This window comes from Rhodococcus opacus B4, from assembly GCF_000010805.1.
GTDB lineage: Bacteria > Actinomycetota > Actinomycetes > Mycobacteriales > Mycobacteriaceae > Rhodococcus_F > Rhodococcus_F opacus_C.
Genome location: NC_012522.1, coordinates 970189 through 1198793, shown reverse-complemented (window position 1 = coordinate 1198793; position 228605 = coordinate 970189). Strand labels below are relative to the sequence as shown.

Genomic DNA, 228605 nt, shown 5'->3' with positions numbered 1-228605 from the left:
CCCACGTCCTTTCGGACACCAGGACCTAAACCTGACGCGGCTGCCAAATTACGCCACTCGCGCGCGAAGCAACAGACTACGCCATGGGTACGGCACTCGCGTACACGCGTCAATTGGCGCGCTCGTCGCCGTCGCCGCTCTTGCGCCCTGCCCACGTTGCGGTCTGGCTGTGGCAGTTGGGGCACAGGAATCGCACTTCCTGCAAGCGTGAATCGGAGGGGTCACCCCGAATATGGTCCACGTGCAGGATCAGCGGGAGCCCGCACCACTCATCCTGCACGCCACACGTGACACATTTGTACGGCACTCCTGCCTCGATGAGTGCCCGTCGTAGCAGGTGGGCTGCGACGCGCCGGCTGTCCGCCGGGCGACGGATCAGTATCTCCTGCCACGTCATTCGGTTTCGGGCAGGTAACCCCTTCGTGTGCGCCTGGCCGGTGAAGTGCGAGGTGTCGATTCCGAGTGACCTGATCCGACGGCTCAGGTGGGCGTGCGTCCCGCCCGAGGGTTTCAGTCCGAGATAGCGCATGACGCCGGCGTAGCTCGCCGATTCCGCGACCGCCTGTTCGAGTACCTCGCGCGTGTACTTCATCTCGCACCTGCCGTCCGTCGCTGCCGGCGCTGGTGCCGCCAGATGGCGTGGGTGACGGTGGCGGGCGTGGTCTCGAGTCGAGCGGCCGCGGCGGCGACGAGGTCGTCCGCCTGCGTTGCGGAGACAGGTGATTCGAGGTCGAGCGCGTCGTTGATGAAGTCGCGCAACAATTCTCGGGATCCGGCGGTGTGGATACCCAGTTGCATGAGGAGGCACTCCCAGGTGGCGATTCCGAATCCGGGCACCGCGACGACGGCGTTCCGCTGGGACTCGTCGTCGCGGAGATCCGCGGAGGTGGTGCAGCCCAGTTCGGTGAGCGAGCGTGCCGCCGAGGCGACGGCCTCGGCCTTGGTGGTGTAGTTCCCCGGTACCCGCTGCCGGTTGTTCAGGATCACCAGGAGGTCCTCGGGTTCGTCGGCGAGTGCGGTGAGATCGTCGAGAGGTGCGGCGCGGTGATCGCGCCAGCGGGTGATGACCGCGCGGACCCCCGAGGTGGGCGTCCCGTACGTCGCGCGGGCGGAGAAGGCTGCGTCGAGCAGACCGGCTTCGACCTCCTGCGGCCAGCCCTCCGTCCAGTGCGGCCACGACTCTCGCGGCAGTTCGGCGTCGATGTGATCGAGTAGGGCGCGGACGTGGGCTGTGCTCATTTCTTCCCCCCGGAGAATGGCTGTCGGCTGAACTTTGCTCGAACACTAGTGCGATGATCCGACAGGGTTGTTTTCGTCGTGCCCCGGACCCGGTTTCGGGGCCGCATACGTGCATGAACCTGCGACTTCGTCAAGGTGGTAACGAATTGATAACGATTAACGTGAGGCTTTCCTCAGGTTCTTGGACGTCCTTGCACCGCCACGTCCAGCACCGACGTGATCTACCCGTCGGTCACTTCGCCGGAGGTCTGTGAGCGACATCACGCGATATTTCTCCGATGCGTGGCTGTGACACCGCTCCGGGTTTTGAACGTGAGGAAATCCTCATGATTCTGTGTCAACCTTGAGCAGCCCGGAAGAGCTGATCAGAGCCGATACAGCAGGCACACGATGCCGAGGGCAGCAGACAGCAATCCCCACCTCCCCCCAGAGGGGACCAGGAGAGGACATACGCGTGACGATTGACGACACGACACCCGCAGGAAACGGAAGAAACTCGAAGGGTTCGCGGCGCATCGGCGTAGACCGGGACGACACTCGGTCGTCGAGCAAGGGCACCCTCGTGGATCGTCTGCTCGGAGGTGAGCCGTACGCGCTCGCCTTCGGTGGTCAGGGCGCGCCCTGGCTGAGCTCGCTCGAGGAATTGAGCCGCGACAACGGACTCGAGCCGGCACTCACCACCCTCGTCAACGACGCGGCCGACTACCTCGCCCCCGTGGCGCAGGAGCTGCTCGTCGTGCGCCCGGTCGGATTCGACCCCATCGCTTGGATCCTCGAGCAGGAACTCGCCGACGAAGAGGACGACGCCCAGGCGTCCGGACCTTCCGCGGCAGCGCTTACCTCGGCGGCGGTCTCCCTCCCCGGCGTCTTCCTCACCCAGATCGCAGCGCTGCGTGCGCTGGCAGCTCAGGGCCTCGATCCCGCGGTTACGGCTCCCGTGTCGGTGATCGGCCACTCCCAGGGACTCCTCGCCGCGGAGGCCGTCGCCTCCTCCGGCCAGAAGGACGGCGAACTCCTCGCCCTCGCACAGCTCATCGGTGCGGCCGCCGGTCTGGTCGGCCGTCGTCGCGGAGTCATCTCCGCCGCCGACTCCACCCCGATGCTGGCTGTCTCCAACGTCGATCCGGAACGACTCCGTCAGATCGTCGAGGAACTCGCCGAGGGTCTCGAGCCCGAGCGCGCAGCGGTCCTCGGCATCCGCAACGCCCGTCGCCGCGTCGTCCTGTCCGGCCCGCCCGCCCAGCTGGCACGCGTCCAGCAGCGCTGCGAGCAGATCGAGGCCGACGAGGCCCGTGAGCGCGACGCCAAGAAGCGTGGCGGCTCCATCTTCGCGCCCGTCTTCGAGCCCCTCGCGGTCGAGATCGGCTTCCACCACCCCGCACTCGCGGAGACGATCGACATCGTCGGCCAGTGGGCCGTGCGCTGCGGTCTCGACGAGGAGAAGGCCCGCGCCCTCACGAGCGCCTGCCTCGTCGATCCGGTCGACTGGGTCGAGGCCGTCGACGGCACCATCGAAGCCGGTGCCGCATGGATCCTCGACCTCGGACCCGGTGACCTCCTCACCCGCATGACGTCGGCCAGTGTCCGCGGCCAGGGCGTCGGCATCGTCGCCGCCGCGACCCGTGGCGGTCACCGCAACCTGCTCACCCCGGGTGCGACCCCCGAGGTTCCCGCCGCCTGGACCGAATTCCTCCCCAAGCCGGTGTCGCTGCCGGGCGGACGCATCGGCGTCGAGACCGCCTTCACGAAGCTGACCGGTCGTTCGCCGATCCTGCTCGCGGGCATGACCCCGACCACGGTCGACCCGAAGATCGTCGCCGCAGCCGCCAACGCCGGTCACTGGGCCGAGCTCGCCGGCGGTGGCCAGGTCACCGAGCAGATCTTCGCCGACAACGTCGAGAAGCTCACCGGGCTGCTCGAGCCGGGCCGCGCCGTGCAGTTCAACTCGATGTTCCTCGACCCCTACCTGTGGAAGCTCCACGTCGGTGGCAAGCGTCTCGTCCCGAAGGCCCGCGCCGCCGGTGCCCCGTTCGACGGCGTCGTCGTCACCGCAGGCATCCCCGAACTCGAGGACGCCGTCTCGATCATCGACGACCTCGTCGAGGGTGGATTCAGCTACGTCGCGTTCAAGCCGGGCACGGTCGCGCAGATCCGCTCCGTCATCCGCATCGCCAACGAGGTTCCCTCGTTCCCCGTCATCGCCCACATCGAGGGCGGCCGCGCCGGTGGCCACCACTCGTGGGAAGACCTGGACGACCTGCTCCTCGACACCTACGCCGAGCTGCGTACCCGGCCGAACCTGGTCCTGTGCGTCGGTGGCGGCATCGGCACGCCCGAGCAGGCTGCCGACTACCTGACCGGCCGCTGGTCCGTCGCACACGGCTTCCCGGCGATGCCGCTGGACGGCATCCTGGTCGGCACCGCCGCCATGGCCACCCTCGAGGCGACCACGTCTCCCGACGTCAAGCAGCTCCTCGTCGACACTCCCGGTACCCCGGCGTGGGTCGGTGCGGGCACCGCCGAGGGCGGCATGGCCTCCGGCCGTAGCCAGCTCGGCGCCGACATCCACGAGATCGACAACGCCGCGTCCCGCACCGGCCGTCTGCTCGACGAGGTCGCCGGCGACGCCGACGCCGTCGCCGAGCGTCGCGACGAGATCATCGAGGCCCTGAACATCACGGCGAAGCCGTTCTTCGGCGACGTCGCGACGATGACGTACGAGCAGTGGCTGCGCCGCTACCTCGAACTGGCCGTCGGCATCGACGCCGCGAAGGCATTCGACTGCGGCACCGACCTCCAGGACGCCATCACCGAGGCCACCGAGAGCCCGTGGCTCGACATCACCTGGCGTGCGCGCTTCGGTGAGATGCTGCAGCGCACCGAGTCGCGTCTGCACCCGGTCGACCGCGGACCCATCCCCACCCTGTTCGCCGACGAGGCGATTCTCGAGCGTCCCGAGGCGGCAATCTGCGCCCTGCAGGCTCAGTACCCCGATTACGCGACCACCGTTCTGCACCCCGCAGACGTCTCGTTCTTCGTCTCGCTGTGCAAGACCCCCGGCAAGCCGGTCAACTTCGTTCCCGTCGTCGACGGTGACGTCCGCCGCTGGTGGCGTTCCGACTCGCTGTGGCAGGCACACGATCCCCGCTACACCGCGGACCAGGTCTGCGTCATCCCCGGCACCGTCGCCGTCGCCGGCATCACGCGTGCCGACGAGCCCGTCGGTGAGCTGCTGGACCGCTTCGAGAAGGCCACCTACGACGAGCTGGTCACCGCCGGTGCCGCGCCGCAGTCGCTGCTCGCCCGTCGCCACGCGGACATCGCCCGCGGCCTCCTCGACACCGTTCTGTCGGCCCCCGACATCCAGTGGGCGTCGCGCCTGACCCTGAACCCGGTTCGCCGGCTCGGTGACCTCGACAAGTGGTCGGTCGAATCCGACACCCGCGCGGTCCACGAGACCACCGGTGCCGAGCTGTCCGTGATCGAGGACCGTCAGGTGCTCCTCACCGTCCCGCTGGTCGCAGGCAAGTCGGTCGAGATCACCATCACCGTTCCCGCGTCCGTCGTCGACGGTGGCGCCCCCGTGGTCACCGAGGCCGACGCCGAGAAGTCCATGACGGCTCTGCTCGCGGTCGCGGCCGGTCAGGAACTGCCCGCCGTCAAGAACGGTGTCGCACGGCTCAACCTGGCGTGGACGCCCGACCTGGTCGCCGACCACGCCGGTGTCACCGGTTCGGGTCTGCCCACGACGCTGAGCGTGAGCGGCAAGGCTGTCCCGGACGTGGTCGTCGGCGCCTGCTGGCCGGCCGTGTTCGCCGTGCTCGGTGCCGCCAAGACCGAAGACTCGCTCTCCGTCATCGAGGGCATGCTCGACCTGGTCCACCTGGACCACAGTGTCGACTTCGTCGGCGAACTGCCCTCGGAGACAAGCATTCTCGTCGTCAAGGCCGAGGTCGCCTCGGTTCTCGACACCGACCTGGGCCGCGTCGTCGAGGTCAAGGTCGAGGTCGGCGCCATGCTGGGCGAGGGCCTGGACGCGCCTGCCGTCGTCACCCTGTCGGAGCGCTTCGCGATCCGCGGCCGCACCGGCAAGGGCGAACTGTCCGACCCGGCCCGCGCCGGTGGCTCGCTCAGTGACGCGGCCGTCGACACCCCGCGCCGCCGTCGCCGCGACACCACGATCGTGGCTCCCCGCAACATGGGCTCCTTCGCCCAGGTGTCGGGCGACCACAACCCGATCCACACCTCCGACAACGCGGCACTGCTCGCCGGACTCGGCAGCCCGATCGTGCACGGCATGTGGCTCTCCGCCGCCGCCCAGCAGGTCGTCACCGCCGTGGACCCGGCCGAGACCAAGACGCCGCCGCGCCGCCTGACCGCGTGGACCGCGCGCTTCCTCGGCATGGTCCGCCCCGGCGCCGAGATCGACGTCCGCGTCGACCGCATCGCCACGGACCGTGGTGCCGAGATCGTCGAGGTCGGCTGCCGCATCGACGGTGACCTCGTGATGGTCGCCACCGGTCGCACCGCCGCACCGAAGACCGTCTACGCGTTCCCCGGACAGGGCATCCAGCGTCCGGGCATGGGCCTCGACGCCCGCGCCCGCTCCAAGGCCGCCCGCGAGATCTGGGACCGCGCCGACAAGCACACCCGCAAGGCCCTCGGCTTCTCGATCCTCGCCGTGGTCCGCGACAACCCGACGGTCGTCAAGGCCCGGGGCATCGAGCACAAGCACCCGGACGGTGTCCTGCACCTGACGCAGTTCACCCAGGTCGCGATGGCGACTCTCGGTGTGGCGCAGGTCGCCGAGCTCCGTGAGTCCGGTGCGTTCGTCGAGGGTGCCCTGCTCGCAGGTCACTCGGTCGGTGAGTACAACGCTCTCGCCGCCGTCGCCGGTGTGCTGCCTCTCGAAGCGGTTCTCGAGGTGGTCTTCCAGCGTGGCTCCGCGATGCACGCACTCGTTCCCCGCGACGAGGCCGGCCGCTCCGACTACCGGATGGCCGCCATCCGTCCGTCGCAGATCGGCCTGGCCGACGACGACGTCGAGGCGTTCGTCGCCGGTGTCGCCGAGGAGACCGGCGAGTTCATGCAGATCGTGAACCTGAACCTGCGTGGCTCGCAGTACGCCATCGCCGGTACGGTCGCCGGGCTCAACGCGCTGGAGGTCGAAATCGACATCCGCCGTGAGGCTTTCGGTGGCAAGCGCGCGTACATCATGGTTCCGGGCATCGACGTTCCGTTCCACTCGACGGTGCTGCGTGGCGGCGTCGACGACTTCCGCGGACGTCTCGAGGAACTGCTTCCGCAGGACATCGACCCGGCCATCCTGATCGGGCGCTACATCCCGAACCTGGTCCCGAAGCCGTTCTCCCTGGAGAAGGAGTTCGTGCAGGAGATCGCCGACCTGGTGCCGTCGAAGCCCCTCGACAAGGTGCTGAAGGACTTCGACACCTGGGCGAAGAAGCCGGTCCAGCTCACCCGCGTGGTCCTCACCGAGCTCCTGGCCTGGCAGTTCGCCAGCCCGGTGCGCTGGATCGAGACGCAGGACTTGCTGTTCGCCGACGAGTCCGAGGGCGGACTGGGCGTCGAGCGGTTCGTCGAGATCGGTCTGGGCTCCGTTCCGACCGTCGCGAACCTCGCGTCGCAGACCCTCAAGCTGCCGGGCCGCTTCGGCTACCCGGTCGAGGTCCTGAACATCGAGCGTGAAGCCGCGATCGTGTACTCCACCGACGTCGATCCGGCGCCGGTCGAGGACGACGAGCCGGCCGCACCCGCAGCCGAGGCTCCCGCCGCATCGGCCGCACCCGCCGCGGCTCCGGCCCCGGCCGCCGCACCGTCCGGTGGACCGCGTCCCGACGACATCGCGTTCAAGGCAGCCGACGCCACCAAGGTCCTGATCAGCCTGTGGACGAAGCTCCGCCCCGACCAGGTCGGCCCCGTCGACACGATCGAGGCGCTGTGCGACGGCGTGTCCTCGCGGCGTAACCAGCTGCTCGTCGACCTCGGCTCCGAGCTCTCGCTCGGCGCGATCGACGGTGCCGCGGACGCCGACATGGGCTCGCTCGCCGGCACGGTCGACTCCCTGGCCCGCACGTACAAGCCGTTCGGCCCGGTGCTGTCCGACTCGATCAACGATCACCTCCGCAAGGTCTTCGGCCCCTCGGGTCGCCGTCCCGCGGCGATCGCGGACCGTGTGAAGAAGGTCTGGGAACTCGGCGACGGCTGGGCGTACCACGTCACCGCCGAGGTGGCGCTCGGAACCCGCGACGGTTCCAGCATCCGTGGTGGTGACCTCGGTGGTCTGGCCGGCGGCGGTCTCGCCGACGGCGCCGCAGTGGACGCCGTCATCGACAGCGCGGTGGCCGCAGTGGCCTCGCGCCGCGGAATCAGCGTCTCCCTCCCGTCCTCGGGCGGCGGAGCCGGTGGCACCGTCGACGCAGCGGCGCTGGGTGAGTTCACCGAGCACATCACGGGCCGCGACGGCGTGCTGGCCTCGGCCGCCCGCCTCGTGCTCGAGCAGCTCGGCTTCGCCGGTGACACGGCGGCGGCAACGCAGCAGACCGACACCGAACTGGTCGACCTCGTGTCGGCGGAACTCGGTTCCGACTGGCCGCGACTCGTCGCTCCCGCGTTCGACGCCAAGCGTGCGGTGCTCCTCGACGACCGCTGGGCCAGCGCCCGTGAGGACCTGGCTCGTCTGTGGATCGACGCGGCAGGCTCCGAGTCCCTCGAGATCGAAGGCTTCGCCGGTGCAGGCAAGTCCGTCGCGGCGCAGGCCGCGTGGTGGCAGGCCCGCGCAACCGACGAGGGTCGCACGGCTCTGGCCGAGAAGTACGGGCGCATCGCGGAGGCGGCAGTCGCCGTCACCGACGAGACCCCGGAATGGGCAGACCAGGTCGCCGTCGTCACCGGTGCCAGCAAGGGCTCCATCGCGGCCTCGGTCGCAGGCAAGCTCCTCGCCGGCGGCGCGACGGTCTTCGTGACCACCTCGCGTCTCGACGACAAGCGCCTCGGCTTCTACCGCGACCTCTACCGCCGCACTGCCCGTGCCGGTGCCGCCCTGTGGGTGGTCCCCGCGAACATGGCGTCCTACACGGACATCGACTCGCTCATCGAGTGGATCGGTGAAGCCCAGTACGAGACGGCCGGTGGGTCGAAGAAGCTGGTCAAGGAAGCGGTCACCCCGACGCTGCTGTTCCCGTTCGCCGCGCCCCGCGTGGCAGGCGACCTCGCCGACGCCGGCGCCCGCGCCGAAATGGAGATGCGTGTTCTCCTGTGGTCGGTGGAGCGCCTGATCGGCGGACTGTCGAAGATCGGTTACGACCGTGACGTCGACACCCACCTGCACGTCGTGCTGCCCGGTTCCCCGAACCGCGGTCTGTTCGGTGGCGACGGTGCGTACGGCGAGGCCAAGGCCGCGCTGGACGCCGTGGTCGGCCGCTGGAAGGCCGAGCGCAACTGGGCCGAGCGCGTCACCCTGGTGCACGCTCTCATCGGCTGGGTCCGCGGAACCGGCCTGATGGGCGGCAACGACCCGCTGGTCGAGGCTGTCGAAGGCGCCGGAGTCCGTACCTGGTCCACCCAGGAAATGGCCACCGAACTGCTGCAGTGGTGCGAGCCCGAGGCACGTCGCCTCGCCTCCACCGAGCCGCTCGCGGCCGACCTGACCGGTGGGCTCGCCCAGGCGAACCTGGATCTGCCCGCTCTGGCGAAGCAGGCTCAGGACGCTGCGGCTGCCGCTGCCGAGGCCGACGAGATCGCGGACGCGCTCGACACCATCGCGGCCCTGCCGGCCCCGCCGCGGGTCTCCGCGTCGGTGACTCCGGCCTGGTCCGGCGTCACTGCGGCTCCGGAGGACCTCGTCGTCATCGTCGGCGCCGGTGAGCTCGGACCGTTCGGTTCCTCGCGCACCCGCTTCGAGATGGAGGTCGACGAAGAGCTTTCGGCGGCAGGCGTTCTCGAACTCGCCTGGAACACCGGACTCGTCGTATGGGAGACCACACCGTCCGCCGGCTGGTACGACGCCGAGACCGGGGAACTGGTTCCGGAGGCCGAGATCGCGGACCGGTACCACGACCGGGTCGTCGAGAACTGCGGTATCCGCCGCTACGCCGACGACGGTGCCATGATCGACAACACGGCGCCGCTGCTCACGTCGGTCTTCCTCGACAAAGACCTGAGCTTCGTCGTCAGCACCGAGGCGGAGGCGCTGACCTTCGTCGAGTCCGACCCGGAGAACACGGTCGCGACGCCGGTTCCGGACAGCGGTGACTGGCAGGTCACGCGCCGTGCCGGCACCGAGATCCGCGTGCCCCGCAAGATGAAGCTCACGCGCAGCGTGGGTGGTCAGATCCCGACCGGATTCGACGTCACCAAGTGGGGCATCCCCGCGGACATGGCCGACTCCGTCGACCGCGTGGGCCTGTGGAACATCGTCGCGACGGTGGACGCGTTCCTCACCGGTGGGTTCACGCCCAGCGAACTGCTGCGGTGGGTGCACCCCTCGCTGGTCGCCAACACCCAGGGCACCGGCATGGGCGGCATGACCTCCATGAGGTCGCTGTACATCGACACGCTGCTCGGCGAGAACCGGCCGAACGACATCCTGCAGGAAGCCCTGCCGAATGTGATTGCGGCGCACGTGGTCCAGTCCTACGTCGGTGGTTACGGCGCCATGGTCCACCCGGTTGCGGCGTGCGCCACGGCCGCGGTGTCCGTCGAAGAGGGCGTCGACAAGATCAAGCTCGGCAAGGCCCAGCTCGTGGTCGCCGGCGGGTTCGACGACCTCAGCGCGGAGGGCATCATCGGATTCGGTGACATGTCCGCCACGGCCAAGACCGACGACATGCGGGCCAAGGGCATCGACGACCGTCGATTCTCGCGGGCCAACGACCGTCGTCGCGGCGGGTTCGTGGAGTCGCAGGGTGGTGGCACCATCCTGCTGGCCCGCGGTGACCTGGCACTCGAGATGGGCCTGCCCGTCCTCGGTGTGGTCGCCTACGCCGGCTCGTTCGCGGACGGTGTCCACACCTCGATCCCGGCTCCCGGAATCGGTGCGCTCGGCGCGGGTCGTGGGGGAGCGGATTCGCAGCTCGCTCAGTCCCTCGGCAAGCTCGGTGTCAGTGCCGACGACATCTCGGTGATCTCCAAGCACGACACGTCCACCGCGGCCAACGATCCCAACGAGGCCGAGCTGCACGAGCGCCTCGCCGGGGCACTCGGCCGCAGCGAAGGTGCACCGCTGTTCGTGGTCTCGCAGAAGAGCCTCACCGGACACGCCAAGGGTGGTGCCGCAGCATTCCAGCTGATCGGTCTCTGCCAGGTGCTGGACCAGGGCATCGTTCCGCCGAACCGCAGCCTCGACTGCGTCGACGAGAAGATGGCCGAGTTCGAACACCTCGTGTGGGCTCGGGAGGCGCTCCGCTTCGGCGAGCAGTTCCCGCTGAAGGCAGGTCTGCTGACCAGCCTCGGCTTCGGGCACGTGTCGGGCATGGTCGCGGTCGTCCACTCGCAGGCGTTCGTCGAGGCCGTCCCGGCCGAGCGGCGTGAGGCGTACCTCGAGCAGGCACGCAAGCGCACCGTCGAGGGTCAGCGTCGTCTGGCGAAGGCCATGGTCGGCGGCGGCAGCCTGTACGAGCGTCCGGCGGATCGTCGCTTCGGCGGCGACAGCGTCCCGGCCGCCGCGTCCCGCCAGCTGGAGGCGGACGTCCTGCTCACCGAGGCCGCGCGCCTCGGAGCGGACGACGTGTACAGCTCGGGTCTGCCCGGCTGCAAGTAGGAACGACGGATGGGAGTTCTGGGGATCGGCTTCGATCTCGTGACGGTGTCGGAGTTTGCCGAGCAGCTGGACCGGCCAGGGACGGCCATGCTCGACAACTTCACACCGGGCGAGCGTCGGGACGCCGTGACCCGGAGCTCCGATCCGGCTAGACATTTCGCCGCCCGGTGGGCTGCGAAGGAGGCAGTGATCAAAGCCTGGTCCACGTCTCTCTTCGCCAGCCCGCCGGTGCTGCCCGAGATGATCCACCACCTGATCGAGGTGGTGACGGACGCGTGGGGGCGACCGAGTATCCGCTTACGCGGGGACGTCGCCAAGCATCTGACCGATGTGAAGATCCACATCTCGCTCACCCACGACGGAGACATGGCCGGCGCGTTCGCCGTCATCGAATCCGTGTAGGCGCCTCCGGCGCTCGTGCGCCTTTCTGGTAGCCCCGGCAACCGGAAGGGCGCACGAGTGCGTAGCGCCTACGTGGTGCGAGATTCCTTTTCGGCGACCAGCAGGTACGCCACCATCAGCCGTTTCAGTTCGGCGACGGCGTCTGCGTGGCTCTGATTGTCCTGCACCGAGAAGTTGAGCATCGAATACACGACGTGGACGAGCACCTCGGCCATCATCGTGCGCCGCTCCCGCGACGTCTGCGGGGTGAGCGGTGCGAGCATCCGCGAGACCTGCTCCGCGAACGCCTTCTCGTGGATGGCCCCGGTGGCCCGCGTCGAGGGCGTCGACTGCATCGCCAGCCACACCTCGCGCCTCGACGGATCCGACGTCCACAGGCCCGCCATGTGGTCGACGAACGAGTTGAGGAACCGCAGCCAGTCGAGGGACGGGACCTCGCCGTTGAACTGGGCGATCTCGTGCTGCACGCCGACGAGATCCTGGCGGTTGAGCTCGCAGACGATCACGTACTTGTTCGCGAAGAACTGGTAGAGCGTGCCGATCGGGACGTCCGCGCGGGCGGCGACCTCCTCGCAGGTGAACGATTCGAATCCCACGTCCACCAGCAACTCCCGCGATGCCGCGAGCAGTGCGTCGAACTTGCGGCGGCTACGTTCCTGGGTCGGACGTCTGCGCGGCAGGAGTTCCTGCGGGTCCGACTGCAGCTCCAACGCCGGATCCACACGGCGCGGCGCTTGCTTGCTGACTGAAGACTCCACCGCCCCAGGCTATCCGTCTTTCGTCCGGATTCCGAAGATCCCTCCCGGTGACGCGTCAGGTTTCGCGGGCGGCTGACGAGGCGCAGCCGCCCGTCGCGTCGATCAGACGGACAGGTCCCGCCGCAGTTTCGCGACGTGGCCGGTGGCGCGGACGTTGTACTGGGCCACCTCGATCTTGCCGTCCTCGTCGACGAGGAACGTGGAGCGGATGACGCCCTGCACCGTCTTGCCGTACATCTTCTTCTCACCGAACGCGCCCCAGGCCTCGAGCGTGGACTTCTCGGGGTCGGAGAGGAGCGGGAACGTGAGTTCCTCGTTGTCGCGGAACTTGGCCAGCTTCGCCGGCTTGTCGGGGGAGATGCCGATCACGTCCAGGCCCGCTCCGTTGAGGTCGGCGAGATTGTCGCGGAAGTCGCAGGCCTGTTTCGTGCAGCCCGGCGTGCTCGCCGCCGGGTAGAAGTACACGACGACCTTGCGGCCGCGGAAGTCGGCGAGCGACACGTCGTTGCCGTCGGCGTCGGGCAGCGTGAAGGCGGGGGCGGTGTCGCCCGGGGCGAGTCTGCTGTTGTCGGTCACGAGAAGTCAGGCTACCGGGCAGGGGTGACTCCGGGCCGAAGGGCGATCGGGGGAGACGGAGTCGCAGGTCGGAAGTTCTCGTCTACGGTTGACGCAAGTGTGGGAACGTCGCGGTAGCGTCGCTCTCGCTGATCGAACCAGACGAACAAGTTGGAGGACACGTGCCCAGGGACACCGAGAGCATCGAGCGTGAGATCGAGAACGCGCGCAATCAGCTCGCGAGCACTCTCGACGAATTGACGGTCCGCACCAACCCGAAGCGTCTCGTGGAGAACACGAAGCGGACGCTGATCGCGAAGCTGAACGAGCCGGCGGTCAAGTACGGACTGATCGCCGTGGGTGCGGTGACAGGGCTCCTGGTGCTCCGCAAAGCGTTGCGCTGAACGACCCCCCGTGACAGCGGGCCGTCGGAGGTGAAGTTCGCAGTGACTTCACGTTCCGGCGGCCCGTTCGTCATCTGACCGCCCGCACGGTCCGTTGAGATGGTGACAACGAGAAAGGCCCCCATCCTCGTGAGAGGATGGGGGCCTTCGTGCAAGTGCGCCCACAGGGACTCGAACCCCGGACCCAGTGATTAAGAGTCACTTGCTCTACCAACTGAGCTATAGGCGCTCGCTCTTGCGAGACAGAACATTAGCGGGTCGCTTCTCGGGAATGCAAATCGCCTGGTGGCGACTCCCCGTGACGACCCGGTCCGCAGGGTGGTGCGTAACGAGAGCGCCGCTGGTCACGATTGATATTCGAACGTTATTGAGCGGCCCGGCGCTTGGTTGGAACCGGTCTCCGGTGGCTGGCATCATTGGAGACCACACGGTCTCGACGTGCCGATTCGTCTTGCGAAGGCGAGGGACGTGCCGGCTTGAACGTGAATTCGGAGCGAGGACGTGAAGTGGGGTTATCCATGGGTGTGGGGCGTGGCGGGCGCATGCGTGCGCAATCGGTGAGATCCGTCTCGAAGACGGCGACGATTGTGGCGGCATCACTCGTATTCGCATTGTCGATCGCAGGGTGCACCGTCTCCGGTGCCGACAGCGTCACGTCGGAAGGTGAGGCGCCGATCGATTCCAATCCGGTCACCGAACTCATCAAGCCGAAGCTGACGGCGTCGGCAGTCGATGGTGCGGTGGGATTCTCGCCGGGACAACCTGTCACGGTGACGGTGGCCGACGGCACGCTGGCGAAGGTCACCATGCTCAACCCGGAGGGCGAGCCGGTCGACGGTGCCATCGCCCCCGACGGGTTGTCCTGGGTCAACACGGAGCCGCTGGGCTACGACAAGGAGTACCGGCTCGAGGTGAAGGCGAACGGGCTCGGTGGCGGCACCGTCTCGACGTCCGAGTTCACCACCAGCGCGCCCGGAAACGTCACCAAGCCGTACGTGCTGCCGTCGGAGGGCGACGTGGTGGGCATCGGTCAGCCGATCGCCGTCCAGTTCGACGAGAACATCCCCGATCGCAAGGCGGCGGAGTCGGCGATCACGGTGACGACGAATCCGCCCGTCGAGGGCGCGTTCTACTGGGTGAACAACCGTGAGGTGCGGTGGCGTCCGCAGAACTACTGGGCACCCGGCACCGCCGTGGACGTGAAGGTCGCCGTGTACGGCCGGGATCTCGGTGACGGCCTGTTCGGTCAGGAGGACGTCCACACCACGTTCACCATCGGCGACGCCCTCATCGCGACCGCGGACGACAACACCAAGCAGGTGACGTTCGAGCGCAACGGCGAAGTCATCATGACGATGCCCACGTCGATGGGTAAGGACGACACACCCACCGACAACGGCGTCTACATCATCGGCGACCGGTTCGCGAACCTCGTCATGGATTCGTCCACGTACGGCGTGCCCGTCAACTCCCCGCAGGGGTACAAGACTCCCGTCGACTGGGCCACGCGAATGTCGTACAGCGGCATCTTCTTCCACTCGGCGCCGTGGTCGGTGGGGCAGCAGGGCTACTCGAACGCGAGCCACGGCTGCCTGAACCTCAGCCCGTCCAACGCGAAGTGGGTGTACGACAACACGAAGCGCGGCGACATCGTCATCGTGAAGAACACGGTGGGCGGCACCCTGTCGGGCACGGACGGCCTCGGCGACTGGAACATCCCGTGGGATGTCTGGAAGGCGGGCAACGCCAACGCCTGAGCGCAGGCGGAAAGACCAATCGCAAAGAGGAAAGCCCCCGGCCGAGGCCGGGGGCTTTCCGTTTGGGGTGAGTGACGGGACTCGAACCCGCGACAGCCAGGATCACAACCTGGTGCTCTACCAACTGAACTACACTCACCATGCGCTTCAGGCACCGCCCGGGGGCAGTAACTTCGGCGAGGAAGATACTAGCGCGTCCGGTGCCCGAGAAGCCAATCGGTATCTCAGGCGGGCCCGAGTTCCTCGACAACTGCGGCGATGTCGCTGGTAGACGGTCCGGGCTCGGCTACGAACGCCGTCTTCCGGTAGTACTTCAACTCCCGGATCGACTCCTTGATGTCGGCCAGGGCGCGGTGGGCGAGACCCTTTTCGGGCTGACCGAAGTAGATCCGCGGGTACCAGCGCCGGGACAGTTCCTTGATGGAGCTGACGTCGATCATGCGGTAGTGCAGGTAGGTGTCGAGGTCCGGCATGTCGCGGGCGATGAACCCGCGGTCGGTGGCGATCGAATTGCCGGCGAGCGGCGCCGTGCCTGCGACGGGCACGTGCTCGCGGATGTAGGCGAGCACCTGCTGCTCGGCCTCGGCGAGGGTGACCGTGGATTTCCGGACCTCGTCGGTCAGCCCCGAGTTCTCATGCATCTTGGTCACCACGTCGGGCATCGCCGCGAGTGCGTCGTCGTCGGCGTGGATGACGATGTCGACACCCTCACCGAGCACGTTCAACTCGCTGTCCGTGACCAGAGCCGCGATCTCGATCAGCTTGTCGGTGCCGAGGCGGAGCCCGGTCATTTCACAGTCGATCCACACAAGTTTGTCCTGCACCAGGAACACAGTAGTCACGTGTGTGACGGGATAAGGTCTGCGGTGGACACTTTCCCCCGATGTGTGTGATCCGAGGAGGGCTTGGATGACCCGGCAATCGCAGGACGGCGACGCGACCTCGACCCCGGCGGAGAGAGCGGCGGCAGCGAGGGCAGCGGCCGCCGAGGCGGCCAGGGTGGCGGCGGAGGCAGCGGCAGCGGCGGAGGCAGCCGAGCAGGAGGCCCGGGACGCGGAGGCTGCAGAGAACCGCGCTCCGGTCGGCGCCGCCGCGGACATCGCGGCCGGGTACTCCTCGGAGGGCGCGGCGCTGGAACTGGGAACCGTGGTTCTGGGCGGCGCCGTGGATCCTGCGGCCCGCGTGCGCATCCCTCTCGCGACGATCAACCGGCACGGCCTCGTCGCCGGCGCCACGGGGACGGGAAAGACGAAGACACTGCAGGGTATTGCCGAGCAGCTGTCGGCCGCAGGGGTTCCCGTGGTCATGGCCGACGTGAAGGGCGACCTGTCGGGCCTGTCACAGCCGGGCGAGGCCACGGGCAAGGTCACGGACCGGGCAGCCGAGACGGGCGACGACCGGTGGCGGCCTGCGGGATCACCCGTCGAATTCCTTTCGCTGGGAACGGAAGGCCTGGGCATTCCCGTCCGCGCGACCATCACGGCGTTCGGGCCGATCCTGCTCGCCAAGGTGCTCGGACTCAACGAGACCCAGGAGTCCACGCTGGGGCTGATCTTCCACTGGGCCGACGTCCAGGGGCTCGCGCTGCTCGACCTGAAGGATCTGCGATCGGTCATCGCGCATCTCACCAGCGACGAGGGCAAGGCCGATCTGAAGGGCATCGGCGGCGTGTCCCCGGCCACGGCCGGTGTGATCCTCAGGGCCCTCGTCAATCTCGAAGCCGACGGCGGCGACACGTTCTTCGGGGAACCCGAACTCGAGACCGAGGATCTGCTCCGGGTGATCGACGGCACGGGTGTGATCACCCTGTTCGAGTTGGGCGCCCAGGCCGCGCGCCCGGCACTGTTCTCCACGTTCCTGATGTGGGTGCTGGCAGACCTGTTCCAGACCCTGCCCGAGGAAGGCGATCTCGACAAACCCAAACTCGTCTTCATCTTCGACGAGGCCCACCTGCTCTTCGCGGACGCGTCGAAGGCGTTCCTGCAGCAGGTGGAACAGACCGTGAAGCTCATCCGCTCCAAGGGCGTGGGGGTGTTCTTCTGCACCCAGTTGCCGACGGACGTCCCGAACGCGGTGCTGTCGCAACTCGGCGCGCGGATCCAGCACGCGCTGCGGGCGTTCACGCCCGACGACCAGAAGGCCCTGACCAAAACGGTTCGGACGTACCCGACCACCGACAACTACGACCTCGAGAAGGCGCTCACCTCACTGGGAATCGGCGAGGCGATCGTGACCGTTCTGTCGGAGCGGGGCTCGCCGACGCCGGTGGCGTGGACGAGGATTCGGCCCCCGCGTTCGCTGATGGACACCATCGGCAACGACGCCATCAGGGCCGTGGCCGCGTCGAGCCCGCTGTCGGCGAAGTACCGGCAGACCGTCGACCGGGAATCGGCGTACGAGAAGCTGACCGCCAAGGTCGCCGGTGCGCCGACCGCGGAACCGGGCCTCGACCTGCCACCGCTGCCCGACCTGCCGCCGCCGGCGCCCGCGCAGCCGGAGGGGCCGAACATGGCCGAGCAGATCCTCGGGAACTCCGCCGTGAAGAGTTTCCTCCGGTCGGCGGCGTCGGCGGCAGGCCGCGAGATCACCCGCAGCATATTCGGGACAGGCAGACGTCGCAGGCGGTGACTAACTGCCCAGCTTCTTGTAGAACGTCCCGACGATCGGCGCGACGACCGCGCGTGGACTGTACTGCCCGGCAACGGACATCGCCTTGCTGATGATGCCGGGCACCACACGCATCTTGTTGTCGGCCAGTCCGTCGAGCGACACCTTGGCGGTGTATTCGCTGGAGATCCACAGGAAGTCGGGCACCAGCCTGTCCACGATCGACGCATCCGCCGGATCGGGCTCCTCGGTGCGCACCGGGCCGGGGGCGAGCAGGGTGACGTTCACGCCGGTCCCCTTCAGTTCGCCGCGCAGCGACTCGGAGAACGTGTTGACGAACGCCTTGCTGGCCGCGTAGGTGGCGTTGTGGGGGATGGGCATGTTGCCCGCCGCCGAGCCGACCATGAGGATCGCCCCGGACCCGCGTTCGATCATCCCGGGCAGCACCGCGAGGGTGAGGTCGTGCACGGCAACGGCATTGAGTTCCACCTGCGCGCGCTCGTACGCGGGGTCGAGCCCGGCGACGGGGCCGAACGTGGCGATGCCGGCGTTGTTGCACAGGACGCTGATCTCCCGGCCGGCCAGCTCGGTGACGAGGGCGGCGCGCGCGTCCCGGTCCGACAGATCGCACGCATGCACGTCGACCGCGACACCGTACTGGTCGCGAAGGGTCCCGGCGAGTGACTCCATCACCTCGCCGCGGCGCGCGACGAGGATCAGGGAGTGTCCGCGGGAGGCCAGCTCGGCGGCCAGCGCCTCGCCGATTCCGGACGAGGCGCCGGTCACGACGGCGCGGGCACTGGGGGTGGGGTTCGGCAAGCTCACGGTCAGCAGCGTAGTGCGTCAGATGCGGGCCGCGAGCCGGGTGCCCTGCTCGATGGCGCGCTTGGCGTCGAGTTCGGCGGCGACGTCCGCGCCCCCGATGACGTGGGTGGTGACGCCGGCGACGGTCAGTTCGTCGACGAGATCCCGCACCGATTCCTGGCCCGCGCAGATCACGACGTTGTCGACGGCGAGAGTGCGGGGCTTCTCGCGCTTGGCGCCGAACGTGATGTGCAGGCCGTCGTCGTCGATGCGCTCGTAGTTGACCCCGGACAGCTCTTGGACGCCCTTGCTCTTCAGCGCCGCCCGGTGGACCCAGCCGGTGGTCTTGGCGAGTCCCGCGCCGATCCGGCCGCTCTTGCGTTGCAGCAGGTACACCTCACGCGGCGACGGTTCGGGGATCGGTGTGGTGAGGGCGCCCGCCGCGGCCTCGGGTTCGGTGACACCCCACTCCTGCTTCCATTCCTTCAGGTCGAGAGTCGGGGAGTGCTCGTGGGTGAGGAACTCGCTGACGTCGACGCCGATCCCGCCGGCCCCGATCACCGCGACCGACCGCCCGACGGGCTTGCCGCCGCGGACGACCTCCGGATAGGTGAGCACCTTCGGATGGTCGATCCCCGGAATGGACGGCACGCGCGGCGTCACACCGGTCGCGACGATCACCTCGTCGTACGTGCCGACCAGCTCGGCCGCGGTGACGCGGGTGTCGAGCCGGAGATCGACACCGGCCAACGGCAGCTGGCGGTTGTAATACCGGATGGTCTCCGCGAACTCCTCCTTGCCGGGGATCCTGCGGGCGATGCCGAATTGGCCGCCGATCTCCGAATGCGCCTCGAACAGCGTCACCGAGTGGCCGCGGTGGGCCAGTCCGAGCGCCGCGGACAGTCCCGCGGGGCCCGCCCCGACGACGGCGACCCGCTTTGCGGTCCGGGTGGGCGCGAGCGTCAGTTCCGTCTCCCGGCCCGCCCGCGGATTCAGCAGGCACGACACGTGCTTGCGGACGAAGGCGTGGTCGAGGCAGGCCTGGTTGCACGCGATGCACGTGTTGATCTCGTCGGGAGTGCCTGCCTCCGCCTTCCGCACCCAGTCGGGATCGGCGAGCATCGGGCGCGCCATCGAGATCAGCTGTGCGTCACCGCGGGTCAGGATCTCCTCGGCAACCTCCGGCATGTTGATCCGGTTCGACGCGGCCACGGGGATGGTCACGTGCTTCTCGAGTTTGCCGGTGATGTCGGCGAACGCGGCCCGCGGCACCGACGTCACGATCGTGGGAACACGCGATTCGTGCCAGCCGATGTCGGTGTTGATGATGGTTGCGCCCGCCGCCTCCACTTCCTCCGCCAGCGCGACGATCTCGTCCCAGGTCTGACCGCCCTCGACGAGGTCGGCCATCGACAGGCGGAAGATGATGATGAAATCCGGGCCGACGGCCGCGCGGGTGCGACGGACGATCTCGACTGCCATCCGGCGGCGGTTCCCGGGAGTCCCGCCCCACTCGTCGGTACGTTTGTTGGTGCGCTCGCACAGGAACTGGTTGACGAAGTAGCCCTCACCGCCCATGATCTCGACGCCGTCGTAGTTCGCCTGCTGCGCGAGGCGCGCGCAGCGCACGAAGTTGCGGATCTGCCACCGGACGCCGCGGCCGGTGAGTTTGCGGGGCCGGAACGGGTTGATGGGGGCCTTGATCGACGAGGCGGAGACACTGAACGGCTGGTAGCTGTACCGCCCGGCGTGCAGGATCTGCAGGGCGATCTTGCCGCCCTCGTCGTGCACCGCCTTCGTGATCGCGCGGTGCCTGCGGGCCTCGACGCGGTTGGTGAGCTTCGCGCCGAACGGCAACAGCCAGCCTGTCCGGTTGGGCGCGTAACCGCCGGTGACGATTAGCGCGACCCCTCCGCGGGCGCGCTCGGCGAAATACTCCGCCAGCCGCGGGACGTCCTTGGCGCGGTCCTCGAGTCCGGTGTGGATGGAACCCATGATCACCCGGTTCTTCAGCGTCGTGAAGCCGAGGTCGAGCGGGGCGAGCAGCTGAGGGAACTGTGTCATTGGCGGTCGTGTCCTTACTGTGAGAGCGCGTCGAGTACTTCTTGACACCAGTCGGCGAACCCCTCCTCGACGCGGATTCCGCCGCGCAGGACGAGGTACTGGTGCAGGGCTGCCCCGGAGAGCTGGTCCGGTGCGGGAAAGTCGCGTTTTTCGATCATGCGGTACACCTCGAGCCGGGCGGCGTGGCCGTCGCGGTGGCGGGCGACCTCGGCCGTGAGTGCGGCGACGTCACCGTGCCCCGCGGCCCGGATCTTCACTGCCAGCTCGTTGCGCAGGTGGTTGGGCTCGGTGGGTTCGGCGATCCACCGCGCGAGTTCCGCGCGTCCGGCCGCGCTGACCCGGTACACCTTCTTGTCGGGTCTGCCGTCCTGCGCCACCACCTCGGCGTCGACCCACCCTGCCTCGCCCATGCGTTTGAGGACGCGGTAGATCTGCTGGTGGGTGGCGCTCTGGAAGAAGCCGATGGACTTGTCGAACCGGCGCGCCAATTCGTACCCCGAGCCGGAGTGCTCGGTCAGGGATACGAGGAGCGCATGTTCGAGTGCCACGGACCGAAGTATGTATGCAACGAGGTGAGTATGCAACTGAGTGCACACTAAGTCTCCCCGTCGAACGAGGACGCTCGTCGCGTCAGACCGCACGCATGTGCCGTTCGCTCGCATAGGCTCGCGGGCATGAGCACCGACGTTCGTCCGCCTGCCGGGATCGGCGAGGCCGCGACGCGCAGACAGGTTGTCGCGTGGGGGTTGTGGGACTGGGGTTCGGCCGCCTTCAACGCCGTGATCCTCACGTTCGTCTTCTCCGTGTACCTGACGGACGCCGTGGGGGAGGACCTGCCGGGATCGATCTCCGCGAGCACCTGGCTGGGCTGGTCGCTCGGCATCGCCGGCTTCCTCATCGCCGTGCTCGCCCCCGTCACCGGTCAGCGATTCGACGCCGCAGGACGACGCAAGTGGGCGCTCGGCGTCCTCACCTTCGCGACGGTCGGCTGCATGGCGGCGATGTTCCTCGTCCGCGACTCGTATCAGTACCTGTGGCTCGGGCTGGTGCTACTGGCCGCGGGTTCGGTGATCTTCGAACTGGCCGGCGTCCCGTACAACGCGATGCTCAGGCAGGTGTCGACGCCGGCGAACATCGGGAGGGTGTCCGGGTTCGGCTGGGCGATGGGCTATTTCGGTGGGATCGTGCTGCTGCTGCTGTGTTACTTCGGATTCATCGCCGGCGACGGCGACACGCGGGGATTCCTCGGGCTCACCACCGACGGCGGCCTGAACATCCGGATGGTCGCGCTGCTCGCCGCCGTCTGGTTCGCGGTCTTCGCGATTCCCGTGCTGCTGAAGGTCCCCGAGCTGCCCCGCACGAATGCCGATCCGGGTGCGGCCAAGGCCGGTTTCGTCGAGTCGTACCGGGTGCTGTGGCGGGATCTGCGCGACCTCTGGTCCGCCGACCGGCGCACCGTGTACTTCCTGGTGGCGAGTGCGCTGTTCCGCGACGGGCTGGCCGGTGTCTTCACGTTCGGCGCCGTCCTCGCCGTCAACGTCTACGGCATCAGCGCCGGTGACGTGCTGCTGTTCGGCGTCGCCGCCAACGTCGTCTCCGCGCTCGGCGCGCTCACCGCCGGCCGGTTCGACGACCGGATCGGCCCGAAGACCGTCATCATGACGTCCCTGATCGCGATGATCGTCGTCGGCGTCGTACTGACGGCCGTCTCCGGACCGGCCATGTTCTGGATCTTCGGACTGCTGCTGTGCCTGTTCGTCGGTCCCGCGCAGTCGTCCGCGCGCACATTCCTGGCCCGGATCACCCCGCCCGGCCGGGAGGGCCAGATGTTCGGCCTGTACGCGACCACCGGTCGCGCGGTGTCGTTCCTCTCGCCCACCCTCTTCGGGCTGTTCGCCTGGTGGTTCGCGGCCGATCGGGCGGGGATCCTCGGCCTGGTCATCGTGCTCGCGATCGGGCTCGCCGCGCTGACGGTGGTGAAGGCGCCCGAACGCGACTAACGCTTCGCGCGACGATCGTCGTCGATCCGGAGTTTCTCCGGGAACAGCCGACGCTGGGTCAGCCAGCCCGCCGCCGCCACGACGATCCAGATCACCGAGGCGAAGAACTGCTGGGTGCCCTCGTTCGGATCCTCGAGGAACCGCAGGGGGCTGATGGCCAGACCGAGTCCGGTCAGCACCAAGCTGGCGCCGCCGAGCGCGGTGAGCCACAACAATGCCCGCGCGCGGTACCGGTCGGCGATGAAACCACAGGCGACGGCGAGCGCGACGATCACGATTCCGCTGAGGAGCCAGTTGGCGTCGTCGGGCTGCAGTACACGACTGAACTTCGCTCCGATCACGGCGCCCGCGATGCCTCCGATGAAGAATGCGGCGAATTTGAAGATCAAAGTGGTGGCCACCCACACCACGACCGCGCCGATCGCCGCGACCAGGAACGTCGTCCCGAGCGACAGTGACAGCAGATCTGCGAGGAGCCAGCCGAGGCCGAATCCCGAGGCGAGCACGGCGACGTGGAGTGAACCGACACCGGCGAAGCACAGAACCGCGCCGACCAGCAGGATTGCGATGCCACTCATGGTGCCTCCCAGGGTGCACGAGACGCGTAGTGCCATCACACCAGACTGTCGCCGCACATGGAGGTGAACCGCCGATCAGATCGTTGAACGGGCGCGTTCCAGAATTGCCTTCGTGAGCAGTTCCGGACACTCCTCGGGAACCCAATGCGTAGCACCGTCCAGGACGACGAACTCGTAGGGCGCATCGACGAACTCGCCACACCTCTCCGCCGCGGCACGCCCGATCGCGATGTCGCCGGTGCTCCAGACGTAAGTCGTGGGAACGGTGACGGCGGGTGTCGCCTCGAAGTCACTTGTCATGGCGCGGTACCAGTTCAGCGCGGCGGTCAGCGCGCCCGGTTCACTCAGAAGCCCAACGTGCTCGTCTACGAGTTCGGAACTCACGACGTCCCCGAACACCGCGCGCAGCCGCTGGGCGTCCTCGCGAAGGAGGACGTGCTCGGCCTTGCCCTCCGTCCGCAGGAACTGGATGTAGGACGATCGCTGTTGCTGGTCTTCGTCTTCGCGTAGCGCCCAGCCGAAGGCCGCGGGATGGGGAACCGACACCGTGGTCAGCGACGTGACGCGACCCGGGTGGCGGGCCGCCACGCACCACGCCACGATGGATCCCCAGTCGTGGCCGACGAGGTGCACCGTGTCGATGTCGAGGGCGTCGAGCAGCCCCACGACATCAGCGACGAGGTGGTCGATACGGTAGGAGTCGACTCCGTCGGGTCGTGCACCGGGCGAGTATCCACGCTGGTTCGGCGCGTAGGTCCGGAGGCCCGCGTCGTTCAGGAGGGCCGCGACCGGTGACCACGACGCCGCGCTCTCCGGGTAACCGTGGAGAAGGAGGACGGCGTCGCCGCCGACCGGACCACCGACCGCGACATCGAAGGTGAGCGGACCTACCGGGACGTGGGTGTGCTCGAGGAGGTTCGACATGCCCCCACCGTACGGTGAGAGTGCGACTACTTTCCGGGATTCCACCCGCTCATGCCGAGCATGATCAGGCGTAGTTGCCGTTCGGCGCGCGCGACCACCTCGGCCTCGCTTCGGCTTCCGGGACGATCGGCCTCGAGCAGATCGACGACGACGGCGAACATGGTGGACACGATCAGGTCGGCCGCCATCTCCAGGTCGTCGTGGTCCCAGGACTGCAGACCGTCGATGCGGGACAGATCCACCGTGAGTTCGCTGACGAACAGTGTCATCTCGGTCGCGATCGCACGGCGAATTTCGGGGACGCCGCCGTAGCGTTCGCGGCTGAGGAACCGGAACTGCGCCTCGTGGGTGCGGACCTGTCGCACGAGGATGTCGAGGGATGCGCCGGCGCTTTTGGTGCTCGGCGTGCGCCGGGCGTCGCGGAGCATCTGGCGCAGGATTCGCATGCCCTCCTCGACGAGCACCACACCGAGTTCCTCGATGGACGCGAAGTGGCGGTAGAACGCGGTGGGCACGATTCCTGCGGTGCGGGCGATCTCGCGCAGGCTCACGCCGGCGAAACTGCGGTCCGCCATGAGTTCGAGCGTGCCGTCGAGAAGGGCCTTCCTCGTGCGCTCCTTGCGGGCTGCCCTGCTCTCCGGTTCGGCGCCGGTCGACTGACTCACGGCTGTGAGTGTATTCGTGGCGGTGCCGACACCCGTCATCTCCGGGTGCTCGTACTCGTCGTCCGGCATGCAAATCCGATCCCTGCCTCGAGTGTGCGTGCGGTCACATTCCGATTGACAACTTCCTGTCCCCCTCTGTCACACTATTGTCAGTGTACAACCGTGCACTCAAATGGAGGAGGCCGACGTGTCAGTTGCCCACACCAGTCGTCCGGCGGAGGAACGCAGGTTCTCACTGCTGTCGTTGTTCGAGGCGATGGCCACTCCGCACCAGCTCGACCGCTACCTCGAACTCGTCACTCCCATGGTCACCGTGCGCGACCTGCGCGCCGAAGTGGTCGAGGTCCGGCGGTCCACCGCCGACACCGTCACCCTCACGCTGCGCCCCACCCGGCAGTGGCGCGGATTCCGTGCGGGGCAGTTCGTGCAGGTGGGCGTCGTGATCGATGGGGTTCGGCACACCCGGTGCTACTCACCGGCCAATGCACAGGCGTCCACCGACGGGCTCGTCGAGCTGACGGTCAAGGCGCATCCCGAGGGTCTGGTCTCGCAGTACCTGCACGCGCACGCGAGCCCCGGTCTCGTGCTCGACCTGTCCCAGGCGGCGGGAGAATTCACTCTTCCGTCTCCTCGCCCTCGCCGGCTCCTGCTGGTGAGCGGAGGCAGCGGAATCACCCCGGTTCTGTCGATGCTGCGCACCCTCGTCGACGAGCAGCACTTCGGGAGCATCACTTTTCTGCACTACGCGTACACCGAAAACGACGTCGCATACCTCGACGAGCTGCGTGCGCTCGCGGCCGCGAACGCCAACGTCTCCCTCGTGTTGGCGTACACCGATCAGGAGACCGGCGGCCATCTCCACGGGTTCTTCGGCCAGGAGCACCTCGACGCCGTGGCGCCCTGGTACGCGGACGCCGAAACCTTCCTGTGCGGCCCGCCCGGACTGATGCGTGGCGTCCGCGAGGTGTACCGCGAACTCGGCATCGAGGACCGTCTCCACACCGAGGAATTCGCTCCCGCCGCAGCCCCGGCGGAGGGTGAGGCCGGTGGTGCGGTGTCCTTCACCGCCAGCGGCGTCACCGCGGACAACTCCGGAAAGACGCTGCTCGAACAGGCCGAGGCCGCCGGGCTCCATCCCGAGTACGGCTGCCGGATGGGCATCTGTTTCTCCTGCACCACGGTGAAGAAATCGGGGTGCACCAAGAACGTCCGCACCGGCGACACCGACACCGATCCGGACAAGGCGATCCAGCTGTGCGTCTCGGTTCCGGTGGGCGACGTCGCCCTCGACATCTGACTTTCACTCGACATTCAACGTTTGGAGACCGACATGTTTGGACTCTCGCTCTCGTTCCTCCCGTTCGTCGACGGCTCCGACGGTTCCCGCAACGACGCCCCGGTGGTGCTCAGTCACGACCAGGTCGAAGAGATCGGCCGGGAACTGGACGCCCTCCGCGACCGGACGGTTGCGGACCTCGGCGCCGAGGACCGCGAATACATCTACAAGATCATCAAGGCGCAGAGGGGATTCGAGGTCGCCGGCCGCGGGCTGATGTACCTCGGATTCTTCCCACCGGCCTGGATTGCCGGGGTCGGGGCACTCGGGGTGTCGAAGATTCTCGACAACATGGAGATCGGCCACAACGTCATGCACGGCCAGTACGACTGGATGCGTGAACCGGGCCTGAACTCCCGCGTGTTCGAATGGGACACCGTCTGCCCGGCCGATCAGTGGAAGCATTCCCACAACTACATGCACCACACCTACACCAACATCCTCGGCCGGGACCGGGACATCGGCTACGGCATCCTGCGGATCGACGAGGCGCAGAAGTGGAACCCCTACTACCTGGGGAACCCGGTCTACGCCTTCTTCCTGATGATGCTGTTCGAGTGGGGCGTCATGATGCACGACCTGGAAGCGGAGAACGTGATCCAGGGCAAGCGCAAGTGGCACGACGTCAAGCCGTTGCTGAAGGGCTGGTGGCGCAAGGCCGGTCGGCAGGTGCTCAAGGACTACGTGATCTTCCCCGCGCTCACCGGGCCGCTGTTCGTCCCCACACTGCTCGGCAACGTGACCGCCAACCTGATCCGCAACGTGTGGGCGTACTCCATCATCTTCTGCGGCCATTTCCCCACCGGCGTGCAGAGTTTCACCGAGGACGAGACCGCGGAGGAAACCCGCGGCGAGTGGTACGTCCGGCAGATGCTCGGCAGCGCGAACATCGAGGGGAGCCCGCTGTTCCACATCATGTCCGGCAACCTGTCGCACCAGATCGAGCACCATTTGTTCCCGGACCTGCCCGCTCACCGGTACCCGGAGATGGCGCCCGTCGTGAAGGCGCTGTGCGAGAAGCACGGTCTGCCCTACAACACCGGTGGCTTCTTCAAGCAGATCGGCTCCGTGTGGGCGAAAATCTTCACGTTCGCACTGCCGCCCGGTCTCGTCTCGTCGGACACCCCTCCCGGTGTTATCGTCGAGCGGCAGAAGAGTGCAGCCTGAGAGGCGAAACACATGGTGGGGAAGTTCGAGCGGCGCAAGGACACCGTGCAGGAATTGACGGAGTCGGCGGCCACGCACGTGGGTCAGATCGCGACGATCATCGCGGGCGCCGTCCGGGACGTCACCCGGGAGATCGGCGACTGGGTGTCCGACGGCATCGAGATGCGTGAGGCCTCGAAGAAGGCCCGCGAGGACGAGGCCGAGGACAAGCCGGTCGACTGAGGATCCGAGCGGGGCCGCGACCGTCGACAGTGAGGGTCGTGGCCCCGTCGTTTCGCTAGATGACGCCGAGCGAGATCATGGCGTCGGCGACCTTCACGAATCCGGCGATGTTCGCGCCGTGCACGTAGTCGCCCGGCATGCCGTACTCGGCGGCGGTGGTGACAGTGCGTTCGTGGATGCCGCGCATGATCCCGGCCAACCGCTCGTCGGTGTACGCGAAGCCCCACGAGTCGCGGGATGCGTTCTGCTGCATCTCGAGTGCCGACGTCGCGACCCCGCCCGCATTGGCCGCCTTGCCCGGTGCGAATGCCACGGCGGCATCGCGGAACACCTGGACGCCCTGTGGGGTGGTGGGCATGTTCGCGCCCTCCGCCACCGCCTGCACACCATTCGTGACCAGGGTCTTGGCTGCCGATTCGTCGAGTTCGTTCTGGGTGGCGCAGGGCAGTGCGACGTCGCACGGCACATCCCAGATCGAACCGTTCGGCACGAACCTGGCGTGCGGCACGGTGTCCGCGTACTCGCTGATCCGTCCACGCCGCACCTCCTTGATCTCTTTCAGGAGTTCGAGGTCGATGCCCTTCTCGTCGACGACGTACCCCGCGGAGTCGGAGGCCGCGATCGCGATTCCGCCGAGTTGGTGGACCTTCTCGATCGCGTAGATCGCGACGTTTCCGGAACCGGAGACGACGACGGTCTTGCCGCCCAGTGAGCTGTTCGCGGTCTTCAGCATCTCGGCGACGAAGTAGGCGACGCCGTACCCGGTCGCCTCGCGACGCACCTGCGAGCCGCCCCAGGTGAGTCCCTTGCCGGTGAGGACGCCCGACTCGTACGAGTTGGTGAGCCGCTTGTACTGGCCGAACAGGTAGCCGATCTCGCGGCCGCCGACGCCGATGTCCCCCGCGGGGACGTCGGTGTATTCACCGATGTGGCGATGCAGCTCGGTCATGAACGACTGGCAGAACCGCATGATCTCGGCCTCGGAACGACCCTTGGGATCGAAGTCGGAGCCGCCCTTGCCGCCGCCGATCGGAAGCCCGGTGAGGGCGTTCTTGAAGATCTGCTCGAACCCGAGGAATTTCACGATCCCCAGGTTCACGCTGGGGTGAAACCGCAGGCCACCCTTGTAGGGGCCGAGCACGCTGTTGTACTGCACGCGGAAACCACGGTTGACGTGCACGTTGCCGGAATCGTCGACCCACGGCACCCGGAAGATGATCTGACGTTCGGGCTCGCACAGTCGCTCGATCAGTCCGGAATCGGCGTAGTGGGGACGGCGCTCGAGCACGACCTGGAGCGATTCGAAGACCTCCGCGGCGGCCTGGTGGAACTCGGGTTCTCCGGCGTTCCGCAGGCGGACCTGCTCGTAGATCTCTGCTACCCGGTCGCGCGTTGACACAGACCACCCCTGCCTAACGTGTGAGGACTTCTTTACCTGACGTTTACATCGGAAACTATAGACCGGTGTCGGGACGTCCTGTATCGCGCCGTGCCGGGGAGGTCAGCGTTCCCGTCGAGGGGTGCGGGAATGCATTGCGACGGTGGTGTTCTCGACCGCCTCGCCGCAATGCGCGCAGCGGTGTTCCAGTTCCAGCGAGTGCCCGCAGTCGTGCACGAGCACCGAAGGAGCCTCGTCTACGGCCCATTTGCTGCCCCACTGGAACAGGGAGAGCAACAGCGGCCGCAGGTCCTCGCCCGCGGGGGTGAGGTGGTACTCGAAGCGGGGCGGGTGCTCGGAGTACTGCCTGCGTTCGATGACGCCGACCTCCTCGAGTTTGCGTAGCCGTGCGGTGAGGATGTCGCGGGAGACGCCGATGTAGCCCGCGATCCGGTCGAAGCGGTGCACGCCGTAGGACAGTTCGCGGATCACCAGCATCGACCAGCGGTCGCCGATCAACTCCATGGTGGCGGCGATGGCGCAGGGCCTCGGTGTGAGGGGCATCCGGTCCATGACGAGCTCGGGTGTTGCTGGCTGGGGGTCGCCGTTGGTCATGCCCTCCATCATAGAGGGTTGCGTTTTCCAACTAACAGGGTTTACTGTCGTGAGGGCAGTTAGTTGGAAAATCGGACTTACTCATTCGAAGGGGACACCATGACCACGATTCAGGATCGGACGGTGCTGGTCACCGGGGCCAATCGCGGGCTCGGGCGGGCCTTCGTCGCCGAGGCGCTCAGACGAGGAGCGCGCACGGTCTACGCGTCGGCACGTGACACGTCGGCGATCGACGGGCACCCGCGGGTCGTGCCCATCCAACTGGACGTCACGAACCCCGAATCGGTCTACGCCGCAGCGGAACTCGTCGGGGATCTCGGCGTGCTGATCAACAACGCCGGGATCCTCGTCGGCGAGTCGCCGCTCACCGGCGATCTCGACGGGATGCGCCGTGAGCTCGAAACCAATCTGTACGGTCCGCTCAACGTGACGCGCGCGCTCGCGCCGATCATCGCCGCCAACGGCGGCGGCGCGATCCTCAACGTGCACTCCGTGCTGTCGTGGCTGGCGGTCGGTGGCTCCTACAGCGTCTCGAAAGCCGCCCTGTGGAGTGCCACCAACGCCATGCGCGCCGAACTCGCGGCGCAGAATATTCAGGTGGTCGGGCTGCATCTCGGCTACATGGACACTGACATGACCAGCGGTCTGGACGTGGAGAAGATCTCCGCGGCCGAGGTTGCGCGGTTGGCCTTCGACGGCGTCGAGTCCGGCGCCCACGAGGTGCTCGCCGACGACACCACCCGCACCGTCAAGGCGGCGCTGTCCGGCGACCTCGACGTCCTCTATCCGCCGTCGGCGCAGCGGGGAGCCGCATAGTGAGCGCGTACGGGAACGGAGAAGTGGCGACGGTCGAGGGCGTGCCGGACACCGGTGAGTGGGGCGAGGTGCGGTCGAAGATCGTCGAATGGCACGACCCGGCGGGTCCGGCGCGCAAGGCCCGGGAACTCGACGGCCTCACCTACCTGCGGTCGATTCTCGACGGCAGCGTTCCGGCGCCGCCCATCGCCGGCTTGATGAACTTGCGATTCCTCGAGGCCGAGCCCGGGAGGGTGGTCTTCGCGCTCGATCCCGACGAGTCGCAGTACAACCCGATCGGCGCCATCCACGGCGGCGCCGTGTGCACGCTGCTCGATTCGGTCGCGGGCTGCGCCGTGCACACCACCTTGCCCGCGGGGTGGGGGTACACGTCGGTCGAGATCAAGGTCAACTACATCCGCGGGGCGGCCAAGGACTCCGGGGCGCTCACCGCTACCGGCGTCGTGAAGAAGGCGGGCCGGCGCATCGCCTTCGCGGAAGGGGAGGTCACCGACGCGCAGGGCCGCCTGGTGGCCACCGCCACCAGCACGCTGCTGGTGTTCGAGGTACCCCCGCGGAGCTGACGACCGACGGACGGGAAACCCGCCACTCGCGGAGGAAAGTGGCGGGTCCCGATGCACCGTTGCCCCGTCGGGTTGGGGCGATGCGTGAACAAGACTAATCAGTCGGTTTGCTACGCGCGAGTACGCGACCGCCGGCGCCGGTCGAAGCAGCCCGTGCGCACGCCGAAGTTTGATGTACTGAATTCCGTCCTCATCGTCATTCCCGGAGCGGTCGAGAAAGGCACACCCATGGGCACGATCACTACGCAGGACGGCACGGAGATCTTCTACAAGGACTGGGGAACCGGTCAACCCATGTTGTTCAGCCACGGCTGGCCGCTGTCGGCCGACGACTGGGACACGCAGATGCTGTTCTTCCTCCGGCACGGCTATCGAGTCATCGCCCACGACCGGCGCGGGCACGGGCGCTCCACGCAGACCGGCGACGGCCACGACATGGACCACTACGCCGACGACCTCGCCGAGTTGACCGCACACCTGGACCTCCACGACGCCGTCCACGTCGGCCATTCGACCGGCGGCGGCGAGGTCGCGCACTACCTCGCGCGACACGGCGAGAGCCGGGTGTCGAAAGCCGCACTGATCAGCGCGGTGCCGCCGCTGATGGTGAAGACGGAGGCGAATCCGGGCGGCCTGCCCAAGTCGGTGTTCGACGACCTGCAGGCGCAACTCGCGGCCAACCGTTCCGTCTTCTACCGCGACCTGCCGTCGGGGCCGTTCTACGGATTCAACCGGCCGGGCGTGGAGTCCTCGGAGGCGATCATCGAGAACTGGTGGCGTCAGGGGATGATGGGCGGGGCCAAGGCCCACTACGACGGCATCGTCGCCTTCTCGCAGACCGATTTCACCGAAGACCTGAAGAAGATCACGGTGCCGGTGCTCGTGATGCACAGCGAGGACGACCAGATCGTGCCCTACGCCGACGCCGGACCCCTGTCCGCGAAGCTTCTCGCCAACGGGACGCTGAAGACATATGAGGACTTCCCCCACGGCATGCCCACCACGCACGCGGAGACGATCAACGCCGACTTGCTGGCGTTCCTGAAAGACTGACGCCCGGCCCCCCGAGTCCTGTGTGTCCAGGTGATCGGGGGTTTTCTCCGGCCGGTGCTCCGTCGAATGAGTGCCCCCGGCAGGATTCGAACCTGCGACCAAGAGATTAGAAGGCTCTTGCTCTATCCCCTGAGCTACGGAGGCGCGCAGCAAATATTACCTGCCGCCCCGCGTGCTCCGACCGGGGCTGGGGTGTGTGCGTCACGAGCCCAGGGCTGCGGCGGAGAGCAGCAGTCCCGCCAGAACGAGCTCGACGACGAAGTAGAACCACACGGGGTAGAAGCGCGTCGGCCGGTCGGTGAGGGCCGCCACGATTCGGCCGAACGCCATCCCCAGCAGGGCGACGGCCACCGTCACCGCGGCGACGGACCGGATGCCGGAGGCGTCGAAGGCCGCGAAGAAGAGCAGGCCCGCCACCGCGACACCGAAGCCGCCGTAGACCGCGCGCACCTCGGCCCGGGCCGTCGCCGAATCCGCGGTCAGGCCGAACGGGGCGACCAGGTGGGCGGGCAGGGCGAGCCCGTAGACACCCATGCCCGCGAAGAACAGCGCCACCACGATGATCAGAAACTCCGCCATCTCAGCCTCTCGTCTCCCCGGGACACCACCCTGTCGACGGTAGCCGCAACGACGACCGACCCTCGCGTCTCCGACGGCCTGTCGTAGGTCCTACCCTTGACGTATGGCTACACCCCAGCTCGCGGCGTCCGGCCCGGCGTCGAAACCCCCGAACCGTGCCGATTCGACCGCCCTGTTCATCGTCGGCGGTCTGATCGCCGGCCTGGTCGCGGCAATCGTCGTCGGACTTTCCGCCGCTCAGGCGCTCGTGCTGCTGGGAATCCCGGATCCCGGACCGATCACCACCTACGGACTGCCCGCCATGCGGGCCGTGTCGGAGATCGCTGCCGTCATCACCATCGGATCCCTGCTGCTCGCGGCGTTCTTCGTGCCGCCGCAGAAATCCGGCGTCCTGGACGTGGACGGCTACCGCGCGGTCCGCACCGCGTCGTACGCCGCGATCGTGTGGGCGGCGACCGCCCTCGTCCTCGTCCCGTTGACGCTGTCGGACACGTCCGGGCAGCCCTTCGGCGAGGCGGTCAAGCCGGCCAACATCTTCAATTCGATCGATCAGGTCGAACTCGCGGGCGCCTGGCGCTGGACCGCGATCATCGCCATCGTCCTCGCGATCGCCTCCCGGCTCGTACTGCGCTGGTGGTGGACGCCGATCCTGCTGGTCGTCGGCGTCCTCGGGTTGATGCCGCTCGCGTTGACCGGGCACTCGTCCTCGGGTGGTTCGCACGACATGGCGACGAACAGCCTGATCCTGCACCTCGTGGCGGCCTCACTGTGGGCGGGTGGCCTGTTCGCTCTCCTCGCCCATGCGCGCAGGCGCGGCGCCTACACCGACGTCGCGGCGCGCAGGTTCTCCGCGGTCGCGACCGTCTGTTTCGTCGTCATGGCGGTCAGCGGTGTGGTGAACGCGCTCGTCCGCGTCCAGATCGGTGACCTCGTCGACACCACGTACGGGCGCCTGGTGGTCGCGAAGATCGTGGCCCTCGTCGTGCTCGGTGTGTTCGGCTGGGCGCAGCGTCGACGGGCGTTGCCCGCGCTGCAGAAGGACCCGACGAGCCGCGGCAACCTGATCCGCTTCGCCGGAGCGGAGGTCATGGTCTTCGCCGCGACGATCGGTCTCGCCGTCGGACTCGGTCGCACGCCCCCGCCGCCCCCGACCGCGGCGCCCACCCTCACCGAGGTGGAACTCGGCTACAACCTGGCGGGGCCACCCACATTCACCCGGCTGATGCTGGACTGGCGATTCGATCTCCTCTACGGCACCGCCGCGATCGTGTTGGCAGTCGTGTACGCGCTCGGACTGCGCAAACTGCGGCGGCGCGGCGACAGCTGGCCCGTCGGCCGGACCGTCGCCTGGATGTGCGGATGCGTGGTGCTGCTGATCGCGACGTCGTCGGGTGTGGGCCGGTACTCGCCGGCCGTGTTCAGCGTGCACATGGGCGCGCACATGGCGCTGTCCATGCTGGCGCCGGTGCTCCTGGTGCTCGGTGCCCCGATCACGCTCGCCCTGCGCGCCCTCGATCCGGCGGGCAAGAACGGTGTGCCGGGGCTGCGCGAATGGATCCTGACCGCGCTGCACAGCCCGTTCTCCCGGTTCATCACGCACCCCGTCGTCGCGGCGGTGCTGTTCGTGGGCGGTTTCTACGCCCTGTACCTCGGCGGGATCTTCGAGGCCGCCGTGGACTCGCACTCGGCGCACGTGCTGATGAATCTGCACTTCCTGCTGAGCGGCTACCTCTTCTACTGGGTGGCGATCGGCATCGACCCGTCGCCGCGCAAGCTGCAACCGGTGACGAAGCTCGCGATGGTGTTCGGTTCTCTGCCGTTCCACGCGTTCTTCGGCGTCGCGCTGATGAGCATGGGCGCCGTGATGGGCGAGTGGTACTACCGTTCGCTCGGTCTCGGCTGGAACGCCGACCTGGTGGGTGACCAGCAACTGGGCGGCAGCATCGCGTGGGCCACCGGTGAGATCCCGCTGGTGCTGGTGATGATGGCGCTGCTCATCCAGTGGTCGCGCAGTGACGGCCGCACGGCGCGGCGGGTCGACCGGGCCGCGGACCGGGACGACGACGCGGATCTGGCAGCGCACAACGCGATGTTCGCGGAGTTGGCGCGACGGGACCGCGAAGCGGGGCGCTGACCGCTAGCACGCCGCCCCGACACGTTCGGTGGTCCCGGGGGCTGTTTTCGCGGTTCCATCCACAGCCGGTCCGTTTCTCCACAGATGTCCGGTGCGGGCCGAAAACGGTGCCGCCGGACGGCACGCTGTGAGTGAAGGCACTTGCCGCACTCACAGGGGGTAGACGTCATGTACGAAACGCACGGCACCGTTGTCGGAACGGTCATCACCAGCCCGGTCATCCGGTCGAACGCGGCCGGTGACGAGTTCCTCAGTTTCCGGATGGCGAGCACGGTCCGGCGCCGCGACCACGCGACGGGGGAGTGGCGTGACGGGAGCACGCTCTACCTCACGGTGACCTGCAGGCGGCGGCTGATGGCCGGCGTCGTCGCCTCGATCACGAAGGGCGACCCCGTTCTCGTGACCGGGGACTTGCGCACCACCGAATACACCACCCGAGACGGCATCGCCCGCTCCGACCTGGAGTTGAGCGCCACCGCGATCGGACCGGATCTGGCCCGGTGCACGGTCGTGCTCGAGCGCGCGCCGAGAACGGTCGACGGTGGTGCGGACGACCCGGCGACCGAAGAGGTGGCCACCCGGTCCCTCGTCGCGTAGCGCACCTGCGGGTATCGGCGCCGACCTCGCGTTCCCGGCGCCGGTGCCCGCAGCATCCCGCGGGAAGTCCCCGATCACGTCCCCGACCCTCCGCGATGTGGGTTCGTCGCGCTTCACCATTAGGCTGGCCCCATGGCTGAGTTCATTTACACGATGAAGAAGGTGCGCAAGGCGCACGGTGACAAGGTCATCCTCGATGACGTCACGATGAGCTTCTACCCCGGCGCCAAGATCGGTGTGGTCGGCCCGAACGGCGCGGGTAAGTCCAGCATCCTCAAGATCATGGCGGGGCTGGATCAGCCGGGCAACGGTGAGGCGTTCATCGCACCGGGTGCCACCGTCGGGATCCTCATGCAGGAACCGCACCTGGACGAGACGAAGACCGTTCGCGAGAACGTCGAAGAGGGCATGGGTGAAACCATGGTCCAGCTCAAGCGGTACAACGAGATCGCCGAGCTGATGGCCACCGACTACTCCGACGAACTGATGGAGGAGATGGGCGAGCTCCAGGAGAAGCTCGACCATGCCGACGCGTGGGAGATCGATTCCCAGCTCGAGCAGGCGATGGACGCTCTCCGCTGTCCGCCGCCGGAGGAGATGGTCACGCACCTCTCCGGTGGTGAGAAGCGCCGCGTCGCCCTGTGCAAGCTCCTGCTCAGCAAGCCCGACCTGCTGCTGCTCGACGAGCCGACCAACCACCTCGACGCGGAGAGCGTCCTGTGGCTGGAGCAGCACCTGGCCGCCTACCCGGGTGCGATCCTGGCCGTTACCCACGACCGGTACTTCCTCGACCACGTCGCCCAGTGGATCTGCGAGGTCGACCGCGGTCGCCTGTACCCGTACGAGGGCAACTACTCCACCTACCTGGAGCAGAAGGCCGCCCGGCTCGAGGTCCAGGGCAAGAAGGACCAGAAGCTGCAGAAGCGCCTCAAGGAGGAGCTGGCCTGGGTCCGCTCCGGAGCGAAGGCCCGTCAGGCCAAGAACAAGGCCCGCCTCGACCGCTACGAGGAAATGGCCAACGAGGCCGAGAAGACCCGCAAGCTCGACTTCGACGAGATCCAGATCCCCGCGCCGCCGCGCCTCGGTGACGTCGTGGTGGAGGTGTCGAACCTCGACAAGGGCTTCGACGGCCGGGTCCTGATCAAGGATCTGTCGTTCACCCTGCCGCGTAACGGCATCGTCGGCGTGATCGGCCCCAACGGTGTCGGTAAGACGACGCTGTTCAAGACGATCGTCGGGCTCGAGGAGCCGGACGCGGGTGAGGTGAAGATCGGTCAGACCGTCAAGCTCAGCTACGTCGACCAGAACCGCACCGGCATCGACCCCGACAAGACGGTGTGGGAGGTCGTGTCCGACGGTCTCGATCACATCGTGGTCGGCCAGACGGAGATGCCGTCGCGCGCCTACATCAGCTCGTTCGGGTTCAAGGGCCACGATCAGCAGAAGCCGGCGGGTGTCCTGTCCGGTGGTGAGCGCAACCGCCTGAACCTCGCGATGACGCTCAAGCAGGGCGGAAACCTGATCCTGCTCGACGAACCGACCAACGACCTCGACGTCGAAACCCTCGGTTCGCTGGAGAACGCCCTCGAACAGTTCCCCGGCTGCGCCGTCGTGATCTCCCACGACCGCTGGTTCCTCGACCGCACCTGCACGCACATCCTCGCGTGGGAAGGTGGCTTCGGCGACAACGAGGCGGCCTGGTACTGGTACGAGGGCAACTTCGAGGGCTACGAGGCCAACAAGGTCGAGCGGCTCGGACCGGACGCGGCCCGTCCGCACCGCGTCACGCACCGCAAGCTCACGAGGGACTGACCTGGTGGGGCAGCAGGCTTTCACATACGAGATCCAGGTCCGGTGGGGTGACTCCGACCGCCTGGGTCACGTGAACAACACCCGCTTCATGGAGTACATGCAGGAAGCGCGGATCGCATTCCTGACCACCGAGCTGCGCGCCGCAGGCGCGCAGCCCGGCGCGATGGTGGTCCGCAAGATGGACGTGGAATTCCTGCGTCCCGTCACCGACGCCTCGGGTCCGCTCACGATCGACGTGTCGGTGCTCCACGTCGGCAATTCGTCGTACACGATCAGGCACGTCGTCACGAACCGCGACGGCGTCCACTGCGCGACGGGCGACGCGCTGCTGGTGGCGTTCGACGTGAAGACCGAACGGTCCCGTCCGCTGTCCGAGGCGGAACGCGACGGGCTCGAGAAGTACCTCGCGCCGGTGACCACCGGCTGACGGATCCGGCACGCGGGGTGCCCGAAGTTCACCCTCTGTTCCCATCGCCGCGGGCTAGTCTCGAGAGAGTTGCCCGCGGCGATCGGAACGAAGAGGAAGTGAGCCCCGATGACGGAATCGGCAGCACTGAAAGATGCGGAGTGGGCGCGGAATCTGCCCGAAGGTCTCCGGTCTCAGGTGCCGACTCTCGCAGCCGTGTATTTCCGTCACGTCGATCGCGGTGACAGCGAGAGCGCCGTCAACGGCGCCTCCGACGCCGTGCTCGGCGCGCATCTGACGCTGGCCCTGCATCGTCCCCCGGAGCGCGCGATCACCCGGGTCTACCGGCCGGGCGACGGGCGCGAACTCGGTGCGTCCTTGCAGATCGTCACGGACGACATGCCGCTGCTCGTCGAATCGATCACGGCCCTGCTGAACCGTCTCGGCATCGGGATCAGCGAATTCGTGCACCCGATCGTCTCCGTGCGGCGTGATCCGATCGGCGCACTGCGCGGAATCCACATGGGAGACAAGGCCAAGGATGCCGACGAGGGCGGCTTGTCCGAATCGTGGATCCACGTCCAGCTCGATCCGCGCGCCGACTCCGCGGTTCTCGACACGCTCGAGAAGGAGGTCGGCACCGTCCTTGCCGACGTGCGCCAGGTGGTCCGGGACACCGACATCATGCGCAAGCTCGAGCGGACGCTGGCCGACGAACTGGAGGCGTCCGCAACCTGTCCGGGCGTGTCGAAGAACGACCTGGAGGACTGCGCCGACCTGCTGCGGTGGATGTCGCAGGGCAATTACGCGGCGCTCGGGTACCGGCGTTTCGAACTGGGGGAGCCGGACGAGTCCGGCGCCCGGAGCCTGCAGGTGGTGCCGGGCAGCGGTCTCGGACTGCTGCGCTCCGACACGGTCACCGAGGGCCCGCTGAGCCTGCCGCCGGCCGCCGAGATCCCCGACCGCCCCCTGCTCGTGCTCACGCAGGGTTCGTTCCCGGCGACCGTGCACCGCTCGGTCTACCCGTTCTTCGTCGGCGTGAGCATCCTCGACGCGAACGGCAACATCACTGGTGAGCACCGCTTCCTCGGTGTCTTCACCGTGACGGCCCTGCACGAGAACGTCCTCGACATCCCCGTGATCGCCCGCCGGGTGCGCAAGGTGATCGACCGGGCCGGGTTCCAGTTGAACTCGTATTCGGGGCAGGCGATGCTGGAGGTCATCCAGTCGTTCCCGCGCACCGAACTGTTCTCGAGCGACGCGGACACCCTGTTCGACACGGTGACGGCGGTGCACAGCATCGGGCTCCGGCGCCAGGTGCGCCTGTTCGTGCGCGAGGACTTTCTCGGACGATTCGTCTCCTGCCTGATCTACCTGCCCCGGGATCGGTACACCACCCGGGTCCGGCTCGCCATGCAGGACATTCTGTTGCGGGAATTCGGCGGCGGCACTTTGGAATACACCGCACGGGTCACGGAGTCGGATCTCGCGTTGCTGCACGTGACGATCCGCAAGAGCACCGAACAGATGGGGTCGCGGCTCGACCTGTCCGACGCCGACCGCGAACGCGTCCAGGCGATGCTGGCCGAGGCGAGCCGCAGCTGGGACGACCATCTCGGTGACCTCCTGCCGGTCACCGCCGGTGTGGATCCCATTCTGGCGCAGCGTTATGCGGACGTGCTGCCCGAAGGATACAAGGAGGATTTCGATGCCACCCGCGCGTTGTCGGACCTCGCGAGGCTCGAGGCGCTCGAGCGTGGTTCCATCGACCTGCTGCTGTACCGCGACCGCGGGGCGGAGGTCGGGCACTGGCGGTTCACCCTGTACGTGGGCGGGGACGGCATTTCGCTGAGCCAGGTGCTCCCGGTGTTGCAGAGCCTGGGCGTGGAGGTCCTCGACGAACGGCCCTACCAGATTCCGCGGCCCGACGGGTTGGCCTGCTGGATCTACGATTTCGGGTTGTCGGTGCCCGCGGAGTTGCTCCGCTCCTCGGTGGAGGACGACCTGGATGCCGAACTCGCCGCGGAGGAGGCATCCGCGGCCGAGCCGAAGCTTCAGGAACGGTTCACGGATGCGTTCACCGCGGTCTGGTTCGGGCGCGCGGAGGCCGATCGGTTCAACGAGCTGATTCTGCGGGCGGGGGTGTCGTGGCGGCAGGCCGTGATCCTGCGGGCGTACGCGAAGTACCTGCGCCAGGCCGGTTTTCCCTACAGTCAGTTCCACATCGAGGGGGTCGCGCTGGCCAACCCGCGGTCGGCCTACACGCTCGTCGAGTTGTTCGAGGCGATGTTCGACCCGGAGGCGCCCTCACCCGACCTGGTGGCCGAACTCGACACCCGTCTGCGGGAGTACATCGACTCCGTGGTCAGCCTCGACGCGGATCGCATCCTGCGCGGTCTGTTCGGGCTGATCACGTCGACACTGCGCACCAACTACTTCGTCACCGGCGAGGGCGGGGAGCCGCAGCCCCATCTGTCGATCAAGCTCGATCCGACCTCGATCCAGGAACTGCCGAAGCCCCGGCCGAAGTACGAGATCTTCGTGTACTCGCCGGACGTCGAGGGTGTGCACCTGCGGTTCGGGTCCGTCGCCCGCGGCGGGTTGCGCTGGTCGGACCGGCGCGAGGACTTCCGCACCGAGATCCTGGGGTTGGCGAAGGCCCAGGCCGTGAAGAACGCGGTGATCGTCCCGGTCGGGGCGAAGGGCGGCTTCGTCGTCAAGAATCCGCCGACGCCGTCGGGGGACGCGGCGGCCGACCGCGCCGCCGCTCTCGAGGCGGGCCAGGACTGCTACCGCACGTTCATCTCCGGGCTCCTGGACCTCACTGACAACGTCGATCAGGTGTCGGGGGAGATCGTGCCTCCTGCGCGCGTGGTGCGGCGGGACGGCGACGACCGGTATCTCGTCGTGGCCGCGGACAAGGGCACCGCGAAATTCTCCGACCTCGCCAATTCGGTTGCGGAGCAGTACAACTTCTGGCTCGGCGACGCGTTCGCGTCCGGTGGGTCGGCCGGGTACGACCACAAGGGGATGGGCATCACGGCCCGCGGGGCCTGGGAGAGCGTGAAACGGCATTTCCGGGAGATGGGGGTCGACACCCAGACCGAGGACTTCACCGCGGTCGGTGTCGGCGACATGAGCGGCGACGTGTTCGGGAACGGCATGCTGCTGAGCAGGCACATCCGGCTGGTGGCGGCGTTCGACCACCGGCACGTCTTCCTCGACCCCGATCCCGACGCGGCCACGTCGTTCGAGGAGCGGTCCCGGATGTTCGCGCTGCCCCGGTCGTCGTGGGCCGACTACGACACCGGCATCATCAGCGAGGGCGGCGGGGTGTGGGACCGGACCCGCAAGTCGGTCCCGATCAGTGCCGCCGCGCGTGCCGCACTCGGACTCGACGACACCGTCACCGAACTCTCGCCACCGGAACTGGTCCGGGCGATCCTGTGTGCCCCGGTGGATCTGCTGTGGAACGGCGGCATCGGCACCTACGTCAAGGCGTCCACCGAGACCAACGCGATGGTGGGCGACAAGAGCAACGACTCCGTTCGCGTCGACGGCAACGACGTGCGGGCCAGGGTGGTCGGTGAGGGCGGCAACCTGGGAGTGACGGCGCTCGGCCGCATCGAGTACAGCCAGAACGGCGGCCGGATCAACACCGATGCGATCGACAACTCCGCGGGCGTGGACTGCTCCGATCACGAGGTGAACATCAAGATCCTGCTGGACTCGCTGGTGAGCAGCGGCGGGTTGCCGCAGGAGGACCGCAATCCGCTGCTGGCATCGATGACCGACGAGGTGGCCCACCTCGTTCTCGCGAACAACATCGCCCAGAACAACCTTCTCGGCGTCTCCCGGACCAGCGCGGTCCCGATGCTGAGCGTGCACCGCCGCCAGATCGAGCACCTCGCGTCCCGCCGCGGTCTCGACCGGAAACTCGAGGCCCTGCCCACCGAGGAGGAGATCGCTCGGCGCAGGCAGGCCGGGCAGGGGCTGACGTCGCCGGAACTCGCGACGCTCACCGCGCACGTGAAACTTGCGCTCAAGGACGACCTCCTCGCGACGGACCTGCCCGACAGCGAGACGTTCGCGCCGCGCCTGCCGCGGTACTTCCCGACGGTGCTGCGCAAGCGGTTCCGGACGGCGATCAAGGCGCATCCCCTGCGCAGGCAGATTGTGGCGACGATGCTCGCGAACGAGACCATCGACAACGGCGGAATCACCTTCGCGTACCGATTGGCGGACGAGGCGGGAGCGAGCAGCACCGACGCCATCCGTGCGTATGCGGCGGTCACCGAGATCTTCGCCCTGCCCGACCTGTGGTCGCGGATCCGGTCGGCGAACATCGCCGCGGACATCGAGGACGACCTGATCCTCGAGTCGGGCCGGCTCCTCGACCGGGCGTCGCGCTGGTTGCTGACCAATCGGCCCCAGCCTCTCGCGGTGGGCGCCGAGATCGCCCGCTACTCGGCCGACTTCCGGACCCTCTCGCCGAGGGTGCCGCAGCTGGTGCGGGGGCATCAGCTCACCGACGTGGAGATGCGGGCGCGGCCGCTCGTCGTCCGTGGGGCGCCCGAAGATCTGGCCTTCGAGGTGTTCCGGCTCCTGGACAAGTTCTGCCTGCTCGACATCATCGACATCGCCGACATCGCGGAGCGTGACATCGACGAGGTCGCCGAGCTGTACTACGAACTCGACGCGCACCTCGGCATCGACTGGCTGCTCAGCGCGGTGTCCACTCTCGCGCGCGGCGACCGGTGGCACTCGCTGGCCCGCCTCGCGTTGCGCGACGACCTCTACAGTTCGCTGCGCCAGCTCGCGATGGAAGTGCTCCTCGGCGGCGAACCGCACGAGACGCCGCAGGAGAAGATCGACGACTGGGAGTCGACGAACGCGTCCCGGCTGGCCAGGGCGAGGTCCGCTCTCACCGAGATTTTCGAGTCTGGGACCCTTGACCTCGCGACGCTCTCGGTGGCGGCGCGTCAGGTACGCAGCATGGTGCGCGGTATGGGCACCCGATCGGAGGTATGACGTTGAGCGAGGGCTTTCACGCGGAGGTCGAAGTTCGATGGTCGGACATGGACGTCTTCCAGCACATCAACCACGCTCGGATGGTGACGCTGCTGGAGGAGGCGCGGATTCCCTGGCTGTTCGAGGACGACCGGCCCACGGTCACGTTGCGTGACGGCGCAGTCATCGCCGACCTGCACGTGCGCTACCGCGGGCAGCTTCGGCACAGCGATTCACCGCTGGACGTGCTGATGTGGGTCGAGAAGGTGCGCGCCGTCGATTTCACGATCAACTACGAGGTCCGCCCGAAGGGTGTCGACGTCTCGGTCGCGCCGTCCATCATCGCGTCGACGCAGATCGCGGCGTTCGACATCGACACTCAGCGACTCCGCAGGATCACGGACGTCGAGCGCGGTTACCTGGAGAGCTGGCAGCGTGCATGAGCGCGTCCTGTCGATCCCGGACGCGACGGAACGCGGCGATCTCGCCACCTTCCTCACCCGGGTGGTCCGGTTGGACGAGGCGACGGTGGTCCGTCTCCGCCAACGCGGACCCGGCCGGCTGACGGCCTGGGCGGCAACCGGTTTCGACGCGCTGGCGGTGCGCACGATCGCGGGGACGATCACCCCGGACGACACGTCGGCAGCCGGTGACCAGTTGCTCGCCGCGCTCGAAGCGGCGACCACAGCCGACATCGATCCGGGGTTCTCGATGGATTCGGCGTGGCGGGGCGCCTTGCCTCCCACGGGGGGTTTCGTCCACATCGACGACGTCCCCGCGCGCGTCCTGGTCGACCTCGCACAGCGCGGTGCGGCGCTGGCGCAGGAGCACGGCAGTAGCCACGGCCCGCCCGCGTCGCTGCTCGACCAGGAGGTCCTGCAGGTGGAGGGCGCGGAACAGACGGTCGGCATCCCCATGCGGGTGGTGTTCGCGCTCACCGCGATGGGGTTCGTCCCGCACGCCGGCTCGGATCGGCTGACCGCCGACATCGACCTCGACCGCATCGACGCCTCGGAACTGATCCGGGTGCGGGCCACCGCGTCGTGGCTGCGGGTGGACGCCCGGTTCGGGTCGATCTACCGGCACCGTGGTGGGGGGATTCCGCTGTCGGTGGCGCGGTAGGCCGCACCGCGACCGGGGGAGTCCGGGTCAGATGAGCCACGCAGCCGCGTTCGGCGGAAGCTGCCCCTCGACGAGAGGCGCGCTGCCGAGCAGCACCTCACCGGGCGGCAGCGCGATCGGCGCGTCGGTGGCATTCAGGGCGCAGATCAGACCGCCGCGCCTGCGGAACGCGAAGCACCCCTCGGGACTGCCGTACCAGTCGACTCCGGGACCGGAGAACTCCGGCCGGAACGAGCGCAGTTCGAGAGCCGCCCGGTACAGCGAGAGCGTTGACGTGACGTCCTCGAGTTGCGCCTCGACGGTCAGCGGGGCCCACTCGGCCGGCATCGGCAGCCATGGCTCGCCCGTGCTGAACCCGAACGGCGGTTCGGTGCCCTCCCAGGGAACGGGCACCCGGCATCCGTCGCGGCCGCGTTCGGTGTGATCGGACCGTTCCCACACCGGGTCCTGCAACGCCGAATCGGGCAGGTCGACGTTGGGCAGGCCGAGTTCGGCGCCGTTGTACAGGAACGCCGCACCCGGCAGCGCCAGTTCGACGAGGATCATCGCCCGGGCGCGTGCGGTGCCGATCTCGCCGCCGCCGTACCGGGTGACCTCCCGTTCGACGTCGTGGTTCGACAGGGTCCACGTGGGGGTTCCGCCGACCTGGTCGACGGCGGTGAGGGAGTTCTCGATCGCCTCCCGGACCGTCTCCGCCGAGAACTCGGCCTCCGCCAGCCGGAAGTTGAACCCGAGGTGCAGTTCGTCGGGCCGGATGTACTCGCCGAACCGTTCGTTGTCGCGGACCCAGATCTCCCCGACGGCCACCGTGCCCGGGTACTCGTCGAGGACCTTGCGGATGCCGCGGTGGATGTCGTGGACGGCGGGGTTGTCGAACCGCGGGTCGTCGTCCGAGTTGTGCAGCAGTTCGTTGGCGGACCAGTCGTGATCCGGCAGGCCTTCCGGCTTCGCCATGCCGTGCGCGACGTCGATGCGGAATCCGTCGACGCCCCGGTCGAGCCAGAACCGGAGCGTTTTCGTCAGGTCCTCGACGACCTCCGGGTTGTCCCAGTTCAGGTCGGGTTGCTCCGTCGCGAAGATGTGCAGGTACCACTGGCCGGGTGCGCCGTCGGCCTCGGTGATCCGTGTCCACGCCGGACCGCCGAAGATGCTCGGCCAGTTGTTCGGCGGCTCCGCGCCGTTCTCGCCGCGGCCGTCTCGGAAGATGTACCGGTTCCGTTCCGGACTGCCCGGCGGCGACGCGACGGCCGCACGGAACCATTCGTGCTCGACGCTGGTGTGATTGGGCACCAGGTCCATCGTCACCTTGATCTGGCGGGCGTGCGCCGCCTCGATCAGGTCGTCCATGACCGCGAGGTCGCCGAACAGCGGGTCGATGTCGCGGGGGTCGGACACGTCGTAGCCGTGATCGGCCATCGGGGAACGCATGACCGGGCTCAGCCAGAGGGCGTCGACACCGAGCAGTTCGAGGTAGCCGAGTTTGTCCCGCACTCCGTGGAGATCGCCGACGCCGTCACCGTTCGCGTCGGCGAACGAGCGGGGATAGATCTGGTAGAAGACCGCGTCGGACCACCAGGGTGCCGGCTGCGTGTCGTCGGCGGACGTTTCGGCGGGAGTGCTCACAATCGCCCATCGTGCCAAACGATCGTCCCCGCCACGACTCGACCGGCGTAATCGGCGCGGGGCGGCTTCAGAAGGCGGAGTTCACCATCGACGCCGCCGCCATGTCCATGTACTCCCGGAGAGCCTTGCGATGCGCGTCGTCGAGAGTCCCGGAGTCGATCGACGCGATCGCCGTGTGCATGCACCGCAGCCACGCGTCGCGCTCGATCGGGCCGATCTTGAACGGGTGGTGACGCATCCGCAGTCGCGGGTGGCCGCGCTCGTCCGAATAGGTGTGCGGTCCACCCCAGTACTGCTCGAGGAACATCCGCATCCGGCGCTCGGCCGGACCCAGATCTTCCTCGGGATAGAGGGGCCGCACGATGTCGTCCTTGGCGACTTCCTCGTAGAAGCGCGCGGTGAGCTTGCGGAACGTCTCCGCTCCGCCCACCGCCTCATAGAAGGTCTGCTGCACGTCAGTCATGGCGCCTTCCATTGTGCACGTGCGGGCGGGAACGGTCTTCGTCACCGTCTGTTCACCGAATGTCCTGCATTTTTGTCGGAAATGGGCGTGCGCGAGCAGGCGATTCATGGTGCACTTGGTGGCAATCTCCCGGAGGTCGCATGAAGAATCGACACAGCGCCCGCGCTCACCGACAACTCGTGCCCACTGATGCCCGGAGTGCCGGGGTTTCAGGGGCGTTTGCTTTACAAGTGATCACCGAAGGCTCCGCGCACAGCGCCGAGCCTTCTTTCCCGGGCGAGAATGCGGTTCCGCTCTGGATCAAGCGCCGGGTGCTTCTCCTGAACGTCACCTACGAGCCGCTCACCGCCCTTCCTGCCCGCCGCGCCGTGGTGTTGATGACCTGCGGTAAGGCCGACACCGTCCACGAGGATCCGCACGCCCCGGTCGTCCACTCCGAGCAGTGGTCCGTTCAGGTGCCGTCCGTGATCCGCCTCCGGAACTACGTCCGCGTCCCGTACCGGGCCCGCGTTCCGATGACCCGCGCGGCACTCATGCATCGCGACCGGTTCCGGTGCGCCTACTGCGGGTCCAAGGCCGAGACGGTCGATCACGTGGTTCCCCGCAGTCGTGGCGGCGAGCATTCGTGGGAGAACTGCGTGGCCTGCTGCGCGCCCTGCAACCACCGCAAGGCGGACAAGTTGCTGAGCGAACTCGGCTGGACGCTCCGGGCCTCCCTGGTGCCGCCGTCCGGCCCGCATTGGCGGCTGCTGGCGTCGACGAAGGACCTGCACCCGTCGTGGATGCCCTACCTCGGTGAAGGCGCCGCCTGAGCGGTCCGCGCGGGCGCTCCGCGAACTTCGGCCCTGACGCTTCCCTCCGCACGGTTCTGGGCTACCGTTTGCGTTGTGAGCATTCTCGAGACAGTGCTGATATTCGTAGGAATTCCGGCGTTGATCACCGCCTTCTTCGCGGCGATGTCGTTCGTCGGCAAGAAGACGCCGGGCCCCGTGCCGCCCGCGTTCCACCTCGGCGAGGAATGGACGCATGCGCCGGTGCTGTGGAGCGCCGTCGACGAGGTGACCACGCACGGTCATCACGGCGGACACCACGGCGCGCACGCCGGTTCGGAAGACCTGATTGGAGGCTCGGCAAGTGGCAAGTGGTGACCTGACCCCCGCGACCGTATCCGCGGACAATCTGCCCGTCGGCAGCGTCGTGACCGCCAGCGGTCGCATCTCGGGCGTGCACCGCGTCGGTGAGCCCTTCACCGACGACCTGCCGTTCACGACGGACGAACTCGTCCGCCTCGACGATGCCCTCACCGACGGCACCCGCAAGACGAAGGTGCGTTTCAACGCGTACATCGGCGACCTCGGCGAGAACACCGCGGCAGGCGCCGATGCGCTCTTCCCGACGACTCCGGAGGCGGAACGGTCCGTCCTCATCGCCGTCTCGCCGAACCAGCGGACGGTCGAGATCCGCAGTGGCCGGGCCGTGGCCGACCGGGTCACCGACCGGGTCGCCCAGCTCGGGGCGACGGCGGCGGTGTCGTCGTTCGGCGACGGAGACCTCATCGACGGTCTCGTCAGTGCCATTCGCGTGATGAGCGCGGCGATCGCCTCGCCGTAAACCCGCACAGCGCCCGCGCGGCCCGTCACCGTTCAGTCCTCCTGAACCGTGACGGGCCGTCGGTGTCTCAGCGGGTGTCGACGACGCGGTCGGCGGTGTCGAGGGTCCGCCGCACGGCCTCGATGCCCAGTCGCATCATCTGAGCGGTCCGCTCGGCGAGCGTGCCGGGAAGAACGTCCGCGATCCAGACGAAGACGGTTGCACCGTGACCGTCGTCGCTCACCTGGGCGGACGCATGGTGATGCATGTAGGGGCCGTCGACGATCGACCAGGCCAGCCTCTGTGCGTCCTCGTCGCACGAGACGAGACGCTCCCGGACGACGGATCCGTCGCAGAACGTGACGACCCGATCACCCTGGTCGAGCGCCGTGTCGGTGACGAACCCGGCGGCGAGCCGCGTGTGCAACGCGCCCCAGTCTCGCAGCGCGTCCCACGCGGCAGCCGGTGTGACGTCGATGTGTGTGGACTCGCGAATGTATGCCATGACCCCAGCGTGCCGCGAGGACTCCCACGAAGATTGAAGATTCTTGCAGGCCACTTCACTCTCCGGAAGTGTCGGTCCTCGCGGGTAGCGTCCCCGTCGTGGCGATGAGCGAGGTCGCACTTCTGCCGGGCGCGAGCGTCTGGACGGTGGACTGCTGCGCCAAACACCCGGGTTGGTCGGACGTGGAGGTGCGCGGCGACCACCGGCTCGTGCTCGTCCGCGGCGGCCGTTTCCTGCGCCGGATCGGCAGGTGCGAGTCGACGGTCGACCCGACTGTCGCCTACCTCGGCGTCCCGGGTGAGGCGGAGCAGTTCGCGCACCCCGCCGGGGGAGACCGGTGCACGTCGATAGGCGTCCGGCCCGAGCTGTGGCGGACCCTCGCCGGTGAGCACTGGGTGCTCGCCCGGTCCGACGTGTACGTCGACGCCTCCGTCGACCTTCTGCACCGGCGCCTGCTCCGGGCCGGCCGCACCGGCGACATCCAGTTCGCCCTCGCGGAGGAGGTCGTCCGACTCGTCGCGGTCGCCGCGCTCGCCGCGTCCCGGGAACGGTCGAGTGCGCATCGGCGCGGCGGGCTTCCGGACGCCGCGGTCGCCGCCGCCGCTCGCGCGGCGATCCTCGACGACGAGCCCGGCTCGCACGGACTGCTACCCCTCGCCGACCGGATCGGAGTATCGCCGTTCGCTCTGAGCCGCGCCTGCAGCGCGGTCATGGGGATCTCGCTCACCAGGTACCGCAACCGGGTCCGGGTAGGCCGGGCGCTCGCGCGGATCGAGGCCGGCGACCGGGACCTCGCCTGCCTCGCCGCCGACCTGGGGTTCTCGGATCAGGCCCATCTGACCAGGACGATCCGCGTCCACCTCGGGGAGACACCGACCGCACTGCGCACGCTGCTGTCGGCCTGAGCCGCCCTCGACTTCTGTCGGTGGTCGATGCGAACATATGTTCGTGTCCGATTCGCCGCGCCCGCGTATCTCGAGTGGCGCCGAGGCGACCATCCTGCACGCCGACCTCGACGCGTTCTACGCCTCGGTGGAGCAACGGGACGACCCTGCACTGCGGGGTCGTCCGGTGATCGTCGGCGGTGGGGTCGTGCTGGCCGCGAGCTACGAGGCGAAGGCGTACGGGGTGCGCACGGCCAGTAGCGGCGCCCAGGCGCTGCGCCTGTGTCCGCACGCCGTCGTGGTGCGACCGCGGATGTCGGCGTATGCGGCCGCGAGCAAGGCGGTGTTCGAGGTCTTCGGGCACACGACACCCCTGGTCGAGGGCCTGTCGATCGACGAGGCGTTTCTCGACGTCGCCGGTCTGCGCAAGATCGCGGGCGCACCGGTCGACATCGCTGCCCGCCTCCGCCGCGACGTACGCGAGCAGGTGGGTCTGCCGATCACCGTCGGTGTCGCGCGAACGAAGTTTCTCGCCAAGGTCGCCAGCGCGGTGGGCAAGCCCGACGGACTGCTGCACGTACCGCCGGAGGGGGAGATCGAATTCCTCCACCCGCTGCCGGTCGAACGGCTGTGGGGGGTCGGGGCGGTGACGTCGCGCAAGCTCCGCGACGCCGGAATCGCCACCGTCGGCCAACTCGCCCACCATCCGGAAGAGCTGCTCGTGTCCATCGTCGGACCGGCGGCGGGCCACCACCTCCACGCGCTCGCCTGGGCGCGCGACCCCCGGCCGGTGCAGGTGGGACGCAGGCGGCGGTCCGTCGGCGCCCAGCATGCGCTGGGACGCGGGCCGAAGTCGCGGGAGGACGTGGACGCCGCCCTGGTCGCGTTGGTCGACCGGGTGGCGGGCCGGTTGCGCCGCGGCAAGCGGGTGGGGCGCACGGTGGTGCTGCGGCTGCGGTTCGACGACTTCACCCGGGTCACCCGGTCGCACACCCTGGCGCAGCCGTCGGCGCAGACGCAGACGATCCTCACCACGGCCCGGGGCCTGCTCGGCAACGCGATGCCGATGATCGAGAGCAAGGGCATCACCCTCGTCGGTGTCGCGGTGGCCAACCTCGAGGACGACTGCCCCCAGCAATTGGCGCTGCCGTTCGATCCCTACACGCGCAGCACTCTCGACACCACGCTCGACAGCCTCCGCGACCGTTTCGGCTCCGCGGCGGTCACCCGCGCGGTTCTGCTGGGCCGGGATCCGGGTGTGAGCGTGCCGATCCTGCCGGACTAGGCCGGCAGGATCGGCCACCGATCAGCTCGCGTCGAACTTGCGGGCCGCGAGCGAACGGACGATTCCCGCCCGGCCCTCGACCACCAGGCGGCGCAGCGCCGGCGGATGGTCACCGGCCAGGAAGTCGTCGGCTGCCGCGACGGACTCCTCGCTGATCGACCACGACGGGTACAGGCCCACCACCACGGTCTGGGCGACTTCGCTCGAACGCCGCTCCCACACCGCGGGAATGTCCGCGAAGTAACGGGCGACGTACGGCTCGAGGATGTCGGACTGACCGTGACCGGCGAACGCGCCGATGATCGAGCGGGCGGTGATGTTCGGCACGGAGTCGTCGCCGACCACCCGGTTCCACGCCTGTTCCTTCACCGCGGCCTGCGGGCGGACGGTGGCCGCGGCGGCGGCGTTGCGGGCCCCTGCCGCGGTCGGGTCGCGTTCGGCTTCGGCGTCGATGAACGGCGTCTCGATGCCCTCGGCGTCGATCTCACCGGCCCCGGCGAGGGCGGTGACGAGACGCCAGCGCAGGTCCGTGTCGACGACGAGCCCCGGCAGCCCGACCGTCTCCGGTGCGGCGTCCAGCAGTTCCTGCAGGACCTCGGTGTGCCAGGGCGACAGCTGCGCGCCGGCCAGCGCGTTGACGAACGCCAGCTGATGGTCCGAACCGGCCTCGGCCTCCCGCGCCAGTTCGAGCAGGCGGTTCGCGAAGTCGGGCCAGCCGTGTTCCTTGGACCACCCGGGTTCGGCGTAGCTGTGCAGCGCGGTCTGGGCCTGCATCAGCAGTCGCTGGACCACGCCGACCTCGGTTTCGGCGCCGACGCCGCGCTGCACGAGGGCGACGAAATCGCGCGCCTTGAGTTCGGCCTGACGCGTCATCTCCCACGCCGCCGACCACACCAGGGTGCGGGGGAGTGGCTCCTCGATGTCGCCGATCCGCTCGATGGCGGTGGCCAGCGAGTCGGGGTCGAGCCGCAGCGAGCAGTACGTGAGGTCGTCGTCGTTGACGAGGATCAGCTGACCGCGTTCGACACCGACGAGTTCGGTGACGTCGGTGCGTTCGGTGGCGTCGACGTCGAGTTCCACCCGCTTCGTGCGGACGAGCTTGCCGTTCCGGTCGTCGTACACACCGACCGCGATGCGGTGCACCCGTCGCTCACCGGCGCCCGGTGCGGCGCCGTCCTGCAGCACGGTGAACCGGGTGAACTTGCCGTCCGCGTCGACGTCGAACTCGGGACGCAGGATGTTGAGCCCGGTGGTCTTGAGCCACTGGGTGCCCCAGTCGGACAGGTCGCGGCCCGAGGACTTCTCGAGTGCGCCGAGGAGGTCGTCGAACGTGGCGTTGTCGAAGGCGTGGTCGCGGAAGTAGTCCCGCAGACCGGACAGGAAGGGGTCGAGTCCGACGTACGCGACGAGCTGTTTGAGGACGGACGCGCCCTTCGCGTACGTGATGCCGTCGAAGTTCACCTCGACCGCGGCGAGGTCCGGGATGTCGGCGGCGATGGGGTGGGTGGACGGCAGCTGATCCTGCCGGTACGCCCACGACTTCTCGACGTTCGCGAACGTGGTCCAGGCGTTGGTGTATTCGGTGGCCTCGCTCTGGCAGAGCACGGAGGCGAACGTCGCGAAGGACTCGTTGAGCCACAGGTCGTCCCACCAGCGCATGGTGACGAGGTCGCCGAACCACATGTGCGCCATCTCGTGCAGCACGGTCTCGGCGCGCCGCTCGTACGACGCCCGGGTTACCTTGGACCGGAAGACGTAGTCCTCGAGGAACGTCACGGCGCCCGCGTTCTCCATTGCGCCCGCGTTGAATTCGGGCACGAACAGCTGGTCGTACTTGCCGAATGCGTAGGGGGTGCCGAAGTTGCGGTGGTAGAAGTCGAAGCCCTGCTTGGTCTCCGTGAACAGGCGCTCGGCGTCCATGTGCTGCCCTAGGGAGGCGCGGCAGTAGATCGCGAGCGGAATGTCGCCGTGCTCGTCGGAGTAGTTGTCCGTCCACTCCGCGTACGGACCCGCGATCAGCGCGACGAGGTAGGTGCTCATCTTCGGCGTGGTGCGGAAGATGTGCCTGCCGGGTTCCGCTTTCACCGTCTCGACGGTCGCGGAGTTGGAGATCACCTTCCAATCGGCGGGGGACGTGACGTGCACGTCGAACGTCGCCTTCAGGTCGGGCTGGTCGAAGCAGGCGAACATCCGCTTGGCGTCGGCCGTCTCGAACTGCGAGTACAGGTACACGGCGTCGTCGGTCGGATCCACGAAGCGGTGCAGACCTTCACCGGTGTGCGAGTACGCGCAGTCCGCCTCGACCACCAGCTCGTTGCGTTCCGTGAGACCGGTGAGCGTGATCCCCGTGGACTCGTCGTAATCCGCGACGTCGACGGGGGAGCCGTTCAGTGTGGCGGAATGCACACGCGCAGCGACGATGTCGACGAACGTCGACGCGCCCGGGGTGGCCCCGAACGTGACGGTGGTCCGCGACGAGAACGTCTCGACCCCGGGTTGACCTGCCCCGTCGGTGAGGTCGAGTTCGATCAGGTAGTTGTCGACGGTCAGCAGCCGGGCTCGCTCGGCTGCCTGTTCGCGGGTCAGGTTCGGTGGGGCCACAGAGGTCTCCTCGTGATCGGCGGCGGTGCTCGTACTCGATGCTGCCATCCCATCACGAGTGGGCCGGGGGTGTTAACCGGACAGGTCGGCCAACGGCACCGCGGGGTCGGCCAGCCGGTCGGGATCGACCGCGGCGGACGAGGACACCAGTTGCTTGATCTCGTTGGTGGCGTCCCAGATGTTGACGTTCATGCCGGCGAGGACGTGGTTGTCCGCGTCCAGCCAGAACGCGAGGAACTCGCGTCCGGGGAGGTTGCCGCGCACCACCACCCGCTCGTACCCGTCGGACGGGGCGTACCCCGTGTACTCCATCCCCAGGTCGAACTGGTCGGTGAAGAAGTACGGCAGCCGGGCGTATTCGGCCTTCTGACCGAGCATGGTCGCGGCGGCTACCGCCGGCTGGTTGAGGGCGTTCGCCCAGTGCTCGACCCGGATCCGGGTGCCGAGTTGCGGATGCAGTTGCGCCGCGATGTCGCCGACCGCGACGACGTCGGGGTCGCTGGTCTGCAATCCGGCGTCGACGAGAACGCCGCCGTCGACGTCGAGCCCGGCCCGTTCCGCGATCTCGATGTTGGGGGCGGCGCCCACCGCGACGAGGACCGCGTCGGCGGGCAGGACCGTCCCGTCGCCGAGCCGCACGCCGGTGGCCTTGCCGTCCTCGACGACGATCTGATCGACCGTGGCACCGAGATGGAGCTGAACGCCGTGCTCGCGGTGCAGTTCCGCGAACACCGTGCCCATCTCGGGGCCGAGCGAGCCGAGCAGCGGAAGTTCGGCGGCTTCCACCACCGTCACGTCGGCACCCTTCTCCCGGGCGGACGCTCCCACTTCGAGACCGATCCAGCCTGCGCCGATCACCACGAGCCGCTTACCGTTGCCGACCGCGGCGATCAACCGGTCGGATTCGTCGACGGTGCGGAGGTAGTGGACGCCCTCGGCGTCGGAGCCGGCAATCGGTGGGCGGCGTGACCGCGAGCCCGTGGCCAGCGCGAGCTTGTCGTACCCGAGTGTGGATCCGTCCGGCAGCGTCACCGTGTGGGCGCCGAGGTCGAGGGCGGTGGCGGTGGTGCCGTACCGCAGGTCCACGTGATGGTCGCGGTACCAGTCGCCGTGGTGGACCGTGAAGTCGCCGAGGGCCTTCTTTCCGGCGAAGTGTTCCTTCGAGAGCGGAGGCCGCTCGTAGGGGAGGTGTTCCTCCTCCGACAGGAGGATGATCGATCCGTCGAAATCCTTGTCACGCAATGCTTCTGCCGTTTTCGCTCCGGCGAGGCCGCCGCCGACGACGACGAACGTGCGAGTGGAGGACATGTGAGGATGCTCCCTTCCGGTCGGCCACTTCCGACCCTACTGCCGCCGAAGGGGTCTCCGGGAAGGATTCCCGGCAGGGAGGTGTTGACTGAACCGGATCGTGTACATCACCGAGAAGGAGCAACACGTGAGCGCTGGGACGAACACCGGTACTGCCAAGGACGTCGCCGACTTCTGGTTCGACCCGTTGTGCCCGTGGTGCTGGATCACCTCGCGATGGATTCTCGAGGCCGCCGAGGTGCGGGACCTCGAGGCGAACTTCCACGTGATGAGCCTGGCCGTACTCAACGAGGGCCGGGATCTGCCGGACGAATACCGCGAGCTCATGACCCGGGCGTGGGGACCGGTGCGCGTCCTGATCGCGGCGGCGCAGAAGCACGGCGACGAGATCCTGCTGCCGCTGTACACCGCGATGGGCACACTGATTCACAACGAGGGCAACAAGGACGTCGACGATGTGATCGTCAAGTCGCTCGCCGAGGTCGGTCTGCCTGCCGAACTGGCCGAGGCCGCCGGATCGGACGAGTACGACGCCGCGCTGCGGGAGAGCCACGCCGCGGGCATGGACGCCGTCGGACCGGACGTCGGAACCCCGACCATCCACGTCAACGGTGTCGCCTTCTTCGGCCCCGTGCTGTCGCGGATTCCGCGCGGCGAGGACGCGGGCAAGGTGTGGGACGGCGCGGTCGCGCTCGCCGGCTACCCGCACTTCTTCGAACTCAAGCGCACCCGCACCGAGGACCCCCAGTTCGACTGAGTCCCGTTCCGGTCACCGAGTGACCGGCCCGGCCGGATCGCCCGCGTACTGCAGTTGCAGCGGGTCGCGGTAGATCTGGCCGGGTTTGACGAACAGGTGACCGTGCCGGGTCCGGTTCCGCAGGGCGGCGGCGCGCCAGGTCAGCACCGGATGTCCCGACAGCAGATTGACGAACCACGGGAAGAACCCGCGTTCGGTGGTGGCCCGGTCGGCGAGTTCGTCGAACCCGACGACGCTCACCAGATACTTGCCCGCGCCGAGAACGCCCATCGCGCCGCGGGCGCCCTGCGGCCGCACGCAGTAGCCGTGATTGTCGGCGGTGTATTCCATCGACCGGAACAGGGCGGACCCGACGACGGGAATGTAGTTGGCGGCGAACTGGCCCAGCTGCCGCCAGTACGACGCGTGTCCGGCGGCGATGTGGCCGACCTCGTGGCCGATGATGAAGGCGAGGGCGTCGGGCTCGCGGGCCTCGCCGCCGATCTCGAACAGATCGCTGTACACGACGACGAAGCGGCGGAAGCCGTGCCCGGACGCGAACGCGTTGATCCGGCCGTTCCCGAGGACGACGTACGCGTCGGGCGGCTCGGCCATCCCGAACCGTGCGGCCGCCTCCGCCACCATCCGGTAGCCGTCGGGAAACTGGGTGGGCGTCATCTTGATCCCGTTCACCTGCTGCGAGCCGTAGAGCTGGCCGCGGCCGACGGCGATGAGGATCGGCGCGACCAGCACGATGAGCACCCAGGTGGACACCACTCCGAGGAACAGGGCCGCGATCGCCGCCACGTAGGCGACGACGGTGAAAACGATCGCGGCCACGAGCAGCGGGATCTCCCACGAGTGCCGGGCGGGCCGGTCGTTCGGCATGAGGCCCGGCAACGGGACCGGGGGATTCCATCCCGTCCCGCTGCCCCACTGCTGCTGTGCGGGGGCCTGCCGAGGTCCCGGATACGCCTGTCCCCAGTTCGGTCCGTTGTCGGGATACATGCTGATCACGATAAGCGTCCCGGGGTCCCGACACGATTCGCGAGGACGCCTGACAGAATCACCAGTCATGCGCGTATACCTGGGTGCCGACCATGCCGGATTCGAACGTAAGAACGAGATCATCGAACATCTGAAGGCCGCGGGCCACGAGACCGTCGACTGCGGCGCTCACGTCTACGACGCTCTCGACGACTACCCCGCCTTCTGCATCGAGACGGCCCGTCGCGTCGTCGCCGACGAGGGCAGCCTCGGGATCGTGCTGGGCGGCAGCGGCAACGGCGAGCAGATCGCCGCGAACAAGGTGAAGGGTGCGCGATGCGCCCTGGCGTGGAGCGTCGAGACCGCGCAGCTGGCCCGCCAGCACAACAACGCTCAGCTGATCGGCCTCGGCGGGCGCATGCACTCCCTCGAGGAGTCCCTCGCGATCGTGGACGCGTTCCTCGCCGCCGAGTGGTCGAACGAGGAGCGCCACCAGCGCCGCATCGACATTCTGTCCGAGTTCGAGAAGTCCGGCGTGGCCCCGGCCCTGCCCGAGGCCTGATCGTCCTTGCCCGAAGGTCACACTCTGCACCGGCTGGCCCGGCTACACCAACGCCGGTTCGCCGGTGCGCCGGTGCGGGTGCTGAGCCCGCAGGGCAGATTCGCCGAGGACGCGGCCCTCGTCGACGGCCGCGTCCTCGTCAAGTCCGAGGCCTGGGGTAAACACCTGTGGCATCACTACGAGTCCGGGCTGGTCGTGCACGTCCACCTGGGCCTGTACGGGGCGTTCACCGAGGCCGCCGTTCCCATGGAACCACCGGTCGGGCAGGTCAGGATGCGGATGGTCGGCGCCGAATTCGGCACCGACCTCCGCGGACCGACGGCGTGTGAGGTTCTCCACCCGCCGCAGGTCGCTGCCATCGAGGCGCGACTGGGACCGGACCCGCTGCGGAAGGACGCCGACCCCGACAAGGCGTGGAAACGCATCTCGGCGTCGAAGACCCCGATCGGGGCGCTGCTCATGGATCAGGCCGTGATCGCGGGCGTCGGCAACGTGTACCGGGCGGAGGTCCTGTTCCGGCACGGGATCGACCCGGCCCGGCCCGGCCGCGGATTGTCACGCGACGAGTGGGACGCACTGTGGGCCGACCTCGTCGCGCTGATGAAGGTCGGGGTCCGCCGCGGCAGGATGCACGTCGTCCGCCCCGAGGACGATCACGGCGATCCGGCGTATGCGAAGGACCGTCCCCGGACGTACGTCTACCGTCGGGCGGGCTCACCGTGCCGGATCTGCGGTACTCCGGTGGCCCACGCGGTCATGAAGGGCCGCAACCTCTTCTGGTGCCCGAGTTGCCAGCCCGCCTGACGGCCCGCTAGAAGTCGAAGCCGCCGCCGAAGTCGAAGCCGCCGCCGCCGTCACCGCCGCCGAAGTCGAAGCCGCCACCGTCGCCGCCGGCGTCCCCGCCCATGTCGCTGCCGGCATCCCCGCCGGAGTCGCCGCCGCCGCCGGCATCCGCGCCTGCGTCACCGCCGCCGTCCTGGCCCGCGTCGCCCGCGCCGCTCTCGAACCCCTGTGCGTCGTATGGCACACCGGCCATTCCGGAGAACATCGCCGAGAACAGGAACATCGACCCGAGTCCCCACGCGCCGGCGACGAGGGCAGGCTTCCACCACGGCTCCGAATACCAGCCTGCGGGGACCGGGCGTCCCGCGACGCGACCGCCCGGGTAGTAGTTCGGTGTCTTCGACGACGGGTTGGGGGACGCCGCGACCTGCCGGCCCTCGAACTCGACCTCACGGTCCTCGGTGACCGCGCCCGCGGACTTCTGCCCGTCGATCGACGGGATCTCGGGTCCGGGGTCCATGCCCATGGCCGTCCGGGCGGCGCGGATGTAATAGAGGCCTTCAAGCGCCGTCTGCTTGGCGAGACGCGCCTGGACTGGGGTGGACGCCTGATCGATCTGGGAGCCCGCCGCCGTGTAGCGCTCGGACGCGTCGGCCAGCGCCTGCTGGGAGGCGGTGTCGGACCCGGTGAGGCTGTATACCTGTCCGCCGAGTCGTTCGATGGCCTGGCGAGCGTCCGCCTTGGCGTCCTCGAGCTGGTTCGCGGTCTGCCCGGCGCGGTTGTTGCGGCTCCTCACCACCAGGAAGGCGACCGCCGCCACGATCACGAGAATGAGTAGCAGTTCCACGGTGGGCCTCCGGAGTTCTCGCGGACCGCCGGCTGCGGGGGCTGCAACATCCACGAGTAGGGGACAAATCGGACATCTTCCAGAGTACTGATCGAAATCGGGGTTATGCGCTGGGCGAACGGGCGGGGCCGCCGCCCGATCACCTGTGATGCATGTCATAGCGAATCCGAGGTGCGCGACCGCCCCTGCACAAGAAAAAAGGAGCGGTCCCTGGGGTGGGACCGCTCCTGTGTGGAGGGGATGACGGGAATCGAACCCGCGTAATCAGTTTGGAAGACTGAGGCTCTACCATTGAGCTACATCCCCGTGCATACGACAACCTGGGATCGCCATGCATGTCGTCTGCGATGAGTGACTGTACCCAACCTCGCTTTGGATTTCATAATCGGGGGGCCGTAGGATTCTTCCTCGGGTCCTCGCGAGGTTGGCGAGAGCCGGCTTCGACCGGGGTGTAGCGCAGCTTGGTAGCGCATCCGCTTTGGGAGCGGAGGGTCGCAGGTTCAAATCCTGTCACCCCGACCAGAACCACAGGGCAGGCAACTGCCGCACAGTAAAAGAGCACGACCACACGAAGGAGCCAGTCCGTGAAGAGCACCGTCGAGCAGCTCAGCCCGACGCGAGTCCGTATCAACGTTGAGGTGCCCTTCGAGGAGCTCAAGCCTGATTTCGACAAGGCCTACAAGGCCCTCGCGCAACAGATCCGTCTCCCCGGCTTCCGTCCGGGCAAGGCACCGGCCAAGTTGCTCGAAGCCCGTGTCGGTCGTGGCGCCGTCCTGGAGCAGGTCGTCAACGACGCACTCCCGTCCCGCTACTCCGAGGCCGTCACCAGCGCCTCGGTGAAGGCGATCGGTCAGCCCGAGATCGAGATCACGAAGATCGAGGACGGCGAGCTCCTCGAGTTCACCGCCGAGGTCGACGTCCGTCCCGAGATCACGCTGCCCGACTACAGCGAGCTGAGCGTCACCGTCGATCCGATCGAGATCACCGACGAGGCCGTCGAGGAGCAGCTGCTGTCGCTGCGTCAGCGCTTCGGCACCCTCACCGGTGTCGAGCGTGCGGTCGAGGACGGCGACTTCATCTCCATCGACCTGTCGGCCACCGTCGACGGCGAGGCCGTTCCCGAGGCCACCGCGAGCGGCCTGTCGCACGAGGTCGGTTCGGGTCAGCTCATCGAGGGCCTCGACGAGGCCGTCGTCGGCGTCAAGGCCGGCGAGTCCAAGGAGTTCACCTCGACGCTCGTCGCCGGTGACCACGCGGGCAAGGAAGCTGTCGTCACCGTCACCGTCGGCACCGTCAAGGAGCGCGAGCTGCCCGCCGAGGACGACGAGTTCGCTCAGCTGGCAAGCGAGTTCGACACGCTCGACGAGCTGAAGGCCGACCTGCGTGAGCGCGTCGGACGCGTCCGCAAGGTCGAGCAGGCCGGTCAGATCCGTGACAAAGTCCTCGAGACCCTGCTCGAGACCGTCGAGGTCCCGCTGCCCGAGGCCGTCGTCAAGGCCGAGGTCGACGCTGCGCTGCACGACGCCGTGCACGGTCTCGATCACGACGAGGACGCGCTGAACAAGCTGCTCGAGGAGCAGGGCACGAGCCGCGAAGAGTTCGACAAGGACGCCAAGGACAGCGCCGAGCGCTCGGTGAAGACCCAGCTTCTGCTGGACGCCATCGCGGACGCCTCCGACGTCACCGTCGGCCAGGACGAGCTCACCGAGCGCATCCTGTTCCAGGCGCAGCGTTACGGCATGGCGCCGGAGCAGTTCATCCAGCAGATCCAGCAGGCCGGTCAGCTCGGCGCCGTGTTCGCCGACGTCCGTCGCGGCAAGGCTCTCGCCGGTGTCGTCGAGCAGGCCACCGTCACCGACACCTCGGGTGCCTCGGTCGACACCGCCGAACTGTTCGGCAACGGTGAGGCCGACACCGAAGAGGCCGCGTCCACGGACGAGGTCGCGTCGGATTCCGCCGAGGGCGAAGACCAGAAGTAATGCTGGTCGCGGGGTGTTTCCCTCGCGTTCGGCTGTGAGATGTTTTCCGCTTTGAGCGAAGTAGGGCGGCACCGGGACTCCGGTGCCGCCCTCCTTCGTTAGTGTCTGTGTCAGCAATCAACGATTTACGGAGAAGGCAGGTACCGTGACTTCCAATCACCTGGAGACTTTGCAGAGTCCCGCCATGACTTCAGCCACCGCTGGGTTGAACCTCAGCGACTCGGTGTACGAGCGCCTGCTGCGCGAGCGCATCATCTTCCTCGGTACCCAGGTCGACGACGACATCGCGAACAAGCTGTGCGCCCAGATCCTGCTGCTGTCGGCAGAAGATCCCAGCCGGGACATCTCCCTCTACATCAACTCGCCCGGCGGATCGGTCAGCGCCGGCATGGCGATCTTCGACACGATGCAGTTCGCCGAGTGCGACGTCGCGACGTTCGGAATGGGCCTGGCCGCGTCGATGGGCCAGTTCCTGCTCTCCGCCGGGGCCAAGGGCAAGCGGTACGCCCTCCCGCACGCGCGGATCATGATGCACCAGCCGTCGGCCGGAATCGGTGGTACCGCCAGTGACATCGCGATCATGGCCGAACAGTTCGCGCACACCAAGCGCGAAATGGCCGAGCTGATCGCCGAGCACACCGGTCAGACGGTCGAGCAGATCACGGCCGATTCGGATCGCGACCGCTGGTTCACCGCACAGCAGGCTCTCGAATACGGTTTCGTCGACCACGTCGTCTCCCGCGCGGCGCAGGCGGGCGGGACCGGGCAGTAGCAGCCCGGCTTCCTCACTGACCGCTCCCACACATCCTTTGGAGAACTGATGACCAACCTGTTCGATCCCCGCAGCCTGGGAGGCCAGGCGCCCGCAGGCCCCCAGTCGCGTTACATCCTGCCGTCGTTCATCGAGCACTCGAGCTACGGCGTGAAGGAGTCCAACCCGTACAACAAGCTGTTCGAGGAGCGCATCATCTTCCTCGGCGTGCAGGTGGACGACGCGTCGGCCAACGACGTGATGGCTCAGCTGCTCGTTCTCGAGTCGCTGGACCCCGACCGCGACATCACCATGTACATCAATTCGCCGGGTGGCTCGTTCACCTCGCTGATGGCGATCTACGACACGATGCAGTACGTGCGCGCCGACATCACCACGGTGTGCCTCGGACAGGCGGCCTCCGCCGCCGCGGTGCTGCTGGCCGCGGGTACCCCCGGCAAGCGTCTCGCCCTGCCGAACGCTCGTGTCCTCATCCACCAGCCGGCCACCGGCGGCATCCAGGGTCAGGTCTCCGACCTCGAGATCCAGGCCGCCGAGATCGAGCGGATGCGTCGCCTGATGGAGACCACCCTCGCGAAGCACACCGGCAAGGACGCCGACGTGATCCGCAAGGACACCGATCGCGACAAGATCCTCACGGCCGCCGAGGCCAAGGACTACGGAATCATCGACGACGTGCTCGAGTACCGCAAACTCAGCGCCCAGAAGTGATTTCCTGCCGCCCCGGCTCGGGCGACACGCCGTGACGGCGTGGTTGCCGCGAGCCGGGTGCGGGATCGGCAAGGCTGGCTTTCCCCGAAGATCGGTGCGCGAATCACCGACAACCAGTCGACCTCGCTCGCGATCTGCGGGTACGGTCACATAACGGGCTTTCGTTTTCGGTCGATGCGCGCTCGGCGTGAGATCGGTTTCGATGGTTGCACGTAGACGAAGGAAGTAGGGACCTGACGAGATGGCACGCATCGGTGACGGCGGGGATCTGCTCAAGTGCTCTTTCTGCGGTAAGAGCCAGAAGCAGGTCAAAAAGCTCATTGCTGGGCCTGGGGTGTACATCTGCGACGAGTGCATCGACCTGTGCAACGAGATCATCGAAGAGGAGCTGGCCGAGTCCAGCGAGGTGAAGCTCGACGAGCTGCCGAAGCCGGCCGAGATCCGGGACTTCCTCGAGAACTACGTGATCGGCCAGGACGCCGCCAAGCGGACACTCGCCGTCGCGGTCTACAACCATTACAAGCGTATCCAGGCCGGTGACAAGGGCCGTGACGCGCGTGGTGAGACCGTCGAGCTGGCCAAGTCGAACATTCTCATGCTCGGCCCCACGGGCTGCGGCAAGACCTACCTTGCCCAGACGCTGGCGAAGATGCTCAACGTTCCGTTCGCCATCGCCGATGCGACAGCGCTCACCGAGGCCGGATACGTGGGTGAGGACGTCGAGAACATCCTCCTCAAACTGATCCAGGCCGCGGACTACGACGTCAAGCGCGCCGAGACCGGCATCATCTACATCGACGAGGTCGACAAGATCGCCCGCAAGAGCGAGAACCCGTCGATCACGCGGGACGTGTCCGGTGAGGGTGTGCAGCAGGCTCTGCTGAAGATCCTCGAGGGCACGCAGGCCAGCGTGCCGCCGCAGGGTGGTCGCAAGCATCCGCATCAGGAGTTCATCCAGATCGACACGACGAACGTCCTGTTCATCGTGGCGGGTGCGTTCGCCGGACTCGAGCGGATCGTGTCCGATCGCGTCGGCAAGCGCGGCATCGGTTTCGGGGCCGAGGTGCGGTCGAAGGCGGAGATCGACACGCAGGACCACTTCGCGGAGGTCATGCCGGAAGATCTGATCAAGTTCGGGCTCATCCCCGAGTTCATCGGCCGCCTGCCCGTCGTGGCGTCGGTGACCAACCTCGACAAGGAATCGCTCGTCCAGATCCTGTCGGAGCCGAAGAACGCACTGGTCAAGCAATACAACCGGTTGTTCGACATGGACGGCGTCGAGTTGGAGTTCACCACGGACGCGCTCGAGGCCATCGCCGATCAGGCGATCCTCCGCGGCACCGGTGCTCGTGGTCTGCGCGCGATCATGGAGGAAGTCCTGCTTCCCGTCATGTACGACATCCCGAGCCGGGACGACGTCGAGAAGGTCGTGGTCAGCGCGGAGACCGTCAACGACAACGTGCTCCCGACCATCGTCCCGCGCAAGCCGGAGCGGGGAGAACGCCGGGACAAGTCCGCCTAGGCGGGAGCGCGCTGTATCCTGGGTGCGAACTAACTCACTAGTTCGTACAAATGGAGGTAAAGCGCGCGATGACCGCTCCCGGACCGATCTTTGTTCTCAACGGCCCCAACCTGAACCTGCTGGGGCAACGGCAGCCCGACGTGTACGGGCGGGAGACGCTCGACGACGTCGTGGAGTTGTGCCGCAGTGCCGCTGCGAAAGCGGGACGTGAGATCGTCGCGAAGCAGTCCAACCACGAGGGCGACCTGATCGACTGGGTGCACGAGGCCCGGACCACGGCGTCGGGCGTCGTGATCAACCCCGGTGGTTTCACGCACACGTCGGTGGCGCTGCGCGACGCCCTGGTGACGCTCGAGGTTCCGCTCGTCGAGGTGCACATCAGCAACGTGCACGCCCGCGAGGAATTCCGGCACCACTCCTACGTGTCCGGCGTGGCCACCGGAGTGATCGCCGGACTCGGCATCCTCGGCTATGCACTGGCCGTCGACTTCATCTGCACCAAGGGCTGACGGCGCCATGGAACGACAGGTTCGTACGAGCGTCGCCACGGTGTCCTTGAGTGGATCGCTGGAGGAGAAGGTCACCGCGATCGCGGCAGCCGGGTTCGACGGATTCGAGGTGTTCGAACCCGACTTCGTGAGCTCGCCGTGGTCGCCGCGTGAGCTGGCTTCCCGCGCAGCGGATCTCGGGCTCACCCTCGATCTGTATCAACCGTTCCGCGATCTGGATTCCGCGGACGACGCGACGTTCGCGCGCAACCTGATCCGGGCGGAGCGCAAGTTCGACATCATGGAGCAGCTCGGCTGCGACACCCTGCTGGTGTGCTCGTCGCCGCTGCCCGAGGCGGTGCGGGACGACGCCCGGCTGACCGAACAACTCCACACCCTCGCCGAGCGCGCACACAGCCGGGGGCTCCGCATCGCCTACGAGGCGCTGGCCTGGGGCGCGCACGTCAACACGTACCGGCACGCATGGAAGATCGTGCAGGACGCCGACCATCCGGCCCTCGGCACCTGCCTCGACAGCTTCCACATCCTCTCCCGCGGCGACGACCCGTCCGGCATCCGCGACATCCCGGGGGAGAAGATCTTCTTCCTGCAGCTCGCCGATGCGCCCCGGATGTCGATGGACATCCTGCAGTGGAGTCGGCACCACCGGAACTTTCCCGGGCAGGGCAACTTCGATCTCGCCACGTTCGGTGCCCACGTCCAGGCGGCCGGATACACCGGGCCGTGGTCGCTGGAGATCTTCAACGACACGTTCCGGCAGTCGTCGACGGGCCGCACGGCCGCGGACGCGCACCGCTCGCTACTGTACCTCCAGGAGGAGGTCGCCCGGGTGCAGGCCGAGCGCGGTGAGGACACCGGTCGGGGTCTGGCGCTGTTCGAGCCGCCGCCGCGCGCACCGCTGGAAGGCATCGTGTCCCTCCGGCTCGCGGCCGGGCCCGGTAAGGATTCCGACCTCCGGCAAGCGTTGCAGCACATCGGATTCCGTCTTGTGGGCCGGCACCGCAGCCACGACCTCCAGTTATGGCGGCACGGCCGGATGACCATCGTGGTCGACGCCACAGCGGGCACGGTCTGGACGGCGCCGGGTCTGCCGGCGCACCTGCCGGTGCTCACCCAGATCGGCATCCGGTCGAGCGATCCCGACGCGTGGGGGGAGCGCGCCGCGGCGCTCGAGGTCCCGGTGCACGAGGTCCTGCTGCCCGGGGTGGACACCGCCCCCGAATCCGATGTGGTGCGTCTCAAGATCACCGACGCGACGTCCCTGGATCTGCGCGGTCCGGGTAGCGCCGCGTCGTGGCAGTCGGCGTTCGACCTGTATCCGACGGAGTCGCGCTGGCAGGACGAGGTGCCGGTGTTCACCGGGGTCGATCATGTGGCGCTCGCCGTCCCGTCGGACAACTGGGACGGCATCATGCTGCTGCTCCGCTCGGTGTTCGCGATGGCGCCACACGAGGGCCTCGACGTCACGGACGCGGTCGGGATGATGCGTAGTCAGGCGCTGACGATGGATCAGACGGGCGCCGACGGAGTCGACCGTCCGCTGCGCATCTCCCTGAACATGGTTCCGGGTGCGGTGTCGGGGAACTCCCACATCGCCGCGGCCCGGCGCGGTGGGATCAGCCACGTGGCGTTCACGTGCACGGACATCTTCACCGCCGCGGCGACCATGCAGTCGAACGGCTTCGAGCCGCTCGTCATCTCGCCGAACTACTACGACGACCTCGAGGCCCGTTTCGGGCTCTCCCGCGAGCTCCTCGACCGCATGAGCGGTTCCGGCATCATGTACGACGCCGACGCCCGTGGCGAGTTCTTCCACCTGTTCACTCAGACGGTGGGCGCCGACCTGTTCTTCGAGGTGGTGCAACGCGTCGGTGGTTACGAGGGGTACGGGGACGCGAACTCGGCGATGCGTCTGGCCGCCCAATTGCGGGCGGCCGGCTGAGCGTTCGACCCGGCAGATAACGGCGCCCGTGGTCACGACCACGGGCGCCGTCGTCGTTTCGTCGAAGGCGGCGAGTGACTTCCGACACTTCCGGGGCGTAACCACTGACGTCGATGCGCTCTCCCGGGGTTCATGTGACTGGTGGGGCGATAATTCCGGGTCGAGGACTCGACCCCATACACAGACGTCAATGCGACACGTGGATTTCCGGCCAATGCGTACTAACCTGTGTCGAAACCGTGACCGTTTCGTTATCAGTCACGAACTCGACAGAGGAATGTGGTTTTGGCTCTACACCCGAACACCGTCCCGCAGGCCCGGCACGCCCGTCGCTCCCGTTCTGCGAAGTCCGCCCGCCGACATGTGGTCGCGACCTCGCTGGCGGCTGCCGCGCTGCTCGTGTCCGGCGCCATCGCCTCCGCTGCCACCGGGGAGGTGGCGCACGCATCCACCGAGACGGGGATGTCGCTCGCGCCGCCGCCGCAGTTCCTGCAGGTTTCCCGGCCGGAACTGACCGCCGACCACGCCGAGCAACTCCAGCGCGCCGCCGCGCGTGAGGTCGAGCGGCTCGCGGCGCAGAAGGCCGAGGCCGAGCGGGTGGCCCGGGAAGCGGCCGAACAGGCTGCACGTCAGGCCGCCGCCGAGGAGGCGGCGCGTCGACCTGCGGTGCTGTTCCCGACCGATGGCACCTTCACCTCGGGCTTCGGTGCCCGGTGGGGCACCAGCCACAACGGCATCGACATCGCCAACTCCATCGGTACCCCGATTCGGGCCGTCACCAACGGCACCGTGATCGAGACCGGTCCGGCGTCGGGATTCGGGCTGTGGGTCCGCCTGCAGCAGGACGACGGCACCGTCGGCGTGTTCGGTCACATCGACCAATCGCTGGTGTCGGTCGGGCAGCAGGTCCGGGCGGGCGATCAGATTGCCACCATGGGCAACCGTGGTCAGTCGACCGGGCCCCACCTGCACTACGAGGTGTGGACGGCCGACGGAACCAAGATCGACCCGGCGGGCTGGCTCCGCTCGCGCGGCGTTCCGGTCGCGCAGGGATAGACCGCCGGCGGCGCCCGTCACGGCTGGTTGAACGGGGTGACCACCCGAATGGGTGAGGCCGCGGTCACGACCTCGCCGAGCGCGCCGCGGGCCTGCAGGAGCATGCGGCACGCGAGATGGGCGTCGGCTCGAAGGTCGTGGTGCAGTACGGCGGAAAGCGTGCCGGCCCGCAGGAGTCGCGTGTTGTCCTCGTCCAGGTCATGGGCGATGAATACGCGGCAGGTGCGGCCGGTGCGTTCGAATGCGCGGGCCGTGGCCACGTTGCCGCCGCCGATGGAGTAGACGGCGGCGATGTCCGGGTGCCGGTCGAGCGCACGAAGCACAAGGCTCTCGATGGTTGCGTCGAGCCCGTCGCTCTCGGCGATGTCGACCACCGCGCGATCGGTCCCGAATTTCCGCAGCGCAGCGCGGAACCCCATCTCCCGTTCCTCCTCGCCCCGGAAGGCATTGCTGCTGAGGGTGATCAGCACGGCGGCAGGGGTGTCGCCGAGCCATTGGTCGACGAGGTACGCGGCCGTTGCGCCCGCAGCCCGGTTGTCGATGCCGACGTAGCCGACCCGGGAACTGCCCGGCACGTCGGTGGCGTACGTGACCACCGGTATTCCCGCCGCGGCGAGTCTGTCGATGGTTTCGACGACCTCGACGGAGTCGGGTGCCTTCACGATCACGCCCTGCGAGCCGCGGGCGGCGATCCTGTCGAGGGTCTCGACCATCGCCGGTACCGACCCGGTCTCCCGGAAGTGGAACCGCGAGCGTACGACGGCGGGAGCGAGCGCCGGCAGTTCCGCTTCGACGGCCGCGCGGAACGCGGTGGAGAAGCGTTCGGGTGTCTGCATGACGACATCGACGAGGAACTTCCGACCGCTCAGCTTCAGTTGCGTGCGTTGTTTGTCGAGGTCGACAATGGCCTGGTGCACTTCGGCTTTCGTCGATTCCCGCACGCCGGGCCGTTCGTGGAGTACGCGGTCGACGGTCGCCTCGCTCAGTCCCGACTGCTGGGCGATCTCGCGAACCTTGTAGCGGTGCTTCACGGGTCGACTCCTGAGGTGAAAATGATGGGTTTCTGGTGTTGTCTGCGGCTCACATCACAGCAAGACTATCTCCATGACCATTTCTCTTCCGCCGACCGGCCGGCGTGAGTGGATCCGCGACTCGGACTGCGACCTCGACGCCTTCCGGGAATCCGTCGACCGCTCGACGAAACTCGCCGACTACCCGTTCGCGCATTCCGTGGAACAGAACGTCCTGCTCTACCGCAGTGACGCGCTGACTCCCCGCCTCGACGACGCGCAATCGCGCCGCGCCGTGCAGACCGAACTCGTGCGCGCGCTCACCGACGGACCCGGAATCGTGGTGTTCCAGAACGCCTTCAGTGATTCCGCTGTAGTGGATAGGGCCACGGAACAGTTCGACCGTCTGATCGCGCAGCAGCGTGCGGCGGGTGGTGCGGCGGGCGACCACTTCGGCACGCCGGGCGCGAACGACCGCATCTGGAACGCCGCCCAGAAGCTAGCGCTCAGCGCCCCCGACGTGTTCGCCGACTATTACGCCAACGATTTCCTCGCGCTGATCTGCCAGAGTTGGCTGGGACCGCTGTATCAGGTGACGTCGCAGGTCAACGTCGTCAATCCCGGCGGCGCCGCGCAGGTGCCGCACCGGGATTACCACCTCGGCATCGTCCCCGTGCACGAGCTGTCCGATTATCCGGCGCACCTGCACCGGATGTCGGCCGCTCTGACGCTGCAGGGTGCGGTGGCGCACTGCGACATGCCCGTCGAGAGCGGCCCCACCCTGTACGTGCCCTACTCTCAGCTGTTCGACGCCGGTTACCTGGCGTTTTCCCGCCCGGAGTTCGTCGAGTTCTTCCGCGACAGTCACGTCCAGTTGCCGCTGAACAAGGGCGACGCGGTGTTCTTCAACCCGGCTCTCTATCACGGCGCGGGCCACAACCGGTCGGCGCAGATCCGGCGGATGGCCAACCTGCTGCAGATCTCGTCGCCGTTCGGCCGGGCGATGGAAGCATTGGACCGGGAGGCCATGGCGAACGCCGTGTATCCGACGTTGCTGGCCCGGCAGACTGCCGGGGCGAGCGAGCGCACCCTTCGCAACGCCGTCGTGGCGACGGCCGAATGCTATCCGTTCCCCACCAACCTCGACCACGACCAGCCCGTGCACAGCCTCGCGCCGGCCACCCAGGTCGACACGGTGTGGGAAGCGCTGCGGGAGAACGCCGATCCGGTGGTCCTCGCGGAACGTCTGGCCGCGCAGACCGCTCGGCGGCATCCGTGAGCGGGATTGCCGAGGCTGCGACCCTGTCACTACAACAGCACCGTCCGGTGCGATTGGATGAAATACGACGATGACGATCCGACTTGCAGGAGCGCCCATTTCGTGGGGAGTGTGTGAGGTGGAGGGCTGGGGTCACCAGCTCGAATCCGACCGGGTACTCACCGAGATGCGCGACGCCGGTCTCGCCGCCACCGAACTCGGCCCCGACGGGTTTCTCCCGTCGGATCCGCAGGAGCTGACGGACACCCTCGCCCGCTACGACCTGACGGCAGTCGGTGGATTCGTCCCGGTGTTGCTCCACGATCCGGATCACGACGCGGTCGCTGCCGTCGGCGGGGCGCTCGACGCGCTCGCCGCATCGAAGTCCGAAGTGATCGTCCTGGCGGCGGTGACGGGAGCCGCGGGTTACGATTCGCGGCCGGAGCTCGACGACGCGGGATGGAAAACGTTGCTGCGCAACCTCGACCGGCTGTCGTCTGCCGCCTCCGACCGGGGACTCCGGGCAGTGATCCACCCCCACGTGGGGACCATGATCGAGAACCGAGCCGAGGTGGACCGCATTCTCGACGGATCGTCGATCCCGCTGTGCCTGGACACCGGGCACCTGCTGATCGGTGGCACCGACCCACTCGACCTCGTCACCACGGCCCCCGAGCGGATCGCCCATACACACCTGAAGGACGTCGATGCCACGCTCCTCGAACGGGTCCGGGCGGGCGAGCTCACCTACACCGAGGCTGTCGCGCAGGGGATGTACACGCCCCTCGGCGCCGGAGACGTCGACATCGCCGGGGTTGTGGAGCGGTTGCAGAATCGGGGCTACCACGGCTGGTACGTCCTCGAGCAGGACACAATTCTCGCATCGGAGCCGAAGGACGAAGGCCCCCTGCGCGACGTCGTCCGGAGCGTCGAATACCTGAGGGGTATCACGCAGTAGGGTCCAGTGCCGACGGGGCGCGGCTACGACCGGGCAGGCCCGGTCGTGCCGCGCACCACCAGGCGGGGGTCGATCACGAAATCCTGCGGATCGACGTTGTCGTCCTCGAGTCGGCCGATGGCGAACTGCACGGCATGGCGCGCCAGGCCGTCCGTGTCCTGCCGCACGGTGGTGAGGTCGATTTGCGACAGCTGGGCCAGGTGGCTGTCGTCGTACCCGACGATCGAGATGTCGCCCGGCACGTCGACGTGGGCGCGGGTGAACACGTCCAGGAGGCCGATGGCGCAGCGGTCGTTACCGGCGAGCACGGCGGTCGGCAGGCGGTCCTCGGCCAGCAGGGTGTTCGCGGCGGCGACACCGGCCTCCTCGGTGTGCTGACCGGGAATGACACGAACGTGGTCGGAGAGGTCGTGCCGGCGCATCGCCGCGAGATATGCGCGCCGCCGCTCGGGTGAGCCCGGGTCCGCACCGCCGTCGACGTGCGCGATCTCGCGGTGGCCGAGTTCGACCAGATGGTCCACAGACTGCCGGATGCCTTTGGCGTCGGCGGTCCGCACGGTGTCGACGGCGGTCTGGTGGAGTGCGCGGCCGACGACGGTGACCACGGCTCGGTCCGCGAGTGTGCGCAGGTAGTCCACCTCGGACAGGGGGCCGAGCAGGATCAGGCCCTCACATCGGTGGCTGAGGAGCGCTTCGATCGCCTTGTGCTCGTCCCGTGTGGGTGCGCTTGCGGAGAGCAGGACCTCGTATCCGGCGGCTTCGGCCTCGGCGTAGATGGTTCCGATCAGGTCGGCCTGGAACGTCTGGTGGACGTCGATGAGTACTCCGAGGGTGCGGCTGCGGCCGCGGGCGAGCATGCGGGCGGCCCGGTCGAGGCGATAACCGAGTTCGTCCGCGGCCTGCAGGACGCGATCCCGGGTCTCGTCGGATGCGCCGGGCTTGTCGCTGAAGATCAGGGACACGAGGGTGCGTGACACCCCGGCCCGCGTCGCGACATCGGACATCGTGGGGCGTCTCTGCGGACCGGCCGCCGACCGTTCCGCACCCGCGTGCGCGGTGGCTCGGTCGTCGAGCATCTCGATCTCCCTCGGTTGCGTCGTCAGGGACGTTCTCGCGGATCGCGACCCCAGCCCTTGACACCTTCTGTGATTCACCTCATAGTAGACAACTGAAGCGCGTTAGTGAAGCGCTTCAGTCCCGGAAAGTGCGCCACCTCGGCTGCATCGAGCCGAGCGCACCCGGGCGATATCGACACACGTGAACCGAACTTCCGTGTCGCGATGCGTGAGCATTCCCAGAAAGGCCACACCTGATGTCGACAACCCACTCGGCTGCCAGTGCACGCGGAAGCGGCGGCGCTGCGCGTAACGAGCGCAGTCACAAACGCTTCCTGACCAAGCTCACCGTCATCTCCACGCTCGGAGGCCTGCTGTTCGGCTACGACACCGGGGTGATCTCCGGTGCGCTGCTCTACATGAAGGACGAGTTGAACCTCAGTGCGGTCGGCGAGGCCACCGTCGTGAGTTCACTCCTCTTCCCCGGCGCCGCCGTCGGCGCGCTGCTGGGCGGCCGGCTGTCCGACGCCCTCGGCCGCAAGCGCACGCTGCTCGTCTGCGCGGGACTGTTCCTCGTCGGCGCCCTCGGGTGCGCGATGGCCCCCAACGTGGAGATCATGGTGCTCGCCAGGATCGTCCTCGGTCTCGGTGTGGGCGCCGCCGCCGTCACCTGCCCGCTGTACCTGGCCGAGATGGCCCCCGTGGAGCGGCGCGGTCGGATGGTCACCATCAACGAGCTGATGATCGTCACCGGTCAGATGCTCGCCTTCTCCATCAACGCCCTGCTCGATCACCTCATCGAGGATCCGACGGTGTGGCGATACATGCTGGCCATCGCGTCGGTGCCGGCGGTCCTCCTGCTGCTCGGCATGCTCGCGCTCCCGGATTCACCGCGCTGGTACGCGTCGAAGGGCCGCCTCGCCGAAACCCGCAGGACCCTCGAAATGAGCCGCAGCGAGTCCGAGGCCGCCGACGAGTACGCCAGCATCAGCTTCCATGCCGCCCGCGACCGGAAGTCGAAGACCAGCGGCGCCGTCCACTACCTGCGCGACTACCCCTGGATGCGCCGGATCCTCTGGATCGGCTGCGGACTCGCCATCGTGCAGCAGGCGACGGGCATCAACACGGTCAACTATTACGCGCCGACGATCCTCGAGCAGAGCGGGCTGGGCGTCAGCGCATCCCTGGTGGCCACCATCGCGGTCGGTGTCACCTCGGTGGTGATGACGATCCTCGGAATCGTGCTGCTGGGCTTCGTGAATCGCCGCAAGATGCTGCTTACCGGCTTCATCGGCGTGGCTACCTCGCAGGCCGCGCTGTCGCTGGTGTTCCTGTTGCCGTCCTCCACCGGCCGCAGCTACATCATCCTCGCCGCGATGATGGTGTTCGTCGCCTTCGTGCAGTGCTTCATCGGAACCTGCGTGTGGTTGCTGCTCTCGGAGATCTTCCCGATGGCCATCCGCGGATTCGCCATGGGCATCGCCGTCTTCGTGCTCTGGACGACCAACGCCTTCATCTCCTTCGTCTTCCCGATCCTCAACTCGGTTCTCGGATCCACCGGCACATTCGGGCTGTTCGTTCTCGTCAACCTGATGTCGGTGTACTTCGTGTACCGATTCGTCCCGGAAACCAAGGGCCGCAGCCTCGAAGAGCTGGAAGACCGCCTCGGCGCGGGCAATCCCGCCACGTCCGCAGCGGTAAGCGCCGCCGCCGTCGCCACCCACTGAGCGCACGCTCTCTCACACGCCGGTGCCGCCACCTTCGGGTGGTGGTGCCGGTGTGTGGTGGTGTGTGCTCCGCCTCCCGCGCAGTTCGTTCAGGTATTCGGCGTCCTGCAGGTCGTGGGAGCGGTCGGTGAGCAGTCGGAGGGCGCGGGAGCGCTGCACCCCTCGGATGTGGTGTGGGTGAGTTCGTTTGCTGCCCCTTCGGGCTCGGTTCGGATGATTTCGCCGCGTGGTGTGGTCCACTCGAGTTGCCCTGCGCCGACCTGGCGGACCGTCCAGGAGCCCTCGGTCTTCAACCGGTGGTGTCGCCGGCACAGGCACGCGAGATTGGACTCGACGGTGAGACCGCCGTTCTCGGGATGGACGCGGTCGAATGGGGTCGTGTGGTCGATGTCGCAGAGTCGTGCCGGGACTTGGCAGTTGGGGAAGCGGCAGTTGCCGTCGCGCGCTCTGATCCGGCGGTCGAGAGCGGTCCCCGGTGCGTACGTGAGTTCGGACCTGCTCGCCGCGGTCCGGATGTAGGTCGCGGATATGCCGTGAGACTTCTGAACAGGGCTGATCCCGAGGATGTGCCCTGCGTCGCCCTCGGTGGCCAGGGTGTGGATGCACTGGAAGACGCCGTCGGCGGCCAACGTTCTCGCGGAGTCGGCACTGATGGGTCCGTATCCCTCGAGATGGGCGGGAAGGTCGTCGAGGCCGAGCAGCGTCGAGGCGTTGACCACGACCTGAATGAGAGGTGCGCGCCGCGTTCCCACCGCGGCGACGCGGGCCGGGCACTGTTCCCGGCCGCACAGGCACGGGAGGTACCCGGTACCGTCGGCAAGGGCTGTGAGAGCGTCGACCCGACGCTGGGGGAGAGTACGGGGGTCGTCGGCGCACACGTCGTGAATCGACATCTCCCGCAACCGCATCGCGAGGGTGTGGGCGTCGGCGGCGGGAAGGTGTCCGTCGAGGATCGCGGTTTCGAGTTGCTTCAACTTCGGGTCGCTGACGCCGACGAGCATGGACGCGACGACCCGTGCCTGATCCAGGTCGATCTGCCCGCCCGCGAATGCGGCGCGGGTGCCGTGCAATCGGTGGCGCAGAGCGAGTCCGAGATCGATCCAGGCGGTCACTACCGGTTCGTTCATTCCCAGTGCGACCGAGACCTCCACCGCCGCGTGGGAACCGGAGTGGGCCGGATTGATGCCGCGCCGTTCATCTTCTTCGCAACAGAGGTCGTAGAAGTCGGTCACCGCCACCACTTGTCGGTACTGAGCTTGCGCCAGCATCGTTTTGCCTGTTCGCAGACTCTCGATCGCGACGATCCCCGGCGGCGTCGCGTCGAGTACCGCCGCGCTGGAAATATTGTGCCCCATGCCTTCACCCCCCGGTATCGAACGTATCTTCGATCCTACTGGAGGCCACCGACAAGTTTCAGAGAGTGTTCGGAGAGCACCGTCATCGGGGGCGACGTCTTCGGCCAAAGCCCCCGGATGCACCGATGAATTTCGGGTGGATCCGTGGTCGATACTTCTGGATACTCCGACAGTCGTGGCCCCGTGCGGGTACTACGGCACCCCGGCGTAGGAGAAACACATGGAGGATGTTCGGATGCGGACGTTGATCTTGGCTCTGCGCGACAGGGCATGACCATGGCGACGGTCGAGGATGTGCGCTTCCTGGGCTCGGACCTGGAGCGCTCATACCAGGTCTACGTGCGCGGCAGGTTGAAGTTCCGCGTCAAGCAGATCGTGTACGTCGCATTCTCGCTCGACGAGACCGAGATGGGCTTCGCGTTCCCCAAGGAGGAGCGGGCGGCGCTGGTCGCGGGTGAGCCGCACAAGTTCCAGATGCCGTCGGAGTCGGATCTACGCTTCAACTGGGTGCACGCGCACCTTGCGGCACTGGATTCGACCGAGGCTCGGGAGTTCGTCGTGGACGCCTGGCGCATGGTCGTCCCCCAGAAGCTCTCCCGTGCCTATGACCTCGCCCACCCCGCTGGTCCGGGCTGACGCCCGTGCGTGGTCGACGATTCCAGGGACTCGTCAACCACTCACGGGCGCGGAACGCCTCGCGAGGGTGGCGGCCCCGATGCGCTGGGCCGATTCGCCGAGTTGGGTTTCGCGGATGCGGGCGAGGGGGCGATGCCCGGAACCGGTTGCGAGAGTGGCGTAGACGTCCCGGGCGTGGTCGAGGAACAGCGGAGCCGAGCCGCTGACACCGCCGGCGATGACGACGAGATCGGGGTCGTAGACGTCGCCGACCATGGCGAGCCCGACGCCGAGCCAGCGCGCGAATTCCTCCATCGTGCGGATGGCGAGCGGGTCGCCGTCCCGCGCGGCGCTCGCGATCCGGCGGCCGGTGAGCGATCCTGGATCGCTCGCCACCTCGCGTGCGAGGATCGTCGAACTCGTCGGGTCGGCGGCGAGGAGTTCGATGGCCGTGTCCACGAGAGCGGTTCCGCTGCAATACCGTTCCCAGCACCCCCGCTTGCCGCAGGCGCAGGGTCTGCCGCCCGGCACCACCTGCAGGTGGCCCAGTTCGGGAGCGACACCGTGGCTGCCCCGATAGAGCGTGCCGTCGATGAGCAGGGCCGCACCGATGCCGGTGCCGATCGCGACCATCACCACATTGCGACCCCCGGCGGCGGCCCCGAACCGGTGCTCCGCCCACGCCGCGGCGTTTGCATCGTGTTCGAGGACCACCGGCAGTCCGAGCCGCTCGCTGAGGTCGTTGGCGACCGGAACGTTCTTCCACGGCAGGTGCGGCGCGAACCGCACGGTGGTGAGGTCGGGGGTGATGAAGCCGGCCACGGCGAGCCCGACGGCCGACACGGGGTGGCGGCCCGCGAGTTCACGGACGGCACGGTCGAGCGCGTCCTCGAGGGCCTTCGCCGATTGTGGGGTGGGCGCCTGCACGGAGTCGAGCACCTCGCCGGTGTCGTCGACCACGCAGGCCCGGATACTGGTACCACCGACGTCGATGCCGACGGTGAGAGCGGAGAAAGGCACGGAGGCGACGGTACTCACCGTGCCGAGGCCGTCGCCGCCTCGGGTGCCGCCCGGGAATCCTCCCAGGCATCGAGCCGGTTGATCGCCGTCCGGGCGACCACTTGTTGTTCCGTGACGGCGAGGTGTCCCCGGGTCCGTCCCAGGAACGACCAGGTCCAGGACATGGCGGTCGCGAGCCGGCTCTTGAATCCGACGATGTAGACCAGGTGGATCAGGAGCCACAGCAGCCAGGCGAGCAGCCCTGTCAGCTGGAGGCGGCCGACCTTCGCGACCGCGTGGAAGCGGGAGATCATGGCCATGCTGCCCTTGTCCGTGTACCGGAACGGGGTGCGTTCGGGTTTGTCCCGACCCTTCCGGTGGGCGCGCACCTCCGCCGCGATCAGCGACGCGGCGTAGCGGCCGCCCTGGATCGCGACCTGGGCGACGCCGGGAAGCCCGTCGCGGTTCATCATGTCCCCGACGACGAACACGTTGCTGTGGCCGGGCAGCGTCAGGTCGGGTTCGACGAGGACGCGTCCGGCGCGGTCGGTGCCGGCACCGGTCTGTTCGGCGAGTTGCCTGCCCAGCGGGCTGGCCGCGACACCTGCGGACCAGATCTTGCACGCCGCCTCGATTCGCCGCTCGGTTCCGTCCTGGTCGCGGACGGTGAGTCCGTCGTCGTCGACGTCGGTCACCATCGAGCCGAGTTGGATTTCGACTCCGAGTTCGCCCAGCGTGTCCGCGGCAGCGCGGCGCAGCTTGTCGTCGAACGGCGGCAGCACCGTCGGCGCCGCGTCGAGCAGGATGATGCGCGCGTCACGGGGATCGATGGTGCGGTACGCGCCGGCGAGAGTGCGGTGCGCGAGCTGGGCGATCTCACCCGCCATCTCGACACCGGTGGGCCCGGCGCCGACCACGACGAACGTCAGCAGCCGCGCCCGCTCGGCGGGATCGGTGCTGACCTCGGCGCTTTCGAAGGCACCCAGAATGCGGCCACGCAACTCGAGGGCGTCGTCGATCGTCTTCATCCCGGGTGCGTGCTCGGCAAAATGGTCGTTGCCGAAATAGGATTGGCGGGCGCCTGCCGAGACGACGAGGCTGTCGTACTCGGTGACGGTCGTGCGGCCGCGGTGCGTCGACGTGACGGTCCGGTCGGCGACGTCGATCCTCTCGACTCCGCCGATGAGGACGGACGCGTTCTGCTGGTCTTCGAGGACGAGCCGGGTCGCGGGTGCGATCTCGCCCTCGGACAGGATTCCCGTCGCCACCTGGTACAGCAACGGCTGGAACAGGTGATGCGTCGTGCGATCGATCAGAGTGACATCGACGTCCGTCCGTTTCAGGGCCTTGGTGGCGAAGAGACCGCCGAATCCCGATCCGATAACCACGACCCGATGACGGCGGGCGAGAGAGGTGTCGCTCATGAAGTTCCTTTCGATCGAACGAACTCCGCGCCGGACCGCGGACGGTCCGGCGCGGAGAATCGGTACTTACGCGTTCTGGGGGAATCCGAGGTTGAGGCCGCCGTGGCTGGGGTCGAGCCAGCGGGTGGTGACGACCTTGCCGCGGGTGAAGAAGTGCACACCCTCGGCGCCGTGGGCGTGGCTGTCGCCGAACAGCGAGTTCTTCCAGCCGCCGAAGCTGTAGTAGGCCATGGGGACGGGGATGGGGACGTTGATGCCGACCATGCCGACCTCGACCTCGTTCTGGAACCGCCGGGCGGCGCCGCCGTCGTTGGTGAAGATGGCGGTGCCGTTGCCGAACTCGCTGGAGTTCACCAACTCCAGGGCCTCGTCGTAGGAGTCGACCCGGATCACGGACAGGACGGGTCCGAAGATTTCGTCGGTGTACACGGACATGTCGGTGGTGACGTGGTCGATCAGGGTGGGTCCGAGCCAGAACCCGTCCTTGCCGCCGTTGGGCTGCACCTGCCGGCCGTCGACGACGATGGTGGCGCCGTCGTGTTCGCCGGCGTCGATGTAGGAGGCGACCTTGTCGCGGTGCACCTTGGTCACCAGCGGTCCCATGTCGGAGTCTTTGGTGCCGTCCCCGATCTTGAGGGTGTCGGTGCGCTCCTTGATCTTCGCGACCAACTCGTCGGCGATGTCGCCGACCGCCACCAGCGCACTGATGGCCATGCAGCGTTCGCCGGCGGAGCCGAAGCCGGCGTTGACCATGGCGTCGGCGGCCAGATCCAGGTCGGCGTCGGGCAGGACGATGGCGTGGTTCTTCGCGCCACCCAACGCCTGCACACGCTTGCCGTGGGCGGTGCCGGTGGCGTACACGTACTGGGCGATGGGGGTGGAGCCGACGAAGGAGATGGCCTTGATGGCGGGGTTGGTGAGCAGTTCGTCGACGGCGGTCTTGTCCCCTTGGAGGACGTTGAACACCCCGGCCGGCAGTCCGGCCTCGGCCCAGAGTTCGGCCATCCAGATGGCGGCGGTGGGGTCCTTCTCCGAGGGCTTGAGGACGACGGTGTTGCCGGCGGCGATGGCGACGGGGAAGAACCACATCGGGACCATGGCGGGGAAGTTGAACGGGGAGATGATCCCGACGGGCCCGACGGGCTGGCGGATCGAGGCGACGTCGACGTTGGTGGAGGCGTTTTCGGTCATGCCGCCCTTGAGCAGGTGCGCGATGCCGCACGCGAATTCGACGACCTCCTGACCGCGGGACACCTCGCCGAGGGCGTCGGAGACGACCTTGCCGTGTTCGGCGGTGATGATCTCCGCGAGCTCGCCCTTACGCTCGTTGAGCAGTTCCCGGAACTTGAAGATGATCTGGGTGCGCTTGGCGAGGGAGGTGTCCCGCCACGCGGGGAATGCCGCGGCTGCGGCGTCGATCACCGCGCGGGAATCCTCGACGCTGGCGAGGGCGACCTGACCGGTGACGGCGCCGGTGGCGGGGTTGGTGACGGGTGCGGTGTTCCCACTGGTGCCGGCGAAGCTCTTGCCGTCGGACCAGTGTGCGATCTCGCGAGTGATGTTGGTGCTCATGCGTTGTCCTTTCACCGCGTGCGCGCGATGTAATCCTTCATGGTCTTCAGTTGGTAGCGGGAGACGTCGTGTGCGTTCTCGTCCTCGGCGAAAACGCTGGACACCATCACCGTGTCGGGCTTGTCATAGAAGCCGAGTTCGCCGAGCCCGCCGAAGAATTCGTCCCAGTCGAGGTCGCCGTCGCCGATCTTGAGGTGCTGGTGCACACGCACCGGGTTGCCTGGCGGGTTGGTGATGTATCGCAGTCCGTGGGAGCGATGGTGATCCATCGTGTCCGCGACGTGCACGAGGCGCAGCATGTCGCCGGCCGCGCGCATGATCTCGAGCATCCCGGCGCCCATGTGGTACGAGTGGCACGCGACGTACACCAGTCCGAAGTTCTTCGAGTTGATGCCGCGGATCATCCGGATCGCGTCCAGGCCGTTCTCCACGAAGTCGTCGGGGTGCGGATCGATGCGGACGTCGATGCCTTCACGCTCGATGATCGGGACGAGTTCCTCCATCGACCGGTAGAAGGCGCGCTCGGATTCCTCGGCCTTCTCCGGGCGACCGCTGAACTCGGTGTTCATCACGTTCACGCCGAGGTCGACGGTGATCTGGATGGCGCGCTTCCAGTACCGCACCGCCGCCTCGCGGGCGTCTTCGTCCGGGCCGGACCACCGCAGCACCGGCAAGACGGAGGCGATCCCGACACCGGCGTCGCTGCAGGACTTGCGGAACTGCCGGACCAGTTCGTCGTCCGCCTTCGGGTGGTTGAAGAACGGGATCATGTCGCGGTGCGGGGTGAGTTGCAGGTGTTCGAAGCCGAGTTCCGCAACCACCGCCGGCAGTTCGAGCAGGGAGTAGTCGTGGTGGAACGGGGTGGGGTCGAGTGCAATTTTCATCGTGATCAGGCCCCCGGAATGGAGGAACGGTCGACCATGTCGACGGCAACCCGCTCGCCGGTCTCCAGCGACTGCACGCCGGCCGCGCACACCGCGGCAGCCGCGTAACCGTCCCAGGCTCCGGGACCGTCGACGTAGTTGCCGGTCTCCGCGCCGGTCCGGGCGGCGTTCACCCAGCGCTGGATCTCGGCGTCGTACGCCTGCCCGAAGCGTTCCTTGAACGACGGGGTGATCTCCCCGCCCCACGCGCCGGCGCCCGAACGGCCGTTGCCCGCGCCGGTGCCGTACTTGCGGACGAGTCCGACATCGAGACCGATGAACGCCGAACCCTTCTCGGCGACGATCTCGGTGCGCACCTCGTACGCGACACCGGTGGTCACGAAGACCTCGACGTCGACGTGGCGCCCGGACTCGGTGGTGAAGAACGCGATCTGCGGATCCTGAAGTCCCTCGGGCGCACCGGGGTTCGCGGCGGGGCGGAGGATCTGGACCGAGGTGATCTCCTCGTCGAACAAGAATCGGGTGACGTCGACCTCGTGGACCAGGGAGTCCTTGACGATCATCGAGCTGTCGAAGCCCGGGGGCACCACCGGATTGCGGTGCACGCAGTGGGCGAGGAGCACCTGCCCGAACGTGCCGTCGTCGATGAGCGACTTCAGCTGCTCGTATTCGTGGTCGAAGCGTCGCATGAAGCCGACCTGGATCAGCTTCTTGCCGAGCTCGGCTTCCCGCTTCACGATCTCGAGGGACGTCGCGACGTCGGTGGTCAGCGGCTTCTCACACATCACCGGTTTGCCGTGCTCGAGGCAGGCGAGGAGCTGCTTCTCGTGTGTCGGGCCCGGGGTGGCCAGGACGACGGCGTCGACACCGGGGTCGGCGATCGCGTCGAGCGGGTCGTTGACCGCGCGGCAGCCGGGGATCCCCGCCGCGATCTCCTCGGCCTTCTCGATGAAGTAGTCGTTGACGACGGCGACGGTCGCACCCTTGATGCGGTCGGTGATCCGCGCGACGTGGTCGGCGCCCATCATTCCGACACCCAGGACGGCGATGCGGAGTTCGGTGCTGCTCTTGGACATGGTGGTGTGGCTCCTGACGTGTTACTGGAAGCGGACGGACGGGATCCCGCAGGAGCCCAGGTACTTACGGGTGCGTTGAGCGATCGGCAGGGGAACGTCGACGGCGCAGGGGTAGAGGTCCTGCTCGACGATGGCGAACACGTCGATGTCGAGCTTCTCGATCGCGGCGAGCAGCGGCGGCATGTCCGGGATGCCGAGCGGGGGCTCGATCATCGCGCCGAGTTTGACGGCCTCGCCGAACGGCAGGTCTTCGGCCTCGACCTTGGCGCGGACCTCGGGATCGACCTGCTTGAGGTGCAGGTAGCCGATCCGCTCGGGGGCGCGTTCGATGATCGCGAGGTTGTCGCCGCCGCAGTAGCTGATGTGGCCGGTGTCGAGGCAGAGGTTCACGTATTCGCTGTCGGTGCCGTCGAGGAAGCGGTACACGTTCTCCTCGGTGTCGACGTGGCTGTCCGCGTGCGGGTGGTACTGCGCCTTGACGCCGTACTGCTCGAACATCTTCTTGCCAAGCTCGTTCATGCCGCCGGTCTTCTTCTTCCACTGCTCCGCGGTGAGGTTGCGGTCTTCGAGCACCTCGCCGGTACCCGGGTCGCGCCACATCTCCGGGATCACGACGACGTGCTTGCCGCCGACGGCGGCAGTGAGTTTCGCGACGTCCTCGATCTGGGTCCACACGGCGTCCCAGGCGTTGTCCTGGTGCAGGTGCTCGAACACGGTGCCTGCCGACAGCTTCAGGTTGTGGGCCGCGAGTTCGTCACGGAGCTGCTGCGGGTCGGTGGGCAGGTAGCCGTACGGCCCCAGCTCGATCCACTCGTAACCGGACGCGGACACCTCGTCGAGGAATCGGCCGTACGGGGTCTGCTGCGGGTCTTCCGGGAACCACACCCCCCAGGAGTCGGGGGCCGATCCGACGCGGATGACGCTCATCGGGAAATCCTTTCGAAAGTTTTGCTGGGGAAGGTCAATTGCCGGAGGGGCGGAGGAAGGGGCGCTGGATCTTCTTCCACTGCGCGTACGTCTCGTACGCGTTCTGGGTGGACTCGAGGGTGCTGGTGGAGCTGACCGGGACGTCCCACCAGGATTCGCTGTCCGGGGCGGCGATCCGCGGGTCCGTCTCGACGTGGATGACGGTGGTCCTGTCGCTCGCCTTCGCCACCTTGACGGCGTCGGTGAACTCGGCGGCCGTGTTCGCACGGATCACGTCGGCGCCGAGGCTCGCCGCGTTGGCCGCCAGATCGACGGGCAGGATGTCGCCGTCGAGGCGGCCGGAGTCGCCACGGTAGCGGTAGTCGGTGCCGAAACGCTGGGAGCCGAGCGACTCCGACAGCGATCCGATGGACGCGAAGCCGTGATTCTGCACGAGGACCACGATGACCTTGACGTTCTCCTGCACGGCCGTGACGAGTTCGGTGGCCATCATCAGGTAGGAGCCGTCGCCGACCATGATGAACACGTCGCGGTCGGGGCACGCCATCTTCGCGCCGATGCCGCCGGCGACCTCGTAGCCCATGCAGGAGAAGCCGTATTCGACGTGGTAGCCCTTCGAGTCCCGGGTGCGCCACAGCTTGTGCAGGTCGCCGGGCATCGAACCGGCGGCGCACACCACCACGTCCCGCGGATCCGACAGCGTGTTGGCAAGACCGATGACCTGGTTCTGATTCAGGCCGAGCGAGTCGTCGTCGATCTTGTAGACCGCGTCGACGGTGGATTCCCAGTGCGCGGCGAGTTCTTCGGTGCGCGACCGGTACTCGTCGGAAACACGGTAGCCGACCAGTGCCTCGGCGAGGGCCTCGAGTGCCTCGCGGGCATCCGCGACGACGCTGACCCCGCCCTGCTTCACCGAGTCGATCGACGCCACGTTGACGTTGACGAACCGCACGTCGGGGTTGTTGAACGCGGTGCGCGACGCCGTGGTGAAGTCGCTGTACCGGGTGCCGATGCCGATGATCACGTCGGCCTCGGTGGCGAGTGCGTTGGCCGCCGTCGTGCCCGTCGAGCCGATCGCCCCGACCGACTGCGGGTGATCGTACGGCAGTGAACCCTTGCCGGCCTGGCTCTGGCCGACCGGAATGCCGGTCGACTCGGCGAACGAGGCCAGCGCCTCGGTGGCGCCGGAGTAGATGAGGCCGCCGCCAGCGACGATCAGCGGCTTCTTCGCGGATCGGATGACGTCCGCGGCCCGTGCGATCACCGACTTCTCGGGGAGCGGCCGGGCGACGTGCCACGTCCGCTCGGCGAACATCGACTCGGGCCAGTCGAACGCCTCGGCCTGCACGTCCTGCGGGATGGCGACCGTGGCCGCACCCGTCTCGACGGGGTCGGTAAGCACCCGCATCGCGCCGAGCAGCGCCGAGGGCAACTGCTCGGGCCGCCACACGCGGTCGAAGTAGCGCGAGAGCGGCTTGAACGCGTCGTTGACGGTGACGTCCCCGCTGGACGGCAGTTCGAGTTCCTGCAGCACCGGTGCGCTCGCGCGGGTGGCGAACGTGTCGGCGGGCAGCAGCAGGACGGGCAGCCGGTTGATGGTGGCGAGCGCCGCACCGGTCAGCATGTTGGTCGAACCGGGACCGACGCTGGCCGACACGGCCCAGGTCTGCAGTCGATCCTTCTGGCGCGCGTACGCGACCGCGCTGTGCACCATCGCCTGCTCGTTGCGGCCGAGGACGTACGGCAGTTCGGGTTCGGTGCCGGCGTCGACGGCGTCGATCTCGGCCTGCAGCAGGGCCTGGCCCAGTCCGGCGACGTTGCCGTGGCCGAAGATGCCGAAGCAGCCGGCGAAGAACTTGGTGCGTTCGCCGTCCCGCTCGACGTACTGGTTGGCGAGGAATCGGATGGTCGCCTGAGCCACCGTGAGGTGGACGGTGCCCTCGGCGTTGGGGCTCTTGCTCGCCGACATCGGCGCGGTGGACACCACGGTCATGCTCCTTCGGACGGTGCGTGGAGGGGGAGGCGGGGATCGACGGTCTGGTGTTCCCAGCTGCCGCGCAGCCAGGTGTGTGCCGGGTCGTCGCAGATGTTCCAGGAACGGTCTTCGCCCGGCCCGGCCATCACGTTCAGGTAGTACATGTGATGCCCGGGGGCGGCGATCGACGGTCCGTGGTAGCCGTGCGGAACGAGGACCACGTCGCCGGACCGCACTTCCTCGAGCACCTCGATGGGTCGCTCAGGAGTGCCGTACACCCGATGGTAGCCGAATCCGGTGCCGCCGAAATCCACTGCGGTGTCACCGGCTTCGGCGATCTCGAAGTAGTAGATCTCCTCGAGCTGGGACTCGACGTCGCTGTTCTCGTCGTGCTTGTGGCTCGGGTACGACGACCAGTTGCCGCCGGGTGTGATGACCTCACATGCGATGACCGAGTCGGCCTCGAACCGGTCGGCGGTGCCGAAGTTGTGCACCTGCCGGCTGCAGTTGCCGGCTCCGCGCAGTTCGACGGACACGTCCGCGGCGGGGACGTAGCGGAACGGGAACTTCTGCCGGGCGCGGGCGCCGCACAGTGCGAAACGTCCACCGGTCGCGCTCGCCACCGTGTAGGCGGAGTCCCGTCCCACATAGGCGAAGTCGCTCGGCCCGTCGAACACGGACCGCCGCCCGGTGAGCGTGAACTCGGTGCCCTCACTCGACACCGATGCCGACCCGGCCAGCGGTACGACGATGATCTCGTCGTCGCCGGTGGTGAGTTCGGCCGACCCGCCGGGTGCCAGGGTGAGCACCCGCAGGGTCGATTCCGTCCAGCCCGCCGACTCGGGGGTGACCTCGAGGTCGAACGGTCCGGTGGCCGCGGAACCGACCGGAACGTAGTACTTGCTGTTCATCGTGGGCCTCTCCGGCGTGCGTCAGTGAACGAGGGATACGGCGGTGTCGACCGCGGCGGCGACGTCCTCGTCCCGCGGGTACAGCAGGGTGCGTCCGACGATCAGGCCGCGGACCGACGGCAGTGCGAGGGCCTTGCCCCAGCTCGCGAACGTCTCCTCGGGGGCCGTCTGCGGGTCCCCGCCGAGCAGCAGCGTGGGAAGGGTCGTCGCGTCCATGACGCGTTCCATTTCGTCGACCACAGGAAGCTTCATCCAGGTGTAGGCGGACGTGGAACCCAGACCCTGGCTGATGTGGATCGACTTGATCACGGCGTCGGCGCTGAGGTCGTTCTTGACCTTGCCGTCGACACGCCGCGACAGGAACGGCTCCACCATGGCCATCAGTCCGGCCGCGGCAAGCGAATCGACGGCCTGGGCGCAGGCGGTGAGGGTGGACAGGGTGCCGGGATCGTCGAGATCGATGCGGCACAGCATCTTTCCGCCGTTCATGCCCGCCTTGGCGGTGCCTGCCGCGGTGTAGCCCGTCATCCGGTCGTCGAGTTCGAAGCTGGCGCCGGCGAGGCCGCCGCGGTTCATCGACGAGATGACCACCTTGTCGTCGAGTGCGCCGAGCAGTACCAGGTCGTCGAGGATGTCGGCGGTGGCGAGCACACCGTCCACGCCGGGGTTGCGCAGTGCGGTGCGGAGGCGGTCGAGGAGGTCGGTGCGACTGTTCATCGCGGTCGGACGGTCGCCGACCGACAGCGCGCCGCGGGCGGGGTGGTCGGCGGCGACGATCATGAGCCGGCCGTTACCGCGCACCGTGGGCCGGGCGATGCGGGTCGCCCAGGCGCGGTCGATGGCGGCCGGGTCGTTGGCGCGTACCTCGGTGACGTCGGCGTACGACGAGCAGACGGCGCGGTGAGCGAGAGTTTCAGACATTGACGGCCTCCGAAGCGGTGGTTTCGGCGAGCTCACGGACCTCGTCGGCCGTCGGCATCGCGGTGGAGCATTCGAGCCGGGAGGCGACGATCGCCCCCGCGGCGTTGGCGTAGCGCAGGATCTTCTCGAGCGGCCACCCGGCGAGCAGGCCGTGGCACAGCGTCCCGCCGAAGCTGTCCCCGGCGCCGAGGCCGTTGACGACGTCGACCTCGTTGGGCGGCACGGTAATGGACTGCGTGCGGGTCTTGCCGAGCACGCCCTTGGGTCCTTGCTTGACGATGGCCAGTTCGACGCCGAGATCGAGCAGAGCGTCGGCGGCCTTGTGGGCGTTGGTCTCGCCGACCGCGATCTCGCACTCCTCACGGTTGCCGACCGCGACGGTGACGTGCTGGAGGGCACGCTGCACCTGCGCGGTGGCGTCGGCGGGGGAGGACCAGAACATCGGGCGGTAGTCGAGGTCGAGAACGGTGTGACGGCGACGTCCGCGCGCCTCCCAGGCAGCGAAATGCGCACTGCGGCTGGGCTCTTCGGACAACCCCGTCACGGTCGACCAGTACAGCTTCGCGTCGCGGACGGCGTCGAGGTCGAGGTCGGCCGGCGTCACCTGCAGGTCCGGGGCGACGGGCTTGCGGTAGAAGTACAGCGGGAAGTCGTCCGGCGGGAAGATCTCACAGAACGTGACGGGGGTCGGATGCTCGGTGTCGATGCCGACGTAGCGGTTGTCGACCCCGAGATCGGTCAGTGCCGTGCGGACGAAGCGTCCGAACGGATCGTTGCCGACACCGGAGATGAGGGCGCTGCGGCAGCCGAGGCGGGCGGCGGCGACGGTGACGTTGGCGGCGCTTCCGCCGAGGAACTTGCCGAACGTCTCGACGTGCTCGAGGCCGACTCCGGTCTGCAATGGGTAGATGTCCACACCGCAGCGCCCGATGGCGAGGACGTCCAATCCGTTCCGGTTGGTGTGCGTCTGGTTGGTGGTCAAGGCTGACTCCCGAATAGGTCGTTGTGGGTGGTCTGCGCAGGGCGCCGAGGTCTGGTTGAAACTGTGCTCCACATCACCGGCTCCTGTCAAGACTTTGTCCTGACATTATTACTTGAAGTCAATCTGGTGTTAGTGTTCGCATACACTGCCGGAAAGATCGGCGGCGGCGGACGTCGCCCCGCGCAGGAGGATCGGAGTTGTCCGTGGGTGCACCACTCGCAGTCGAGCTCGACAGGTCGAGCCCGGTTCCGCTGTATTTCCAGCTCGCGCAGACGATCGAGAACGCGATCATCGGCGGGGAACTCGCGCCAGGCGACCGCTTCGAGAACGAACTGGCGCTCGCCAAGCGTCTGAACCTGTCCCGCCCGACCACGCGCCGCGCCATCCAGGAACTCGTCGACAAGGGGCTGCTCGTCCGCAAACGCGGGGTCGGCACGCAGGTAGTGCAGAGTGCCGTGCACCGGCCGGTCGAGCTCACCAGTCTCTTCGACGACCTCGCCCGGGCCGGGCAGAGTCCGACCACCAAGCTCCTCGACTACCAGGTCTCCGTGCCCGCGGAGGACGTGGCCGCCGAACTCAACCTGCAGGCCGGCGCCGAGGTGGCGTCGATCCGCCGCCTCCGCAGCACCAACGGCGAACCGCTCGCGCTGATGACCAACCACATCCCGGTGGATCTCGCACCGGATCCCGAGGAGCTCGAGGCGCACGGCCTCTACCACGCGCTCCGTGCCCGCGGCGTGCACATACGCCTCGCGCGGCAACGCATCGGCGCGAAGGCGGCGAGCAAGGCGGAGGCATCACTCCTCGACGAGAAGACCGGGGCGCCGCTGCTCACGATGAACCGGACCGCGTTCGACGACTCCGGAAGCGCCGTCGAGTTCGGCAGCCACTGCTACCGCGCGTCGCGGTACTACTTCGACACCACCGTTGTCGATCGTTAGGACCGGGCGCGCGACGTCGTTCCCCCGGGGGATGGCCATGCTGGTGGCGGGTGCCCTCTTCATGGAGATTCTCGACGCCACCATCATCGCGCCCGCCGTCCCCCTGATCGCCGAGTCGTTCCGCGTCGACCCCGTCGACGTCAACATTGCGATCTCCGCCTACCTGGTCACGGTCGCAGTCCTCATCCCCGCGAGCGGATGGGTGGCCGACCGGTTCGGAACCCGCCGGGTGTTCGTGGCCGCCATCGCCGTGTTCACCCTGGCGTCCATCGGGTGCGCGGCCAGCGTGTCGTTGCCGATGCTCGTCGCGATGCGGGTGCTGCAGGGGGTCGGCGGCGCCATGATGGTGCCGGTCGGACGGCTCGCGGTGCTGCGGTCGAGCACGAAGAGCGATCTCGTCCGCGCGATAGCCCTGCTCACCTGGCCCGCGCTCGCTGCGCCCGTCATCGCGCCCCTGCTCGGCGGCGCGATCGCCACCCTGGGCTCGTGGCGGTGGATCTTCGTCATCAACATTCCCCTCGGCCTACTCGGAATCCTGCTGTCGCTGAAGCTGGTTCACGGAACCGCCTCGCGGTCGGCGAGGAGGCTGGACTGGCGGGGCCTGCTCGGGGTCGGAACGGGGATCGCGGCGGCGCTGATCGCGCTGGAAAGCATTCGCGTGACGGGAACCGACTGGCGCCGGGTCGTGATCGGGGGAGTGGTCGCGGTCGTCTTGCTGGTCGCGTCCGCGGTCCATCTCGTCCGCACTCCGCACCCGCTCGTCGACGTCCGCGTGCTGCGCGTCCGCACGCTGCGGACCACGGTCGCCGGGGGTTCGCTCTACCGCCTGATCGTCACGGCCGTGCCGTTCCTGCTGCCCCTGCAGTTCCAACTCGGCTTCGGCTGGACGCCGTTTCTCGCGGGCCTGCTCGTCGCCGCGCTGTTCGCCGGCAACATCGCGATCAAACCCTGCACGACACCGCTGATGCGGCGCTTCGGCATCAGGCCGGTCCTGTTGGTCAACGCCCTGCTGTCAGTGGTCTGCTTCGGGTTGCTCGCGTCGCTGAGCGCGTCGACGCCCCTTCCGGTCATCGCCGCGGTCCTCTTCGTGAGCGGAGCCCTGCGGTCGGTCGGATTCACCGCCTACAACAGCCTCGCGTTCTCCGACGTCGAGCGCGCCGACCTCACGCACGCGAACACACTCAATGCCGCCGTGCAGGAACTGGCGGCCGGTCTCGGGATCGCACTCGCGGCTCTCGCGCTCACCGCGTTCACGCCGCTGGCGACGTCGTCCGAGCACGGGTTCGGGTCCGAATATTCTTGGACCTTCGTCCTTTTGGGCCTGCTGATGCTCGGCACGGTCGTCGACACGCTGCGTCTCCCGCGCGACGCCGGGGCCTCGGTCACGCGCTGAGCGCGTCCCCTCTTTCGGCACATCCGCCCGATTTCCGGGCCGACGTCGGCGACCCATGCGTCCGCGCATTTGATATGTGGTCCTAATGTCCAGACAAACTATTGACTTTCGGGTGTGACGCGTATTACATCTAAGGCACACGGCCAAGACGTCAACGAGCCGTTCGTCCCCCGAGAGGAAAAGCAGATGAACTTCCCCAACCGGCGTCGCGTGGCAGTGCTGGCCTGCGCGAGTGCCCTGGTGATGAGCGTCGCGGCGTGCTCGAGCACCGGCGGCAAGCCGGACAGCAGCGGCTCCGGGATCGGTGCAGGCAGCGCCGACACCCCGCGCATCACCATCGCGATGGTCACCCACGCAGCACCGGGTGACACGTTCTGGGACCTGATCCGCACCGGTGCGCAGGATGCCGCCGACAAGGACAACGTGGAACTGAAGTACTCCTCCGACCCGCAGGCCCCGAACCAGGCCAACCTCGTGCAGACCGCCATCGACTCGAAGGTCGACGGACTCGCGCTCACCCTCGCCACCCCCGAGGCGATGGCACCCGCCGTCAAGAGCGCGCAGGACGCGGGAATCCCGATCTCCGCATTCAATGCCGGATACGGCGCCTGGAAGGACATGGGCGTCACCCAGTACTTCGGGCAGGACGAGACCATCGCCGGCCAGGCGGCCGGCGAGCGGCTGAACCGGGACGGCGCCAAGCACGTCATCTGCGTCATCCAGCAGCAGGGTCAGATTCAGCTCGAATCCCGTTGCGCCGGAGCCAAGCAGACGTTCCGCGGCACATTCGAGACGCTCAACGTGAACGGTGAGGACATGCCGTCGGTGAACTCGACGATCGCCGCCAAGCTCCAGCAGGACCCGTCGATCGACGGCGTGCTCGCGCTCGGCGCCCCGATCGCCCTCACCGCCGTCCAGTCCGTCGGTAACGCGGGCAGCCCGGCCAAGGTCTTCACGTTCGACACCAACGCGGCCCTCGTCGACGCCATCTCCGACGGCAGCGTGCAGTGGGCGATCGACCAGCAGCCGTACCTGCAGGGCTACCTGGCCATCGACTCGCTGTGGCTGTACCTGAACAACGGGAACGTCATCGGGGGCGGCGGGCCCACGCTGACCGGACCGTCCTTCATCGACAAATCCAACATCGACAAGGTCGCCGAGTACGCCAAGGCCGGAACCCGCTGAGCACGGCACTGTCGGCGTCACGGAAGGAAAGTCATGTCCACACAGCAAGATCTGGACCTTGCCAGCCACAAGGTCGTTCACGACGAGCGGGTGAAGGAACAAAAACGCCTGCAGCGTCTGCTGCTTCGCCCGGAGGTCGGGTCCCTGTTCGGTGCGATCGCGATCTTCGTCTTCTTCATGATCGTCGCACCGCCGTTCCGCAGCCCCGAAGCCCTCGCCACCGTCCTCTACGCCAGCTCCACGATCGGGATCATGGCCTGCGCGGTCGCACTGCTGATGATCGGCGGCGAATTCGACCTCTCCGCCGGTGTCGCGGTGACCACCAGCTCGCTCGCCGCGTCGATGATCGCCTACAACCTGCACCTGAACCTGTGGGCCGGCGCCGCCCTCGCCCTCGTGGTGTCGCTGGCGGTGGGGTTCTTCAACGGCTACCTGGTGATGAAGACGAAGATCCCCAGCTTCCTGATCACCCTCAGCTCGTTCCTCATGCTCACCGGCATCAACCTGGCGGTCACCAAACTGATCACCGGTCAGGTCGCCACCCCCAGCGTCTCCGACATGCAGGGCTTCGACTCGGCCAAGAAGGTGTTCGCGTCCTCGTTCACCATCGCCGGGGTGTCCGTCCGCATCACCGTGCTGTGGTGGCTGCTGTTCACCGCGGTCGCCACCTGGGTGCTGTTCAAGACCCGGATCGGGAACTGGATCTTCGCCGTCGGCGGCAACCAGGACTCCGCCCGCGCCATCGGCGTCCCGGTCACCAAGGTCAAGATCGGCCTGTTCATGACCGTCGGGTTCGCGGCCTGGTTCGTCGGCATGCACCTGCTGTTCTCGTTCAACACCGTCCAGTCCGGGCAGGGCATCGGCAACGAGTTCCTCTACATCATCGCCGCGGTCATCGGTGGCTGCCTGCTCACCGGCGGCTACGGTACCGCGATCGGCGCCGCGATCGGCGCGTTCATCTTCGGCATGACGAACCAGGGCATCGTCTACGCGGGCTGGAACCCGGACTGGTTCAAGTTCTTCCTCGGCGCGATGCTGCTGTTCGCGGTCATCGCCAACAACGCCTTCCGCAACTACGCCGCCAAGAGGTGACCGGTATGAGTACCATCGAACAGATGCCCGTCGATACCGAACCCGGTGGGGGCGGCAAGATCCCGCTCATCGAGCTCAAGCACGTCGGCAAGCAGTACGGCAACATCATCGCCCTCGAGGACATCAACCTGCGGGTGCGGGCCGGTGAGGTCACCGGTGTGCTCGGCGACAACGGTGCCGGCAAGTCCACCCTGATCAAGATCATCGCCGGGCTGCACCAGCAGAGTTCGGGGGAACTGCTCGTCGACGGCGAGGCGCTCACGTTCGACTCCCCGAAGGAGGCCCTGTCCAAGGGCATCGCCACCGTCTACCAGGACCTCGCCGTGGTCTCGCTGATGCCGGTGTGGCGGAACTTCTTCCTCGGCCAGGAACTGCGGAAGGGGCCGCTGAAGTCCCTCGACGCCAACGCGATGCGGGCCACCACCAAATCGGAACTGTCGAAGATGGGTATCGACCTGCCCGATGTCGACGCCCCCATCGGGTCGCTGTCCGGTGGTCAGCGCCAGTGTGTGGCGATCGCCCGGGCGATCTTCTTCGGCGCCCGCGTCCTGATCCTGGACGAGCCCACCGCCGCTCTGGGTGTCAAGCAGTCCGGAATGGTGCTGCGCTACATCTCCGCCGCCAAGGAACAGGGGTTCGGGGTCGTCTTCATCACCCACAACCCGCACCACGCGTACATGGTCGGTGACCACTTCGTGCTCCTCAACCGCGGACGCCAGAAACTGGACTGCACCTACGACGAGATCAGCCTCGAAGAACTCACCCAGCAGATGGCCGGCGGCGACGAACTCGAAGCACTCACCCACGAATTGCGCCGCTAGGTACCGACTCTGCAGTCAGGCAACGACACGGCGAAGCGCCCGGCTCTCGAGCCGGGCGCTTCGCCGTGTGTCGGGGAGGGTCAGACCTGTGCTTTGGCCTTCGCCTTGGTGAGTGCGACGTCCTCCTTGTCGAGGTCGAGCAGCGGGGTACGGGAGTTCTCCTTGGCGGTGGAGGCGGACGCCGCGGCGATGAGCGCGCAGACGGCGGTGAAGATCGCCACCGGCACCCAGTTCTTGGGGTCGCCGCCGCGGAGGGCCTGGGCGATGGTCGGTGCGAACCCGGCGAGAGCGAAACCGAGCTGAGTGCCGATCGCCATGCCCGAGTAGCGAACCCGTGAGGAGAACATCTCGGCGTAGAACGCGGGCCAGATGGCGTTGGTGCCGGCATAGACGCCGCCCATCAGGAGGATGCCCGCCAGGAAGATCATCGCGACGTTGCCGGTGCCGATCGCGGCGAAGTACAGGAAGATTCCGGCGGCCGAACCGATGGCGCCGCCGATGAACACCGGCTTGCGGCCGATCCGGTCGGACAGGATGCCGAACAGTGGCTGCGAGACGAGGGCCACCGCGTTGGCGGCGATCGCGACCCACAGCATGGTGGTGCGGCTCATCCCGATCTCCGGGGTGGTGGCGTATGCGAGGCCGAACACGGAGAACACGGTGCTGACGACGGCGATGAAGGCGCAGAAGACGACGCGCAGAACGTCGCGCCAGTGCGTGCGGAAGAGGTCGACGACGGGCAGCGGGGCGGGCGCCTCGTCCAGGGCCTCCTTGTTGGCGATGAAGATCTCGGGCTCTTCGAGCTTGCGACGCACGATGTACGCGACGACGAGGACGAGCAGGCTGCACCAGAACGGGACGCGCCAGCCCCAGCTGTAGAGGGTCTCGTCGGGCAGTGCCGCGACGGGGATGAACGCGAGGCTCGCGACGATGAAGCCGGCCTGGGTGCCGGTGAGCGTCCAACTGCAGAAGAAGCCGCGCCGGTGAGCGGGGGAGTGCTCGAGGGTGAGGGAGCCCGCACCCGACTGCTCGCCCGCCGCGGAGATGCCCTGGCAGATGCGCAGGAGCACCAGCAGCACCGGGCCGACCATCCCGGCAGTCTCGGAGGACGGCAGGCAGCCGATCAGGAACGTGACGACGCCCATCAGCACCAGGCAGAACATCATCACCTTCTTGCGCCCTGCCCGGTCGCCGAAGTGTCCGACGAACACGGCACCGACGGGACGCGCGATGTAGGAGATGCCGAACGTCGCCAGCGACAGCAGCAGCGGGTTCTTCGAGCCTTCGAAGAACACGTGCGGGAACACCAGCGCGGCAGCCGAGGCGAAGATGTAGAAGTCGTAGTACTCGAGCAGGCTGCCGAAGAAGGCGGCCTTCGCGGCCTTCTTCGCGTTGGTGGGATCAGCGTTGGGGTCGACGGAGGAGCGGCCTGTGCCGTCACCGTTCCGACCGGAGGCGCCGGTGCCGTAGTCGATGGTCATCGATACTCCTGGGGAGCGAGGAATGTGAACACTGGCGGCTCGAAATGAGCAGGTGTTCGTAGGTCGTACAAGCAAGGTAACCCAGGTCACAGGCTCGAGTCAATAATGGTCGAAATGGTTAGTTCATAATTTTCCCGGCTGTTGCAGGTAGGCCAGGACGACGTCGCCGATCATCGCGCGCAGGTGGGGGCGGTTCTCCGCGCCGGTGAGATCCCAGTCGAACAGGGCCTTGAATGTGTACCGATTCGCCACCCGGAAGACGCAGTACGAGCTGATGAGCATGTGGATGTCGAGCGCCGTCGTGTCGGTGCGGAAGATGCCCGCGTCCTGCCCTCGCTGGAGGATCCGATCGAGCGTGCGGATCGCCGGTGCCTGGGTCTCGGGGAGGCCCTCGGCCTGGACGAGGTTGACGCCGCGATTCGTGTTCTCGATCGCGACGAGGCGGATGAAATCGGGGTGCGCCTCATGATGGTCGAACGTCAGCTCGGCGAGCGCCCGGATCGCCTCGGCGGGCTCGAGGTGGTCGACGTCGAGTTGGGACTCCTCGTAGCGAATCTCCTCGTAGGCGCGCTGCAGGACCGCCCGGTACAGGCCGTCCTTGTCGCCGAAGTAGTAGTAGAGCATCCGCTTCGTGGTGGCGGTCTTTGCCGCGATCTCGTCAATGCGGGCCCCGGTCAGGCCCTTGTCGGCGAACTCCGTCATCGCCACCCGCAGGATGTTCTCCCGGGTCTTCTCCGGGTTGCGCGTGCGCTTCGCTGCCTGCTTCTCGGGGGTGGCGCCCGTGGTCTCGCTTCGTGTCATTCCTGAAACTCCTGACTGTGCCGTCTTCCGCGCGGTATGGAGGTATGCTACCGTGACATAACTCACTAGATAGTTAATTAGTTCTCGCACCCTCCCGGAAGTGATCCTCATGACCTCTCGTGACCTCGATGCCCCCAACGCCCGCCCGTCCTACCTGTGCGGACTGATCGGCACCGGGATCTCGAAATCGCTGACCCCGCCACTCCACGAGGCCGAGGGTCGCGCGCAGGGCGTCGGGTACGTCTACCGGATCCTCGACCTCGACACCCTCGGCATGGGCGTCGAGGGACTGCCCCGGCTCCTCGACGCCGCCACGCTCCTCGGTTTCAACGGACTGAACATCACGCACCCCTGCAAGCAGGCGATCATTCCGCTGCTCGACGACCTGTCCGACGACGCCCGCAAACTCGGCGCGGTCAACACGGTCCACATCGACGGGGGGCGCCTGGTCGGCCACAACACCGACTGGTCCGGATTCGCGCGCAACATGGACGAGGGCCTCGAAGGCGCGCCCATGAACCGTGTCGTGCAACTCGGGGCGGGCGGGGCCGGAGCGGCCGTCGCCTACGCCGCCCTCACCCGGGGTGTCGGACACTTCACGATCATCGACGCCGACGTCGCGCGCTCGACGGCTCTGCGCGACTCGCTCGCCGGACTGTTCCCGGACCGGGAGATCGAGGCCGGCGACCTGGCCGCCGTTCCCGCTGCGGTCGGCGCGGCCCAGGGCCTCATCCACGCGACGCCGCTCGGCATGGCGGCCCACCCCGGCATGGCGCTCGATGCCGCACTGCTGCGCCCCGACCTGTGGGTCGCGGACGTCGTCTACCGTCCGGCCGAGACCGAACTCCTCCGTCGTGCCCGCGAGATCGGCGCCCGGACGCTCAGCGGAATCGGCATGACCATCGGTCAGGCGGTCGACTCCTTCCGGATCTTCACCGGCCTCGAGCCGGACGCTCAGCGGATGCGTGAGTACATGGGTCTGCTGTTGCAGGCAGAGGACGCCGCGGCGCTCGCGGGCGCGTAGGGCCCGCTTGCCCCCGTGGCGCAGACTGTCACGGTGAGGTTATTGCTGCTGGCCGACACTCACGTCCCGAAGCGGGCGCGAGACCTGCCCACCCGGGTGTGGAACGAGGTCGACCGCGCCGACGTGGTGCTCCACGCCGGCGACTGGGTCGATCTCCCCACGTTCGAGGCCCTGCGGTCGCGATCGGCGCGCCTCGTGGCGTGCTGGGGAAACAACGACGGCGACGACCTGCGCGCGCTGATGCCCGAGCGGGCGGACGTGACCCTGGCCGGGGTGCGCATCACCGTCGTGCACGAGACCGGGGCCTCCGCCGGCCGGGAGAAACGGATGTCCGCCGCCTACCCGGACACCGACGTCCTGGTCTTCGGGCACAGCCACATTCCCTGGGACACCACCACGGAAACCGGTCTGCGCCTGCTGAACCCGGGTTCGCCGACGGACCGCCGGCGCCAGCCGCAGTGCACGTACATGACCGCCACCGTGCGCGACGGGGAACTCGGCGACGTCGAGCTGCACCGGCTGTGACGGACTTGTCGGCCGCATGCAGGAACCCCGGCACCGGGACTGTGTCGTCCGATGCCGGGGTTCTGGAATGGTTCTGCGTCAGACCCGCTCGAACACCGCGGCGAGGCCCTGGCCGCCGCCGATGCACATGGTCTCGAGCCCGTAGCGGGACTCGCGACGGTCCATTTCCCGAAGGAGGGTGGCGAGGATGCGACCGCCGGTGGCGCCGACAGGGTGCCCGAGGGAGATGCCGGATCCGTTGGGGTTGAGGCGTTCGTCGGTGGGGTCGAGGTCCCAGCTGCGGAGGACGGCGAGGGTCTGCGCGGCGAAGGCCTCGTTCAGTTCGATGACTCCCATGTCGGACAGCGACAGTCCGAGCTGGCCGAGGGCCTTCTCCGTCGCGGGCACCGGGCCGATGCCCATGGTGCGCGGCGGGACGCCGGCCACGGCCCAGGACGCCATCCGGGCGAGGGGCTTCAGACCCAGTTCCTTCGCCTTCTCGGCGGTCGTCACGATGCACACGGCGGCGCCGTCGTTCTGGCCGCTGGCGTTGCCGGCGGTGACGGTGGAGGCGGAGTCGATCTTCGCGCGGATGGCGCGGAGCTTCGACAGCGACTCCACCGTGGTGTCGGCGCGCGGGTGCTCGTCCCTGTCGACGACGAGCGGGTCCGACTTGCGTTGCGGCACCGTCACTCCGACGATCTCCTCGGCGAAGCGACCCGATTCCTGTGCGGCGACGGCACGCTGGTGCGACTGCACGGCGAGGGCGTCCTGGTCTTCACGGCTGATGTCGAATTCGGCGCGCAGGTTCTCGGCGGTCTCGATCATGCCGCCGGGCACGGGGAAGTTCGCGCCGCCGGCGGTGACGCGGGCGCGGGCGAGCCGGTCGGCGAGTTGCACCCCTTCGCCTTTGACACCCCAGCGGATGTTCGGGTTGGTGTAGAACTCGGCCTGGCTCATGGATTCGGCGCCGCCGGCGAGCACGAGGTCGTTGCCGCCGGACGCCACCTGCAGCACGGCGGTGATGACAGCCTGTAGACCGGATCCGCAGCGGCGATCCACCTGCATGCCGGGGACGTCGATGCCGAGTCCGGCGTCGAGAGCGGCGATCCGGCCGATGGCCGGGGCCTCTCCGCCGGGGGACGCCTGACCGAGGATGACGTCGTCGATCTGGCTACCGTCGATGCCGGTGCGTTCGACGAGCGCCGTGATGACGGTGGCGGCGAGGTTCTGGGGTGTGAGGTCCTTGAACACTCCACCGAATCGCCCGACCGGCGTCCGGAGGGGCTCGCAGATGACGACGTCACGCATGGAAAGGCCTTTCGTGAAGATTCCTCGGTCCCAGCGTCAGCGGTTGACGGTGGCGAGGTCCTGTTCGATGTCGGTTGCGGTGACCCGCAGCGACGGGATGAGATCGGAATGCAGATCCTCCAGCCGGTACCGCGCGGCCGGAGTGGAGATGTTCACCGCGGCGACGGTGAGCCCGGCCGCGTTGTGGATCGGTGCGGCCATCGACCGCAGACCGGCCTCGAGTTCCTGGTCGAGAACGCAGATGCCGTCCGCGCGGACCGCGAGAATCGCGGCCTTCAGGTCGTCGCGGGCCGTGATCGTGCGCTCGGTGAGCCGCTGGATGTCGAGTCTCTCGAGGTACTCGTCGAGCGCGTCGTCGGCCAGGCCGGCCAGCAGGACCCGGCCCATCGAGGTGGCGTACGCGGGAAGCCGCGTGCCGATGGTGATGCCCACCGTCATGATCCGGCTGACGGGCACACGGGCGACGTACACGATGTCGGCGCCGTCGAGGATCGACACCGACGACGACTCGTGCACCTTGTGGCTCAGCTTCTCGAGGTGCGGCTGTGCGACCTCCGGAAGCGACAGGCTCGACAGGTAGCTGTACCCGAGTTCGAGGACCCGCGGGGTGAGCCAGAAGGCGGAACCGTCCGTGGCCACGTAGCCGAGTTCGACGAGGGTGAGCAGAAACCGGCGCGCGGTGGCGCGGGTCAGGTCGGTGGCGCGGGCGACGTCGCTGAGCGTGCGCCGCTGATTCTGGTGATCGAAGCAGCGGATCACGGCGAGGCCCCGGGCCAGCGACTGCACGTAGTCGGGGGACGGGAGGATCTTCTCCGTCGGTTCGGTTGCTGTCATGTCTGCGAATCCTCCACTGTCGACTCGGCGGCCAGGTCGGCGAGGGCCTGCTTGCCGAGGGCGAACCCCAGATTGCTGTTGGGCACCCCGGCGTAGACGGCGGTGTGGAGGAGCACCTCGCCGATGGTGTCCGCGTCGACGCCCGCGCGGAGGGCTGCCCGGATGTGCATGTCGAGTTCGTGCTTGTTGCCGACCGCGGTGAGGACGGCGATCGTGAGCAACCGCCGCATTTCGTGGTCCAGCCCGGGCCGCGACCAGATGTCGCCCCACGCGGTGCGGGTGATGAAGTCCTGGAACGGCGCGGTGAAGTCGGTGGTCCCGGCCACGGAGCGGTCCACGTGGGCGTCGCCGAGCACCGAGCGGCGCACCGTCATGCCCTGTGCGTGTGCGGCGCGACGTCCGCGGGCGTATCCGCTGCCGGTGATGTGTTCGCGCAGCAGCGCCGTGACGGCGCCCGCCTGTTCGAGGTTCGCGACGTGGGCGGCGGGGGAGAGCACCTCGAACCGGGCGCCGGTGATGCCGTCCGCGAGGATCTGCATGACCGACGGCGGGGTGGACGGGTCCTCCTCGCCCGCGATCACCAGTGTCGGTGCGCTGATGCGGGACAGGTCGGCGGTGAAATCCCAGTCGGCGAGGGCGTCGCAGCACGCGGCGTATCCCTCGGGGGACGTCGACGCGATCATCTCGCGGTAGTGCCGGACGAATTCCGGATCACGCTTGGCGAGCCCCTCGCTGAACCACCGTGCGACGACGGCATCGGCGAGCGACTCCGGACCGTCGGTGCGCGACGCGGCGGCCCGCTCGATCCATCCCTGCGGTTCACCGAATTTCGCGGCGGTGCACAGCAGCGACAGCGACAGCACCCGGCGCGGGGCGTGCGCGCCGAGCCACTGGGCGATCGCCCCGCCCATGGACAGTCCGACGAAGTGGGCGGCGTCGACTCCGAGCGAGTCGAGCAGGGCGAGAACGTCCTCCGACAGTTCGCGGACGGAGTACGGGCCGTCCGGGGCCGGCGATTCTCCGTGGCCCCGCTGATCGACGGCGACGACCCGGCATTCGTCGGACAGCGCCGCGATCTGCGGGTCCCACATGGACCGGTTGGAGCCGAGCGATCCGAGCAGGACCACGACGGGGGCGTCCGCCGCACCGTTGCGGGGTCCGGAGATTTCGTGTGCAAGTGCGACTGTCATCGCGTTCCTTCCCGGCCGCGGGTCACTGTCTCCAGTGCGCGGTCGACGATGTCGTGGGCGTGGCCGAGGTACCCGGCAGGGTCGAGCAGGGCGCGGATCTCGTCCGCGGGCAGGTATTCGAGGAGCCCGGGATCCTCGTCGAGTGGGTGTCCGCTCCGGCACGCGGCGGTGACGAGGTCGCGCGCGGCGTCGGTGTGGGCGGCCAGGGCGCCGGTGACCCGTTCGGCGAGGAGCAGGCCACCGGTGATGTCGAGGTTGCGGGCCATCGCGTCGGGGTGGACGTTCAGTCCGCCGAGCGAGTCCGCGATCCGCGCGACGGCTCCACCGGTGAAGCGCAGCAGGTCCGTGAGGGTTTCCCATTCGGCATGCCAGGCGCCGGCGGCGCGTTGCTGCTCGTGGTCCATCGAGCCGAGGATCGTCGCGACGAGTCCCGGCGTGCGGCGGGCCGCGGCGCGGGCGGCGATCGCGGCCACCGGATTGCGCTTGTGCGGCATGGCCGACGAACCGCCGGGCGACCCTTCGCTGACCTCGCCGACCTCGGTGGACGACAGGAACACGAGGTCGGTGGCGATCTTCGACACCGCGCCCGCGGCCGTTCCGAGCGCCGACGCGAGCAGCGCGATGCGGGTGCGGTCGGTGTGCCAGGGCACGTCCTGGCGTGCGAGTCCGAGTTCGTCGGCGAGCACGTCGGCGACGTCGAGACCGTGCGGGTAGAGCGCGGCCGATGTTCCCGCCGCGCCGCCCAGTTGCACGGGAAGGCCGTCGAGTGCGTCGAACAGTGCACGAGAAGCCCTGTGCAGCGCGGTCATCCATCCCGCGGCGAGCACCCCGAACGTGGTGGGCAGGGCCTGCTGGCCGAGGGTGCGGCCGGCGATCGGGGTACCACGCTGGGCTCGCGACAGGGCCTCGGCGCACAGCACGGCCTCATCGAGGGACGCCAGGACGTGCGCTCCCGACCGGCGGCACAAGAGCATCAGCGCCGTGTCGAGAATGTCCTGACTCGTGGCGCCCTTGTGCACGTGGCTACCGGGCACCCCGGCATCGGCCACCTCGCCGCGGAGCAGTTTCACCAGCGGGATCACCGGATTGCCGCCCGCGGCCGCCGCGTCTCCGAGCGCGCCGATGTCCACGGAGTTCTCGGTGACGATTCGTGCGAACACCGAGGAGATCGCGTCGGCGGATGCGGCGGGAATGACGCCGCACTTCGCCTCCGCCCGGGCCAGCGCCCCCTCGACCTCGACCATCGCGGTGACCCACGCCCGGTCGGACAGCAGCGCCGACAACTCGCCGGCACCGAACGTCGGATCGAACAGGGCACCCCGGGAGGTCTCCGGAGAGTTCACACGCGACACCTTTCTGGTTGTGCGGCCGATTACAGCGCGAAGAACGGGGTTTCCCGCCCGTCCGTATTCTGCACGTGGATAGTCAGGTGGTATCCGTGATCGGTCGTCTCCGCGATCAGCTTGGGGCGGTCGGCTTCCGGGACGGCGGAGAGGACGGGGTCCGAGGCGTGGGCGTCCGTGTCCTCGGGGAAGTAGAGCCGGGTGTAGAGCCGCTCGAGCATGCCGCGGGCGAACAGTCCGACGTTGATGTGCGGGGCCTCGACAGCGCCGTCCTCGGCGGGGAGGGTGCCCGGCTTGACGGTGTGCACCACGATCGTGCCGGTCTCGTCGGCGAACACGCGTGCCAGGCTGCGGAATCCGGCGGGGGTCGCCTCGGCGGCACCGCGCGGATCGGTGGGGCTGTCGAAACGGCCGGCGGCGTCTGCCTGCCAGGTTTCGATCATGGCGTCGCCGATGGGCTGGCCGGCGCCGTCGATGACGGTGAAGGACACGGTGATTCGTCCCGGCGCGTCCTCGGGGACGGTATTACCGCTGTTCTCCCACGTGGGGAACAGGCCGATGTGGACGTACGGGCCGACGGTCTGGGACGGGGTGACGCCGAACGGCACCTCGTCCTGGCTCCTGGCGAAGACCGGGTAGCGCGGGGCGTCCGGGTTCTGGGTGTCGATCATCAGTGGCCCTCCGGGTCCTCGAACGGGGTGGCGTCCTGGCCGCGCAGGACGATGTCGAACTTGAATCCGACGGCCCAGTTCTCGCGGGTCTGGTCGTAGTCGAACGTGCTGATCATCCGCTCGCGGGCCGCTTCGGGCACCGAGTTGTAGATCGGGTCCTGGAAGAAGAACGGGTCGTCCGGGAAGTACATCTGGGTAACCAGGCGCTGGGTGAACGCCTGACCGAACAGGGAGAAGTGGATGTGCGCGGGACGCCACGCGTTGTGGTGGTTGCCCCACGGGTACGCGCCCGGCTTGATGGTCGTGAATTCGTAGTGCCCCTGCTTGTCGGTGAGGCAACGGGCGACACCGTTGAAGTGGGGGTCGAGCGGTGCGGGCCAGGAGTCGTTCTTGTGGCGGTAGCGGCCGCCGGCGTTGGCCTGCCACACCTCGATGAGAGTGTCGGGGATGGGCTTCCCGGCGCTGTCGAGGACACGGCCGTGGACGATGATGCGCTGTCCCTGGGCCTCGCCGCCGTTGGCGTGGGTCATGTCGTTCTCACCCGTGGTGACGTCGGCGTCACCGAAGACCGGACCGGTGATCTCGCCGAGTCGCTGCGGGATCAGGATCAGGTCGTTCTTGGGGCTGCGCAGACGAGTCGTCTTGTACTCGGGGAACAGCAGCGGGGCATTGGCTTCGTGCCCTGCTTGGTAGTGGGCTGGCAGATGCAGCATGGAAGAAGATCCTCACGTTCTCGATGTGAACAGTCGGCCGCTATTCGCACATAGTAGTCGCGTTCTGTGATGGGGCCAACAGGCGGGGCCGAATTTGTTCGCAATGTGGATGGGTGTTCACTAGTCGAACATTTTGAGGTAGCCTGGGTCACATGGTCAACAAAGTCTTCGCAACGGCGGCAGAGGCCGTTGCCGATGTCCCCGACGGCGCGTCCCTCGCGGTGGGCGGCTTCGGCCTCGTCGGTATCCCCTCGGTCCTCATCGACGCCCTCCTCGCACAGGGTGCGACCGACCTCGAGACGGTCAGCAACAACTGCGGCACCGACGGTTTCGGTCTGGGTCTTCTCCTCGAGCAGCACCGGATCCGGCGCACGATCAGCTCGTACGTCGGCGCCAACAAGGAATTCGCGCGGCAGTACCTGAGCGGCGAGCTGGAGGTCGAGCTCACCCCGCAGGGCACGCTGGCCGAGCGCATGCGCGCCGGGGGAGCGGGCATCCCCGCCTTCTACACCCCCGCCGGCGTCGGAACGCAGGTCGCCGACGGTGGCCTGCCGATCCGCTACGACGGCAAGGGCGGCATCGCGGTCGCCAGCAAGCCCAAGGAGACCCGCGAATTCGACGGGGAGGCCTTCGTACTCGAACGCGCCATCCGCACCGATTTCGCGCTGGTCCACGCGTGGAAGGGCGACCGGCTCGGCAACCTCGTGTACCGGGAGACGGCCCGCAACTTCAACCCGGACGCCGCGGGCGCCGGTCGCATCACCATCGCGCAGGTCGAATACCTCGTCGAGCCCGGCGAGATCGACCCCGCCGAGGTGCACACCCCCGGCATCTTCGTCCAGCGCGTGGTCGAGGTCGGCAAGCAGGAAACGGGAATCGAGAACAGGACGGTGCGGGCATGAGCTGGACGCGGAACGAGATGGCGGCCCGGGTCGCGGCCGAGCTCGAGGACGGGCAGTACGTCAACCTCGGCATCGGCATGCCGACCCTGATCCCCGGTCACATCCCGGCGGGCAAGGACGTCATCCTGCACTCGGAGAACGGCATCCTCGGAGTCGGGCCGTACCCCACCGAGGACGAGGTCGACCCCGAGCTGATCAACGCGGGCAAGGAAACCATCACCGTGGTTGCCGGCGGCGCGTTCTTCTCCTCGTCCGACTCGTTCTCGATGATCCGCGGCGGCAGCGTCGACGTGGCAGTTCTCGGCGCGATGCAGGTCAGCAGTCACGGCGACCTGTCCAACTGGATGGTGCCCGGCGCCATGGTCAAGGGCATGGGCGGCGCGATGGACCTCGTCCACGGCGCAGGCAAGGTCATCGTGATGATGGATCACGTCACGAAGAAGGGTGAGCACAAGATCCTCGAGGAGTGCACGCTGCCGTACACCGGCAAGCGCTGCGTCCAGAAGATCGTCACCGACCTCGCCGTCATCGACGTCACCCCCGACGGCCTGCGGCTCGTCGAGACCGCACCCGGTCACAGCGTCGAGGACGTCCAGGCGGCGACCGGCGCGAAACTTCTCGTCGACGCCACCGTCTGAGACCACCGCCCGTCGTTCCGGTGTGTCGCCGCCCGCGGCCCGTACCCTCTGGGCATGGGTGTGAGCGTGCGGGCCGCGACCAAATCCGATCTTCCCGAGGTGACACGGGTCCTCGCCGACGCGTTCTTCGACGACCCCGTCATGGTGTGGATGTGGCCGGATCCCGAGCGCAGGCGGCGTGGCCTGCCCAGGCTGTTCGGGGTGGAGATCCGCCACCACCATCTCGCCGGCGGCGGCGCCGAAGTCGCCGAGGACGGTGACGGCGTGATCCGCGGCGCCGCCATGTGGGATCCGCCGGGCGGCTGGAAGCAGTCGACGTTGACTTCGCTCGTCAGCCTGCCCGGGCTGATCCGCGCGTTCGGTCCGCGACTCGGCGTCGGCGCCGCCGTGAGCGGAACCGTCGAAGACGCGCATCCGGTCGATCCCGTGCACTGGTATCTGGCGACGATCGGAACGTCGAGCGCGGGGCGGGGCGGCGGCTACGGGACGGCGCTGCTGCGGTCGCGGCTCGATCGTTGCGACGCCGAGGGGATCCCGGCGTACCTGGAGTCCAGCAAGAAGGACAACATTTCGTACTACCAGCGGTTCGGCTTCGACGTCACCGGTGAGATCCGGATTCCGGACGGTGGGCCGACATTGTGGGCGATGTGGCGGGAGCCCGTCCGCGCGAACCCTTAGGCTAAGCTCGGCAAGCCTTACCTAAGTGGCTCGAAGTACCTGGTAGACGAGAGGGTCGCCGCATGAACGTCGGACAACAGAATCTCGGCCTCAGCCGACGGGGGTTTCTCCTGGGTACCGGCGGAGCGCTGCTCGCATTCGCCGCGGCCTGCAGCAGCTCGGACGGCGACGGCAGTGGCAGCGGCAACGAGCCCTCGGGTCCCGTCGTCGCCCACAAGTACGGCGAGACCCAGGTGCCGACGAACCCGCAGCGCATCGTCAGTGTCGGCTACAACGACCAGGACACGATCCTCGCGCTCGGCGGCCCCCTGGCCGGCACGTTCGACTGGTACGGCGACTACCCCTACGGCGTGTGGCCGTGGGCGCAGGACCTGCTCGGCGACGCGAAGCCGGAGATCGTCGGCACGGCGTCCACCGGTATCGACTTCGAGAAGGTCGCGGCCGTCGCCCCGGACCTGGTGGTCGGCACCTACTCCGGCCTCACCCAGGCTCAGTACGACAAGCTCGGCGCCATCGCGCCGACGGTCGCGCAGCCCAAGGAGTTCGCCGACTACGGCGTCCCGTGGCAGGACCAGACGAGGATTCTCGGCGACGCACTCGGCAAGAAGGACAAGGCCGCCGAACTGGTGTCCGGTGTCGAGACGCAGTTCGCCGACGTCCGGGCCGCCAACCCGGCGTTCGCGGGCAAGACCGTCCTCGTCGGTGCGCTCAAGGGGCCGGGGCAGTTCGGTGTGTACGGCCCGGAGGACCCGAAGGTCCGCTTCTTCACCGAACTCGGTTTCGTGAACCCCCCTGTGACGGAACAGATCACCGGTAACTTCGCGGAGATCAGCACGGAGCAGCTGTCGCTGGCGAACGTCGACCTCCTCGTCTGGTACGCGGGCGGCGGGTACGGCGACAAGCTGCGTGCGGAACTCGACAAGACGCCGATCTATCAGGAACTCGACGTGGTGAAGGCCGGCCGCACGATCACGCTCGAGGACGCCGCCGCCGAGGCGATGGCGTGGAGCACCGTACTGAGCCTGCCGTACGCGTTGAACGAGATACCGCCGCGGGTCGCGCCCCTGCTCGCTTGAGACGCGGATGTCCGACGGGGTGCGCCCGGTTCGTGATACCAACGACTCGTGACCGCCATTCCTGAACTCCACGCCGGAACTCCTTTCGACGACCTCGACGACTATCTCGCGCTCGGTCGCGTCGGCGGCCTCGCGCTGTCGGCGGACGGGCGAAGGCTCGTCGTCGCGCAGTCGACGCTCGACGAGAAGTCGACGAAGTACGTCACCGCCCTGTGGGAGATCGATCCCACCGGTGAGTTCGCGGCACGCCGGCTCACCCGGGGCCGCACCGGGGAGTCCAACGCGACGTTCACCAGCGACGGCGACCTGCTCTTCACGTCCTCCCGGCCGACGCAGGACGAGGACGACCTTCCCGACGACCTGTGGCGACTGCCCGCGCGGGGCGGCGAGGCGGTGATCGTCGCGCGACGCGGCGGCGGCATCACCGGGGTCCGTGCGGCCCGGTGCGCCCCGCGGTTCGTCGTCACCACGGGCGTTCTGGGGAGATCCGGCGAGTCCGCCGACGACGAGCGGGTGCGCGCCGAGCGCAAGGAGAAGAAGGTCTCGGCGATCCTGCACACGGGCTACCCGATCCGCTACTGGGACCACGATCTCGGTCCGGACGTGCCGCACCTGCTGTCCGCCCCGCTGGACGCACTCGCCGAGAACGGGCAGGAGCCGCAGCTCACCGACCTCACGCCGATGCCGGGTCCGGCGCTGCGGGAGGCGAACTACGCGCTGAGCGACGACGGCGCGTTCGTCGTGACGTCGTGGACGGTTCCCGGTCCGCTGGCGTCGATCCGGAACATCCTGGTGCGCGTCGACACCGAAACGGGGGCGCGCACGGTCCTCGTCGACGACGGCGATGCCGACCTGTCGGACCCGGTGATCTCCCCGGACGGACGGCACGTCGTGTTCGCGCGGGAATCGCATGCGACACCCGACTCCGCGCCACGATTCACGCTGCACCGGTACAGCTTCGACACCGGCACCGTCACGGACGTCGCGCCCGGGTGGGACCGGTGGGCCACGTCCGTGGTCTGGCTGTCCGATGGCTCAGGTCTCCTCGTGACCGCCGACGACCGCGGACGCGCGCCGATCTTCCTCCTCCGCGACGGCGCGGACCCCGCACCGGTCACGACCGACGACTCCGCATACACCGACCTGCAGGTCGCCCCGGACGGGTCCACGGTGTTCGCGCTGCGGGCGTCCTACGCGGCGCCGCCGCATCCGGTGCGCATCGACATCACCACCGGCGCCGTGTCGCTGCTGAAGGCGCCCGCGGACCTCCCCGAACTTCCCGGCACGCTGACGGAGGTCGAGACGGTCGCCGCGGACGGCGCCGTGGTGCGCGCGTGGCTCGCGGTGCCGACCGGCGCCTCCGCCCACGCGCCGGTGCCGCTCGCGCTGTGGGTGCACGGCGGCCCCCTGGGTTCGTGGAATACCTGGTCCTGGCGGTGGAACCCGTGGCTTCTGGTGGCGCGAGGATACGCCGTGCTGCTGCCGGACCCCGCCCTGTCCACCGGCTACGGGCAGGAGTTCGTCGAGCGGGGCTGGGGCAAGTGGGGCAAGGCGCCGTTCACCGATCTCATGTCGATCACCGACGCCGCGGTGGCGCTGCCGGAGATCGACGAGAAGCGCACCGCGGCGATGGGCGGATCGTTCGGCGGATACATGGCCAACTGGATCGCCGGGCACACCGACCGGTTCAAGGCGATCGTCACCCACGCGAGCCTGTGGGCGCTGGACCAGTTCGGCCCCACCACCGACGCCGCCTGGTACTGGCAGCGGGAGATGACCCCCGAGATGGCGGTGGAGAACTCGCCGCACCTGTACGTGGCGGACATCGTGACCCCCATGCTGGTCATCCACGGCGACAAGGACTTTCGCGTCCCGATAGGCGACGGGCTGCGGCTGTGGTTCGAGCTGCTGTCGGAGTCGGGGTTGCCCGCGGACGACGAGGGGGTCACCGACCACCGCTTCCTCTACTTCCCCGACGAGAACCACTGGATCCTCACTCCGCAGAACGCGAAGGTCTGGTACCAGGTGGTGCTGTCGTTCCTCTCGGAGCACGTGCGGGGCGAGGACGTCGCGCTGCCCGAGATCCTGGGCCGGTAGCCGGGGCCGCGCGCGGCGGATTCACGTCCGCTTCTCGCGCCCCCGATCGAATTCCTTGCCACCCCACACACCGGTCTGACCGGTGGCCCTGGCGAACAGCTCGCAGCGCGTCCGCAGTGCGCAGTGATGACAGACGTCGCGCGCGTACGCGAAATCCTCTGTCGGAAACGGGAACCACCGGTCCGGCTCGGGGTCTGCACGGCACGCGGCGTTCACCCAGCCCGCCGGATCGTCGGAGGCGGGCAGCAGCGTGGACAGGGATGTGTCCAGGACGTCGGTCATCGGTAATCTCCCCTTCCCGGGAGAAGGTCGGTCGGTAAGGCGGGTGCGGAGGTCTCGCGGCTAGACCGCCGCGAGATCCCTCCAGATCTGCCGCTGCGCCTTTTCGATGTGCCGGGGCGCCTTCGGCTCCCAGAGGAGCGGCATTCCCGCCTCCTCCGGTGTGCGGTCGGCCTTCCTCTGGTTGCAGGGGACGCAGCAGGCCACGAGGTTGGCCCACGTGTTCGGGCCGCCGCGGCTCCTCGGCAGCACGTGATCGATGGTCGTCGCGACCGGCTCGGCGCAGTAGCCGCAACGATTGCGGTCGCGCCGGAACACGCCCGCGAACGTCGCGCGGCTGCTGTCGGTCACCAGCACGGAGTGCTGGACGTAGACGTAGCGCAGCAGACGAATGGTCTGCGGCAGCCTGATCTCGACGTGTTGCGAGCGAATCGGGAACGGAGGCTCCCGATCCGCGACCGTCTCGGCCGCGCCGACGCTGATCAGCACGACGGCGCGCTCCGCGGGAATCTCGCAGAGGGCTTCGTACGTCACATTGAGGACCAGCACATCCGCGCGCGACCAGTTGCGGGCGTCGAGGGTGCTACCGGGTGGGTTAGGGGAGAAGTGCCTCACGGGAGATCTCGGTTCTGTCGTCGGTTCGCGGCGGAGGGGGCACGCCGGGCGACGGCAGTCGAGTCAGGCGTGTCGGGCGGAGCGGTGGGTCTTCGGGGCGGGCATGATCCCGCGTTCGCCCTGCCGGCCGGCGGGGAAGAAGGAGGCGGCACCCGTACGTGACCGCTGCAAGCGGGCTGCGTGGGATGTGGGCAGTGCGCGCATCGCTACTTCCTTCCTGAACTCGACGTGTGAACCGATCGGAACACGTCGAGCATGGCACACCGCCGCGCCCCCGTCCTGGCATTTTTCGCGCCGCGGGACCCGCGAACAGGGGCCCTTCGAATCGGACAGGATGCGCGACACGTCCGATGGATGCGGTGAAGTGGCCGTTCAATCGCTACGGTGTTCGATACGTACCCCGAATGAAGGAGACATCGTGGCACTTCCCCAGCTCACTGACGAACAGCGGGCAGCAGCTCTCGAGAAGGCCGCCGCCGCTCGTAAGGCACGCGCAGAGCTCAAGGACAAGCTCAAGTCCGGTGACATCACCCTCAAGCAGGTCCTGTCCAAGGCAGATGTCGACGACATCATCGGAAAGACCAAGGTCAGCGCCATCCTCGAAGCCCTGCCGAAGATCGGCAAGGTCAAGGCCCAGGAGATCATGGCCAACCTCGAGATCGCGCCGACCCGTCGCCTCCGTGGCCTCGGTGACCGTCAGCGCGACGCCCTGCTGGCGCACTTCAGCTGACACGTTTCCCGGGTGCCCGCCCCACGCCGTCCGGCGTCGGGGTGGGCACCCGGATGCGTTTTCCGCTCCACCTTTCGATCGAGTGCAACCTGAGGGTTGCGCAAGCAAGCGCAGATATGCAACCGTGGGGTAGCACATTGTCGAGAGGTGAGGATGATCATGAGCGTTCCGGAAGCGTCCCAGGACAGGATCGAGCGCGAGATCCACATCGACGCCCCCATCGAGCGGGTGTTCCGGCTGGTGAGTGAACCCGGCTGGTTCATCGGCGACGGAGATCCCGGCAAGACCACCACCACGCGCGAGGGTGACGTCTTCGTCGTGGAGTTCCCCCCGTACGGGCGCTTTCCGATTCTTCCGGTGAAGTCCGACGCACCCCACCACGTCTCGTTCCGTGGCGGAGACGATCCCGCGCGGCCCCTCGTGGAGGGCACGTCCACTCTGGTCGAGTTCTTCCTGTCCGAGCGGGACGGCGGCACCCTCCTGCGCGTCGTCGAGTCGGGATTCGCCGCCATGTACCCGAGCGCCGAGCGTCGCGCCTCCGCACTCGAGGGCAATATCGAAGGCTGGGAGATGCAACTCGCGTTCGCCAAGCGGGACGCCGAAGGCGGCCGGGGCGAATAATCTCGGCGGCAGATGTGTCGACCTCGCTGACCGCAGTCGGGGGTTGCGGTCAGCGGGTCGGTGCGCCGCCGGTTCCGGCAGGCACGCCCGGATAGTCGTCGGGTCACGGCATTTCGTTACCACCGGCGCGCCGGTCGTCGTGTCGCCGCCGATCGGCGGGGGTTTCGATGCATACTCGACATTCTCGAGTGGTTGCCGCATCGGATGCGGCAGACGAACCGGAGGAATCCCTTGAACGACCACCACGTGCAGCTCTTCTCCGAGCTGCACAGCACCGCAGGATCCCAGGCAAGCGGAGAGGACGCCGGCGAGGCGCTGCGTCCCGTCGACCCGGAGCACCGCACCGCCACCGAGGTGCACCGCGCGCTGTTCAGCGACCAGTAGCGGGGCCGCACGGTAGCCCCGTCGTGGGTCGCCGGTGCGTTCATTAGACTCGACGGGTGACCAGTGCAGCTCCAGAAAATCCCCAGAACCGTGCCGATGCCCTCCCGAAGAGCTGGGACCCCAGTTCCGTCGAGGACGATCTGTATCAGGGCTGGGTAGACGCCGGTTACTTCCGCGCGGACCCCCACAGTGACAAGCCGGGGTACTCCATCGTCCTGCCGCCGCCGAACGTGACCGGCAGCCTGCACATGGGTCACGCTCTCGACCACACGTTGATGGACGCACTGAGCCGCCGCAAGCGGATGCAGGGCTACGAGGTGCTGTGGCTGCCGGGCATGGACCATGCCGGCATCGCGACGCAGACCGTGGTCGAGAAGCAGCTCGCCGTCGACGGCAAGACGAAGGAAGACTTCGGCCGCGAGCTGTTCATCGACAAGGTGTGGGACTGGAAGCGCGAGTCCGGTGGCACCATCGGCGGCCAGATGCGCCGCATCGGTGACAGCGTCGACTGGAGCCGCGACCGCTTCACCATGGACGACGGGCTCTCCCGCGCCGTCCAGACCATCTTCAAGCGCATGTACGACGACGGTCTGATCTACCGGGCCGAGCGACTCGTCAACTGGTCGCCCGTGCTGCAGACCGCGATCTCCGACATCGAGGTGAAGTTCGAGGACGTCGAGGGCGAGCTGGTCTCCCTGCGGTACGGCTCCCTGAACGACGACGAACCGCACGTCGTGGTCGCCACCACCCGTGTCGAGACGATGCTCGGCGACACCGCCGTCGCCGTCCATCCCGACGACGAGCGGTACAGGCACCTGATCGGGACGACGCTCGAACACCCCTTCACCGGGCGCGACATCCCGATCATCGCGGACGAGTACGTCGACCCCGAATTCGGCACCGGCGCCGTCAAGATCACGCCGGCGCACGACCCCAACGACTTCGAGATGGGCCTGCGGCACAACCTGCCGATGCCCACCATCATGGACAAGACCGGCAAGATCGCCGACACGGGAACGCAATTCGACGGTCTCGACCGCTTCGAGGCGCGGGTCAAGGTGCGGGAAGCGCTCGCCGAGCAGGGACGCGTGGTCGCCGAGAAGCGGCCCTACCTGCACAGCGTCGGGCATTCCGAGCGCACCGGGGAGTCCATCGAGCCTCGCCTGTCGCTGCAGTGGTGGGTGAAGGTCGAGTCCCTGGCCAAGGCGGCGGGTGACGCGGTCCGCAACGGTGACACCGTCATTCACCCGGCAAGTCAGGAACCGCGATGGTTCGCGTGGGTCGACGACATGCACGACTGGTGCATCTCGCGTCAGCTGTGGTGGGGTCACCGGATCCCGATCTGGTACGGCCCCGACGGCGAGGTCGCGTGCTTCGGACCGGACGAGACCGCGCCCGAGGGCTGGGTGCAGGACCCGGACGTCCTCGACACCTGGTTCTCCTCCGGGCTGTGGCCGTTCTCGACCATGGGCTGGCCGGAGAAGACGCCGGAGCTGGAGAAGTTCTATCCCACAAGCGTTCTCGTCACGGGCTACGACATCCTGTTCTTCTGGGTGGCGCGGATGATGATGTTCGGCACGTACGTGTCGGAGGACGACGCCATCTCCGGCGGCAAGTCCGGACCGCAGATGCCGTTCGACGACGTGTTCCTGCACGGCCTCGTTCGCGACCAGTTCGGCAAGAAGATGTCGAAGTCGCGGGGCAACGGCATCGACCCCCTCGACTGGGTCGACCGTTTCGGCGCCGACGCTCTCCGCTTCACGCTGGCCCGCGGCGCCAACCCCGGCAGCGACCTGTCCGTCGGCGAGGATCACGCGCAGTCGTCCCGGAACTTCGCGACCAAGCTGTTCAACGCGACCAAGTTCGCCCTCATGAACGGCGCCGCGCCGGCGCCGCTGCCCGGACGCGGCGAACTGACCGACGCGGACCGGTGGATCCTCGACCGTCTCGACCAGGTGCGCGGCGATGTCGACACCGCCTTCGACCGGTACGAGTTCAGCAAGGCCTGCGAGGCGCTGTTCCACTTCGCGTGGGACGAGGTCTGCGACTGGTACCTGGAACTGGCCAAGGTGCAGTTCGCCGAGAACGACACCGTCGCGGCGAACACGAGGGCAGTGCTCGGCAACGTCCTCGATGCGCTGCTGCGACTGCTCCACCCGGTCATCCCGTTCGTCACGGAAACCCTGTGGAAGGCGCTCACCGGCGGCGAGTCCGTCGTCGTGGCGCAGTGGCCGCAGGCGGGAGAGGTCGCCGCGGATGTGGTTGCGGCGCAGCGTGTCGAGGACATGCAGCGGCTGGTGACCGAGGTGCGCCGGTTCCGCAGCGACCAGGGTCTCAAGCCGTCGCAGCGGGTGCCCGCACGGATCAGCGGGATCACCGAGGCCGATCTGGACACGCAGCTCGCCGCGGTCACGTCGCTGGCCCGGCTGACGGACCCGGAGGACGGGTTCGCCGCGTCGGCGTCGGTGGAGGTCCGCCTGAGCAAGGCGACCGTCACCGTCGACCTCGACACGTCCGGCAACGTCGACCTCGGCGCCGAGAAGGCACGGCTGGAGAAGGACCTCGCGGCCGCGCAGAAGGAACTCGCCGGGACCACCGCGAAACTCTCCAACGAGGCGTTCCTCGCGAAGGCTCCCGACGCCGTCAAGGACAAGATCCGGACGCGTCAGCAGATTGCGACAGAAGAAATCGAACGCATCACCAAGCGACTGAAGGAGCTGGAAGGCGCGTGAGCTCGCCCGACTTCACGCCGGAGGAAGTCAGCCCCGTCGACCTCGCGGAGTTGACGCTGGTCGAGGCGGAACTCGACCGGCGGTGGCCCGAGACGAAGATCGAGCCGTCGCTGAGCCGGATCGCGGCGCTGATGGACATCCTCGGATCCCCCCAGCACGGGTACCCGGCGATCCACGTCACCGGCACCAACGGCAAGACGTCGGTGACGCGGATGATCGACGCGCTGCTCACCGCGCTGCACCGGCGCACGGGCCGCACCACCAGCCCGCACCTGCAGCTCGCCACCGAGCGGATCAGCATCGACGGACGCCCGGTGTCGCCGCGCCGCTACGTCGACACGTACCGGGAGATCGAACCGTACGTGCAGATGATCGACCAGCAGTCGCAGGCCGCGGGCGGCCCGGCGATGAGCAAGTTCGAGGTGCTCACCGCGATGGCGTACGCCGCGTTCGCGGAGGCGCCCGTCGACGTCGCCGTCGTCGAGGTGGGCCTCGGCGGGCGTTGGGACGCAACCAATGTCATCGACGGGCAGATCGCGGTGATCACCCCGATCAGCCTCGATCACGCGGAGTATCTCGGCGACGACCTCGCCGGGATCGCGCAGGAGAAGGCCGGCATCATCAAGAAGGGTCGCGAGGACGCTCTCGTGCCCCGCGACACGGTCGCCATCCTCGCCGAACAGACGCCCGAAGTGATGGACGTGCTGCTTCGCCGTGCCGTCGAGGTGGATGCCGCGGTCGCGCGGGAGGGCTCCGAATTCACGGTGCTCGCCCGGCAGATCGCCGTCGGCGGCCAGCAGCTCGAACTCCAGGGCCTCGGCGGGATCTACACCGACATCTTCCTGCCCCTGCACGGGGAGCATCAGGCGCGTAACGCGTCGCTCGCGCTCGCGGCCGTCGAGGCGTTCTTCGGTGCCGGGCCGGAGCGCCAGCTCGACCAGGACGCGATCCGGGAGGGGTTCGCCTCGGTCGTCAATCCCGGCCGGCTCGAACGCGTGCGCAACGCCCCGACCGTCTTCCTCGACGCCGCGCACAACCCGGACGGGGCCCGTGCGCTCGCCGCCGCGCTGACCGCCGAATTCGACTTCCGCAAACTCGTCGGCGTCGTCAGCGTGATGGGGGACAAGGACGTCGACGGCATCCTGTCGGCGCTGGAACCGGTGTTCGACGAGCTCGTGGTGACGCACAACGGTTCGGCGCGGGCCATGGACGTCGAGGACCTCGCCAATCTCGCGGTCGCCAAATTCGGCGACGAACGCGTCGTGGTGGCGCCGACCCTCGCGGACGCCCTGGAAACGGCCATCGGACTTGCCGAGGAGGTCGCCGAGCCCGGTGAGGCAGTATCGGGGGCGGGCGTCGTGGTCACCGGATCAGTCGTGACCGCCGGTGCGGCCCGCACCCTCTTCGGAAAGGACCCAGCGTGAGCGAGCAGGACCCCCGTGCTTCGGAACCGGAGTTCGGCCCGCCGACCAAGGACCCGTGGAAGGGCTTCCGCGGCGTGGTCGCGGGATCCCTGATCCTGGAAGCGATCGTGGTGCTTCTCGCCCTGCCGGTGGTCGCGACGGTCGGCGGCGGACTCACCTGGTGGTCGGGAACGTACCTGGTGGGGCTCGCGGTGCTCATGATCCTCGGGGCCGGCCTGCAGGGCCGCCCGTGGGCGATGAAGTACAACCTGTTGCTGCAGGTGGGGCTGCTGCTCGGATTCTTCGTCCACGTGTCGATCGGTTCGGTCGGAGTGGTCTTCGCGATCCTGTGGGGCTACCTCCTGTACTTCCGCCGGAATGTGCGTCAGCGAATGGAGCGGGGCCTGCTGCCGGGGCAGCGCGGCTGACCATTTAGGCTGTGCGCCGTGACTGAGCGCACCCTTGTACTGATCAAGCCCGATGCCGTTGCCCGCGGATATGTAGGAGAAATTCTCGGTCGTATCGAGCGGAAGGGCCTGACGATCTCCGCCCTCGAGCTGCGCACCGCTCCCGGCGACATCGCCGCCGCCCACTACGCCGAGCACGAAGGCCGCCCGTTCTACCCCGGCCTGCTGGAGTTCATCACGGGCGGCCCGCTCGTCGCGGCCGTCCTGGAAGGTCCCCGGGCGATCGCGGCGTTCCGCCAGCTCGCCGGCGGCACCGACCCGGTCGAAAAGGCTGTTCCGGGGACGATTCGCGGAGATTTCGGGCTCGAAGCCCAGGAGAACCTCGTCCACGGCTCCGACTCCGTCGAGTCCGCCGAGCGCGAGATCGCGCTCTGGTTCCCCCAGTTCGCCGCTAACTGACCCACCCTCTCCACCCACCCCTCAATCCCCCGACCTGCCCTCCGGGCCGGCGGCGCCATCGCGAACGGAACATGTTCCAGAACGATACGTGCGCCGCTGGCACGGACCGCGGCACACGTGTGGGATACTGAGGGTGGTCGGACCGCAATTTGTGCACCACGTGGCTTCGACCGGATGACACCACGGCTCGATGCCCTTCATCGCTGCCCCTGCGTCAACAGGAAATACCTGGGCGTATCGGCACGCTGGATGATCAGGCGCTCGCACCGCGGACCACGGCCATCCGCAAGGCACTACATGGGTGTGCAGTGAAAACGGACACTGCACGCGCTGTGTGGAGCGAGACCAGACAATCTCGCGCTCACATCTGGGGCGCGAGTACACATACTGCGCCCTCGCGTGGCCGCGTGACATTCCCAGACAGGGGAGTGGACGCGCCCGGGGGCTGAGGAGACTACGTGGCCGATCAAGCGCCGCCCACAAATTCAGAGCCGAACGATACGGCCACCGCCGGGAGCGCGGTTCCCGCTCTTCCGGAGAAAATTCGCGTTCACGCCCTCGCGAAGTTGCTCGGCGTGACGAGCAAGCAGGTCATCGCCGAGGCCGCGGCCCTCGGTTTGGAACTGCGCAGCGCGCAGTCGAGCCTGCAACGCGACATCGCCGAGCGGGTGTATGCCGGATTCACCGCTGCGGAAACCGCACCTGCCGAGTCTGCGGAGACCGCTCCTCCCGAGTCGGCCGCCGAGGCTGCACCGGAAGCGCCGGCCCCGGCCGCGGAGACGGTTGCCGAGGTCGCTCCGGAGCCGGTTGCGGCTCCCCAGGCCGCCGAGGAAGCCCCCGCCGAGGAAGCCCCTGCCGCGGAGAGCCCGGAACCCGTCGCCGAGGAGGCCGCGGTTTCCGAACCCGACCTCGGGCACCTGTTCACCACCGCCGACTTCCCGGCCGAGTCGCCCGCTGCCGAGGAGCCCGCCGAGACTCCCGCCGTTTCCCAGGTCCCGCTCTTCCTGCAGCCCGACCTCGCGGCGGTCGAGACGCCGCCGCGTCGCCGGCGCAGTCGCCGGGACGCCGGAACGCCCGAACCCACCACCGAGCAGCCGCCCGTCGCCGAGTCGCGCGAGGACGTCGCCGAGCCCGCGAAGGCCGCGGACACCGGAACCGCCGACACCGAATCGGACGAGTCCGACGTCGACGGCGATCAGCCGCGCCGTCGCCGTCGCGGCCGCCGTGGCCGTGGCCGCGGACGGGGTGAGCAGCCGAACGAGCAGGACACCGATACCGACACCGAGGGTGCCGAGGCCGAGGAGTCCGCGCGCGAGGACAAGGGCCGCGAAGAGAAGGGTGCGGAGACACCGAGCCGGGAGCCCGAAGAGCCGAAGAAGGAGTCCGAGGAGAAGCCCGCGGACGCCGAGCAGGCGGAAGCGGAGTCCGGGGACGAAGAGACCGGTGAGGGTGACTCCGACGGTTCGAGCCGTCGCCGCCGCCGTCGCCGCCGTCGCAAGTCCGGTGGCGAGGGGTCGGGAGACGCCACGTCCGAGGACGATCCGCCGAACACCGTCGTGCATGAGCGTGAGCCTCGCAACAAGAGCCGCTCGAAGGACGAGGTCCAGGGCATCACCGGTTCGACACGGCTCGAGGCGAAGCGTCAGCGCCGCCGCGACGGCCGCGATGCCGGCCGCCGCAGGCCTCCGATCCTCACGGAATCGGAGTTCCTGGCGCGCCGCGAGGCCGTCGACCGCGTCATGGTCGTGCGCGACCGCGTCGTCTCCGGGCAGCCGCATGCGACGACGCAGGTCGCCGTGCTCGAGGACGGTGTCCTCGTCGAACACTTCGTGACCACGTCGGCGTCGGCCTCGATGGTCGGCAACGTGTACCTCGGACGCGTCCAGAACGTGCTGCCCAGCATGGAAGCGGCGTTCATCGACATCGGCCGCGGCCGGAACGGCGTGCTGTACGCCGGCGAGGTCAATTGGGAGGCCGCCGGGCTCGGTGGCAACTCCCGCAAGATCGAGCAGGCGCTCAAGCCCGGCGACCAGGTGCTGGTCCAGGTCAGCAAGGACCCGGTCGGGCACAAGGGTGCGCGGCTGACCACGCAGATCAGCCTCGCAGGCCGCTTCCTCGTCTACGTGCCGGGCGGCACGTCCACCGGAATCAGCCGCAAGCTGCCCGACACGGAACGCAAACGCCTCAAGGACATCCTGCGCGACATCGTGCCCTCGGACGCCGGAGTCATCATCCGGACCGCGTCGGAGGGTGTGAGCGAAGAGGAACTCGCCCGCGACGTGACGCGCCTGCAGGAGCAGTGGGCCGGGATCGAGGCGCAGGCCGCGAAGGCGGAGTCCGGTAAGTCCGGCAACCCGCAGGCCCTCTACGAGGAGCCCGACCTCCTCGTGAAGGTCATCCGCGATCTGTTCAACGAGGACTTCTCCAAGCTCGTGATCGAGGGCGAGAAGGCCTGGTCGACGGTCGAGTCGTACATCCAGTCCGTCGCTCCCGATCTCATGCCGAGGTTGAAGCAGCACACGTCGGACAACGGTGTCGACGTCTTCGAAGCGCACCGCATCGACGAGCAGCTGGCGAAGGCGCTCGATCGTAAGGTCTGGCTGCCGTCCGGCGGCACGCTCGTGATCGACCGCACCGAGGCCATGACCGTGGTCGATGTCAACACCGGCAAGTTCACCGGTGCCGGCGGAAACCTCGAGGAGACCGTGACCCGGAACAACCTCGAAGCCGCCGAGGAGATCGTCCGGCAGATGCGCCTGCGGGACATCGGCGGCATGATCGTCGTCGACTTCATCGACATGGTGCTCGAGTCGAACCGCGACCTGGTGCTGCGACGTCTGACGGAGGCGCTGGGCCGGGACCGCACGCGTCACCAGGTGTCCGAGGTGACGTCGCTCGGGCTCGTGCAGATGACCCGGAAGAAGCTGGGCACCGGCCTGGTCGAGGCGTTCTCGACCACGTGCGAGCACTGCCACGGCCGCGGCATCATCGTCCACGCCGAACCGATCGAGGTGAAGACGTCCGAGGACGCCGGTGCACGCGGGTCGTCCCGCGGCGGCGACTCCGGAGGCTCCCGCAAGAAGCGAGGACGCGACAAGTCGTCGGGTGGGGACACCTCGCAGGGTTCCGCGCACGAGGAGACCCCGGCGGTGGACGCCACCGTGAAGCGGGCTCACCCGGTCGCTCTCGCGATGGCACACCACCATCACGAGGAGGAGACTCGCGCCGCCGAGACTCCGGCCGCGGGCAAGGACCTGCCCGGGATCGAGGAGGCCGTGGCCGAGGCGCCCGCAGCGGTGGCTGCGGAAGCCGTCGTGGCACCCGAGGCCGAGGTAGCTGTCGTCGAAGAGGCTGTCGTCGAGGTAGCCGTCGAAGCCGTGGCCGAGGCGCCCGTCGTCGAGGCGGCACCGGCCGAAGAGGCTCCGGTCGAGGCGGCTTCGGTCGCCGAGACCCCGGAACCCGTCGTGGAGCGCGCACCAGAGCCCGCACCGGAACCCGAACCCGCTCCGGAGCCGGTGGCCCCGACGCGGCGCAGGAGCCGGCGGGTGTCGAGGGCGGCGGCAGCGCCGGTGTCCGAAACCCCGAGCGCCGGGACCGTGTTCGTGATTCCGACGCCGGAGCCCGGCGCGGAGCACGCGCCGGAACCGGAGCCGGCCATGTCGGCTTCGACCGCGCACGGACCGGCGGCGTCCTCGCCGGACGGCGCAGATCCGCAGGCAGCGCCGCGCAAGCCGCGGCGTCGACGGGCCGCGGCCCGTCCCGCAGGCCCGCCGGTCGACGCCGACCACTGACGAGGAAGCGCGGGAGGGCAATCGACGCCGGTTTGTACGGAACGGTTGCCTTCCTGTAACCTTGACCAGTCGCTACTCGGCGATGAAGGTCAGCTGTGCCCTCACCTGTGAAGGCTGCGCGATCTCGACCGAGCTAGCCGTCACACCAGACCAGTCGCGCACACCGTGGCGCGAGCAAGTTCGAAGAAGCAAGGGGTAGCCCTCCGATGGCAACGTACGCGATCGTCAAGACCGGCGGAAAGCAGTACAAGGTCGCTGTTGGTGACCTCGTCAAGGTCGAGAAGATCGAGGGTGAGCCCGGCACTGCTGTCTCGCTTGCTCCCGTTCTCGTCGTCGACGGATCCGATCTGACGACCGACGCCGACAAGCTGGCCAAGATCTCGGTCACGGGTGAGGTCGTCGAGCACACCAAGGGCCCGAAGATCCGGATCCACAAGTTCAAGAACAAGACCGGCTACCACAAGCGTCAGGGCCACAGGCAGAAGCTGACGGTCCTCAAGGTCACCGGCATCAAGTAGCTAGAGCTTCAGAGCTGATTTCACCCGAGGAGGGTCAAGAACATGGCACATAAGAAGGGTGCATCCAGCTCCCGTAACGGTCGCGATTCAAATGCTCAGCGACTCGGCGTCAAGCGTTTCGGCGGCCAGTCCGTCAGCGCCGGCGAGATCCTGGTGCGTCAGCGCGGAACCCACTTCCACCCCGGCGTCAACGTCGGTCGTGGCGGCGACGACACGCTCTTCGCTCTCTCCGCCGGTGCCGTCGAGTTCGGCACCAAGCGTGGACGCAAGACCGTGAACATCGTTCCGGCGGCGGCAGAGGTCTAGTCCTGCCGCGAGTATGCATCGTCCCGTGAGGGGCGTTTCAAGCTCCCAATAGGGGCGGACCTGGGTCGAGATACCCGGTCCGCCCCTATTGTTTGTTTCAGAGTGAGATCAACACAATTGACTGAGGAAGGATCCGGCAGTCATGTCCCGATTCATTGACCGCGTCGTGCTGCACGTCAGCGCCGGAAAAGGCGGCAATGGCTGCGCCTCCGTACACCGGGAGAAGTTCAAACCGCTCGGTGGCCCGGACGGCGGCAACGGCGGGCGTGGCGGTGACGTCGTGCTCGAGGTGGACGGCAACGTCCACACCCTCCTCGACTTCCATTTCCACCCCCACGCCAAGGCCACCAACGGCAAGCAGGGGATGGGAAGCAACCGCGACGGCGCCCAGGGCGACGACCTGATCCTGAAGGTCCCCGACGGCACCGTCGTCCTCGACGAGGACGGCCGGATCCTCGCCGACCTCATCGGCGTGGGCACCCGGTTCGAGGCCGCCCAGGGCGGCCGCGGAGGACTCGGCAACGCGGCCCTCTCGTCGAAGGCGCGCAAGGCGCCGGGCTTCGCCCTCCTCGGCGAGGACGGCGTCGAGCGGGAACTGGTCCTCGAACTCAAGTCCGTGGCCGATGTCGGGCTGGTCGGATTCCCGTCGGCGGGCAAGTCCTCGCTGGTGTCCGTGCTGTCGGCGGCCAAGCCGAAGATCGCCGACTACCCGTTCACGACCCTCGTGCCGAACCTCGGCGTGGTGTCGAGCGGCGACACCACGTTCACCGTGGCCGACGTGCCCGGGCTGATCCCCGGCGCGAGCGACGGCCGCGGACTGGGACTGGACTTCCTGCGGCACCTCGAGCGATGCGCCGTGCTGGCCCACGTCGTCGACTGCGCGACCCTCGACCCGGGCCGGGACCCGGTCTCCGACATCGATGCGCTCGAGGCGGAACTCGCTGCGTACAAGGGCGCGCTGTCCGGGGACACCGGCCTCGGTGACCTCGCGGACCGGCCCCGCATCGTGATCCTGAACAAGGCCGATGTTCCCGAGGCGGCCGAGCTGGCCGAAATGGTGACTCCCGACCTCGAGGCCCGAGGATGGCCGATCTTCACGATCTCGGCGGTCAGCCGAGAGGGGTTGCGCCCGTTGACCTTCGCGCTGGCGAAGCTGGTCGCGGACTATCGCGAGGCGCACCCGAAGGCGGCGCCGAAGCGTCAAGTGATCCGTCCGGTGATCGCCAACGAGAACAGCTTCAGCGTCGTCGCCGATCCCGAGATCCCCGGCGGGTTCATCGTCCGCGGCACCCGCCCGGAGCGCTGGGTGCGGCAGACACAGTTCGACAACGACGAGGCCGTGGGTTACCTAGCCGACCGCCTGGCGCGGCTCGGTGTGGAAACCGAACTCGTCAAGCAGGGTGCGGAGCCGGGCGCGTCCGTCACGATCGGCGACGTGAGCTTCGACTGGGAACCCCAGACACCGGCCGGTGTCGACCTCACCCGCACCGGGCGCGGCACCGACCCGCGTCTGGATCAGGTGGAGCGCATCGGCGCGACCGAGCGCAAGCACGCATCCAGGGTCCGTCGCGGTCTCGAAGGCCTCGACCCCGAAGACCAGTGAGCGCCACCCGGCGCACGGTCGCGTCGGCGGGCAGCATCGTGGTGAAGATCGGCTCGTCGGCGCTGACCAGTCTGGTCGGCGGCCTCGACGTCGGTCGCCTCGATGCGCTGGCCGATGCGATCGAGGCACGGATGCGTGCCGGTTCCGACGTGGTCGTCGTGTCTTCCGGGGCCGTGGGCGCGGGTCTGGCCCCGCTGGGGCTGACCAAGCGTCCACGGGACCTGGCGACGAAGCAGGCCGCCGCGAGTGTCGGCCAGCTGGCGCTGGCCCACGCCTGGGGAACGTCGTTCGCCCGGTACGGGCGCACGGTGGGGCAGGTGCTGCTCACCGCGGACGACATCGCCCGCCGCGCACAGCACCGCAACGCGCAGCGCACCCTCGACCGACTGCGCGCCCTGCACGCGGTCGCGATCGTCAACGAGAACGACACCGTCGCCACCGCGGAACTGCGATTCGGTGACAACGACCGGCTCGCCGCCCTCGTCGCGCACCTGGTCGGCGCCGACGCACTGGTGCTGCTGTCGGACGTCGACGGGCTGTACGACGGCGACCCCCGCAAGGGCAACGCGACGCTGATTCCCGAGGTGAACAGCCCCGAAGACCTGGACGGGGTGGTCGCGGGCTCGGGCGGCGCCCTCGGCACCGGCGGGATGGCCTCCAAGCTGTCGGCCGCGCGCCTCGCGGCCGATGCCGGGGTACCCGTGCTGCTCGCCGCCGCCTCGGACGCCGGCGCGGCGCTGCGGGACGCCAGTGTGGGGACCGCGTTCGCGGCCCGGCCGTCCCGGTTGTCGGCACGCAAGTTCTGGGTGCGGCACGCCGCGGACGAGCAGGGGATCCTGCACATCGACGAGGGGGCGGTCCGTGCCGTCGTCACCCGCCGGCGGTCGCTGCTGCCCGCGGGCATCACGGCGGTGTCGGGTCGGTTCTACGGCGGCGACGTCGTGTCACTCCTCGGTCCCGAGGAACGTCCCGTGGCCAGGGGAGTGGTGGCCTACGACTCGGCCGAGATCAGCGACATCCTCGGCAAGTCGACGCAGGAACTGCCTGCCGAGATGCAGCGCCCCGTGGTCCACGCCGACGACCTGGTACCGCTCTGACGGTCACGTCTGACGGTCACGCGGGCAGCGCGGACGACGCGTCGAGCAGTGCGGTGAGGGCCTCCGAGCAGCCGGCGTGCACGGTGAGGGTGGCGAACTCGTCGCCGCGCGTCGCCCCGCGGTTGACAATCGCGATGGGGATTCCGCGTTTGGCGGCGTGCCGGACGAACCGCAGTCCCGACATGACGGTGAGCGACGAGCCGGCCACCAGCAGTGCCTCGGCCTCGTCGACCACGTCGTAGGCGGCCGCGACCCGCGGTTTCGGGACGGACTCGCCGAAGTACACGATGTCGGGTTTGAGCATGCCGCCGCACGCCTCGCAGTCGACCATCCGGAAATGTTCGGTGCTGGTGATCACCGCGTCGGCGTCCGGTGCGATCTCCACTCCCTGTGCGGCGGCGACGGTTTCGGCGAAACCCGGGTTCGCACATTCGAGCCGGTCGGCGAGTGTCGCCCGCGAGATCAGAGCGCCGCACGACAGGCACCGGACCTGGGCGTACGTGCCGTGCAGGTCGATCACCCGGCGACTGCCCGCCTTGGTGTGCAGGAGGTCGACGTTCTGGGTGACGACCGCGCTCGCGACACCGGCCCGTTCGAGTCCGGCGAGGGCGCGGTGGCCGGTGTTGGGCCGGGCGGCGTCCATGTGCCGCCACCCGAGGTGGTTCCGGGCCCAGTAGTGGCGGCGGAAATCGGGGTCACCGGTGAACTGCTGATACGTCATGGGATTGCGCGGGGGCGAGTCCGGACCGCGGTAATCGGGGATCCCGGAGTCCGTCGAGATGCCGGCGCCGGTGATCACACACAGGCGCCGGCCCCCGAGTACGTCGATCAGTGGGGCGAACACGCCCTCCAGAATAGCGCCGGTTCAGTACCCGACGACGGGATCGATCAGAGCGGTGAGATTCTCACCTGCGACGAAGCGGGTGACGTTCAGCGCCACATGCTCGGCGAACGCCGGGGGGCGGACCGCAGGCGGATTGGAATCGTGCGGGGTGATGATCACGTTCGGCAGATTCCACAGCGGATGACCGTCGGGGAGCGGCTCGGGATCGGTGACATCGAGTCCCGCCCCGCCGATCGTGTTGTCCCGCAGAGCTTTCACCAATGCATTGGTGTGGACGAGTGAGCCGCGCGCGACGTTGATCACCCACGCGGTCGGTTTCATCTGCGCGAACTCCGCCGCACCGACCAGATGATGGGTGGCGTCGGTTGCGGGCGCCCCGAGCACGAAGTGATCCGCGCGGGCCCACACCTCGCCCAGGCGGGTGGTGGGCAGCGTCTCGATGGCACCCGGCACCGGGCTTCCGGAACGATTCACGGCGATCACGTCGGCCCCGACACCCGCGAGCATCGGGATCAGCGCCTTGCCGATACCGCCGGCGCCCACGATCGCGACCGTGGTCCCCCGCAGGGTGCCGACCTTCGAGAAGAACTCCTGCTGGCGCCAGGTCTTCGCCTCCAGGTGCTCGGGGAGCGCCCGCACCCCGGCCAGCAGCAGCGTCAGCGCGTGCTCGGCCACGGTCGCGGCGAACGCGCCCGCCGCCGACGTCCACAGCACGGTGGAGTCGGGTCTGATCACCTTCGCGGCGAACCACTCCTCGACACCCGCGGAGTTCAACTGCACCCAGCGGATGTTCTCGGGAAGCGGATCCGGGAACCCGATCGGACCCGTGGTCCAGACCAGGGCGTCCGCGGACTCGAGGGGTGCCACACGGGCACCGCCCCGGCGCACCGCATCCTCGAGGAGCGGGTCCGGGGCGGGTCCGATGGCTATAGCTGGAACAGCAGCGTCGTCGGCCATGGGTCGAACTTACGCGGGAACCTCGATCAAGGGGTAGACACCGTTTTCGTCGTGGACCTCACGGCCCGTGACGGGCGGGTTGAACACGCACAGCATGCGCATTTCGGTCTCGGGCTCGACACGGTGACGCTCGTGTCCGTTGAGCAGGTACATCGAACCGGGGCCGAGTTCGTAGACCTTGTCGTTGTCGAGGTCGATCAATTTGCCGGTTCCCTCGACGAGCCAGACGGCCTCGACGTGGTTGGCGTAGTGGAACTCGTTGACCGAACCCGCTTTGATCGTGGTCTCGTGGAACGAGAAACCCACTTTGTCGCCGCCGAGGATGATGCGCTTGCTGCGCCAGTTGCCGTCCTCGCTGGTGATGTCCCGCTCGGTGTCGGTGATTTCTGCGGTGGTGCGAACGATCATGTGTGTCAGTCCTCTCTCTAGCTGCAGACCTTGCCGGTGGCGTCGGCGAGAATGGCCAGGCCGTGGTCCAGTTCCTCGTCGGTGATGGTGAGCGCCGGCAGGAGCTTGACCACCTCGTCGGACGGTCCGGACGTCTCCGCGAGCAGCCCCTCGTCGAAGGCGAGCGTGCAGACCTTGCCCGCGTGCTCGGGCTCCTCGAACACGAGCCCCTGGACGAGGCCGCGACCGCGGGTGGAGACGGAACCCTCGAACTGGTTCGCCAGCTCGGTGAACGCCTGGTGGATCTTCTCGCCCTTGGCCAGTGTCGACTTGTGCAGGGTGTCGTCGGACCAGTAGTGGTCCAGGGCGACCTTCGACGTGACGAACGACGGGTTGTTGCCACGGAACGTACCGTTGTGCTCGCCCGGGCCCCACACGTCCAGCTCGCGCTTGAACAGGGTCAGCGCCATCGGGAGGCCGTACCCGCCGATGGACTTCGACAGGCAGACGATGTCCGGGGTGATGCCGGCGATCTCGAAGGAGAAGAACGGCCCGGTGCGCCCGCAGCCCATCTGGACGTCGTCGACGATCAGCAGGATGTCGCGCTCGGCGCACAGGTCCGCGAGGGCGCGCAGCCACTCGGGGCGGGCGACGTTGACGCCGCCCTCACCCTGCACCGTCTCGACGATCACGGCGGCCGGGCGGTTCAGGCCACTGCCCGAATCGTCGAGCACGCGGGAGAACCAGTGGAAGTCCTCGGTGACTCCGTCGAAGTAGTTGTCGAACGGCATCGGGGTGGCGTGCACCAGCGGGATTCCGGCGCCGGCGCGCTTCATCGAGTTACCGGTGACCGACAGGGCGCCGAGCGTCATGCCGTGGAAGGCGTTGGTGAAGTTGATGATCGACGAACGACCCGTCACCTTGCGCGCCAGTTTCAGTGCGGCCTCGACCGTGTTGGTGCCGGTGGGTCCGGGGAACTGGACCTTGTAGTCGAGGCCTCGCGGTTTCAAGATCTTCTCTTCGAAGGTCTCGAGCAGGTTGCGTTTGGCCACGGTCGACATGTCGAGACCGTGCGTGATGCCGTCGCCGACGATGTAGTCGACGAGCGCCGACTTCAGGACCGGGTTGTTGTGGCCGTAGTTCAGCGAACCGGCGCCGGCGAAGAAGTCGAGGTAGTCGCGGCCGTTCTCGTCGCGGATCCACGAGCCGGACGCCGACTCGAACACGGCGGGCCAGCCGCGGCTGTAGCTGCGAACCTCGGACTCGAGGCTCTCGAAGATGTTCGTATCAAAAGTAGTCATGTTGCTGCATTCCTCCGGGGCATGCTCTTAGCCGATCGTGTACAGATCTTCGGCTTCGTGTCCATCGGGAAAATCATTAGGGGAGAACAGATCCTGCTTGGTGATCGCCGTATCTCGGCGACGCGCCAATGCGGTGAACAGCGCGATCGACGCTTCGTTGTCGGGGCTGATCGTCGTCTCGAGGTGGGTAATGCCTTCGGGCGCAAGTCGATCGAGCAGCGCGCCCAGCATGCGACCTGCAATTCCCTTGCCGCGCTGGTCTGCGTCTACGGCAACTTGCCAGACGAACAGCGTCGCTGGGGATTCGGGGCGGATGAACCCCGTGACGAACCCCACGACGCGCTCGTCGACGACTGCGACGACCGACGAGCGGCTGAAATCTCTGCACCACAACAGGTATGCGTAGCTCGAATTGAGATCGAGCACTTCCGTGTTCCTGGCGATCTCCCAGAGCCGGACTCCGTCAGTGATCTCGGGACTTCTGAACAACACCGCGTCCGGCGCGGTGGTCGGGTTGGCACTCTTCTGAACAGGCGTCATTGGAAATTCGAACCTAACAACCATCCCCCTCGATTTCACGTGCCTCGCGAAATTGGACAGTTCAGGCGGCAGAGCTTTGCAGGTGAGACGTGCAAAGTGATGCTCATCACAATATGTAACTTTTGGGTAAATCGCAAGCGACACACTTCGCCTATTTGAGACTCGCGAGCGCGAAGGGGAGGACGGACGTGGCACCCGCCGCGAGAACCGTTCTGGCGGCCATCGTGAGCGTCCAGCCGGTGTCGGTGAGGGTGTCGACGAGCAGCACCGGACCGGTGCCGTCGGGAAGGTGGGGGGCCTCCCAGGCGTCGACGAGCCCGGCGACCCGGTAGGCGGAATTGGCCGCGGACACCGGCGGGTGTTCGGGGCGCAGCCGCAGAACCCCCAGGTCGGTGAGGCGTCCGACGGCCGCGAGCTGCCCCGCGACCGACGCCGACAGGAGCGGGTGGGTGGCCGATTCGACCGCCATCACCGCGGTGGGCCGCTCGGCCCAGTCCCAGGAGGCCAGCACCTGGATGCAGGCCTTCAGGACCGCGTCGGGGGCCGGCCCGTCCGGTTCGTCGAGAAGGGCGCGCAGCCGCTGACCCCAGCCCAGATCGGACAGCCGGCCCAGGACCCGCCCCGGCTCGGGGCCGTCGGAAATCTTTCCGGACAGCGTCACCCCGAGCTTCGCGAGCCCCGTGGGCCACTGTTTACGGGGCGCCAGATCCACGCCGGGGCGCTCGAGGCGCGCTCTGGTCTGTTGCACCGCCTCGGCGTCGACGGTCGCGTCGTGGCGCTCTCCGGTGCAGTTGTCGCACCGGCCGCAGTCGGACGTGCCCGCCGCCAGTCCCGGGTCGTCGAGCTGCCCGCGCAGGAACGCCATCCGGCACGTGGTGATCCGCTGGTAGTCGATCATCGCCTGCTGCTCGGATTCGCGGGCCTGCTCGAGACGCTCGTACCGGTCGGCGTCGTAAGTCCAGGGCTCCCCGGTGCCCACCCAGCCGCCCCGGACCCGGCGCACGGCGCCGTCCACGTCGAGGACCTTCAATACCATCTCCAGCCGGGTGCGGCCGAGCTCCACGAGCGGTTCGAGCGCCTGCGTGGACTGCGGCCGCTCGGTGTCGAGGACTTCGATCACCCGGCGCACCACGTGCTCGCGGGGGAACGCCACGGACGCGAAATAGCTCCAGATCTGCCGGTCCTCGGATCCGGGCAGCAGGATCACCTCGGCGCGGTCGGTGGACCGGCCCGCGCGCCCGACCTGCTGGTAGTAGGAAATGGGCGACGACGGCGCCCCGAGGTGCACGACGAACCCCAGGTCGGGCTTGTCGAACCCCATTCCCAGCGCCGACGTGGCCACGAGCGCCTTCACGCGGTTGCCGAGCAGGTCCTGCTCGAGAGTCTCGCGCTCGGCGGCGTCGGTCTGCCCGGTATATGCGGCGACCGTGTGCCCCTGCTCGGACAGCAGGCTCGCCAGATCCCGGGCCGCCGACACGGTGAGCGCGTAGATGATGCCCGACCCGGGCAGGCTGTCGAGCTTCTGGGCGAGCCACGCGGCCCGGGCGGTGGCCTCCGGAATCTGCACGACCGACAGGTGCAGCGATTCGCGTTCGAGGCCGCCGCGCAGGACGAGGGTTTCCGCGCCGCCCACCCCGAGCTGCGTGGAGACGTCGGAGACGACGCGGTCGTTCGCGGTGGCCGTGGTGGCCAGCACGGGGATGCCCTCGCCCAGCTCCGCGATGAGCGTGCGGATCCGCCGGTAGTCGGGGCGGAAGTCGTGACCCCAGTCGGACACGCAGTGCGCCTCGTCGACCACGACGAGGCCGGCGTCGGCGGCGAGGGAGGGCAGCACCTGGTCGCGGAAGTCGGGGTTGTTGAGACGCTCGGGGCTGACGAGCAGCACGTCGAGTTCGTTGTCCGCGACCCTGGAGTGGATGTCGTCCCACTCGGTGACGTTCCCGGAATTGATGGTGGCGGCGCGCACACCGGCGCGCTCGGCGGAGGCCACCTGGTTGCGCATGAGTGCCAGGAGCGGCGACACGATGACCGTGGGACCGTGTCCGTGCGCCCGGAGGAGCTTCGCCGCGATGAAGTAGACCGCCGACTTGCCCCAGCCCGTCCGCTGGACGACGAGCGCCCGTCTGCGGCCCACCACCAGCGCCTCGATCGCCGTCCACTGGTCGTCGCGGAGGGTGGCGTGCTCGCCTGCCAGCTCGCGGAGCAGCCGTTCGGCCTCGTCACGGAGTGCGGGTTCGGTGGCGGTCGTCATGCCCCCATGGTGCACGACCGGGGTGACACGGACGTTGCGGGCGAGTGCCCGGACGCTCAGCCGGCCAGGGCCGCCTCGATCTCGGCGAGGGTGGGAGACGACGTGGACGCGCCGCGGCGGGTGGTCGCGAGTGCGCCCGCCGTGCACGCGAACGGGACGGCGGTCTCGGGGCCGCCGCGCCACGACACGCTGAGGGCGCCCGCGAAGGCGTCGCCCGCGCCGGTCGTGTCGACCACCTCGACCACCGGGGAGTCGGCGTGGAGCGCGGCACCGTCGCGGCCCGCGTAGTCCGCGCCCGACGACCCCAGCGTGGTGACGACGTGGGAGACGGCGCCGGTGACCTCGGCGCCGAGTTGCGCGGCCTCGGTCTGGTTCACCAGCAGCACGTCGATCAGCTCCACGAGCTCGGGTGGAAGTGTCTGCGCCGGTGACGGATTCACCATCACCACGGTGCCGTGGGCCGCGGCGTGCGTCGCGGCGGCCACCACGGTGCCCAGGGGTATCTCGAGTTGGCAGAGCAGGACGTCGGCGTCCGCGACCGCCGCGAGTTCGGCGGGTGTCAGGTCCGCCACGGTGCTGTTGGCGCCCGGCACCACGACGATGCTGTTCTCCCCGGCGGCGTCGACCGTGATCGCCGCGATCCCGCTCGGCCCGTCGACCTCCCGCAGGTACCGGGTGTCGACCTCGGCGTCGACGAGGGCCTGCCGCAGGTCGAGGGCGAACACGTCGGAGCCGACCGCGCCGATGAACGTCACGGCCCCGCCCGCCCGCGCCGCGGCGATCGCCTGGTTGGCGCCCTTTCCGCCGGGGGTGGCGGCGAAGGCGCTGCCCAGGATCGTCTCCCCGGGCCCGGGCAACCGCTCGGTCGCCGTCAGCAGATCCATGTTGACGCTGCCGACCACGGCGACCCTGGGAGCGGACATCTTCCGAGACTAACCCGCGTCGGCGGCCGCCGTCTCCTGTGCGGGTGTCGCGGATGCCTCGCCCTTGGTGCGGCGGAGACGCTTCAGGATGCGCCGCGCCTCGGCGTCCGTGGACACGGCGGGCGGCGAACCCTCGAGGGGCTTGCGGGCGGTCTCCGAGATGAGCAGCACCGCGATCCCGCCGACGACCGCCGCGGCCATCATGTACATCGGCGCGACGAGGTCGCTGCCCGTCGCGTCCTGCAACGCCGTGAGCACCAGGGGAGTGGTGCCACCGAAGATCGACACCGCGAGGTTGTATCCGATCGCGAGGCCGCCGTAGCGGATCCCGGTGGGGAACAGCGCGGGGAGAACCGACGGGAACACGCCGACGAACAGCAGCAACAGGCCGCCGAGGATCGCGAGGCCGAGGAACACGGTGAAGTAGTGGCCGACCCCGATCAGCAGGTACGCAGGCAGCGACAGCGCGAAGAACCCGACGAAACCGGCCAGCAGCAACGGTTTACGACCGACCCGGTCGGACAGCTTTCCGACGAAACTGATCGCCACCATCATGATGAGCATCACGATGATCATGAGGACGAGGCCGTGCGATTCGTCGTAGCCGAGCGTGTTCGACAGGTACGTCGGCATGTAGCTGAGCAGGCCGTAGTGCGCGATGTTGTAGGTGGCCACCAGGATCACGCACAGCACCAGCGGACGCCAGTTCTCCACCAGCGTCTCGCGCAGTTTGCGTCCCGTGGATTCGTCTGCGAGCGAACGTTCTTCGGCCTGCTCCATCTGCTGGAATGCCGGCGTCTCCTCGAGCCGCAACCGCAGGTACAGGCCGATCAGGCCCAGCGGTCCGGCGAGCAGGAACGGAATCCGCCACGCCCAGTCGACCAGGGCGTCGGCGCTCACCACGGTGCTGATGATCGTGACCAGGCCCGCGGCCGCGACATACCCGGCGAGGGTGCCGAATTCGAGGAAGCTCGCGAAGAACCCGCGGCGCTTGTCCGGTGCGTACTCGGCGACGAACGTGCTGGCGCCGCCGTACTCGCCGCCCGTGGAGAATCCCTGTACGAGCCGGAACAGGACCAGCAGGATCGGTGCCACGAGCCCGATGGATCCGTAACTCGGGATCAGGCCGATGGCGAACGTGCTGCCCGCCATCAGGATGATCGTGGTGGCGAGCACCTTCTTGCGGCCGATCCGGTCGCCGAGCGGACCGAAGAACAGTCCACCGAGGGGGCGGACCACGAAGGCCGCGGCGAAGATCGCGAACGTCGACAGCAGCTGTGCGGTGCCGCTGGCCTCGGGAAAGAAGACCTTGCCGATCGTGGTCGCCAGGTAGGCGTACACGCCGAAGTCGAACCACTCCATGGCGTTACCGAGCATGGTGGCCTTGACGGCGCGTTTGACGGAGGCCTCGTCGGTGACCGTGACATCAGGTGATTCGGCCACCTCGGCCGACGTGATCGAGTGATCTGGTGCATTCATGTCGTGCGCTCCCCAGCGCAGTTATCACCCGCACGGGGCACGTACCTGATGCACGCATCTTTTCGTCGCCCGCACGGCGATTGCTGGTCGGGTTCGGCAACCCACGGCCCTTCGGCGCGATGCGGCCCCCGCCGATCGGCTCTGGCTCGTGGGTCGGTCCCGCTCCACCGTCCGGGGGTGCGGGACTACCAGCTGTAAGAGCGATTACCGTAGCAAAGGATGCGGCGGCCTGTCGGTTCGAGCCTCAGAACGCGCGGGCGTACTGGGCCGGAATCTGCGGCGTCACCTGGGCATTCAATGTGCGTGCCGCTTTTCGTGGCCAGTACGGGTCGCGCAGCAGTTCACGTCCGAGGAACACGGCGACGGCCTCGCCCGACTCCACGATCCGCTCGGCCTGCTCCGGCTCGGTGATGAGCCCGACCGCGGCGGCCGGGAGCAGGGTCTCGCTCTGGATGCGGCGGGCGAACGGAACCTGGTAGCCGGGGCCGACCGGGATCTGCGCGGACGCGACGCCGCCGCTGGACACGTCGACGAGGTCGACGCCCAGATCGGCGAGCGCCTGCACGAGGGCGACGGTCTGGTCCGGCGTCCAGCTGTCCGCGTCGAGCCCGGGCTCCTCGGACAGCCAGTCGGTGGCCGAGACCCGGACGAAGACCGGCAGTTCGGCCGGCCACACGCCGCGCACGGCCTCGACGACCTCCAGCAGGAGACGAGTGCGGCCCGCGAAGCTGCCGCCGTACCCGTCGGTGCGGTGATTGCTGACCGGGGACAGGAACTGGTGCAGCAGATAGCCGTGTGCCGCATGAACTTCCACCACCTTGAAGCCGGCGCGGGACGCCCGCTCGGCGGCGGCGGCGAAATCGGCGACCACCTTCCGGATGTCCTCGTCCGTCGCCGCCGCGGGCGGGGTGTGGTCGCCGAAACCGATCGCACTCGGAGCCACCGTCCGCCACGACAGCCGGTCGTCTTCGTCGAGGCTGCCCCCGCCACGCCACGGGACGTGCGCGGAGCCCTTGCGCCCGGCGTGACCGAGCTGGATGCCGGGAACCGCGCCGAAGTGCTCGAGCTGCGCGTTGATCTGCGCGAAGGCCTCCGTCTGGGTGTCGTTCCAGATGCCGAGGTCGGCCGGGCTGATGCGACCCTCCGGGCTCACGGCCGTCGCCTCGGTGAGGATCAGGCCTGCACCGCCGATGGCCCGCGTCACCAGGTGCGTCCGGTGCCAGTCGCCCGGCACCCCCACGTCGCTGCCGGTCACGTCGGCCGAGTACTGGCACATCGGCGCCATCCACACTCGATTCGGGACGGTGACTCCACGGAAGGTGACGGGTTCGAACAACACGCTCACTGCAGCACTCCTGCCTCTGATGGTCTCGACCAGTCGCAACCCACGCGGGGGACGAAATCATTCCCGCCCTTCCCGCTCCGCGGGGTATCCGACTCTGTATATAGGCTGTCTTCATGACTGCAGTGACTTCCACCTCGTCGGCCGGTGCCACGGTGGATACCCGTGAAGCCGTCCACGCAGCGGCCCGTCGCGCCCGCACCGCGTCGCGGGTCCTCGCGCTGCTCACCACCGCGCAGAAGGATGCGGCGCTCCATGCGGCGGCCGACGCCGTGCTCGCCGCCTCCACCGACATCCTCGCCGCCAACGCCGCCGACATCGAGGCGGCCAGGGCGTCGGGCACCGAGGAGTCCCTGCTCGACCGGCTGCGGCTGACCGCGGAACGGATCGGGGGCATCGCGTCCGGCCTGCGTCAGGTGGCCGGTCTGCCCGACCCGGTCGGTGAAGTGGTGCGCGGCTCCACGCTTCCGAACGGTCTCGAACTGCGTCAGCTGCGGGTCCCGCTCGGCGTGGTGGGCATGGTGTACGAGGCCAGGCCCAACGTCACCGTCGACGCGTTCGGGCTGGCACTGAAGTCCGGCAACGCGGCCCTGCTGCGCGGTTCCTCGTCCGCGGCGAAGTCGAATGCGGCCCTGGTCGTGGCGCTGCGGACGTCGCTGGCGGCGCAGGAGCTGCCGGCGGACGCGGTGCAGTTGCTGCCGAGCGAGGACCGCTCCAGCGTGACGCACCTGATCCAGGCCCGCGGGCTGGTGGACGTCGTGATTCCCCGCGGCGGCGCCGGCCTGATCAGCGCCGTGGTGCGCGACGCGACCGTCCCGACGATCGAGACGGGCGTCGGCAACTGCCACGTCTACGTCCACGCGGCGGCCGACCTGAAGATGGCCGAACGGGTTCTGCTCAATTCCAAGACGCGGCGGCCGAGTGTCTGCAACACGGCGGAGACCGTGCTGATCGACGCCGCCATCGCCGAGACGGCGGTGCCGAAGCTCCTGCAGGCCCTCCAGATGCACAGCGTGACCGTCCACGGTGACCTGCCCGGGCTCGTGCCCGCGACGGAGTCGGACTGGTCGGAGGAGTACCTCACCCTCGACGTGGCGCTCAAGGTGGTCGACGACCTGAACGCCGCGGTCGAGCACATCGACCGATACGGCACCGGCCACACCGAGGCCATCGTGACGTCCGACCTCGCGGCCGCGCGCGAGTTCACCGCCCGGGTCGACGCCGCCGCCGTCATGGTCAACGCCTCCACCGCCTTCACGGACGGTGAGCAGATCGGATTCGGCGCCGAGATCGGGATCTCCACCCAGAAACTGCACGCCCGCGGTCCGATGGGCCTGCCCGAACTGACCTCCACCAAGTGGATCGTGTGGGGAGACGGGCACACCCGCCCGGTCTAGAACTCCACCGGACTCGCTTTCGTCACGACCCTCTGCCCGTAGCCCCCTTCTGAAAGGAGCGAGCGTGGACCGCGCACTGCCCACCACGAAGCCGTTCTTCGCCGGCGTGGACGACGTCATCGCTCGGCTCGCCGAAACCGGGTACCTGTCCGACAAGGCCACCGCGACCGCGGTGTTCCTCGCCGACCGGCTCGGCAAGCCCCTGCTCATCGAGGGTCCCGCCGGAGTCGGCAAGACCGAGCTGGCCCGCGCCGTCGCCGAGACCACCGGCGCCGAACTGGTGCGCCTGCAGTGTTACGAGGGCGTCGACGAGGCCCGCGCCCTGTACGAGTGGAATCACGCGAAGCAGATCCTGCGCATCCAGGCGGGCAGCGACCACAGCTGGGACGCCACCAAGGCGGACGTCTTCTCGGAGGAGTTCCTGCTGTCGCGGCCGTTGCTGACCGCGATCCGGCGCGAGGACCCGACGGTGCTGTTGATCGACGAGACCGACAAGGCCGACGTCGAGATCGAGGGCCTGCTCCTCGAGGTGCTCAGCGATTTCGCGGTCACCGTCCCCGAACTGGGCACCATCACCGCCACGCGCAAGCCGTTCGTCGTCCTCACCTCCAACGCCACCCGCGAACTGTCGGAGGCACTCAAGCGCCGCTGCCTGTTCCTGCATCTCGACTTCCCCGACGCCGAACTCGAGCGGAGGATCCTCGCGAGCCGGGTGCCGGAACTGCCCGAGGCAGTGGCCGAGCAGATGGTCAAGACCATCCGCGTGCTGCGCGGCATGCAGCTGAAGAAGCTGCCGTCGGTGGCCGAGACCATCGACTGGGGTCGCACCCTCCTGGCGCTCGGGCTCGACACCCTCGACGACGACGCCGTGCGCGCGACGCTGGGTGTCGTTCTCAAACACCAATCCGACCAGCTGCGGGCCGCTGCCGAGCTCCGACTGAACTGAAGGACTCCCATGGCTGCTGGTGGTCCCCCCTCGTCCCGGTCGAAGCCGGGCGGTCCCGCGGCGCCACACGGGCTGCCCGGGCACCTCGTCGACTTCGTCGAAGCGCTGCGGCGGCGTGGGATCACGGTCGGACCGTCCGAGACCGTCGACGCCGGCCAGGTGATGTCGGTCCTCGACCTGCTGGACCGCGAATCGCTGCGGGAGGGTCTCGCGTGCGCGCTGCTGCGGCGGCCCACCCACCGGCCCACCTTCGACGCGTTGTTCGAACTCTGGTTCCCGACGGCGGTCGGGAACCGGGCGGCCGGGGCGATCGACACGAGCCTGCCGCGGAACGCGAAGGGTGACATCGACTACGAGGCGCTGCGCGAGCTGATCGTCGACCTCCTCACCGACGGGTCTCCGGAGGCGATCGAACTCACCGAGCTGCTGACCGCGCAGATGGTGGAGGAACTGGGGCAGTACCAGTCGGCGAACGGCCCGTCGTTCTCCGCGTACCAGGCGCTGCGCGACGTCGCACCGGAAACCCTGCTGAAGAAGATCCTCGACGGACTCCTGGGCAATCAGCAGGACACCGGGGCCCGGACGACGGAAAGTTACGAATCCGAGGTGGCCAAGCGCACCGCCGCCCAGCGGATCGCCGACTTCCGCAAGATGATCGAAAAGGAGACGCGGCGCCGGTCGGCCGAGAACCTCGGCAAGGAACGGGTGGCGTCGTACGGCGTCCCCCGGCTCGCCGAGGAAGTCGACTTCCTGCGCGCCTCGGACGCCGAGCTGACCGCGCTGAAACGCAACGTCACCCCGCTGGCACGGCTGCTCGCCAGCCGGCTGGCCGTGCGGCGCAGCCGGGCGAGTGCCGGTTCGATCGACCTGCGGCGCACCCTGCGCAAGTCGATGTCCACCGGCGGCGTGCCCATCGACCTCGTCCAGCGCAAACCCAGGCGGGCGCGGCCCGAGCTCGTCGTGATGTGCGACGTGTCGGGTTCGGTGGCCGGTTTCAGCCACTTCACGCTGCTGCTCGTCCACGCGCTGCGGGAACAGTTCTCCCGGGTGCGGGTGTTCGCGTTCATCGACACCACCGACGAGGTCACCCGTTTCTTCGACGCGGGAGCCGACCTGGGCAGCGCCATGTCGCGGATGATCCGGGAAGCCGACCTGGTCGGCTACGACGGGCACTCCGACTACGGCAACGCGTTCGGGGTGTTCGCCGAGCGGTTCACCCAGAGCATCACGTCCCGCACGTCGCTGCTGGTGCTCGGCGACGGCCGCAACAACTACCGCGACCCGAATCTGGAGGCGCTGGCCCGACTCGTGTCGGTGGCCAAGCACGCGCACTGGCTCAACCCGGAGCCCCGCGGTCAATGGGGATCGGGCGACTCGGCGGCCAAGGTGTACAACGAGGTCATCAGCATGCACGAATGCCGATCCGCTCAGCAGCTGGCGTCGGTGGTCGCCGGATTGCTGCCGGTGTGAACCCGTAAGCTCGACACTCGTGGAACAGGGAACAACGGGCACGCGCCGGCGCCGCCTGGGAGTCATGGGCGGCACCTTCGACCCCATTCATCACGGTCACCTGGTGGCCGCCAGCGAGGTGGCCGACCGCTTCAGCCTCGACGAGGTCGTCTTCGTGCCCACCGGCAGGCCGTGGCAGAAGCAGGGCAAGGGCGTCAGCCCGGCCGAGGACCGGTACCTCATGACGGTGATCGCCACTGCGTCGAACCCTCGTTTCTCGGTCAGCCGGGTGGACGTCGACCGCGAGAAGGTCACCTACACCGTCGACACCCTGCGGGATCTGCGCAGCTACCACCCGGACGCCGAGCTGTACTTCATTACCGGTGCGGACGCCCTGGCGAGTATCCTGTCCTGGCAGGACTGGGAGGAACTGTTCTCGCTGGCGAAGTTCGTCGGGGTGTCGCGTCCGGGATTCGATCTCAACACCGAACATCTGGCCGGGCACCTGGATGCGCTGCCGGAGGACGCGGTCACGCTGATCGAGATCCCGGCTCTGGCGATCTCCTCGACGGAATGTCGGCGGCGCGCCAGTCGCCATCGTCCTGTGTGGTACCTCGTGCCGGACGGTGTGGTCCAGTACATCTCCAAACGGAACCTGTACCGGCCCCCGGACGCCGAGCGCCTCGACGGCGCGACGACGATGTCCGAACCGGCCCCGGACAAGACCAAGAGTTAGACAGCACTTTCCGAACGAACTGGGAGAACATCGCGTGAGCGCAACGACCGAAGCCATCGAGATGGCACGCATCGCGGCAGTGGCTGCCGACGAGAAGCTGGCCTCCGATGTGGTGGTGCTCGATGTTTCCGAGCAGCTGGTCATCACCGACTGCTTCGTCATCGCCTCCGCCCCCAACGAGCGCCAGGTGAACGCGATCGTCGAGAACATCGAGGATCGGCTGCGTGAGGCAGGTCACAAGCCGGTGCGGCGCGAAGGTACCCGCGAAGGCCGTTGGGCACTGCTCGATTTCGTGGACGTCGTCATCCACGTCCAGCACAACGAGGAACGCAATTTCTACGCCCTCGACCGGCTGTGGAAGGACTGCCCGGCCGTCGCGGTCGAGGGTATCGGTCAGCACGGCCCGGCCGACGCGAACGGTGCGGGCGCCGCCGAGAATGCCGGTGCGGGCGCCGCAGAGAATGAGGAGTCCGAGCTGTGACGGATGCTCCCCGTGCCCCGCGGCGGTTGATACTGCTCCGCCACGGACAGACCGAGTACAACGCCGACAACCGCATGCAGGGCCAGCTCGACACCGAACTGTCGGAGCTGGGACGGTCGCAGGCGCGCGCCGCCGCGACCGCGCTCGTCGGTCGGAGGCCTATCTCCATCGTGTCCTCCGATCTGCGGCGGGCCTACGACACCGCCGTGGAGGTCGGCGACAACGCCGGACTTCCGGTGCAGATCGACGAACGCCTCCGGGAGACGCATCTCGGCGACTGGCAGGGACTCACGCACCTCGACGTCGACGCGCGCGCACCCGGCGCCCGCGCCGCGTGGCGCGGGGATGCGACGTGGGCACCCCCCGGCGGCGAGAGCCGCATCGACGTCGCCCGCCGCAGCAAGCCGGTGGTCGCCGAACTGGTCGAGAAGCACGAGGACTGGGCCGAGAAGCCGGTGGTCCTGGTCGCCCACGGCGGACTGATCGCCGCACTGACCGCCGCCCTGCTGGATCTGCCCGTCGACCGCTGGCCGGTGCTGGGCGGGCTGGGCAACACCAGCTGGGTGCAGCTGAGTGCGTACGGGAACTCCGATTCGCTCAGCTGGCGCCTCGACGTGTGGAACGCTTCCGCGAGTGTGGCCAGTGACGTCCTCTGAGGCGGGTGCCGGTCCCGGGGAACGCCCCGTCCTGCTCGTGCTCGCCGATTCGCTGTCGTACTACGGGCCGAAGGGCGGCCTCCCGTCCGACCATCCCGACATCTGGCCCAATATCGTTGGCCGTCAACTCGGCTGGGACGTCGAGTTGGTGGCGCGGATCGGCTGGACCAGCCGCGACGTGTGGTGGGCGCTGACCCAGGACCCACGGGTGTGGTCCGCGGTTCCCCGGGCCGGCGCAGTGGTGTTCGCCGTCGGCGGCATGGATTCGCTGCCGTCCCCGCTCCCGACGGCGTTGCGGGAGCAGTTGCGTTACGTCCGGCCGCCCGCGCTGCGCCGCGTCGTGCGGAGCGGCTACCAGTGGCTTCAGCCCCGGCTGGCGCCGCTGGGCTGGCCGGTGGCGTTGCCCCCGCGGTTGAGCGTCGAGTACCTGGAGAGTTCCCGGGCGGCGCTCGCGTACATGCGGCCCGAACTTCCCGTCATCGGGACCCTGCCGTCGGTGCATCGCAGCGAGGCCTACGGCAAGGTCCACGCGGGGCGTCCCGGTGCCGTCGCCGCCATCACGACGTGGTCGGAGAAGAAGAACGTGCCCCTCGTCGACCTCGCGGAGGCGGTGCGCGCCAACGTCTTCAGTGATCAGGGCAACCCGGACGGCATCCACTGGGGCTGGGACGGGCACACCGAGGTGGCCGCGGCGATGCTGACCGCGATCCGCGCGGCGGATGTCGTGCCGGACTCCGCCGCGGGCGCGGTTCCCGCCGACCCGGTGTCGAGCGGAGCCGAGTAGTCCCATGCCTGTCGTCGTCGTCACCGATTCTTCGGCATCGATTCTGCCCGAACACGTCGAGCAGTACGGGATCCGGGTGGTCCCGCTCCACGTCCTCAGTGGTGGCCGGGACTTCCGGGAGGGAATCGACGAGATCCCCGAGGACCTCGCAGGCGTGACCACGTCGGGCGCATCCCCGAGCGAGCTGTCCGAGGCCTACGCCGAAGCGCTCGAGTCGAGTGAGGGCGCAGGCGTTCTCGCGGTGCACATCTCGCGGCAGCTGTCCGGCACGTGGGAGGCGGGCCGTCAGGCGGCGCAGGAGTTCGACGGCCGGGTGCGGATCGTCGATTCCCAGTCCGCCGGAATGGGATTGGGATTCCCGGTGCTCGAGGCGGCGCGTGTCGCGCAGGCCGGTGCGAACCTCGAGACCGCGTACCGGCGGGCGGTCGACGTCGCGAGCCGCGGGCGTTGCCTGATCGTCGTCGACCGGCTCGACCAGTTGCGTCGCGGAGGGCGGATCGGCACCGCCGCCGCACTGCTCGGCACCGCACTGGCGATGAAGCCGGTGCTGCATCTCGTGGACGGCCGGCTGGTGCTGAAGGAGAAGACGCGGACCTCGACCAAGGCCATGGCCAGGATGGTCGACGTGGCAGTGGAGCAGGCAGGTCTGGACAGAACGGCCGTTGCTGTGCATCACATGCACGCCCCGCAACGCGCCGAAGCGGTGGCGCATCAGCTGAAAGACCGGATTCCGCAGGTCAGCGATCTCGTCGTCACCGATTTCAGTTCAGTGCTCGGAGCCCACGTCGGGGCGGGCGCCATCGGCATCGTGCTGTGCCCGGAACCCGCTCTGCACGACGAAAACCAGGATTCATCCACAACTTCGCACTGATCCACAGGCCGATTCGAATGCCGGGTCGGCGCGGCGACCCTGTGGGCGCCGCACTCTAGCGTCGCGTGCATGGGCATCAGGGAAGAGCGTTCGAGAGGCCGGACCCGGCTCGCGTTCCTGACGTCGGGCGAACACGACGTGCTGCCGCCCGCCACTCCGGCGGCGCCGGAGTGGCTGGCCGAGCCGGGTGAGCCAGGCCTCGACGGCGAGGAGACGTGGTCCGCCGCGCGCCGCCGAGGCGGGTTCGCCCTGCCCGACCGGTGGCGGGACGCACGATTCGACCCCGGGCGGTACGGGGCGATCGCGCTGATCGTGGTGGGAATCGTCGTCGCGACCGCGACCGTGCTGGCGGTGCGCAGCGATCGGCCGGCCACGCAGGCGGTTCCGTCGCTGCCTGCCGCGGGAGTGCATTCCCTGAGTCCGGCGCCGGAACCGGCGACGGTCGCGGCGGCGCCGGCACCCGCGCTGGAGGAGGAGATCGTCGTCAGTGTGGTGGGCCTTGTGGTTTCGGCAGGCCTCGTCCGGCTGCCACCGGGCGCCCGGGTCGCGGACGCGCTCGCCGCGGCGGGTGGAGTGCGCGACGGCGGTGACACCCTCGGATTGAATCTGGCGCAACGGCTTTCGGACGGCGATCAGGTGCTCGTGGGCGTCGCGACCACCCAGCCGCCGCCGAGCGCGGTGGGCGGCACCTCCGCGGGATCGCCGGGACCCGCGGGTGCGGCGACCCCCGCGGCCGGTGGATTGGTGAACCTCAATACGGCGACGGAGACGGAACTCGACGCCCTTCCCGGGGTCGGGCCCGTCACGGCGGCCGCGATCGTGGCGTGGCGCACGACGAACGGAAAGTTCACCGACATCTCACAACTGGGGGAGGTGGACGGGATCGGGCCGGTGCGGCTGGAAAAGCTACGCGCCCAGGTCACCCTGTGATGCCCGAGAGCGAGCCGCGGCTGCTCGACCTCCGGCTACTCCCGTTCGCCGGGATCTGCTGGGCGGCAACGCTGATCGGCATCCTCGGGGGTTCCCGCGCCGCATGGATGCTCCTGACGGCCCTGTCGGGGACGGCCGTCCTCCTCGCCGCCGGGTGCGCGCTGCGGTCACCGGGGCGTTGGACGGCCGGGACGCTCGCGCTACTGCTCTTCGGGTCGTGTTGCGCCGCGGGGGTGGCCTGGCGGGTTCAGGCCGTGGAACGGCACCCGATGACCGAACTCGCCCGGAACGAGACGTGGGTGACCCTCGTCGTCACCCCGGTCGACGATCCCCGGGAGATCGCCGGCTTCGGACGGCACGTGCTCGTGAACGCGGACGTCGTCGAGATTCGCCGGGCCGGGGAGACGATCCACGCGGCCGGCGCGGTGGTCCTCCTCGCCCCGGCGGACGGTTGGCTCGGGCTGCTGCCGGGTCAGGACGTGGTGCTGCGCGGGCAGTTGAGCCCACCGCGGCACCGGGACCTGAGCCTGGCGACGGTCCGGGTGTCCGGACCGCCCGTGGAGGCCGGTCCCACGCCTGCGCACCAGCGGTGGGCCGGCGCTGTGCGGACCCGGTTCGCCGCGGCCGCCGCCGTCCTGCCCGCCGCCGAGGCGGGACTGCTGCCGGGTCTGGTGGTGGGCGACACGTCGGCGCTGCCCCGGGAGGTGAAGGACGACTTCACCGCGACCGGACTGACGCACCTCACGGCGGTGTCGGGGACGAATGTCAGCATCCTGCTGGGGGCGGTGCTGCTCGTGGTCCGAGGGGTGGGGCTGGGTCCGCGGGCCGGCGCGGCGCTGGCCGCCGTCGCATTGATTGCGTTCGTGGTGGTCGCGCGACCGTCACCCAGCGTGCTGCGCGCCGCCGCGATGGGCTCGGTCGCCCTGCTGGCGCTCGTCACGGGGCGGCGGAAACAGGCGATGCCGGCGCTGGCGGCGGGCGTGATCGCACTGCTGGTGTGGGCGCCGGAGCTGGCGGTGAACTTCGGCTTCGTTCTGTCGGCGACCGCCACCGCCGGGTTGATCCTGATCGCGCCCGTGTGGGTCGACGCGCTGGTGGGCCGCGGGTGGCCGCGGGCGGTGGCGGAGACGGTAGCGGTGTCTGTCGCCGCCTTCGCCGTGACCGCTCCGATCGTGGCCGCGATGGCCGGAACCGTGAGTCTGGTCTCGATCTGCGCGAACATCCTGGTCGCCCCCGTGATCGGCGTGATCACCGTGACGGGCGCGGTCACCGCGCTGATCGCGGGGATCAGTGTTCCCGTCGCGGAAGTGGTGGTGCGCCTGACGCAGTGGCCGCTGTGGTGGCTGGTGACCGTGGCCGAGCGCGGTGCGCGGATCCCCGCAGCCTCCGTCCCGGTGCCCTCGGGGCCCACGGGCGCGGTCGTCGTCCTCGGCGCCGCGCTCGCGATCGGTGCGGCGCTGCGCAGTCGCGGAACCCGGCTGGTGCTCACGGGAATCGTGGTCGGGGTGCTGATGTTGTGGGCGCCGGTCTGGCCGTCGGCGCTGGGCCGCCTTGTGTGAACGCGCCCGGATCCGGGAAACCGTCGCAGAACGCAAGGAAGGGACGAGACATGCAGGTCGGGTTCAAGCTGATGGCCGAGACGTTCGATCCACGGGAGATCGTGCGGCAGGCGGTGGAGGCCGAACGGGCCGGCTTCGACTTCGTCGAGGTGAGCGATCACTACCACCCCTGGCTCTACAGTCACGGTCATTCGGGATTCGTGTGGTCGATGCTCGCCGCCGCCGCGGCGCGGACCGAGCGGATCGGTCTGGCCACCGGGGTCACCTGCCCGTTCGTCCGGTACCACCCCGCGATCGTCGCGCAGGCCGCGGCCACCACCGCCGTCCTCAGCGAGGGCCGGTTCACCCTGGGCCTCGGCTCGGGGGAACGGCTGAACGAACACGTCGTCGGCGGCGGCTGGCCGTCGGTGACCGTCCGGCACCAGATGTTGCGGGAGGCGATCGACATCATCCGCCTGCTGTGGTCGGGCGGCTACCACTCCTACGAGGGCAAGCACCTCACCCTCGACGACGCCCGCGTCTTCGATCTCCCCGACGTGCCCCCGGCGATCGCGGTCGCGGCCGGCGGCGCGCAGGCCGTCGGCATCGCCGCGGAGCTCGGCGACGGACTCTTCGCCACCGAACCGGACCCGGATCTGGTGCAGGCCTACACCGCGGCCGGCGGGACGGGCCCGAAATACGGGGAGGTGCCCCTCGCGTGGGCGCCCGACGAGGATTCCGCGGTGGAGTCGGCGCACCGGTTGTTCCGGTTCGGGTTGACCGGATGGAAGGTTCAAGCGGAGCTCCCGAATCCGATCAACTTCGAGGCGGCGTCGTCGTCGGTCCGCACCGAGGACGTCCGGGACGCGATGGCGTGCGGGCCGGACGTCCGGCGGCACCTCGAGGTGGCGGGCTCGTTCGTCGACGCCGGATTCGATCGTCTCGCGCTGATCAACGCCGGACCGGACGTGGACGGCTTCTTCGAGTTCTTCGCCACCGAGCTCAGCGAGCCGCTGCGAGCGCTGACCCCGTCCTGACATATGCTGTGCCGCTGTCACTTTCGTCTCCGGAATGCGTCGCTCGGCAGGCTCGGCGCGACCGCGGTGGATCCGCTTCTGTATCGTTTCGACTTCGATTCCCGATGTGCGTATGAGACACCCGAACACCGACTACCATCCGGTGACAGAAGTCGAGGGCGAACGGTCTTGGAGCACACCCGCATTGGAGGGCGAGATGTCGGAATCGGAGCGGACGGATCTCGACGTGGACGACGAACTCGACGCCGGACAGGTGTGGAGAGCGCAGCGCGTCGTCGCTGCTCAGTCGCTCGACGCCGCAGACTGCCGCATGCTGCTGTCGATGCTCGGTATCGCCGGTACCCCCGATTCGCCGGAGTCGGACTGACCGCGGTCAGGTCATCTTCCGGTGATGGTGCGCGACGATCTCCTGCGCCACCGTCGCCAACTTGAGGTTCATGTCCTGCGAGGTGGTGCGGAGAATCTCCATCGCCTGTGTCTCGGAAATGTTGTGGAATGCCATCAGCAGACCCACCGCCTTCCCGATCTCACGGTTGCTCACGAGGCCGGCCCGCAGCGTCTCGGCCTCGAGGTGCTCGTGCACCGCCGCCATCGCCACCGCCGCGAACGAGGCGAGCATGATGCCCTGCTCCACGGAGGCGGTAGTCAGGGCCCCCGGCGTGTCCGAGAACAGATCGAGGGCGCCGACCTTGCGTCCCAGGATGACGAGGCGGAAACCGGCCGCCCCGCGCACCGGCGTCTCGGCCAGCACCCGTCGTGAGAGCCGCGGCCATTGTGACGACGTGGACAGGTCCGTTTCGAACTGAGGGGTGTCGCTGACGATGGCGTCGACGCACGGCCCCTCGTTCTCGACGCGCTCGAGCTCGTCGACGCGGGCGGCGATGTCGTCGCTGGCCGCCACCGTCACGTAGCGGGCGCCCTGCCGGAGCATCAGGCTCGCGTGCTGACAACCCTCGACGAGTAGCGGCGCGGCGTCGCAGATGGCTTGGTGGACCTGCCCGAAATCCTGGCCCGCGTAGAGCAGATCGGCGAGGGTCGCGAACGTCGCCGCAGACTTGCCGACGGCCTGCGAGCGTGACGTATCGGGCACTATGTCTCGCATCGGTTCCTCCAGCGTGCGGGCATGCGCCCGGCTCACTGACTCAGTCTGCCAGAGCGGGCGGTCGGCGCCGTCCGAGCCGGAAGAATCTGCGAACGGACTCCGGAGGCGGGCTGCCCGGGCGAAGATGACGTCATGGTTTCGCATACCGAGAACCCACTCGTGGCCGTCCGTGAGGGCACGCTGCGCGGCGTCCGGGTGGGCGGCGTCCTGTCGTGGAAAGGCATTCCCTACGCGGCGCCGCCGATCGGTGAGCGGCGGCTCCGCGCCCCGCACCCGCCCGAACCTTTCGACGGTGTGCGCGACTGCTCCCGGTTCGGCCCGATCGCGCCGCAGAACGAACACGGGCCGCTGCCCATCGATCCCGGTCTGACCATCGACGAGGACTGTCTCACCCTGAACGTCTTCGCGCCGGCGGCGGATGCCGGGCGACCACGGCCGGTGATGGTGTGGATCCACGGCGGGGCGTACTACCTCGGTTCGTCCGGGCAGCGCATGTTCGATCCGTCCCGGCTCGTCGAACGCGGCGACGTCGTGGTGGTCACGTTCAACTACCGGCTCGGTGCGCTGGGGTTCCTGGACTTCTCCGCGTTCTCGACCGAGGAGCACCCGTTCGACACGAACGTCGGCCTGCGCGATCAGATCGCGGCCCTGACGTGGGTGCGTGACAACATCGCGGCGTTCGGCGGCGACCCGGCCGACGTCACCCTGTTCGGGGAGTCCGCCGGTGGCGGCTCGGTCACCACGCTGATGACGTCGCCGCAGGCAGAGGGGCTGTTCCATCGCGCGATCGCCGAGAGCTCGCCGGCGACGTCGGTGTACGGCAGTGCGCGAGCCGAGAGTATCGCCGAATCGTTCCTCGAACTGCTCGACATCGCGCCTGCCGACGCGGGCCGTCTGCGCGACCTTCCCGTCGACGTACTGACGAAGGCATGCGTCGAACTCGTCCAGCAGGTGCCCGCGCGGGTGCCCGGGACCCTGGCGGTTGCCCCGACCGTCGACGGGGACGTGGTCCCGCACTACCCGGTGGCGGCCTTCCGGAAAGGACTCGCGCATCGAGTTCCGCTGCTGATCGGGACGAACAAGGACGAGGCGTCGATGTTCCGGCTGATGAAATCGCCCCTGATGCCGATCACCCCGGACGCGGTGCATCAGATGTTCGTGGCGATCGCCGCCGACCACCCCGACCTCCCCGCCGACGAGGAACAGGAGGTGGCCGCGGCGTATCCCGACTACCCGAAGAAACGCTCGGCGATGGAGATCTCGCGGGACGCCGCGTTCCGGATGCCGACGCTGTGGATCGCGGAGGCGCACAGCCGCGTCGCGCCCACCTGGCTGTACCGCTTCGACTACGCCACACCCTTCCTGCGCGCCGCACGGATCGGTGCCACGCACGGCACCGAGGTGCCCTACGTCTTCGGCAACTTCGGCGTCGTCCCGCACGACCCCACGTTCAAGCTCGGTGGGCACCGGACCGCCGGCCACGTGTCGGAGCGGATCCAGCGACGGTGGCTGTCCTTCGCCACCGCGGGCACCCCGGACGGAACCGGGGCGGAGATCGAGTGGCCGCGGTACGACGAAGGCGACCGCGCGACCCTGCTGATCGGCCGATCCGACGCGGTCGCCCACGATCCGGACCGGGAACTGCGCCGGGCGTGGGGCGAGGAGGTCATCGGCTTCACCTGAGCCGGGGGCCCGGTTTCGTCTCCGCGGAACTCGGGGATACCTGCTGAATGAGCGCTGCAGCAACGGAATCGGATCGCGACCTCAGTGTGGGGGTGGAGGAGGAGTTCTTCCTCGTCGACGAATCCGGTCATCTCTCCTCCGCGGGACCCGACGTGGTCGCGGAGGCCGGCCACGACATTCACGGGCTCCAACGTGAACTCGCCCGGTGCCAGATCGAGACGGCGACGGGCGTGTGCCACACCGGGGAGGAACTGCACGAGGAGTTGCGCAGCCTGCGACGCCGGCTGGTGAAGGCCGCCGCGGGCCGCGACCTGTTGCTGGTGCCCAGCGGAACCTCGCTGATCGCCGAGGGATTGCCTCCGGCGATCACTCCGAGCCCGCGGTACGAGGAGATGGCCCGCCACTTCGGGTCGATCGTGGACACGGTGACCACGTGCGGCTGTCACGTGCACGTGGGGATCCCGAGCCGCGACGTGGGGGTGCTCGTGAGCAACCAGCTGCGCAGCTGGCTCCCCGTGCTTCTCGCGCTCGCCGCGAACTCGCCGTTCCACAGCGGGCACGACACCGGTTACCACAGCTGGCGGCACATCATGTGGTCGCGGTGGCCGTCGGCGGGACCGCCGCCGCACTTCGATTCCGCGGACGAGTACGAGTCGTCGGTCGGCGCCATGATCGGGACCGGCGCCGCCATGGACCGGGGAATGATCTACTGGCACGTCCGGCTGTCCGACAAGCAGCCGACGATCGAGGTCCGGATCGCGGACGTCGCCATGACCGCGGCGCACGCGGCGCTCTACGCGGTGGTCGTGAAGGGCCTCGTGGGGTGGGCGCTGCGGTCGGTGGCGAACGGCGACACGGTGCCATGGCTGCGCGTCGAGTTGCTGCGGGCGCAGTTGTGGCGGGCGGCCCGGGACGGACTCGACGGGGAATGCACCAGCCCGGCAACCGATCGGCCCCTGCCCATCCGCAGGCACCTGGAATTGCTGAACGAGTGCGTGGCCCCGGGACTCGGCGCCGGCGACCGGGCGTTCCTCGAATCGGGACTCGACACGGTGCTGCGGGAGGGCACCGGCGCCGAGAAGCAACGGACGGAATTCGCGCGCGTCGGCACGCTGGCGGCGGTGGTCGGCCTGCTGACACGCGAAGTGGTCAGCTGACCGCTGGTGGCGGAGTCAGCTCGGTGAGACCGGCCGCGGTGGTGGAGCCGAGGTAGCCGGGGTGCAGCAGCCCGGTGGACGCGGGTCCCGCGAGCAGGGTGCCCGCGCTGGAATCCGGTCCGGTGCGCAGCGGACCGGGATCGTCGATCAGCGCCTCCACGGTCGCCGTGTCGGCGAGGCTGAGGTCGATGCGTTGCCCGCCGGGCTGGTACACGGCGAGGACGACCGGTTCGGGATAGTGCGCGGCGGTGCGGCGCATCACCTGGAATGCGGGATCGGTGCCCAGTGCGAGCACGGTGACATTCGCGAACGACGCGAGCCGGTCGGCGACCGCACGGCCGGAGTCGCTGCGCCACGTGCGCCCGTACAGGGCGAGCGCGTCGGACAGGTGACGCTGCTCGCCTTCGCCTCGCGGGCTGCCGCCCGACGGGTCGAGCAGCGACCGCCACTGGTGCTCGTACACGGCGCACGCGGCGTCGAAGTCGTCGTCGGCGCCGTTCGCCGTGCCCACTCCGAGGACCGGCTCGAGGGCGGATCGACCACCGGCGAACACGGCCTCGGCATGCCCGGAGACCGAGCAGCGGGCCACCAGTTGCACCGACCACCGCAGAAGCAGCCCGTCGCGGCAGGTGTACCGGAAACTCAGTTCGTACCGTTGCCCTGCCGCGCGGTCGTCGTCGAGGTCGATCGTGTGCGCGAAGCCCTCGCGCGTGACGCCGTCCACCTCGGATTCCGCGGTCATATCATCGAGTGTCCACCGCCGACGCCGTCCCTGCGTGGCGATCGCCGGTGTTCGCCGTGCTCGGTCCCGCCTCGGGGTGTCGGCGAACGTGTCCGCCCCACGTGGCACGATCTTCGCGTGAGCACTCCAACTCAGCTCGAACAGCTCCATCTGGTCCTCGGTGACGAGGAATTCCTCGTCGAACGCGCGGTGGCGCAGGTCGTCGGCCAGGTCCGCGCGAGCGCGAACGTCGCCGCCGGCGCCGAGCTTCCCGTCAACCGGCTGCGAGCGGGCGACGCCGGGGCGGCCGAACTCGCCGAACTGCTCAGCCCGTCCCTGTTCGCCGAGGACCGCGTGGTGGTGCTCGAGGCCGCCGCAGAGGCGGGCAAGGACGCGGTGGCACTGGTCCTCGACGCCGCGGGCGACCCGCCTCCGGGCGTCGTTCTGGTGGTCCTGCACTCGGGCGGTGGCCGTGCGAAAGCGATGACCGGGGCGCTGGAGAAGCTCGGGGCCGTGGTGCACCCGTGCGCCAAACTGAAGTCCGGCGAGCTCATCGGGTTCATTCGCGGCGAGTTCCGCACCCTCGGGGTCCGGGTGTCGCCGGACGTGGTGCAGAGCGTGTTCGAGGGAGTCGGCTCGAATCTGCGCGAACTGGCCGCCGCGTGCTCGCAGCTCACGGCGGACACCGGCGGAAAGATCGACGTCGCCGCCGTGCAGCGGTACTACTCGGGCAAGGCCGAGGTGAGCGGATTCGACGTCGCGGACAAGGCCGTCGCCGGCGACACCGCGGGCGCGATCGAGGCGCTGCGCTGGGCGATGCTGCGCGGTGTGCCGCACGTGCTGCTCGCGGACGCACTGGCCGACGCGGTGCACTCGATCGCCCGGGTCGCCCCGGCCGGGCGCGGCGACCCGTTCCGGATGGCGTCGGAACTGGGCATGCCGCCCTGGAAGATCAAGAAGGCGCAGGCCCTCGCGAAGGGATGGACGCCCACGTCGGTCGGGGAGGCACTGCGGATCGTCGCCGCCCTGAACGCCGACGTCAAGGGCGCGGCGGCCGACGCGGACTACGCCGTCGAGAGTGCCGTGGGACGCGTCTCCCGGCTACGCCAGATCTGACGGCCGGAGCTGACGGCGACACACGAGGAACGGAGACACGACAACAGCCGCTCGGTCCGAGGACCGAGCGGCTGTTGGAGAGCCTACGACGGAAGAACCGTCAGATCTTGTTGACAGCCTGCGCGAGAGCAGACTTCTTGTTGGCAGCCTGGTTGGCGTGGATGACGCCCTTGCTGGCTGCCTTGTCGAGCTTGCGGCTGGTGGCGACGAGGAGCTCGTTGGCCTTGTCCTTGTCACCGGCCGCCGCAGCCTCGCGGAACGAGCGGATCGCCGTGCGCAGCGAGGACTTCACCGACTGGTTACGGAGTCGGGCCGCCTCGTTGGTACGGATCCGCTTCACCTGGGACTTGATGTTGGCCACGCGTAAAATCCTGTCGTCTTAAGCTGGTTACGGTCGAGAAAGCTCTGGGCGCACACATATGCACCGACAGGCGAGATTACCAGTGATCGGTGTCCGATCTCAAACCGGCGCCGGACGCGCCGACAAATCCTGCGGCTGTGCTGCTGAACGGGTGTACGTGTAGCAGCATGTCTGGGATGACGCCCCCAGCATCGAAGTCGTCAACAATATCGAAGTCGTCGGCCACCTCGAAAGCCCCCGGCCGAAAATCGGGGGCCGCGGCGCAGGCGGGTCCGAAGGCGGCGGGAACCCCGCCCCGGACGCGGGTGACCGCGCGGCCTCGCAAGCCTGCCGAACCCGCCCACGTGTTCGACGGGTACACGGACATCGGCCGCTACGGTCTGGCGTTCGACGAGATGTTCGACCGCGACGGCACCGTCCGCCCGCCCTACAAGGGCGTCTTCAAGGCGCTCGAGCCCGCGGACCGGGCCGACCTCGCCGCCCGATCCGACGCGCTGGGCAGGGCGTTCATCGACCAGGGTGTGACGTTCTCGCTGTCCGGTCAGGAACGGCCCTTCCCCCTCGACCTGGTGCCCCGCGTCATTGCGGCGGCGGAGTGGACGCGTCTCGAGAAGGGCATCAAGCAGCGGGTGCAGGCGCTCGAGATGTTCCTCGACGACGTGTACGGGGAACAGCGCATCCTGCGCGACCACGTGCTGCCGAAGCGGTTGGTCACCTCGTGCGAGCACTTCCACCGGGAGGCGTCGGGGATCGTCCCGCCGAACGGGGTGCGGATCCACGTCGCCGGAATCGACCTCGTCCGCGACGAGAACGGGGTCTTCCGGGTGCTGGAGGACAACCTGCGTTCGCCGTCGGGGGTGTCCTACGTCATGGAGAACCGCCGCACGATGGCGCGGGTGTTCCCCGACCTGTTCATGTCGCACCGCGTGCGGTCCGTCGGGGACTACGCCTCGCACCTGCTGCGGGCGCTGCGGGCGTCCGCCGCCCTCAACGAGGCCGACCCGACCGTCGTCGTCCTGACACCGGGTGTCGCGAACTCCGCGTACTTCGAGCATTCGCTGCTCGCGCGCCAGATGGGTGTCGAACTCGTCGAGGGCCGCGACCTCTTCTGCCGCGACAACATGGTCTACATGCGCACCACCGAGGGTGAACGGCAGGTCGACGTCATCTACCGCCGCATCGACGACGACTACCTCGACCCCATGCACTTCCGGCCGGACTCCGTGCTCGGGGTGGCCGGCGTCCTGAACGCGGCCCGGGCGGGCAACGTCGTCATCTCGAGTGCCGTCGGGAACGGCGTGGGCGACGACAAACTCGTCTACACCTACGTCCCGCAGATCATCGACTACTACCTCGGGGAGAAGCCGCTGCTCGCGAACGTCGACACGTTCCGCTGCTGGCTCGACGAGGAACGCGAGGAGGTGCTGGACCGGGTCGGAGAATTGGTGATCAAACCGGTGGAGGGTTCCGGTGGCTACGGCATCGTCTTCGGCCCCGACGCGTCACCGAAGGAGCTGAACACGATCACGCGGAAGATCAAGGCGGACCCCCGCGGCTGGATCGCGCAGCCCGTGGTCCAGCTGTCGACGGTGCCGACGAAGGTCGGGGACGAACTGGTTCCCCGGCACGTCGATCTGCGTCCGTTCGCCGTCAACGACGGCGACGACGTCTGGGTGCTGCCGGGCGGCCTGACCCGCGTGGCCCTGCCCGAGGGGTCGCTCGTCGTGAACTCCAGCCAGGGCGGCGGCAGCAAGGACACGTGGGTGCTCGCGAGCAGAAGCTCCGACGAGGAGCGGGAACTGGCGGGTGAGGAGCTCGTGGCCGCACCGGCGCAGTCCGCCGAGGCCGAGCAGGGACCCGAACTCAGCACGACCCAACTTCAGCAGCAACAACAGCAACAGCAACAACACGGCCGCGGAGGTGATCGCTGATGCTGGCCAGGAACGCCGAATCGCTGTACTGGATCGGCCGGTACGTCGAGCGGGCCGACGACATGGCCCGCATTCTCGACGTCGCCGTGCACCAGCTCCTCGACGACGCGTCGGTGGACCCGGACCGCACGTCCCGGTTGCTGCTGCGGGTGCTCGGCATCGAAGCACCCGACACGCAGCTCGACGTCCGGTCGGTGACCGAACTGGTGGCGTTCAGCCGCAACCAGGTGGGCTCGATCATCGACTCCCTCGCCAGCGCCCGCGAGAACGCGCGCGGTGCCCGCGAGGTCACGTCCAGCGAGATGTGGGAGTGCCTCAACACCACGTACAACGGCCTCGCCGAGCGGGAGCGGGCGTCCAAGCGTCTCGGGCCGCACGAGTTCTTCCGGTACGTGGAGGAACGCGCGGCGATGTTCGCGGGCCTGGCCGACTCGACCATGAGCCGCGACGACGGATACCGCTTCCTGCTGCTCGGCCGCTCGATCGAACGCGTCGACATGCTCGCGCGGATGCTGTTGTCCCGTGCGGGCGACCGCCCGTCCTCGCCCGCGTGGGTGACGGTGCTGCGCTCCGCGGGAGCCCACGACACCTACCTGCGCACGTACCGCGGCGCGCTGGACGCCAACCGGGTGGTCGAGTTCATCCTGCTGGACCGGCTGTTCCCGCGGTCGGTGTTCCACGCCATCCGGCAGGCGGAGCTGTGCCTCGCCGAACTCGACCACCAGCCCGACAGCCGCGTCGGACACCGGGCCGAGGCGCAGCGCCTCCTCGGCAGGGCGCGGAGCGAACTCGAGTTCCTGCCGCCCGGCGTGCTCCTCGAGGATCTCCACGATCGGCTCGCGGGATTGCAGGAAACCTGCCGCGAACTGGGAGAAGCCATCGCGCTGCAGTATTTTCACGCCGCGCCGTGGGTGGCGTGGACCGATGCACGGGCCGTCGGCGGCGAATCCGTCGTGGAGGGAGAGCTGTGAGCTGGCGAATGAGAGTCGTGCACACCACCGGGTATGCCTACGACGCACCGGTCACGTCCTCGTACAACGAGGCGCGACTCACCCCGCGCGGTGACAGCAGGCAGACGGTGATCCTGAATCGGGTGGAGACCACACCGGCGACGCGGTCGTACCGCTACACCGACTACTGGGGCACCGCCGTCACCGCGTTCGATCTCCATGCGCCGCACAAGGAACTCGAGGTCACCGGGCTGTCCGTCGTCGAGACCGAACCGTTCTGGGAGCCGGAGGAGAAGGCGGACTGGGGCGAACTGGCGAGCCCGCCGCTCACCGACCGGTTCAACGAGCAGCTGAGCAACACCACGTTCGTGCCGCGCAGCCGCAAACTCGACACCATCGCGCGGGACCTGCGCAAGGGACGCACCCCCGACGAAGCCGTTGTCGCGGCGGCGGACTGGGTGCACCGGGAGATGGACTACGTCCCGGGCACGACGGGCGTCCACACGTCCGCGGTCGACGCCTGGGCCGAACGGCAGGGCGTGTGTCAGGACTACGCGCACCTGACTCTGGTTCTGTTGCGCAGCATGGGAATTCCGAGCCGCTACGTGTCCGGCTATCTGCACCCGAAACCCGATGCGGCGGTGGACGAGACGGTGGCGGGGGAGAGTCACGCCTGGGTCGAGGCGTGGACCGGGGCGTGGTGGGGATACGACCCGACCAACGCCGTGGCGGTGAACGAACAGCACGTGTCAGTGGGCATCGGGCGGGACTACGCGGACGTTCCGCCGCTCAAGGGCATCTTCTCCGGTGGCCGGGCAACAGATCTCGAAGTCGTCGTGGAGATCACCCGCCTGGCGTAAAGTGCCACCCAGATCTATCCGTGGAAAGCAGGACTAACGATCCATTTCGACGAAGGTGGGTTCAATGTCTCCAACCGCACAGGAATACGTAGAAGTCGAACCGATCTCGGATCTGAAGAAATACGTAGCAGAGGCGGTCGGCACGTTCGTACTGGTCTTCGCGGCGGTGGGGACGGCGGTCTTCGCCGGAGCCAAGGTCGGGAACCTCGGTGTGGCACTGGCATTCGGACTGACCCTGCTCTTCCTCGTCTACGCCATCGGACCGATCTCGGGCTGCCACGTCAACCCCGCCGTCACCGTGGGGCACCTCGCGCTCGGCCGGTTGTCCGTCGCGAAGGCGGGACTGTACATGGTCGCCCAGGTCATCGGTGGTCTCGTCGCCGGTGTGGTGGTCTACGCGATCGCGCAGAGCCTGCCGTCGTACAACCGGGCGGACGACGGTCTCGGCGCCAACGGCTGGGGCGCCCACAGTCCGTCCGCCATCAAGGGACCGCTCGGCGGGGTCATCGAGAACGGATACGGGATCGGCGCCGCGATGATCGTCGAAGTCCTCCTCACCGCGCTGCTCGTGTTCGTGGTTCTCGCGTCCACCGACCAGATCTCCGACGTCCCGCTCGCCGGGGTGTCGATCGGATTCACCCTCGCCGTGATCCACCTCGTATCGATTCCGATCGACAACACCTCCGTCAACCCGGCCCGCAGCCTCGCCGTCGCGCCCTACCAGAACGGCGCGCTCGCCCAGGTGTGGCTGTTCATCGTGTTCCCGCTGATCGGCGGCGCGGTGGGCGCGCTGGTCTACCGGTCGCTGTTCGGCCGGTACGACCGACTGCAGAGCTGAGCGCCGGCTGACCCTCCTGCGGGCAGGGTTTCTCACCTGCGTCGTACTCGCGTTCACGGGGGCGTTCCCGGCGGCGACCGCGACCGCCGGGGACGCACCGCGGCCGGAACCGACGTATGTGGCGCTCGGCGACTCCCGCGCGGCCGGACCGCTCATCGAATTCTCGGAGCACCGCGACCTGTGCCTGCGATCGCCGGACCTGAACTACCCGGCCGAGCTGGCGCGGCTGATCGGCGCGGCCACCCTCACCGACGTCACGTGTTCCGCCGCCACACCCGCCCACGTGATCAGCACCGCGCAATTCGTGGGGACGCGTTTCGTCCCACCGCAGATCGATGCGCTGCGGGCCGACACCGACATCGTGACGCTCAGCATCGGCGGCGGCGGTTCCAATCACCTGCCCGTGTCGGTGCGCTGCGGCGCTCCCGTTCCCGGTGCCGACGCCGGGTGCCGCGACGACCCGTTGGCGGAACAACTCGCGGTCGAGGGTATCGCGACGATGGCGCCGCGGGTCGATGCCGTGGTGGCTGCGATCGTGGCGAAGGCCCCGGACGCCGAGGTCTACCTGATCGGGCACGGCGGCTCCGTCGGCCGGCGCGGCTGCTGGCCGAATCTGCCCGTGTCCGACGCGGACGCGGTCTGGCTCGAACGGTACTTCGAACGGTTCAACCAGATCTACGTCGACGCCGCGGCCCGGTACGGAGTGCACTACGTCGACATCGCGAAGGCCGCCGTGGACGGCGGGCACGACGCGTGCGCGCCGGCGGGGCAGCGGTGGTTCGAGGGCATGCTGCCGCAGTCACCCGCCGAACCGGCACATCCCAACGCGCTCGCGATGACCGCGATCGCCGAGATGATCGCCGACGATCTGCGTCGGTGACCGTGTCACTGCCAGCTGAAGTCGGCTCGCAGACGCCGCGCGACGACCTCGAATTTGTCCCGGTCCATGACGGCGCCCTCGCGGCGGATCCCCGCCTCCGGAACGTCCAGCACCCGGTCCAGCCGGATCCAGCTCGGACGGCCCTCCGCGTCCCACGAGCCGGAGCCGACCGCGATCCAGTCCCGGTCGCCGTCGTGCTTGCTCTGCGAGGACAGCATCAATCCCAGCAAGGTGTCGCCGTCCCGCCCCACGACGAGCACGGGCCGGTCCTTGCCCTGACTCGCATCCTCCTCGTACGCCACCCACGTCCAGACGATCTCACCCGGATCCGCGCGGCCGTCCAGGTCGGGGGAGTACTCCACCTTCCGTGCCCGATGGGCGGTCGGGGCGGAGTTCGCGGTGACCGGGCGGCCCGGCGCCGGCTTCGGCGCCGCGGCCGTCGACCCGGTCAGGACACCGGCCGCGCGGTCCAGCGCGCCGGACTTCTGCAGCTGCGCCAGAAGCTGCGGTCCCTTGTCCCGTGCAAGTCGGCCCAACGTCTTCCCGATGCTGCTCCACGTGCTCGCCATGGCCGCCGAGCTTAGTGCGTGTATGCCGCGGCAGCCGCAACGCGGTGGCTTGGATATCCTGACAGGTGACAGTGGCCCGGAACCGGGCCGGTGCCGGTCCAGGTAAGGGGTCCCCCATCAGCAGCTTCGCCGACAAGACGTTCACGGATCCTGCCCGGATCCGGAATTTCTGCATCATCGCGCACATCGATCACGGCAAGTCGACGCTGGCCGACCGCATGCTCCAGCTCACCGGTGTGGTCGAGGAGCGGCAGATGCGTGCCCAGTACCTCGACCGCATGGACATCGAGCGCGAGCGCGGCATCACGATCAAGGCGCAGAACGTCCGGCTCCCGTGGAAGGTGGGCGACGACGAGTTCGTCATCCACCTCATCGACACCCCCGGGCACGTCGACTTCACGTACGAGGTCTCCCGCGCGCTCGAGGCCTGCGAGGGCGCGGTGCTGCTGGTGGATGCCGCGCAGGGCATCGAGGCGCAGACTCTCGCCAACCTGTACCTGGCGATGGAGAAGGACCTCACCATCATCCCGGTGCTCAACAAGATCGACCTGCCCGCCGCCGATCCCGACCGGTACGCCGAGGAGATCGCGCACATCACCGGGTGTGAACCGGGTGACGTGCTGCGCGTATCTGGCAAGACCGGCATGGGTGTGAAGGAACTGCTCGACGAGGTGGTGCGGCAGGTCCCCGCTCCGGTCGGTGACCCCGACGGTCCGGCGCGCGCCATGATCTTCGACTCGGTGTACGACGCGTACCGCGGCGTCGTCACGTACGTCCGCGTCGTCGACGGCCGGATCTCGCCGCGCGAGAAGATCACCATGATGTCGACGGGCGCCACCCACGATCTGATCGAGGTCGGCATCATCTCGCCCGAACCGAAGGCCAGCATCGGTCTCGGCGTCGGCGAGGTGGGGTACCTCATCACCGGTGTGAAGGACGTCCGGCAGTCGCGGGTCGGCGACACGGTCACCGCCGCCCGCGGCGGTGCGACGGAACCCCTCGTCGGGTACCGAGACCCCAAGCCGATGGTCTACTCGGGCCTCTACCCGCTCGACGGTTCGGACTACCCGGTGCTGCGCGACGCCCTCGACAAGTTGCGTCTCAACGACGCGGCCCTGGCCTACGAGCCGGAGACGTCGGTGGCGCTCGGGTTCGGGTTCCGGTGCGGCTTCCTCGGACTGCTGCACATGGAGATCACCCGCGACCGTCTCGAGCGCGAGTTCGGGCTCGAACTGATCTCGACGTCGCCGAACGTGGTGTACCGGGTGGTGATGGAGGACGGCGCCGAGCACGTCGTCACCAACCCGTCGTACTGGCCGGAGGGCAAGATCCGCGAGGTCTACGAGCCGATGGTGAAGTGCACGGTGATCGCGCCGAGCGAATTCATCGGCGCGATCATGGAACTGTGCCAGAACCGGCGCGGTGAACTCGGCGGCATGGACTACCTGTCCGAGACGCGGGTCGAACTGCGCTACGAGATGCCCATGGGCGAGATCATGTTCGACTTCTTCGACGCCCTGAAGTCGCGCACCAAGGGTTACGCCAGCCTCGACTACGAGGAGGCCGGCGAGCAGCAGGCCGACCTGGTGAAGGTGGACATCCTGCTGCAGGGTGAGGCCGTCGACGCGTTCTCGTCGATCGTGCACCGTTCCGCCGCCGGCGCATACGGCGGGCGGATGACGTCGAAGCTGCGCGAGCTCATTCCCCGCCAGCAGTTCGAGGTGCCGATCCAGGCGGCGATCGGGTCGAAGATCATTTCGCGCGAGAACATCCGCGCGATCCGGAAGGACGTGCTCGCCAAGTGCTACGGCGGCGACATCAGCCGTAAGCGCAAGCTGCTCGAGAAGCAGAAGGAAGGCAAGAAGCGGATGAAGACCATCGGCCGGGTCGAGGTTCCGCAGGAGGCCTTCGTGGCCGCGTTGTCGTCCGAGTCGGTCGGGGACAAGCCGAAGAAGTAGTTGCTCGATCCTGTTGCCCTGACGACCGATCGAAAGTAGGCGCTGCCCGTGGCCCTCGAAACCTGGCTGACCCGGACACTGGGAATCGAGGTGCCGATCTTCGGCGCCCCGATGGGCGGACGGGCCGGCGGGACCCTCGTCGGCGAGGTGTCGAAGGCGGGCGGGCTCGGCCTGCTCGGTGCGGCCCGCTACGCCACCCCGGAGTGGGTGGCGAAGGAGACGGCGGTTGCGCGGGGCATCGGCGGCGACGCGTTCGGGATCGGGTTGATGACCTGGGCACTCGACGACGACGACACACTCCTCGACGCCGCGCTGGCCGAGGATCCCCGGGTCGTGTCGCTGTCGTTCGGCGACCCCGCGCCGTATGTGGAGCAGATCCACGCCACGGGGGCGCTGGTGGTGTCGCAGGTGAACACGATCGACGACCTGCGGGTCGTGGAGGCGGCGGGCGTCGACTTCGTGATCGCCCAGGGCGGCGAGGCGGGCGGCCACACCGGCAGGATCGGGACGCTGCCGCTGCTGCAGGAGGTCCTCGAGGCCACGGCGCTGCCGGTGCTCGCGGCGGGCGGCATCGCGACCGGCCGTGGTCTCGCGGCGGTACTCGCCGCGGGTGCGGAGGGCGCGATGATCGGGACCGCGCTGCTGGCCAGCCCGGAGACCATCGGGCCGGAGTACGCCCGCGGCAAGCTGATCGCGGCGGGCAGCGCCGACACCGTGTACACGTCGGTGTTCGACCAGGCGCGCAGCCAGCCGTGGCCGGCGCGGTGGGGTGGGCGGGCCCTGAGCAACGCATTCACCTCACGCTGGCACGGCGCGGAGGCCCCCGACGCCGAACTCGCCGCCGCCTACGATCCCGCGAATCCCGACCTCGGTGTCGTGTACGCAGGGGAAGCGGCGGGTCTCGTGAGGGCGGAGCGGCCGGCGGGGGCTGTGGTGCGGCAGATCGCGGCCGACGCGGAGCGGTTGCTGAAGCGGTACGCGGAGTAACCCGTAGCGCCCGAACCATCGAGTATGCGAAGGTAAGGCTTTGCTTACTTGATGAGGAGGCGCGGTGCGCGTCAGAGGGATCTTCGTGGCCGCGTTGTGCGCGGCACTCGCCGTCGGAACCGCCGGATGCAGCGCAGACAGCAGCGCAGACAGCGGCGCCGGCACCGCGGCGGACCGGCAGACGACGGTCGAGCACCACTTCGGCGCGACCACCGTCGACGGCACTCCGACCCGGATCGTCGCCACCAGCAGCCAGTGGGTCGACGCGCTCCTCGAGTTCGGCGTCCAGCCGGTCGCCTACCTGGCGGCAGGGCCGATGGGTGACGAACGCGGGCTTTATCCCTGGGAGTCCGAGGTCGACGGTTCGGCGGTGGAACTCGACCGCGCGAGCATGACGCAGGTGGGTGCGTCGCTGCCGGAAGAGCAGATCGCCGGCTTCGCGCCCGATCTGATTCTCGGCTCGTTCGCCGTCGCCGACCAGGAGGACTTCGACCGGATCAGCAAGATCGCGCCGACGGTCGCCGCGCTGGGCGACGTGCAGGTCGACCCGTGGGAGTCGCAGGTCGAGGTCCTCGGCCGGATCCTCGGTGAGGAGGAGCGCGCGGCCGAGATCATCGCGACCACCAACGGGACCGTCGACGGCCTCGCCGGCCGGCTGCCCGCCCTGGCGGGCAAGACTGCCGTGCTGTCCCAATTCATGTTCGCCACCGGGCAGATCGTCGTCGTCGCCGACCCGGACGACGGTGCGAGTGCGGTGTTCCGCAGGTTGGGGCTCACGCTGCCGCCAGCACTCGTCGAGGAGGCGGGGGCGACCGGGGGCCGCCTCACCCTGAGCCCCGAGCGGGTGGACGCCCTGAACGCCGACCTCGTGGTGATGCTGCCCAACGGCGGCACCCGCGACGATCTGATGGTGCTGCCCGGATTCGCCCAGCTGCCGTCCGTGCGGCAGGGTGGCCTCGCCGTCGAGGACTATGCGACGGTGGTCGGTTTCAACACCCCGTCGAGCCTGTCCCTGCAGTACTCGCTCGGCCGGATCACACCGCAACTGGAGGCGGTCGGCGCCTGATCAGACCGTGTTGTGGGCGGGTTGGAACCCGCCCGCCGCGGCCTCCTCGGCGCGAATGACGTGGACCACCGCGTTGATCAGTGCCAGATGGGTGAACGCCTGCGGGAAGTTGCCCAGGTGCCGCCCCGAATCGGGATCGATCTCCTCCGCGTACAGCTTGAGGGGGCTGGCGAATCCGAGGAGGCGATCGCACAGGCGTTTCGCGCGGTCCAGTTCCCCGATCTCGACGAGCGCCGACACGAGCCAGAACGAGCAGATCGTGAACGTGCCCTCCTTGCCCTTCAGCCCGTCGTCCGTGGTCTCCACCCGGTAGCGCAGCACCAGCCCGCCCTCGGTCAGCTCGTCCGCGATGGCGAGCACGGTCGCGCGGATGCGCGGATCGTCGGCGGGCAGGAACCGCAGGAGCGGTGCGAGGAGGAGCGACGCGTCGAGACTGTCGCTGCCGTACCGCTGCGTCAGGACGCCCCGCGCGTCGACGCCGTGCTCGAGGATGTCCTCCTTGATCTCGTCGGCCAGCTCGGACCACTGCTGCGCGTAACTCGCCTCGCCCTGCTGATCGGCGAGTTTCGCGCCCCGGTCGAGGGCCACCCAGCACATGATCTTCGACGACGTGAAGTGCTGGGGCTCGCCGCGGACCTCCCAGATCCCGCGGTCGGGGAGACGCCAATGCTTGACCGCCTCCTCGACCTGGCGTTTGAGCATCGGCCACAGGGTTTCCGGCACCCGCTCACGGGATTTGACGTGCAGGTACACCGAATCGAGGATCGTTCCCCAGATGTCGTGCTGGACCTGGTCGTAGGCGCCGTTTCCGATCCGCACCGGTCGCGCGCCGTCGTAACCGGAGAGATGGTGCAACTCCGACTCTTCCAGCGTCTGTTCCCCGCCGACGCCGTACATCACCTGCAGCGGATGATGGTTGCCGTCCTCGGCGCTCGACACGTCGTAGATGAACGAGAAGAAGTCGTTGGCCTCGCGGTCGAGTCCGAGGCTGTACAGGCCCCACAGGGCAAACGTCGAATCCCGCACCCACGCGTAGCGGTAGTCCCAGTTCCGTTCGCCCCCAGGGGTTTCCGGGAGCGAGGTGGTCGACGCGGCGAGCAGGGCGCCGGTGGGGGCGTACGTCAGTCCCTTCAGGGCGAGGGCGCTGCGCTGCAGGTAGCCCCGCCACTTGTGGTCGGGGAAGCGGCCGATGGTGATCCATTCCCGCCAGCACTTCGCCGTCTGCCACATCTTGTCGGCAGCCTCGTCGAACGTCTGCGGCGCGGCCATGTGTGCCCAGGACAGGGCGACGAATACGTTGTCGCCCTCGACCATCCGGGTTCGCGCGCGGGCTTCGCGCCCCTCGAGCCCGATCTTCATGTTCGTCGTCAGTCGCAGTGTCGGGTGGTCGCCCGGGCGGCTCGACTTACACGTGGCGGTGGCCTCCTCGTAGACCTTGCCCGTGTACTCCCAGTGCGCCGCGCCGCGGTGGTAGTCGAACGCGGGTTCGCAGCTCATCTCCAGTTCGACGGTGCCGTTGACGCACTTCACCGTCCGCAGCAGGATGTGCTCCGCGTCCCAGTCGGTGGGGGTGCGGCGGTGCGAGCGCGAGCGCTGCTGGACGTTGTGCCACGGACCGAGCACGAGGGCGTCGCGCACGATGAGCCACCCCGTCTCGGTCTGCCACGTCGTCTCGACGATCAGTCCGCCCGGCAGGTAGCGGCGGGCGGCGGGTACGTTCTGCCCGTACGGCCCGATGCGGAAGTGACCCGCGCTGCGGTCGAGGATGGCGCCGAAGATGCTGGGGGAGTCGGGCCGCGGGACGCACATCCACTCCACCGAGCCGTTGCGGGCGATGAGGCACGTCGACTCGCAGTCCGACAGGAACGCGTAGTCGTCGATCGGCGGGAAGGAATGGTGGTGATGATGCGGGGCCGCATGCAGCCGGCCGTGGGAATGCGCGTCGCTGGACACCATGTGATCATCATCGACCGCCGCCCGCCCCGCCGTCCACCTGTCCACCGGCCCCGGGCCGGCGAACGATAGGCTGGCACCGTGGATCGGATGGCGAGTTGGTGGGACGGCTTCGAGCTGTGGATCGCCGGGCTCCCGTTCGTTCCGCAGGTCGCCCTCGTGCTGCTGGTGATGGTGCCGGTGTGCCGGGGACTGGCGTGGCTGCTCGATCGTGGGCTGGCCGCAGTCTTCGTCCTGCTCAGGCGGGACGTCTCGAAGGTGGAGGAACCCTGATGCCGCGCTCACGCGTCACTCTCGCGCTGCTCGCGCTGATCGTCCTCGTCGTCGTAGCGTGGCTGCTCACCCGGTAAATCCTGTTCGATGTGGGCGGTTGGTTCAGCCTCTGCTACATTTCACGGCGTGTCTGAAGCCGCTGTACACCAGGTCCGCCATGAATTGGCGTTGATCGCTGTCGGCATGCTCGCAGTCGCCGACATCGACTGTTGTTGATTTCTCCTCGCCCGCAGAAATGCGCCCGCGTGGCATCGTGCACGCTCGAACCTTCTCGCGCTGCCGATTCTCGTTCGCACCCCTGATCCCGCTCGGGCGGTCCCTGCGTGCCTCGTTGCGCACCACTTCTCCCGTGCTCTCTTCACCCCGCTGTGACAGTTCTCAGGAAGGTTTCTCCCCATGAAACGCCGTTCTCGTAGTCTTCTCACGGCCCTCGTGACGCTCGGAGCTGTGGCGCTGACCGCGTGCAGCGGCGGCGCCAGCGACACCGTCGGTGCCGACTCGGCCGGTGCCGACGGCAGCGCGGGCACCATCAACCTGTACGCGTACGCAGTGCCGAAGCCGGGCTTCGACAAGCTGATCCCCGCGTTCAACGCCACCGACGAGGGCAAGGGCGTGGCGTTCCAGCCGTCCTACGGCGCCTCCGGCGACCAGTCCCGCAAGGTCAAGGACGGCGCCGAGGCGGACTTCGTCAACTTCTCCGTCGAACCCGACATCACCCGCCTCGTCGACGCCGGCCTGGTGGACAAGAGCTGGAACCAGGACGCCTACAACGGCATTCCGTTCGGTTCCGTCGTCACCATCGTCGTGCGCGAGGGTAACCCGAAGAACATCCGCGACTGGGACGACCTGCTGCGTCCCGACGTCGAGGTCGTGACCCCCAACCCGTTCAGCTCCGGATCCGCGAAGTGGAACCTGCTCGCGCCGTACGCGGCGAAGAGCAACGGCGGCCAGGACCCGGCCGCCGGTCTCGACTACATCAGGTCGCTGGTGAACGACCACGTGAAGATTCAGCCGAAGTCGGGCCGCGAGGCGTCCGAGGCGTTCCTGCAGGGCACCGGCGACGTGCTGCTCAGCTACGAGAACGAGGCGCTCTTCATCGAGGGCAACGGTGATCCCGTCGAGCACGTGACACCGCCGACCACGTTCAAGATCGAGAACCCGGTCGCGGTGCTGTCGAACAGCAAGAACCTGGAGAAGGCCAACGCGTTCAAGGACTTCCTCTACACCACCGAGGGCCAGAAGCTGTGGGCCGAGGCCGGATTCCGTCCGGTTGATCCCGCGGTCGCCACGGAGTTCGCCGACAAGTTCCCGGCGCCGGCCAAGCTGTGGACCATCGCCGATCTCGGCGGCTGGGCCAAGGTCGACTCCGAGGTGTTCGCCAAGGACACCGGGTCCATCGCAGTGATCTACGACAACGCAACCAAGTAAGACCGACGTGAGCGACACACCGACGACGACGGGCGGACGCGGCATCACGGTGCCGCCTCCGCCCGTTCCGCCTGCGCGCAAGAAGGTCGCCCGGGTCACCGGCGCCGTGGGACCGCTCGGCATCGGCATCGCGACCCTGTGGCTGAGCGTCATCGTGGTCCTGCCACTCGCCGCGCTCACCGTGGCCTCGTTCGGCGACGGGATCGCCGGCTTCGTCGACGCGATCACCGCGCCCGTGGCGGTGGCATCCCTGCGGGTCACCGTCCTGGTGTCCGTGGTGGTGGCCGTGATCAACGTGATCATGGGCACGCTCATCGCGTGGGTTCTCGTGCGCGACGAATTCCCCGGCAAGCGGGTCGTGAACGCGCTGATCGACCTGCCGTTCGCGTTGCCGACCATCGTGGCCAGCATCGTGCTGTTGTCGCTGTACGGACCGGAGAGCCGGATCGGCGTCCACCTCAACGCCACGCAGCCCGGCCTGATCGTGGCGCTGGCGTTCGTGACGCTGCCGTTCGTCGTCCGCTCCGTGCAGCCGGTGCTGATCGAGGTGGACAAGGAAGTCGAGGAGGCCGCGGCCTCCCTCGGCGCCGACAACGTGACGATCTTCCGCAAGGTGGTGCTACCGACCCTGACGCCGGCGATCATCAGCGGCGCGGGGCTCGCGTTCGCCCGCGCGATCGGCGAGTACGGCTCCGTCGTCCTGATCGGCGGAAACATTCCCCGAGAGACTCAGGTCGCTTCCCAGTACATTCAACAACAGATCGAAATCGACCGGCCGGCCGCGGCGGCGGCCGTGTCGGTGGCTCTCCTGGCCATCGCGTTCGTGACGTTGTTCGTCCTCCGCGTCTTCGCCAGCCGGGGGCAGCGTCGTGAGGAGCAGGCGGAATGAAGCTTTCTGGATCCACCCGGATCACCCTGCGCACGGTCGCGCTGCTCTACCTGTTCGGCCTGCTGGTGGTGCCCATCGTCATCATCCTGTTCCGCACGTTCGAGAACGGGATCGGCGCCTTCGTCGATTCGATCAGCACTCCGGCCGCGATCTCCGCGCTCAATCTGTCCCTGCTGATCGTCGCCATCGTCGTACCCGTGAACGTCGTGTTCGGGATCGTCACGGCCCTCGCGCTGGTGCGGGGCCGGTTCCCGGGCCGCGGTGTGGTGCAGGCGGTGGTCGACCTCCCGTTCGCCGTCTCACCCATCGTGGTCGGTGTGTCGCTGATCCTGCTGTGGGGCGCCAACGGCTGGTTCGGCGGGCTCGAATCGCTGGGGTTCAAGGTGATCTTCGGGCTCCCCGGCATGGTCATCGCCACCCTGTTCGTGACGTTGCCGTTCGTCGTGCGGGAGGTGGAGCCCGTCCTGCACGAGATCGGCGAGGAACAGGAACAGGCCGCCGCGACGCTCGGTGCGAGCCGCTGGCAGACGTTCTGGCTGATCACCCTGCCCGCCATCCGCTGGGGCCTGACCTACGGCGTGGTCCTGACCGTCGCCCGTTCGCTGGGCGAGTTCGGTGCCGTGATCATGGTGTCCTCGGGCTTCCCCGGGGTGTCCCAGACCCTGACCCTGCTCGTGCATTCGCGCTACATCGACGACCACAACACGTTCGGTGCGTACTCCGCAGCCACCCTGCTGATGGGCATCGCGCTGATCACCCTGCTTCTGATGACTCTGCTCGACCGCAAGAGGAGCACCACATGATCACCGTGACCGGCGCCCGGAAGAACTACGGGTCCTTCGCTGCTCTCGACGACGTCTCCATCGACATCCCCTCGGGTTCGCTGACCGCGCTCCTCGGGCCCAGCGGGTCGGGCAAGTCGACGCTGCTCCGCTCCATCGCCGGACTGGAGGCTCTCGACTCCGGCACCGTCGTGATCGGCGGGAACGACGTCACCAATATCTCCCCGCAGAAGCGGGACATCGGCTTCGTGTTCCAGCACTACGCGGCGTTCAAGCACATGACGGTGCGCGACAACGTCGCGTTCGGTCTGAAGATCCGCAAGCGGCCGAAACCGGAGATCGACAAGAAGGTCAACGAGCTTCTCGAGATCGTCGGCCTCGACGGCTTCCAGCACCGCTATCCGGCGCAGCTGTCCGGCGGTCAGCGTCAGCGGATGGCACTCGCGCGGGCACTGGCGGTGGACCCGAAGGTGCTCCTCCTCGACGAGCCGTTCGGCGCGCTCGACGCGAAGGTCCGCACGGACCTGCGCACCTGGCTGCGCCGGCTGCACGACGAGGTGCACGTGACGACGGTGCTGGTCACCCACGACCAGGAGGAGGCGCTCGACGTCGCCGACCGGATCGCGGTCCTCAACAAGGGCCGGATCGAGCAGATCGGGGAGCCGGAAGACCTCTACGACCGCCCGCGCAACGACTTCGTGATGTCGTTCCTCGGGTCCGTGGCCAAGCTCAACGGGCAGTTGGTCCGGCCGCACGACATCCGCCTCGGCCGCGACCCCGACCTGGCCCGCGCGCAGGAGGCGGGGACGGCCGAATCGCTCGGCATCACCCGGGCCACGGTCGAGCGCGTGGTGCACCTCGGATTCGAGGTGCGGGTGGACCTGCGCAACGAGGCCACCGGTGAACCCTTCTCCGCCCAGGTGACCCGCGGCGACAGTGCGGCGCTCGGCCTGCGGGAAGGCGAGACCGTGTACGCGCGGGCGACGCGGGCACCCGAACTCCCGGAGGCCGAGGTTCCGGTCTCCCTGTAACTCCCCGCCGATGTAGGAGGCGACTGTGGCGACCCCGCTGAATCCCGTCCGTGACAACGTCCTTATCGTGCACTGGCACGATCTGGGCCGTCACCTCGGGTGTTACGGCGCGTCCGGGGTGCGTAGCCCGAACCTCGACAGGCTCGCCGCGGAGGGTGTGCTGCTGACCGACGCGCACGCGGCGGCGCCGCTGTGCTCGCCGTCGCGCGGCGCGCTGTTCTCGGGCCGGTACCCGCACAGCAACGGGCTGATCGGACTCGCCCACCACGGCTGGCAGTACCACGACGACGTCCGGACATTGCCGTCGCTGCTGGCGGAGGCGGGCTGGTACACGGCCCTGTTCGGGATGCAGCACGAGACCGCCTACCCCACGAGGCTCGGCTACCACGAGTACGACGTCACCAACTCGTACTGCGACTACGTCACCGAGCGGGCGTCGCGGTGGCTGGCGCGGTTTCCGACGCACCCGTTCCTGCTGACCGCGGGCTTCTTCGAGACGCACCGCCCGTACCCGGTCGACCGGTACGCACCTGCCGATCCCGAGGGTTTCGACGTGCCGCCGTACCTGCCCGACCGTCCGGAGGTCCGTGAGGACCTGGCCGGATTCCACGGATCGATCGAGGTGGCCGACGCGGCGGTCGGCCGGTTGCTGCAGACCCTGGAGGACGAGGGGCTGGACGAGAGCACGTGGGTCGTGTTCCTCACCGACCACGGCGAGGCGTTTCCCGGTGCGAAGTCGACGCTGTACGCGCCGGGTACGGGTATCGCGACGATCATCCGGCCACCGCGTCGGCTGCGGGCGGAGCCCCGCGTCTACGACGATCTGTTCAGCGGGGTGGATCTGGTTCCCACCCTCCTCGAACTTCTGGGTGTCCCGGTCCCCGCGGCCGTGGAGGGCGTCTCCCACGCCGCACAGTTGCTGGGCCGGTCGACGGTGACCGCGCGCGACGTCCTGTTCACGGAGAAGACGTTCCACGACAGCTTCGATCCCATCCGCGCAGTGCGCAGCAAGCGGTTCAGCTACATCGAGAACTACGCGCCGCGGCCTCGGCTCGACCTGCCGCTCGACATCGAGAACAGCCTGTCCGGCGCGGCGCTGGGCACCGACCATCTCCTGCCGCGTCCGAGCCGGGAACTCTACGACCTGCTCGCCGATCCCGGTGAGCGCGACAATCTCGCCGACACCGAGGACTTCGCCGGGACGCAGGCGGAGCTGGCGCTCGAACTCGCGACGTGGCGACGGGCGACGGGCGACTCGATCCCGAGCGAGGAGGAGGGAACGGCCTACGCCCGGAAGGCGATGGAGGAGTACCTCGCCACGCTCGGCCGCGTGCCGGACGTGCGTTCGGCCTACAGTGCGGAACGCGGGATCCTCGACGAAGCCCGGAGCGGCGTCGAAAGGTAGGGCGCCGTCGGCGGATGATGGCGGTTCCGTGTCCGCGACCTGCACTCCGGTGGTGCACTGGGAGGGTGAGCGTCGACTGCCCGCGGTTCATCCGGCCGAGGCCGCTGCCGGAGGTGCTGCGCCGCCTCGGCCGGTCGGCGACCCTCTGCGGGCCGGGCGACGCCGCGGTGACGGGGATCAACCAGGATTCGCGTCTCGTCCGGGCCGGCGACATGTACGCGGCGCTGCCGGGGCGGCACCGTCACGGGATCGAATTCGCGGCCGAAGCCGCGTCGCGCGGTGCGGTCGCGATGCTCAGCGACCGCACGTCGGACGTTCTGCCGACGATCGTGGTGGGCGATCCGCGCCGGATTCTCGGTCCGCTGGCGTCGTGGATGTACGGCGATCCGTCCGAGGCGTTCGACGTCTACGGGGTGACCGGGACGAACGGGAAGACCAGCACCGTGTATCTGCTGGACGCGGGACTGCGCGCGGCCGGGGCCGTCGCAGGCATGATGACGGGAATCACGGTCCGGGGACCCGGCGGTTCACGGTCCGCGACCCGGACGACACCCGAGGCGTGCGAACTCCAGCAGACACTCGCGGCATTCGCCGAACAGCGGATCGGGGCGGTCGCGATGGAGGTGTCGAGCCACGGCCTCGCACTGCACCGGATCGACGGGACGTCCTTCCGGGTGGGGGTGTTCACCAATCTCGCCCGCGACCATCTGGACTTCCACCCGGACATGGACGCGTACTTCGCGGCGAAGGCCAGATTGTTCGACCCCCGGCACTGCGCGGCGGCCGCCATCGGCATCGACGACGAATTCGGACGCCGACTCGCCGCCACCGTGACCGTGCCCCGGCTGACGTTCTCGTCGAGGACGACGGCGGCCGACATCCACGCGTCCGGCGTGCACGCGGACGAGGGCGGCACGTCGTTCACGCTGCACGGCGCCGGGGACCGGATATCGGTGCGGCTGCGGTTGCTCGGCGTGCACCAGGTGGACAACGCGCTCGCCGCGATCGCCGCCCTCGTCGTTCGGGGCGTGGACCCAGGCGCGGCGATCGCCGGGATCGAGGATCTCGACACCGTCCCGGGACGCCTGGAGGCCGTGGACGCGGGTCAGCCGTTTTTCGCCTTCGTCGACTACATGCACAACACTGCCGGGCAGCGACGGCTGTTTCCGTACCTCCGATCACTGACGGCGGGCCGGGTCATCGCCGTCGTCGGGGCGACGGGGGAGCGCGACCCCGGCAAGCGGGCCCCGCTCGGCGCGACGGCGGCCCGTTTCGCCGACGCCGTCGTCGTCACGGACGAGAGCCCGTACTCGGAGGACGCGCAGCGCCTGCGCGAGGACGTGGCGCGCGGAGCACGCAGCGGCGGCAACGCGGACGTGCTGGTCGTCCCCGACCGCACCGAGGCGATCGCGGCCGCGGTCACCCTCGCAGGCCCCGGTGACGTGGTGGTGGTCGCAGGCCGTGGGCACGACCGGGTCCAGGCCTACGGTCCGCGCCGACGCGTGTTCGACGACCGGATCGCGCTCCACGAGGCACTGCTCCGCTCCCTGAGCTAGGTGGCGAGCCCCTCGTGCCGGGTGAGTTCGGTGAGAATCCGCGCGACGAGGTCGTCGAGGTCGGCGCCGGTGGTGTCGAACGCGAGGTCCGGGTTCTCGGGCGCCTCGTACGGGGCATCGATCCCGGTGAGGCCGCGGAGTTCGCCTGCCCGCGCGCGGGCATAGAGCCCCTTGGGGTCGCGTCGCTCGCACTCCTCGACCGGCGTGCTGACGTGGATTTCGAGGAACGGCAGGGCGGCGGCCTCGTTCAGGGCGCGGGCGATCGCACGGTCCGATCGGAGCGGCGAGACCATCGACGCGACGGCGACCACCCCGGCGTCGGCGAACAACCGGGTGAGGTGCCCGACGCGGCGGATGTTCTCGGCCCGGTCACCGGGTGAGAACCCCAGGTCGTCCGAGATGCCGTGCCGGACGTTGTCGCCGTCGAGAAGGTAGGCGGTCCGGCCGGCGTCGACGAGCGCCCGTTCGAGCGCGACCGCGACGGTCGACTTTCCGGACGCGGGCAGCCCGGTGAGCCAGATGGTCGCGCCCCGCTGCCCGGTGGCGGACCAGCGCCGATCCCGCTCCAGCGACGAGGGGTGCCACTTGATGTCGTGCCGGGTCTGCTCGCCGGGAACGACTTCCCTTGCATCGCTGACGGTTCCGGCTCCGACGGTGTCGTTGCTCTGCTCGTCGATGAGGATGAACGCGCCGGCATCGCGATTGGTGGCGTACGGGTCGGCGAGCACCACGGTGCTCGTCCGGAGCGTGATCCGGCCGATGTCGTTGAGGGCGAGTTCGCTCGGGGAGTCGTGTTCCTCGAGGGTTTCCGGGTCGAGCCGGGTGTGCAACTCCTGCACGGTCGCGCGCACCGTGCGGCTGGTGTGCTTGAGCGCCACCCGGTCGCCCGCCCGCAGCGGGGTCTCGCTCAGCCAGCACACGGTCGCGTCGATCTCGCGGGCCGGGACGGGTGCGGACGCCTCGGCCGCCGCACTGACGACGAGGTCGCCGCGGGCGACGTCGACGTCGTCGGCGAGTTCGAACGACACCGACAGCGGCGCGACCGCGACGGCCCGGTGCGGATCGAGGGTGTCGAGCGCGGTGACCGTGCTGCGGGAACCGGCGGGCAGCACCACCACCTCGTCCCCGACGGACAGGGTGCCCGCCGACAGCCGGCCGGTGTAGCGGCGCCGCTGGTGGTCCGTGGGACGCGCGACCCACTGGATGGGAAGTCGCAGTTCGGATGCGACGGCCGACGGCGCGGCGAGTTCCACCCCTTCGAGATGGTCGAGGAGCGTGGGCCCGTCGTACCAGGGTGTCGAATCCGACCGCGTGACCACGTTGTCTCCGCGGGTGGCGGACACCGGGATCACCGTGAGGTCGCGGCCGCCGAGGCGCTGCGCGAGCAGGCCGAGTTCGGACTCGACTTCCTTGAACCGGGTCTCGTCGAAGTCGACGAGGTCGATCTTGTTGACCACCGCGACCAGGTGCGGAACGCCCAGGAGGTCGGCGATCCGGGCGTGGCGCCGGGTCTGCCGGAGCACGCCGGTGCGCGCGTCCACCAGCAGCACGGCCACGTGGGTGTTCGACGCGCCGGTGAACATGTTGCGGGTGTACCGCTCGTGCCCCGGTGTGTCGGCGAGGACGAAACTCCGGGTCGGCGTCGAGAAGAAACGGTAGGCGACGTCGATGGTGATGCCCTGCTCGCGTTCGGCCCGCAGTCCGTCGGAGAGGGCGGCGAGGTCCGCCTCACCGTCGGCGTTCGTCACCGCCTCGAGATGGTCGGTGGGCAGGCTTCCGGTGTCGTGGAGGAGGCGGCCGATGAGGGTGCTCTTCCCGTCGTCGACGCTGCCCGCGGTGGCGAGTCGCAGCAACTGGCGAGGCCGGCCGGTGGTGGTCATCAGAAGTACCCCTCGCGCTTACGGTCTTCCATCGCGGCAACGGAAGTCCTGTCGTCGGCCCGGGTTTCCCCGCGTTCGGAGACCGTGGCCGCGGCGATCTCCTCGATCACACCGGCGACGTCGCCGGCGTCCGAACGCACGGCGCCGGTGATGGTCAGGTCCCCGACCGTGCGGTACCGCACCCGGAGCCGTTGCACCAGTTCGTTTTCGGTGGGCAGTGTGTACTCGGACAGTCCGAGCAGGATGCCGTCGCGCTCGAACACCTGCCGTTCGTGAACGAAGTAAATCGACGGCAGCGCGAGCTTCTCGAGTTCGATGTAGCGCCAGATGTCGAGTTCGGTCCAGTTGCTGAGCGGGAACACCCGGACCTGCTCACCGCGGCGAATCCGACCGTTGTACAGCGACCACGGCTCGGGGCGCTGCGAACGCGGATCCCACTGCCCGAACTCGTCGCGGAAGCTGAGCACCCGCTCCTTCGCGCGGGCGCGTTCCTCGTCCCGGCGCGCGCCACCGAAGGCGGCGTCGAAGCGGTGCTCCTCCAGGGCGTCGAGCAGGGTCCGGGTCTGCAGCCGGTTCCGGGACGCGCCGGGACCTCCCGTCTCGGCGACGCGGCCCCTGTCGATCGACTCCTGCACCGACGCGACGATCAGCCGGTGACCGTCCTCGGCGAGCCGGCGATCGCGGAAGTCGATCACCTCGGGGAAGTTGTGCCCGGTGTCGACGTGCAGGACGGGAAACGGCAACGGGGACGGCCGGAACGCCTTCTCCGCCAGCCTCAGCAGCACGATCGAGTCCTTGCCCGCCGAGAACAGCAGCACCGGTCGCGCGAGTTCCGCGACCACCTCGCGGATGATGTGCACGGCCTCGGCCTCCAGCGCGCGGAGTTCGTCCACGTGTGCGTCCGGGTCGGCGGACGGTACGGCGGTCACAGCGGAAGCCCGTTCGCGGCGGCCTCGGACCGGTAGCGCAGGGCCCATTCCCTGGAGCGGCCGTCGCTCTGCTGCTTCAGTGGCGGCGGGGGCGCGAGATCGGCGTCGAGCCCGAGTTCGACGAGCACCTTCGCCGCCGTCGCCTGCGGGGCCGCGACGAGATCGTCGAAACCGATGTCGATGTGGTCGAGTCCCTCCGTCTCGAACCAGTTGCGCCACTGCACATCCTGATCGCGGAGGATGCCGACGAGGTGCGCGATGCCGTCCGCGTGGTATTCGGCGCCGTCGTGCGGGGTGGGCGGGGTGGCATCGTCGCGCCAGACCTGGGTCTGCACCGCCCGCCACATCGACACCGCCTGCGCGACGACGTCACGCCGGAAGACGTGGATGAAGACCAGATCGCGGCCCAGGATGTCGCCCAGCGCGGACCGCAGGTCGTCGCCGGACCGGTCCGGGAGTCCGGCGGCGCGGTCGAGGACGAGCGGCACCTGGTTCCACATCAGCTTGCCGCCCCACACGCCGTTGGGGGTGCGCCCGACGTTGAGCAGTTGATCGCGCCACTGCTCCGCGGTGCGGGTGTCGGCGGTCCCCGGTTCGAGCGGGGCGAGCAGGGAGAGCACCGTCTCGTCGGTGACCGACTCGAACCACTGCCGTGGCTGCGGTGACCGGCTGGTGGACGGCAGGTATTGGAAGAACTCCTCCGGGTTGCCTGCCACGGTCGTGGCGCGAAGGGATTCGACGAGCAGTGTGCTGCCACTGCGCTGCGACGCGCAGACGAGATATGAGCGTGGCTCCGACATGCCGGAAACTATAAGGGCGAAATTCGGTGCCGAAATCGGGAGGAAATCGAATGAGCGTGATCGAAACACTTGCATTTCCGCTGCCGATGACCAGGTGAAATTCAGGGCGCGCGGCGCACGGTAAAGCGCCAGTTCAGGGCGGTTTCCGGACAGTCGAAAGCGGTGTGCTCGTCGCCGGTGGAATTGTGGCGCGACGGGCGACTATGAATCAGGCTGATCGAAATTCGCGGTCAGCCTTTTCGGCAGATGAGAACCGGGCACCGGGCGTGGTGGATGAGGCTCTGACTCGTCGAACCCACGATCGAGGCGGTGAAGGGATTTCTGCCGTGACTGCCGACGGCGATCAGTTGCGCACCGAAGGAATATTCGAGGAGCACCTTCATCGGCCCGCCGCGCTCGAGGCAGCGGGTGACCTCGACGTCGGGGTACTTCTCCCGCCACCCGGCGAGACTCTCGGCGAGCCACGCCTCCTCGTGCTGCACCAGGTCGGACCAGTCGGTGAAGCGGCGTTCCTCCGAATACCACGCACCGAGGGTGGAGTGCTCGGCCCACGTATGGACCGCGACGAGAGGAACGCCGAAGAACGCCGCGAACTCGAACGCATGGGCAACGGCCATGTCGCTCAGTTCGCTTCCGTCCACACCGACCACGACGGGGCGGCTCTCGCTGACCTCGTGGCCCTGGATCCCGCGCCAGACGACGACGGGGCACTCGGCTCGATTCGACACCCGAACGACGTCGGAACCGGCGACGACGGATTTCATCTCACTGGTGGCCGCGGGGCCGAGTACCAGCATTCGGGCCGTCTTGGACAGTTCCACCAGCGCATGGGCGGGAGGGCCGGGATGGGTACTGCGTTCCACCTCCAGGTCCCGCTGCCCGTTCCGGACGGCGCGTTCGGCGGCCTCGAGGACCTCCTCGCCGTCCGGGTGACCGTCGCCGCGCCCGGAGTTCGGATGTTTCGGTAACACGTGGACGAGGCGCAGCGGCTCCTCGAAGCGCCGCGCGGCGGACGCAGCCCACGCTGCCGCCTCCAGCGCGCCGTCCGAACCGTCGATGCCTGCCACGATGCCGCGTCGAATCCGTGCTGTGCTCATGGGGGTGCTCCTCACCTCCATTCCAGTTTGATCCAGGACGGCGGCGGCGCGCCAGAGGTAAATCGGCGGGCGGCGGATCCCCCCGCGGTATTCGGTGTGATCGGCGTGATCCGCGGGGATACTCGAGGGACCGGACGGTGAGGACGAACCGAGGGGGCGACTGGTCATATGGCGAAGCGGACGAACGGCTCGGACGCACGAGGAGACTCTCCCTCGCAGCTGATCGATGCGCGCATCGACGAGCTGGGGGACTGGCGGGGCGAGATGCTTGCCCGGATCCGGGCGCTGGTCACGGAGGCCGACCCCGACGTGGTCGAGGAGTGGAAGTGGCGAGGGGTCCCGGTGTGGTCGCACGCCGGAATGATCTGCACCGGTGAGACGTACAAGAACGCCGTGAAGGTGACATTCGCGAAGGGCGCTTCGCTGGACGACCCGGCAGGTCTGTTCAACTCCGGTCTCGACGGCAACACCCGGCGCGCCATCGACTTCCACGAGGGCGACACGGTAGACGAGACCGCGTTCCAGGCGCTCGTGCACGCCGCCGTGGCACTGAACATCTCCTGAGGTACGGGCCAAGGGTTTTCGCTCGCCGAGACCGGTTCAACCTGGGGTTTCCTTTCGTCTCGGCGGTGCGGTGAACCGGAGGCGCGGGTGAACCGTGTGTACTGCTGGGAGGTGGTGACCGATGCCGGATGCCCAGACGGAGCTCATGCACGCCCTGTACGAGGAACATGCCCCCGCAGTCTGGCGGTATGCCCTCCGGCTGACCGGCGACCGCGCCCGCGCCGAGGACATCGTGCAGGAGGTGCTGCTGCGCGCCTGGAAGCATCCGAACGTGCTCGACCAGTCGGAGTCTTCGGCTCGGGCGTGGTTGTTCACGGTCGCCAGGAACCTGGTGTTCGACGAGCACCGCAGTGCCCGGTCCCAGCGTGAGGTCGGGATGAGTTCGACACCCGAACGGGCGGCCCCGGACGGTTCGGACGGCGCGCTCGACGCCTGGATGATGGGGGATGCGCTGGCCCGGCTCAGCACAGACCATCGTGCGGTTCTCGTGCTCGGCTACTACCGGGGGATGTCGACCCACCAGATCGCCGACGAACTCGGCATTCCGGAGGGAACGGTGAAATCCCGCATGCATTACGGATTGCGGGCCCTTCGATTGGCTCTGCAGGAAATGGGGGTGACCCGATGACGCTCGACGACTTCGAGTCGCACGAGGATCCCTACGTCCGCTGGGACGCCGCCTACGTGCTCGGTGCGATGTCCGGCGCCGATCGGCGCGAGTACGAGGCCCACCTCACCCACTGCGCACAATGCTCGCAGGCAGTGTCCGAATTGGCGGGCATGCCCGGTCTGCTGGCCCTGATCACACCGGAAGAGGCGTTCGGCACGCTGTCCGGGAACGGTGCGCCTGTGGACGAGGAGACGCCCGCACCACGGGTGCTGACCGGGCTGGTGGGCGCGGTGCAGCAGCGCCGACGGCACCGGCGCGCGGCGACGGCCCTCGCAGCGGCGGCCGCCGTGATCGCGGTGGCCGTCCCCGTCGGCGTCCTGGCGACCCAGGATCGGACGCCGGCCGCTCCCGTCACGGCCCTGCCCGCCCCGGACCGGGCGAACACCACCGAGGCCGTGTTCGCACCCGTGGTTCCGACGACGATCACCGCGAGCGCGTCCGTCGTGTCGACGTCCTTCGGCACGGTGATCTTCGTCGAGTGCTCCTACGAGGACACGTGGCCCGGCGACGGGCGCTACGGGGCCGCCACCGAGGGGTACGCGCTGACCGTGACCGATCGCTCCGGAGTGGCCACCACCGTGGCCACCTGGACCGGGGAAGCCGGGCAGACGGTGCGGCCCACGGCCACCACCAGCCTGCCCGTCGACGCGATCGCGAGTATCGACGTGCGATCCGAGGACGACTATCAGGTATTGCTGAGCACGGCGTTGTGAACAGGTCGCAGGGAGTCGGCCCGGTTTCCGTACTCCCCGCACGCTCGGCCGCCGTGTCTCTCTCGCCACGTCCGTTCCGTGGAAAAATGTTCTGCCACCGGTGAACCCGGCCGGTACGTGGTTCGTGTGTATTTCCAGTGGGTGATTCCAGGTCGCCCCGTCCGATCCACGACACGGGGGTCTGCCGATGAATCTCACACATCACGAGCCGCGGAAAACCGGTCGGAGCATGCGTGTCGCCGACTACATCGTCGCGGTACTGGCCGCGGAGGGGGTCGAGCACGTTTTCGGGGTGGGAGGCGCGAACATCGAGGACCTCTACGACGCGCTGCACCGCTCCCCGGACGTCGAAGGTGTCGTCGCCAAACACGAGTTCTCGGCGACGACCATGGCCGACGGATACGCCAGAACCGCGAACCGGACAGGTGTGGTCGCCGCGACGTCGGGCGGCGGCGCACTCAATGTGATTGCCGGGCTCGGTGAGGCATTCGCGTCCCGCGTGCCGCTGCTGGCGTTGATCGGGCAACCGCCGACGTCGCTCGAAGGGGCGGGCGCGTTCCAGGACACGAGTGGGCTGGCGGGGTCGATCGATGCGTCCCGGTTGTTCGGCGAGGTGTCGCTGTACTGCGCGCGCGTCGAATCGCCGCTCGACCTCGACCGCCGACTGGCCGAGGCGCTTGCCGCGGCCCGTCGCGGCGGACCGGCGGTACTGCTGCTGCCGAAGGACATTCAGCAGGCGATCGGCGAGTTCCCGGAACCGCACCGAACGGACCCGGCCGCGCCGCACGCTGCTTCCACGGACGTGGCGCGGCTCGCCGAGGCCCCTGCGCGACGACTACGGCCGTATCACCGTCATCGCCGGCGACGAGGTCGCGCGGGCGGGCGCGCGAGGGGAACTCGCCGAACTCGCGCACGTGCTCGGGGCCCGGATCGCCGTCACGCCCGACGCGAAGGACGTGCTCGACCCGGCGGCCCCGGGACGCCTCGGGATCACCGGCGCAATGGGGAACCCGGATGTGATCGACGCACTGCGGGATTGCGATCTCTGCCTGCTCGTCGGCACCCGACTGCCGGTGATGGCACGGGGAGGCCTCGACGCCGCGCTGGAGAAGACGCTCGTGTACAGCGTCGGGTCGGCGACGCCGTATGTGCAGGCGCGGCACGTGCCGACCCGGGATCTGCGGGCGACGCTGCGCCGGCTCGTCACGGAGATCGGACCGCCGGCGTCACCGGTACCCCTCGTGCCCGGCGATCCGACTCTGATCGACGTACCTCGCCCCGACACGTCGGGCATGCGCTACACGGACGCGGTGACGGCGCTCGCCGCGGCGATGCCCGACGGCGCCGACGTGTTCGCGGACGCCGGGAACACGGGCGCCGCTGTGGTGCACCACCTTCCGGTCTCGACCGGAGGCCGGTTCGTCGTGGCGCTGGGAATGGGCGGGATGGGCTACACGTTCGGCGCCGCGATCGGGTCCGCGTTCTCGCGGGGTCGCCGCACGTTCGTGATCGCCGGCGACGGCGCGTTCTACGCGCACGGACTCGAAATCCACACGGCCGTCGAATACGCCGTACCGGTCACGTTCGTCGTGTTCAACAACAACGCCCACGCGATGTGCCTCACGCGCGAACAGGTGTACTTCGAGGGCGCCTACACCTACAGCCGGTTTCGTCCCGCCCGCATCGCGGCCGGAGTCGGCGCACTGCTCCCCGGGCTGCCATGCCACACGGTCGACACGACCGCCGACCTGGCCCACGCCCTGCGGTCCACGGCGGCGTCGACGGGCCCCGCCGTCATCGAAGTCGTCTGCGACGCAGACGAACTACCGCCGTTCCTGCCGTTCCTGCCCGCACGAGGCGCCGCCCAGAAAACCGAAACCCGAGAAGGAGCACGCCGATGACCGCCCACGAGATCGCACCGCTGCCCGACCTTCCCGCCGACCTGCCCGGCCTCGTCCGCATCTAGACCTCCGACCGCCACGCGACGACACCGATCATCATGGACATGCTGAGGTCGGTGTACCCGCACGACCAGGTGTTCGGAAAGTACTGCACCGTCCAGGACTACATCGACTGTCCGCCGGACGAGGTGTTCCGCTACCTCGCGCACACCCGGAGCCTCGAGGAATGGACGTACAGCTTGCGGGGATTCACCCCGGCCGGAGAACCCGGGTTGTGGCTCGCGTACGACCGCCTCGGCGACACGACCGAAATCTACACGCGCACCGTGGCACATCCCGCCGCGAGGACCGTCGATTACCACTGCGCCTGGGACCAGGGAAAACACCTGTGGATGGTGTACCTGATGCGGGTGGTGGACGCGCGCACGGTCCTGGACGTCGACGGATCCGTCGTGCTGTGGACCAACTGTCACCACCCCTTCTACGACCAGAATCCGTACCCCGAGAGCGCTCCCGCGGACCGGGTTCCGTGGGTGGGTGACTTCTGGGAGATGTTCGCCGCCGGACACCAGCTCGAGATGAGCAATCTCAAGGCGATCTGCGAATACCGATGGGCGAACGGCCTGCCCGTGACCCCGACCTGGATGAGTGAGTGAGACATGGACACCGTCAGCCTGATCGACATCGCCGGCTACCTGCCCGAGAACCGGGTGGGAGCAGACTACTTCGCCCAATTCGCTGCCTCCGACCGGCTCGCCGAGAACATCATGTTCCGGGCGCCCAAATTCCGCCACCACATCGCGAGCGACGAGAACGCCGTCGACATGGCCGAACGCGCGGTCGCCCCGCTGATCGAACGGAACGGCTCCGAACTCGTCTCCAACGTGGACATCCTCATCACCCACACCCAGTTGCCCGATGTCCCGGTCCTCGGCACCGGCGGAGAACTCGCGCGCCGAATGGGGATCACCCCGGAGTGGGTGGTGGACCTGCACAACGGCGGCTGCGCGTCGTTCGTCTACATGATCAAGCTGGCGCGTCAGATCATGCAGACCAGCGATGCGTCGACCGCCCTGATCGTGGCGGTGCAGAACAGTGCGGGCCAGATCTTCACGCAGCCGGACGTGCGCGTGCTGGCACAGTCGGCGGTGCCGGGGGACGGCGCGGGCGCGTGCCTGCTCGTGAAATCGGAGGTCGCGCCGGTGCTCGGGCTCGAATGCCGGACCTACCCCGAGTTCGCCGGGGACACGACGGCCGCCGTCGATCCGCCGCGCAAGTACTGGGAGGCGGGAAGCGGCCAATTGCACATCGGGTTCACCGAATCGAAGATCGCGAAGGTCTTCGCCCGCGGGAACCGGCTCGTCCCCGAGGTGGCGCTCGCGGTGTGCAAGCAGGTCGGCATCACCCCGGACGAGATCGACACCCTGGTCACCAACCAGCCCAACCGGCTGTTCCTGCGCAATTGGCGGGACGCACTCGAGCTTCCGGCGGAACGACACCCCGATACGTTCGAGGAATGCGGGAACCTGTTCGGCGCCGCGATTCCCGTCACCCTGGACATCGAGAACCGGGCGGGCCGGATCCCGAACGGTTCGCTGGTGATGATGTCGGCCTTCGCGCACGCGGGCGACTTCGCCGGGGCCGGGGCGATCCGGTGGGGCGCCGCCCCGGCGGGGGTGTGAGATGACGGCGCCGACCATCGCGCGACCCGGCGTGCGATTCGATCTCGCGCTGAGCGAGAACCCCTTCGCGCCGCTGCCCTCCGTGCTCACCGCGCTCGACGGTGTCATGCGACAGGCGCACCGGTATCCGGAGTTTCTGCCCGACCGGCTGATCGAGATCATCGCGGATCACGGAGGACTCGAACCCGATCAGGTGGTGGTCGGGGCAGGCGCCACCGGCGTCGCCCTGCAGATCATGCACGCCGTCGCCGGGCCGGGGGAGCGGATCGTGTTCACCGCCCCGACATTCGACGGGTACCCGATCCTCGCGCGGATCGCGGCCCTCGACGCGGTGCCGGTGCCGATCCTCCCGGACGGCGGGCAGGATCTGACCGCGATGGCGGCCGTGATCGACGACCGCACCCGGCTCGTCGTCGTGTGCCGCCCGCACAACCCCACCGGGACCCTCGTTGCCGCCGCCGAACTGGCGGACTTCCTCCGCCGGGTGCCGGAGCGGGTGGTCGTCGTTCTCGACGAGGCGTACGTGGAGTTCGTCGAGAACCGACTGGTCCTGGACGCGCACCGCATCGTCGCCGAACATCCGAACGTCGTGTTCCTGCGTACGTTCTCCAAGGCCTACGGACTCGCCGGATTGCGAATCGGGTACGGCTTCGCGGCTGCGGCTCTGGCCCGGAGGATTCGCGCGCTGAAACTCCCGTTCGGGATGGGGAGCGCCGCCGTTCCCGCGGTCACGGCGTCGTATTCCGCCGAACGCGAACTCTGCACCCGGGTGTCCGCGATCGTCGCCGAACGCGAGAAACTGTGGCGCACGTTGAGGGCGGCGGGAATGCCGGTCCCGCGCAGTCACGCCAACTTCCTGTACCTCCCCGGGGCGGGAGTCGGTGACACACTCGCCCGTGCCGGCATCCACGCGCGCACGTATCCCAGTGGTGACGTGCGGATTGCGGTCGGGAACCCGGACGCCGGGCGTGCGGTGATCGACGCGATCAGGCCGACAGTGCGCGGTAGCGCCGCAGTTCCGCGTGCGTCTGCGAGTAGCGGTCGAGCATGACGTCGAGCAGCCGGGGATGGGGTCCGATGGTGGCCGCGTAGGTGATGCCGGGCCCGCAGGATTCCGCGGCGCGGCTCAGCCGGTCCGTGAGCAGTCCCGGTGCGAGGAACCACGGTGCGATCACGATGCGCTCGGCGCCTTTGTGCCGCAACGTCGAGATCGCCTGCTGCACCGACGGTTCCGCCGCCGTGGCGAAGCAGCTGACCGCACCCGACCACTCGGTGCCCGCGACGACCGCCCCGGCCAGCGCACGGGTGTGGTCGTTGGCTGCCGGGTCGGACGAACCGACCGCGGCGAGGACGATCCCGAGTCCGGACTCGCCGGTCGAACCGACGGCCTCGCCGATCCGGTCACGGACGGCCTCGACCAGCCGGGCATCGTGCCCGAGGACGTCGGCCTGCCGGACGTGCAGGTGGGGATGACGGAGGCGGGCGGCGTCCAGAAGAGCCGGAAGGTCGACGCGGGCGTGGAACGCGCTGCCCAGCAGCATCGGCACGACCACGGCGGAGGAATGCCCTTCGGCGGCGACCGCGTCGATCACCTGGTCCACGGACGGCGCGTTGAGGTCGAGGAAGCACAACCGGACGTCGAGATCCGGGCGCCGCTCCCGGAGCGCCGACACGGCAGCCGCCACCACCCGCGCACTGCGGGGGTCGCGACTGCCGTGTGCGACAGCGATCAGCGGAGTCATCGCACTAGACGCGCTCGCCGAGCTCCACCGCTGCGATCGCATCTCCGACGAGGCCGGCCGCGAGCGTGTTGCCGCCGGCCGGATCGATCAGCAGGAAGCTGCCGGTGTGGCGGTTCACGGTGTAGTCGTCGGCGACGATCGGCTCCGCGACACGCACCGAGATCTTGCCGATCTCGTTGAGCTCCAGCGACTCCGGGGCGGCCTCCGACGTCAGCTCCTGCTCGTTGAAACGCTCGACGAGTGTGCCCACGATGGCCTGCGTGGTGCGGGTGCCGTGCTTGAGCAGCAGGCGGGCACCGGGGCGCAGCGGCTTCTCCGCCAGCCAGCAGACGGTCGCGTCGAACTCACCGAGCGGCTCCGGGGCGTCGGCGGGAGAGGCGATGACGTCGCCGCGGGAGACGTCGACGTCGTCGGCCAGCACGAGGGTGACGCTGCGGCCGGCGTGGGCGCTGTCGAGCTCGCCGTCCGCCGTGTCGATCCGGGTGACGATGGTGCGCACACCCGACGGCAGGATCACGACCTCGTCGCCCGGGGTCACCTCACCGGCGGCGACCTGTCCCGCGTACCCGCGGTAGTCCGGGAACTCGGCCGTGCGCGGACGGATCACGTATTGCACGGGGAAGCGGAGACCCACCCGGTGCGGTTCGGCGTCCACCGGGATCGACTCGAGGTGCTCGATCAGGGTGGGGCCGTCGTAGTACGGGGTGTTCTCGGAGCGCACGGCCACGTTGTCGCCGTGCAGGGCCGATACGGGGATCTCGACGACGTCCTCGGACGCCCAGCCGAGCGAACTGGTCAGAGAGTTGAATTCCGCCGAGATGTCCGCGAACACGGTGGCCGGGTCCTCGACGAGGTCGATCTTGTTGACGGCCAGCACCAGCTTGGGGACACCCAGCAGCGCCAGGACGGCCGCGTGCTTCCGCGTCTGCGAGATGACGCCCTTGCGCGCGTCGACCAGCAGGATCACCAGCTGCGCGGTGGACGCGCCGGAGACGGTGTTGCGGGTGTACTGCACGTGACCGGGGGTGTCGGCGAGCACGAAGGTGCGGTTGGGCGTCGCGAAGTAGCGGTACGCCACGTCGATCGTGATGCCCTGCTCGCGTTCCGCGCGCAGGCCGTCGACCAGCAGCGAGAGGTCGGGGGTGGACAGTCCCCTGTCCACCGACGCCCGGGTGACGGCGTCGATCTGATCGGCGAGAACTGATTTCGTGTCGTACAGCAGACGGCCGACGAGGGTCGACTTGCCGTCGTCCACACTGCCGGCGGTGGCAAGCCTCAGAAGATCGCTCATGATCAGAAATAGCCCTCTCGCTTGCGGTCTTCCATGGCCGCTTCGGAAACTCGGTCGTCGCCACGGGTTGCGCCGCGCTCGGTCAGCCGGGACGCCGCGACCTCGGCGAGGATCGCCTCGTTGTCGCCGGCCTCGGAAAGAACTGCGCCGGTGGTGGACCCGTCGCCGACGGTGCGGTACCGCACCGACAGCGTCTGCAGGTCCTCACCCTCGGTCGGCCCGCCCCACACGCCGGGCGTCATCCACATGCCGTCACGCTGGTACACCTCGCGCTGATGCGCGTAGTAGATGCTGGCCAGTTCGACGTTGTCGCGGGCGATGTACCGCCAGATGTCGAGTTCGGTGAAGTTGCTGAGCGGGAACACGCGGACCTGCTCACCGGGGGAGTGCTTGCCGTTGTACAGGTTCCACAGTTCGGGGCGTTGCTTCTTCGGATCCCACTGGCCGAAACTGTTGCGCAGCGAGAAGATCCGCTCCTTCGCCCGGGCCCGCTCCTCGTCGCGTCGAGCGCCGCCGAAGACCGCGTCGAAACGGTTCTCGGAGATCGCGTCGAGCAGGGGAACCGTCTGCAGCGGGTTCCGGATCCCGTCGGGACGCTCGGTGAGCCGGCCGTCGGCCAGGTAGTCCTCGACCTTCGCCACGTGCAGTCGCAGGTTGTACTTGGACACGACATGATCGCGGAAGTCGAGGACTTCCTGCAGGTTGTGGCCGGTGTCCACGTGCAGCAGCGCGAACGGCAGCGGTGCAGGCCAGAACGCCTTGATCGCCAGGTGCAGCAGCACCGTGGAGTCCTTGCCGCCGGAGAACAGGATCACGGGGCGTTCGAACTCGCCCGCGACCTCACGGAAGATGTGGATCGCTTCCGACTCGAGTGCGTCGAGCGTGTCGAACTGCGTCCCGTCCAATTGCGGCCGGACGGCGGCTTCTGCGAGGGAAGTGGAGATGTCGATGGTCATGAGGCGTGCAACCCGCATTCTGTCTTGGCCTGACCGGCCCAGCGACCGCTGCGCGGATCGCTGCCGGGGGCTGGCTTGCTGGTGCACGGAGCGCACCCGATGGACGGATAGCCCTCGTCGACGAGAGGATTCACCAGAATCGAGTGCTCGTCGATGTAGGACTGCATGTCTTCGTCGGACCACGCGGCGATCGGATTGATCTTCACCAGACCGAACGCGTCGTCGAACGAGATCAGGGGGGCGTTGGCGCGTGTGGGGGCCTCGACCCGGCGGATGCCGGTGACCCACGCCTTGTAGCCGGCGAGCGTCTTCTTCAGCGGGGCAACCTTCCGCAGTGCGCAGCACCGGTTGGGTTCGCGAGCGAACAGATCCTTGCCCTCCGCCGCATCCTGTTCGGCGACACTCGCCTCGGCGCGCGCGTTGATCACGTTGACGCCGTACACCTGCTCGACGGCGTCACGGGTGCCGATGGTCTCCGCGAAGTGGTAGCCGGTGTCGAGGAACAGCACGTCCACGCCGGGATGAACCTGGGCGGCGAGGTGAACCAGCACGCCGTCCTGCATGTTCGACGCAACGATGAAGCTGTTGCGATACCCCGTCCCCTCGCTCGCCCCGCTCCCGAACGTCTCTTCCGTCCACTGCAGCAGCTCCCGCGCGGAGGCACCCTCGAGGCTTGCCGCTCCCCGCGCGGCGAGCTCCCTCAGGTCGCCCTCGGTTGCGCTGGACAGGTCGACGCTCATCGCAGGTCCTCCTCGTCTGCTCGGACGGTCCACTCGGCGAATCGCTCGCCCTCGTTGCGGTGCTTGACGAATTGGCGCACCACGCGCTCGATGTAGTCGCCCAGCTCCCCGCTGGTCACCTTGTGCTGGCGCAGCTTGCGGCCGAAACCGGCGTCGAGGCCGAGGCTGCCGCCCAGGTGCACCTGGAAGCCCTCGATCTGGTTGCCCGCACCATCGTCGACGAGCATGCCCTTGAACCCGATGTCGGCGATCTGGGACCGGCCGCAGGAGTTCGGGCAGCCGTTGATGTTCACCGTGATCGGCACGTCCAGGCTGGCGTTGATGTCGGCCAGGCGCTCCTCGAGTTCCGGCGCGAGCACCTGCGACCGCTTGCGGGTCTCGGTGAACGACAGCTTGCAGAACTCGATGCCGCTGCATGCCAGCAGGTTTCGACGCCAGTGCGACGGGCGTCCGTGCAGCCCGAGGGGCTTGAGCTCGTCGATCAGCCATTCGACCTTGTCGTCCGGCACGTCGAGCACGATCAGCTTCTGGTACGGGGTGAAGCGGACGCGGTCGGAACCGACGGCGGCGACCGCCTCGGCCACCTTGGTCAGGATGGTGCCCGACACCCGGCCCGCGATCGGGGAGAAGCCGATCGCGTTGAGCCCGTTGCGCAGCTTCTGCACACCGATGTGGTCGATCGGGCGCTCCGGCTTGGCCGGTGCCGGGCCGTCGATCAGCTTCCGCTTCAGGTACTCGGTCTCGAGCACCTCGCGGAACTTCTCGATGCCCCAGTCCTTGATCAGGAACTTCAGCCGCGCCTTGGAGCGCAGCCGGCGGTAGCCGTAGTCGCGGAAGATCGAGACGACGGCCTCCCACACGTCCGGCACCTCGTCGAGCGGCACCCACACGCCGACCCGCTGCGCGAGCATCGGGTTGGTGGACAGGCCGCCGCCGACCCACAGGTCCAGGCCGGGTCCGTGCTCGGGGTGGTTGACGCCGACGAACGCGACGTCGTTGATCTCGTGCACCACGTCCTGCTGGCCGGAGATCGCGGTCTTGAACTTGCGCGGCAGGTTGGAGTACTCGGGCTTGCCGATGTAGCGGCGGACGATCTCGTCGATCGCGGGCGTGGGGTCGAGGACCTCGTCGAGGGACTCGCCGGCCAGCGGGGAGCCGAGCACCACACGCGGGCAGTCGCCGCAGGCCTCGGTGGTCTGCAGGCCGACGGACTCGAGGCGCTTCCAGATCTCCGGGACGTTCTCGATCTCGATCCAGTGGTACTGGACGTTCTCGCGGTCGGAGAGGTCGGCGGTGTCGCGACCGAAGTCCGTGGAGATGCCGCCGAGGGTGCGCAGCTGCTCGACGTTCAGGGCGCCGGCGTCGCAGCGGACCCGCATCATGAAGTACCGGGCCTCGAGCAGGTCGATGTTCTCGTCGCCGGTGAAGGTGCCGTCGTAACCCTGCTCGCGCTGGGTGTAGAGGCCCCACCAGCGCATGCGTCCGCGCAGGTCGCCCTTGTCGATGCTGTCGAAGCCCTGCTTCGAGTAGATGTTCTCGATGCGGGCCCGGACGTTGAGCGGGTTGTCGTCCTTCTTGGCCTGCTCGTTGGCATTGAGGGGCTCGCGGTAGCCGAGGGCCCACTGGCCTTCGGCACGTCGCCGGGCCGGCTTCGCCGTGCGCGTGCGCGCGGGTGCTGCCTGGGCGGCAGCGGGGGAGGCGTCGGTGGTCGACGTCATGGAGCACTCCTGAATCTCACGATGCACCGGCTGAGGCCGAGGAGGAGGGCTGATCCTCGCTCGGGGCATTCGAATCCGGCCGGAAGTCGAGAAGAATGATGAACGGGCTGACAGGCTGAATTACTGCGCGATACAGGGCAGACAACAACAGCTGCAGACACGCTTGAGATCGACGTGACGACGCGCCACAAGTCGCACTCCGGGTCCGGTCATGGGGACCATTGTGCCACGTCAGATCGCTCACGCAGAGCCGGGCACCGATTTCCACCATTTTTGCGGGAAATATCACGACGAGGGGCGGCGACGGTCGGGTGGGGAGGTCGGGGCGAGAAGCCTGGGACACTGGTGGGGTGAACGGAACGAGCACTGCTACCACGGGTCGCGACGAGGCGGCGGCGTTCGCGCTGCCCGGACGGGCGCTGGCGGGCGTGGGGAGCCGGCCGTTCGGGATCTACGTGCACGTGCCGTTCTGTGCCACACGCTGCGGATATTGCGATTTCAACACGTACATGGCCGGTGAGCTGGGGACGTCGGCGTCGCCGCAGTCGTGGATGGAGGGGTTGCGCCGCGAACTCGACCTGGCCGCGCAGATGACGGGCGCCCCGGCTGTCGACACGGTCTTCGTCGGCGGCGGCACGCCGTCCCTGCTCGGCGGCGACGGCCTGGCGGACGTCCTCGGCGCGGTCCGGTCGAGTTTCGGGCTCTCGGACGGCGCCGAGGTGACCACGGAATCGAACCCGGAGTCCACGTCGCCGGAGTTCTTCGAGCGGTTGCTCGCGGGCGGATTCACGCGGATCTCGCTGGGCATGCAGTCGGCGGCGCAGCACGTGCTGAAGGTGCTCGACCGCACCCACACGCCGGGGCGCGCGGTCGCGGCCGCTCTGGAGGCGCGGGCGGCCGGATTCGGGCACGTCAATCTCGACCTCATCTACGGCACGCCGGGGGAGCGGGACGAGGACCTCGACCTCTCGCTGGACGCGGTGCTCTCCGCGGGCGTGGATCACGTGTCCGCGTACGCGCTGATCGTCGAGGACGGCACCGCGCTGGCGCGGAAGGTGCGCCGCGGTGAATTGCCCGCGCCCGACGACGACGTGCTCGCGTCGCGGTACGAGCGGATCGACGCCAGGCTCGCCGAGGCGGGCCTGACCTGGTACGAGGTGTCGAACTGGGCGCGCGAAGGCGCGGCGTGCCGGCACAACCTGGGCTACTGGGACGGCGGGGACTGGTGGGGCGCCGGGCCGGGCGCGCACAGCCACGTCGGCGGGGTGCGCTGGTGGAACGTCAAGCATCCGGCGCGCTACGCGGACCAGCTGGCGGCGGGAAGCCTGCCGGTCGGCGGCAGCGAGCAGCTGACGGGGGAGGACGTCCACGTCGAGCGGGTGATGTTGACGGCGCGGCTGCGCACGGGACTTCCCGTGGCGGAACTCGACGACGTGGAGAAGAGCGCGGCCGAGGCGGTGATCGCCGACGGACTGCTGGTGCGGGCGGGGGAACACCTGGTGCTGACCGAACGCGGACGGCTCCTCGCCGACGCCGTGGTCCGGTCGGTGCTGCGCTGACGTGCGGCCGGCTCAGGCCGTGACGATGCCGGGCATCTCGTCGTAGTCGAACACGCGGGCGTGCAGCACGACGCGGTTCCTCAGCGCCGAGCGCACCGCCCGGTGCAATCCGTCCTCGAGGTACAGCACCCCGTGCCACTGCACCGCGTGCGGGAACAGGTCGCCGTAGAACGTCGAGTCCTCCGACAGCAGCCGGTCGAGTTCGAGAACCTTGGTCGTGGTGACGATCTCGTCGAGCCGCACCTGCCGCGGCGGGATCTTGGACCAGTCGCGCAGCGACAACCCGTGGTCCGGGTACGGCTTGCCGTCCATGACACCCTTGAAAATCATCGCCTCGCCATCCGCCCCTGGTCGTTGCCACTGCTCGTCTCCGCCCACCACAGTAAGGCCTGAGCCGGTATCGGTGACGCGGCGATTAGACTGGACCGAGCCGAGACGCACGCGCATCTGCGCGTAGCTCAGGGGATGCGACGGCCGACCCGAACGAAGGTTCGGTGACGCCGTTGCTCGCGACGATCGAGAACTGGAGGTGGACGGCGATGTCGAGCACGGACGACAGACGGTTCGAGGTTCTCCGCGCGATCGTCGCCGACTACGTCTCGACCCAGGAGCCGGTGGGATCGAAGGCGCTGGTCGAGCGGCACAATCTGGGTGTGTCCAGTGCGACGGTGCGCAACGACATGGCGTTCCTCGAGAGCGAGGGCTACATCGCCCAGCCGCACACGAGTTCCGGTCGCGTCCCCACCGACAAGGGCTACCGGCAGTTCGTCGACCGCATCGCCGACGTGAAGCCGCTGTCGACGGCGGAGCGCCGCGCGATCCTCGATTTCCTCGAGTCCGGGGTCGACCTGGACGACGTTCTCCGGCGCGGTGTGCGCCTGCTCGCGCAACTCACACGCCAGGTCGCGGTTGTGCAATATCCCACATTGTCGGCGTCGTCGGTCCGGCACCTCGAGGTGGTCGCGCTGACCCCCGCCCGTCTGCTGCTGGTGCTCATCACCGATTCGGGCCGAGTGGATCAGCGCATCGTCGAACTCGGCGACGTCCTCGACGACGAGGACCTGGCGCGGCTGCGCGGATTGCTCGGCGGCGCCCTCGACGGCAAACGGCTGGCGGCGGCGTCCATCGCCGTGTCGGAGCTGGCCGACGAGGCCCCCGAAGACCTGCGCGACGCCGTGGTCCGTTCGGCCACCGTGCTGGTGGAAACGCTCGTCGAGCATCCCGAGGAGCGACTGGTCCTCGGCGGCACCGCGAACCTGACCCGCAACGCGGCCGACTTCACGGGGATCAGCGGATTCCCCGGTTCGCTGCGCGCGGTCCTCGAGGCGCTCGAGGAGCAGGTGGTGGTGCTCAAGCTGCTGGCCGCCACCCAGGACGCAGGCACGGTGACGGTGCGGATCGGCGAGGAAACCCAGGTGGAGCAGATGCGCGGCACCTCCGTCATCTCGACCGGCTACGGTGCGGCGGGCACCGTGCTCGGCGGAATGGGCGTGCTCGGACCTACCCGGATGGACTATCCGGGAACAATCGCGTCGGTGGCAGCCGTTGCGAGATACATCGGCCAGGTGCTCGCCGAGCGGTGACGGCCGGCCCGGCGACAGCGCCGCACGCAGGCGGCGCACACGGACCAGTGGCGAGATAACGAAGCAGAGAAGGACGAGAGACTCAACGTGGCACGGGATTACTACGCAACGCTCGGCGTCGATCAGAAGGCGACCGACCAGGAGCTCAAGCGCGCGTACCGCAAGCTGGCGAGGGAACTGCATCCCGACGTGAACCCCGACGAGGCGGCGCAGGCCCGGTTCCGGGACATCTCGACGGCCTACGAGGTGCTGTCGGATCCGGAGAAGCGGCGGATCGTCGACCTCGGCGGCGACCCTCTCTCCTCGGGCGGCGGCGGAGGCGGTGCCGGCTTCGGCGGCAATTTCGGTGGCGGCCTCGGCGACGTGTTCGAAGCGTTCTTCGGCGGCGGAGGCGGTGCGGGCCGCGGGCCGCGCGGCCGCGTCCAGCCGGGCGCCGATTCGCTTCTGCGCACCAAGCTGACGTTGGCGGAGTGTGCGACCGGCGTCAGCAAGCACGTCACCGTCGAGACGGCGATCCTCTGCGACAGCTGCACCGGTTCGGGCACCAACGGCGACTCCAAGCCGGTGCGTTGTGAGACGTGCGGCGGCGCGGGCGAGGTCCAGTCGGTGCAGCGGTCGTTCCTCGGTCAGGTCATGACCTCGCGGCCGTGTCCCACCTGCCGCGGCGCGGGCGAGACGATCCCCGACCCGTGCCACAAGTGCGGCGGCGACGGCCGGGTGCGCGCCCGGCGCGACATCACGGTGAAGGTGCCCGCCGGCGTCGCGGGCGGCATGCGGATCCGTCTCGCCGCGCAGGGCGAGGTCGGCCCCGGCGGCGGACCCGCGGGCGATCTGTACGTCGAGGTGGTCGAGCAGGCGCACGAGGTGTTCGTGCGCGACGGCGAAGACCTGCACTGCACGATCCGGGTTCCGATGATCGACGCCGCCCTCGGCACCACCGTGACGGTCGACACGATCATCGACGGGCCCAAGGAGATCACCATCGAGCCGGGAACCCAGCCGGGATCGGTGACGGTCCTGCGCGGGCACGGCATGCCGAAGCTGCGGTCCGGTATCCGCGGCGACGTGCACGCGCACCTCGAGGTCGTGGTTCCCTCGCGCCTCGACCACAAGGAGACGAAGCTTCTCCGCGAACTCAAGGACCTGCGCGACCGCGACGTCGCCGAGGTCGTCTCCACGCAGTCCCAGCACAGCGGCGGATTGTTCTCGCGCCTGCGCGAAGCGTTCAGCGGTCGCTGACCGTGGCGGCGACGGTCTTCTTCCTCGACCCGCTGCCCGAGGTGGGGAGCACCGCCGTCCTGGACGGCCCGGAGGGCAGGCATGCCGCGACGGTGCGCCGGATCGGTGTGGGAGAGCGGATCGTGCTGGCCGACGGACGGGGCGGTCTCGCCGACACCGAGGTGACGGCCGCCGGGAAGGACCGGCTCGAGCTGACCGTCCACGATCGCAGGCAGGTGTCGGCGCCGTCGCCGAGTGTCACTGTGGTGCAAGCGCTTCCGAAGGCGGAGCGATCCGAGTTGGCGGTCGAGCTGGCCACCGAGGCCGGGGTCGACGCCATCGTGCCGTGGCAGTCCTCGCGGTGCGTGGCGCGGTGGGAGGGCCCGAAGGTCGCGAAGGGTGTCGCGCGCTGGCGTAGCGCCGCACTCGCCGCCGCCAAACAGTCCCGGCGGGCGATCGTGCCCGCGGTGTCGGAACTGCACCGCACCGCCGGGATGCTCGCCGTCGTCCGCGAGGTGATCGGACGCGGCGGAGTCGTCGCCGTGCTGCACGAGGCCGCGACGCAGGGCCTCGCCGAGCTGCCGCTCCGGTCGGCCGCCGAGATCGTGCTCGTCGTCGGTCCCGAGGGCGGCATCTCCGAGGACGAGATCACCGCGCTGACCGAGGCCGGCGCCGTGCCGGTGCTGCTCGGTCCGCACGTCCTGCGGACCTCGACCGCTGCGGCGGTTGCGCTGGGCGCCATCGGTGTCCTCACCGACCGCTGGGGCGCGGCCCCGCTAGCCTGACTGTCCGTGGACCGCATTCGCATCGCCTACGGCACCGAACCGCAGCAGTTCGGGCACTTCTACCCGCCCGAGGATCCGGGTCCGGGCCCGGTGGCGGTGGTGATGGTCGTCCACGGCGGTTTCTGGAGCGGGAAATACCACCTGAACCTGGGCACGAGTTTCGCGGTCGACCTGGCGCGCCACGGTGTCGCCGTCTGGAACGTCGAATACCGCAGGCTCGGTGCGGGCGGCCGCTGGGACGAGATGTCGGCCGACGTCCTCGCCGCGCTCGACGCGATCGCCGGCCCGGTCGCCGAGCGGTCGCCCGTCCCGTTCGACCTGTCGAAGGTCCGGGTGGCCGGGCACTCCGCCGGCGGGCAACTCGCGGTGTGGCTCGCCGGCGCGAAGCAGACGGCGGTCCGGCCGGAGCGGGTCGTGTCCCAGGCCGGCGCCCTCGACCTGGCCTCGGCGGGGGAACGCGGCCGGCGGATCGGGTACATCGAGGATCTCCTCGGTGTGCCGTTCGACGAAGACCCGGATCGGTACCGCGCCGCGTCCCCACTGCACCGCGTCCCCGTCGGGGTTCCGGTGGTCTGCATCCACGGCACGGAGGACGCACAGGTCCCGGCGAAGGTGAGCGTCCGGTACAGCGAGGCCGCGGAGGCCGCCGGGGATCCGGTGGCGCTGCATCTCGTCGAGGGCGAAGACCACTACGCCTTCCTCAACCCCGAAACGGAGTGCTGGAAGATCTCGCGGGACGCGCTACTGTCCGACGACGGCGAGGTCTGAACTGCGGTCGCCACGAACCCGCCCTCGTGGCAGGCACGGGGGTTGCCCGCGAATCCGGAGGATTCGGATCGGTGACGGCGTCGCGTAATCGGGTGGGCGCTGTGACCTGCGAGCGATAGACTTCCTTCATCGCGACGACCGTCGTGACCGACCAGGAACCGGGAAGAAGGCCATATCCCTCACGTGAGCGAACAAGACCAGAACGGCGAGACGTTCGGCGCCACGCGTCCGGCGGAACGCACCGTGCGTTCGAGTATCGATCTTCCACCCGAAACGGTCCCGCCTCTCCTCGGTTCTTCCGACGAGAATCTGCGCGCTCTCGAACGGGTTCTGGACGCAGACATCCATGTACGCGGCAACGCGGTCACGTTGACGGGACGCCCCGGCGACGTCGCGCTCGCCGAGCGGGTCATCGCGGAACTGGGCGCCATCGTCGGACGCGGGCAGCCGCTGACTCCCGACGCGGTCCGCCGCACCGTGGGCATGCTGACGCAGGGCCTGAGCGAATCGCCGGCCGAGGTTCTCACCCTCGACATCCTGTCGCGGCGCGGCAAGACGATCCGGCCGAAGACGCTCAACCAGAAGCGGTACGTCGACGCGATCGACGCCAACACCATCGTGTTCGGCATCGGCCCTGCCGGTACCGGCAAGACCTACCTCGCGATGGCGAAGGCGGTGCAGGCCCTGCAGACCAAGCAGGTGTCGCGGATCATCCTCACCCGCCCCGCGGTCGAGGCGGGCGAGCGTCTCGGGTTCCTGCCGGGCACGCTGCACGAGAAGATCGATCCGTACCTGCGGCCGCTGCACGACGCCCTGCACGACATGATGGACCCCGAGGCCATCCCGAAGCTGATGCAGTCGGGTGTCATCGAGGTGGCGCCGCTCGCGTACATGCGTGGTCGCACACTCAACGACGCGTTCATCATCCTCGACGAGGCGCAGAACACCACCGCCGAGCAGATGAAGATGTTCCTCACCCGCCTCGGCTTCGGTTCCAAGGTCGTCGTCACCGGCGACGTCACGCAGGTGGACCTTCCGGGCGGCGCCCGGTCCGGGCTCCGCGCGGCCACCGAGATCCTCGGTGACATCGACGACATCTATTTCGCCGAACTCAACAGCAGCGACGTGGTCCGGCACCGCCTGGTGTCCGACATCGTCGACGCGTACGAGCGTTTCGAGGCGGACCGGGACGGCAAGGTCGAGCTCGGGAACCGCGCACAGCGGAGAGCGGCGCACTCGCGTTCTCCACGGCGGTAGGGTGAGTGTCGCCGGAACCAGGAGGAAGCGACACACATGAGCATCGAAGTCTCGAACGAATCGGGCATGGACGTCTCCGAAGAGGAGCTGATCAGCGTTGCCCGCTTCGTGATCGCGAGGATGGACGTGCACCCCGCGGCCGAGTTGTCGATGGTCCTCGTGGACTCGGCCACCATGGCCGACCTCCACATGCGGTGGATGGACCTGCCCGGCCCCACCGACGTGATGTCGTTCCCGATGGACGAGCTCGAGCCCGGCGGCCGCCCGGATTCACCCGAGCCGGGACCGTCGATGCTCGGGGACATCGTGCTGTGTCCGTCCTTCGCCGCCGACCAGGCCGAGAAGGCCGGTCATCCGCTCGCCCACGAACTCGCTCTGCTCACCGTGCACGGTGTGCTGCACCTCCTCGGCTACGACCACGCCGAACCGGAGGAGGAGAAGGAGATGTTCGGCCTGCAGAACCAGTTGCTCGACGACTGGTACGAGGATCTGCGCAGGGCCGAACGCGACGCCGCGCTCGCTGCCCGGGACCAGAAGCTGCTCGGCAAGGCCGGCTTCTTCGACGCCCCGGATCAGTAACCGCCACGTGAAGGGTCTTCTGTGACTAGCGCCATCGCGCTGATCGTCCTCGCGATCGTCCTCGTCCCTCTCGGCGGTGTCTTCGCCGCCGTCGATTCCGCACTCAACACGATCTCGTCCGCGCGCATCGAGGAGATGGCGAAGGAGGATCGCCCCGGCGCCACGCGGGTGCTCCGCATCCTGTCGGATCGGCCCCGGTACGTGAATCTCATGGTGCTGCTGCGCATCCTGTGCGAGATCACGGCGACGGTCGTGCTCGTGGGCGGGTTGTCCGATCTCCTCGAACCCGTGTGGGCGCTGACGTTCACCGCCGTCATCATGGTGCTCGTCGACTACGTGGTGATCGGGGTCGGCCCGCGGACGCTCGGCCGCCAGCACGCCTACACGATCGCGTTGATCACGTCGTTTCCCCTGCAGGTCATCGGAACCCTGCTGGGTCCGATCAGCCGCCTGCTCATCCTGATCGGCAACGCGATCACTCCGGGCAAGGGATTCCGCAACGGGCCCTTCGCCTCCGAGATCGAACTGCGCGAACTCGTCGACATGGCGCAGGAACGCGGCGTGGTGGCCGACGAGGAACGCCGGATGATCCAGTCCGTCTTCGAACTCGGCGACACCTCCGCCCGCGAGGTGATGGTGCCGCGCACCGAGATGGTGTGGATCGAGAGCGACAAGAGCGCCGGACAGGCGACGTCGCTGGCCGTCCGCAGCGGACATTCGCGGATCCCGGTGATCGGGGAGAACGTCGACGACGTCCTCGGGGTGGTCTACCTCAAGGACCTCGTGCAGCAGACGTATCACTCCCGCGACGGCGGACGCAGTGTCCTCGTCGGCGACGTGATGCGGCCCGCCGTGTTCGTGCCCGATTCCAAACCCCTCGACAGCCTGCTCGCCGAGATGCAGCGTGACCGCAACCACATGGCGGTGCTGGTCGACGAATACGGCGGCATCGCAGGCCTCGTCACCATCGAGGACGTCATCGAGGAGATCGTCGGGGAGATCGCCGACGAGTACGACCAGGACGAGACCCCGCCGGTCGAGGACCTCGGCGACGGCATGTACCGCGTGTCCGCGCGGCTGCCGATCGAGGATCTCGGTGACCTGTTCGGCATCGAGGTGGAGAACGACGAGGTCGAGACAGTCGGCGGTCTCATCGGATACGAACTCGGCAGGGTGCCGCTCCCGGGCTCCGAGGTCGTCTCGCACGGCCTCGTCCTCCGCGGTGAGGGTTCGCCCGACGTGCGCGGGCGGGTGCGGATCAGCACCGTCTTCGTGCAACGCGCACCGATCGACGAGGACGACGACGTCAGCGACCGTGAACGGGAGGGGGACGATGACTGAACCGGACGCCGAGGACGCGAAACTGATCGTGCTCGCGCGAGGAGCATTCGGCCGCACCGGAAGTGGACAGGGCGCCGCCGTCCGCGATCTCGACGGCCGAACCTACTCGGCGGGCGCGGTGGCGTTGACGTCGCTGTCGCTGACGGCGCTGCAGGCCGCGGTCGCGGCGGCGGTGTCGAGCGGTGCCGAGGGTTTCGAGGCGGCCGCCGTGATCGGCGGGAGCCCGGACGACCCGGGCATCGCCGCGCTACACGAAGTCAGTGCGCAGGCGGCCGTCGTCTTCGCGCGAACCGATGGATCCGTGATCGAGGAGCAACATGAGTAAACCCGAATTCCGTTCCGGATTCGTCTGTTTCGTCGGACGTCCCAACACGGGCAAGTCCACGCTGACCAACGCGCTGGTGGGCAGCAAGATCGCGATCACGTCCTCGCGCCCGCAAACCACCCGGCACACCATCCGTGGCATCGTGCACCGCGACCACGCGCAGCTGATCCTCGTCGACACCCCGGGGCTGCACCGCCCCCGGACGCTGCTCGGTCAGCGCCTCAACGACCTCGTGCGCGACACCTACTCCGAGGTCGACGTGATCTGCCTGTGCATCCCGGCGGACGAGAAGATCGGCCCCGGCGACCGGTGGATCGTGCAGCAGGTCCGGCAGATCGCGCCGAAGACCACGCTCGTCGGCATCGTCACGAAGATCGACAAGGTCAGCAAGGACATGGTCGGGCAGCAGTTGCTGGCAGTCTCGCAGCTCCTCGGCCCGGAGACGGACGTCGTGCCGGTGTCCGCCGCGTCCGGCGAGCAGGTGGAGGTGCTGGTCGACGTCCTCGCGTCGAAGATGGAGGAGGGGCCGGCGTTCTACCCGGACGGCGAACTCACCGACGAACCCGAAGAGACGCTGATGGCCGAACTCATCCGCGAGGCCGCACTCGAGGGGCTCGGCGACGAACTGCCGCACTCGCTGGCCGTGGTCATCGAGGAGATCATCCCCCGCGAGGGACGTACCGAGAAGCAGGGCGAACTGCTCGACGTGCACGCGCTGCTGTACGTCGAGCGGCCGTCGCAGAAGGGCATCGTGATCGGCAAGGGCGGCGCCCGCCTCCGCGAGGTGGGCACCAAGGCGCGGCTGCAGATCGAGAAACTGCTCGGCACCAAGATCTTCCTCGAACTGCACGTGAAGGTCGCCAAGGACTGGCAGCGCGACCCGAAACAGCTGGGCCGGCTGGGCTTCTAGGCGGCCTTCAGCAGCAGGAGCACCGACGCCGCGAAGTCGTGCTCGCCGTCGCTTCCGGTGGCGAGCCTGCGCAGCTGCAGGCCGGCGATGGTCGCCACGACGGTGGGGGCGACCGACACCGCATCGGGGACACCGAGCGCGGTGAGGATCGTCACCGTCAATTCGTCGTACGCGGCGAAACATTCGGCGGCGGCCTGGCGGAGTTCGTGATCGCGGCCCGCCTGGATGTACAGCTCGAACGGGGCGATCCGTTCGGCGGAGAATGCCAGATCCTTCGCGACCTTCTCGGTCAGTGCGGCGACGTCCTCGAAGCTCAGCCCCTTGTCGCGGTATCCCTCCGCCAGCTCCGACAGCCGTTGCGTCTCCTCCGTCACGAATCCCGACAGCGCGGCGCGCAGCAGGTCCGTCTGCGTGGGGAAGTGGTACGTGATGGAGCCGAGCGACACCCCGGCCTGCGCCGCGATCCGCCGATTGGTCACGCCGGGAATGCCTTCCGTGCCGACGATGTGCAGTGCCGCCGCGAGAATGCGGTCACGGACGTCCGTCGAAGCCATCGGTCACCACCATTTCCCGGGACGTTCGAGGTCCCACCGGAGCACCGACTCGAGCTGGGCCGCAACCGAGACCAGGAGCGGCTCCGCGTTGTCGTGCCCCATCAGCTGGGCGCCGATCGGCAGGTGCCCGGACGTGAACCCGGCCGGGACGTTCACGCTGGGCCAGCCCAGCACGTTCCACGGCCACGCGTACGGGCAGACCGCGGTGATCACCTTGTCCGTGGCCCACGAACCGATGCCGTCGATCGCCTCGACCCTCGGCGGGGGAGTGGCGGTGGTCGGGGCGAGGACGAGGTCGTACTCGTCGAAGATCGCACCGACGCGTCGCCGCATTCTCGGCTCGGCCGCCCGGGCGGCGCGCAGCGGGGCCCCGCGCAGCAACCGACCGGTCCGGGCGTTGCCCTTGGTGCGCGGGTCGACGAGGGACGGATCGGGGACCTTCCGCATCCAGTCGTCGATGCCGACCATCGACCGGGGGAGGAAGCCGAGCCCGAACATGATTCCGTAGTCGGGGTCGTCCACTACGACGCGGTGCCCGAGCCTGCGCAGCGCCTCGGCGATCCGCGCGACGCCCTGACGCACCTCGGGGTGCAGCGTCGTGGGGGTGGCGGTGAACGGGATCCGCAGGGACAGCGCGATGCGCAGGCGCCCGGGGTCTCGGCCGACGGCGTCGCTGACGGTGACTGCCGCCGGTGTGTGGATGTCGCCCTCGTGAGGTCCCGCCGCGACGTCGAGGAGCAGGGCCGCGTCCGCGACCGTCCGGGCCAGCGGGCCGTTGACGGTGAGACCGTAGAACGCCTCGGCGGCAGGCCAGGTGGAGATGCGGCCGCGTTGCGGTTTGATTCCGACGAGGTGGGTCCACGCGGCGGGGATGCGGATGGAACCGGCGCCGTCGGAACCGATTGCGGCGGCGACGAGGCCGGCGGACACGGCCGCCGCGGCGCCCCCGGACGACCCGCCGGGGGTGCGGTCGCCGTTCCACGGATTGCGGGTGTGGCCGAAGGCGGGTCCGCCCGTGAGCGGCCACTGCCCCAGTTCGGGACTGTTCGTCTTACCGACGACGACGGCACCGGCGGCGCGCAGTCGCCGCACCACCTCGGAGTCCCGCGCCGCAGGCGGGAAGTCGCCCGGGCAGCCGAACGCGGTGGGCTCCCCGGCCACGTCGACGTCGTCCTTGACGGCGATCGGGACTCCGAGAAGCGGGAGGCGTTCACCGGCGGCGATCCGGCGGTCGGCCTCGGCGGCCTCGGCCAGTGCCTTGTTCCTGCGGACCACCTTGAACGCGTTGAGCCTCGACTGGCTCGCGTCGATGCGGTCGAGGGCGGCCCGGGTGGCCGCGACCGACGTGGTGTCGCCGGCGACCAGGGCTTTCACCTGTTCGACGAGTCCCGGTGACCGGTCGCCTTCCTCGTCGCCCCGCGGCTCGCTGCCCAGTTGTCCCGTGCTCATCTCGCCCCTCCCCGTGACTGTTCGTTCGAACGAACAGTATCAGCGAAGGTGCCGGCGGACCACCTCCCCGATCGCTCCGGCGGCCCCGCTGGCCTGGGACTCGGGCAGCCGGGCGTAACCGCAGACCAGTCCCCGGGGTCCGCTCGATGTGGTGCGGTAGTCGGCGAGGCTCGGCACCGTCACCCCGTGGTCCTGCAGGTCTGCGGAGAGGGCGACGTCGTCGACCGAGCGCGGCAGCGTCAGGACGACGTGGAGACCGGCTTCGATGCCGGCGATTCCGACTCCGTCCGTGCTCACCGCCGACAGCTGCTGCTGCAGGGCGGCGACGAACGCCGACCGGCGGGCCGCGTACGTGCGGGAGGCGCGGGCGAGGTGCCGCGACAGCGCACCGGAGTCGATGAAATGCGCCAGCGCGAGCGCCGTGATCGCGCAGCAGGCCTCACCCGTCGTGTCCAGCGCCCGGACGATCCCCGGCCGCAGCGCCGGAGGGGCGATCACCCACGCCACCCGGATCGCGGGAGTCAGGATCTTCGATGCGGTGCCCACGTAGGCCACGCACTCGGAGCCGCGGTCGATGCTGCGCAGGGCAGGCAACGCCGAGACGTCGTAGCGGAACTCGCCGTCGTAGTCGTCCTCGATGATCAGCGTTCCGGACGCCGCGGCGTCGGCGACGAGCCGGGCCCTGCGGCCCACCGGCATCCGGGCACCCATCGGATACTGATGGGCCGGCGTGCAGTAGGCCGCCGCGTCGGTGCCGCGCAGCAGTGCGGGATCGAGGCCGTCGTCGTCCACGGGCACGTGGCGTGTCCGCGCGTCCGCGGCCCCCAGAACCAGGCGGGCCCGGGTGTAGCCGGGCTCCTCGAACACCACGTCGCGGCCGATCAGCCCGGCCGCGGCGACGAGGGTCCGGAGCGCGGAGCCCACTCCCGGAACGACGACGAGTTCGTCGGGCCGCGCCGCGATCCCCCGGGTGCGGCGCAGATGCCCCGCGAGGGCGCGCCGCAACTCCGGGTGCCCGTCGGGGCCGGGAACATCGGACGTCACCGGGGCGGCCGCGGCCGACCGCCACGCCCGGCGCCAGTCGGCGGTGGAGATCAGGCCGGGGTCGGGGTGACCCGGGGTGAGATCCCACAGGGCCTCCGGGTTCGCGGGGGCGTGCGGCGGTACCCGCTCCGACCTGCGTGTGACCGGGTGCGAGGCGACGTGGGCGCGGGCCGCCACGTCGGCGCCCGGTGCGATCCGGGTGCCGGAACCGGCGCGGGCGTTCGCGTATCCGGAGGAGCAGAGTTCGTCGTACGCGTCGACCACCGACGCCCGCGCGACCGTCAGGTGGTGGGCCAGCGCCCGTGTTGAGGGCAGCGGGTCGCCGGGCCGGAGGCGGCCCCCTCGGATCTCGTCGAGAATCGACTCCGCGATGCGGTGCCGAAGCGGTGCGTCGGTGTCGGGGAGCCGCAACGTCAGGTGCAGTTCGGGGCTGATCCGGGGCATGGACCCACAATACTGGTCTGCCGATATTTCCCATTGTGGATCTGGAAGCCGAACCACATTCGGGTGAGGATGGTCTCGTGGACAAGATCAAGAGATACCCGGACCGTGCCCGAACCGAGCGAGCGCAACTCGACGCCGTTCTCGACGCCGCGCCGATGGGCACCCTCGCCACCGTCGTCGACGGCCAGCCCTGGGCCGTGCCGATGCTGTACGCCCGCGACGGCGACAGGATCCTGCTGCACGGTTCCACCGGTGCCGGTGCACTGCGGCAGGTGGCGGCGGGCGCGCCCGCGGTGCTGTGCGTCGCGATGCTCGACGGAATCGTCGTCGCGGACACGCTGTTCGACTCGTCCGCCAACTACCGTTCCGCGGTCGTCCGCGGCAACCTCGTGACGCTGAACGCGGACGAATCCGCCGGCGCCCTGGACGCGCTGTCGGACGTGCTGATCCCCGGTCGCAGCAGCGAGGTCCGGGGACACCGGCGCAAGGAACTCGCCGCAACGCTGGCCCTCGCCCTCCCGATCACGCCGGGCCAGTGGACCGTCAAGGTGCGGGACGCGCCGCCGGGCGAACCCGCCGAAGTGAGCAGTGCCTGGGCCGGCGTCGTCCCCGTGCGGTCGGTCGCCGGTGATCCCGTCCCGGCGCCCTGGGTGGCGACCGGCACACCGGTGCCCGCGTCGGTGTCGCGGCTGACCCGGACCGCGTAAGGAAAGCGTCAAGAGCCGGGGAAGTCCCGTAAGCGCTTCGTCAGCGAGTCCTCTGGCGCCCGGATCCGGCGCGATGCTGGCATGACACCCCGCAACCGTGGGGTGTCATGCCTGCGCTGAACCGCAGGATCAGTACGAAGAAGGATCCTCACATGGCCGATGTGGCCTACGTCGCGCTCGTGCTCGGCGGATTCGCCTGTTGCGCGCTCGTTCTCCGTGCCCTGCAGTCCGGACGCGTGAAATGACGGGCGCCGGAATACTCGCGGTCGCGCTCGTCGCGATCGCCGCCGCACTCGTCGTGTACCTCCTGATCGCGCTCATCGACCCGGAGCGCTTCTGATGACGCCTGCCCTGGCGGCCGGACTGCAGGTCGTCTTCGTCCTCGCGGTACTCGCGGTCGCGTACGTGCCGGTGGGCGACTACATGGCGCGCGTGTACGAATCACGCCGTCACCTGCGGGTCGAATCCGTCCTGTACCGCCTGTGCCGCATCGACCCCCACGCCGAGCAGACCTGGTACGGCTACGCGGGCAGCGTGCTGGGATTCTCCGCGGCGAGTGTGCTCTTCCTCTACGCCCTGCAGCGCATCCAGGGAGTGCTGCCGCTGTCCGGGGACCTCTCCGGGGTCAGTCCCGCGGTGGCGTTCAACACGGCCGTGTCGTTCGTGACGAACACCAACTGGCAGTCGTACGCGCCCGAGACCACGATGAGCAACCTGACCCAGCCGGTCGGGCTCGCCGTGCAGAACTTCGTGTCCGCCGCGGTGGGCATGGCCGTCGCAGTGGCGCTGATCCGGGGGTTCGTCCGGGTGTCGCGCGGCGGTGAGATCGGCAACTTCTGGGTGGACCTCACCCGGGGCAGCCTGCGGATTCTGCTGCCGTTCTCCTTCGTCATCGCACTGATCCTGCTGAGCCAGGGTGTGATCCAGTCCTTCCATCCGGGTTTCGCGTCCACCGGTCTGGACGGCAACTCCGTCACCAACGCACTGGCGCCCGTCGCCTCGCAGGAAGCGATCAAGGAACTCGGCACCAACGGCGGCGGGATCCTCGCCGCCAATTCGGCGCACCCGTTCGAGAACCCGACCCCGGTCAGCAACATCGTCGAGATCCTCGCGATCCTGCTGATCCCGGTGTCCCTGACCCGCACGTTCGGCACCATGGTCGGTGAACGCAAACAGGGCCTGACGCTGCTCGCCGTGATGGGCATCCTGTGGGGATCGCTCCTCGCGGTCACGCTCGCCGCGGAGTCCGGTCGGCGCGGTGTCGCCGCGACCGCCGCGGGCGCGATGATGGAGGGCAAGGAGGTTCGTTTCGGAATCCCCGGTACGGCACTGTTCGCCGTGAGCACCACCGGAACGTCCACGGGCGCGGTGAATTCGGCGCACGACAGCCTCTCGCCCCTCGGCGGCGGAGCCGTCCTGCTCAACATGCTGCTCGGGGAGATCGCGCCCGGCGGTGTCGGCACCGGGCTCTACGGAATTCTCGTCCTCGCCCTGATCGCTGTCTTCGTCGGCGGACTCCTCGTCGGCCGCACACCCGAATACCTCGGCAAGAAGCTGCGGCAGCGGGAGATCACGCTCGCCGCCCTGTCCGTGCTGGTGATGCCGGCGCTCGTCCTGATCGGGACCGGAATCACCGTGATCCTGTCCTCGACCACCGGTTACCAGGGCAACAGCGGCGACCCCGGAAGTCCCGGATCCATCCACGGATTCTCGGAGGTGCTGTACGCGTTCGCGTCGGCCTCGAACAACAACGGCAGTGCGTTCGGCGGGCTGACGGTGACGAGCGACTGGTTCCAGACCGCTCTCGGCCTGTGCATGCTGTTCGGCCGGTTCCTGCCGATCATCTTCGTCCTCGCGCTCGCCGGATCCCTGGCGTCGCAGAAGAAGACGGCCGCAGGCACCGGAACCCTGCCGACGGCGGGCCCGATGTTCACCGGGCTCCTCACCGGCACCGTCGTGCTCGTCGCGGCGTTGACATTCTTCCCGGCCCTCGCGCTGGGACCGATCGCGGAGGCTCTGCAGTGAGTGTGAACGTGACCAGTCGTCCGGAGAACGAGGCGGCCACGGCGTCCGAGGCCGGCCACGACCCGGCGCCAGTGAAGGCGGGAATCTTCAGCCCCGCCCAGCTGGTGACGGCGCTACCGGGCGCCGTGCGCAAACTCGACCCCCGGCACCTCGCCCGCAACCCGGTGATGTTCGTCGTGTTCGTCGGCTCCGTCGTCACCACCGTCATGGCCGTCGCCGACCCGTCGGTGTTCTCCTGGGCTGTCGTCGCCTGGCTGTGGTTCACCGTGCTGTTCGCGAATCTGGCCGAGTCGGTCGCGGAGGGGCGGGGCAAGGCCCAGGCGGCGAGCCTGCGGAAGGTGAAGCAGGACACGGTCGCCCACCGGATCACGGCGAGTGGCCGGGTGGAGTCGGTGGCGGGTACCGACCTGACCGTCGGTGACCGGGTCGTCGTCGAGGCGGGGGAGGTGATACCCGGCGACGGCGACGTCGTCGACGGCATTGCGACCGTGGACGAGTCGGCCATCACCGGCGAGTCGGCGCCCGTCGTCCGCGAATCCGGCGGCGACCGGTGCGCCGTCACCGGTGGCACGACCGTGCTGTCCGACCGGATCGTCGTGCGTATCACCGCGGCCCCCGGACAGTCGTTCGTGGATCGGATGATCGCCCTCGTGGAGGGGGCGGCGCGGCAGAAGACGCCGAACGAAATCGCGCTGAACATCCTGTTGGCGTCGCTGACGATCATCTTCCTGCTGGCTGTCGTCGCGATCGGTCCGATGGGTCTGTATGCGGGCCAGGAGCAGGATCCGATCAAGCTGATCGCGCTGCTGGTGTGCCTGATCCCCACCACGATCGGGGCGCTGCTGTCGGCCATCGGCATCGCCGGGATGGATCGGCTGGTGCAGCGGAACGTCCTGGCGATGTCGGGGCGGGCGGTGGAGGCCGCGGGCGACATCGACACACTGCTGATGGACAAGACCGGCACCATCACGTTCGGCAACCGGCAGGCCACGGCCGTGTATCCCGCACCGGGGGTTTCCGCGATCGAGTTGGCTACGGCCGCACGGTTGTCCAGTCTCGCGGACGGCACCCCCGAGGGGCGCAGCATCGTGGACCTGTGCGCCCGGGACTTCGGGTTGGACCCGGCACCGTCCGAGGCGGAGCGAGCGGCGGAGTTCGTGCCGTTCACGGCGCAGACCCGGATGAGCGGACTCGACATCGACGGCGCCCGGATCCGCAAGGGCGCGAGCGACGCCGTGCTGACCTGGGTGCAGGCGCTCGGCGGGCACGCGGCGTCCGCCGTCACCGACAGTGTGAACCAGATCGCGCAGGCCGGGGGAACACCGTTGGTGGTCGCCGCCGTCAACGGAGACGCAGCGACGGTGCTCGGCGTGATCGCGCTGTCGGACGTGGTGAAGCCGGGCATCGCCGAGAGGTTCGCGGAACTGCGGGCCATGGGGATTCGCACGGTGATGATCACCGGCGACAACCCGTTGACGGCGAAGGCCATCGCGGCCGAGGCCGGAGTCGACGACTTCATGGCCGAGGCGACACCCGAGGACAAGCTCGCGCTGATCCGGCAGGAACAGGAGGGCGGCCGGCTCGTCGCGATGACCGGGGACGGCACCAACGACGCCCCGGCGCTGGCCCAGGCGGATGTCGGGGTGGCGATGAACACCGGCACGTCGGCGGCGAAGGAAGCCGGGAACATGGTGGATCTCGATTCGGACCCCACCAAGCTCATCGAGGTGGTGGAGATCGGCAAGCAGCTGCTCATCACGCGCGGTGCGCTCACCACGTTCTCGCTCGCCAACGACCTGGCCAAGTACTTCGCGATTCTCCCCGCCCTGTTCAGCGGCATCTACCCGCAGCTGGACACGCTGAACATCATGCGGCTGGCCACCCCGGAATCGGCCATCCTGTCGGCGGTGATCTTCAACGCCGTCGTGATCGTCGCGCTGATCCCGTTGTCGCTGAAAGGTGTTCGCTACCGTCCGTCGTCGGCGTCCACGCTGCTGGGCCGCAACCTCCTGATCTACGGCCTCGGCGGCGTGATCACGCCGTTCGCCGGTATCTGGCTCATCGACCTCGTCGTTCGTCTCGTTCCCGGAATTGGGTGATCCCGCATGCGATTTCTCATCGGTCTGTTGCGGCAGACCTGGGCCGGACTACTCGTCCTGCTCGCACTTACAGCAATCCTCGGTGTGCTCTATCCCGCCGCCGTGTGGGGGGTGAGCAGGATCGGCGCCGGAGCGGCCGAGGGGTCTCCGGTGCGCGACACCACCGGGTGCGTCGTCGGGAGCCGGTGGGTCGGTGTCGACCCGCAGGTGTCGGCGGGGGAGCCGGATCCGTTCTTCCACAACCGCGTCACCGGGTCGGTGGCCGAACTGGATCCGTTCGCGCCGGGCGACCCCGCCACCGCCCTGCCCACCAACCAGGGGCCGAGCAGCGAGATCCTGGCGACGTTCATCGCCGACCGGCGGGCGGCGATCGCCACCCGGGAAGGGGTGGACGCCGGGGACGTTCCGGCCGACGCGGTCACCGGATCCGGCTCGGGCATCGACCCGCACATCAGCCCCGCGTATGCGGCGTTGCAGGTGCCGAGGGTGGCGGCGGAGAACGGCCTCAGCGAGACCCGGGTCCGGCAACTGGTCGACGAGAACACCGAGGGAAGGCAACTCGGTTTCCTCGGTGAGGACCGGGTGAACGTCCTCGAACTGAATCTGGCCCTCGGCCTGACCGCACCTGAGTGCACGGCCCCGGCCGCTGGTGGATGATGGCGAGGTGAGTGGTCCCAAACCGGACGTCGAGCGCCGGGACGTCGAACACCGACGCGGTGAACTGCGCATCTACCTCGGTGCCGCACCGGGCGTCGGCAAGACGTTCGCGATGCTCGGTGAGGCGCACCGCCGCCGGGAGCGGGGGTGCGACGTGGTCGCGGCCGTGGTGGAGACCCACGGCCGCGACCGCACGGCGGCGCAGCTCGGCGACCTCGAACTGATTCCGCCCAAGCTGATCGCCTACCGGGGCACGCTCGGCCGGGAACTCGACGTCGATGCGGTGCTCGCCCGCAGGCCTGCATTGGTCCTCGTCGACGAACTCGCGCACACGAACACGCCGGGCAGCGTCCACGAGAAACGCTGGCAGGACGTGGAGATACTCCTCGCCGCGGGGATCGACGTCCTCTCGACGCTCAACGTCCAGCACCTCGAAAGCCTCAACGACGTGGTCCAGCGGATCACCGGCGTGGTGCAGCAGGAAACGGTTCCCGACGAGGTGGTGCGCGCCGCCACCCAGGTCGAACTGGTCGACATCACGCCGGAGGCTCTGCGCCGCAGGCTGTCCCACGGCAACATCTACGCCGCGGACAAAGTCGACGCGGCGCTGAGCAACTATTTCCGGAAGGGGAACCTCACCGCACTCCGCGAACTCGCCCTGCTGTGGGTGGCCGACCAGGTGGATGCCGCCCTCGCGAAATATCGTGCGGAGAACAAGATCACCGACACGTGGGAGGCCCGGGAACGGGTGGTGGTCGCGGTGACGGGTGGACCAGAATCGGAGACACTCGTCCGGCGTGCAGGCCGGATCGCGTCGAGGTCCAGCGCGGAGCTGATCGTGGTGCACGTGGTGCGCGGCGACGGCCTCGCCGGCGTCTCGGCCCCGGAGATGGGCAAGGTGCGGACGCTCGCCACGAGTATCGGGGCGAGCCTGCACAGCGTCGTCGGCGACGACGTCCCGACCACGCTCCTCGATTTCGCCCGGTCCGCGAACGCCACCCAGTTGGTGCTGGGCACGTCGAGGCGCTCGAGGTGGGCGCGGATCTTCGACGAGGGAATCGGTGCGAGCGTGCTGCACCAGTCGGGATCGATCGACGTGCACATGGTCACGCACAGCGAATCCCACCGGCTGAGGCGGTTGTCGCCGGTGGGGTCGCGGTCCCGCACGGTGATCGCCTGGGTCGCCGCGGTTCTCGTGCCGTCGGTGGCGACGCTGGTGATGATGGCCGTCGACCGGTGGCTCGGGCTGGTCGGCGAGGGCGCCCTGTTCTTCATCGTGGTGCTGCTCGTCTCCCTGCTCGGCGGTGTCGCCCCCGCAGCGTTCTCCGCGCTGATCTCGGGGCTGTTCCTCAACTACTTCTTCACCCCGCCGGTGCGGAGCTTCACCATCGCCGAGCCGGACAACTTCATCACCACCGTCGTGCTGCTCGTGGTCGCCGTCGCGGTCGCGGTGCTGGTCGACGCGGCCGCCAAGCGTTCGCGGGAGGCCAGGCGGGCGTCGCAGGAGGCGGAGTTGCTGGCGCTGTTCGCCGGATCGGTGCTGCGGGGGGCCGATCTCGGCACGCTGCTCGAGAAGGTGCGTGAGACCTACGGTCAGGAGTCGGTGAGTGTCCTGCACCGGGACCACGGCCTCGTCGGGTCGGTCGGGCCGCGTCCACCGGAGCGCGTCGAGGACGCCGACACGGTCTGCGAGGTAGGGGAGGGGGAGTACGCGCTCGCGCTCCGCGGCAGTGAACTGCACGCCCGGGACCGCCGCGTGCTGCTCGCCGTCGCGAACCAGGCCGTGGGGATGATCCGCCAGACGGAACTCACCCGGGAGGCGGGACAGGCGCAGGCGCTGGCCGAGGCCGACCGGTTGCGGCGGTCACTGCTGTCCGCCGTCAGCCACGACCTCCGGACGCCGCTGGCCGCGGTCAAGGCCGCGGCGTCCAGCCTGCGCAGCGACGACGTCGCGTTCTCCCCGGAGGACACCGCCGAACTGCTCGCGACCATCGAGGAATCGGCCGACGTCCTGACCTCGCTCGTCGGCAACCTGCTCGACTCGTCCCGCCTCGCGGCGGGAGTCGTGACCCCGACGCTGCGGCCCGTCTACCTCGACGAGGTGGTGCACCGGGCGCTGGTGGGGCTGGGAATCGGCGGCCGGACCGGGACCCGGGCCCGGGAACGGGTGGAGGTCGACGTCGGAACGGTCGCGGCGATGGCGGATTCGGGTCTGCTCGAGCGGGTGCTCGCGAATCTGATCGACAACGCACTCCGCTACGGTGAGGACTCCGTGATCCGGGTCGGCGCCGCGGCGGTCGGCGACCGCGCCGTCGTCACCGTCGCCGACACGGGGCCGGGAGTTCCGCGGGGGCGGGCGGAGGAGATGTTCGCCCCGTTCCAGCGACTGGGGGACCGCGACACGACCACGGGCGTCGGGCTCGGGCTCTCCGTCGTCCGCGGATTCGTCGACGCGATGGGCGGCACCATCAGCGCCACCGACACCCCCGGCGGTGGGCTGACGATGGTGGTGGAACTGGCCGGCGCGGGAGGGGAGCAACCATGACGAGAATCCTCGTCGTCGACGACGAACCGCAGATTCTCCGCGCCCTGCGGATCAACCTCAGTGTGCGCGGATACGACGTCGTGACGGCCGCATCCGGGGCGGCTGCGCTGCGCGCCGCGGCCGAGCGACCGCCCGACGTGATCGTGCTCGACCTCGGGTTGCCCGACATGGACGGGACCGAGGTGCTCGCGGGCCTGCGCGGGTGGTGCCCGGCGCCGGTGATCGTGCTGTCGGCGCGCACCGATTCCGCGGACAAGGTGGACGCCCTCGACGCGGGCGCCGACGACTACGTCACCAAGCCGTTCGGGATGGACGAGTTCCTGGCCCGCGTGCGGGCCGCGGCCCGCCGGGCGACGACGGCCGTCGACACGAGCGAGCCTGTGGTGGAGACGGACTCGTTCACCGTCGACCTGGCGGCGAAGACGGTGCGGCGGGCGGGGGCCGAGGTGCACCTGACACCGACCGAGTGGGGGATGCTCGAGATGCTGGTGCGCAACAAGGGCAAGCTGGTGGGGCAGAAGGAACTGCTGCGCGAGGTGTGGGGTCCGGCGTATGCCACCGAGACCCACTACCTGCGGGTGTATCTGGCGCAGTTGCGGCGCAAGCTCGAGGACGACCCGTCGCACCCGCGGCACCTCATCACCGAGGCGGGGATGGGGTACCGGTTCCAGGTGTGAGATCGCATATTGGTTAGCCTTGCCTCATGAGGATGAGAAGTCTCGTGTCGGTGTCTCTTCTGGTCCTGGCGCTGGCCGGCTGCGGCAGCGGCGGCGGGGAAGAATCGGAACCGGCGGCGGGCGCCGGCGACGCCGCCTTCCCGGCAGTGGTCGCCACGAAGTTCGGCGACGTCACGGTCGCGTCGAAACCCGAGCGCGTGGTCGCGATCGGCTGGGGTGACGCCGAAACCGCGCTCGCGCTCGGTGTCGAACCCGTCGGCGCCAGCGACTGGGTCGCCTTCGGCGGCGACGGCGTCGGACCGTGGGCGGAGGGGAAGTACACCACGCCGCCGACGATCATCGGAACCCTCGAGCCGTCGTACGAGCAGATCGCGGCGCTCGCACCGGACGTCATCCTCGACACGAAGAGCGCCGGTGACGCGGAACGGTACGACCACCTGTCGCAGATCGCCCCGACGATCGCGCTGCCGGACGGCGCCGACAACTACAAGACGCCGATCGAGAGCCAGGTGTCGATGGTCGCGACCGCCCTCGGGGTGCCGGAGAAGGGTGACGCGCTGCTCGCCGACATCGACCGGCGGTTCACGGACGCCGCGGCGGCCCACCCCGAATTCGCGGGGAAGGCGATCACCGTCGGTGCCTACTCGGGAACGGGGTGGGGCGCCTACACCGCCGACACCGAGCGGCTTCAGTTCATGAAGAAACTCGGATTCGTCAGCAACCCGGCGGTGGACGCGCAGCCGGCGGTGAAGTTCTCGGTTCCGGTGTCGGAGGAGAATCTCGACGTGATGGACGCGGACATGGTGGTCATCTTCCCGATCGGCAGGCCCGCCGCCGACGCCGCGAACCGGCCGCTGTTCCAGGCGATCCCCGCGGTGCGCGACGGACGGTACCTCGTGTTCGACGATCAGGCCGTCTCCAAGGCGTACTCGACGAATTCGGTGCTGTCGCTGCAGTACGCACTCGACACCGTCGTGCCGCTGGTGTCCGAGCGGCTGCGGTGACGCTCAGTAGAGCAACGTCCGATAGTGCTCCTGCCTGCGGGGCGTAGCCGGGTCGTGTTCCAACTCGTGCTGCTCGGCGTGCATTTCCCGCAGCGACGGGATCTCGCCGGGATCGGGCCACGACTCCGGATCCCACATCCGTGACCGGAGTATCGCCCGGGCGCAGTGCGTGTAGACCTCGTCGATCCGCACCACGACACCGAGGTTGGCCGGTTTGCCGTTGATCGACATCGACTGCAGCAGTTCGGGATCGACGGTCAGGGTGGCGGTGCCGTTGACGCGCACCACCTCGTCGATCCCGGGCACCACGAACAGGACGCCCACGTGCGGGTTCCCGAGGATGTTGCGGTACGAATCGGCGCGCCGATTGCCGGGGCGGTCCGGGAGCACCAGGGTCCGGTCGTCGAGGAAGATCGCCTTCGGGGTGAGGTCTCCGCGCGGCGAGCAGTCGCAGTGACCGTTCTCGTCGGCGGTCGCGAGGACGAAGAACCGCGCCTCGGAGATGAAGCGGCGGATCAGGGGCATCGTGTGATCGGTGTGCTTGGTGGCGATCGACGGGTGCGGAGCGCCCAGGACCTGTTCGAGTTCCTCGAGAGAGGTGATCGTGTGCTCCGGCGAGGGGGCGTGCGCTGCCACTGAGGTGTTCCGTTCGTCGAGGGCGGTTCGAGTTAGGCTACCCTTCGCGGCGTTCGGGCGTTGCGAGGCCCGCTGGCTCACGACCGATGATTCCGGCCTGCTCCGGGAGTCCTACCTTCGACCGCAGCCTCACACTCGACCGGAGGAGCCACGCATGCCCGCACACGAAAACCCGCAACCACTCGAGCACACCTTCACGGCGCCCAGAAGGACGGGGCGTTCGCGACGTACGTGACCGTGCCGGACCCCCGAACTTCTCGGAACGAGGCGGCCGGTGAGGTCGGCGGAACGATCGACGGCCATCCGTTCAATGCCACCCTGATGCCCTCGGGTGAAGGTCGACACTGGCTTCCCCTGAAGATCGCATTGTGCAAGCTGATCGGTAAGGACGGTGCCGGAGCGGAGGTGACGGTGCACCTCGAGCAGCGTTTCAGCTGACGCCGGGCGGCATCCGGAGTTTGATCCGGGGAGAGCGGGGTACGGATCACCTGGAAGCGATCTGCGTTTCCGGACGGGTTTCGAGGTGCGTCGTGCCGATGTGGCCGCGGTTGTCGGGATGGCTCCCCACTCTGGGGGTCGTGGTGCTCGTTGCCGCGTGCGGAGCGAGCGACGACGGCAACATGAGCGGGAATTTCGCCGGCACCGTCGACATCGGAGAGGGCCGGAACATCTATCTCGAGTGTGCGGGCACAGGCACACCGACCGTCGTGTTCGTGTCCGGTCTCCGGTTCGGTGCCGATCAGTGGACGACGACGGCCGACCCGGCGAGCACCTCCTCCTTCGACGGAGTCGCCGAGTTCACCCGAGTCTGCTCGTACGACCGGCCGGGAGTCGTGTTGGGCGGGGACGCATTGAGCCGCAGCGACCCGGTCCCGCAGCCGATCACCACCGTGGACGCGGTCGCCGACCTCCAGTCGCTGCTGGGCGCCACGGGCGAGGCCCGCCCCGGCCCCTACGTGCTGGCCGCCCACTCCTACGGCGGTCAGATCGCGAGACTCTTCGCCGGCACCCATCCCGACGAGGTGGCGGGCATGGTGCTGATCGACGCGCAGTCGGAGGAGTTGCAGACCCTACTGCCCCCGGAGCAGTTCGAGGAGTTCCTGCGGCTCAACACCCCGCAGCAGGACAGTCTCGACGAGTACCCGGACCTCGAGCGTGTCGACTTCGTCCGCAGCTTCGACGAGATCCGCGCCGCCGAACCGATCCGGCCCCAGCCGCTCGTCGTCCTCTCCGCCGACCGGTCGGTGGCGCCACAGATCGCGGAGGGCGTTGCGAACGGAAGCCTCCCCGCCGACATCGATCCCGGCTACGGGCCGGCCCTCGACGCCGTGCAGCCGGAGGCGCAGGCGGATCTGGCGCAACTCGTCCCGGGTGCCACGCATGTCACGAACACGAACAGCGGCCACAACATCAACATCGAGCAGCCGCAACTCGTCATCGACGGAGTCCGCGACGTCGTCGACGCCGTGCGCGACGGGCGCACCGCGCCCTGACCGTCGCACGCGGCTCGGCCTGCGGACCGCCGCCGCCCGGGCGTGGGAGACTGGACCGGTGAGGTTGTATCGAGACAATGCGGTGGTCCTGCGCCAGCACAAGCTGGGCGAGGCCGACCGTATCGTCACACTCCTCACCCGGCAGCACGGTCTGGTGCGCGCGGTCGCCAAGGGGGTGCGCCGCACGAAATCCAAGTTCGGTGCCCGGCTCGAGCCGTTCGCGCACATCGACGTGCAGCTGTACCCGGGCCGCAACCTCGACATCGTCACCCAGGTCCAGACGGTCGACGCGTTCGCGACCGACATCGTCGACGACTACACCCGCTACACCACGGCGTGCGCGATTCTCGAGACCGCCGAGCGGCTCGCCGGTGAGGAACGGGCCCCGGCGCTGCAACTGCACCGCCTGACGGTCGGGGCGCTGCGGGCCGTCGCGGAACACCACCGGCCGTGCGAGCTGATCCTGGACGCCTTCCTGTTGCGGGCCATGGGTTTTGCGGGGTGGGCGCCTGCCCTCGACGACTGCGCCCGGTGCAGCGCGCCCGGCCCGCACCGGGCATTCCACGTGGCCGCCGGGGGAGCGGTGTGCGTCCAGTGCCGGCCGCCGGGCGCCGCCACCCCGTCGCCGGGCGTCCTCGACCTGATGGATGCGCTGTTCCGCGGCGACTGGGCGAGCACGGAGCAGGTGCCGGAGTGGTTGCGGGGGCAGGCCAGCGGCCTGGTCGCGGCGCATCTGCAGTGGCATCTCGAACGGCAGCTCCGCACGCTCCCGCTGATCGAACGCGCCCGACCGCATGCGGCGGTAGGGGTGGAGGATTCGGTCAGGCAGGATGGGGACCGTGATTCGACGACGCGAACCCCGAGCTCCGCATAATTCCGGGGCCGAGCGCCAGATCCGGCCGCCGGACCCGCATCCCTCGGGCGCGCGCCCGCCGGGCCTGCAACCCGAACTCGTGCCCCGGCACATCGCGCTGGTGATGGACGGTAACGGCCGCTGGGCGCAGGAGCGGGGACTGCCCCGGACCGCGGGCCACGAGCGCGGCGAGGCCGTGTTGATGGACGCCGTCTGCGGGTGCATCGAGATGGGTGTCGAGTGGTTGTCGGCGTACGCGTTCTCCACCGAGAACTGGAAACGCAGCCCCGAGGAGGTGCGCTTCCTGATGGGCTTCAACCGCGACGTGATCCGCCGCCGCCGTGACGAGATGCACGAGATGGGGGTGCGGGTGCGGTGGGCGGGTCGCCGGCCCAAGCTGTGGCGCAGCGTCATCAAGGAACTCGAGATCGCCGAGGAGCTGACGAAGCACAACACGGTCATGAATCTGACGATGTGCGTCAACTACGGCGGTCGCGCGGAGATCGCGGACGCGGCGAAGGAGATCGGCAGGCGGGTCGCGGCGGGTCAGCTCGACCCGGAGAAGATCACCGAGGCGACCGTCGCCCGTTTTCTCGACGAGCCGGACATGCCGGACGTCGACCTGTTCCTCCGGCCGTCCGGCGAGCAGCGCACGTCCAACTTCCTGATCTGGCAGTCGGCCTACGCCGAGATGGTGTACCAGGAGAAGCTGTTTCCCGATTTCGACCGCCGCGACCTGTGGGCGGCGTGCGTGGAGTACGCGTCGCGCGATCGCCGGTTCGGTGGCGTGAAATGACCGTCGACGGAGCGCCCGCACTGCTCGGGCGAACGGCGGACGCACTGGAGCACTTCGCCACGGTCGCCCGGGCCGAGGACGGCTCGCTGAGCTTCGAGTACGCCGGGGCACTGTGCTCGATCAGCGCGATGACCCTCACCGACGGCCTCGACGTGCTGTCGATGACGTGCGTGCTGGCCTGGGATCGTCCGGTCAGTGCCGCACTGCACAAGAAGGTCGCGGAGCGCAACAGCGCGTTGCAGTTCGGTTCGATCGCGGTGTTCGGTCACGGCCGACTCGCGGATGTGATCCTGCGCTACACGTTCCCGGCGGCCGGGCTCGAGGACGAGCCGCTGACCACGATGCTGCTCCTCGTGCTGAGCGGCGCGGACACCGCCCGGCAGGGGCTCATTCCCTGACGCTCACTGCGGCGACGTGCAGTCCTTGCAGAGACCGAAGATTTCGATGGTGTGGCTGACGTCGGAGAAGCCGTGGGCCTCGGCGATCGACTGCGACCACTGCTCGACGGTCGGCCCTTCGACCTCGACGGTGTAGCCGCACGCGCGGCAGACCAGGTGATGGTGGTGCCCGGACGAGCAGCGCCGGTACACGGATTCGCCGGTGTCGGTGCGCAGGACGTCGACGGTTCCGGCGTCGGCGAGCGTCTGCAGGGTGCGGTAGACGGTGGTCAGCCCGATGCCCTCGCCGCGCTTGCGGAGCTCGTCGTGCAGCTCCTGCGCCGACCGGAACTCTTCGATGTCGTCGAGGAGTGCGGAGATGGCGCTGCGCTGCTTCGTGGCGCGGACTCCCACGACGACGGGCTTGCGCTGGCCGGTGTTCTGGGTCAAGGCTTCTATCCTTCCTCGGCGTGCGCGACGGCGTCCACGACGATGTGGGCGAGGTGGTCGTCCACCAGGCGGTAGAGGACCTCACGTCCCGTGCGTTCGCCGCGCACGACGCCCGCGGCCTTGAGCACGCGGAGATGCTGACTGATCAGTGGCTGGGTGACGCCGAGTGCGCCGACGAGCTCGTGCACGCACCGTTCCGATTCGCGGAGCTGGAGGACGATCGCGATGCGGACGGGGGCCGCGAGGGCGCGCAGGATGTCGCCGGCCGCCGTCAGCGTCTCCTTCGACGGCACGGGGGCGGGCGGCGCCGCCTCGAACGGATGCAGATCCCCGGGATCGATGACGCTCACCAGTGATCTCCTTCGATGTACCGGACAATGGACGGGACCGTGGCCGCGTGGCCGTCGGCCCCGGGAGGAGCACCCCATCTTATTGCAAATCGATTCCATTTTGATATGCACGAATACGCATGTCAACCGGCGGGGTGAACCGGCCGTGATCGGGCAGATAGGCTGGGATCCGAAAAGCGCACGTGAACCATGCATCTATTACCCAGATGGAGAGCACCCGAGTGGCACCGAAGTCCAAAGTCGAAACCGTCGTCAATCTCGCCAAGCGTCGTGGCCTGGTCTACCCGTGCGGTGAGATCTACGGAGGCACGAAGTCGGCCTGGGACTACGGCCCCTTGGGCGTCGAGCTCAAGGAGAACATCAAGAAGCAGTGGTGGCGCAACATGGTCACCAGCCGCGAGGACGTCGTCGGCCTCGACTCCTCGGTGATCCTGCCCCGCGAGGTGTGGGTGGCGTCGGGTCACGTCGGCGTGTTCAACGACCCGCTGGTCGAGTGCCTGAACTGTCACAAGCGTCACCGTCAGGACCACCTGCAGGAGGCGTACGCGGAGAAGAAGGGACTGGACAACCCGGACGACGTCCCCATGGACGTCGTGGGCTGCCCCGACTGCGGCACGGTCGGTCAGTGGACCGAACCCCGCGACTTCAACATGATGCTCAAGACGTACCTCGGCCCGGTCGAGAGCGAAGAGGGCATGCACTACCTCCGCCCCGAGACGGCGCAGGGCATCTTCGTGAACTTCGCGAACGTGCTCACCACGTCGCGGAAGAAGCCGCCGTTCGGCATCGGCCAGATCGGCAAGAGCTTCCGCAACGAGATCACCCCCGGCAACTTCATCTTCCGCACCCGCGAGTTCGAGCAGATGGAGATGGAATTCTTCGTCAAGCCCGGCGAGGACGAGGAGTGGCACCAGTACTGGATCGACTACCGCATGGACTGGTACACCGGGCTCGGCATCAACAAGGACAACCTGCGCCTGTACGAGCACGCGCAGGACAAGCTGTCGCACTACTCGAAGCGGACCGTCGACATCGAGTACCGCTTCCACTTCCAGGGCAGCGAATGGGGCGAGCTCGAGGGTGTGGCCAACCGCACGGACTTCGACCTGTCGACGCACTCGAAGCACTCGGGCACCGACCTCAACTACTACGACCAGGCCTCCGGTGAGCGGTACACGCCGTACGTCATCGAGCCGGCAGCCGGTCTCACGCGTTCGCTGATGGCGTTCCTCGTCGACGCGTACACCGAGGACGAGGCGCCGAACGCGAAGGGCGGCGTCGACAAGCGCACCGTGCTGCGGCTGGACCGTCGTCTCGCCCCGGTGAAGGCCGCGGTGCTGCCGCTGTCGCGTAATGCGGACCTCACGCCGAAGGCCAAGGACCTTGCCGCGACGCTCCGCCAGCACTGGAACGTCGAGTTCGACGACGCCGGCGCGATCGGCCGCCGCTACCGCCGTCAGGACGAGATCGGCACGCCGTTCTGCATCACGGTGGACTTCGACACCCTCGAGGACCACGCCGTGACCGTGCGTGAGCGCGACTCCATGGCCCAGGAGCGGGTCGCGCTCGACCAGGTCGAGGGTTACCTGGCGCAGCGCCTCATCGGTTCCTGATCCGCGCTCACCTGCGCGCGTCGCAGGTGGTGGTCAGATAGTTCGTCAGGGTTCGCCGGTTCTCCTCGGACACCGGGATGCGCGAGTATGCCGGTGCCGAGGAGCCGACCGCGATCCACAGCGGAAAGACGAAGGGTTTCTTCGCTTCCGCGAGGGCGTGCGGGTCGCAGCGCGCCGCGTCGATCGTGATGTCGATGTTCAGCTGGTCCTCGTCCGCCCGCATGGTGGCGGGCAACGCGCCGCGGAGCGCGTACAGGACGCTGCCGCCGACCTCGTCCACCCGGATGTCGCCCGACGCCGTTCCCCGGCTCACGACGAGCCGAGCGGGGAGGGGAGCGGCCGGCTCCGGCGGCGCCGCCTCCGGGATCAGTGTCACCGGGACGGCCCGCGCCAGTTCCTCTGCGGCGCAGTCCCCGTCGTGGATGCGGCCGAGGACGTCGTACGGGGTGGCGAGCGGCACCCGCACGGGCGTCGCCGCCCGTTCGGCTGTCCCGATCACGGCGTACGCCGGTTCCGGCCCGGTGTCGCAGCGGACGGCGCCGTACCCGGCCTCGACGTCGATCCGGTTGCCGGGGCCGAGTTCGATCTCGCGCCGGGTCTCGGGCGCCGACTCGAAGCCCGGGCTGTCCAGCGCCACGGACGTCACCGTGACGGGCGCGTCTCCGGTGTTCGTCAGCCGCACGTGAATCCGCCCACCGGCGGCGTCGTCCTCCCGGCTGCGGTACGCCTCCGCCGACAGCGGGATCGCCGGCTCGTCCTCGGCGTCCCGCCCGCTCGCGCAGCCCGACAGCACGCCGCAACAGGTGGCCGCGACGCAGGCGAGTGCGACGAACGCTCGGGGAGACGTCAGAATCGGCCGCCCCCGCTGATCCGGCCCGAGCTGCTCGGCCCGCCGAACGAACGGGGACCGCCGCCGCGGCCGCCGCCGGAGCCGCGGCTACCCCAGTTGCCGCCGCCGCTGAATCCGCCGCGCAGGATGCTGTCGATCAGGATGCCCCCGAGGATCGCGCCGGTGGCATTCCCGCCACCGCCACCAGGGCCCGGCCGCTGGCGGGACTCCCAGCTGCTCACGTCGTTCTGCGCCAGCCGCAGCGCGTCGGCGGCCAGGCCCGCGGCGGCCTGGGCGTGCCGAAGTGCGCGGGAGGCGTCCGTGCTGCGCAGCTGCTGCGCCCCGGCCAGGTGCCGCTGCGCCTCGGTCAGGCGGGTCCGCGCCTCCGCTCCCACCGCGCCGCGGCGGGTGCCGATGAAGTCCCCCGCCGCCGTGACCTGCGACTGCGCGGCCACGAGGTCCTGTTCGAGACGCTGCTGTGCACGCTCGGCCTGCTGCCGCGATTCCTGCGCCTCGGCGAGGACGGCGTCGAGTTCCGCGTCGGCCTTCACGATCTGGGTGAAGCTGCCGAGCGGGTCGGTGTCCGCGGCCGTCCGGGCCGCCGCCAGTGCGGCCTCGGCCGCGGTGCGCGCCGCCGCGAGCCGGTCTCCGCCCTGCCCGGTGAACTGGGCCGCGGCCGCGATCCCCGCCTCCACGTCCGTGATCGCGGCAGGCAGTGTGGCGATGGCGTGCCGGATGTTCTCCGCGGCGTGATCGACGGCGTCGAGCAGGATCCGGGCCTGTTCCAGGGCCCCCTCGGCACCGCGGATCGCGGACACCGCCGGTCCCTGCTTCCCCGGCGGCAGGGCGACGGCGTCCCGGCCCTCGGCCACGGCCTTCTCGGCGTACGCGAGCCGCTCCTCGGCCATCGTCACGTTGTGGGCGACGGAAGCGAGTGCGGCGGCCGGGAATTCGGTCTGCAGGGTGGCGAGCGTCTGCGTGGAGTCGGGGATGCGCACGGTCAGTGCCACCATGTCACGGGTGAGCGCGTCGAGCCGGTCCGGCGCGTTGATCAGCAGGTCCCGCAGCCCGTCGAACTCCTGGACCTTCTCGTTGAGCTCGCGGTCGGCGCGCCCGCAGGAGGTGATGATGTCGATGAGCATCTCCCGCCGCTGCTGCGGGGTCTCGGGGATCGCGTCGTCGAGTCGCTGGCGCACGGTGAACGCCGCCGCGAGGGTGGACTTCGCCGTCTCGAACGCCGTCGTGAACGCGGCGGTGGCCTGCTCGCCGAATTCGCCGCGGGCCAGGTCGAGTTCCTCCTGGCTCGTGCGCAGCGCGTCGTCCGTCTCGACGAGCACTTCCTTCGCGCGCTCGTCGAGGGTCGGCAACGGCAGCGCCGTCAGCGCGGCGGTGTCCTCGGGGCTGATGCTGCGCGCCGCCTCGACGCCGGCCCGCGTCCGGTCCTGCTTCTTCTTCCGCGAATACAGCACGACCCCGCCCACGCCGACGACGACCACACCGCCGCCGACCAGCAGCGTGCGCACCGACATTCCGCCGCCCGGGCTCATCGCGTCACCGAGCCCGCCCGCCGCCGCGATCGCGCCGCCGGCCCAGTCCTCCTCGCGCAGGGCCGGTTCCACCGCATCGACCCGGATCGACTCGGCTTCGTCGGCGGTGATCTCCGACAGACCGTCCGGTGCAATGAGGGCGTACTCCCGGTCGACCGTCGCGACCGCGAGCAGCGCGTCGCGATCGCCGAGGGACGACGCCTGCGCCGTCTGATCCGCCCACGGTCCGGCGCCGAGACCGTTGAAGTCGGGAACGTAGACCACCCACAACCGCACCTTGTGCTCGTCGTAGAGCTGGTCGATCGCGGCCTGGACGTCGCTCTGCTGGTCCGCGTCGAGCACCCCGACGGTGTCCGTAATCTGGCCGGGCAGCCGGAACGGTGCGTCCGCCGACGCGATCGCGGGGGAGAACAGGATCGCCACGAGCGTCAGGAGTGCGGAGACGGCGCCGACGGCGGCGGACCGCCGGGCGCCGGGAAAGTGCAGTCGGGGGTGGGACGACGGCGTCTGCTCGACGCGCGGTGCGAGTGGCATGGCAGCAAATCTATCGGGTGTGGCGAGTCGTCATCGGGACAGTTCGGCGACAGCTGGCAGAATCAGGGAGTGAATTCTGCACCGAGCCGTGAACGCCACGACCTCCCGCGCCGTCCTGCGCGCCTGGGGTTCGCAGGCACGCTGGCCCGGTGGACTCGCCGGATCATCGCCGGCGTCGTTCTCCTCGCCGCCGCCCTGGTGCTCGGGACCACGGTCCGCGTGTGGCAGGTCGCGCGGATCGACGACACGTCGACGGCCGACGCGATCGTGGTGCTCGGGGCCGCCCAGTATTCCGGAACCCCGTCGTCCGTGTTCGAGGCCAGGCTCGAGCAGGCGTACAAGCTGTACGAGCGCGGGGTGGCCCCGGAGGTCATCACGGTCGGCGGCAAGCAGGAGGGCGACGAGTACACCGAGGCCGCGTCCGGGAAGAACTATCTGATCTCGCGCGGTGTCCCCGCCGACAGCATCACCGCCGTCGAGGAGGGGTCCGATACCCTGCTCAGCATCGAGGCGGTGAGTGAGGCGATGGGTGCGCAGGGCATCGATTCGGCAGTCCTGGTCAGCGACCCGTGGCATTCGCTGCGGACCCGGACGATGGCCCGCGACGCCGGACTCGACGCCTGGACGGCGCCCACCCGGCAGGGTCCCGCCGTGTTCACCCGCGAATCGCAGCTGCACGGAATCGCCCGGGAGACAGGGGCGTTGATCTGGTATCAGCTCACCCACTTCTCGGCGGACTTCCCCTACACGGCGGGACAGTAGGCGTTTCGATGACACCACACACCACACCCCGCGGCGAGGTGTACTCCGCGCACGACGTCGCCCGGCGGGTTCGCGAGGCACCGAAACGGGCGGGGATCCCCGGCAGCCAGATCGCGGCCGCCCAGCACCGATCCGTCTTCTCCCGCGACCGCGCGCGTGTCCAGCATTCGGCGGCGCTGCGCAGGCTCGCCGACAAGACCCAGGTGGTGGGCCCCCGGGACGGGGACACTCCGCGGACGCGCTTGACGCACTCGATCGAGGTGGCGCAGATCGGCCGCGGAATCGCCGACGGTCTCGGCTGCGATCCCGATCTGGTCGACCTCGCCGGCCTCGCACACGACATCGGTCACCCGCCGTACGGTCACAACGGGGAGAAGGCCCTCGACGAGGTCGCGGAAAGCTGCGGCGGGTTCGAGGGCAACGCCCAGAATCTGCGCATCCTGACGAACCTCGAACCGAAGGTGCTCTACCCCGACGGCCGCAGCGCCGGGCTCAACCTGACCCGGGCGTCGCTGGACGCGGCGATCAAGTACCCGTGGACCCGGCCGCGCCCGGGCGCGAAGTTCGGGGCCTACGACGACGACGCCGAGGTGCTCGCGTGGATCCGCGAGGGGGCCCCGGACGGTCACCAATGCCTCGAGGCGCAGGTCATGGATTGGGCCGACGACGTCGCCTACTCCGTGCACGACGTCGAGGACGGGGTGATCGACGGGCGCATCGACCTGCGTTCGCTGGCCGATCCGGTGGACCAGCGGGCGCTCGCCGAGTTCGGCGCCGCGGAGTTCGCGGGACTCGACGTCGAAGAACTCGTCGAGGCCGCGAAACGGCTGAGCCTGCTGCCGGTCGTCGTCGGGGTCGGCAGCTACGACGGCACGCTCACCAGTTCGGTCGCCCTGAAGAACCTCACCAGCGAACTGGTGGGCCGGTTCGCGACCGCCGCGATCATCGGCACCCGCGACGTCCACGGCGACAAGCCGGTCGCCCGGTACGACGCCGACCTGGTGGTCCCGCCCGTGGTCGCGGCAGAGGTGGCGCTCCTCAAGACGTTCGCACTGAACTTCGTGATGTCCGACGCCGGCCACCGGGCACGGCAGGAACGCCAGCGTGACCGCGTGCACCGCGTCGCGGAATGGCTGCTCGCGACCGCACCGGACGGTCTCGACCCGATCCTGGTCCCGGCCTGGAACGCCGCGGCCGACGACCCCGCCAAGGTCCGGGTCGTCGTCGACCAGATCGCCTCCTACACCGAGAGCAGGCTCGAACGCGTCGACAAGTCCAGTCTCGGAGCCCAGGCGAGCTGGGGCTGACGAACTCGGACCAATCCGCCCGCCGCGGTGCTACGAATAGGACTACAGACAGCTCACACGCCCCATATACAGCTCACACCCGAGGGTCAGGGAGACCGGATGAAGTCTGCAGTGCGCAAGATCATCGGTTCGACGTCCGCAGCGCTGGCGGTGGCGGTCGGTGCCGCCCTGCTGGCTCCACCTGCGGCACAGGCCGCGCCGGCCTACCCGTTCGCGGACCCCGACCCGTTCTACGGTGCGCCCGCCGACGTCGGGGCGCGCGCCGACGGTGACGTGCTGGCGAGCCGCCCGGTCGCCGCCACCGGTTTCCCCACCGCCGACGCCTGGCAGGTCAAGTACAAGTCGACCAACTCCGCGGGCGCGCCCATCGCCGCGGTCACCACGGTGCTGGTGCCCCGCGGCACTCCCGCGAACCGGCCGCTGGTGTCGTATCAGCCGTTCGTCAACGCGCTCGGGCTCGAGTGTGCCCCGTCGCATCAGCTGTTCAACGGCGGCCTCCAGGAGGCCCCGGCCCTCAACGCCCTGCTCGCGCGGGGCTGGGCGGTCGCGGTGCCCGACCACCTCGGTCCCACCAGCGCGTACGGGGCGGCGAAGCTCGGCGGCCGGCTCGTCCTCGACGGCGTCCGCGCCGCGCAGCGGCTCCCCGAGGCCGGGCTCGGTGGCAGTCCGGTCGGGCTCGCCGGGTACTCGGGTGGCGCCATGGCGACCAATTGGGCCGCGGCGCTCGCCCCCACCTACGCGCCGGAGTTGAACATCGTGGGCGCCGCCGAGGGCGGCACCCCGGTCAACATCGGCGAACTGGCCGACCGTCTCGGCGGCACCCGCTCGCAGGCGTTCGGCCTGGGATTCGCGGCCGCCATCGGGCTCGAGCGTGAATACCCGACGCGTTCCCCGCTCGGGGACGGACTCAACGACGCGGGGCTCGCTCTGCGCGCGCAGATGAGCAACATGTGCACCGATTCGATCCTCGGCGCCGGGGCCGGCAAATCGCTGCCCGACCTGACCAACGGTCCCGGGATCCTCGCCGACCCGTCCGGCCGCGCGGTGATGGACGAGAACAGTGTCGAGCTGTATCCGGGCGTTCCGCGGACGCCGATGTTCGTCTGGCACGGCAGCGCAGACCCCCTCGTCGCCATCGGACCGGTACAGAACACCGTCGCCCGGTACTGCTCACAGGGTGCGCGGGTGCAGTTCGACGTGATCCCGGGCGCCGACCACGGCACCGCCACCATGCTCGGCGCGGGACCCGCGTTCGGCTACCTCGGCGACCGATTCGCCGGGATTCCCGCCCCCTCGAACTGCTGATCCCGAGGCGGAATTCCGGGCTCCGGGAGAGCGCCTAGACTGTCGGGCGTGGCTGGCAGAATCCCTGATCGTGACGTTGCGGCCATTCGCGAGCGCACACGGATCGAGGACATCGTAGGGGAGTACGTCTCACTCAAGCGCGCGGGCGGCGACTCCATGAAGGGGCTGTGCCCGTTCCACGACGAGAAGTCGCCCTCGTTCCACGTGCGGCCCAACCACGGGCACTTCCACTGCTTCGGATGCGGCGAGGGCGGCGACGTCTATTCGTTCCTCCAGAAGATCGACCACATCAGTTTCGTCGAGGCCGTCGAGCAACTGGCCGACCGGCTGAACTACACCATCTCGTACGAGGGCGGCGGCACGTCGGTGCAACGCGACCGCGGCACCCGCGCCCGGCTGGTCGCGGCGAACGCGGCGGCGCAGGAGTTCTACTCGGCGCGTTTGCAGGAGCCGGACGCGCAGGCCGCCCGCGACTACCTGACGGAACGGAACTTCGACGCGGCGGCCGCGCAGCAGTTCGGGTGCGGGTACGCCCCCGACGGCTGGGACGTCCTCACGAAGCATCTGCTGGGCAAGGGTTTCGACGTCAAGGAACTCGAGGCCGCGGGCCTGTCGAAGGCGGGACGGCGCGGACACATCGACCGCTTCCACCGGCGGCTGCTCTGGCCCATCCGGAACCTGTCCGGCGACGTCATCGGTTTCGGGGCCCGCAAGCTGTTCGACGACGACACCATGCCCGGCAAGTACGTCAACACGCCGGAAACCATGCTGTACAAGAAGTCTCAGGTGCTGTTCGGGCTCGACCTCGCCAAGCGGGAGATCGCCAAGGGGCATCAGGCCGTGGTGGTCGAGGGCTACACCGACGTCATGGCGATGCACCTCGCCGGGGTCAAGACCGCCGTCGCCGCCTGCGGCACCGCGTTCGGTGAGGACCACCTCTCGATGCTGCGGCGACTGCTGATGGACGACAGCTACTTTCGCGGCGAGATCATCTACACGTTCGACGGGGACGCCGCGGGCCAGGCCGCCGCGATGAAGGCGTTCGAGGGTGATCAGAAGATGGCCGGACAGACCTTCGTCGCCGTGGCGCCCGAAGGCATGGACCCGTGCGAGTTGCGGCAGAAGTCGGGCGACGCAGCCGTACGCGATCTGGTGGCGCGTCGCACCCCGATGTTCGAGTTCGTAGTCAAGTCGATCCTCACCGAGCACGACCTCGAGACCGCGGAGGGCCGGGTCGAGGCGCTGCGGCGCACGGTGCCGGTGGTCGCCCAGATCAAGGAAGCGACGCTGCGCGACAGCTATGCCGTCCAGTTGTCCGGCTGGGTGGGCTGGGACGACATCGCCGCGGTCCGGCAGCGCGTGCGGGACGAGGCACGCAAGCGGGCGTCGACCCGCGGGTCGGTATCCGCGCCACCCAAGAAGAAGGCGGCCCGGGGCGACAACAAGGACGCCCCGCAGTTGCCGGTCGGCCTGTCCCGGCCCCGTCCGAACGATCCGACACTGTGGGCGCAGCGTGAGGCGCTGAAGGGTGCGTTGCAGTACCCGGCCATCGCCGGCACCGTGTTCGACTCGCTGCCGGTCGAGACGTTCACGCACCCGACGTACGTCGTGATCCGCGAGTCGATGATCGCAGCAGGCGGTGCCAGCGCCGGCCTCGGCGGCGGCGAGTGGGTCGACGCCGTCGGTCGTGGAGTCGAGGACGTCACAGCGGCGTCCCTCGTGTCCGAACTCGCTGTCGAACCGCTGCCCGCCGAGGAGGACACCGTCCCGCGATACATCTCCGGCGTCATCGCACGCCTTCAGGAGGTATGGGTGGGGGAGCAGGTGGCGGAACTGAAGTCCAAGTTGCAGCGAATCTCACCGGCGACAGCGTCGGACGAGTTCCACTCGCTGCTCGGCGACCTCGTCGCCCTGGAGCAGTACCGTCGGAGCCTGCTCGATCAGGCGATCGGCGACACCAACCGGGACGGCATGGCCGGCTGACCCGGCCGTCGTGGGTTAGTTCTTCTTGAGCTGATCCTGCGGAACCAGGATGGTCGTGTCCTCGTCGAGCGGTTTCATGGGTTCGAGCTTCGGCTGGGTGTTCAGCGAGTCGGACAGCTTTTGCCGTGACATCTGCAACACCTTCTTGGTGGCCGGACTGGTGGCCACGGCCTTGGTGGCCCGGCTGATCTGTTCGTAGCGCGCACGTCCTGCTCGCGTACCCAGCACGTACCCAGCAGCGATACCGATCAACAACCGCATCATTCCCGCTTCCTCCCGACGCACAACGACCTTCCCCATCCTGCCTGATGCATCGACAGGCTGGCGATTTGGTACTGGGGTGGGGCTATGCGCTACAGTTTCTCTCGCATCGCCGGGAACGGCGAAGCACAGCAGAATAATCCCCTGTAGCTCAATTGGCAGAGCTTCCGACTGTTAATCGGACGGTTGCTGGTTCGAGTCCAGCCGGGGGAGCATCGAAACCCCGCCCGATTCATCCGGGCGGGGTTTTCTGTTGTCCCCGGCCAATTCGGATCGGTGCGCCTGTCCGGACGAGTACATTCCCGCTGTATCGGCAGCAAGCGACCGCGGGGTGTGCGATGAGCGAGGACGGCGGCGAAACCGGGCGGACCGGGTCGGTCCGGCGTTTCGGCGCCGGCGATGCCCCGCGGTGGTTGCTGCCCTCGATCCTCTACGTCCTGCTGGCGGTCGCCGCCTACCAGTTGTCGGGGTGGCTGTTCGTCAACCTGCGCGGATTCCTGGGGCTGCTGTTTCTCGCGTGGCTGTTCAGCATCACCATCGAACCGGTCGTCGACTGGCTCGAACGCCGGGGACTGCGGCGAGGCCTCGCCACCGGACTCGTGCTGCTGGCACTGTTCGTCTTCGCCATCGGATTCCTGGCGCTCTTCGGTACCCTGCTCGCCCAGCAGCTCGCCCAGCTCCTCAAGGCCCTGCCGGGCGCGCTGTCCTCCGTGACCGACTGGTCCAATCGTGTCTTCGACACCGACTTCGCGACCGGCGAGGACCTGATCCACCTCACCCCCGAGACCGTGCGGGACCTCGCCGAGCGCTTCACGCCGGGGGTCCTGGGCGTGTTGTCGTCGTTGCTCGGCGTCGTCTTCCAGATGCTGACGCTGCTGCTGTTCGTGTTCTACATGTCCGCGCAGGGACCGGCTCTCCGCCGCACCATCTCGAGCTGGTTTCCGGCGCGGCAGCAGCGGGTCATCTCGGTGGTGTGGGAGATCTCGGTGGAGAAGGCAGGCGGTTACGTCGTGTCGCGGCTCATCCTTGCCGCCATCAGCTCGGTCGCCACCGGCGTCTTCCTCGTGGTGATCGGCGTGCCCTACTGGTTGCCGCTGGCACTGTGGACCGGCATCGTCTCGCAGTTCGTCCCCACGCTGGGCACCTACCTCGCGATTGCCCTCCCCGCGATCATCGCCGCGGCGTCCCAGCCCATGGACGGCGTGTGGGTGATCGTGTTCGGGACCGTCTACCAGCAGATCGAGAACTACGTGCTGCACCCGCGCATCACGTCCGCGACGGTCTCGATCCATCCCGCAGTCGCGTTCGGATCGGTGATCGTGGGCGCGTCGCTGTTCGGTCCGGTCGGTGCGCTGGTGTCGGTTCCGGTGGTCGCGGTAATCGAGGCCCTCGTCGAGACGTACGGGCGACGCTACGAACTCGTCGCCGACCAACCGGCGACGGTCGCCTCAGTCGAACAACGCGAACACGCGAGCGACGAAGAACGCCGCGATGCCCAGGATGAGTAGTCCGATCAGGACGAAGGCGAGGATCGGCACCGTCCGGCCCGGCATCGGCTGCGGGTGCGACAGCCCCGACGTCTGGCCGGCGTCCGGTGGCGTGTCGCCCGGCTGAACGCCCCCACCCACGTCGAGCGCTGGTGCATCGTCCGGTTCCGGTCCTGGATGTTCGACGCTCATCGTCCACTCCCTTCCCGTGATCCTCTGCATTGACGGTGACTCCCGCGTACCCCGGGACGTGTCTTCGCACACAGGCCTGCGAGCCCGGTGCCGGTCACAGGACGTCGAATCGACTCGTCGACGACGAAAAGCGCTGTCGGGACGCGCTTCGTCCCGGCTACGCGCCCGCGGCGGGCGCACGGTAACATCGGCAGGCCGCGATGCGAGCAGTGCGGTGATGGGGCGGTAGCTCAGTCGGTTAGAGCCGTGGACTCATAATCCATTGGTCGCGGGTTCGAGCCCCGCCCGCCCCACCCTGCCGCCGGTCGGTCCGGTCTTTCCAAACCCGACCGGATGCGGGCAGTGTGGACACCATGACGTTGGCGCGCGCGGAACGGGAAGAATTCGCGGAGTTGCTCGCAGGCCTGTCACCGCAGCAGTGGGAGTCCCCGAGTCTGTGTGAGCGGTGGCGAGTGCGGGACGTGGCGGCGCACGTGATCAGCTACGACGAACTCGATCTGCGCGGTCTGCTCCTCCGGTTCGGGAAGGGCTGGTTCCTGCAGGATCGGGCGAACGCGCTCGGAGTCGCCGATCTCGCGGACCGCACCACCGACGAGTTGGTGGACTCGATGCGCCTGCATGCCGAACCCAGCGGTCTGCCAGCCGGTTTCGGTGGGATGATCGGCCTCGTCGACGGCATGATCCACCAGCAGGACATCCGGCGGCCCCTCGCGATTCCCCGGACGATCCCGCAGGATCGGCTGCGCGCGGCGCTGGATTTCGCCCGTTTCGCCCCGCTGATCCGCGGTGCCTGGCGCGCCCGCGGGGTGCGGCTGGTGGCCACGGATCTCGACTGGTCCCACGGCCGGGGCCCGCAGGTACGTGGGAGCGGGGAAGCGCTGCTGATGGCGATGGCCGGGCGCCGCGACGCGCTCGGCGACCTCGCCGGCCCCGGCCGGTCCACGTTCGCCGCCCACCTCGGCGCCTGATCGGGGGCCCGGCACACGCCGCGTCCGTTGTTCTCCGTGTCGGAGCGGGGCAGACTGAGAGGCACCCGAGGAGGCCATCGTGGAACTGCGGATCGTGGCGGTAGACAAGCCCGAAGACATGAACGTGATCATCGGGCAGTCTCACTTCATCAAGACGGTCGAGGACATCCACGAGGCGCTGGCCGGAGTGAGTCCGCACCTGCGGTTCGGGGTGGCGTTCTGTGAAGCGTCGGGGCCTCGCCTCGTTCGGCGCTCCGGCAACGACGATCGGCTCGTCGAGTTGGCCACACGCAACGCGGTCGCGGTCGGTGCGGGCCACTCGTTCTTCGTGTTCGTGGAGGACGGCTACCCGGTGAACGTCCTGAACACGCTGAAGCAGGTGCCGGAGGTGTGCGGCATCTTCTGCGCCACCGCCAACCCCGTCGAGATCATCGTGGCCGAGACCGATCTCGGTCGGGGGATCGCCGGCGTGATCGACGGAGGTTCCCCCGCCGGCGTGGAGACGAGCGACGACGTCGCCGAGCGCAAGGCGCTGCTGCGGACGATCGGTTACAAACTCTGAACGAGCGGCATCCGCGCGGCGCTCTACGATGACCGGCATGGCGATCACTCCCGACACGAAGAACTGGACCTGGGTCCTCGACCGGGCCTGCCCCGAGTGCGGGTTCGACTCGGCCGCAACCCGGTACGAGGACATCCCGTCTCTGGTGCGGGCGAACGCCGACGCCTGGTCGCCGGTCCTCGCCCGCCCCGACGTGACGGTCCGGCCGGACGAGCAGACGTGGTCGGCGCTCGAATACGCGGCGCACGTGCGCGACGTGTTCCGGATCTTCGACGTCCGGCTGCGTCTCATGCTGGACGAGACGGATCCACTGTTCCCGAACTGGGATCAGGACGAGACGGCCGAATCCGCGCGCTACAACGAGCAGGATCCGGCCGTCGTCGACGCCGAACTGCGGGCGGCCGGCGCCGCGGTAGCCGAAAACTTCGAGGCCGTCGCGCCGGAGCTCCGGTCGCGGACCGGGCGCCGCAGCGACGGGGCCTCGTTCACGGTGGAAACGCTCGCCACGTACTTCGTCCACGATCCGATCCACCACCTGCGCGACGTGGCGGGGTAACAGTTTCGGATTCCCGGACCCGATTCGGTAGAACGTGTTCCAATTCGGTCGGTTTGTGTCTATCGTCACATCAGCAGATGCGCAGACATGAATGAAGGGTTGGGAGTCACATGAAGACCAAGGGTGCGATCCTGTGGGGCCTGAACGAGCCGTGGTCGGTCGAGGAGATCGAGATCGGCGATCCGGTCGCGGGCGAGGTGCAGATTCGCATGGAAGCCGCCGGAATGTGCCACTCCGACCACCACATCGTCACCGGGTCGATGCCAATGGCGTCCTTCCCGGTGATGGGCGGCCACGAAGGGTCCGGTGTCATCACCAAGCTGGGGCCGGAGGTGAAGGACCTCGAAGTCGGCGACCACGTGGTGCTCTCCTTCGTACCCGCCTGCGGACGCTGTCCGGCGTGCTCGGCGGGCCATCAGAATCTCTGCGACCTCGGCATGGGGCTCCTGAGCGGGCTGGCGATCAGCGACGGCACGTTCCGCATCCACGCGCGCGGCGAGAACGTCATCCCCATGTGCCTGCTCGGGACGTTCTCGCCCTACATGGTCGTGCACGAGACTTCGGTCGTGAAGATCGACAAGGACATTCCCTTCGACGTCGCCGCCCTCGTCGGCTGCGGCGTCCCCACCGGGTGGGGTTCGGCGACACGGATGGCGGAGGTGAAGCCGGGCGAATCCGTCGTCATCATGGGTGTCGGCGGCGTCGGCATGAGCGCGCTGCAGGGCGCGGTGGCGTCCGGGGCCCGTCAGATCTTCGCGATCGACCCGGTGCCGTGGAAGCGGGAACAGGCGTTGAAGTTCGGGGCCACCCACGCGTTCGAGAGCGCCGCCGCCGCGATCGAACCGATCATCGCGCTCACCAACGGGTTGATGGCGCAGAAGACGATCATCACGGTCGGGGAGATGCACGGCGAATACGTCGAGGAAGCCCTTCTGCTCACCAGCAAGTTCGGCACGTGCGTCGTCACGGCCATGGGCGCGATGACCGACATGGACGTCAAGCTGAACCTGTTCCTCTTCTCGATGCTGCAGAAGGACCTCAAGGGCACCATCTTCGGCGGCGGCAACGCCCGGGTCGAGATCCCGAACCTGCTGGCCATGTACAAGTCCGGGCAGCTGAACCTCGACGACATGATCACCCGCACCTACACCCTCGAAGGAGTCAACGACGGGTATCAGGACATGCTCGACGGCAAGAACATTCGCGGCGTCATCCGGTACACCGAAGCGGACTGGTGACGGCTCGCCGCAGTCGTGTCTGTGCGGCTCGCCGCAGTCGTGTCTGTGCGGCTCGCCGCAGCAGACCACGGGTGGCTCTCGTAGTCTGACCGGGTGCAGAGTCTCGATCAGATCGCCCGATGGCCCGTCGACAACGCTGCGGCAGTGGTCCTGTCGCGAGACGACGGGGTGATCGGCGAGTACGGCGACCAGCAGCGCGTCTTCCCGCTGGCCTCGGTGACCAAACTGCTCTGCGCGTACGCAGTCCTGGTGGCCACCGAGGAGGGGGCCGTCGAACTCGATCAACCCGCGGGCCCGGAAGGCTCGACGGTGCGTCATCTCCTGGCGCACGCGTCGGGCCTCGCCTTCGACACAGACCGGGTGCAGACGGCACCGGGGCGCAAGCGGATCTACTCGAGTGCCGGCTACGAGGTGCTCGCCGACTTCCTCACCGCCGAGACGTCGATCGACTTCGCCGACTACGTGGCGGAATCCGTGTTCGCACCGCTGTCGATGAGCGCGTCCGCTCTGGTCGGGCCCGCCGGCCACGGCGCGCGGGCGTCGGCGGGAGATCTCGGCCGCTTCGCCGCCGAACTGTTCCGCCCGGCGCTCATTTCGTCGCAGACGTTCGCGGATGCCACTTCGGTGCAATTCCCCGGACTGGACGGGA

General features: G+C 68.7%; 212 protein-coding genes, 8 tRNA genes and 2 pseudogenes (2 of these 222 only partly in view). 137 read left to right on the top strand and 85 right to left on the bottom strand.

The genetic code is table 11. The features are described from left to right. The 3 genes from ROP_RS05610 to ROP_RS05600 form a co-directional block, all read right to left on the bottom strand. Window positions 1-63, bottom strand: a tRNA-Leu gene (locus ROP_RS05610); it reaches 22 nt to the left of the window's first position. A 46-nt stretch (window positions 64-109) separates the two neighbouring features. Continuing rightward, entirely contained in the window at window positions 110-592 is a 483-nt protein-coding gene (locus ROP_RS05605) for an HNH endonuclease (RefSeq protein WP_012688363.1), read from the bottom strand. Then, window positions 589-1239 (bottom strand): hypothetical protein, encoded by a 651-nt coding sequence (locus ROP_RS05600; protein ID WP_012688362.1) that lies wholly within the window; start codon window positions 1237-1239, stop codon window positions 589-591. Before ROP_RS05600 ends, ROP_RS05605 begins: the two co-directional genes overlap by 4 nt. Window positions 1240-1693: 454 nt before the next feature. Here ROP_RS05600 and ROP_RS05595 point away from each other — a divergent pair, with 454 nt between their 5' ends. Continuing rightward, window positions 1694-11017 (top strand): type I polyketide synthase, encoded by a 9324-nt coding sequence (locus ROP_RS05595; RefSeq protein ID WP_012688361.1) that lies wholly within the window; start codon window positions 1694-1696, stop codon window positions 11015-11017. 9 nt (window positions 11018-11026) lie between these two features. Next, window positions 11027-11419, top strand: coding sequence for a holo-ACP synthase AcpS (locus ROP_RS05590; protein ID WP_009474123.1), 393 nt, complete (start codon window positions 11027-11029; stop codon window positions 11417-11419). 68 nt (window positions 11420-11487) lie between these two features. On the opposite strand, the gene ROP_RS05585 is transcribed toward ROP_RS05590, so the two are convergent. Beyond that, complete coding sequence (locus tag ROP_RS05585; protein WP_012688360.1) at window positions 11488-12177, bottom strand: TetR family transcriptional regulator; 690 nt, start codon at window positions 12175-12177, stop codon at window positions 11488-11490. Window positions 12178-12279: 102 nt separating this feature from the next. Beyond that, on the bottom strand, window positions 12280-12753 hold the full coding sequence (gene bcp / locus ROP_RS05580) for a thioredoxin-dependent thiol peroxidase (RefSeq protein ID WP_012688359.1): 474 nt from the start codon (window positions 12751-12753) through the stop codon (window positions 12280-12282). Window positions 12754-12914: 161 nt separating this feature from the next. On the opposite strand from bcp, the gene ROP_RS05575 reads away from it, so the two are divergent. Continuing rightward, window positions 12915-13136 (top strand): DUF3618 domain-containing protein, encoded by a 222-nt coding sequence (locus tag ROP_RS05575; RefSeq protein WP_012688358.1) that lies wholly within the window; start codon window positions 12915-12917, stop codon window positions 13134-13136. 156 nt (window positions 13137-13292) lie between these two features. Here the strand turns inward: ROP_RS05575 and ROP_RS05570 are convergent. Continuing rightward, a tRNA-Lys gene (locus ROP_RS05570) sits at window positions 13293-13365 on the bottom strand. Between the two features lie 289 nt (window positions 13366-13654). Here ROP_RS05570 and ROP_RS05565 point away from each other — a divergent pair. Beyond that, window positions 13655-14893, top strand: coding sequence for a L,D-transpeptidase (locus tag ROP_RS05565; RefSeq protein ID WP_080512441.1), 1239 nt, complete (start codon window positions 13655-13657; stop codon window positions 14891-14893). A 63-nt stretch (window positions 14894-14956) separates the two neighbouring features. Here the strand turns inward: ROP_RS05565 and ROP_RS05560 are convergent. Further along, a tRNA-His gene (locus ROP_RS05560) sits at window positions 14957-15032 on the bottom strand. An 85-nt stretch (window positions 15033-15117) separates the two neighbouring features. After that, the gene (gene orn / locus ROP_RS05555; protein WP_005261989.1) at window positions 15118-15717 is read right to left on the bottom strand and encodes an oligoribonuclease; all 600 of its coding nucleotides are present in this window, start codon (window positions 15715-15717) and stop codon (window positions 15118-15120) included. 85 nt (window positions 15718-15802) lie between these two features. On the opposite strand from orn, the gene ROP_RS05550 reads away from it, so the two are divergent. Further along, the gene (locus ROP_RS05550; RefSeq protein ID WP_012688356.1) at window positions 15803-17521 is read left to right on the top strand and encodes a helicase HerA-like domain-containing protein; all 1719 of its coding nucleotides are present in this window, start codon (window positions 15803-15805) and stop codon (window positions 17519-17521) included. Here ROP_RS05550 and cmrA read toward each other — a convergent pair whose 3' ends face one another. The 3 genes from cmrA to ROP_RS05535 are packed head-to-tail and all read right to left on the bottom strand — an operon-like array spanning window position 17522 to window position 20916. Beyond that, the gene (cmrA, locus tag ROP_RS05545; protein ID WP_012688355.1) at window positions 17522-18325 is read right to left on the bottom strand and encodes a mycolate reductase; all 804 of its coding nucleotides are present in this window, start codon (window positions 18323-18325) and stop codon (window positions 17522-17524) included. It lies immediately after the preceding gene. A gap of 18 nt (window positions 18326-18343) precedes the next feature. Continuing rightward, window positions 18344-20368: an NADPH-dependent 2,4-dienoyl-CoA reductase gene (locus ROP_RS05540; RefSeq protein ID WP_012688354.1), complete on the bottom strand. Its 2025-nt coding sequence runs from the start codon at window positions 20366-20368 to the stop codon at window positions 18344-18346. Window positions 20369-20382: 14 nt separating this feature from the next. Continuing rightward, a complete protein-coding gene (locus ROP_RS05535; RefSeq protein ID WP_012688353.1) occupies window positions 20383-20916 on the bottom strand; it encodes a PadR family transcriptional regulator in 534 nt (177 codons plus the stop codon). Between the two features lie 126 nt (window positions 20917-21042). On the opposite strand from ROP_RS05535, the gene ROP_RS05530 reads away from it, so the two are divergent. Then, a complete protein-coding gene (locus ROP_RS05530; RefSeq protein ID WP_012688352.1) occupies window positions 21043-22368 on the top strand; it encodes an MFS transporter in 1326 nt (441 codons plus the stop codon). Here the strand turns inward: ROP_RS05530 and ROP_RS05525 are convergent. From ROP_RS05525 to ROP_RS05515, 3 genes are all read right to left on the bottom strand, one after another. Continuing rightward, on the bottom strand, window positions 22365-22946 hold the full coding sequence (locus tag ROP_RS05525; protein ID WP_012688351.1) for a hypothetical protein: 582 nt from the start codon (window positions 22944-22946) through the stop codon (window positions 22365-22367). The two genes, ROP_RS05530 and ROP_RS05525, sit on opposite strands and share 4 nt — an antisense overlap. A gap of 75 nt (window positions 22947-23021) precedes the next feature. Further along, a complete protein-coding gene (locus ROP_RS05520; RefSeq protein WP_012688350.1) occupies window positions 23022-23870 on the bottom strand; it encodes an alpha/beta fold hydrolase in 849 nt (282 codons plus the stop codon). A gap of 26 nt (window positions 23871-23896) precedes the next feature. Beyond that, window positions 23897-24604 carry a TetR family transcriptional regulator gene (locus tag ROP_RS05515; protein ID WP_012688349.1) on the bottom strand — a complete coding sequence of 236 codons (708 nt, stop codon included), beginning with the start codon at window positions 24602-24604 and terminating at the stop codon, window positions 23897-23899. A 118-nt stretch (window positions 24605-24722) separates the two neighbouring features. Here ROP_RS05515 and ROP_RS05510 point away from each other — a divergent pair, with 118 nt between their 5' ends. The 3 genes from ROP_RS05510 to ROP_RS05500 are packed head-to-tail and all read left to right on the top strand — an operon-like array spanning window position 24723 to window position 27260. Further along, window positions 24723-25832, top strand: a complete 1110-nt coding sequence (locus ROP_RS05510; RefSeq protein ID WP_043826271.1) for a ferredoxin reductase — start codon at window positions 24723-24725, stop codon at window positions 25830-25832. 33 nt (window positions 25833-25865) lie between these two features. After that, window positions 25866-27038, top strand: a complete 1173-nt coding sequence (locus tag ROP_RS05505) for a fatty acid desaturase family protein (RefSeq protein WP_012688347.1) — start codon at window positions 25866-25868, stop codon at window positions 27036-27038. 12 nt (window positions 27039-27050) lie between these two features. Beyond that, the gene (locus ROP_RS05500; RefSeq protein ID WP_012688346.1) at window positions 27051-27260 is read left to right on the top strand and encodes a hypothetical protein; all 210 of its coding nucleotides are present in this window, start codon (window positions 27051-27053) and stop codon (window positions 27258-27260) included. A 55-nt stretch (window positions 27261-27315) separates the two neighbouring features. Here the strand turns inward: ROP_RS05500 and gdhA are convergent, their stop codons facing one another. Both gdhA and ROP_RS05490 read right to left on the bottom strand, forming a co-directional pair. After that, complete coding sequence (gene gdhA, locus ROP_RS05495; RefSeq protein WP_012688345.1) at window positions 27316-28659, bottom strand: NADP-specific glutamate dehydrogenase; 1344 nt, start codon at window positions 28657-28659, stop codon at window positions 27316-27318. A 102-nt stretch (window positions 28660-28761) separates the two neighbouring features. Then, window positions 28762-29265 (bottom strand): winged helix-turn-helix transcriptional regulator, encoded by a 504-nt coding sequence (locus ROP_RS05490; protein WP_043824258.1) that lies wholly within the window; start codon window positions 29263-29265, stop codon window positions 28762-28764. A gap of 87 nt (window positions 29266-29352) precedes the next feature. On the opposite strand from ROP_RS05490, the gene ROP_RS05485 reads away from it, so the two are divergent. From ROP_RS05485 to ROP_RS05475, 3 genes are all read left to right on the top strand, one after another. Further along, the gene (locus ROP_RS05485) at window positions 29353-30069 is read left to right on the top strand and encodes an SDR family oxidoreductase (RefSeq protein WP_012688343.1); all 717 of its coding nucleotides are present in this window, start codon (window positions 29353-29355) and stop codon (window positions 30067-30069) included. Beyond that, the gene (locus ROP_RS05480; protein WP_012688342.1) at window positions 30069-30632 is read left to right on the top strand and encodes a PaaI family thioesterase; all 564 of its coding nucleotides are present in this window, start codon (window positions 30069-30071) and stop codon (window positions 30630-30632) included. Before ROP_RS05485 ends, ROP_RS05480 begins: the two co-directional genes overlap by 1 nt. Window positions 30633-30860: 228 nt before the next feature. Beyond that, window positions 30861-31685 carry an alpha/beta fold hydrolase gene (locus ROP_RS05475; protein ID WP_012688341.1) on the top strand — a complete coding sequence of 275 codons (825 nt, stop codon included), beginning with the start codon at window positions 30861-30863 and terminating at the stop codon, window positions 31683-31685. A gap of 71 nt (window positions 31686-31756) precedes the next feature. On the opposite strand, the gene ROP_RS05470 is transcribed toward ROP_RS05475, so the two are convergent. Both ROP_RS05470 and ROP_RS05465 read right to left on the bottom strand, forming a co-directional pair. After that, a tRNA-Arg gene (locus tag ROP_RS05470) sits at window positions 31757-31829 on the bottom strand. A 57-nt stretch (window positions 31830-31886) separates the two neighbouring features. Beyond that, window positions 31887-32264: a DUF4345 family protein gene (locus ROP_RS05465; RefSeq protein ID WP_012688340.1), complete on the bottom strand. Its 378-nt coding sequence runs from the start codon at window positions 32262-32264 to the stop codon at window positions 31887-31889. 103 nt (window positions 32265-32367) lie between these two features. On the opposite strand from ROP_RS05465, the gene ROP_RS05460 reads away from it, so the two are divergent. The 7 genes from ROP_RS05460 (at window position 32368) to ROP_RS05430 (ending at window position 43345) form a co-directional block, all read left to right on the top strand. Then, window positions 32368-34398, top strand: a complete 2031-nt coding sequence (locus tag ROP_RS05460; RefSeq protein ID WP_012688339.1) for a cytochrome c oxidase assembly protein — start codon at window positions 32368-32370, stop codon at window positions 34396-34398. A gap of 168 nt (window positions 34399-34566) precedes the next feature. Then, window positions 34567-34995 carry a single-stranded DNA-binding protein gene (locus ROP_RS05455; protein ID WP_012688338.1) on the top strand — a complete coding sequence of 143 codons (429 nt, stop codon included), beginning with the start codon at window positions 34567-34569 and terminating at the stop codon, window positions 34993-34995. A 132-nt stretch (window positions 34996-35127) separates the two neighbouring features. Then, window positions 35128-36807 carry an energy-dependent translational throttle protein EttA gene (gene ettA, locus ROP_RS05450; RefSeq protein WP_012688337.1) on the top strand — a complete coding sequence of 560 codons (1680 nt, stop codon included), beginning with the start codon at window positions 35128-35130 and terminating at the stop codon, window positions 36805-36807. A gap of 4 nt (window positions 36808-36811) precedes the next feature. Beyond that, window positions 36812-37234 carry an acyl-CoA thioesterase gene (locus tag ROP_RS05445; RefSeq protein ID WP_012688336.1) on the top strand — a complete coding sequence of 141 codons (423 nt, stop codon included), beginning with the start codon at window positions 36812-36814 and terminating at the stop codon, window positions 37232-37234. A gap of 108 nt (window positions 37235-37342) precedes the next feature. Then, window positions 37343-42244 carry an NAD-glutamate dehydrogenase gene (locus ROP_RS05440; protein WP_012688335.1) on the top strand — a complete coding sequence of 1634 codons (4902 nt, stop codon included), beginning with the start codon at window positions 37343-37345 and terminating at the stop codon, window positions 42242-42244. Next, window positions 42241-42666 carry an acyl-CoA thioesterase gene (locus tag ROP_RS05435; RefSeq protein WP_012688334.1) on the top strand — a complete coding sequence of 142 codons (426 nt, stop codon included), beginning with the start codon at window positions 42241-42243 and terminating at the stop codon, window positions 42664-42666. Before ROP_RS05440 ends, ROP_RS05435 begins: the two co-directional genes overlap by 4 nt. Further along, window positions 42659-43345: a hypothetical protein gene (locus ROP_RS05430; protein ID WP_012688333.1), complete on the top strand. Its 687-nt coding sequence runs from the start codon at window positions 42659-42661 to the stop codon at window positions 43343-43345. The genes ROP_RS05435 and ROP_RS05430 overlap by 8 nt, the downstream gene beginning before the upstream one ends. Window positions 43346-43372: 27 nt before the next feature. Here the strand turns inward: ROP_RS05430 and ROP_RS05425 are convergent, their stop codons facing one another. Next, window positions 43373-44968, bottom strand: a complete 1596-nt coding sequence (locus ROP_RS05425; RefSeq protein WP_012688332.1) for a glycoside hydrolase family 13 protein — start codon at window positions 44966-44968, stop codon at window positions 43373-43375. A 67-nt stretch (window positions 44969-45035) separates the two neighbouring features. Continuing rightward, a complete protein-coding gene (locus ROP_RS05420) occupies window positions 45036-45431 on the bottom strand; it encodes a globin (protein WP_043824253.1) in 396 nt (131 codons plus the stop codon). 140 nt (window positions 45432-45571) lie between these two features. Here ROP_RS05420 and ROP_RS05415 point away from each other — a divergent pair, with 140 nt between their 5' ends. From ROP_RS05415 to ROP_RS05405, 3 genes are all read left to right on the top strand, one after another. Continuing rightward, the gene (locus ROP_RS05415) at window positions 45572-46243 is read left to right on the top strand and encodes an HNH endonuclease (protein WP_012688330.1); all 672 of its coding nucleotides are present in this window, start codon (window positions 45572-45574) and stop codon (window positions 46241-46243) included. 75 nt (window positions 46244-46318) lie between these two features. Further along, window positions 46319-46579: an aa3-type cytochrome oxidase subunit CtaJ gene (locus ROP_RS05410; protein WP_012688329.1), complete on the top strand. Its 261-nt coding sequence runs from the start codon at window positions 46319-46321 to the stop codon at window positions 46577-46579. Beyond that, window positions 46566-47042, top strand: coding sequence for a DUF5130 domain-containing protein (locus ROP_RS05405; protein ID WP_012688328.1), 477 nt, complete (start codon window positions 46566-46568; stop codon window positions 47040-47042). The genes ROP_RS05410 and ROP_RS05405 overlap by 14 nt, the downstream gene beginning before the upstream one ends. Window positions 47043-47109: 67 nt before the next feature. Here the strand turns inward: ROP_RS05405 and ROP_RS05400 are convergent, their stop codons facing one another. Beyond that, window positions 47110-47526 (bottom strand): SRPBCC family protein, encoded by a 417-nt coding sequence (locus ROP_RS05400; protein WP_012688327.1) that lies wholly within the window; start codon window positions 47524-47526, stop codon window positions 47110-47112. 104 nt (window positions 47527-47630) lie between these two features. On the opposite strand from ROP_RS05400, the gene ROP_RS44005 reads away from it, so the two are divergent. Both ROP_RS44005 and dinB read left to right on the top strand, forming a co-directional pair. Then, window positions 47631-48431 (top strand): helix-turn-helix domain-containing protein, encoded by an 801-nt coding sequence (locus ROP_RS44005; RefSeq protein WP_050785181.1) that lies wholly within the window; start codon window positions 47631-47633, stop codon window positions 48429-48431. Window positions 48432-48468: 37 nt separating this feature from the next. After that, entirely contained in the window at window positions 48469-49695 is a 1227-nt protein-coding gene (gene dinB, locus ROP_RS05390; RefSeq protein ID WP_043824250.1) for a DNA polymerase IV, read from the top strand. A gap of 21 nt (window positions 49696-49716) precedes the next feature. Here dinB and pepN read toward each other — a convergent pair whose 3' ends face one another. Together pepN and ROP_RS05380 are read right to left on the bottom strand one after the other, a co-directional pair. Further along, on the bottom strand, window positions 49717-52296 hold the full coding sequence (gene pepN / locus ROP_RS05385; protein WP_012688324.1) for an aminopeptidase N: 2580 nt from the start codon (window positions 52294-52296) through the stop codon (window positions 49717-49719). A gap of 72 nt (window positions 52297-52368) precedes the next feature. Next, window positions 52369-53604, bottom strand: coding sequence for an NAD(P)/FAD-dependent oxidoreductase (locus ROP_RS05380; protein ID WP_012688323.1), 1236 nt, complete (start codon window positions 53602-53604; stop codon window positions 52369-52371). A gap of 100 nt (window positions 53605-53704) precedes the next feature. Here ROP_RS05380 and ROP_RS05375 point away from each other — a divergent pair, with 100 nt between their 5' ends. Continuing rightward, the gene (locus tag ROP_RS05375) at window positions 53705-54361 is read left to right on the top strand and encodes a DsbA family oxidoreductase (RefSeq protein WP_373414756.1); all 657 of its coding nucleotides are present in this window, start codon (window positions 53705-53707) and stop codon (window positions 54359-54361) included. Between the two features lie 12 nt (window positions 54362-54373). On the opposite strand, the gene ROP_RS05370 is transcribed toward ROP_RS05375, so the two are convergent. Beyond that, window positions 54374-55357, bottom strand: coding sequence for a M48 family metallopeptidase (locus ROP_RS05370; RefSeq protein WP_012688321.1), 984 nt, complete (start codon window positions 55355-55357; stop codon window positions 54374-54376). 58 nt (window positions 55358-55415) lie between these two features. Here ROP_RS05370 and ROP_RS05365 point away from each other — a divergent pair, with 58 nt between their 5' ends. After that, window positions 55416-55889, top strand: coding sequence for a ribose-5-phosphate isomerase (locus ROP_RS05365; protein WP_012688320.1), 474 nt, complete (start codon window positions 55416-55418; stop codon window positions 55887-55889). Between the two features lie 6 nt (window positions 55890-55895). Further along, the gene (locus ROP_RS05360) at window positions 55896-56693 is read left to right on the top strand and encodes an Fpg/Nei family DNA glycosylase (protein ID WP_012688319.1); all 798 of its coding nucleotides are present in this window, start codon (window positions 55896-55898) and stop codon (window positions 56691-56693) included. A gap of 7 nt (window positions 56694-56700) precedes the next feature. On the opposite strand, the gene ROP_RS05355 is transcribed toward ROP_RS05360, so the two are convergent. Together ROP_RS05355 and ROP_RS05350 are read right to left on the bottom strand one after the other, a co-directional pair. Continuing rightward, on the bottom strand, window positions 56701-57519 hold the full coding sequence (locus ROP_RS05355; RefSeq protein WP_012688318.1) for a hypothetical protein: 819 nt from the start codon (window positions 57517-57519) through the stop codon (window positions 56701-56703). 232 nt (window positions 57520-57751) lie between these two features. Beyond that, a tRNA-Gly gene (locus ROP_RS05350) sits at window positions 57752-57825 on the bottom strand. A gap of 139 nt (window positions 57826-57964) precedes the next feature. Here ROP_RS05350 and ROP_RS05345 point away from each other — a divergent pair. The 8 genes from ROP_RS05345 (at window position 57965) to ROP_RS05310 (ending at window position 66010) form a co-directional block, all read left to right on the top strand. Then, window positions 57965-58041, top strand: a tRNA-Pro gene (locus tag ROP_RS05345). A 62-nt stretch (window positions 58042-58103) separates the two neighbouring features. Beyond that, window positions 58104-59498 carry a trigger factor gene (tig, locus tag ROP_RS05340; RefSeq protein ID WP_012688317.1) on the top strand — a complete coding sequence of 465 codons (1395 nt, stop codon included), beginning with the start codon at window positions 58104-58106 and terminating at the stop codon, window positions 59496-59498. A 184-nt stretch (window positions 59499-59682) separates the two neighbouring features. Then, window positions 59683-60270 carry an ATP-dependent Clp protease proteolytic subunit gene (locus ROP_RS05335; RefSeq protein WP_011594411.1) on the top strand — a complete coding sequence of 196 codons (588 nt, stop codon included), beginning with the start codon at window positions 59683-59685 and terminating at the stop codon, window positions 60268-60270. A 48-nt stretch (window positions 60271-60318) separates the two neighbouring features. Then, window positions 60319-60981: an ATP-dependent Clp protease proteolytic subunit gene (locus tag ROP_RS05330; protein WP_012688316.1), complete on the top strand. Its 663-nt coding sequence runs from the start codon at window positions 60319-60321 to the stop codon at window positions 60979-60981. Window positions 60982-61222: 241 nt separating this feature from the next. Continuing rightward, entirely contained in the window at window positions 61223-62503 is a 1281-nt protein-coding gene (clpX, locus tag ROP_RS05325) for an ATP-dependent Clp protease ATP-binding subunit ClpX (RefSeq protein WP_005248181.1), read from the top strand. A 68-nt stretch (window positions 62504-62571) separates the two neighbouring features. Further along, the gene (gene aroQ / locus ROP_RS05320) at window positions 62572-63012 is read left to right on the top strand and encodes a type II 3-dehydroquinate dehydratase (RefSeq protein ID WP_043824247.1); all 441 of its coding nucleotides are present in this window, start codon (window positions 62572-62574) and stop codon (window positions 63010-63012) included. A 7-nt stretch (window positions 63013-63019) separates the two neighbouring features. After that, window positions 63020-64954: a sugar phosphate isomerase/epimerase and 4-hydroxyphenylpyruvate domain-containing protein gene (locus ROP_RS05315; protein ID WP_012688314.1), complete on the top strand. Its 1935-nt coding sequence runs from the start codon at window positions 63020-63022 to the stop codon at window positions 64952-64954. A gap of 285 nt (window positions 64955-65239) precedes the next feature. After that, window positions 65240-66010: a M23 family metallopeptidase gene (locus tag ROP_RS05310; protein WP_080512563.1), complete on the top strand. Its 771-nt coding sequence runs from the start codon at window positions 65240-65242 to the stop codon at window positions 66008-66010. Window positions 66011-66027: 17 nt separating this feature from the next. On the opposite strand, the gene ROP_RS05305 is transcribed toward ROP_RS05310, so the two are convergent. Further along, the gene (locus tag ROP_RS05305) at window positions 66028-67041 is read right to left on the bottom strand and encodes a LacI family DNA-binding transcriptional regulator (protein ID WP_012688312.1); all 1014 of its coding nucleotides are present in this window, start codon (window positions 67039-67041) and stop codon (window positions 66028-66030) included. A gap of 73 nt (window positions 67042-67114) precedes the next feature. On the opposite strand from ROP_RS05305, the gene ROP_RS05300 reads away from it, so the two are divergent. Further along, window positions 67115-68299: a phytanoyl-CoA dioxygenase family protein gene (locus ROP_RS05300; protein ID WP_012688311.1), complete on the top strand. Its 1185-nt coding sequence runs from the start codon at window positions 67115-67117 to the stop codon at window positions 68297-68299. Window positions 68300-68369: 70 nt separating this feature from the next. Then, window positions 68370-69236 (top strand): sugar phosphate isomerase/epimerase family protein, encoded by an 867-nt coding sequence (locus ROP_RS05295; protein WP_012688310.1) that lies wholly within the window; start codon window positions 68370-68372, stop codon window positions 69234-69236. Window positions 69237-69259: 23 nt separating this feature from the next. Here ROP_RS05295 and ROP_RS05290 read toward each other — a convergent pair whose 3' ends face one another. Beyond that, window positions 69260-70312 (bottom strand): LacI family DNA-binding transcriptional regulator, encoded by a 1053-nt coding sequence (locus ROP_RS05290; RefSeq protein WP_012688309.1) that lies wholly within the window; start codon window positions 70310-70312, stop codon window positions 69260-69262. Window positions 70313-70548: 236 nt separating this feature from the next. Between ROP_RS05290 and ROP_RS05285 the strand changes: the two genes are divergently transcribed. Beyond that, the gene (locus tag ROP_RS05285) at window positions 70549-72018 is read left to right on the top strand and encodes a sugar porter family MFS transporter (protein WP_012688308.1); all 1470 of its coding nucleotides are present in this window, start codon (window positions 70549-70551) and stop codon (window positions 72016-72018) included. Window positions 72019-72107: 89 nt separating this feature from the next. Here ROP_RS05285 and ROP_RS40345 read toward each other — a convergent pair whose 3' ends face one another. Beyond that, the gene (locus ROP_RS40345; RefSeq protein WP_012688307.1) at window positions 72108-73373 is read right to left on the bottom strand and encodes an HNH endonuclease signature motif containing protein; all 1266 of its coding nucleotides are present in this window, start codon (window positions 73371-73373) and stop codon (window positions 72108-72110) included. Between the two features lie 276 nt (window positions 73374-73649). Here ROP_RS40345 and ROP_RS05275 point away from each other — a divergent pair, with 276 nt between their 5' ends. After that, window positions 73650-74009, top strand: a complete 360-nt coding sequence (locus ROP_RS05275) for an MmcQ/YjbR family DNA-binding protein (RefSeq protein ID WP_043826267.1) — start codon at window positions 73650-73652, stop codon at window positions 74007-74009. Window positions 74010-74042: 33 nt separating this feature from the next. Here ROP_RS05275 and ROP_RS05270 read toward each other — a convergent pair whose 3' ends face one another. The 10 genes from ROP_RS05270 to iolC form a co-directional block, all read right to left on the bottom strand. After that, window positions 74043-75026: an ROK family protein gene (locus ROP_RS05270; RefSeq protein ID WP_012688305.1), complete on the bottom strand. Its 984-nt coding sequence runs from the start codon at window positions 75024-75026 to the stop codon at window positions 74043-74045. Continuing rightward, window positions 75023-76411 carry an NAD(P)/FAD-dependent oxidoreductase gene (locus tag ROP_RS05265; protein ID WP_012688304.1) on the bottom strand — a complete coding sequence of 463 codons (1389 nt, stop codon included), beginning with the start codon at window positions 76409-76411 and terminating at the stop codon, window positions 75023-75025. Before ROP_RS05265 ends, ROP_RS05270 begins: the two co-directional genes overlap by 4 nt. A 66-nt stretch (window positions 76412-76477) precedes the next feature. Then, window positions 76478-77983 (bottom strand): CoA-acylating methylmalonate-semialdehyde dehydrogenase, encoded by a 1506-nt coding sequence (locus ROP_RS05260; protein ID WP_012688303.1) that lies wholly within the window; start codon window positions 77981-77983, stop codon window positions 76478-76480. 11 nt (window positions 77984-77994) lie between these two features. Continuing rightward, the gene (locus ROP_RS05255; protein WP_005261338.1) at window positions 77995-78867 is read right to left on the bottom strand and encodes a sugar phosphate isomerase/epimerase family protein; all 873 of its coding nucleotides are present in this window, start codon (window positions 78865-78867) and stop codon (window positions 77995-77997) included. A gap of 5 nt (window positions 78868-78872) precedes the next feature. Continuing rightward, window positions 78873-79943, bottom strand: a complete 1071-nt coding sequence (locus ROP_RS05250; RefSeq protein ID WP_012688302.1) for a Gfo/Idh/MocA family protein — start codon at window positions 79941-79943, stop codon at window positions 78873-78875. Window positions 79944-79964: 21 nt separating this feature from the next. Next, window positions 79965-80870 carry a sugar phosphate isomerase/epimerase family protein gene (locus ROP_RS05245; RefSeq protein WP_012688301.1) on the bottom strand — a complete coding sequence of 302 codons (906 nt, stop codon included), beginning with the start codon at window positions 80868-80870 and terminating at the stop codon, window positions 79965-79967. A 34-nt stretch (window positions 80871-80904) separates the two neighbouring features. Further along, window positions 80905-82863, bottom strand: a complete 1959-nt coding sequence (iolD, locus tag ROP_RS05240; protein ID WP_193384849.1) for a 3D-(3,5/4)-trihydroxycyclohexane-1,2-dione acylhydrolase (decyclizing) — start codon at window positions 82861-82863, stop codon at window positions 80905-80907. Further along, entirely contained in the window at window positions 82860-83756 is an 897-nt protein-coding gene (iolB, locus tag ROP_RS05235; RefSeq protein WP_012688299.1) for a 5-deoxy-glucuronate isomerase, read from the bottom strand. The genes iolD and iolB overlap by 4 nt, the downstream gene beginning before the upstream one ends. 21 nt (window positions 83757-83777) lie before the next feature. After that, window positions 83778-84677, bottom strand: coding sequence for a Cgl0159 family (beta/alpha)8-fold protein (locus tag ROP_RS05230; protein WP_012688298.1), 900 nt, complete (start codon window positions 84675-84677; stop codon window positions 83778-83780). After that, window positions 84670-85659 carry a 5-dehydro-2-deoxygluconokinase gene (iolC, locus tag ROP_RS05225; protein ID WP_012688297.1) on the bottom strand — a complete coding sequence of 330 codons (990 nt, stop codon included), beginning with the start codon at window positions 85657-85659 and terminating at the stop codon, window positions 84670-84672. The genes ROP_RS05230 and iolC overlap by 8 nt, the downstream gene beginning before the upstream one ends. A 203-nt stretch (window positions 85660-85862) precedes the next feature. On the opposite strand from iolC, the gene ROP_RS05220 reads away from it, so the two are divergent. The 5 genes from ROP_RS05220 (at window position 85863) to ROP_RS05200 (ending at window position 91091) form a co-directional block, all read left to right on the top strand. Then, complete coding sequence (locus ROP_RS05220) at window positions 85863-86600, top strand: GntR family transcriptional regulator (RefSeq protein WP_012688296.1); 738 nt, start codon at window positions 85863-85865, stop codon at window positions 86598-86600. Window positions 86601-86631: 31 nt separating this feature from the next. Beyond that, window positions 86632-87993, top strand: coding sequence for an MFS transporter (locus ROP_RS05215; RefSeq protein WP_043824241.1), 1362 nt, complete (start codon window positions 86632-86634; stop codon window positions 87991-87993). 186 nt (window positions 87994-88179) lie between these two features. Then, window positions 88180-89178 carry a substrate-binding domain-containing protein gene (locus ROP_RS05210; RefSeq protein WP_012688294.1) on the top strand — a complete coding sequence of 333 codons (999 nt, stop codon included), beginning with the start codon at window positions 88180-88182 and terminating at the stop codon, window positions 89176-89178. 33 nt (window positions 89179-89211) lie between these two features. Beyond that, entirely contained in the window at window positions 89212-90270 is a 1059-nt protein-coding gene (locus ROP_RS05205) for an ABC transporter permease (protein ID WP_012688293.1), read from the top strand. Between the two features lie 5 nt (window positions 90271-90275). Further along, entirely contained in the window at window positions 90276-91091 is an 816-nt protein-coding gene (locus tag ROP_RS05200; protein ID WP_012688292.1) for an ATP-binding cassette domain-containing protein, read from the top strand. A gap of 80 nt (window positions 91092-91171) precedes the next feature. Here ROP_RS05200 and ROP_RS05195 read toward each other — a convergent pair whose 3' ends face one another. Together ROP_RS05195 and ROP_RS05190 are read right to left on the bottom strand one after the other, a co-directional pair. After that, window positions 91172-92572 (bottom strand): MFS transporter, encoded by a 1401-nt coding sequence (locus tag ROP_RS05195; RefSeq protein WP_012688291.1) that lies wholly within the window; start codon window positions 92570-92572, stop codon window positions 91172-91174. Between the two features lie 123 nt (window positions 92573-92695). After that, the gene (locus ROP_RS05190) at window positions 92696-93373 is read right to left on the bottom strand and encodes a TetR family transcriptional regulator (protein WP_012688290.1); all 678 of its coding nucleotides are present in this window, start codon (window positions 93371-93373) and stop codon (window positions 92696-92698) included. Window positions 93374-93482: 109 nt separating this feature from the next. On the opposite strand from ROP_RS05190, the gene ROP_RS05185 reads away from it, so the two are divergent. Further along, window positions 93483-94397, top strand: coding sequence for a shikimate dehydrogenase (locus tag ROP_RS05185; RefSeq protein WP_012688289.1), 915 nt, complete (start codon window positions 93483-93485; stop codon window positions 94395-94397). A 33-nt stretch (window positions 94398-94430) separates the two neighbouring features. Further along, window positions 94431-94922, top strand: coding sequence for a metallophosphoesterase family protein (locus ROP_RS05180; RefSeq protein WP_012688288.1), 492 nt, complete (start codon window positions 94431-94433; stop codon window positions 94920-94922). Between the two features lie 78 nt (window positions 94923-95000). Here ROP_RS05180 and ROP_RS05175 read toward each other — a convergent pair whose 3' ends face one another. The 6 genes from ROP_RS05175 to pcaH are packed head-to-tail and all read right to left on the bottom strand — an operon-like array spanning window position 95001 to window position 100963. Next, entirely contained in the window at window positions 95001-96212 is a 1212-nt protein-coding gene (locus ROP_RS05175; RefSeq protein ID WP_012688287.1) for an acetyl-CoA C-acetyltransferase, read from the bottom strand. A 36-nt stretch (window positions 96213-96248) separates the two neighbouring features. Beyond that, window positions 96249-97046, bottom strand: a complete 798-nt coding sequence (locus ROP_RS05170) for an IclR family transcriptional regulator (RefSeq protein WP_012688286.1) — start codon at window positions 97044-97046, stop codon at window positions 96249-96251. After that, window positions 97043-98236: a 3-oxoadipate enol-lactonase gene (gene pcaD, locus ROP_RS05165; RefSeq protein ID WP_012688285.1), complete on the bottom strand. Its 1194-nt coding sequence runs from the start codon at window positions 98234-98236 to the stop codon at window positions 97043-97045. Before pcaD ends, ROP_RS05170 begins: the two co-directional genes overlap by 4 nt. Further along, window positions 98233-99579, bottom strand: a complete 1347-nt coding sequence (pcaB, locus tag ROP_RS05160; RefSeq protein WP_012688284.1) for a 3-carboxy-cis,cis-muconate cycloisomerase — start codon at window positions 99577-99579, stop codon at window positions 98233-98235. The genes pcaD and pcaB overlap by 4 nt, the downstream gene beginning before the upstream one ends. A gap of 29 nt (window positions 99580-99608) precedes the next feature. Next, window positions 99609-100250, bottom strand: coding sequence for a protocatechuate 3,4-dioxygenase subunit alpha (pcaG, locus tag ROP_RS05155; protein ID WP_012688283.1), 642 nt, complete (start codon window positions 100248-100250; stop codon window positions 99609-99611). Beyond that, complete coding sequence (gene pcaH, locus ROP_RS05150; protein ID WP_012688282.1) at window positions 100250-100963, bottom strand: protocatechuate 3,4-dioxygenase subunit beta; 714 nt, start codon at window positions 100961-100963, stop codon at window positions 100250-100252. Before pcaH ends, pcaG begins: the two co-directional genes overlap by 1 nt. Window positions 100964-101115: 152 nt before the next feature. Between pcaH and ROP_RS05145 the strand changes: the two genes are divergently transcribed. From ROP_RS05145 to ROP_RS05125, 5 genes are all read left to right on the top strand, one after another. Beyond that, window positions 101116-101865: a CoA transferase subunit A gene (locus tag ROP_RS05145; protein ID WP_012688281.1), complete on the top strand. Its 750-nt coding sequence runs from the start codon at window positions 101116-101118 to the stop codon at window positions 101863-101865. Further along, window positions 101862-102503: a 3-oxoacid CoA-transferase subunit B gene (locus ROP_RS05140; protein ID WP_012688280.1), complete on the top strand. Its 642-nt coding sequence runs from the start codon at window positions 101862-101864 to the stop codon at window positions 102501-102503. Before ROP_RS05145 ends, ROP_RS05140 begins: the two co-directional genes overlap by 4 nt. 54 nt (window positions 102504-102557) lie before the next feature. Next, entirely contained in the window at window positions 102558-103181 is a 624-nt protein-coding gene (locus ROP_RS05135; protein ID WP_012688279.1) for a GNAT family N-acetyltransferase, read from the top strand. A 62-nt stretch (window positions 103182-103243) separates the two neighbouring features. After that, window positions 103244-104257, top strand: a complete 1014-nt coding sequence (locus ROP_RS05130; protein ID WP_012688278.1) for an iron-siderophore ABC transporter substrate-binding protein — start codon at window positions 103244-103246, stop codon at window positions 104255-104257. Between the two features lie 48 nt (window positions 104258-104305). Beyond that, a complete protein-coding gene (locus ROP_RS05125) occupies window positions 104306-106354 on the top strand; it encodes a S9 family peptidase (protein WP_012688277.1) in 2049 nt (682 codons plus the stop codon). A gap of 21 nt (window positions 106355-106375) precedes the next feature. Here ROP_RS05125 and ROP_RS05120 read toward each other — a convergent pair whose 3' ends face one another. The 3 genes from ROP_RS05120 to ROP_RS43170 form a co-directional block, all read right to left on the bottom strand. Then, window positions 106376-106636, bottom strand: a complete 261-nt coding sequence (locus tag ROP_RS05120; protein ID WP_012688276.1) for a WhiB family transcriptional regulator — start codon at window positions 106634-106636, stop codon at window positions 106376-106378. Window positions 106637-106696: 60 nt separating this feature from the next. Next, entirely contained in the window at window positions 106697-107248 is a 552-nt protein-coding gene (locus ROP_RS05115; RefSeq protein ID WP_012688275.1) for an HNH endonuclease, read from the bottom strand. A 63-nt stretch (window positions 107249-107311) separates the two neighbouring features. Next, window positions 107312-107452 carry a hypothetical protein gene (locus ROP_RS43170; protein ID WP_158306504.1) on the bottom strand — a complete coding sequence of 47 codons (141 nt, stop codon included), beginning with the start codon at window positions 107450-107452 and terminating at the stop codon, window positions 107312-107314. 214 nt (window positions 107453-107666) lie between these two features. On the opposite strand from ROP_RS43170, the gene mihF reads away from it, so the two are divergent. The 12 genes from mihF (at window position 107667) to proB (ending at window position 121299) form a co-directional block, all read left to right on the top strand. After that, a complete protein-coding gene (gene mihF, locus ROP_RS05110) occupies window positions 107667-107978 on the top strand; it encodes an integration host factor, actinobacterial type (RefSeq protein WP_005248100.1) in 312 nt (103 codons plus the stop codon). A gap of 153 nt (window positions 107979-108131) precedes the next feature. Then, window positions 108132-108599: an SRPBCC family protein gene (locus tag ROP_RS05105; protein WP_012688274.1), complete on the top strand. Its 468-nt coding sequence runs from the start codon at window positions 108132-108134 to the stop codon at window positions 108597-108599. A gap of 231 nt (window positions 108600-108830) precedes the next feature. Beyond that, window positions 108831-108983 (top strand): hypothetical protein, encoded by a 153-nt coding sequence (locus ROP_RS44000; RefSeq protein WP_231868858.1) that lies wholly within the window; start codon window positions 108831-108833, stop codon window positions 108981-108983. A gap of 56 nt (window positions 108984-109039) precedes the next feature. After that, window positions 109040-111715 (top strand): valine--tRNA ligase, encoded by a 2676-nt coding sequence (locus ROP_RS05095; protein WP_012688272.1) that lies wholly within the window; start codon window positions 109040-109042, stop codon window positions 111713-111715. After that, entirely contained in the window at window positions 111712-113139 is a 1428-nt protein-coding gene (gene folC, locus ROP_RS05090; protein ID WP_012688271.1) for a bifunctional tetrahydrofolate synthase/dihydrofolate synthase, read from the top strand. Before ROP_RS05095 ends, folC begins: the two co-directional genes overlap by 4 nt. After that, window positions 113136-113546, top strand: coding sequence for a DUF4233 domain-containing protein (locus ROP_RS05085; protein ID WP_012688270.1), 411 nt, complete (start codon window positions 113136-113138; stop codon window positions 113544-113546). Before folC ends, ROP_RS05085 begins: the two co-directional genes overlap by 4 nt. An 18-nt stretch (window positions 113547-113564) precedes the next feature. After that, window positions 113565-113984: a nucleoside-diphosphate kinase gene (gene ndk, locus ROP_RS05080; protein ID WP_012688269.1), complete on the top strand. Its 420-nt coding sequence runs from the start codon at window positions 113565-113567 to the stop codon at window positions 113982-113984. A gap of 458 nt (window positions 113985-114442) precedes the next feature. Beyond that, entirely contained in the window at window positions 114443-117775 is a 3333-nt protein-coding gene (locus ROP_RS05075) for a translation initiation factor IF-2 N-terminal domain-containing protein (RefSeq protein WP_012688268.1), read from the top strand. Window positions 117776-117981: 206 nt separating this feature from the next. Continuing rightward, window positions 117982-118293, top strand: a complete 312-nt coding sequence (rplU, locus tag ROP_RS05070; RefSeq protein WP_005248081.1) for a 50S ribosomal protein L21 — start codon at window positions 117982-117984, stop codon at window positions 118291-118293. A 42-nt stretch (window positions 118294-118335) separates the two neighbouring features. Continuing rightward, complete coding sequence (gene rpmA / locus ROP_RS05065) at window positions 118336-118599, top strand: 50S ribosomal protein L27 (RefSeq protein ID WP_012688267.1); 264 nt, start codon at window positions 118336-118338, stop codon at window positions 118597-118599. 142 nt (window positions 118600-118741) lie between these two features. Next, window positions 118742-120202, top strand: coding sequence for a GTPase ObgE (gene obgE, locus ROP_RS05060; RefSeq protein WP_012688266.1), 1461 nt, complete (start codon window positions 118742-118744; stop codon window positions 120200-120202). Further along, the gene (gene proB / locus ROP_RS05055) at window positions 120199-121299 is read left to right on the top strand and encodes a glutamate 5-kinase (protein WP_012688265.1); all 1101 of its coding nucleotides are present in this window, start codon (window positions 120199-120201) and stop codon (window positions 121297-121299) included. The genes obgE and proB overlap by 4 nt, the downstream gene beginning before the upstream one ends. A 16-nt stretch (window positions 121300-121315) precedes the next feature. Here the strand turns inward: proB and ROP_RS05050 are convergent, their stop codons facing one another. The 9 genes from ROP_RS05050 to ROP_RS05010 all read right to left on the bottom strand — a co-directional run bounded on the left by ROP_RS05050 (window position 121316) and on the right by ROP_RS05010 (window position 131326). Next, entirely contained in the window at window positions 121316-122143 is an 828-nt protein-coding gene (locus ROP_RS05050; protein WP_012688264.1) for an NAD-dependent protein deacetylase, read from the bottom strand. A 21-nt stretch (window positions 122144-122164) separates the two neighbouring features. After that, window positions 122165-123100: a D-isomer specific 2-hydroxyacid dehydrogenase family protein gene (locus tag ROP_RS05045; RefSeq protein ID WP_012688263.1), complete on the bottom strand. Its 936-nt coding sequence runs from the start codon at window positions 123098-123100 to the stop codon at window positions 122165-122167. A gap of 9 nt (window positions 123101-123109) precedes the next feature. Beyond that, the gene (locus ROP_RS05040) at window positions 123110-123508 is read right to left on the bottom strand and encodes an ectoine synthase (protein ID WP_012688262.1); all 399 of its coding nucleotides are present in this window, start codon (window positions 123506-123508) and stop codon (window positions 123110-123112) included. Between the two features lie 17 nt (window positions 123509-123525). Continuing rightward, window positions 123526-124788, bottom strand: a complete 1263-nt coding sequence (ectB, locus tag ROP_RS05035; protein ID WP_012688261.1) for a diaminobutyrate--2-oxoglutarate transaminase — start codon at window positions 124786-124788, stop codon at window positions 123526-123528. A 27-nt stretch (window positions 124789-124815) separates the two neighbouring features. Further along, window positions 124816-125328, bottom strand: coding sequence for a diaminobutyrate acetyltransferase (ectA, locus tag ROP_RS05030; protein ID WP_012688260.1), 513 nt, complete (start codon window positions 125326-125328; stop codon window positions 124816-124818). Between the two features lie 151 nt (window positions 125329-125479). Continuing rightward, complete coding sequence (locus ROP_RS05025) at window positions 125480-127579, bottom strand: RecQ family ATP-dependent DNA helicase (RefSeq protein WP_012688259.1); 2100 nt, start codon at window positions 127577-127579, stop codon at window positions 125480-125482. 56 nt (window positions 127580-127635) lie between these two features. Then, complete coding sequence (locus ROP_RS05020; protein WP_012688258.1) at window positions 127636-128502, bottom strand: ribokinase; 867 nt, start codon at window positions 128500-128502, stop codon at window positions 127636-127638. Window positions 128503-128511: 9 nt separating this feature from the next. After that, complete coding sequence (locus ROP_RS05015) at window positions 128512-129981, bottom strand: MFS transporter (protein ID WP_012688257.1); 1470 nt, start codon at window positions 129979-129981, stop codon at window positions 128512-128514. A 244-nt stretch (window positions 129982-130225) separates the two neighbouring features. Beyond that, on the bottom strand, window positions 130226-131326 hold the full coding sequence (locus ROP_RS05010) for an NADH:flavin oxidoreductase/NADH oxidase (protein WP_012688256.1): 1101 nt from the start codon (window positions 131324-131326) through the stop codon (window positions 130226-130228). A 113-nt stretch (window positions 131327-131439) separates the two neighbouring features. Between ROP_RS05010 and ROP_RS05005 the strand changes: the two genes are divergently transcribed. From ROP_RS05005 to ROP_RS43480, 12 genes are all read left to right on the top strand, one after another. Beyond that, window positions 131440-132720 (top strand): glutamate-5-semialdehyde dehydrogenase, encoded by a 1281-nt coding sequence (locus ROP_RS05005; RefSeq protein ID WP_012688255.1) that lies wholly within the window; start codon window positions 131440-131442, stop codon window positions 132718-132720. Between the two features lie 64 nt (window positions 132721-132784). After that, on the top strand, window positions 132785-133666 hold the full coding sequence (locus ROP_RS05000) for an AAA family ATPase (protein WP_012688254.1): 882 nt from the start codon (window positions 132785-132787) through the stop codon (window positions 133664-133666). Window positions 133667-133675: 9 nt separating this feature from the next. Continuing rightward, a complete protein-coding gene (locus tag ROP_RS04995) occupies window positions 133676-135136 on the top strand; it encodes a vWA domain-containing protein (RefSeq protein WP_012688253.1) in 1461 nt (486 codons plus the stop codon). 19 nt (window positions 135137-135155) lie between these two features. Next, complete coding sequence (gene nadD, locus ROP_RS04990) at window positions 135156-135851, top strand: nicotinate-nucleotide adenylyltransferase (protein ID WP_080512439.1); 696 nt, start codon at window positions 135156-135158, stop codon at window positions 135849-135851. 34 nt (window positions 135852-135885) lie between these two features. After that, on the top strand, window positions 135886-136332 hold the full coding sequence (gene rsfS, locus ROP_RS04985; protein WP_012688251.1) for a ribosome silencing factor: 447 nt from the start codon (window positions 135886-135888) through the stop codon (window positions 136330-136332). Beyond that, on the top strand, window positions 136329-136988 hold the full coding sequence (locus tag ROP_RS04980) for a histidine phosphatase family protein (protein WP_012688250.1): 660 nt from the start codon (window positions 136329-136331) through the stop codon (window positions 136986-136988). Before rsfS ends, ROP_RS04980 begins: the two co-directional genes overlap by 4 nt. Then, window positions 136975-137772 carry a diglucosylglycerate octanoyltransferase gene (octT, locus tag ROP_RS04975; protein WP_012688249.1) on the top strand — a complete coding sequence of 266 codons (798 nt, stop codon included), beginning with the start codon at window positions 136975-136977 and terminating at the stop codon, window positions 137770-137772. Before ROP_RS04980 ends, octT begins: the two co-directional genes overlap by 14 nt. Before the next feature lie 4 nt (window positions 137773-137776). Next, window positions 137777-138643, top strand: a complete 867-nt coding sequence (locus ROP_RS04970) for a DegV family protein (RefSeq protein ID WP_012688248.1) — start codon at window positions 137777-137779, stop codon at window positions 138641-138643. 69 nt (window positions 138644-138712) lie between these two features. Then, the gene (locus ROP_RS04965; protein ID WP_012688247.1) at window positions 138713-139573 is read left to right on the top strand and encodes a ComEA family DNA-binding protein; all 861 of its coding nucleotides are present in this window, start codon (window positions 138713-138715) and stop codon (window positions 139571-139573) included. Continuing rightward, complete coding sequence (locus ROP_RS04960) at window positions 139573-141132, top strand: ComEC/Rec2 family competence protein (RefSeq protein WP_043824236.1); 1560 nt, start codon at window positions 139573-139575, stop codon at window positions 141130-141132. Before ROP_RS04965 ends, ROP_RS04960 begins: the two co-directional genes overlap by 1 nt. A 50-nt stretch (window positions 141133-141182) precedes the next feature. Further along, a complete protein-coding gene (locus ROP_RS04955; protein WP_012688245.1) occupies window positions 141183-142148 on the top strand; it encodes a TIGR03557 family F420-dependent LLM class oxidoreductase in 966 nt (321 codons plus the stop codon). Between the two features lie 196 nt (window positions 142149-142344). Beyond that, entirely contained in the window at window positions 142345-142515 is a 171-nt protein-coding gene (locus tag ROP_RS43480; RefSeq protein WP_167315952.1) for a hypothetical protein, read from the top strand. Window positions 142516-142521: 6 nt separating this feature from the next. Here the strand turns inward: ROP_RS43480 and ROP_RS04945 are convergent, their stop codons facing one another. Continuing rightward, on the bottom strand, window positions 142522-143250 hold the full coding sequence (locus ROP_RS04945; RefSeq protein WP_012688243.1) for a GAF and ANTAR domain-containing protein: 729 nt from the start codon (window positions 143248-143250) through the stop codon (window positions 142522-142524). 132 nt (window positions 143251-143382) lie between these two features. Here ROP_RS04945 and ROP_RS04940 point away from each other — a divergent pair, with 132 nt between their 5' ends. Both ROP_RS04940 and ROP_RS04935 read left to right on the top strand, forming a co-directional pair. Next, a complete protein-coding gene (locus tag ROP_RS04940) occupies window positions 143383-144933 on the top strand; it encodes a carboxylesterase/lipase family protein (RefSeq protein WP_012688242.1) in 1551 nt (516 codons plus the stop codon). A gap of 47 nt (window positions 144934-144980) precedes the next feature. Continuing rightward, window positions 144981-146090, top strand: a complete 1110-nt coding sequence (locus ROP_RS04935; protein WP_012688241.1) for a carboxylate-amine ligase — start codon at window positions 144981-144983, stop codon at window positions 146088-146090. Here ROP_RS04935 and ROP_RS04930 read toward each other — a convergent pair. Next, the gene (locus tag ROP_RS04930; RefSeq protein WP_012688240.1) at window positions 146083-146832 is read right to left on the bottom strand and encodes a hypothetical protein; all 750 of its coding nucleotides are present in this window, start codon (window positions 146830-146832) and stop codon (window positions 146083-146085) included. The genes ROP_RS04935 and ROP_RS04930 overlap by 8 nt on opposite strands. A gap of 117 nt (window positions 146833-146949) precedes the next feature. Between ROP_RS04930 and holA the strand changes: the two genes are divergently transcribed. After that, the gene (gene holA, locus ROP_RS04925; RefSeq protein WP_012688239.1) at window positions 146950-147927 is read left to right on the top strand and encodes a DNA polymerase III subunit delta; all 978 of its coding nucleotides are present in this window, start codon (window positions 146950-146952) and stop codon (window positions 147925-147927) included. A gap of 100 nt (window positions 147928-148027) precedes the next feature. Here the strand turns inward: holA and rpsT are convergent, their stop codons facing one another. Next, a complete protein-coding gene (rpsT, locus tag ROP_RS04920; RefSeq protein ID WP_012688238.1) occupies window positions 148028-148288 on the bottom strand; it encodes a 30S ribosomal protein S20 in 261 nt (86 codons plus the stop codon). A gap of 305 nt (window positions 148289-148593) precedes the next feature. Here rpsT and ROP_RS04910 point away from each other — a divergent pair, with 305 nt between their 5' ends. The 5 genes from ROP_RS04910 (at window position 148594) to ROP_RS04890 (ending at window position 153747) form a co-directional block, all read left to right on the top strand. Continuing rightward, the gene (locus tag ROP_RS04910; protein ID WP_012688237.1) at window positions 148594-150219 is read left to right on the top strand and encodes a circularly permuted type 2 ATP-grasp protein; all 1626 of its coding nucleotides are present in this window, start codon (window positions 148594-148596) and stop codon (window positions 150217-150219) included. Beyond that, the gene (locus ROP_RS04905; protein ID WP_012688236.1) at window positions 150219-151190 is read left to right on the top strand and encodes an alpha-E domain-containing protein; all 972 of its coding nucleotides are present in this window, start codon (window positions 150219-150221) and stop codon (window positions 151188-151190) included. Before ROP_RS04910 ends, ROP_RS04905 begins: the two co-directional genes overlap by 1 nt. Before the next feature lie 8 nt (window positions 151191-151198). Beyond that, entirely contained in the window at window positions 151199-152029 is an 831-nt protein-coding gene (locus ROP_RS04900) for a transglutaminase family protein (protein ID WP_043824233.1), read from the top strand. A gap of 64 nt (window positions 152030-152093) precedes the next feature. Continuing rightward, on the top strand, window positions 152094-152867 hold the full coding sequence (locus ROP_RS04895) for an aquaporin (protein ID WP_012688234.1): 774 nt from the start codon (window positions 152094-152096) through the stop codon (window positions 152865-152867). Window positions 152868-152985: 118 nt separating this feature from the next. After that, on the top strand, window positions 152986-153747 hold the full coding sequence (locus tag ROP_RS04890; RefSeq protein ID WP_012688233.1) for an SGNH/GDSL hydrolase family protein: 762 nt from the start codon (window positions 152986-152988) through the stop codon (window positions 153745-153747). A 5-nt stretch (window positions 153748-153752) separates the two neighbouring features. Here ROP_RS04890 and ROP_RS04885 read toward each other — a convergent pair whose 3' ends face one another. Continuing rightward, on the bottom strand, window positions 153753-154316 hold the full coding sequence (locus tag ROP_RS04885; protein WP_012688232.1) for a type II toxin-antitoxin system PemK/MazF family toxin: 564 nt from the start codon (window positions 154314-154316) through the stop codon (window positions 153753-153755). A 65-nt stretch (window positions 154317-154381) separates the two neighbouring features. Here ROP_RS04885 and lepA point away from each other — a divergent pair, with 65 nt between their 5' ends. The 3 genes from lepA (at window position 154382) to ROP_RS04870 (ending at window position 158327) form a co-directional block, all read left to right on the top strand. Next, window positions 154382-156274 carry a translation elongation factor 4 gene (gene lepA, locus ROP_RS04880; protein WP_012688231.1) on the top strand — a complete coding sequence of 631 codons (1893 nt, stop codon included), beginning with the start codon at window positions 154382-154384 and terminating at the stop codon, window positions 156272-156274. 48 nt (window positions 156275-156322) lie between these two features. After that, window positions 156323-157261, top strand: a complete 939-nt coding sequence (locus tag ROP_RS04875) for an NAD(P)H-dependent flavin oxidoreductase (RefSeq protein ID WP_012688230.1) — start codon at window positions 156323-156325, stop codon at window positions 157259-157261. 64 nt (window positions 157262-157325) lie between these two features. Continuing rightward, the gene (locus tag ROP_RS04870) at window positions 157326-158327 is read left to right on the top strand and encodes an ABC transporter substrate-binding protein (protein WP_012688229.1); all 1002 of its coding nucleotides are present in this window, start codon (window positions 157326-157328) and stop codon (window positions 158325-158327) included. On the opposite strand, the gene ROP_RS04865 is transcribed toward ROP_RS04870, so the two are convergent. After that, window positions 158328-160283, bottom strand: a complete 1956-nt coding sequence (locus ROP_RS04865; RefSeq protein ID WP_012688228.1) for a glycoside hydrolase family 15 protein — start codon at window positions 160281-160283, stop codon at window positions 158328-158330. It abuts the gene before it with no gap. Window positions 160284-160370: 87 nt separating this feature from the next. Between ROP_RS04865 and ROP_RS04860 the strand changes: the two genes are divergently transcribed. The 8 genes from ROP_RS04860 to ROP_RS04830 all read left to right on the top strand — a co-directional run bounded on the left by ROP_RS04860 (window position 160371) and on the right by ROP_RS04830 (window position 167644). After that, entirely contained in the window at window positions 160371-160553 is a 183-nt protein-coding gene (locus tag ROP_RS04860) for a hypothetical protein (RefSeq protein WP_005247996.1), read from the top strand. Between the two features lie 87 nt (window positions 160554-160640). After that, window positions 160641-160769, top strand: a complete 129-nt coding sequence (locus ROP_RS45205; RefSeq protein ID WP_419789293.1) for an Ms4533A family Cys-rich leader peptide — start codon at window positions 160641-160643, stop codon at window positions 160767-160769. 180 nt (window positions 160770-160949) lie between these two features. Next, complete coding sequence (locus ROP_RS04855; RefSeq protein ID WP_012688227.1) at window positions 160950-161981, top strand: sulfate ABC transporter substrate-binding protein; 1032 nt, start codon at window positions 160950-160952, stop codon at window positions 161979-161981. A 7-nt stretch (window positions 161982-161988) separates the two neighbouring features. After that, complete coding sequence (gene cysT / locus ROP_RS04850) at window positions 161989-162870, top strand: sulfate ABC transporter permease subunit CysT (RefSeq protein ID WP_043824231.1); 882 nt, start codon at window positions 161989-161991, stop codon at window positions 162868-162870. Continuing rightward, window positions 162867-163673, top strand: coding sequence for a sulfate ABC transporter permease subunit CysW (cysW, locus tag ROP_RS04845; protein WP_012688225.1), 807 nt, complete (start codon window positions 162867-162869; stop codon window positions 163671-163673). The genes cysT and cysW overlap by 4 nt, the downstream gene beginning before the upstream one ends. Beyond that, window positions 163670-164683 carry a sulfate/molybdate ABC transporter ATP-binding protein gene (locus ROP_RS04840; protein WP_012688224.1) on the top strand — a complete coding sequence of 338 codons (1014 nt, stop codon included), beginning with the start codon at window positions 163670-163672 and terminating at the stop codon, window positions 164681-164683. The genes cysW and ROP_RS04840 overlap by 4 nt, the downstream gene beginning before the upstream one ends. A 25-nt stretch (window positions 164684-164708) precedes the next feature. After that, on the top strand, window positions 164709-166088 hold the full coding sequence (locus ROP_RS04835; RefSeq protein ID WP_012688223.1) for a sulfatase family protein: 1380 nt from the start codon (window positions 164709-164711) through the stop codon (window positions 166086-166088). A gap of 65 nt (window positions 166089-166153) precedes the next feature. Further along, the gene (locus tag ROP_RS04830) at window positions 166154-167644 is read left to right on the top strand and encodes a UDP-N-acetylmuramoyl-L-alanyl-D-glutamate--2,6-diaminopimelate ligase (RefSeq protein WP_012688222.1); all 1491 of its coding nucleotides are present in this window, start codon (window positions 166154-166156) and stop codon (window positions 167642-167644) included. Here ROP_RS04830 and cysC read toward each other — a convergent pair. The 4 genes from cysC to ROP_RS04810 form a co-directional block, all read right to left on the bottom strand. Further along, window positions 167641-169524, bottom strand: a complete 1884-nt coding sequence (gene cysC, locus ROP_RS04825; protein WP_012688221.1) for an adenylyl-sulfate kinase — start codon at window positions 169522-169524, stop codon at window positions 167641-167643. The genes ROP_RS04830 and cysC overlap by 4 nt on opposite strands. Next, window positions 169524-170453 carry a sulfate adenylyltransferase subunit CysD gene (gene cysD / locus ROP_RS04820; protein ID WP_012688220.1) on the bottom strand — a complete coding sequence of 310 codons (930 nt, stop codon included), beginning with the start codon at window positions 170451-170453 and terminating at the stop codon, window positions 169524-169526. The genes cysC and cysD (ROP_RS04820) overlap by 1 nt, the downstream gene beginning before the upstream one ends. Next, on the bottom strand, window positions 170450-171253 hold the full coding sequence (gene stf0 / locus ROP_RS04815) for a trehalose 2-sulfotransferase (RefSeq protein ID WP_012688219.1): 804 nt from the start codon (window positions 171251-171253) through the stop codon (window positions 170450-170452). The genes cysD (ROP_RS04820) and stf0 overlap by 4 nt, the downstream gene beginning before the upstream one ends. A gap of 230 nt (window positions 171254-171483) precedes the next feature. Further along, complete coding sequence (locus ROP_RS04810) at window positions 171484-172350, bottom strand: universal stress protein (RefSeq protein WP_012688218.1); 867 nt, start codon at window positions 172348-172350, stop codon at window positions 171484-171486. Between the two features lie 168 nt (window positions 172351-172518). Between ROP_RS04810 and ROP_RS04805 the strand changes: the two genes are divergently transcribed. The 7 genes and pseudogenes from ROP_RS04805 (at window position 172519) to ROP_RS04775 (ending at window position 178931) form a co-directional block, all read left to right on the top strand. Further along, window positions 172519-172914 (top strand): DUF1801 domain-containing protein, encoded by a 396-nt coding sequence (locus ROP_RS04805; protein WP_012688217.1) that lies wholly within the window; start codon window positions 172519-172521, stop codon window positions 172912-172914. A gap of 121 nt (window positions 172915-173035) precedes the next feature. Beyond that, a complete protein-coding gene (locus ROP_RS04800) occupies window positions 173036-173542 on the top strand; it encodes a sigma-70 family RNA polymerase sigma factor (protein WP_012688216.1) in 507 nt (168 codons plus the stop codon). Then, entirely contained in the window at window positions 173539-174297 is a 759-nt protein-coding gene (locus ROP_RS04795; protein ID WP_012688215.1) for an anti-sigma factor family protein, read from the top strand. The genes ROP_RS04800 and ROP_RS04795 overlap by 4 nt, the downstream gene beginning before the upstream one ends. A gap of 187 nt (window positions 174298-174484) precedes the next feature. Then, a pseudogene (locus ROP_RS04790) lies at window positions 174485-176198 on the top strand (thiamine pyrophosphate-binding protein). Then, window positions 176195-176854 (top strand): annotated as a pseudogene (locus ROP_RS04785) (SRPBCC family protein). Before ROP_RS04790 ends, ROP_RS04785 begins: the two co-directional pseudogenes overlap by 4 nt. A 3-nt stretch (window positions 176855-176857) precedes the next feature. After that, complete coding sequence (locus tag ROP_RS04780) at window positions 176858-177880, top strand: 3-oxoacyl-ACP synthase III family protein (protein WP_012688211.1); 1023 nt, start codon at window positions 176858-176860, stop codon at window positions 177878-177880. A gap of 1 nt (window position 177881) precedes the next feature. Continuing rightward, complete coding sequence (locus ROP_RS04775) at window positions 177882-178931, top strand: aminotransferase class I/II-fold pyridoxal phosphate-dependent enzyme (protein ID WP_012688210.1); 1050 nt, start codon at window positions 177882-177884, stop codon at window positions 178929-178931. On the opposite strand, the gene ROP_RS04770 is transcribed toward ROP_RS04775, so the two are convergent. The 6 genes from ROP_RS04770 to ROP_RS45200 all read right to left on the bottom strand — a co-directional run bounded on the left by ROP_RS04770 (window position 178867) and on the right by ROP_RS45200 (window position 184540). Beyond that, a complete protein-coding gene (locus tag ROP_RS04770; RefSeq protein ID WP_012688209.1) occupies window positions 178867-179622 on the bottom strand; it encodes a sirohydrochlorin chelatase in 756 nt (251 codons plus the stop codon). The genes ROP_RS04775 and ROP_RS04770 overlap by 65 nt on opposite strands. A gap of 4 nt (window positions 179623-179626) precedes the next feature. Further along, window positions 179627-180913, bottom strand: a complete 1287-nt coding sequence (locus ROP_RS04765) for a sulfate adenylyltransferase subunit 1 (protein ID WP_012688208.1) — start codon at window positions 180911-180913, stop codon at window positions 179627-179629. Window positions 180914-180915: 2 nt separating this feature from the next. Beyond that, a complete protein-coding gene (gene cysD / locus ROP_RS04760) occupies window positions 180916-181869 on the bottom strand; it encodes a sulfate adenylyltransferase subunit CysD (protein WP_012688207.1) in 954 nt (317 codons plus the stop codon). Then, the gene (locus ROP_RS04755; protein WP_012688206.1) at window positions 181866-182609 is read right to left on the bottom strand and encodes a phosphoadenylyl-sulfate reductase; all 744 of its coding nucleotides are present in this window, start codon (window positions 182607-182609) and stop codon (window positions 181866-181868) included. The genes cysD (ROP_RS04760) and ROP_RS04755 overlap by 4 nt, the downstream gene beginning before the upstream one ends. Further along, complete coding sequence (locus ROP_RS04750; protein ID WP_012688205.1) at window positions 182606-184327, bottom strand: nitrite/sulfite reductase; 1722 nt, start codon at window positions 184325-184327, stop codon at window positions 182606-182608. Before ROP_RS04750 ends, ROP_RS04755 begins: the two co-directional genes overlap by 4 nt. A 120-nt stretch (window positions 184328-184447) precedes the next feature. Next, entirely contained in the window at window positions 184448-184540 is a 93-nt protein-coding gene (locus ROP_RS45200) for an Ms4527A family Cys-rich leader peptide (protein WP_368681498.1), read from the bottom strand. 137 nt (window positions 184541-184677) lie between these two features. Here ROP_RS45200 and hemW point away from each other — a divergent pair, with 137 nt between their 5' ends. Further along, entirely contained in the window at window positions 184678-185886 is a 1209-nt protein-coding gene (gene hemW / locus ROP_RS04745) for a radical SAM family heme chaperone HemW (protein ID WP_012688204.1), read from the top strand. A gap of 12 nt (window positions 185887-185898) precedes the next feature. Here hemW and ROP_RS04740 read toward each other — a convergent pair whose 3' ends face one another. After that, a complete protein-coding gene (locus ROP_RS04740; RefSeq protein WP_005261240.1) occupies window positions 185899-186216 on the bottom strand; it encodes a type II toxin-antitoxin system VapB family antitoxin in 318 nt (105 codons plus the stop codon). A gap of 209 nt (window positions 186217-186425) precedes the next feature. Between ROP_RS04740 and hrcA the strand changes: the two genes are divergently transcribed. From hrcA to era, 9 genes are all read left to right on the top strand, one after another. Further along, window positions 186426-187469, top strand: a complete 1044-nt coding sequence (gene hrcA, locus ROP_RS04735; RefSeq protein WP_012688203.1) for a heat-inducible transcriptional repressor HrcA — start codon at window positions 186426-186428, stop codon at window positions 187467-187469. A gap of 87 nt (window positions 187470-187556) precedes the next feature. Beyond that, complete coding sequence (gene dnaJ, locus ROP_RS04730) at window positions 187557-188708, top strand: molecular chaperone DnaJ (RefSeq protein WP_012688202.1); 1152 nt, start codon at window positions 187557-187559, stop codon at window positions 188706-188708. 2 nt (window positions 188709-188710) lie between these two features. After that, complete coding sequence (locus ROP_RS04725; RefSeq protein WP_012688201.1) at window positions 188711-189472, top strand: 16S rRNA (uracil(1498)-N(3))-methyltransferase; 762 nt, start codon at window positions 188711-188713, stop codon at window positions 189470-189472. A gap of 6 nt (window positions 189473-189478) precedes the next feature. Beyond that, complete coding sequence (locus ROP_RS04720) at window positions 189479-190240, top strand: alpha/beta hydrolase family protein (RefSeq protein ID WP_012688200.1); 762 nt, start codon at window positions 189479-189481, stop codon at window positions 190238-190240. A gap of 183 nt (window positions 190241-190423) precedes the next feature. Then, entirely contained in the window at window positions 190424-191497 is a 1074-nt protein-coding gene (locus ROP_RS04715; RefSeq protein WP_012688199.1) for a PhoH family protein, read from the top strand. Window positions 191498-191533: 36 nt separating this feature from the next. Further along, entirely contained in the window at window positions 191534-192076 is a 543-nt protein-coding gene (gene ybeY, locus ROP_RS04710) for an rRNA maturation RNase YbeY (protein WP_012688198.1), read from the top strand. 21 nt (window positions 192077-192097) lie between these two features. After that, complete coding sequence (locus tag ROP_RS04705) at window positions 192098-193417, top strand: hemolysin family protein (protein WP_012688197.1); 1320 nt, start codon at window positions 192098-192100, stop codon at window positions 193415-193417. After that, window positions 193410-193742 (top strand): hypothetical protein, encoded by a 333-nt coding sequence (locus ROP_RS04700; protein ID WP_012688196.1) that lies wholly within the window; start codon window positions 193410-193412, stop codon window positions 193740-193742. Before ROP_RS04705 ends, ROP_RS04700 begins: the two co-directional genes overlap by 8 nt. Beyond that, complete coding sequence (gene era / locus ROP_RS04695) at window positions 193735-194652, top strand: GTPase Era (protein WP_012688195.1); 918 nt, start codon at window positions 193735-193737, stop codon at window positions 194650-194652. Before ROP_RS04700 ends, era begins: the two co-directional genes overlap by 8 nt. Here era and ROP_RS04690 read toward each other — a convergent pair. From ROP_RS04690 to ROP_RS04680, 3 genes are read right to left on the bottom strand one after another with little or no spacing between them, the layout of a single operon-like run. Next, a complete protein-coding gene (locus tag ROP_RS04690; RefSeq protein ID WP_012688194.1) occupies window positions 194649-195206 on the bottom strand; it encodes a TetR/AcrR family transcriptional regulator in 558 nt (185 codons plus the stop codon). The two genes, era and ROP_RS04690, sit on opposite strands and share 4 nt — an antisense overlap. Window positions 195207-195209: 3 nt before the next feature. Next, the gene (locus ROP_RS04685; RefSeq protein ID WP_012688193.1) at window positions 195210-196655 is read right to left on the bottom strand and encodes an amidase; all 1446 of its coding nucleotides are present in this window, start codon (window positions 196653-196655) and stop codon (window positions 195210-195212) included. A gap of 39 nt (window positions 196656-196694) precedes the next feature. Beyond that, the gene (locus ROP_RS04680; RefSeq protein WP_012688192.1) at window positions 196695-198143 is read right to left on the bottom strand and encodes a PLP-dependent aminotransferase family protein; all 1449 of its coding nucleotides are present in this window, start codon (window positions 198141-198143) and stop codon (window positions 196695-196697) included. A 77-nt stretch (window positions 198144-198220) separates the two neighbouring features. Here ROP_RS04680 and ROP_RS04675 point away from each other — a divergent pair, with 77 nt between their 5' ends. From ROP_RS04675 to ROP_RS04640, 8 genes are all read left to right on the top strand, one after another. Further along, window positions 198221-198850 (top strand): pyridoxamine 5'-phosphate oxidase family protein, encoded by a 630-nt coding sequence (locus ROP_RS04675; RefSeq protein WP_043826261.1) that lies wholly within the window; start codon window positions 198221-198223, stop codon window positions 198848-198850. A gap of 241 nt (window positions 198851-199091) precedes the next feature. Beyond that, window positions 199092-199190: a potassium-transporting ATPase subunit F gene (locus ROP_RS04670; protein WP_005561976.1), complete on the top strand. Its 99-nt coding sequence runs from the start codon at window positions 199092-199094 to the stop codon at window positions 199188-199190. Then, entirely contained in the window at window positions 199190-200875 is a 1686-nt protein-coding gene (gene kdpA, locus ROP_RS04665; RefSeq protein WP_012688190.1) for a potassium-transporting ATPase subunit KdpA, read from the top strand. Before ROP_RS04670 ends, kdpA begins: the two co-directional genes overlap by 1 nt. Next, entirely contained in the window at window positions 200872-202974 is a 2103-nt protein-coding gene (gene kdpB / locus ROP_RS04660) for a potassium-transporting ATPase subunit KdpB (RefSeq protein WP_012688189.1), read from the top strand. The genes kdpA and kdpB overlap by 4 nt, the downstream gene beginning before the upstream one ends. 6 nt (window positions 202975-202980) lie before the next feature. Further along, on the top strand, window positions 202981-203631 hold the full coding sequence (locus tag ROP_RS04655) for a potassium-transporting ATPase subunit C (RefSeq protein ID WP_012688188.1): 651 nt from the start codon (window positions 202981-202983) through the stop codon (window positions 203629-203631). Window positions 203632-203638: 7 nt separating this feature from the next. Beyond that, window positions 203639-206176: a sensor histidine kinase gene (locus ROP_RS04650; RefSeq protein WP_043824227.1), complete on the top strand. Its 2538-nt coding sequence runs from the start codon at window positions 203639-203641 to the stop codon at window positions 206174-206176. Next, entirely contained in the window at window positions 206173-206853 is a 681-nt protein-coding gene (locus ROP_RS04645; protein WP_012688186.1) for a response regulator, read from the top strand. Before ROP_RS04650 ends, ROP_RS04645 begins: the two co-directional genes overlap by 4 nt. Before the next feature lie 26 nt (window positions 206854-206879). Continuing rightward, a complete protein-coding gene (locus ROP_RS04640) occupies window positions 206880-207857 on the top strand; it encodes an iron-siderophore ABC transporter substrate-binding protein (RefSeq protein ID WP_012688185.1) in 978 nt (325 codons plus the stop codon). Window positions 207858-207860: 3 nt separating this feature from the next. On the opposite strand, the gene ROP_RS04635 is transcribed toward ROP_RS04640, so the two are convergent. Beyond that, window positions 207861-208493 carry a pyridoxamine 5'-phosphate oxidase family protein gene (locus ROP_RS04635; RefSeq protein ID WP_012688184.1) on the bottom strand — a complete coding sequence of 211 codons (633 nt, stop codon included), beginning with the start codon at window positions 208491-208493 and terminating at the stop codon, window positions 207861-207863. Between the two features lie 231 nt (window positions 208494-208724). On the opposite strand from ROP_RS04635, the gene ROP_RS04630 reads away from it, so the two are divergent. The 5 genes from ROP_RS04630 to ROP_RS04610 all read left to right on the top strand — a co-directional run bounded on the left by ROP_RS04630 (window position 208725) and on the right by ROP_RS04610 (window position 212033). Then, window positions 208725-208931 carry a DUF1905 domain-containing protein gene (locus tag ROP_RS04630; protein WP_012688183.1) on the top strand — a complete coding sequence of 69 codons (207 nt, stop codon included), beginning with the start codon at window positions 208725-208727 and terminating at the stop codon, window positions 208929-208931. 98 nt (window positions 208932-209029) lie between these two features. Beyond that, on the top strand, window positions 209030-209986 hold the full coding sequence (locus ROP_RS04625; protein ID WP_043824222.1) for an alpha/beta fold hydrolase: 957 nt from the start codon (window positions 209030-209032) through the stop codon (window positions 209984-209986). Between the two features lie 58 nt (window positions 209987-210044). Continuing rightward, window positions 210045-210860 carry a DNA repair protein RecO gene (gene recO / locus ROP_RS04620; RefSeq protein ID WP_012688181.1) on the top strand — a complete coding sequence of 272 codons (816 nt, stop codon included), beginning with the start codon at window positions 210045-210047 and terminating at the stop codon, window positions 210858-210860. Then, the gene (locus ROP_RS04615) at window positions 210826-211635 is read left to right on the top strand and encodes an isoprenyl transferase (RefSeq protein ID WP_012688180.1); all 810 of its coding nucleotides are present in this window, start codon (window positions 210826-210828) and stop codon (window positions 211633-211635) included. The genes recO and ROP_RS04615 overlap by 35 nt, the downstream gene beginning before the upstream one ends. Beyond that, window positions 211632-212033 carry a hypothetical protein gene (locus ROP_RS04610; protein WP_012688179.1) on the top strand — a complete coding sequence of 134 codons (402 nt, stop codon included), beginning with the start codon at window positions 211632-211634 and terminating at the stop codon, window positions 212031-212033. Before ROP_RS04615 ends, ROP_RS04610 begins: the two co-directional genes overlap by 4 nt. 3 nt (window positions 212034-212036) lie before the next feature. On the opposite strand, the gene ROP_RS04605 is transcribed toward ROP_RS04610, so the two are convergent. Together ROP_RS04605 and ROP_RS04600 are read right to left on the bottom strand one after the other, a co-directional pair. Then, window positions 212037-212462 carry a Fur family transcriptional regulator gene (locus ROP_RS04605; RefSeq protein WP_012688178.1) on the bottom strand — a complete coding sequence of 142 codons (426 nt, stop codon included), beginning with the start codon at window positions 212460-212462 and terminating at the stop codon, window positions 212037-212039. Window positions 212463-212467: 5 nt separating this feature from the next. Beyond that, a complete protein-coding gene (locus tag ROP_RS04600; RefSeq protein ID WP_012688177.1) occupies window positions 212468-212812 on the bottom strand; it encodes an ArsR/SmtB family transcription factor in 345 nt (114 codons plus the stop codon). Window positions 212813-213033: 221 nt separating this feature from the next. Between ROP_RS04600 and ROP_RS04595 the strand changes: the two genes are divergently transcribed. After that, a complete protein-coding gene (locus ROP_RS04595; RefSeq protein ID WP_043826260.1) occupies window positions 213034-214425 on the top strand; it encodes a glycine--tRNA ligase in 1392 nt (463 codons plus the stop codon). 7 nt (window positions 214426-214432) lie between these two features. Here ROP_RS04595 and ROP_RS04590 read toward each other — a convergent pair whose 3' ends face one another. Beyond that, window positions 214433-215218, bottom strand: coding sequence for a hypothetical protein (locus ROP_RS04590; RefSeq protein ID WP_012688175.1), 786 nt, complete (start codon window positions 215216-215218; stop codon window positions 214433-214435). Between the two features lie 53 nt (window positions 215219-215271). Beyond that, window positions 215272-217335: a TPM domain-containing protein gene (locus ROP_RS04585; protein WP_012688174.1), complete on the bottom strand. Its 2064-nt coding sequence runs from the start codon at window positions 217333-217335 to the stop codon at window positions 215272-215274. A 69-nt stretch (window positions 217336-217404) separates the two neighbouring features. On the opposite strand from ROP_RS04585, the gene ROP_RS04580 reads away from it, so the two are divergent. The 4 genes from ROP_RS04580 (at window position 217405) to dnaG (ending at window position 222692) form a co-directional block, all read left to right on the top strand. Continuing rightward, entirely contained in the window at window positions 217405-218097 is a 693-nt protein-coding gene (locus ROP_RS04580) for a YdcF family protein (RefSeq protein ID WP_012688173.1), read from the top strand. An 8-nt stretch (window positions 218098-218105) separates the two neighbouring features. Beyond that, window positions 218106-219404: a deoxyguanosinetriphosphate triphosphohydrolase gene (locus ROP_RS04575; protein WP_012688172.1), complete on the top strand. Its 1299-nt coding sequence runs from the start codon at window positions 218106-218108 to the stop codon at window positions 219402-219404. Between the two features lie 99 nt (window positions 219405-219503). Beyond that, window positions 219504-220709, top strand: coding sequence for a lipase family protein (locus ROP_RS04570; RefSeq protein WP_012688171.1), 1206 nt, complete (start codon window positions 219504-219506; stop codon window positions 220707-220709). A gap of 48 nt (window positions 220710-220757) precedes the next feature. Continuing rightward, window positions 220758-222692 (top strand): DNA primase, encoded by a 1935-nt coding sequence (dnaG, locus tag ROP_RS04565; protein ID WP_012688170.1) that lies wholly within the window; start codon window positions 220758-220760, stop codon window positions 222690-222692. A 15-nt stretch (window positions 222693-222707) separates the two neighbouring features. Here the strand turns inward: dnaG and ROP_RS04560 are convergent, their stop codons facing one another. Further along, the gene (locus ROP_RS04560; protein WP_012688169.1) at window positions 222708-222956 is read right to left on the bottom strand and encodes a hypothetical protein; all 249 of its coding nucleotides are present in this window, start codon (window positions 222954-222956) and stop codon (window positions 222708-222710) included. Between the two features lie 137 nt (window positions 222957-223093). Here ROP_RS04560 and ROP_RS04555 point away from each other — a divergent pair. Continuing rightward, window positions 223094-223166, top strand: a tRNA-Asn gene (locus tag ROP_RS04555). A gap of 125 nt (window positions 223167-223291) precedes the next feature. Then, window positions 223292-224461, top strand: coding sequence for an AI-2E family transporter (locus tag ROP_RS04550; RefSeq protein ID WP_012688168.1), 1170 nt, complete (start codon window positions 223292-223294; stop codon window positions 224459-224461). Here the strand turns inward: ROP_RS04550 and ROP_RS04545 are convergent. Then, on the bottom strand, window positions 224402-224632 hold the full coding sequence (locus ROP_RS04545; RefSeq protein WP_012688167.1) for a DUF6480 family protein: 231 nt from the start codon (window positions 224630-224632) through the stop codon (window positions 224402-224404). The genes ROP_RS04550 and ROP_RS04545 overlap by 60 nt on opposite strands. A gap of 219 nt (window positions 224633-224851) precedes the next feature. On the opposite strand from ROP_RS04545, the gene ROP_RS04540 reads away from it, so the two are divergent. The 6 genes from ROP_RS04540 to ROP_RS04515 all read left to right on the top strand — a co-directional run. Further along, window positions 224852-224925, top strand: a tRNA-Ile gene (locus ROP_RS04540). A gap of 60 nt (window positions 224926-224985) precedes the next feature. Further along, the gene (locus tag ROP_RS04535; protein ID WP_043826258.1) at window positions 224986-225600 is read left to right on the top strand and encodes a maleylpyruvate isomerase family mycothiol-dependent enzyme; all 615 of its coding nucleotides are present in this window, start codon (window positions 224986-224988) and stop codon (window positions 225598-225600) included. A gap of 79 nt (window positions 225601-225679) precedes the next feature. Then, window positions 225680-226162, top strand: a complete 483-nt coding sequence (locus ROP_RS04530) for an adenosine-specific kinase (RefSeq protein WP_012688165.1) — start codon at window positions 225680-225682, stop codon at window positions 226160-226162. A gap of 37 nt (window positions 226163-226199) precedes the next feature. Further along, window positions 226200-226718, top strand: a complete 519-nt coding sequence (locus ROP_RS04525) for a DinB family protein (protein ID WP_043826257.1) — start codon at window positions 226200-226202, stop codon at window positions 226716-226718. Window positions 226719-226828: 110 nt separating this feature from the next. Beyond that, entirely contained in the window at window positions 226829-227956 is a 1128-nt protein-coding gene (locus tag ROP_RS04520; protein ID WP_005247847.1) for an NDMA-dependent alcohol dehydrogenase, read from the top strand. A 93-nt stretch (window positions 227957-228049) separates the two neighbouring features. Continuing rightward, on the top strand, window positions 228050-228605 hold the 5' portion of the coding sequence (locus tag ROP_RS04515) for a serine hydrolase domain-containing protein (protein WP_012688163.1). Its footprint extends 260 nt past the window's final position; 556 of the gene's 816 nt are visible here — the first part of the coding sequence; it begins with the start codon at window positions 228050-228052; its stop codon lies off the right edge, out of view.

Excerpts from the sequence above, each read along its gene's own strand:
- ROP_RS05605 (WP_012688363.1), bottom strand. The coding sequence starts at position 592 with ATGAAGTACACGCGCGAGGTACTCGAACAGGCGGTCGCGGAATCGGCG.
- ROP_RS05600 (WP_012688362.1), bottom strand. The coding sequence starts at position 1,239 with ATGAGCACAGCCCACGTCCGCGCCCTACTCGATCACATCGACGCCGAA.
- ROP_RS05590 (WP_009474123.1), top strand. The coding sequence starts at position 11,027 with ATGGGAGTTCTGGGGATCGGCTTCGATCTCGTGACGGTGTCGGAGTTT.
- ROP_RS05565 (WP_080512441.1), top strand. The coding sequence starts at position 13,655 with ATGGGTGTGGGGCGTGGCGGGCGCATGCGTGCGCAATCGGTGAGATCC.
- ROP_RS05550 (WP_012688356.1), top strand. The coding sequence starts at position 15,803 with ATGACCCGGCAATCGCAGGACGGCGACGCGACCTCGACCCCGGCGGAG.
- ROP_RS05540 (WP_012688354.1), bottom strand. The coding sequence starts at position 20,368 with ATGACACAGTTCCCTCAGCTGCTCGCCCCGCTCGACCTCGGCTTCACG.
- ROP_RS05530 (WP_012688352.1), top strand. The coding sequence starts at position 21,043 with ATGAGCACCGACGTTCGTCCGCCTGCCGGGATCGGCGAGGCCGCGACG.
- ROP_RS05525 (WP_012688351.1), bottom strand. The coding sequence starts at position 22,946 with ATGAGTGGCATCGCAATCCTGCTGGTCGGCGCGGTTCTGTGCTTCGCC.
- ROP_RS05520 (WP_012688350.1), bottom strand. The coding sequence starts at position 23,870 with ATGTCGAACCTCCTCGAGCACACCCACGTCCCGGTAGGTCCGCTCACC.
- ROP_RS05515 (WP_012688349.1), bottom strand. The coding sequence starts at position 24,604 with ATGCCGGACGACGAGTACGAGCACCCGGAGATGACGGGTGTCGGCACC.
- ROP_RS05505 (WP_012688347.1), top strand. The coding sequence starts at position 25,866 with ATGTTTGGACTCTCGCTCTCGTTCCTCCCGTTCGTCGACGGCTCCGAC.
- ROP_RS05500 (WP_012688346.1), top strand. The coding sequence starts at position 27,051 with ATGGTGGGGAAGTTCGAGCGGCGCAAGGACACCGTGCAGGAATTGACG.
- ROP_RS05490 (WP_043824258.1), bottom strand. The coding sequence starts at position 29,265 with ATGATGGAGGGCATGACCAACGGCGACCCCCAGCCAGCAACACCCGAG.
- ROP_RS05485 (WP_012688343.1), top strand. The coding sequence starts at position 29,353 with ATGACCACGATTCAGGATCGGACGGTGCTGGTCACCGGGGCCAATCGC.
- ROP_RS05475 (WP_012688341.1), top strand. The coding sequence starts at position 30,861 with ATGGGCACGATCACTACGCAGGACGGCACGGAGATCTTCTACAAGGAC.
- ROP_RS05465 (WP_012688340.1), bottom strand. The coding sequence starts at position 32,264 with ATGGCGGAGTTTCTGATCATCGTGGTGGCGCTGTTCTTCGCGGGCATG.
- ROP_RS05460 (WP_012688339.1), top strand. The coding sequence starts at position 32,368 with ATGGCTACACCCCAGCTCGCGGCGTCCGGCCCGGCGTCGAAACCCCCG.
- ROP_RS05455 (WP_012688338.1), top strand. The coding sequence starts at position 34,567 with ATGTACGAAACGCACGGCACCGTTGTCGGAACGGTCATCACCAGCCCG.
- ettA (WP_012688337.1), top strand. The coding sequence starts at position 35,128 with ATGGCTGAGTTCATTTACACGATGAAGAAGGTGCGCAAGGCGCACGGT.
- ROP_RS05440 (WP_012688335.1), top strand. The coding sequence starts at position 37,343 with ATGACGGAATCGGCAGCACTGAAAGATGCGGAGTGGGCGCGGAATCTG.
- ROP_RS05435 (WP_012688334.1), top strand. The coding sequence starts at position 42,241 with ATGACGTTGAGCGAGGGCTTTCACGCGGAGGTCGAAGTTCGATGGTCG.
- ROP_RS05420 (WP_043824253.1), bottom strand. The coding sequence starts at position 45,431 with ATGACTGACGTGCAGCAGACCTTCTATGAGGCGGTGGGCGGAGCGGAG.
- ROP_RS05415 (WP_012688330.1), top strand. The coding sequence starts at position 45,572 with ATGAAGAATCGACACAGCGCCCGCGCTCACCGACAACTCGTGCCCACT.
- ROP_RS05400 (WP_012688327.1), bottom strand. The coding sequence starts at position 47,526 with ATGGCATACATTCGCGAGTCCACACACATCGACGTCACACCGGCTGCC.
- ROP_RS44005 (WP_050785181.1), top strand. The coding sequence starts at position 47,631 with ATGAGCGAGGTCGCACTTCTGCCGGGCGCGAGCGTCTGGACGGTGGAC.
- dinB (WP_043824250.1), top strand. The coding sequence starts at position 48,469 with ATGTTCGTGTCCGATTCGCCGCGCCCGCGTATCTCGAGTGGCGCCGAG.
- ROP_RS05380 (WP_012688323.1), bottom strand. The coding sequence starts at position 53,604 with ATGTCCTCCACTCGCACGTTCGTCGTCGTCGGCGGCGGCCTCGCCGGA.
- ROP_RS05365 (WP_012688320.1), top strand. The coding sequence starts at position 55,416 with ATGCGCGTATACCTGGGTGCCGACCATGCCGGATTCGAACGTAAGAAC.
- ROP_RS05335 (WP_011594411.1), top strand. The coding sequence starts at position 59,683 with ATGACTTCAGCCACCGCTGGGTTGAACCTCAGCGACTCGGTGTACGAG.
- ROP_RS05330 (WP_012688316.1), top strand. The coding sequence starts at position 60,319 with ATGACCAACCTGTTCGATCCCCGCAGCCTGGGAGGCCAGGCGCCCGCA.
- clpX (WP_005248181.1), top strand. The coding sequence starts at position 61,223 with ATGGCACGCATCGGTGACGGCGGGGATCTGCTCAAGTGCTCTTTCTGC.
- aroQ (WP_043824247.1), top strand. The coding sequence starts at position 62,572 with ATGACCGCTCCCGGACCGATCTTTGTTCTCAACGGCCCCAACCTGAAC.
- ROP_RS05315 (WP_012688314.1), top strand. The coding sequence starts at position 63,020 with ATGGAACGACAGGTTCGTACGAGCGTCGCCACGGTGTCCTTGAGTGGA.
- ROP_RS05300 (WP_012688311.1), top strand. The coding sequence starts at position 67,115 with ATGACCATTTCTCTTCCGCCGACCGGCCGGCGTGAGTGGATCCGCGAC.
- ROP_RS05295 (WP_012688310.1), top strand. The coding sequence starts at position 68,370 with ATGACGATCCGACTTGCAGGAGCGCCCATTTCGTGGGGAGTGTGTGAG.
- ROP_RS05290 (WP_012688309.1), bottom strand. The coding sequence starts at position 70,312 with ATGCTCGACGACCGAGCCACCGCGCACGCGGGTGCGGAACGGTCGGCG.
- ROP_RS05285 (WP_012688308.1), top strand. The coding sequence starts at position 70,549 with ATGTCGACAACCCACTCGGCTGCCAGTGCACGCGGAAGCGGCGGCGCT.
- ROP_RS40345 (WP_012688307.1), bottom strand. The coding sequence starts at position 73,373 with ATGGGGCACAATATTTCCAGCGCGGCGGTACTCGACGCGACGCCGCCG.
- ROP_RS05275 (WP_043826267.1), top strand. The coding sequence starts at position 73,650 with ATGGCGACGGTCGAGGATGTGCGCTTCCTGGGCTCGGACCTGGAGCGC.
- ROP_RS05265 (WP_012688304.1), bottom strand. The coding sequence starts at position 76,411 with ATGAGCGACACCTCTCTCGCCCGCCGTCATCGGGTCGTGGTTATCGGA.
- ROP_RS05260 (WP_012688303.1), bottom strand. The coding sequence starts at position 77,983 with ATGAGCACCAACATCACTCGCGAGATCGCACACTGGTCCGACGGCAAG.
- ROP_RS05255 (WP_005261338.1), bottom strand. The coding sequence starts at position 78,867 with ATGAAAATTGCACTCGACCCCACCCCGTTCCACCACGACTACTCCCTG.
- ROP_RS05250 (WP_012688302.1), bottom strand. The coding sequence starts at position 79,943 with ATGTCCAAGAGCAGCACCGAACTCCGCATCGCCGTCCTGGGTGTCGGA.
- ROP_RS05245 (WP_012688301.1), bottom strand. The coding sequence starts at position 80,870 with ATGAGCGTCATCCGCGTCGGATCGGCCCCCGACTCCTGGGGGGTGTGG.
- iolD (WP_193384849.1), bottom strand. The coding sequence starts at position 82,863 with ATGACCGTGGTGTCCACCGCGCCGATGTCGGCGAGCAAGAGCCCCAAC.
- iolB (WP_012688299.1), bottom strand. The coding sequence starts at position 83,756 with ATGAACAGCAAGTACTACGTTCCGGTCGGTTCCGCGGCCACCGGACCG.
- ROP_RS05230 (WP_012688298.1), bottom strand. The coding sequence starts at position 84,677 with ATGTCTGAAACTCTCGCTCACCGCGCCGTCTGCTCGTCGTACGCCGAC.
- ROP_RS05215 (WP_043824241.1), top strand. The coding sequence starts at position 86,632 with ATGGCCATGCTGGTGGCGGGTGCCCTCTTCATGGAGATTCTCGACGCC.
- ROP_RS05210 (WP_012688294.1), top strand. The coding sequence starts at position 88,180 with ATGAACTTCCCCAACCGGCGTCGCGTGGCAGTGCTGGCCTGCGCGAGT.
- ROP_RS05205 (WP_012688293.1), top strand. The coding sequence starts at position 89,212 with ATGTCCACACAGCAAGATCTGGACCTTGCCAGCCACAAGGTCGTTCAC.
- ROP_RS05200 (WP_012688292.1), top strand. The coding sequence starts at position 90,276 with ATGAGTACCATCGAACAGATGCCCGTCGATACCGAACCCGGTGGGGGC.
- ROP_RS05195 (WP_012688291.1), bottom strand. The coding sequence starts at position 92,572 with ATGACCATCGACTACGGCACCGGCGCCTCCGGTCGGAACGGTGACGGC.
- ROP_RS05190 (WP_012688290.1), bottom strand. The coding sequence starts at position 93,373 with ATGACACGAAGCGAGACCACGGGCGCCACCCCCGAGAAGCAGGCAGCG.
- ROP_RS05185 (WP_012688289.1), top strand. The coding sequence starts at position 93,483 with ATGACCTCTCGTGACCTCGATGCCCCCAACGCCCGCCCGTCCTACCTG.
- ROP_RS05175 (WP_012688287.1), bottom strand. The coding sequence starts at position 96,212 with ATGCGTGACGTCGTCATCTGCGAGCCCCTCCGGACGCCGGTCGGGCGA.
- ROP_RS05170 (WP_012688286.1), bottom strand. The coding sequence starts at position 97,046 with ATGACAGCAACCGAACCGACGGAGAAGATCCTCCCGTCCCCCGACTAC.
- pcaD (WP_012688285.1), bottom strand. The coding sequence starts at position 98,236 with ATGACAGTCGCACTTGCACACGAAATCTCCGGACCCCGCAACGGTGCG.
- pcaG (WP_012688283.1), bottom strand. The coding sequence starts at position 100,250 with ATGATCGACACCCAGAACCCGGACGCCCCGCGCTACCCGGTCTTCGCC.
- pcaH (WP_012688282.1), bottom strand. The coding sequence starts at position 100,963 with ATGCTGCATCTGCCAGCCCACTACCAAGCAGGGCACGAAGCCAATGCC.
- ROP_RS05145 (WP_012688281.1), top strand. The coding sequence starts at position 101,116 with ATGGTCAACAAAGTCTTCGCAACGGCGGCAGAGGCCGTTGCCGATGTC.
- ROP_RS05140 (WP_012688280.1), top strand. The coding sequence starts at position 101,862 with ATGAGCTGGACGCGGAACGAGATGGCGGCCCGGGTCGCGGCCGAGCTC.
- ROP_RS05135 (WP_012688279.1), top strand. The coding sequence starts at position 102,558 with ATGGGTGTGAGCGTGCGGGCCGCGACCAAATCCGATCTTCCCGAGGTG.
- ROP_RS05130 (WP_012688278.1), top strand. The coding sequence starts at position 103,244 with ATGAACGTCGGACAACAGAATCTCGGCCTCAGCCGACGGGGGTTTCTC.
- ROP_RS05120 (WP_012688276.1), bottom strand. The coding sequence starts at position 106,636 with ATGACCGACGTCCTGGACACATCCCTGTCCACGCTGCTGCCCGCCTCC.
- ROP_RS43170 (WP_158306504.1), bottom strand. The coding sequence starts at position 107,452 with ATGCGCGCACTGCCCACATCCCACGCAGCCCGCTTGCAGCGGTCACGT.
- ROP_RS05105 (WP_012688274.1), top strand. The coding sequence starts at position 108,132 with ATGATCATGAGCGTTCCGGAAGCGTCCCAGGACAGGATCGAGCGCGAG.
- rplU (WP_005248081.1), top strand. The coding sequence starts at position 117,982 with ATGGCAACGTACGCGATCGTCAAGACCGGCGGAAAGCAGTACAAGGTC.
- rpmA (WP_012688267.1), top strand. The coding sequence starts at position 118,336 with ATGGCACATAAGAAGGGTGCATCCAGCTCCCGTAACGGTCGCGATTCA.
- obgE (WP_012688266.1), top strand. The coding sequence starts at position 118,742 with ATGTCCCGATTCATTGACCGCGTCGTGCTGCACGTCAGCGCCGGAAAA.
- ROP_RS05045 (WP_012688263.1), bottom strand. The coding sequence starts at position 123,100 with ATGGCCGACGACGCTGCTGTTCCAGCTATAGCCATCGGACCCGCCCCG.
- ROP_RS05040 (WP_012688262.1), bottom strand. The coding sequence starts at position 123,508 with ATGATCGTTCGCACCACCGCAGAAATCACCGACACCGAGCGGGACATC.
- ectB (WP_012688261.1), bottom strand. The coding sequence starts at position 124,788 with ATGACTACTTTTGATACGAACATCTTCGAGAGCCTCGAGTCCGAGGTT.
- ectA (WP_012688260.1), bottom strand. The coding sequence starts at position 125,328 with ATGACGCCTGTTCAGAAGAGTGCCAACCCGACCACCGCGCCGGACGCG.
- ROP_RS05025 (WP_012688259.1), bottom strand. The coding sequence starts at position 127,579 with ATGACGACCGCCACCGAACCCGCACTCCGTGACGAGGCCGAACGGCTG.
- ROP_RS05020 (WP_012688258.1), bottom strand. The coding sequence starts at position 128,502 with ATGTCCGCTCCCAGGGTCGCCGTGGTCGGCAGCGTCAACATGGATCTG.
- ROP_RS05015 (WP_012688257.1), bottom strand. The coding sequence starts at position 129,981 with ATGAATGCACCAGATCACTCGATCACGTCGGCCGAGGTGGCCGAATCA.
- ROP_RS05005 (WP_012688255.1), top strand. The coding sequence starts at position 131,440 with ATGACTGCAGTGACTTCCACCTCGTCGGCCGGTGCCACGGTGGATACC.
- ROP_RS04995 (WP_012688253.1), top strand. The coding sequence starts at position 133,676 with ATGGCTGCTGGTGGTCCCCCCTCGTCCCGGTCGAAGCCGGGCGGTCCC.
- ROP_RS04970 (WP_012688248.1), top strand. The coding sequence starts at position 137,777 with ATGCCTGTCGTCGTCGTCACCGATTCTTCGGCATCGATTCTGCCCGAA.
- ROP_RS04965 (WP_012688247.1), top strand. The coding sequence starts at position 138,713 with ATGGGCATCAGGGAAGAGCGTTCGAGAGGCCGGACCCGGCTCGCGTTC.
- ROP_RS04960 (WP_043824236.1), top strand. The coding sequence starts at position 139,573 with ATGCCCGAGAGCGAGCCGCGGCTGCTCGACCTCCGGCTACTCCCGTTC.
- ROP_RS04955 (WP_012688245.1), top strand. The coding sequence starts at position 141,183 with ATGCAGGTCGGGTTCAAGCTGATGGCCGAGACGTTCGATCCACGGGAG.
- ROP_RS43480 (WP_167315952.1), top strand. The coding sequence starts at position 142,345 with ATGTCGGAATCGGAGCGGACGGATCTCGACGTGGACGACGAACTCGAC.
- ROP_RS04945 (WP_012688243.1), bottom strand. The coding sequence starts at position 143,250 with ATGCGAGACATAGTGCCCGATACGTCACGCTCGCAGGCCGTCGGCAAG.
- ROP_RS04940 (WP_012688242.1), top strand. The coding sequence starts at position 143,383 with ATGGTTTCGCATACCGAGAACCCACTCGTGGCCGTCCGTGAGGGCACG.
- ROP_RS04935 (WP_012688241.1), top strand. The coding sequence starts at position 144,981 with ATGAGCGCTGCAGCAACGGAATCGGATCGCGACCTCAGTGTGGGGGTG.
- ROP_RS04930 (WP_012688240.1), bottom strand. The coding sequence starts at position 146,832 with ATGACCGCGGAATCCGAGGTGGACGGCGTCACGCGCGAGGGCTTCGCG.
- ROP_RS04905 (WP_012688236.1), top strand. The coding sequence starts at position 150,219 with ATGCTGGCCAGGAACGCCGAATCGCTGTACTGGATCGGCCGGTACGTC.
- ROP_RS04900 (WP_043824233.1), top strand. The coding sequence starts at position 151,199 with ATGAGAGTCGTGCACACCACCGGGTATGCCTACGACGCACCGGTCACG.
- ROP_RS04895 (WP_012688234.1), top strand. The coding sequence starts at position 152,094 with ATGTCTCCAACCGCACAGGAATACGTAGAAGTCGAACCGATCTCGGAT.
- ROP_RS04885 (WP_012688232.1), bottom strand. The coding sequence starts at position 154,316 with ATGGCGAGCACGTGGAGCAGCATCGGGAAGACGTTGGGCCGACTTGCA.
- ROP_RS04865 (WP_012688228.1), bottom strand. The coding sequence starts at position 160,283 with ATGGTGTCCAGCGACGCGCATTCCCACGGCCGGCTGCATGCGGCCCCG.
- ROP_RS04860 (WP_005247996.1), top strand. The coding sequence starts at position 160,371 with ATGGCGAGTTGGTGGGACGGCTTCGAGCTGTGGATCGCCGGGCTCCCG.
- ROP_RS45205 (WP_419789293.1), top strand. The coding sequence starts at position 160,641 with ATGTGGGCGGTTGGTTCAGCCTCTGCTACATTTCACGGCGTGTCTGAA.
- ROP_RS04855 (WP_012688227.1), top strand. The coding sequence starts at position 160,950 with ATGAAACGCCGTTCTCGTAGTCTTCTCACGGCCCTCGTGACGCTCGGA.
- cysW (WP_012688225.1), top strand. The coding sequence starts at position 162,867 with ATGAAGCTTTCTGGATCCACCCGGATCACCCTGCGCACGGTCGCGCTG.
- ROP_RS04840 (WP_012688224.1), top strand. The coding sequence starts at position 163,670 with ATGATCACCGTGACCGGCGCCCGGAAGAACTACGGGTCCTTCGCTGCT.
- cysC (WP_012688221.1), bottom strand. The coding sequence starts at position 169,524 with ATGACCACCACCGGCCGGCCTCGCCAGTTGCTGCGACTCGCCACCGCG.
- stf0 (WP_012688219.1), bottom strand. The coding sequence starts at position 171,253 with ATGTCGGAGCCACGCTCATATCTCGTCTGCGCGTCGCAGCGCAGTGGC.
- ROP_RS04810 (WP_012688218.1), bottom strand. The coding sequence starts at position 172,350 with ATGAGCACAGCACGGATTCGACGCGGCATCGTGGCAGGCATCGACGGT.
- ROP_RS04805 (WP_012688217.1), top strand. The coding sequence starts at position 172,519 with ATGGCGAAGCGGACGAACGGCTCGGACGCACGAGGAGACTCTCCCTCG.
- ROP_RS04800 (WP_012688216.1), top strand. The coding sequence starts at position 173,036 with ATGCCGGATGCCCAGACGGAGCTCATGCACGCCCTGTACGAGGAACAT.
- ROP_RS04795 (WP_012688215.1), top strand. The coding sequence starts at position 173,539 with ATGACGCTCGACGACTTCGAGTCGCACGAGGATCCCTACGTCCGCTGG.
- ROP_RS04780 (WP_012688211.1), top strand. The coding sequence starts at position 176,858 with ATGGACACCGTCAGCCTGATCGACATCGCCGGCTACCTGCCCGAGAAC.
- ROP_RS04775 (WP_012688210.1), top strand. The coding sequence starts at position 177,882 with ATGACGGCGCCGACCATCGCGCGACCCGGCGTGCGATTCGATCTCGCG.
- ROP_RS04770 (WP_012688209.1), bottom strand. The coding sequence starts at position 179,622 with ATGACTCCGCTGATCGCTGTCGCACACGGCAGTCGCGACCCCCGCAGT.
- ROP_RS04765 (WP_012688208.1), bottom strand. The coding sequence starts at position 180,913 with ATGAGCGATCTTCTGAGGCTTGCCACCGCCGGCAGTGTGGACGACGGC.
- cysD (WP_012688207.1), bottom strand. The coding sequence starts at position 181,869 with ATGACCATCGACATCTCCACTTCCCTCGCAGAAGCCGCCGTCCGGCCG.
- ROP_RS04755 (WP_012688206.1), bottom strand. The coding sequence starts at position 182,609 with ATGAGCGTCGACCTGTCCAGCGCAACCGAGGGCGACCTGAGGGAGCTC.
- ROP_RS04750 (WP_012688205.1), bottom strand. The coding sequence starts at position 184,327 with ATGACGTCGACCACCGACGCCTCCCCCGCTGCCGCCCAGGCAGCACCC.
- ROP_RS45200 (WP_368681498.1), bottom strand. The coding sequence starts at position 184,540 with ATGACCGGACCCGGAGTGCGACTTGTGGCGCGTCGTCACGTCGATCTC.
- ROP_RS04740 (WP_005261240.1), bottom strand. The coding sequence starts at position 186,216 with ATGATTTTCAAGGGTGTCATGGACGGCAAGCCGTACCCGGACCACGGG.
- hrcA (WP_012688203.1), top strand. The coding sequence starts at position 186,426 with ATGTCGAGCACGGACGACAGACGGTTCGAGGTTCTCCGCGCGATCGTC.
- ybeY (WP_012688198.1), top strand. The coding sequence starts at position 191,534 with ATGAGCATCGAAGTCTCGAACGAATCGGGCATGGACGTCTCCGAAGAG.
- ROP_RS04700 (WP_012688196.1), top strand. The coding sequence starts at position 193,410 with ATGACTGAACCGGACGCCGAGGACGCGAAACTGATCGTGCTCGCGCGA.
- era (WP_012688195.1), top strand. The coding sequence starts at position 193,735 with ATGAGTAAACCCGAATTCCGTTCCGGATTCGTCTGTTTCGTCGGACGT.
- ROP_RS04690 (WP_012688194.1), bottom strand. The coding sequence starts at position 195,206 with ATGGCTTCGACGGACGTCCGTGACCGCATTCTCGCGGCGGCACTGCAC.
- ROP_RS04685 (WP_012688193.1), bottom strand. The coding sequence starts at position 196,655 with ATGAGCACGGGACAACTGGGCAGCGAGCCGCGGGGCGACGAGGAAGGC.
- ROP_RS04680 (WP_012688192.1), bottom strand. The coding sequence starts at position 198,143 with ATGCCCCGGATCAGCCCCGAACTGCACCTGACGTTGCGGCTCCCCGAC.
- ROP_RS04670 (WP_005561976.1), top strand. The coding sequence starts at position 199,092 with ATGACGGGCGCCGGAATACTCGCGGTCGCGCTCGTCGCGATCGCCGCC.
- kdpA (WP_012688190.1), top strand. The coding sequence starts at position 199,190 with ATGACGCCTGCCCTGGCGGCCGGACTGCAGGTCGTCTTCGTCCTCGCG.
- ROP_RS04655 (WP_012688188.1), top strand. The coding sequence starts at position 202,981 with ATGCGATTTCTCATCGGTCTGTTGCGGCAGACCTGGGCCGGACTACTC.
- ROP_RS04645 (WP_012688186.1), top strand. The coding sequence starts at position 206,173 with ATGACGAGAATCCTCGTCGTCGACGACGAACCGCAGATTCTCCGCGCC.
- ROP_RS04640 (WP_012688185.1), top strand. The coding sequence starts at position 206,880 with ATGAGGATGAGAAGTCTCGTGTCGGTGTCTCTTCTGGTCCTGGCGCTG.
- ROP_RS04625 (WP_043824222.1), top strand. The coding sequence starts at position 209,030 with ATGTGGCCGCGGTTGTCGGGATGGCTCCCCACTCTGGGGGTCGTGGTG.
- ROP_RS04610 (WP_012688179.1), top strand. The coding sequence starts at position 211,632 with ATGACCGTCGACGGAGCGCCCGCACTGCTCGGGCGAACGGCGGACGCA.
- ROP_RS04585 (WP_012688174.1), bottom strand. The coding sequence starts at position 217,335 with ATGCCACTCGCACCGCGCGTCGAGCAGACGCCGTCGTCCCACCCCCGA.
- ROP_RS04575 (WP_012688172.1), top strand. The coding sequence starts at position 218,106 with ATGACACCACACACCACACCCCGCGGCGAGGTGTACTCCGCGCACGAC.
- ROP_RS04570 (WP_012688171.1), top strand. The coding sequence starts at position 219,504 with ATGAAGTCTGCAGTGCGCAAGATCATCGGTTCGACGTCCGCAGCGCTG.
- ROP_RS04560 (WP_012688169.1), bottom strand. The coding sequence starts at position 222,956 with ATGATGCGGTTGTTGATCGGTATCGCTGCTGGGTACGTGCTGGGTACG.
- ROP_RS04550 (WP_012688168.1), top strand. The coding sequence starts at position 223,292 with ATGAGCGAGGACGGCGGCGAAACCGGGCGGACCGGGTCGGTCCGGCGT.
- ROP_RS04545 (WP_012688167.1), bottom strand. The coding sequence starts at position 224,632 with ATGAGCGTCGAACATCCAGGACCGGAACCGGACGATGCACCAGCGCTC.
- ROP_RS04535 (WP_043826258.1), top strand. The coding sequence starts at position 224,986 with ATGACGTTGGCGCGCGCGGAACGGGAAGAATTCGCGGAGTTGCTCGCA.
- ROP_RS04525 (WP_043826257.1), top strand. The coding sequence starts at position 226,200 with ATGGCGATCACTCCCGACACGAAGAACTGGACCTGGGTCCTCGACCGG.
- ROP_RS04520 (WP_005247847.1), top strand. The coding sequence starts at position 226,829 with ATGAAGACCAAGGGTGCGATCCTGTGGGGCCTGAACGAGCCGTGGTCG.